This is a genomic window from Croceicoccus sp., assembly GCF_983967925.1.
This window is the reverse complement of the sequence record NZ_CFETID010000004.1, coordinates 1-197,694: the sequence shown is the minus strand read 5'-3', so window position 1 is coordinate 197,694 and position 197,694 is coordinate 1. Positions and strand designations below refer to the sequence as shown.

Annotated in this window: 198 protein-coding genes and 1 tRNA gene; 109 read left to right on the top strand and 90 right to left on the bottom strand. The window is 64.9% G+C overall.

Annotated features, from left to right (window positions below):
• Positions 1 to 79 precede the first annotated feature (79 nt).
• The 5 genes from queC to AC4FIJ_RS04290 all read right to left on the bottom strand — a co-directional run bounded on the left by queC (position 80) and on the right by AC4FIJ_RS04290 (position 4,840).
• Positions 80 to 778: a 7-cyano-7-deazaguanine synthase QueC gene (queC, locus tag AC4FIJ_RS04310; RefSeq protein ID WP_490335481.1), complete on the bottom strand. Its 699-nt coding sequence runs from the start codon at positions 776 to 778 to the stop codon at positions 80 to 82.
• A gap of 70 nt (positions 779 to 848) precedes the next feature.
• On the bottom strand, positions 849 to 1,754 hold the full coding sequence (hslO, locus tag AC4FIJ_RS04305) for an Hsp33 family molecular chaperone HslO (protein WP_490335480.1): 906 nt from the start codon (positions 1,752 to 1,754) through the stop codon (positions 849 to 851).
• Positions 1,754 to 2,683, bottom strand: coding sequence for an ornithine carbamoyltransferase (gene argF / locus AC4FIJ_RS04300; protein WP_490335479.1), 930 nt, complete (start codon positions 2,681 to 2,683; stop codon positions 1,754 to 1,756). The genes hslO and argF overlap by 1 nt, the downstream gene beginning before the upstream one ends.
• A complete protein-coding gene (locus AC4FIJ_RS04295) occupies positions 2,680 to 3,867 on the bottom strand; it encodes an aspartate aminotransferase family protein (protein WP_490335478.1) in 1,188 nt (395 codons plus the stop codon). The genes argF and AC4FIJ_RS04295 overlap by 4 nt, the downstream gene beginning before the upstream one ends.
• Before the next feature lie 178 nt (positions 3,868 to 4,045).
• Positions 4,046 to 4,840 carry a cold-shock protein gene (locus AC4FIJ_RS04290; RefSeq protein ID WP_490335490.1) on the bottom strand — a complete coding sequence of 265 codons (795 nt, stop codon included), beginning with the start codon at positions 4,838 to 4,840 and terminating at the stop codon, positions 4,046 to 4,048.
• A 227-nt stretch (positions 4,841 to 5,067) separates the two neighbouring features.
• Between AC4FIJ_RS04290 and AC4FIJ_RS04285 the strand changes: the two genes are divergently transcribed.
• Entirely contained in the window at positions 5,068 to 5,862 is a 795-nt protein-coding gene (locus AC4FIJ_RS04285) for a TerC family protein (protein WP_490335477.1), read from the top strand.
• Positions 5,859 to 6,293: a protein tyrosine phosphatase family protein gene (locus tag AC4FIJ_RS04280; protein WP_490335476.1), complete on the top strand. Its 435-nt coding sequence runs from the start codon at positions 5,859 to 5,861 to the stop codon at positions 6,291 to 6,293. The genes AC4FIJ_RS04285 and AC4FIJ_RS04280 overlap by 4 nt, the downstream gene beginning before the upstream one ends.
• A gap of 15 nt (positions 6,294 to 6,308) precedes the next feature.
• Here the strand turns inward: AC4FIJ_RS04280 and AC4FIJ_RS04275 are convergent, their stop codons facing one another.
• The 16 genes from AC4FIJ_RS04275 to AC4FIJ_RS04200 all read right to left on the bottom strand — a co-directional run bounded on the left by AC4FIJ_RS04275 (position 6,309) and on the right by AC4FIJ_RS04200 (position 20,466).
• Complete coding sequence (locus AC4FIJ_RS04275; protein WP_490335475.1) at positions 6,309 to 6,647, bottom strand: P-II family nitrogen regulator; 339 nt, start codon at positions 6,645 to 6,647, stop codon at positions 6,309 to 6,311.
• A gap of 187 nt (positions 6,648 to 6,834) precedes the next feature.
• Entirely contained in the window at positions 6,835 to 8,181 is a 1,347-nt protein-coding gene (locus AC4FIJ_RS04270) for an ammonium transporter (RefSeq protein ID WP_490335474.1), read from the bottom strand.
• A gap of 14 nt (positions 8,182 to 8,195) precedes the next feature.
• Complete coding sequence (locus AC4FIJ_RS04265; RefSeq protein WP_490335473.1) at positions 8,196 to 8,534, bottom strand: P-II family nitrogen regulator; 339 nt, start codon at positions 8,532 to 8,534, stop codon at positions 8,196 to 8,198.
• Positions 8,535 to 8,747: 213 nt separating this feature from the next.
• Entirely contained in the window at positions 8,748 to 9,440 is a 693-nt protein-coding gene (locus tag AC4FIJ_RS04260; protein ID WP_490335472.1) for an endonuclease/exonuclease/phosphatase family protein, read from the bottom strand.
• Positions 9,441 to 9,481: 41 nt separating this feature from the next.
• Positions 9,482 to 10,039 carry a pyridoxamine 5'-phosphate oxidase family protein gene (locus tag AC4FIJ_RS04255; protein WP_490335471.1) on the bottom strand — a complete coding sequence of 186 codons (558 nt, stop codon included), beginning with the start codon at positions 10,037 to 10,039 and terminating at the stop codon, positions 9,482 to 9,484.
• A gap of 34 nt (positions 10,040 to 10,073) precedes the next feature.
• On the bottom strand, positions 10,074 to 11,597 hold the full coding sequence (locus AC4FIJ_RS04250; protein WP_490335470.1) for a peptide chain release factor 3: 1,524 nt from the start codon (positions 11,595 to 11,597) through the stop codon (positions 10,074 to 10,076).
• 6 nt (positions 11,598 to 11,603) lie between these two features.
• Positions 11,604 to 12,356 carry an SDR family oxidoreductase gene (locus tag AC4FIJ_RS04245; protein ID WP_490335469.1) on the bottom strand — a complete coding sequence of 251 codons (753 nt, stop codon included), beginning with the start codon at positions 12,354 to 12,356 and terminating at the stop codon, positions 11,604 to 11,606.
• Between the two features lie 3 nt (positions 12,357 to 12,359).
• Positions 12,360 to 13,280, bottom strand: coding sequence for an aldose 1-epimerase family protein (locus tag AC4FIJ_RS04240; RefSeq protein WP_490335468.1), 921 nt, complete (start codon positions 13,278 to 13,280; stop codon positions 12,360 to 12,362).
• Positions 13,277 to 15,694 carry a phenylalanine--tRNA ligase subunit beta gene (pheT, locus tag AC4FIJ_RS04235; RefSeq protein ID WP_490335467.1) on the bottom strand — a complete coding sequence of 806 codons (2,418 nt, stop codon included), beginning with the start codon at positions 15,692 to 15,694 and terminating at the stop codon, positions 13,277 to 13,279. Before pheT ends, AC4FIJ_RS04240 begins: the two co-directional genes overlap by 4 nt.
• Positions 15,691 to 16,797: a phenylalanine--tRNA ligase subunit alpha gene (pheS, locus tag AC4FIJ_RS04230; RefSeq protein ID WP_490335466.1), complete on the bottom strand. Its 1,107-nt coding sequence runs from the start codon at positions 16,795 to 16,797 to the stop codon at positions 15,691 to 15,693. Before pheS ends, pheT begins: the two co-directional genes overlap by 4 nt.
• Positions 16,798 to 17,274: 477 nt before the next feature.
• Positions 17,275 to 17,634, bottom strand: a complete 360-nt coding sequence (gene rplT / locus AC4FIJ_RS04225) for a 50S ribosomal protein L20 (RefSeq protein ID WP_490335465.1) — start codon at positions 17,632 to 17,634, stop codon at positions 17,275 to 17,277.
• A 14-nt stretch (positions 17,635 to 17,648) separates the two neighbouring features.
• Positions 17,649 to 17,852 (bottom strand): 50S ribosomal protein L35, encoded by a 204-nt coding sequence (gene rpmI / locus AC4FIJ_RS04220; RefSeq protein WP_490335464.1) that lies wholly within the window; start codon positions 17,850 to 17,852, stop codon positions 17,649 to 17,651.
• A 154-nt stretch (positions 17,853 to 18,006) separates the two neighbouring features.
• Positions 18,007 to 18,198, bottom strand: coding sequence for a hypothetical protein (locus AC4FIJ_RS04215; protein ID WP_490335463.1), 192 nt, complete (start codon positions 18,196 to 18,198; stop codon positions 18,007 to 18,009).
• Positions 18,199 to 18,306: 108 nt separating this feature from the next.
• Positions 18,307 to 18,723 (bottom strand): gamma-glutamylcyclotransferase family protein, encoded by a 417-nt coding sequence (locus tag AC4FIJ_RS04210; protein WP_490335462.1) that lies wholly within the window; start codon positions 18,721 to 18,723, stop codon positions 18,307 to 18,309.
• An 8-nt stretch (positions 18,724 to 18,731) separates the two neighbouring features.
• On the bottom strand, positions 18,732 to 19,514 hold the full coding sequence (gene hisN, locus AC4FIJ_RS04205; RefSeq protein ID WP_490335461.1) for a histidinol-phosphatase: 783 nt from the start codon (positions 19,512 to 19,514) through the stop codon (positions 18,732 to 18,734).
• 16 nt (positions 19,515 to 19,530) lie between these two features.
• Positions 19,531 to 20,466, bottom strand: a complete 936-nt coding sequence (locus tag AC4FIJ_RS04200; protein ID WP_490335460.1) for a ribose-phosphate pyrophosphokinase — start codon at positions 20,464 to 20,466, stop codon at positions 19,531 to 19,533.
• A gap of 152 nt (positions 20,467 to 20,618) precedes the next feature.
• Between AC4FIJ_RS04200 and AC4FIJ_RS04195 the strand changes: the two genes are divergently transcribed.
• Entirely contained in the window at positions 20,619 to 20,891 is a 273-nt protein-coding gene (locus AC4FIJ_RS04195; RefSeq protein WP_490335459.1) for a hypothetical protein, read from the top strand.
• A 6-nt stretch (positions 20,892 to 20,897) separates the two neighbouring features.
• On the opposite strand, the gene glpX is transcribed toward AC4FIJ_RS04195, so the two are convergent.
• The 3 genes from glpX to AC4FIJ_RS04180 all read right to left on the bottom strand — a co-directional run bounded on the left by glpX (position 20,898) and on the right by AC4FIJ_RS04180 (position 24,374).
• A complete protein-coding gene (glpX, locus tag AC4FIJ_RS04190) occupies positions 20,898 to 21,875 on the bottom strand; it encodes a class II fructose-bisphosphatase (protein WP_490335458.1) in 978 nt (325 codons plus the stop codon).
• Positions 21,876 to 22,031: 156 nt separating this feature from the next.
• Positions 22,032 to 23,387, bottom strand: a complete 1,356-nt coding sequence (locus tag AC4FIJ_RS04185) for a homoserine dehydrogenase (protein ID WP_490335457.1) — start codon at positions 23,385 to 23,387, stop codon at positions 22,032 to 22,034.
• 156 nt (positions 23,388 to 23,543) lie between these two features.
• Positions 23,544 to 24,374 (bottom strand): hypothetical protein, encoded by an 831-nt coding sequence (locus tag AC4FIJ_RS04180; RefSeq protein WP_490335456.1) that lies wholly within the window; start codon positions 24,372 to 24,374, stop codon positions 23,544 to 23,546.
• Between the two features lie 414 nt (positions 24,375 to 24,788).
• On the opposite strand from AC4FIJ_RS04180, the gene AC4FIJ_RS04175 reads away from it, so the two are divergent.
• The 4 genes from AC4FIJ_RS04175 to AC4FIJ_RS04160 all read left to right on the top strand — a co-directional run bounded on the left by AC4FIJ_RS04175 (position 24,789) and on the right by AC4FIJ_RS04160 (position 27,469).
• Positions 24,789 to 25,460 carry a TonB family protein gene (locus tag AC4FIJ_RS04175; RefSeq protein ID WP_490335455.1) on the top strand — a complete coding sequence of 224 codons (672 nt, stop codon included), beginning with the start codon at positions 24,789 to 24,791 and terminating at the stop codon, positions 25,458 to 25,460.
• A gap of 102 nt (positions 25,461 to 25,562) precedes the next feature.
• On the top strand, positions 25,563 to 26,330 hold the full coding sequence (locus tag AC4FIJ_RS04170) for a MotA/TolQ/ExbB proton channel family protein (protein WP_490335454.1): 768 nt from the start codon (positions 25,563 to 25,565) through the stop codon (positions 26,328 to 26,330).
• A gap of 108 nt (positions 26,331 to 26,438) precedes the next feature.
• Entirely contained in the window at positions 26,439 to 26,969 is a 531-nt protein-coding gene (locus AC4FIJ_RS04165) for an ExbD/TolR family protein (protein ID WP_490335453.1), read from the top strand.
• A 32-nt stretch (positions 26,970 to 27,001) separates the two neighbouring features.
• On the top strand, positions 27,002 to 27,469 hold the full coding sequence (locus AC4FIJ_RS04160) for an ExbD/TolR family protein (protein WP_490335452.1): 468 nt from the start codon (positions 27,002 to 27,004) through the stop codon (positions 27,467 to 27,469).
• A 70-nt stretch (positions 27,470 to 27,539) separates the two neighbouring features.
• Here AC4FIJ_RS04160 and AC4FIJ_RS04155 read toward each other — a convergent pair whose 3' ends face one another.
• From AC4FIJ_RS04155 to AC4FIJ_RS04140, 4 genes are all read right to left on the bottom strand, one after another.
• Positions 27,540 to 29,966, bottom strand: a complete 2,427-nt coding sequence (locus AC4FIJ_RS04155) for a ligase-associated DNA damage response DEXH box helicase (protein WP_490335451.1) — start codon at positions 29,964 to 29,966, stop codon at positions 27,540 to 27,542.
• Positions 29,967 to 30,357: 391 nt separating this feature from the next.
• The gene (gene pgmG, locus AC4FIJ_RS04150) at positions 30,358 to 31,770 is read right to left on the bottom strand and encodes a phosphoglucomutase/phosphomannomutase PgmG (protein ID WP_490335450.1); all 1,413 of its coding nucleotides are present in this window, start codon (positions 31,768 to 31,770) and stop codon (positions 30,358 to 30,360) included.
• Between the two features lie 86 nt (positions 31,771 to 31,856).
• The gene (locus tag AC4FIJ_RS04145; RefSeq protein WP_490335449.1) at positions 31,857 to 32,141 is read right to left on the bottom strand and encodes a J domain-containing protein; all 285 of its coding nucleotides are present in this window, start codon (positions 32,139 to 32,141) and stop codon (positions 31,857 to 31,859) included.
• Positions 32,138 to 32,941 carry a division plane positioning ATPase MipZ gene (locus tag AC4FIJ_RS04140; RefSeq protein ID WP_490335448.1) on the bottom strand — a complete coding sequence of 268 codons (804 nt, stop codon included), beginning with the start codon at positions 32,939 to 32,941 and terminating at the stop codon, positions 32,138 to 32,140. Before AC4FIJ_RS04140 ends, AC4FIJ_RS04145 begins: the two co-directional genes overlap by 4 nt.
• 99 nt (positions 32,942 to 33,040) lie before the next feature.
• Between AC4FIJ_RS04140 and panC the strand changes: the two genes are divergently transcribed.
• Genes panC through AC4FIJ_RS04125 form a run of 3 tightly spaced genes read left to right on the top strand, consistent with a single transcriptional unit; the run spans position 33,041 to position 35,329 of the window.
• Positions 33,041 to 33,895, top strand: a complete 855-nt coding sequence (gene panC / locus AC4FIJ_RS04135; protein WP_490335447.1) for a pantoate--beta-alanine ligase — start codon at positions 33,041 to 33,043, stop codon at positions 33,893 to 33,895.
• Positions 33,896 to 33,941: 46 nt separating this feature from the next.
• The gene (locus AC4FIJ_RS04130; protein WP_490335446.1) at positions 33,942 to 34,838 is read left to right on the top strand and encodes a CHAD domain-containing protein; all 897 of its coding nucleotides are present in this window, start codon (positions 33,942 to 33,944) and stop codon (positions 34,836 to 34,838) included.
• Between the two features lie 2 nt (positions 34,839 to 34,840).
• Positions 34,841 to 35,329, top strand: a complete 489-nt coding sequence (locus tag AC4FIJ_RS04125; RefSeq protein WP_490335445.1) for a CYTH domain-containing protein — start codon at positions 34,841 to 34,843, stop codon at positions 35,327 to 35,329.
• Here the strand turns inward: AC4FIJ_RS04125 and AC4FIJ_RS04120 are convergent.
• Positions 35,298 to 36,221, bottom strand: a complete 924-nt coding sequence (locus AC4FIJ_RS04120; RefSeq protein WP_490335444.1) for a hypothetical protein — start codon at positions 36,219 to 36,221, stop codon at positions 35,298 to 35,300. The genes AC4FIJ_RS04125 and AC4FIJ_RS04120 overlap by 32 nt on opposite strands.
• 420 nt (positions 36,222 to 36,641) lie before the next feature.
• Between AC4FIJ_RS04120 and AC4FIJ_RS04115 the strand changes: the two genes are divergently transcribed.
• The 15 genes from AC4FIJ_RS04115 (at position 36,642) to AC4FIJ_RS04045 (ending at position 46,991) form a co-directional block, all read left to right on the top strand.
• Positions 36,642 to 36,926: a hypothetical protein gene (locus AC4FIJ_RS04115; protein WP_490335443.1), complete on the top strand. Its 285-nt coding sequence runs from the start codon at positions 36,642 to 36,644 to the stop codon at positions 36,924 to 36,926.
• Positions 36,923 to 38,077, top strand: coding sequence for an AAA family ATPase (locus tag AC4FIJ_RS04110; protein ID WP_490335442.1), 1,155 nt, complete (start codon positions 36,923 to 36,925; stop codon positions 38,075 to 38,077). The genes AC4FIJ_RS04115 and AC4FIJ_RS04110 overlap by 4 nt, the downstream gene beginning before the upstream one ends.
• A complete protein-coding gene (locus tag AC4FIJ_RS04105; protein ID WP_490335441.1) occupies positions 38,074 to 38,304 on the top strand; it encodes a hypothetical protein in 231 nt (76 codons plus the stop codon). The genes AC4FIJ_RS04110 and AC4FIJ_RS04105 overlap by 4 nt, the downstream gene beginning before the upstream one ends.
• On the top strand, positions 38,297 to 38,803 hold the full coding sequence (locus tag AC4FIJ_RS04100) for an HNH endonuclease (RefSeq protein ID WP_490335440.1): 507 nt from the start codon (positions 38,297 to 38,299) through the stop codon (positions 38,801 to 38,803). Before AC4FIJ_RS04105 ends, AC4FIJ_RS04100 begins: the two co-directional genes overlap by 8 nt.
• Positions 38,793 to 40,403, top strand: a complete 1,611-nt coding sequence (locus AC4FIJ_RS04095) for a terminase large subunit (protein WP_490335439.1) — start codon at positions 38,793 to 38,795, stop codon at positions 40,401 to 40,403. The genes AC4FIJ_RS04100 and AC4FIJ_RS04095 overlap by 11 nt, the downstream gene beginning before the upstream one ends.
• 277 nt (positions 40,404 to 40,680) lie before the next feature.
• Entirely contained in the window at positions 40,681 to 40,971 is a 291-nt protein-coding gene (locus AC4FIJ_RS04090; RefSeq protein ID WP_490335438.1) for a hypothetical protein, read from the top strand.
• Position 40,972: 1 nt separating this feature from the next.
• Positions 40,973 to 41,269, top strand: a complete 297-nt coding sequence (locus AC4FIJ_RS04085; protein WP_490335437.1) for a hypothetical protein — start codon at positions 40,973 to 40,975, stop codon at positions 41,267 to 41,269.
• A gap of 75 nt (positions 41,270 to 41,344) precedes the next feature.
• Positions 41,345 to 41,911 carry a hypothetical protein gene (locus AC4FIJ_RS04080; protein WP_490335436.1) on the top strand — a complete coding sequence of 189 codons (567 nt, stop codon included), beginning with the start codon at positions 41,345 to 41,347 and terminating at the stop codon, positions 41,909 to 41,911.
• Positions 41,912 to 42,093: 182 nt separating this feature from the next.
• Entirely contained in the window at positions 42,094 to 42,384 is a 291-nt protein-coding gene (locus AC4FIJ_RS04075; RefSeq protein WP_490335435.1) for a hypothetical protein, read from the top strand.
• Between the two features lie 149 nt (positions 42,385 to 42,533).
• Positions 42,534 to 43,748: a phage major capsid protein gene (locus AC4FIJ_RS04070; RefSeq protein WP_490335434.1), complete on the top strand. Its 1,215-nt coding sequence runs from the start codon at positions 42,534 to 42,536 to the stop codon at positions 43,746 to 43,748.
• 1 nt (position 43,749) lies between these two features.
• On the top strand, positions 43,750 to 44,016 hold the full coding sequence (locus AC4FIJ_RS04065) for a spike base protein, RCAP_Rcc01079 family (RefSeq protein WP_490335433.1): 267 nt from the start codon (positions 43,750 to 43,752) through the stop codon (positions 44,014 to 44,016).
• Complete coding sequence (locus AC4FIJ_RS04060) at positions 44,016 to 44,576, top strand: HK97 family phage prohead protease (RefSeq protein ID WP_490335432.1); 561 nt, start codon at positions 44,016 to 44,018, stop codon at positions 44,574 to 44,576. Before AC4FIJ_RS04065 ends, AC4FIJ_RS04060 begins: the two co-directional genes overlap by 1 nt.
• Complete coding sequence (locus AC4FIJ_RS04055; protein WP_490335431.1) at positions 44,576 to 45,751, top strand: phage portal protein; 1,176 nt, start codon at positions 44,576 to 44,578, stop codon at positions 45,749 to 45,751. Before AC4FIJ_RS04060 ends, AC4FIJ_RS04055 begins: the two co-directional genes overlap by 1 nt.
• Positions 45,752 to 45,795: 44 nt before the next feature.
• Positions 45,796 to 45,951: a hypothetical protein gene (locus AC4FIJ_RS04050; protein WP_490335430.1), complete on the top strand. Its 156-nt coding sequence runs from the start codon at positions 45,796 to 45,798 to the stop codon at positions 45,949 to 45,951.
• Entirely contained in the window at positions 45,948 to 46,991 is a 1,044-nt protein-coding gene (locus AC4FIJ_RS04045; protein ID WP_490335429.1) for a tyrosine-type recombinase/integrase, read from the top strand. Before AC4FIJ_RS04050 ends, AC4FIJ_RS04045 begins: the two co-directional genes overlap by 4 nt.
• 54 nt (positions 46,992 to 47,045) lie before the next feature.
• On the opposite strand, the gene AC4FIJ_RS04040 is transcribed toward AC4FIJ_RS04045, so the two are convergent.
• Positions 47,046 to 47,119 (bottom strand) — tRNA-Gln (locus AC4FIJ_RS04040).
• Between the two features lie 232 nt (positions 47,120 to 47,351).
• On the opposite strand from AC4FIJ_RS04040, the gene AC4FIJ_RS04035 reads away from it, so the two are divergent.
• Genes AC4FIJ_RS04035 through AC4FIJ_RS04025 form a run of 3 tightly spaced genes read left to right on the top strand, consistent with a single transcriptional unit; the run spans position 47,352 to position 49,873 of the window.
• A complete protein-coding gene (locus AC4FIJ_RS04035) occupies positions 47,352 to 48,620 on the top strand; it encodes a Ppx/GppA phosphatase family protein (protein WP_490335428.1) in 1,269 nt (422 codons plus the stop codon).
• A 9-nt stretch (positions 48,621 to 48,629) separates the two neighbouring features.
• Positions 48,630 to 49,307, top strand: a complete 678-nt coding sequence (locus tag AC4FIJ_RS04030) for an RlmE family RNA methyltransferase (protein WP_490335427.1) — start codon at positions 48,630 to 48,632, stop codon at positions 49,305 to 49,307.
• Positions 49,308 to 49,351: 44 nt separating this feature from the next.
• The gene (locus AC4FIJ_RS04025) at positions 49,352 to 49,873 is read left to right on the top strand and encodes a DUF4269 domain-containing protein (RefSeq protein WP_490335426.1); all 522 of its coding nucleotides are present in this window, start codon (positions 49,352 to 49,354) and stop codon (positions 49,871 to 49,873) included.
• A gap of 8 nt (positions 49,874 to 49,881) precedes the next feature.
• Here AC4FIJ_RS04025 and AC4FIJ_RS04020 read toward each other — a convergent pair whose 3' ends face one another.
• Together AC4FIJ_RS04020 and AC4FIJ_RS04015 are read right to left on the bottom strand one after the other, a co-directional pair.
• Complete coding sequence (locus AC4FIJ_RS04020) at positions 49,882 to 50,064, bottom strand: DUF1328 domain-containing protein (RefSeq protein WP_490335425.1); 183 nt, start codon at positions 50,062 to 50,064, stop codon at positions 49,882 to 49,884.
• Positions 50,065 to 50,136: 72 nt separating this feature from the next.
• Positions 50,137 to 50,655: a DUF421 domain-containing protein gene (locus AC4FIJ_RS04015; RefSeq protein WP_490335424.1), complete on the bottom strand. Its 519-nt coding sequence runs from the start codon at positions 50,653 to 50,655 to the stop codon at positions 50,137 to 50,139.
• Between the two features lie 145 nt (positions 50,656 to 50,800).
• Here AC4FIJ_RS04015 and AC4FIJ_RS04010 point away from each other — a divergent pair, with 145 nt between their 5' ends.
• The 3 genes from AC4FIJ_RS04010 to AC4FIJ_RS04000 all read left to right on the top strand — a co-directional run bounded on the left by AC4FIJ_RS04010 (position 50,801) and on the right by AC4FIJ_RS04000 (position 53,435).
• Positions 50,801 to 51,811 (top strand): NAD(P)H-dependent flavin oxidoreductase, encoded by a 1,011-nt coding sequence (locus tag AC4FIJ_RS04010; protein ID WP_490335423.1) that lies wholly within the window; start codon positions 50,801 to 50,803, stop codon positions 51,809 to 51,811.
• A gap of 76 nt (positions 51,812 to 51,887) precedes the next feature.
• A complete protein-coding gene (locus AC4FIJ_RS04005; RefSeq protein WP_490335422.1) occupies positions 51,888 to 52,814 on the top strand; it encodes a dienelactone hydrolase family protein in 927 nt (308 codons plus the stop codon).
• A 228-nt stretch (positions 52,815 to 53,042) separates the two neighbouring features.
• Positions 53,043 to 53,435: a hypothetical protein gene (locus tag AC4FIJ_RS04000; RefSeq protein ID WP_490335421.1), complete on the top strand. Its 393-nt coding sequence runs from the start codon at positions 53,043 to 53,045 to the stop codon at positions 53,433 to 53,435.
• Between the two features lie 61 nt (positions 53,436 to 53,496).
• Here the strand turns inward: AC4FIJ_RS04000 and pgeF are convergent, their stop codons facing one another.
• Positions 53,497 to 54,258, bottom strand: a complete 762-nt coding sequence (pgeF, locus tag AC4FIJ_RS03995) for a peptidoglycan editing factor PgeF (protein ID WP_490335420.1) — start codon at positions 54,256 to 54,258, stop codon at positions 53,497 to 53,499.
• The gene (pepN, locus tag AC4FIJ_RS03990; protein ID WP_490335419.1) at positions 54,251 to 56,908 is read right to left on the bottom strand and encodes an aminopeptidase N; all 2,658 of its coding nucleotides are present in this window, start codon (positions 56,906 to 56,908) and stop codon (positions 54,251 to 54,253) included. Before pepN ends, pgeF begins: the two co-directional genes overlap by 8 nt.
• A 135-nt stretch (positions 56,909 to 57,043) precedes the next feature.
• Between pepN and AC4FIJ_RS03985 the strand changes: the two genes are divergently transcribed.
• The gene (locus AC4FIJ_RS03985) at positions 57,044 to 57,871 is read left to right on the top strand and encodes a Rossmann-fold NAD(P)-binding domain-containing protein (RefSeq protein WP_490335418.1); all 828 of its coding nucleotides are present in this window, start codon (positions 57,044 to 57,046) and stop codon (positions 57,869 to 57,871) included.
• Here the strand turns inward: AC4FIJ_RS03985 and AC4FIJ_RS03980 are convergent.
• From AC4FIJ_RS03980 to pyk, 3 genes are read right to left on the bottom strand one after another with little or no spacing between them, the layout of a single operon-like run.
• Entirely contained in the window at positions 57,812 to 58,804 is a 993-nt protein-coding gene (locus AC4FIJ_RS03980) for a DMT family transporter (protein ID WP_490335417.1), read from the bottom strand. The two genes, AC4FIJ_RS03985 and AC4FIJ_RS03980, sit on opposite strands and share 60 nt — an antisense overlap.
• Positions 58,801 to 59,811: a threonine aldolase family protein gene (locus AC4FIJ_RS03975; protein WP_490335416.1), complete on the bottom strand. Its 1,011-nt coding sequence runs from the start codon at positions 59,809 to 59,811 to the stop codon at positions 58,801 to 58,803. The genes AC4FIJ_RS03980 and AC4FIJ_RS03975 overlap by 4 nt, the downstream gene beginning before the upstream one ends.
• Before the next feature lie 31 nt (positions 59,812 to 59,842).
• A complete protein-coding gene (gene pyk / locus AC4FIJ_RS03970) occupies positions 59,843 to 61,309 on the bottom strand; it encodes a pyruvate kinase (protein ID WP_490335415.1) in 1,467 nt (488 codons plus the stop codon).
• A gap of 122 nt (positions 61,310 to 61,431) precedes the next feature.
• On the opposite strand from pyk, the gene AC4FIJ_RS03965 reads away from it, so the two are divergent.
• The gene (locus AC4FIJ_RS03965) at positions 61,432 to 61,761 is read left to right on the top strand and encodes a DUF1244 domain-containing protein (RefSeq protein ID WP_490335489.1); all 330 of its coding nucleotides are present in this window, start codon (positions 61,432 to 61,434) and stop codon (positions 61,759 to 61,761) included.
• 136 nt (positions 61,762 to 61,897) lie between these two features.
• Positions 61,898 to 62,140, top strand: coding sequence for a DUF2312 domain-containing protein (locus tag AC4FIJ_RS03960; protein WP_490335414.1), 243 nt, complete (start codon positions 61,898 to 61,900; stop codon positions 62,138 to 62,140).
• 218 nt (positions 62,141 to 62,358) lie between these two features.
• Here AC4FIJ_RS03960 and AC4FIJ_RS03955 read toward each other — a convergent pair whose 3' ends face one another.
• Positions 62,359 to 63,069: an HAD-IA family hydrolase gene (locus AC4FIJ_RS03955; RefSeq protein WP_490335413.1), complete on the bottom strand. Its 711-nt coding sequence runs from the start codon at positions 63,067 to 63,069 to the stop codon at positions 62,359 to 62,361.
• A 138-nt stretch (positions 63,070 to 63,207) separates the two neighbouring features.
• On the opposite strand from AC4FIJ_RS03955, the gene glmU reads away from it, so the two are divergent.
• The 5 genes from glmU to AC4FIJ_RS03930 all read left to right on the top strand — a co-directional run bounded on the left by glmU (position 63,208) and on the right by AC4FIJ_RS03930 (position 69,420).
• A complete protein-coding gene (gene glmU / locus AC4FIJ_RS03950) occupies positions 63,208 to 64,512 on the top strand; it encodes a bifunctional UDP-N-acetylglucosamine diphosphorylase/glucosamine-1-phosphate N-acetyltransferase GlmU (RefSeq protein WP_490335488.1) in 1,305 nt (434 codons plus the stop codon).
• Complete coding sequence (locus tag AC4FIJ_RS03945; RefSeq protein WP_490335412.1) at positions 64,509 to 64,835, top strand: hypothetical protein; 327 nt, start codon at positions 64,509 to 64,511, stop codon at positions 64,833 to 64,835. The genes glmU and AC4FIJ_RS03945 overlap by 4 nt, the downstream gene beginning before the upstream one ends.
• Positions 64,836 to 64,859: 24 nt before the next feature.
• A complete protein-coding gene (gene glmS, locus AC4FIJ_RS03940; protein ID WP_490335411.1) occupies positions 64,860 to 66,683 on the top strand; it encodes a glutamine--fructose-6-phosphate transaminase (isomerizing) in 1,824 nt (607 codons plus the stop codon).
• A 161-nt stretch (positions 66,684 to 66,844) separates the two neighbouring features.
• Complete coding sequence (locus AC4FIJ_RS03935) at positions 66,845 to 67,747, top strand: lysylphosphatidylglycerol synthase transmembrane domain-containing protein (RefSeq protein ID WP_490335487.1); 903 nt, start codon at positions 66,845 to 66,847, stop codon at positions 67,745 to 67,747.
• Positions 67,747 to 69,420, top strand: coding sequence for a hypothetical protein (locus AC4FIJ_RS03930; RefSeq protein WP_490335410.1), 1,674 nt, complete (start codon positions 67,747 to 67,749; stop codon positions 69,418 to 69,420). The genes AC4FIJ_RS03935 and AC4FIJ_RS03930 overlap by 1 nt, the downstream gene beginning before the upstream one ends.
• On the opposite strand, the gene AC4FIJ_RS03925 is transcribed toward AC4FIJ_RS03930, so the two are convergent.
• From AC4FIJ_RS03925 to AC4FIJ_RS03910, 4 genes are all read right to left on the bottom strand, one after another.
• Positions 69,317 to 70,363: a glycosyltransferase family 2 protein gene (locus tag AC4FIJ_RS03925; protein WP_490335409.1), complete on the bottom strand. Its 1,047-nt coding sequence runs from the start codon at positions 70,361 to 70,363 to the stop codon at positions 69,317 to 69,319. The two genes, AC4FIJ_RS03930 and AC4FIJ_RS03925, sit on opposite strands and share 104 nt — an antisense overlap.
• The gene (locus AC4FIJ_RS03920) at positions 70,360 to 71,232 is read right to left on the bottom strand and encodes a class I SAM-dependent methyltransferase (RefSeq protein WP_490335408.1); all 873 of its coding nucleotides are present in this window, start codon (positions 71,230 to 71,232) and stop codon (positions 70,360 to 70,362) included. Before AC4FIJ_RS03920 ends, AC4FIJ_RS03925 begins: the two co-directional genes overlap by 4 nt.
• A gap of 85 nt (positions 71,233 to 71,317) precedes the next feature.
• On the bottom strand, positions 71,318 to 72,247 hold the full coding sequence (locus AC4FIJ_RS03915) for a sterol desaturase family protein (RefSeq protein ID WP_490335407.1): 930 nt from the start codon (positions 72,245 to 72,247) through the stop codon (positions 71,318 to 71,320).
• Between the two features lie 170 nt (positions 72,248 to 72,417).
• Entirely contained in the window at positions 72,418 to 73,551 is a 1,134-nt protein-coding gene (locus AC4FIJ_RS03910; protein WP_490335406.1) for a serine hydrolase domain-containing protein, read from the bottom strand.
• A 527-nt stretch (positions 73,552 to 74,078) separates the two neighbouring features.
• On the opposite strand from AC4FIJ_RS03910, the gene AC4FIJ_RS03905 reads away from it, so the two are divergent.
• From AC4FIJ_RS03905 to AC4FIJ_RS03880, 6 genes are all read left to right on the top strand, one after another.
• Positions 74,079 to 75,158, top strand: a complete 1,080-nt coding sequence (locus AC4FIJ_RS03905; RefSeq protein ID WP_490335405.1) for a helix-turn-helix transcriptional regulator — start codon at positions 74,079 to 74,081, stop codon at positions 75,156 to 75,158.
• A gap of 172 nt (positions 75,159 to 75,330) precedes the next feature.
• The gene (locus tag AC4FIJ_RS03900) at positions 75,331 to 76,356 is read left to right on the top strand and encodes a hypothetical protein (RefSeq protein ID WP_490335404.1); all 1,026 of its coding nucleotides are present in this window, start codon (positions 75,331 to 75,333) and stop codon (positions 76,354 to 76,356) included.
• 64 nt (positions 76,357 to 76,420) lie between these two features.
• Positions 76,421 to 76,834, top strand: coding sequence for a hypothetical protein (locus AC4FIJ_RS03895; protein WP_490335403.1), 414 nt, complete (start codon positions 76,421 to 76,423; stop codon positions 76,832 to 76,834).
• On the top strand, positions 76,831 to 77,535 hold the full coding sequence (locus tag AC4FIJ_RS03890; RefSeq protein WP_490335402.1) for a C39 family peptidase: 705 nt from the start codon (positions 76,831 to 76,833) through the stop codon (positions 77,533 to 77,535). Before AC4FIJ_RS03895 ends, AC4FIJ_RS03890 begins: the two co-directional genes overlap by 4 nt.
• Complete coding sequence (locus AC4FIJ_RS03885; RefSeq protein WP_490335401.1) at positions 77,532 to 78,263, top strand: hypothetical protein; 732 nt, start codon at positions 77,532 to 77,534, stop codon at positions 78,261 to 78,263. The genes AC4FIJ_RS03890 and AC4FIJ_RS03885 overlap by 4 nt, the downstream gene beginning before the upstream one ends.
• Positions 78,264 to 78,297: 34 nt before the next feature.
• Positions 78,298 to 79,587, top strand: a complete 1,290-nt coding sequence (locus tag AC4FIJ_RS03880; RefSeq protein ID WP_490335400.1) for a transporter — start codon at positions 78,298 to 78,300, stop codon at positions 79,585 to 79,587.
• 15 nt (positions 79,588 to 79,602) lie between these two features.
• On the opposite strand, the gene AC4FIJ_RS03875 is transcribed toward AC4FIJ_RS03880, so the two are convergent.
• The 3 genes from AC4FIJ_RS03875 to AC4FIJ_RS03865 form a co-directional block, all read right to left on the bottom strand.
• Positions 79,603 to 79,890, bottom strand: coding sequence for a hypothetical protein (locus tag AC4FIJ_RS03875; RefSeq protein ID WP_490335399.1), 288 nt, complete (start codon positions 79,888 to 79,890; stop codon positions 79,603 to 79,605).
• Positions 79,891 to 79,998: 108 nt separating this feature from the next.
• Entirely contained in the window at positions 79,999 to 81,843 is a 1,845-nt protein-coding gene (locus AC4FIJ_RS03870; protein ID WP_490335398.1) for a DUF885 domain-containing protein, read from the bottom strand.
• Positions 81,844 to 81,967: 124 nt separating this feature from the next.
• A complete protein-coding gene (locus AC4FIJ_RS03865; protein WP_490335397.1) occupies positions 81,968 to 84,667 on the bottom strand; it encodes a glycoside hydrolase family 3 C-terminal domain-containing protein in 2,700 nt (899 codons plus the stop codon).
• A 208-nt stretch (positions 84,668 to 84,875) separates the two neighbouring features.
• Between AC4FIJ_RS03865 and AC4FIJ_RS03860 the strand changes: the two genes are divergently transcribed.
• The 5 genes from AC4FIJ_RS03860 (at position 84,876) to AC4FIJ_RS03840 (ending at position 92,096) form a co-directional block, all read left to right on the top strand.
• Entirely contained in the window at positions 84,876 to 86,153 is a 1,278-nt protein-coding gene (locus tag AC4FIJ_RS03860; RefSeq protein WP_490335396.1) for a serine hydrolase domain-containing protein, read from the top strand.
• A gap of 136 nt (positions 86,154 to 86,289) precedes the next feature.
• Positions 86,290 to 87,429 carry a Gfo/Idh/MocA family protein gene (locus AC4FIJ_RS03855; RefSeq protein WP_490335486.1) on the top strand — a complete coding sequence of 380 codons (1,140 nt, stop codon included), beginning with the start codon at positions 86,290 to 86,292 and terminating at the stop codon, positions 87,427 to 87,429.
• A complete protein-coding gene (locus AC4FIJ_RS03850) occupies positions 87,426 to 89,711 on the top strand; it encodes a glycoside hydrolase family 3 N-terminal domain-containing protein (RefSeq protein ID WP_490335395.1) in 2,286 nt (761 codons plus the stop codon). The genes AC4FIJ_RS03855 and AC4FIJ_RS03850 overlap by 4 nt, the downstream gene beginning before the upstream one ends.
• Positions 89,712 to 89,718: 7 nt before the next feature.
• Complete coding sequence (locus AC4FIJ_RS03845) at positions 89,719 to 91,065, top strand: GntT/GntP/DsdX family permease (RefSeq protein ID WP_490335394.1); 1,347 nt, start codon at positions 89,719 to 89,721, stop codon at positions 91,063 to 91,065.
• Positions 91,002 to 92,096, top strand: a complete 1,095-nt coding sequence (locus AC4FIJ_RS03840) for an SMP-30/gluconolactonase/LRE family protein (protein ID WP_490335393.1) — start codon at positions 91,002 to 91,004, stop codon at positions 92,094 to 92,096. Before AC4FIJ_RS03845 ends, AC4FIJ_RS03840 begins: the two co-directional genes overlap by 64 nt.
• A 25-nt stretch (positions 92,097 to 92,121) precedes the next feature.
• Here the strand turns inward: AC4FIJ_RS03840 and AC4FIJ_RS03835 are convergent, their stop codons facing one another.
• Positions 92,122 to 92,778 carry a helix-turn-helix domain-containing protein gene (locus AC4FIJ_RS03835; protein WP_490335392.1) on the bottom strand — a complete coding sequence of 219 codons (657 nt, stop codon included), beginning with the start codon at positions 92,776 to 92,778 and terminating at the stop codon, positions 92,122 to 92,124.
• Between the two features lie 111 nt (positions 92,779 to 92,889).
• Here AC4FIJ_RS03835 and AC4FIJ_RS03830 point away from each other — a divergent pair, with 111 nt between their 5' ends.
• From AC4FIJ_RS03830 to AC4FIJ_RS03805, 6 genes are all read left to right on the top strand, one after another.
• The gene (locus AC4FIJ_RS03830) at positions 92,890 to 94,911 is read left to right on the top strand and encodes a serine hydrolase domain-containing protein (protein WP_490335391.1); all 2,022 of its coding nucleotides are present in this window, start codon (positions 92,890 to 92,892) and stop codon (positions 94,909 to 94,911) included.
• Positions 94,911 to 95,915, top strand: coding sequence for a dipeptide epimerase (locus AC4FIJ_RS03825; RefSeq protein ID WP_490335390.1), 1,005 nt, complete (start codon positions 94,911 to 94,913; stop codon positions 95,913 to 95,915). Before AC4FIJ_RS03830 ends, AC4FIJ_RS03825 begins: the two co-directional genes overlap by 1 nt.
• Positions 95,912 to 97,276: a peptide MFS transporter gene (locus AC4FIJ_RS03820; RefSeq protein WP_490335389.1), complete on the top strand. Its 1,365-nt coding sequence runs from the start codon at positions 95,912 to 95,914 to the stop codon at positions 97,274 to 97,276. Before AC4FIJ_RS03825 ends, AC4FIJ_RS03820 begins: the two co-directional genes overlap by 4 nt.
• The gene (locus AC4FIJ_RS03815) at positions 97,273 to 98,880 is read left to right on the top strand and encodes a serine hydrolase (RefSeq protein WP_490335388.1); all 1,608 of its coding nucleotides are present in this window, start codon (positions 97,273 to 97,275) and stop codon (positions 98,878 to 98,880) included. Before AC4FIJ_RS03820 ends, AC4FIJ_RS03815 begins: the two co-directional genes overlap by 4 nt.
• A gap of 192 nt (positions 98,881 to 99,072) precedes the next feature.
• On the top strand, positions 99,073 to 99,393 hold the full coding sequence (locus AC4FIJ_RS03810; protein WP_490335485.1) for a heavy metal-binding domain-containing protein: 321 nt from the start codon (positions 99,073 to 99,075) through the stop codon (positions 99,391 to 99,393).
• 38 nt (positions 99,394 to 99,431) lie between these two features.
• On the top strand, positions 99,432 to 99,923 hold the full coding sequence (locus AC4FIJ_RS03805) for a GNAT family N-acetyltransferase (RefSeq protein ID WP_490335387.1): 492 nt from the start codon (positions 99,432 to 99,434) through the stop codon (positions 99,921 to 99,923).
• Here AC4FIJ_RS03805 and AC4FIJ_RS03800 read toward each other — a convergent pair.
• The 4 genes from AC4FIJ_RS03800 to AC4FIJ_RS03785 form a co-directional block, all read right to left on the bottom strand.
• Positions 99,898 to 100,965 carry a phosphatase PAP2 family protein gene (locus AC4FIJ_RS03800; protein ID WP_490335386.1) on the bottom strand — a complete coding sequence of 356 codons (1,068 nt, stop codon included), beginning with the start codon at positions 100,963 to 100,965 and terminating at the stop codon, positions 99,898 to 99,900. The genes AC4FIJ_RS03805 and AC4FIJ_RS03800 overlap by 26 nt on opposite strands.
• Positions 100,966 to 101,051: 86 nt before the next feature.
• Complete coding sequence (locus AC4FIJ_RS03795) at positions 101,052 to 102,335, bottom strand: cation:proton antiporter (RefSeq protein ID WP_490335385.1); 1,284 nt, start codon at positions 102,333 to 102,335, stop codon at positions 101,052 to 101,054.
• Positions 102,336 to 102,522: 187 nt separating this feature from the next.
• Positions 102,523 to 103,893, bottom strand: a complete 1,371-nt coding sequence (locus AC4FIJ_RS03790; protein ID WP_490335384.1) for a glycoside hydrolase family 140 protein — start codon at positions 103,891 to 103,893, stop codon at positions 102,523 to 102,525.
• Between the two features lie 385 nt (positions 103,894 to 104,278).
• Positions 104,279 to 104,659 carry a VOC family protein gene (locus tag AC4FIJ_RS03785; RefSeq protein WP_490335383.1) on the bottom strand — a complete coding sequence of 127 codons (381 nt, stop codon included), beginning with the start codon at positions 104,657 to 104,659 and terminating at the stop codon, positions 104,279 to 104,281.
• Positions 104,660 to 104,987: 328 nt separating this feature from the next.
• Between AC4FIJ_RS03785 and AC4FIJ_RS03780 the strand changes: the two genes are divergently transcribed.
• The 4 genes from AC4FIJ_RS03780 (at position 104,988) to AC4FIJ_RS03765 (ending at position 108,004) form a co-directional block, all read left to right on the top strand.
• Positions 104,988 to 105,731: a YebC/PmpR family DNA-binding transcriptional regulator gene (locus tag AC4FIJ_RS03780; protein ID WP_490335382.1), complete on the top strand. Its 744-nt coding sequence runs from the start codon at positions 104,988 to 104,990 to the stop codon at positions 105,729 to 105,731.
• Positions 105,731 to 106,081, top strand: a complete 351-nt coding sequence (locus tag AC4FIJ_RS03775; protein ID WP_490335381.1) for a DUF3147 family protein — start codon at positions 105,731 to 105,733, stop codon at positions 106,079 to 106,081. The genes AC4FIJ_RS03780 and AC4FIJ_RS03775 overlap by 1 nt, the downstream gene beginning before the upstream one ends.
• Positions 106,082 to 106,131: 50 nt before the next feature.
• Positions 106,132 to 106,605, top strand: a complete 474-nt coding sequence (gene ruvC, locus AC4FIJ_RS03770) for a crossover junction endodeoxyribonuclease RuvC (RefSeq protein ID WP_490335380.1) — start codon at positions 106,132 to 106,134, stop codon at positions 106,603 to 106,605.
• A gap of 148 nt (positions 106,606 to 106,753) precedes the next feature.
• Positions 106,754 to 108,004, top strand: coding sequence for a glycosyltransferase family 4 protein (locus AC4FIJ_RS03765; RefSeq protein ID WP_490335379.1), 1,251 nt, complete (start codon positions 106,754 to 106,756; stop codon positions 108,002 to 108,004).
• 15 nt (positions 108,005 to 108,019) lie between these two features.
• Here the strand turns inward: AC4FIJ_RS03765 and AC4FIJ_RS03760 are convergent, their stop codons facing one another.
• Complete coding sequence (locus AC4FIJ_RS03760; protein ID WP_490335378.1) at positions 108,020 to 108,283, bottom strand: DksA/TraR family C4-type zinc finger protein; 264 nt, start codon at positions 108,281 to 108,283, stop codon at positions 108,020 to 108,022.
• A 96-nt stretch (positions 108,284 to 108,379) separates the two neighbouring features.
• On the opposite strand from AC4FIJ_RS03760, the gene ruvA reads away from it, so the two are divergent.
• The 4 genes from ruvA (at position 108,380) to AC4FIJ_RS03740 (ending at position 111,036) form a co-directional block, all read left to right on the top strand.
• Entirely contained in the window at positions 108,380 to 108,982 is a 603-nt protein-coding gene (gene ruvA / locus AC4FIJ_RS03755) for a Holliday junction branch migration protein RuvA (RefSeq protein ID WP_490335377.1), read from the top strand.
• Positions 108,979 to 109,521: a DsrE family protein gene (locus AC4FIJ_RS03750; RefSeq protein ID WP_490335376.1), complete on the top strand. Its 543-nt coding sequence runs from the start codon at positions 108,979 to 108,981 to the stop codon at positions 109,519 to 109,521. The genes ruvA and AC4FIJ_RS03750 overlap by 4 nt, the downstream gene beginning before the upstream one ends.
• Entirely contained in the window at positions 109,521 to 110,567 is a 1,047-nt protein-coding gene (gene ruvB / locus AC4FIJ_RS03745; RefSeq protein ID WP_490335375.1) for a Holliday junction branch migration DNA helicase RuvB, read from the top strand. Before AC4FIJ_RS03750 ends, ruvB begins: the two co-directional genes overlap by 1 nt.
• 160 nt (positions 110,568 to 110,727) lie before the next feature.
• Positions 110,728 to 111,036 carry a UrcA family protein gene (locus tag AC4FIJ_RS03740; protein ID WP_490335374.1) on the top strand — a complete coding sequence of 103 codons (309 nt, stop codon included), beginning with the start codon at positions 110,728 to 110,730 and terminating at the stop codon, positions 111,034 to 111,036.
• 84 nt (positions 111,037 to 111,120) lie between these two features.
• On the opposite strand, the gene acnA is transcribed toward AC4FIJ_RS03740, so the two are convergent.
• Positions 111,121 to 113,802: an aconitate hydratase AcnA gene (acnA, locus tag AC4FIJ_RS03735; RefSeq protein ID WP_490335373.1), complete on the bottom strand. Its 2,682-nt coding sequence runs from the start codon at positions 113,800 to 113,802 to the stop codon at positions 111,121 to 111,123.
• 372 nt (positions 113,803 to 114,174) lie between these two features.
• Here acnA and AC4FIJ_RS03730 point away from each other — a divergent pair, with 372 nt between their 5' ends.
• The gene (locus tag AC4FIJ_RS03730) at positions 114,175 to 115,533 is read left to right on the top strand and encodes a L,D-transpeptidase family protein (protein ID WP_490335372.1); all 1,359 of its coding nucleotides are present in this window, start codon (positions 114,175 to 114,177) and stop codon (positions 115,531 to 115,533) included.
• A 98-nt stretch (positions 115,534 to 115,631) separates the two neighbouring features.
• Here the strand turns inward: AC4FIJ_RS03730 and AC4FIJ_RS03725 are convergent, their stop codons facing one another.
• From AC4FIJ_RS03725 to ispG, 3 genes are all read right to left on the bottom strand, one after another.
• Complete coding sequence (locus tag AC4FIJ_RS03725) at positions 115,632 to 116,243, bottom strand: murein L,D-transpeptidase catalytic domain-containing protein (RefSeq protein WP_490335484.1); 612 nt, start codon at positions 116,241 to 116,243, stop codon at positions 115,632 to 115,634.
• A gap of 141 nt (positions 116,244 to 116,384) precedes the next feature.
• Positions 116,385 to 116,921, bottom strand: a complete 537-nt coding sequence (locus AC4FIJ_RS03720; protein ID WP_490335371.1) for a retropepsin-like aspartic protease family protein — start codon at positions 116,919 to 116,921, stop codon at positions 116,385 to 116,387.
• Positions 116,922 to 116,984: 63 nt separating this feature from the next.
• Positions 116,985 to 118,151, bottom strand: coding sequence for a flavodoxin-dependent (E)-4-hydroxy-3-methylbut-2-enyl-diphosphate synthase (ispG, locus tag AC4FIJ_RS03715; RefSeq protein ID WP_490335370.1), 1,167 nt, complete (start codon positions 118,149 to 118,151; stop codon positions 116,985 to 116,987).
• Positions 118,152 to 118,248: 97 nt separating this feature from the next.
• Here ispG and AC4FIJ_RS03710 point away from each other — a divergent pair, with 97 nt between their 5' ends.
• The gene (locus tag AC4FIJ_RS03710; protein ID WP_490335369.1) at positions 118,249 to 119,259 is read left to right on the top strand and encodes a zinc transporter ZntB; all 1,011 of its coding nucleotides are present in this window, start codon (positions 118,249 to 118,251) and stop codon (positions 119,257 to 119,259) included.
• 4 nt (positions 119,260 to 119,263) lie between these two features.
• Here AC4FIJ_RS03710 and AC4FIJ_RS03705 read toward each other — a convergent pair whose 3' ends face one another.
• Complete coding sequence (locus AC4FIJ_RS03705) at positions 119,264 to 119,788, bottom strand: GNAT family N-acetyltransferase (protein WP_490335368.1); 525 nt, start codon at positions 119,786 to 119,788, stop codon at positions 119,264 to 119,266.
• A gap of 335 nt (positions 119,789 to 120,123) precedes the next feature.
• The gene (locus AC4FIJ_RS03700) at positions 120,124 to 121,038 is read right to left on the bottom strand and encodes a prephenate dehydratase (RefSeq protein ID WP_490335367.1); all 915 of its coding nucleotides are present in this window, start codon (positions 121,036 to 121,038) and stop codon (positions 120,124 to 120,126) included.
• 198 nt (positions 121,039 to 121,236) lie between these two features.
• Between AC4FIJ_RS03700 and AC4FIJ_RS03695 the strand changes: the two genes are divergently transcribed.
• The gene (locus AC4FIJ_RS03695) at positions 121,237 to 121,896 is read left to right on the top strand and encodes a c-type cytochrome (protein ID WP_490335366.1); all 660 of its coding nucleotides are present in this window, start codon (positions 121,237 to 121,239) and stop codon (positions 121,894 to 121,896) included.
• 263 nt (positions 121,897 to 122,159) lie between these two features.
• Here AC4FIJ_RS03695 and AC4FIJ_RS03690 read toward each other — a convergent pair whose 3' ends face one another.
• A complete protein-coding gene (locus AC4FIJ_RS03690) occupies positions 122,160 to 123,428 on the bottom strand; it encodes an aspartate kinase (RefSeq protein WP_490335365.1) in 1,269 nt (422 codons plus the stop codon).
• Between the two features lie 83 nt (positions 123,429 to 123,511).
• On the opposite strand from AC4FIJ_RS03690, the gene ubiG reads away from it, so the two are divergent.
• A complete protein-coding gene (gene ubiG, locus AC4FIJ_RS03685) occupies positions 123,512 to 124,249 on the top strand; it encodes a bifunctional 2-polyprenyl-6-hydroxyphenol methylase/3-demethylubiquinol 3-O-methyltransferase UbiG (protein ID WP_490335364.1) in 738 nt (245 codons plus the stop codon).
• Here the strand turns inward: ubiG and AC4FIJ_RS03680 are convergent, their stop codons facing one another.
• Positions 124,250 to 125,011 (bottom strand): siderophore-interacting protein, encoded by a 762-nt coding sequence (locus tag AC4FIJ_RS03680; protein WP_490335363.1) that lies wholly within the window; start codon positions 125,009 to 125,011, stop codon positions 124,250 to 124,252.
• 68 nt (positions 125,012 to 125,079) lie between these two features.
• Complete coding sequence (locus tag AC4FIJ_RS03675; protein ID WP_490335362.1) at positions 125,080 to 125,427, bottom strand: ArsC family reductase; 348 nt, start codon at positions 125,425 to 125,427, stop codon at positions 125,080 to 125,082.
• A 100-nt stretch (positions 125,428 to 125,527) separates the two neighbouring features.
• Here AC4FIJ_RS03675 and aroC point away from each other — a divergent pair, with 100 nt between their 5' ends.
• The 4 genes from aroC to AC4FIJ_RS03655 all read left to right on the top strand — a co-directional run bounded on the left by aroC (position 125,528) and on the right by AC4FIJ_RS03655 (position 130,518).
• The gene (gene aroC, locus AC4FIJ_RS03670; protein WP_490335361.1) at positions 125,528 to 126,619 is read left to right on the top strand and encodes a chorismate synthase; all 1,092 of its coding nucleotides are present in this window, start codon (positions 125,528 to 125,530) and stop codon (positions 126,617 to 126,619) included.
• A 249-nt stretch (positions 126,620 to 126,868) separates the two neighbouring features.
• Entirely contained in the window at positions 126,869 to 127,435 is a 567-nt protein-coding gene (gene ahpC, locus AC4FIJ_RS03665; RefSeq protein WP_490335360.1) for an alkyl hydroperoxide reductase subunit C, read from the top strand.
• Between the two features lie 124 nt (positions 127,436 to 127,559).
• Positions 127,560 to 129,167, top strand: coding sequence for an alkyl hydroperoxide reductase subunit F (ahpF, locus tag AC4FIJ_RS03660; protein WP_490335359.1), 1,608 nt, complete (start codon positions 127,560 to 127,562; stop codon positions 129,165 to 129,167).
• A 154-nt stretch (positions 129,168 to 129,321) separates the two neighbouring features.
• Positions 129,322 to 130,518, top strand: coding sequence for a hypothetical protein (locus AC4FIJ_RS03655; protein ID WP_490335358.1), 1,197 nt, complete (start codon positions 129,322 to 129,324; stop codon positions 130,516 to 130,518).
• Positions 130,519 to 130,525: 7 nt separating this feature from the next.
• On the opposite strand, the gene AC4FIJ_RS03650 is transcribed toward AC4FIJ_RS03655, so the two are convergent.
• From AC4FIJ_RS03650 to AC4FIJ_RS03640, 3 genes are read right to left on the bottom strand one after another with little or no spacing between them, the layout of a single operon-like run.
• Positions 130,526 to 131,101, bottom strand: coding sequence for a Smr/MutS family protein (locus AC4FIJ_RS03650; protein WP_490335357.1), 576 nt, complete (start codon positions 131,099 to 131,101; stop codon positions 130,526 to 130,528).
• A complete protein-coding gene (gene mltA, locus AC4FIJ_RS03645; protein WP_490335356.1) occupies positions 131,098 to 132,288 on the bottom strand; it encodes a murein transglycosylase A in 1,191 nt (396 codons plus the stop codon). The genes AC4FIJ_RS03650 and mltA overlap by 4 nt, the downstream gene beginning before the upstream one ends.
• A 28-nt stretch (positions 132,289 to 132,316) precedes the next feature.
• Positions 132,317 to 132,994: a Tim44/TimA family putative adaptor protein gene (locus tag AC4FIJ_RS03640; RefSeq protein ID WP_490335355.1), complete on the bottom strand. Its 678-nt coding sequence runs from the start codon at positions 132,992 to 132,994 to the stop codon at positions 132,317 to 132,319.
• Between the two features lie 261 nt (positions 132,995 to 133,255).
• Between AC4FIJ_RS03640 and secB the strand changes: the two genes are divergently transcribed.
• The 4 genes from secB to AC4FIJ_RS03620 all read left to right on the top strand — a co-directional run bounded on the left by secB (position 133,256) and on the right by AC4FIJ_RS03620 (position 137,309).
• The gene (gene secB, locus AC4FIJ_RS03635) at positions 133,256 to 133,774 is read left to right on the top strand and encodes a protein-export chaperone SecB (protein WP_490335354.1); all 519 of its coding nucleotides are present in this window, start codon (positions 133,256 to 133,258) and stop codon (positions 133,772 to 133,774) included.
• A gap of 37 nt (positions 133,775 to 133,811) precedes the next feature.
• Positions 133,812 to 135,404, top strand: a complete 1,593-nt coding sequence (murJ, locus tag AC4FIJ_RS03630; RefSeq protein WP_490335353.1) for a murein biosynthesis integral membrane protein MurJ — start codon at positions 133,812 to 133,814, stop codon at positions 135,402 to 135,404.
• A 17-nt stretch (positions 135,405 to 135,421) separates the two neighbouring features.
• On the top strand, positions 135,422 to 136,438 hold the full coding sequence (gene trpS, locus AC4FIJ_RS03625; protein WP_490335352.1) for a tryptophan--tRNA ligase: 1,017 nt from the start codon (positions 135,422 to 135,424) through the stop codon (positions 136,436 to 136,438).
• Positions 136,439 to 136,595: 157 nt separating this feature from the next.
• Positions 136,596 to 137,309, top strand: coding sequence for a DUF4136 domain-containing protein (locus tag AC4FIJ_RS03620; protein ID WP_490335351.1), 714 nt, complete (start codon positions 136,596 to 136,598; stop codon positions 137,307 to 137,309).
• A gap of 231 nt (positions 137,310 to 137,540) precedes the next feature.
• Here AC4FIJ_RS03620 and dut read toward each other — a convergent pair whose 3' ends face one another.
• From dut to rpsT, 7 genes are all read right to left on the bottom strand, one after another.
• On the bottom strand, positions 137,541 to 138,029 hold the full coding sequence (gene dut / locus AC4FIJ_RS03615) for a dUTP diphosphatase (protein WP_490335350.1): 489 nt from the start codon (positions 138,027 to 138,029) through the stop codon (positions 137,541 to 137,543).
• Positions 138,026 to 139,291: a bifunctional phosphopantothenoylcysteine decarboxylase/phosphopantothenate--cysteine ligase CoaBC gene (coaBC, locus tag AC4FIJ_RS03610; RefSeq protein ID WP_490335349.1), complete on the bottom strand. Its 1,266-nt coding sequence runs from the start codon at positions 139,289 to 139,291 to the stop codon at positions 138,026 to 138,028. The genes dut and coaBC overlap by 4 nt, the downstream gene beginning before the upstream one ends.
• A 9-nt stretch (positions 139,292 to 139,300) precedes the next feature.
• The gene (ubiB, locus tag AC4FIJ_RS03605) at positions 139,301 to 140,869 is read right to left on the bottom strand and encodes a 2-polyprenylphenol 6-hydroxylase (protein WP_490335348.1); all 1,569 of its coding nucleotides are present in this window, start codon (positions 140,867 to 140,869) and stop codon (positions 139,301 to 139,303) included.
• Between the two features lie 10 nt (positions 140,870 to 140,879).
• Complete coding sequence (locus AC4FIJ_RS03600; RefSeq protein ID WP_490335347.1) at positions 140,880 to 141,629, bottom strand: class I SAM-dependent methyltransferase; 750 nt, start codon at positions 141,627 to 141,629, stop codon at positions 140,880 to 140,882.
• A gap of 51 nt (positions 141,630 to 141,680) precedes the next feature.
• Positions 141,681 to 142,493 carry a bifunctional DNA-formamidopyrimidine glycosylase/DNA-(apurinic or apyrimidinic site) lyase gene (gene mutM, locus AC4FIJ_RS03595; RefSeq protein ID WP_490335346.1) on the bottom strand — a complete coding sequence of 271 codons (813 nt, stop codon included), beginning with the start codon at positions 142,491 to 142,493 and terminating at the stop codon, positions 141,681 to 141,683.
• A gap of 86 nt (positions 142,494 to 142,579) precedes the next feature.
• Entirely contained in the window at positions 142,580 to 143,992 is a 1,413-nt protein-coding gene (gene dnaA, locus AC4FIJ_RS03590) for a chromosomal replication initiator protein DnaA (RefSeq protein WP_490335345.1), read from the bottom strand.
• A gap of 732 nt (positions 143,993 to 144,724) precedes the next feature.
• Positions 144,725 to 144,985 carry a 30S ribosomal protein S20 gene (gene rpsT, locus AC4FIJ_RS03585; protein WP_490335344.1) on the bottom strand — a complete coding sequence of 87 codons (261 nt, stop codon included), beginning with the start codon at positions 144,983 to 144,985 and terminating at the stop codon, positions 144,725 to 144,727.
• Between the two features lie 276 nt (positions 144,986 to 145,261).
• On the opposite strand from rpsT, the gene AC4FIJ_RS03580 reads away from it, so the two are divergent.
• From AC4FIJ_RS03580 to AC4FIJ_RS03555, 6 genes are all read left to right on the top strand, one after another.
• Complete coding sequence (locus AC4FIJ_RS03580) at positions 145,262 to 146,053, top strand: HesA/MoeB/ThiF family protein (RefSeq protein WP_490335483.1); 792 nt, start codon at positions 145,262 to 145,264, stop codon at positions 146,051 to 146,053.
• A gap of 37 nt (positions 146,054 to 146,090) precedes the next feature.
• Positions 146,091 to 146,966 carry an MBL fold metallo-hydrolase gene (locus tag AC4FIJ_RS03575; protein ID WP_490335343.1) on the top strand — a complete coding sequence of 292 codons (876 nt, stop codon included), beginning with the start codon at positions 146,091 to 146,093 and terminating at the stop codon, positions 146,964 to 146,966.
• A gap of 65 nt (positions 146,967 to 147,031) precedes the next feature.
• Entirely contained in the window at positions 147,032 to 147,817 is a 786-nt protein-coding gene (locus tag AC4FIJ_RS03570) for a hypothetical protein (protein WP_490335342.1), read from the top strand.
• 63 nt (positions 147,818 to 147,880) lie between these two features.
• Positions 147,881 to 148,870: a quinolinate synthase NadA gene (nadA, locus tag AC4FIJ_RS03565; protein WP_490335341.1), complete on the top strand. Its 990-nt coding sequence runs from the start codon at positions 147,881 to 147,883 to the stop codon at positions 148,868 to 148,870.
• Positions 148,871 to 148,962: 92 nt separating this feature from the next.
• Positions 148,963 to 149,904, top strand: coding sequence for an isoaspartyl peptidase/L-asparaginase family protein (locus AC4FIJ_RS03560; protein ID WP_490335340.1), 942 nt, complete (start codon positions 148,963 to 148,965; stop codon positions 149,902 to 149,904).
• 43 nt (positions 149,905 to 149,947) lie between these two features.
• Positions 149,948 to 151,267, top strand: coding sequence for a DUF2254 domain-containing protein (locus AC4FIJ_RS03555; protein ID WP_490335339.1), 1,320 nt, complete (start codon positions 149,948 to 149,950; stop codon positions 151,265 to 151,267).
• Here the strand turns inward: AC4FIJ_RS03555 and AC4FIJ_RS03550 are convergent.
• The 3 genes from AC4FIJ_RS03550 to lipB are packed head-to-tail and all read right to left on the bottom strand — an operon-like array spanning position 151,264 to position 153,218.
• Positions 151,264 to 152,172 (bottom strand): DMT family transporter, encoded by a 909-nt coding sequence (locus tag AC4FIJ_RS03550; RefSeq protein WP_490335338.1) that lies wholly within the window; start codon positions 152,170 to 152,172, stop codon positions 151,264 to 151,266. The genes AC4FIJ_RS03555 and AC4FIJ_RS03550 overlap by 4 nt on opposite strands.
• An 18-nt stretch (positions 152,173 to 152,190) precedes the next feature.
• Positions 152,191 to 152,502, bottom strand: coding sequence for a hypothetical protein (locus AC4FIJ_RS03545; protein WP_490335337.1), 312 nt, complete (start codon positions 152,500 to 152,502; stop codon positions 152,191 to 152,193).
• 11 nt (positions 152,503 to 152,513) lie between these two features.
• Positions 152,514 to 153,218, bottom strand: coding sequence for a lipoyl(octanoyl) transferase LipB (gene lipB, locus AC4FIJ_RS03540; protein WP_490335336.1), 705 nt, complete (start codon positions 153,216 to 153,218; stop codon positions 152,514 to 152,516).
• Between the two features lie 41 nt (positions 153,219 to 153,259).
• Here lipB and AC4FIJ_RS03535 point away from each other — a divergent pair, with 41 nt between their 5' ends.
• Entirely contained in the window at positions 153,260 to 154,096 is an 837-nt protein-coding gene (locus tag AC4FIJ_RS03535) for a hypothetical protein (RefSeq protein ID WP_490335335.1), read from the top strand.
• An 11-nt stretch (positions 154,097 to 154,107) separates the two neighbouring features.
• Here AC4FIJ_RS03535 and AC4FIJ_RS03530 read toward each other — a convergent pair whose 3' ends face one another.
• The 7 genes from AC4FIJ_RS03530 to AC4FIJ_RS03500 form a co-directional block, all read right to left on the bottom strand.
• A complete protein-coding gene (locus AC4FIJ_RS03530) occupies positions 154,108 to 154,734 on the bottom strand; it encodes a class I SAM-dependent methyltransferase (RefSeq protein ID WP_490335334.1) in 627 nt (208 codons plus the stop codon).
• 140 nt (positions 154,735 to 154,874) lie between these two features.
• On the bottom strand, positions 154,875 to 155,219 hold the full coding sequence (gene arsC / locus AC4FIJ_RS03525) for an arsenate reductase (glutaredoxin) (RefSeq protein ID WP_490335333.1): 345 nt from the start codon (positions 155,217 to 155,219) through the stop codon (positions 154,875 to 154,877).
• Positions 155,216 to 155,776 carry a (2Fe-2S)-binding protein gene (locus AC4FIJ_RS03520; protein WP_490335332.1) on the bottom strand — a complete coding sequence of 187 codons (561 nt, stop codon included), beginning with the start codon at positions 155,774 to 155,776 and terminating at the stop codon, positions 155,216 to 155,218. Before AC4FIJ_RS03520 ends, arsC begins: the two co-directional genes overlap by 4 nt.
• A 40-nt stretch (positions 155,777 to 155,816) precedes the next feature.
• The gene (locus AC4FIJ_RS03515; protein ID WP_490335331.1) at positions 155,817 to 156,437 is read right to left on the bottom strand and encodes an HAD family hydrolase; all 621 of its coding nucleotides are present in this window, start codon (positions 156,435 to 156,437) and stop codon (positions 155,817 to 155,819) included.
• A gap of 161 nt (positions 156,438 to 156,598) precedes the next feature.
• Positions 156,599 to 156,724 (bottom strand): type B 50S ribosomal protein L36, encoded by a 126-nt coding sequence (gene ykgO / locus AC4FIJ_RS03510; RefSeq protein ID WP_066773114.1) that lies wholly within the window; start codon positions 156,722 to 156,724, stop codon positions 156,599 to 156,601.
• 145 nt (positions 156,725 to 156,869) lie between these two features.
• Positions 156,870 to 157,895 carry a UDP-glucose 4-epimerase GalE gene (gene galE / locus AC4FIJ_RS03505; RefSeq protein WP_490335330.1) on the bottom strand — a complete coding sequence of 342 codons (1,026 nt, stop codon included), beginning with the start codon at positions 157,893 to 157,895 and terminating at the stop codon, positions 156,870 to 156,872.
• A 192-nt stretch (positions 157,896 to 158,087) separates the two neighbouring features.
• Positions 158,088 to 159,155, bottom strand: a complete 1,068-nt coding sequence (locus tag AC4FIJ_RS03500) for a glycosyltransferase family 2 protein (RefSeq protein WP_490335329.1) — start codon at positions 159,153 to 159,155, stop codon at positions 158,088 to 158,090.
• 365 nt (positions 159,156 to 159,520) lie between these two features.
• Here AC4FIJ_RS03500 and AC4FIJ_RS03495 point away from each other — a divergent pair, with 365 nt between their 5' ends.
• From AC4FIJ_RS03495 to AC4FIJ_RS03460, 8 genes are all read left to right on the top strand, one after another.
• Entirely contained in the window at positions 159,521 to 160,402 is an 882-nt protein-coding gene (locus AC4FIJ_RS03495; protein ID WP_490335328.1) for a glycosyltransferase family 2 protein, read from the top strand.
• A 185-nt stretch (positions 160,403 to 160,587) separates the two neighbouring features.
• Positions 160,588 to 161,673, top strand: a complete 1,086-nt coding sequence (locus tag AC4FIJ_RS03490; RefSeq protein WP_490335327.1) for a glycosyltransferase family 2 protein — start codon at positions 160,588 to 160,590, stop codon at positions 161,671 to 161,673.
• A 64-nt stretch (positions 161,674 to 161,737) separates the two neighbouring features.
• Positions 161,738 to 163,033 (top strand): methyltransferase domain-containing protein, encoded by a 1,296-nt coding sequence (locus AC4FIJ_RS03485; RefSeq protein ID WP_490335326.1) that lies wholly within the window; start codon positions 161,738 to 161,740, stop codon positions 163,031 to 163,033.
• Positions 163,034 to 163,046: 13 nt separating this feature from the next.
• Positions 163,047 to 164,405 carry a protoporphyrinogen/coproporphyrinogen oxidase gene (locus tag AC4FIJ_RS03480; RefSeq protein WP_490335325.1) on the top strand — a complete coding sequence of 453 codons (1,359 nt, stop codon included), beginning with the start codon at positions 163,047 to 163,049 and terminating at the stop codon, positions 164,403 to 164,405.
• The gene (locus tag AC4FIJ_RS03475; RefSeq protein ID WP_490335324.1) at positions 164,402 to 165,304 is read left to right on the top strand and encodes a DUF707 domain-containing protein; all 903 of its coding nucleotides are present in this window, start codon (positions 164,402 to 164,404) and stop codon (positions 165,302 to 165,304) included. The genes AC4FIJ_RS03480 and AC4FIJ_RS03475 overlap by 4 nt, the downstream gene beginning before the upstream one ends.
• Positions 165,301 to 166,287, top strand: coding sequence for a phytanoyl-CoA dioxygenase family protein (locus tag AC4FIJ_RS03470; RefSeq protein ID WP_490335323.1), 987 nt, complete (start codon positions 165,301 to 165,303; stop codon positions 166,285 to 166,287). Before AC4FIJ_RS03475 ends, AC4FIJ_RS03470 begins: the two co-directional genes overlap by 4 nt.
• A 70-nt stretch (positions 166,288 to 166,357) precedes the next feature.
• Positions 166,358 to 167,818: a GMC oxidoreductase gene (locus tag AC4FIJ_RS03465; protein WP_490335322.1), complete on the top strand. Its 1,461-nt coding sequence runs from the start codon at positions 166,358 to 166,360 to the stop codon at positions 167,816 to 167,818.
• 5 nt (positions 167,819 to 167,823) lie between these two features.
• Positions 167,824 to 168,258: a hypothetical protein gene (locus AC4FIJ_RS03460; RefSeq protein ID WP_490335321.1), complete on the top strand. Its 435-nt coding sequence runs from the start codon at positions 167,824 to 167,826 to the stop codon at positions 168,256 to 168,258.
• Between the two features lie 47 nt (positions 168,259 to 168,305).
• On the opposite strand, the gene rfbF is transcribed toward AC4FIJ_RS03460, so the two are convergent.
• On the bottom strand, positions 168,306 to 169,172 hold the full coding sequence (rfbF, locus tag AC4FIJ_RS03455) for a glucose-1-phosphate cytidylyltransferase (protein ID WP_490335320.1): 867 nt from the start codon (positions 169,170 to 169,172) through the stop codon (positions 168,306 to 168,308).
• 109 nt (positions 169,173 to 169,281) lie between these two features.
• Between rfbF and AC4FIJ_RS03450 the strand changes: the two genes are divergently transcribed.
• Positions 169,282 to 170,262 (top strand): NAD-dependent epimerase/dehydratase family protein, encoded by a 981-nt coding sequence (locus tag AC4FIJ_RS03450; RefSeq protein ID WP_490335319.1) that lies wholly within the window; start codon positions 169,282 to 169,284, stop codon positions 170,260 to 170,262.
• Here AC4FIJ_RS03450 and AC4FIJ_RS03445 read toward each other — a convergent pair.
• From AC4FIJ_RS03445 to AC4FIJ_RS03420, 6 genes are all read right to left on the bottom strand, one after another.
• Positions 170,230 to 171,270 (bottom strand): NAD-dependent epimerase/dehydratase family protein, encoded by a 1,041-nt coding sequence (locus tag AC4FIJ_RS03445; RefSeq protein WP_490335318.1) that lies wholly within the window; start codon positions 171,268 to 171,270, stop codon positions 170,230 to 170,232. The genes AC4FIJ_RS03450 and AC4FIJ_RS03445 overlap by 33 nt on opposite strands.
• 176 nt (positions 171,271 to 171,446) lie before the next feature.
• Positions 171,447 to 172,697: an adenosylmethionine--8-amino-7-oxononanoate transaminase gene (locus AC4FIJ_RS03440; protein WP_490335317.1), complete on the bottom strand. Its 1,251-nt coding sequence runs from the start codon at positions 172,695 to 172,697 to the stop codon at positions 171,447 to 171,449.
• Complete coding sequence (gene bioD, locus AC4FIJ_RS03435) at positions 172,694 to 173,365, bottom strand: dethiobiotin synthase (RefSeq protein ID WP_490335316.1); 672 nt, start codon at positions 173,363 to 173,365, stop codon at positions 172,694 to 172,696. The genes AC4FIJ_RS03440 and bioD overlap by 4 nt, the downstream gene beginning before the upstream one ends.
• Positions 173,362 to 174,141 (bottom strand): methyltransferase, encoded by a 780-nt coding sequence (locus AC4FIJ_RS03430; RefSeq protein WP_490335315.1) that lies wholly within the window; start codon positions 174,139 to 174,141, stop codon positions 173,362 to 173,364. The genes bioD and AC4FIJ_RS03430 overlap by 4 nt, the downstream gene beginning before the upstream one ends.
• Positions 174,138 to 174,770: an alpha/beta fold hydrolase gene (locus tag AC4FIJ_RS03425; protein WP_490335314.1), complete on the bottom strand. Its 633-nt coding sequence runs from the start codon at positions 174,768 to 174,770 to the stop codon at positions 174,138 to 174,140. The genes AC4FIJ_RS03430 and AC4FIJ_RS03425 overlap by 4 nt, the downstream gene beginning before the upstream one ends.
• Positions 174,767 to 175,924 (bottom strand): aminotransferase class I/II-fold pyridoxal phosphate-dependent enzyme, encoded by a 1,158-nt coding sequence (locus AC4FIJ_RS03420; RefSeq protein ID WP_490335313.1) that lies wholly within the window; start codon positions 175,922 to 175,924, stop codon positions 174,767 to 174,769. The genes AC4FIJ_RS03425 and AC4FIJ_RS03420 overlap by 4 nt, the downstream gene beginning before the upstream one ends.
• Before the next feature lie 68 nt (positions 175,925 to 175,992).
• Between AC4FIJ_RS03420 and mtnP the strand changes: the two genes are divergently transcribed.
• The 6 genes from mtnP (at position 175,993) to AC4FIJ_RS03390 (ending at position 183,111) form a co-directional block, all read left to right on the top strand.
• Positions 175,993 to 176,865 carry an S-methyl-5'-thioadenosine phosphorylase gene (gene mtnP, locus AC4FIJ_RS03415; RefSeq protein ID WP_490335312.1) on the top strand — a complete coding sequence of 291 codons (873 nt, stop codon included), beginning with the start codon at positions 175,993 to 175,995 and terminating at the stop codon, positions 176,863 to 176,865.
• 196 nt (positions 176,866 to 177,061) lie between these two features.
• Positions 177,062 to 177,796, top strand: a complete 735-nt coding sequence (locus AC4FIJ_RS03410) for a response regulator transcription factor (RefSeq protein ID WP_490335311.1) — start codon at positions 177,062 to 177,064, stop codon at positions 177,794 to 177,796.
• A 27-nt stretch (positions 177,797 to 177,823) separates the two neighbouring features.
• Complete coding sequence (locus tag AC4FIJ_RS03405) at positions 177,824 to 179,242, top strand: sensor histidine kinase (protein WP_490335310.1); 1,419 nt, start codon at positions 177,824 to 177,826, stop codon at positions 179,240 to 179,242.
• Between the two features lie 182 nt (positions 179,243 to 179,424).
• Positions 179,425 to 180,738, top strand: a complete 1,314-nt coding sequence (locus AC4FIJ_RS03400) for a thiamine pyrophosphate-dependent enzyme (protein ID WP_490335309.1) — start codon at positions 179,425 to 179,427, stop codon at positions 180,736 to 180,738.
• Positions 180,739 to 180,811: 73 nt separating this feature from the next.
• The gene (locus AC4FIJ_RS03395; RefSeq protein WP_490335482.1) at positions 180,812 to 181,825 is read left to right on the top strand and encodes an alpha-ketoacid dehydrogenase subunit beta; all 1,014 of its coding nucleotides are present in this window, start codon (positions 180,812 to 180,814) and stop codon (positions 181,823 to 181,825) included.
• Complete coding sequence (locus AC4FIJ_RS03390) at positions 181,825 to 183,111, top strand: dihydrolipoamide acetyltransferase family protein (RefSeq protein ID WP_490335308.1); 1,287 nt, start codon at positions 181,825 to 181,827, stop codon at positions 183,109 to 183,111. Before AC4FIJ_RS03395 ends, AC4FIJ_RS03390 begins: the two co-directional genes overlap by 1 nt.
• Positions 183,112 to 183,867: 756 nt before the next feature.
• Here AC4FIJ_RS03390 and AC4FIJ_RS03385 read toward each other — a convergent pair.
• A complete protein-coding gene (locus AC4FIJ_RS03385; protein WP_490335307.1) occupies positions 183,868 to 184,257 on the bottom strand; it encodes a VOC family protein in 390 nt (129 codons plus the stop codon).
• A 92-nt stretch (positions 184,258 to 184,349) separates the two neighbouring features.
• On the opposite strand from AC4FIJ_RS03385, the gene soxR reads away from it, so the two are divergent.
• From soxR to AC4FIJ_RS03340, 9 genes are all read left to right on the top strand, one after another.
• Positions 184,350 to 184,787: a redox-sensitive transcriptional activator SoxR gene (gene soxR, locus AC4FIJ_RS03380; RefSeq protein WP_490335306.1), complete on the top strand. Its 438-nt coding sequence runs from the start codon at positions 184,350 to 184,352 to the stop codon at positions 184,785 to 184,787.
• 433 nt (positions 184,788 to 185,220) lie between these two features.
• Positions 185,221 to 185,913, top strand: a complete 693-nt coding sequence (gene gpmA / locus AC4FIJ_RS03375) for a 2,3-diphosphoglycerate-dependent phosphoglycerate mutase (protein ID WP_490335305.1) — start codon at positions 185,221 to 185,223, stop codon at positions 185,911 to 185,913.
• Positions 185,914 to 185,916: 3 nt separating this feature from the next.
• Complete coding sequence (gene purE / locus AC4FIJ_RS03370; protein WP_490335304.1) at positions 185,917 to 186,411, top strand: 5-(carboxyamino)imidazole ribonucleotide mutase; 495 nt, start codon at positions 185,917 to 185,919, stop codon at positions 186,409 to 186,411.
• The gene (locus AC4FIJ_RS03365) at positions 186,411 to 187,490 is read left to right on the top strand and encodes a 5-(carboxyamino)imidazole ribonucleotide synthase (RefSeq protein WP_490335303.1); all 1,080 of its coding nucleotides are present in this window, start codon (positions 186,411 to 186,413) and stop codon (positions 187,488 to 187,490) included. The genes purE and AC4FIJ_RS03365 overlap by 1 nt, the downstream gene beginning before the upstream one ends.
• A 19-nt stretch (positions 187,491 to 187,509) precedes the next feature.
• On the top strand, positions 187,510 to 188,001 hold the full coding sequence (locus AC4FIJ_RS03360; RefSeq protein WP_490335302.1) for a dihydrofolate reductase: 492 nt from the start codon (positions 187,510 to 187,512) through the stop codon (positions 187,999 to 188,001).
• Between the two features lie 50 nt (positions 188,002 to 188,051).
• Positions 188,052 to 188,999: a bifunctional riboflavin kinase/FAD synthetase gene (locus AC4FIJ_RS03355; protein WP_490335301.1), complete on the top strand. Its 948-nt coding sequence runs from the start codon at positions 188,052 to 188,054 to the stop codon at positions 188,997 to 188,999.
• Positions 189,000 to 189,064: 65 nt separating this feature from the next.
• On the top strand, positions 189,065 to 191,935 hold the full coding sequence (ileS, locus tag AC4FIJ_RS03350) for an isoleucine--tRNA ligase (RefSeq protein ID WP_490335300.1): 2,871 nt from the start codon (positions 189,065 to 189,067) through the stop codon (positions 191,933 to 191,935).
• Positions 191,932 to 192,510, top strand: a complete 579-nt coding sequence (gene lspA, locus AC4FIJ_RS03345; RefSeq protein ID WP_490335299.1) for a signal peptidase II — start codon at positions 191,932 to 191,934, stop codon at positions 192,508 to 192,510. The genes ileS and lspA overlap by 4 nt, the downstream gene beginning before the upstream one ends.
• 6 nt (positions 192,511 to 192,516) lie before the next feature.
• Positions 192,517 to 192,927, top strand: a complete 411-nt coding sequence (locus AC4FIJ_RS03340; RefSeq protein ID WP_490335298.1) for a DUF3035 domain-containing protein — start codon at positions 192,517 to 192,519, stop codon at positions 192,925 to 192,927.
• 1 nt (position 192,928) lies between these two features.
• Here the strand turns inward: AC4FIJ_RS03340 and AC4FIJ_RS03335 are convergent, their stop codons facing one another.
• The gene (locus AC4FIJ_RS03335) at positions 192,929 to 194,257 is read right to left on the bottom strand and encodes a hemolysin family protein (protein WP_490335297.1); all 1,329 of its coding nucleotides are present in this window, start codon (positions 194,255 to 194,257) and stop codon (positions 192,929 to 192,931) included.
• 213 nt (positions 194,258 to 194,470) lie between these two features.
• On the opposite strand from AC4FIJ_RS03335, the gene AC4FIJ_RS03330 reads away from it, so the two are divergent.
• Positions 194,471 to 195,157, top strand: coding sequence for a YiaD family glycine zipper/OmpA-like lipoprotein (locus tag AC4FIJ_RS03330; RefSeq protein WP_490335296.1), 687 nt, complete (start codon positions 194,471 to 194,473; stop codon positions 195,155 to 195,157).
• A gap of 58 nt (positions 195,158 to 195,215) precedes the next feature.
• On the opposite strand, the gene AC4FIJ_RS03325 is transcribed toward AC4FIJ_RS03330, so the two are convergent.
• On the bottom strand, positions 195,216 to 196,001 hold the full coding sequence (locus AC4FIJ_RS03325) for a 3'(2'),5'-bisphosphate nucleotidase CysQ (protein ID WP_490335295.1): 786 nt from the start codon (positions 195,999 to 196,001) through the stop codon (positions 195,216 to 195,218).
• 220 nt (positions 196,002 to 196,221) lie between these two features.
• Here AC4FIJ_RS03325 and sucC point away from each other — a divergent pair, with 220 nt between their 5' ends.
• Entirely contained in the window at positions 196,222 to 197,421 is a 1,200-nt protein-coding gene (gene sucC / locus AC4FIJ_RS03320) for an ADP-forming succinate--CoA ligase subunit beta (RefSeq protein WP_490335294.1), read from the top strand.
• Positions 197,422 to 197,694: the final 273 nt, after the last annotated feature.

Here is a 197,694-nt window from a genome sequence, read left to right as displayed (position 1 = left end):
AACAAACGATCTCTCGATCAAACGAAAGGGGCCGGAGAAATCCGGCCCCTTTTTTATTGGGATGACGAGGGGGAATTAGCTAAATTCGTACGCGATAGGGCAAAGGGTCTTTGCGTCCTGTCTGGTCAAATCCCTGCTGACGAAGGCGGCAACTGTCACATAGCCCACATGCACGATCATCAGCGCCGGGATCATAGCACGACCAGCTCAGCCCAGGATCCAGTTCCAGTTCGTATGCCTTCTCGACAATGTCTGCCTTTGAAAGATATTGAAGAGGTGCATGGACCTTGAACGCTGCTCCCTCGCTTCCGGCTTTGGTCGCCAGCTTGGCGGTTTCTTCAAATGATGAGATAAATTCCGGGCGACAATCTGGGTAACCGGAATAATCGAGCGCGTTCACACCGATGAAGATATCCTGCGCTTCGATCGCCTCGCACCAAGCGAGTGTAAGCGATAGAAACACGAGATTGCGCGCTGGTACATAAGTGACGGGTATATCGCTACCCAGCCCATCCTTGGGCACCTCGATATCGCTCGTGAGGGCTGAACCACCTATTTTGCGAAGATCCAGTGGCAAAACCAAATGGCGGGCCGCACCAAGTGATTTAGCTATGCGAGAAGCGCTCTCCAGTTCTCGACGGTGGCGCTGATTATAGTCGATGGTCAACGCGTTGATCGTGTAGCCTTGTGATCTCGCGATGGCCGCCGTGACCATCGAATCCAATCCTCCAGAAAGGAGGACGACGGCATGTTTTTCGTTCGGTTCGGTCCCTGTCATGAAGCTGGGCTATAATTTACCAGCGGGCCTAGCAAGTCGTATTCAAAGCCCATGCATCGCAATTACAGTGTCAAACCTCGACGGGAAATATGCGCGAACAGAACGCACAATCCACCCTTATCAATCCGTCCTCGTCTCGCATTTCAGCCAACTCCTCTGACCCAAATCGCGATAGAACAGCCTGATAATGATCGATCGAGCATCGGCAACCGCGCTTCAACTGGCTGATCGTTTCTACCCTGAGCTCATGCTCCTCATGGAACAAACGCCAAAGCAGAGCTTCGACCGAAAGCGACGGATCCGCCAATTCCGCATGACGAACCGTCGAACCCAGAATTGCAACATGCTCCCAGTTTGGATCGTCCAGCCGAACGTGCAGACGTTCACGGCCGTCCTCGCCATCCGGCAGATATTGCAGCAGCAGTCCGCCAGCTATGCAATGCCCCTCCTGCGATTGCACCGCCACGCGCAGCACAGTCGGCAATTGCTCTGACTGACGAAAATAGCTCTCGCAGGCATCCGAAAGCGATTCTGCATCCAGCGGCACGATACCCTGATATCGCCCCCCTTCTGCTATGTCGAAAGTGATCGCGAGATAGGCCTCTGGACCTACCAGCGCCGGTAGGGTCGGGTTGGTGCCAAGGTCGGCCAGTCTCGCCGGATCGAACCGGACATAGCCCCGCAACTCTCCATCTCGGTAATCGCACACCAGCATGTCGACGATGCCGTCGGCAGACTGCGCCTGCATCGTCATCTGACTTCGCTCTTCCTTTCCAAGCGAGCCGATCAGCGTCGCTAGGAGAAGAGCCTCCGCCAGAAGATGGCGGATCGGGCCGGGATAATCATGCGCGGAAAGTATGGTGTCGAGCACTGGTCCCAGACGGACGCATCGGCCACGGACATCGCGTTCCCGCAGGCTGAACGCAACGACGCTGTCGAAGCCGGTTTCATCGGGTCGAATGTCAGCCGAATCCATCAAAGCTGTCCAAGAGCCCAGCGCAAAACCGATTTTTGAGCGTGAATGCGATTCTCCGCCTCATCCCAAACAAGCGATTGAGGGCCTTCGAATACGGCCTCGCTCACTTCGTCGCCGACATGGGCCGGAAGACAGTGCAGGAAAGCAGCATCGTTCCTTGCATGAGACATGAGCGGTTCGTTGATCTGGTAAGGCTTCATCGCGGCAATCTTGTCATGCGCCATGTCCTGACCCATCGACACCCAAGTATCGGTGACAAGCACGTCCGCGCCGGCCGCGGCCTCGATCGCATCCCGCGTCACAGTCACCGTTGAGCCACGTGACCGCGCGAAGCTCACGAATTCGTCGCCCGGCTCGTATCCCTCTGGAACACCGCACCTTACGTTGAAGCCCATCAGTCCTGCTGCCTCGAGGACCGAATGAAGGACATTATTGCCGTCGCCAAGCCACGCCAGTTCCAATCCCTTAAGGGTCTTCCCGTGCTCTACCAGCGTCAAGAGATCCGCCATGATCTGGCATGGGTGCGAGCGGTCCGTCAGCCCATTGATCACGGGCACATCTGCATGCTTTGCGAGCGCTTCGATCTTGGCGTGATCGTCGGTACGGATCATGATGGCGTCCACCATGCGCGACAATACGCGGGCCGTATCCGCGATCGTTTCGCCGCGGCCGATCTGCATGCTGCCTGCTTCCATGATGATCGCGCTGCCGCCCAACTGCCGCATCGCCATGTCGAAAGAGACACGCGTTCTGGTCGAGTTCTTTTCGAATATCATGGCGAGGGTGCAGCCCTGCAAGGGCGCATCGGCATCGGCTCGCCCCTTCGTCCAGCCCTTGCGAGCGGTCTTGCGAACCAGCGCGTCGTCGATCATCGCCTGAAGCGCATCGCTCCCTGCATCGGCAAGATCGAGCAGATGCCTCACGCTCATGATGCTTCCAGAGCATAGGCGGCTGCGCCAGCCGACAGTTTTTCCATGAACTCGTCGATATGCGCATCCTCGATAACGAGGGGCGGCAGGATGCGAACGACGTTCTCGGCCGCTGCAACCGTCAGCAGGCCATGATGATCGCGCAAATGCGCGACGAACGGCCGGCTCTCGACGGTCATGCGCAGGCCCATCATCAGGCCGGTGCCCCGCACTTCCGAAAACAGCTCGGGATAATTCCCGATGAACTGTTCGAGCCGTCCGCGCAGCTTTTCGCCCATCTTGCGGACCTGCGCCAGGAATTCGTCGTTCCCCACGACATCCAGAACCGCCTTGCCCGCCGCCATTGCCAGCGGGTTGCCGCCATAGGTGCTGCCATGCGTGCCGAAGGTCATGCCGCGAGCGGCCTTTTCGGTCGCAAGGCAGGCGCCCAGCGGGAAACCGCCCCCGATACCCTTGGCGGTGGCGAGAATGTCGGGCTCGATCCCATATTGCTCGTAGGCATAGAACGTGCCCGTGCGCGCGACCCCGCATTGCACCTCGTCCAGCACGAGCATGAGGTCGTGTTCATCGGCCAGCTTGCGAAGCCCTTGCAGGAATTCCTCGCTCGCCACCCGGATCCCGCCTTCACCCTGGATCGGTTCGACCAGAAAAGCCGCCGTATTGGGACCGATCGCCGCCTTGGCCGCTTCGAGATCGTTGAACTCGACAAAGCGGAAGCCGGGAAGCATCGGGTAGAACCCCTTGTGCATCTTTTCTTGGCTGGACGCGCTGATGGTCGCCATCGTGCGGCCGTGGAAAGCATTGTTGAAGGTGATGATCTCGAACCGGTCGTCCTTTCCAGCCGACTGGTGATAGATGCGCGCCGTCTTGATCGCGCACTCGACCGCTTCTGCCCCCGAATTGGTGAAGAAGACCGTGTCGGCGAAAGTCAGATCGACCAGCTGCTTCGCAAGCGCCTCGCCCTGCGGACTGCCGTACAGGTTCGACACATGCATCAGCGTACCTGCCTGCTGCTGGATCGCTTCGACCAGCGCAGGATGAGAATGCCCCAGCAGGTTCACCGCAATGCCGCTCGCGAAATCGAGGAAGCGGCGGCCATCCTCGGATATCAGGTGGCAATTTTCTCCTCGCACCGGCCGGACATCGCAGCGCGGGTACACGGGCATCAACGGCGTGATCGACATTCTTATGTCCTTTGTATTCGCTGGCGGGGAATTGAACGGCTGGCTCCCCTTGCCGTGGCCATGGATGAAAACAACGGAAAATGGCGGCCCCCGATCGGGAACCGCCATTCATGCCCATTTAGGGCTTCAGGCGGACCCGGTCAAACCCGGTTCCGCCCAAGTCCGTCGGCTCTGCCGACTATTCCTGGATCGGAACGAGGTTCACGGCAGAATATTTGCCGCGTCGGTCCACCTCGAGATCGAACTCGAGCCGGTCGCCCTCGTTGATGCCTGCAAGGCCCGAACGTTCGACAGCGCTGATGTGGACGAAGGCATCCGCCTCGCCGTCATCGCGCGTGATAAAGCCAAAGCCCTTCATGCTGTTGAAGAACTTGACAGTGCCGACCGCCTTGTCGCCTGTAAGCTGGCGCTGCGGGGTCTCGCGCTTGGCGGCCACGGGGATCACGTCACCCACGACCTGAAGGTCCGCAGCGCTCACCTTCCCGCCGCGATCGACGAGATTGAAGGCAAGCTCCTGCCCTTCGGCAAGGCCTTCGAGGCCCGCACGCTCAACCGCGCTGATGTGAACGAACACATCCTCACCGCCGTCTTCACGCTGGATGAAGCCGAAGCCCTTGTTGGTGTTGAAGAATTTCACGACGCCCTTGCCGGCACCCACGACCTGCGGAGGCATGCGGCCACCGCCGCCACCTGCACCGCCAGCGCCGCCGCCACGAAAGCCGCCACCGCCGCCGCCGCCGCGAGGACCGCCACCGAAACCACCGCCGCGGTCGCCTCCACCGAAGCCACCGCCGCCGCGATCATTGCCGAAGCCGCCGCGATCACGGTCGAAACCACCACCACGAAAGCCACCCGAGTCCGACGGCGCCTGATCGTATCCGAAACCACCGCGCGAGAACGGATCGAACCCTTCTTCACCGAAACTATCGCGCTTGTCACGACCGCGACCGCGCCGACCTTTATCATAACCCATAAACCGAAGCGTACCTTGCGTCTCGCCCTTCCCTCTATCGCCCCGGCGTGCGGACGGACAATCGCCGGACGATCTGACCGATAATGCGAATATCGGTTCCCACTGCCAAGTGTTCATAAAGCATTTATCAGGCGATGGCGAACGATTTGCGCAAATGGCGCGGAATCCGCGGCATGGGGGCAACAGGTGGGCTTGCACGGCTCGCGGAGTGCGGGCACAGAAGCGCCATGGATATTGTCGCGCTGCTTTCCGATCCCGCCGCATGGGTCGCCCTGATCACGCTCGTGGTGCTCGAGATCATTCTCGGCATCGACAATCTGGTGTTCATCGCGATCCTGTCGAACAAGCTGCCTCCGGAGCAGCAAGCCAAGGCACGCCGAATCGGCCTTGCGCTTGCCCTGATCATGCGGATCTGCCTGCTGATGCTGATCGGCTGGATCGTCACGCTTCAGACCCCGCTGTTCGACCTTGGCATCACCGGCAACCCGACCGAACACGGCGCGCCCAGTTTCGAAACCGCGTTTTCGGGACGGGACCTGATCCTGCTTGTCGGCGGCCTCTTCCTGCTGTGGAAGGCCACCAAGGAAATCCATCACAACATGGAACCGGACGATCATTCGGGCGAAATGCTGGACAAGAAAAAGGGCGTCGCGCAGATTACTTTCGGCGCCGCCATCGCGCAGATCATCGCGCTCGACCTCGTCTTCTCGATCGATTCGATTCTCACGGCCGTCGGCATGACCGACCATGTGCCGATCATGGTGACGGCGGTTGTCATCACGGTAGGGATCATGCTGATCGCCGCTGATCCGTTGGCCAACTTCATCGAGAAGAACCCGACGCTCGTCATGCTCGCGCTCGCGTTCCTGGTCATGATCGGCCTGGTGCTGATTGCGGACGGTTTCGGTTTCCACGTACCCAAGGGCTATGTCTATGCCGCCATGGGCTTCTCGGTGGCGGTCGAGATGCTGAATATGGTCAAGCGCAATCGCCGCATGGCCGAAGCGGGGACGCCGGCATGAGCGATTTTCGCCAGATCAACGAACAATTCCTCGCCAGCCCGCAAATCAGCGTCGGCGACGTCGCGGCGGCGAAGGAAATGGGCGTGACCATGATCGTCAACAACCGCCCGGACGATGAAGAACCCGGACAGGTCTCGGGCGCGCAGATTGCCGATGCGGCCAAGGCGGCTGGCATCGAATATCGCGCCATACCGGTTACCCATGCGGGATTTGGCCAGGGCCAGGTCGATGCCATGACCGAAGCGCTCGAAGCGAGCGAGGGTCCGGTACTGGCCTATTGCCGGTCGGGCACGCGCTCTACGCTGCTATGGGCTTTGGCCCGCGCGAAGCAGGGTGCCAACCCGTCGGTGATCGCCTCGCAGGCGGCAAATGGCGGTTATGACGTGTCGCCGGTCCGGCAGATCATCGACATGCTCAGCGCCGGTCGCTGAGGCGACTGCCGATCCCTAAAGCGCGCTGTCGCCGGTCTCGCCGGTCCTGATCCGCAGCGCGGAGGCCATGTCCAGCACGAAGATCTTGCCGTCGCCGATCGTTTCGGAATTGGCGGCGGTCTGGATTAGCTCGACCACCTGCGGCGCAAGCGCATCGCTGGTCGCGATCTCCAGCTTTACCTTGGGCACCATGTTCAGCGAATATTCGGCGCCGCGGTAGATTTCGGTCTGGCCCTTCTGCCGACCAAATCCCTTCACCTCGGACACCGTCATGCCGGCTACGCCCAGCGCGCTCAGCCCCTCGCGCACGTCGTCCAGCTTGTGCGGCTTGATGATGGCGATCACATATTTCATCTCGGCGCGGCTCCTGTTGGGTGCGAAGCGCCTGTGATGCCGACAAGCTGCCGTCAACTCAAGAAAAAGAGGCCGGAAGCGCTTGGCTTCCGGCCCAGGTCACCGTTCGCAGGAGGAACAATGTTTGGCGGGGTGGAGTCAGAGGAGAGGATAGAGGATCCGCCCCGCCAATCTGATGATATGTGTGTCAGTTATAGGCGCGCTCGCCGTGTTCGCCGATGTCGAGACCTTCCATCTCGACTTCGGGCGAGACCCGTAGGCCAGTCACCATCTTGGTGATCAGACCGGCGACCAGCGTGCCGACTCCGGCCCAGCCGATAGCGACCAGCACGGCGATGATCTGCGTCATCACCTGGCTGCCCATCACGAAGTCGTCGCCGCCGGGTCCGCCAAGGCTTGGTGCATAAACGATGCCGGTGCCGATGGCGCCGACGATGCCGCCCACGCCGTGAATGCCGAAGGCGTCGAGCGAGTCGTCATAGCCGAACGCGGGCTTGATCTTGGCGACCATGATGAAGCAGACGATCGAAGCGACCGCACCTAGCACGATGGCGCCGAAGGGACCCGAGTTGCCGGCAGCCGGCGTGACGGCGACCAGACCCGCGATGATGCCCGAGCAATAGCCGAGTGCCGAACCCTTGTGGCCGCTGAACTTCTCGCACAGCATCCAGAACAGCGCGGCCGAAGCGGTGGCGACGAAAGTGTTGATCATCGCAAGACCGGCGGTGCCGTCTGCTTCGAGTTCCGACCCGGCGTTGAAGCCGAACCAGCCCACCCACAGCAGGCCCGTGCCCACCATGGTCAGCGTCAGCGAGTGCGGAGGCATCGGTTCAGCGGGATAGCCCTTGCGCTTGCCGAGCAGGAACGAGAGCACCAGCGCCGACACACCGGCATTGATGTGCACCACAGTACCGCCGGCAAAGTCCAGCGCGCCCATTTCGAACAAAAGGCCGCCGCCCGCCCACACCATGTGCGCGATTGGGAAATAGACGATGGTCAGCCAGATCGTGACGAACAGCATCGTGGCCGAGAACTTCATGCGCTCTGCCGTGGCGCCCAGGATCAGGGCCGCGGTGATGGCCGCGAAGGTCATCTGGAAGCTGATGAAGACATATTCCGAAATGACTTCGTCGCTGAAGGTCGCCGCCGTGCTGTCCGAAGTGGTGGCGGACAGGAACAGGTTGCCCCAGCTGAAGAAGGCATTGCCCTCAGGGCCAAACGCGGTGGAATAGCCCCACATCACCCAGATCAGCATGGCGAGAGCCGCCGTGGCGCCGATCTGCGTCATGGTCGAAAGCATGTTCTTCGAACGCGTCAGACCGCCATAGAACAGCGCAAGGCCAGGCAGGATCATCATCAGAACGAGGATGGTCGAAGTCATCATCCAGGCGTTGTTGCCCGGGTTCGGAACGGCTGCCGCGACAGTTTCGGTGGCAGCCGCGATCGGAACGCCGGCTTCCTGGGCATAGGCCGTGGCAGCGGCGAACAGCGACGCCCCAAGCGTCGCCGTGCTACAAGCAAGTTTGCGGATCATGTCGGTTTCCCCCCTCACAGCGCGGCATCGCCGCTTTCGCCAGTGCGGATGCGCACGGCGGAAGCGAGATCGAGCACGAAGATCTTGCCGTCACCGATAGCCTCGGTGCTGGCGGTCTGCTGGATCGTCTCGATGATCTGCGGCGCAAGCGCATCGGCTGCCGCGATCTCGAGCTTCACCTTCGGAAGCATGTTGGTGGAGTATTCCGCGCCGCGGTAAATCTCGGTCTGACCCTTCTGGCGACCAAATCCCTTGACTTCGGTAACCGTCATGCCGGCGACGCCCAGCGAGCCCAAGGCCTCGCGCACTTCGTCCAGCTTGAACGGCTTGATGATGGCGATGATGAATTTCACCCTTGCCCCCTCGTTTGCCCACCGGCCCCTCTGCCGGTCGAAGGGTATCAATGCAAAGAGCGTGCCATTTCACGAACGTCGCAAGTTTGCTGCATTCTTAACCTTATCCGCGTAACGAATGGTTCACATTCCCGCCTAAGTCATAGGCAAACAGGTGCTGGCTGCCTAAAATATAGGCAACTGCGCGGCTGCGTCATCCCGGACCGCCCGGATTTACAGCTTGAGCCGCGCCCATACCGGCAGGTGATCCGAAGCCCGCGAAGACAGCAGGCTGTGATGTGCGCCGGTGTCCTCCACCTCCCAATGCTTCGTGACGATCATCCGGTCGAGCCGCGCAATCGGTCGCCGCGTCGGGAAGCTGCGACCGCAATCCAGTATGTCCCAGCCGTCATCGAAACAGCGGAACACGCCTCCGCGTGCGGCCCATTCGTTGGTGTCGCCGGCCAGCACCGTCGGCACCGGTTTGCCCAGACTGTCGAGATGCGCCAGCACCGCTCGCGCCTGGTCGCGGCGCTTCAGGCCGGACAGGTCCAGATGCATGCCGATGACGCGCACCCGTTTCCCATCCTTGCGCAGATCGACGCGAACCGCACCGCGCGGCTCCAGCGCGGGCAGGGTCAGGGCCGCCGTATCGATCACCTCGACCGTCTTCTTCACAAGGAAGCCGTTGCCGTGCCACCCCATGCTGTCGGGCCGCGTGTCGATGGGCACGGGGCGATAGCGCGAATCCTCGATCCGGGCGCGCGGCAACACGCATTCGCGGCGCCCGAAGCGGCGGTCGCATTCCTGCAGCGCGACGATATCGGCGTCGATCTCCGCCAGCACGGACAGGATCCGGTCGGGATCGCGCTTGCGATCCAGCCCGACGCCCTTGTGAATATTATAGCTCGCGATCTTCAGTTGCACGTTGAACCTATCGTGCAGAGCGCCAAAGGTTCCGCGCGGTTTCAGGCATCGCCGAAATAGCGGTCCGTCGTGCGCACGGGCAATCCGTCGATGCTGTGGTCCCGCGCCTGCTGCTTGGCGATCCAGCCTTCGGGATCGGCCTGCTGGTGCAGCTTGGTCAGCGTCGGCCTCTCGCGCTCAAGCGTCATCAGCGGCACGCCATAGCCGCAGCTGGTCTGCACCGTGTCGACATCCATCACGAAGATCTGGCGCGTACCGGGCAGCAGGGCAAAATGCGCCGCCAGCCCGTCCCATTCCGCATCGGCGGGCAGCACGGCGCGGCCGCGGCCATACAGCCGCAGAATGAGCGCCGGCTGCTCGAAATTGCAGAACATGACGGTGATCCGGCCATCGGCGGCCAGATGGGCATGCGTCTCGTTCCCCGAACCGGCCAGATCCAGCCACGCGACGCTTGTATTCGACAGGATCCGGAACGTGTCATAACCCTTGGGGCTGAGGTTGATGCGCCCCTCTGCGGCGGCGGTGGCGACGAAGAACACTGGCTGGCGCGCAATCATCGCGCGGTGGTCGTCCCCGATGCTGTCGTAAAACTGTGCCATCGCCGCCCAGCATAGGCCCGAAGCCGATCTTCTGTCACCTCTCCTTGGTGGCGCCGAAGGTCAGCTTGGGATTCTTTTCCTGCTGATAATTCACGTCCCACGGCGACTTGGCGAGGAAGACGATGTCCCCGTCGCGGTCTTTCGCCAGATTGGGGCGGTTGAAGCTTTCGAATTCGGCCAGCGCCGCGCTGTCGCCCTTGACCCAGCGCGCCGTCGCGAAGGGGGCCGCTTCCAGCACGGCTTCGACCTTGTATTCCGCCGACAGGCGCGAGATCAGCACTTCCAGCTGCAGCTGGCCGACCACACCGATGATCCACTGCGCACCCAGTTCGGGATAGAACACCTGGATCACGCCTTCTTCCGACAGATCGTCGAGCGCCTTTCGCAGCTGCTTGGTCTTGGTCGGATCCTTCAGCACCACGCGGCGCAGGATCTCGGGCGCGAAATTGGGCAGGCCGGTAAAGCGGATGTCGTTCTTTTCCGACAGCGAGTCTCCCACGCGCAGCGTGCCGTGGTTCGGAATGCCGATGATGTCGCCCGGCTCCGCCGTATCGGCGATCTCGCGGTCCTGCGCGAAGAACAGGATCGGCGAATGCACTGCGATCGGCTTGCCCAGCCCGCTCGGCGTCAGCTTCATGCCGCGCTTGAACGTGCCCGACACCAGCCGCATAAAGGCGATGCGGTCGCGGTGCTGCGGGTCCATGTTGGCCTGCACTTTGAAGATAAATCCCGATACCTCGTCGCGGCTGGGCTGCACTTCGCCATCGTCGGACGGCTGCGGGCGCGGGGGCGGCGCATATTGCGCAATCGCCTCGATCATCTGCACCACGCCGAAATTCTTCAGCGCCGAACCGAAGAACACCGGCGTCAGGTCGCCGCCGCGATAGGCCTCCACATCGAAGTCGGGATAGGCCTCGCGCGCCAGTTCGGCCTGTTCGGCGAAGTCGTCCGGGATCGACGGGTCCTCATCAATCTTGCCGAGGAATTCCTTCGACCCGCCCTCGGGCCGCGCGACATGGCCGGTGGCGTAATCCAGGATGCCCTCGAACTGCCCGCCCATGCCGATGGGCCAGCTCATCGGGCTGACGTCCAGCGCCAGCATGTCGGCCACCTCGTCCAGCAGCTCGAACGGATCGCGCCCTTCGCGGTCGACCTTGTTGACGAAGGTGATGATCGGCACGCTGCGAAGGCGGCAGACCTCGAACAGCTTTCGGGTCTGCGGCTCGATGCCCTTGGCCGCGTCGATCACCATGATCGCCGAATCGACCGCGGTCAGCGTGCGATAGGTGTCTTCGGAAAAATCCTCGTGCCCCGGCGTATCGAGCAGGTTGAAGGTGATCCCGTCCCGCTCGAACGTCATGACCGAGGATGTGACCGAGATTCCGCGCTGCTGCTCGATCTTCATCCAGTCCGAACGCGCGCGCCGCGCCTGTCCGCGCGCCTTGACCTCGCCCGCCAGATGGATCGCGCCGCCCGTCAGCAGCAGCTTTTCGGTCAGCGTGGTCTTGCCCGCGTCCGGGTGGGAGATGATGGCGAAAGTCCGCCGCTCGGAAGCCATGAAGTCCTACTTTTCGCCCCGCGCCACCTGAAATCCGGCAAAGCTCTGGCTTACCGGCATCAGTTCCAGCGTATTGATGTTGAGATGCGGGGGCAGGCTTGCCACCCACAGGATCGTTTCGGCGATATCCTCGCCCGTCATCGGATTGGCCCCGCCATACAGCGCATCGCTCGCCTGCTGGCTGCCGCCGGTGCGCACGACCGTGAACTCGGTCTCGACCATGCCCGGCTCGATGCTGGTGACGCGCACGCCCGTGCCATGCAGATCGCTGCGCAGGCCCAGCGTGAACTGGTGAACGAACGCCTTGGTGCCGCCATACACATTGCCGCCGGGATAGGGATAGGTCGCCGCGACCGAGGACAGGTTGACGATCGCCCCCTTGCGCTCGACCAGCATGGGCAGCAGCTTGCGCGTCAGCGACACCAGCGCGGTGATATTCGTGTCGATCATCACCTTCCAGTTATCGAGATCGCTTTCCTGCGCAGCCTCGGTCCCCAGCGCCAGCCCGGCATTGTTCACCAGACAGTCGATCTGTCCGAACGCTTCGGGCAGGCCGTCCAGCGCCTTGTCGCGCACATCCTCGTCGCGGACGTCGAACACGCAGGGGTGGAACCGGTCCGCCCCCAGTTCGTCCTGCAAGGCCTTCAGCCTTTCCGCCCGGCGTCCGGTGCCGACCACGCGCCATCCGGCTTTCGCAAAGGCGCGGACACAGGCCTCGCCGATCCCGGCGGTCGCGCCGGTCACCAGAACGGTCTTCATCGTCTATTCTCCTGCATCCGCCGGAAAGACGGCGATGGTGATGCCAAAGCTGCGCGAATCACCAGCGTTCAGCTCCATGATCCCCGGCTTCTCTCTGAAATCGCCGTCGAAACCCTCGGCATCGGCGATGCCTGCCCATGGCTCAAGGCACAGGAAATCGGCGCCCGGCTTTTGCCAGATGCCCAGCATCGGGCAATCGGGAAACGACAGTTCCAGCGCGGCGGGCAGTTTCGTCTCTTCTTCCGAACCCGTTTCCACCGTCTCCCCCTCGAACCGCAGCATGCGGCTGGAGAGGCGGTCCCAGATCATCGCATCGGCGTGGAACAGGCCGGGATAGGGCCGCAGGACCCGGTTCTTGACCGGCGTATCCTCAAACGCGCGCAGCAGGCCGTTCTCGTCGATGCGGCGGATCGGACCGGTCTCGAAATCCTCGAAAATGATGCGGTGCGCCGCCTTGTCGCCCCCGCCCGGCAGCGGCCAGGCGAAACCGGGGTGAAAGCCGATGCTGAACGGCATCGCGCCCTCGCCGCGGTTGGTGACGATGGCGGTGACGCTCAGCGCATGGTCGTCAAGCGCGTAATGCAGGTCCAGCACGAAAGAAAACGGCCAGACCGCGCGTGTCTCCGCGTCATCGGTCAGGCGCAGAACGGCGCTGCTGTCCATGCTCTCGACCAGTTCGAAGACGCGGCGGCGGGCAAAGCCATGCCGCGCCATCCGATATTCGCGCCCGTCCAGCCGATATGCCCCGCCTGCCAGCTCGCCCACGATGGGGAACAGTATCGGCGCATGGCCCGACCACACGGCGGGATCGCCATCGGTCATCCACTCCGCTCCGCTCGCATCGCGCAGCGAAACCAGCTCCGCGCCCATCAGCGCGATGCGGGCGGTCAGCCCTTCGGAGCGTATGGTGACCGAATCGTTCATCCGCGCAAGGATGCCCCAAGCTTTTCAGCAGAGGCGACCACTTTCGCCGAAATCGCGGACAATTCCGCCTCGGTAAAGCTGGCCTCGCCGGGTTGCAGCACGATCTCGACCGCGAGCGACTTGTGCCCCTCGGGCACGCCGGCTCCGCGGAACTCGTCGAAGATGCGCGCGTCGGTGATCGCCTGCTTGTCCGCCCCGCGCACGGCCCTCAGCAGATCGCCGGCGGCCAGATTATCAGGCACCAGAAAGGCGAAATCGCGCATCACCGGCTGCAATGCGGGCGGCACGAAGGCGGCACGGGTAAAGCCCGCCGCGCCCTTCTTCGCCGGAATGGCGTCGAGGAAGATCTCGGCAGCGACGACAGTTCCGTCGACATCGAATTGCTTTGCGATCAGCGGATGCATCGTGCCGAAACGCGCCAGCACGTTCTTCGGTCCAAGCCGCAGCGTTGCGGACTGTCCGGGATGGAACGCGCTGCCCGCTTCTCCCATCACCATTAGCTTTTCGACCGGCGCGCCCGCGGCGGCCAGCACGGCCTCGACCTCGGCCTTGGCGTCGAAGGCGTCGAAGGACGCCGCCTTGCCGCTCTGCCATCCGCGCGCGCGCTTCTCACCCGCCAGCACAAGGCCCAGCGTCAGCCGCTCGTCGCTCGCGCCGCCCTTGCCGCGCAGATAGCGGCGTCCGATCTCGAACAGGCGAATGCTGTCCGCGCCGCGCGCCCGGTTGCGCGCCGCCGCCGACAGCAGGCCCGGCAGCAGCGACTGGCGCATGACTTTCAGGTCCTCGCTGATCGGATTGGCAAGGCTCCACGGCTCATGCCCGTCCTCCGCAAAGGCAGCGGCCTGATCGGCAGGCAGGAACGACCATGTCACCGCTTCATGCATGCCGCGGCTGGCCGCAGCACGGCGCGCCCGGCGTTCCAGTGCCTGCACCGCAGTTGCGGTCGGCTGGGCCACGCCCTCGGCGCGCTCCAGCGGAACCGATCGGATAGCATCGAGGCCCTTGATGCGGATCACTTCCTCGACGATATCGGCCGCGCCATCGACATCGGGCCGCCAGCTTGGCGCGGTGACCGCCCAGTGGCGCTTGCCCGATTCCTCGATCGCCGCGATCTCGAAACCCAGCGCGGTCAGGATCGCGCGCTGCTCTTCCTCGCGCACGGCCAGACCGCCCAGCGCCTCGGTCATCGCAGGCTCGTAGCGAACGACATTCTCGCCCGCATGCGGCGCGCCGACATGCACCGCCTCGCTCGCCTCGCCCCCGCAGATGTCAAGGATCAGCCCGGTCAGCAGCTCCAGACCCGGTGCAAGAAAGGCGGGATCGATCCCGCGCTCGAACCGGCTGCGCGCATCGCTGGTCAGGTTCAGCGCGCGTCCCGTTTGCGCCAGCCGCACCGGATCGAAGGCCGCGACTTCCAGCAGCACGTCGGTGGTCGCGTCCGAAACGCCCGAATGCTCGCCGCCCATGATGCCCGCGATATCGTGCACCTGAGCGTCGTCCGCGATCACCGTCATGCTGTCGTCGAGCAAATAATGCTTCTCGTTCAGCGCGGTCACGCCCTCGCCAGCCTTGGCGCGGCGCGCGGTCAGCGTGCCGCTCAGCTGCGCGATGTCATAGGCATGGCTGGGGCGGCCATATGCCAGCATCACGTAATTGGTGATGTCCACCAGCGCCGAGATCGGCCGCTGCCCCGCCGACTTCAGCCGCGCCTGCATCCATGCGGGGCTTTCGCCATTGCTCAGGCCGCGAATGGCGCGCCCGTAAAAGGCCTGGCAGCCGTCCTCGTCCTCGATCGCTATCGGCACCGGACAAGGGAAACTGCCCTCATGCACCCGGTCCGGAACCGGCTTCAGCGTACCCAGCCCCGCCGCCGCCAGATCGCGCGCGATGCCATAGACGCCCATGCAGTCAGGCCGGTTCGGCGTGATCGCCACGTCGAACACCGGATCGTCCAGATCGGCATAGGCCGAATAATCCTGACCCACCGGCGCATCTTCGGGGAGCTCGATGATGCCCTCATGCTCGTCGGACAGGTCCAGCTCGCGCGCCGAACACATCATGCCGTTCGATTCGACGCCGCGGATCGCCGCCTTCTTCATCTCCATGCCGTTCGACGGCACGACCGCACCCGGCAGGCCCAGCACGCCGACCAGCCCGGCCCGCGCATTGGGCGCGCCGCACACCACGGTCAGCGGATCGCCCGCTCCGGTATCGACGGTCAGCACCTGCAGCTTGTCGGCATCGGGATGTTTGGCCGCGGTCAGGACCCTGGCCACGCGAAAACCCGCCAGCGCCTCGGCCGGGTTCTCCAGACCTTCCAGCTCCAGCCCGATCTCGTTGAGCTTGGCCGCGATCTCGCCGGCGCTCGCCTCGGTATCGAGGTGGTCCTTCAGCCATGAGAGCGAGAACTTCATGCGCCCACTCCCACACCGGCAGACAATGTCGGCACGTCGAGCGCGGCGAAACCGTAATGCTTCAGCCAGCGCAGATCGCCGTCGAAGAACGCGCGCAGATCGTCCATCCCGTATTTCAGCATGGCCAGCCGGTCGACGCCGGTGCCAAAGGCAAAGCCCTGCCATTCGTCGGGATCCAGCCCGCCGAATTCGATCACGCGGCGATTGACCATGCCGCTGCCCAGCACTTCCATCCAGGCGTGGCCGTCATCGTCGCCCGAACCGCCGACCACGCGGCGACCCTTTTCGACCGAATAGCCAACATCGATCTCGACCGAAGGCTCTGTGAAGGGGAAGTAGCTGGGGCGCAGGCGCAGGACGATGTCGTCGCGCTCGAAGAACGCCTTGAGGAAGGTTTCCAGCGTCCATTTCAGATGGCCGAGATGGATGCCCTTGTCGATCACCAGCCCCTCGATCTGGTGGAACATCGGCGTATGCGTCGCATCCGAATCGCTGCGATAGACGCGGCCCGGCGCAATCACGCGCAGCGGCGCGCCGTCTTGCAGCATCGTGCGGATCTGCACCGGCGAGGTATGCGTGCGCAGCAGCATCGAGCGCCCCTCGGCGTCCGCATCGGGGAAATAGAACGTGTCGTGCATCGCGCGCGCCGGATGGCTTTCCGGCATGTTGAGCGCGGTGAAATTGTGCCAGTCGTCCTCGATCTCGGGCCCGGTGGCGACGGCGAAGCCCAGATCGGCGAAGATCTCGGCCAGCTCGTCCATCACCTGGCTGACGGGATGGACGCTGCCGTTCGGCGATTCGGGCGCGGGCAGCGACAGGTCGATCGTCTCGCCCGCCAGCTTCGCGTTGAGCGCCGCGGTTTCCAGCACCGCCTTGCGCGCCGCAATCGCGTCGCTCACGTCGCTGCGCAGACCGTTGAAGGCGGGGCCCGCGACCTGCCGCTCGTCGGGGCTCATCTTGCCCAATGTCTTCAGCAGCAGCGAAATGCTGCCCTGCTTGCCCAGAAAGGCGATGCGCGCCGCCTCAAGCGTGTCGAGCGTTTCGGCCTGTTCGATCTGTGCCAATGCGTCGGCGCGCAGGCTGTCGGTATCGGTGAGTGCCATGTCGGCGGCGTCACTTTGCAGTTGCGATTGATGGTCGGGATGAGAGGCGCTCTCTAGGACGCCGCCTGCCAAAGGGCAACGCCCGGAGCGGTGCCGATTCGCGAAAAACGACGCTGAAATCAGGTAACAATTGTTCAAAAATCGCTACTGACAAGTCTGACAATGGTGACAATCGCTGTTCGAAAGCACGGTGAAAGGCCGTTTTGCTCATCGCAGATATTGCACGGTCTGCTGCATGGCAGCATGATCGCGGGGATGAAAGCGACGGTCCACGGACAGTCGCCGCTCGGAAGCTGGCGTGCCTGGTTGGGGGACCATGGCCGCCAGCGAACCGCCCTCCTTCATGACCGACGCTTCATGACCGGAAAGGGGCCGGGGGCTAAACGATGAAAAGGCCCGGAAAGCAGCGCGCTTTCCGGGCCTTTCGTTATGGTGCCGGTCGGCCGGGCAGCGAACCGCCCGGCTATCGGCGGCAAATCAGGCCGGAAGGGCCTTCTTCGCCTGCGCGATGATCGCACCGAAGGCTGCGCCCTCGTTCATCGCCAGATCGGCCATGACCTTGCGGTCCAGCTCGATCCCGGCCAGCTTCACGCCGTGCATGAACTGCGAATAGGTCAGGCCTTCGGCGCGGACCGCAGCGTTGATGCGCTGGATCCACAGGGCGCGGAAATTGCGCTTCTTAACCTTGCGGTCGCGATAGGCGTACTGCCCGGCCTTTTCGACGGCCTGGCGAGCGACGCGGATGGTGTTCTTCCGGCGGCCGCGGTAGCCCTTGGCCTGCTCCAGAAGACGCTTGTGCTTGGCGCGGGTGGTAACACCCCTTTTGACACGTGCCATGGTAAGTTACCTCCTCAGTTCAGCCCGTAGGGCGCCCACTTCTTGATCACCTTCGCATCAGCGTCGGAAATCACGGTGGTGCCGCGGTTCTGGCGGATATATTTGCCGTTATGGCTGATGAGGCGGTGGCGCTTGCCGGCCACGCCATGCTTGACCTTGCCGGTCGCGGTGATCTTGAAGCGCTTCTTCACGCCGCTCTTCGTCTTGAGCTTGGGCATTTTCGTCTCCTTGCATGGGACACGCTCAACCAGCCCTGGCAGCCCTTTTCGCCAGGCCGATCATCGAATCTCGTGTCGGTGAAGGCGCGCGCTTAACCGCGCCGCGCCGGTTTTGCAAGTTCTGTGACGCCATGCGCCAAAGACTTCGCGTCCGTCAGGCGTCCATCATCAGCAGCAGCGCCCACGTCAGCGCCAGCCCCGCGAAGAACAGCGGCCAGCTCCAGTAGAACGAGACATCGTAGATATGCATCCGGTGCACGGCCAGCACCCCGCCGGTCGTCCCGCCGCTTCCCATGAAGAGCGAGAGGATCCAGCTGAGAAAAATCCCGAAAGGTATGGCCTTCATGAAAGAGAGCAACGATCCCACTCGCGCTGGAATTGCACACGAACATCAGTTCAATGGTGCTGAATCGTGGCAGGGCGCGGTAAATATTTCGCTAACCCGGCGCGCGGATCACGATCCGCGATAGGGGGACGCGCCGCGCTCCGCCAGCCATTGGGGAAAGTCGCCATGCCAGATCGGCACCGTGCCCGGTGGCCGCGCACCGGCCCACCGGTAAACATCCGCACGCACAACGCCGTCCGGCGCGCGCACCCAGACCCGTTCGCGGCGGTATTCCGCGCCTTCGTACCGGTCGAGGATTCGCCAGTCCCGCGGCGAGAGCGCGGCCTGCACCAGCGTTCCCTGCACGCGGCGATGATCGCCTACGGTCATCAGCGCGGGGTAATACCCACCCCGCGACGCCACCGCGATCAGGCGTCCGGCCAGGCTGGCACGGTGCGCGCGGCGCAGTTTCGGGGCCAGCCAGCGCGCCATCGGCGTATCGGTGTCGGCCTGCAGCGTGCCGTAGAGGAAGAGGTGCCGCAGCATCCCGCGCCCTAGTGATGGCAGGCCAGCGCCTCGATCACGTCCTCAAGCCGCGCGCTGTCGCCCAGCGCCAGCACATGGCCGTCGCTGCCGGCGTGGAGCGGATCGCCGTTCCAGTCGGTCATCATCCCGCCCGCGCCTTCGACCACGGGGATCAGCGCGGCGAAATCGTGCAGCTTCAGCCCCGCCTCGACCACCATGTCGAGATGGCCGCTCGCCAGCATGGCATAGTTGTAGCAATCGCCGCCCATCACCATGCGCTTGTGATCGGTGCGCGCGGCCAGCGCCATGAAATGCTCGCCGTCGTGGTCGTCGAAATAATGCGGGCCGGTGGTCGCCAAGGTCGCCTCGTCCAGCTGGCGGCAGGGGCGCGAACGCACCGGCGCGCCGTTCAGCAGCGTGGGCAGGCCCGATGCGCCGACCCAGCGCTCACCCGCGATAGGCTGGTCGATCACGCCGATCAGCGGCCATCCGTCGACCATCAGCGCGATCAGCGTGCCGAATATCGCGCGCCCCGCCAGAAAACCCGCAGTGCCGTCGATCGGGTCGAGCACCCACTGGCGCTTGGCCCCCGGTCGCTCGCTGCCGAATTCCTCACCGATGATGCCGTCGTCCGGGCGCTCCGCCGACAGGATCGCGCGCATCGCCTGCTCCGCCTCGCGGTCGGCGATGGTGACGGGCGATGCATCGCCCTTGCGGTCGGATTCCACACCCGTGCGGAAATGCGGCCGGATCGCCGCGCCCGCCGCATCGGCAAGCCTTTGCGCAAGGGCGATATCGTCGGGGAGTTTCATCAGCCGAAGCTCCCTCTCAATCGAACAGCGAGCTGACCGAACTCTCGTCCGCGATGCGGCGGATCGCCTCGCCGATCAGGGTCGCGATCGACAGGATACGGATCGAAGAACACTCGCGCGCCGCCTCGGTCGCCTGGATCGTGTCGGTGATGACCAGTTCCTTCAGCGCCGATTTCTCGACCCGCGCCACCGCCGCGCCCGAAAGAACGCCGTGGGTGATATAGGCCGCGACGCTCTTCGCGCCCTCGTCCAGCAGGGCCTGCGCCGCGTTGCACAGCGTGCCGCCCGAATCGATGATGTCGTCGATCAGGATGCAATGGCGGCCCTGAACCTCGCCGATGATGTTCATCACCTCGGATTCGCCGGGACGGTCGCGGCGCTTGTCGACGATGGCCAGCGGCGCATTGTCCAGACGCTTGGCCAACGCGCGGGCGCGCACCACGCCGCCTACGTCGGGCGACACGACCATCAGGTCCTGATCGCCGTATCGCGCCTGAATATCGGCCGCCATGGCGGGCGCGGCATAGAGATTGTCGGTCGGGATATCGAAGAAGCCCTGGATCTGACCGGCATGCAGATCGACCGCCAGCACGCGGTCGGCCCCCGCTTCGGTGATCAGGTTGGCGACCAGCTTGGCCGAGATCGGCGTGCGCGGGCCGGGTTTCCGGTCCTGCCGCGCATAGCCGAAATAGGGGACCACCGCGGTGATCCGCTTGGCCGATGCGCGCTTCAGCGCGTCGATCCCGATCAGCAGCTCCATCAGATTGTCGTTGGCCGGAAAGCTGGTCGACTGTACGATGAACACGTCCTCGCCGCGCACGTTCTCGTGGATCTCGATAAAGATCTCCTCGTCGGCGAAGCGGCGCACGCTGGCGTCCGTCATCGGCACTTCGAGATAGCCGGCGATGGCGCGGGCGAGCGGCAGGTTGGCATTGCCGGACATGATCTTCATTTCGTCGGTCCTCGAAACGGCTTGCGGTGCGTGTCTTTTGGGAGGGGGAAAGCCGCAGCGGCCGTCACGCGCCTCACCGGGGGCCTTAACGGGGAGTCGCGCGATTGCAACATTGGCGCGGGCGCGCATCGTGGATTAGGGTGCTTTGCATCATGTTCTGGATGCTGATCGGTGCCCTGATGGTGCTTTTGTTGCTTCGCCTGTGGGCGGGGCCGGCACCGGCGCGGCCTGCCGATTCGCGCAGACGCACGATCGAGCCGGATGCACCGGCGGACGAAGCGCTGTGGACCGCAGAGGCGCTGCAGAAATACGGCACGCCCGAAACCGCCGCCGACCTGATCGAACAAGGCCGCGCAGACGAATTGCGCGGCCTTGGCTATCGCGGTAACCTTCCGCTTGAAGAAAGACGGCCACCCGAAGATTGACGGCGATCAGACGGGTTCGCGGTCGTGCTCGCCCTTGATCCAGCGCACGGTGCGCGACGACGCGCGCATCACCACCGAATCGGTGGTCATCCGTCCGCCCTTCAGATGCTTGACGCCCGCCAGCAGCGATCCGTCGGTCACGCCGGTCGCGGCAAAGATGCAGTCGCCCTTGGCCAGATCGCGCAGGCTGTAGATCTTGTCGAGATCGTCGATGCCCCATTTGGCGGCGCGGGCGCGCTCGTCATCGTTGCGGAACAGCAGCTTGCCCTGAAACTGGCCGCCCACGCAGCGCAGCGCGGCACAGGCCAGAACGCCCTCGGGCGCGCCGCCCGAACCCATGTAGATGTCGATGGTCGTCTCGGGATTGGTGGTGGCAATCACGCCCGCCACGTCGCCGTCGCCGATCAGCACCACGCCGCAGCCCAAAGCGCGCAGTTCGGCAATCATCGCCTCGTGACGCGGCCGGTCAAGCACGCAGACGATGATCTCGGACGGCTCGACGCCTTTTGCGGCGGCGACGGCCTTGACGTTTTCGGTCGGGCTTTTCGTCAGGTCGATCACGCCTTCGGGATAGCCGGGGCCGACCGCGATCTTTTCCATGTAGACGTCGGGCGCGTTCAGCAGGCAGCCTTCCTCGGCCGCGGCCAGCACGGCCAGCGCGTTGGGCCCGGCCTTGGCGGTGATGGTGGTGCCTTCCAGCGGGTCGAGCGCGATGTCGATCTTGGGCCCCTTGCCGGGCGCGCCGCCGACCTTCTCGCCGATATAGAGCATCGGCGCCTCGTCGCGCTCGCCCTCTCCGATCACGACGGTGCCGTCCATGTACAGCTCGTCGAAGGCCTTGCGCATCGCTTCGACGGCGGCGGCATCGGCCGCCTTCTCGTCGCCGCGGCCGACCAGATAGGACGCGGCGATGGCCGCCGCTTCGGTCACGCGGACCATTTCGAGGACGAGAACGCGGTCGAGTACGTCACTGGCTTGCGGCACGGAGGCAATTCCTTTCGAATGTCAGGCCACAGGCAGGTAACCGAGCACCCCCCGCTTGTCGAGTTCGCCGCCTGCGAGCATCGGGATTGCCGCTTAGGGGCTATCGCCGGCCCCTTTGATGCCGCAGCCGTGTTTCAGGACTATTGCCGCAGGAGACTATTGCCGCAGGATATGCATCACCAGCGGCGGCGCGGTCATGAACTCAAGGCCCGCCAGCAGGTCCAGAGCCTTTTCGACCGCCGCTTCCTCGCCTTCATGCGTGACCATCGACACCAGCACCGACCCGTCTTCGCCGCCGGTATATTCGCTGCCCATCTGGATCAGGCTCTCGATCGAGACGCCCGCGTCGCGCATGCCGGCGGTGATCTCGGCCAGCACGCCGGGGCGGTCCTTCACGATAAAGCGCAAATAGGCCTTGCCGGTGCGGTGGCCGGTTTCGGCGGGCAGCGTCCTGTCGAGCTCTGCGACGGGGATCGAGAACGGCGGATCGATCTCGCCCTCGCTGTCCCAGTAACGCGCGATGTCGATGATGTCGGCGACCACCGCGCTGGCGGTCGGCCCGTCGCCCGCACCTGCGCCCTGAAACAGCAGCATGCCGGAAAAATTGCCCTCGGCCACCACCGCATTAGTCGGCCCGTCTACATGGGCGAGCGGGTGGTTCTTGGGCACCAGATAAGGATGCACCCGCTGGAACAGCCGGGTCGTGCCGTCGGCGCCGGTCTCGACATTCGCCATTCCGAGCAGGCGAATCACGTAACCGAGCGATCCGGCCTGCGCGATATCGGCGGCGAGGATACGCCGGATGCCGTCCGCGCCCACGCTGGTGAAGTCCAGCTCGGTGCCGAAGGCGATGCTGGCAAGGATCGACAGCTTGTGCGCCGCGTCGATGCCGTCGATGTCGAAACTGGGATCGGCCTCGGCATAGCCCATCGCCTGCGCCTCGCCCAGAACGTCGGCGAAATCGGCGCCCGTGTCCTCCATGGTCGAGAGGATATAGTTCGATGTGCCATTGAGGATGCCATAGACCCGCTCGATCGCGTTGGCCGCCGCGCCTTCGCGCAGTCCCTTGACGATGGGGATGCCGCCCGCGACCGCCGCCTCGAACTTCAGCGCATGGCCCGCGGCCTCCGCCTCGCGCGCAAGGCCCAGACCGTGATGCGCGATCATCGCCTTGTTGGCGGTGACGAAGCTCTTGCCATTGGCTATGGCATTTCGGGCCAGCGTCAGCGCCGGGCCGTCGGATCCGCCGACAAGCTCGACCACCACGTCGACATCGGGCCGCGTCGCCATCGCGCCCATGTCGTCTTCCCAGTCATAGCGGGAAATGTCGACACCGCGATCCTTCGACCGGTCGCGCGCGGACACCGCCACGATCTCGATCTCGCGCCCCGCGCGGCGGGCCAGCAATTCGCGATTGGTCTCGATCAGCCGAATGACCCCGGCGCCGACCGTGCCAAGGCCGGCAAGGGCGATGCGAAGCGGATCGGGCTGAGGACGGGACGGATCGGACACGCGAAAAGGCTCCATTGCTGAAATACGGTGCAGCACCGAGTGAAAAGGAGCGTGGCGGTTAGGCGAGAAGGGCGCGCTTGGCCAGAGGCGCGTTACAAAAAACGCCCCCGGCCTGCACGATACGGTCGCGTCAGCCGCGTTTGCCGAAACGCCGCCTCAGAACTCGCGCTGGCGCTCGCAGGCGCCGAGGTCTTCCATCACCGTCGCGTAATCGGCCGAGGCCTGCTGGCGAAGGCGCGGATCGGTCGAAAGCTGGGCCTCGGGCGGCAGCGTCTGCGGCAGCGAGCAGGCGAGGCGATACCATTCGAGAGTGCCCGGCCGCGGCGGCCGCGCATCGATCTGCACCAGCTCTCCGGTCGAAAGCCCCCACACCGGCGGCTGGCCGGGCGAGCGCACGACCGCGATCGAGGCGGGCGATCCGTCCTTGGTCTTGAGGAAGATCTGCGTCTCGCCCTCGCCCGCCAGATTGCCCGGCGTATGCAGCGCATCGCGCACCCCGGTGACCACGGGCGGCGCGTCGGGCGACAGCTTCTCGGCCAGCAGGCTGCGCAGCGAGGTCGTGTCGACCTTGCTCGCCAGGATCTGCGCATCGGGGGCGACCAGCTGGATCTCGTCCATCCGGCCCGCCACCGGGCGCGCGAACAGCACCACCGTCTCGCCCTTCAGCTTGGGCACCTTGCCCTTGGCCGTCAGCTTGACGTCGGCAAGATATTTCAGGTCCTCGCCGATCGGGGTGGTTCCGGCCAGCAGGCTTCTTGTCTCCGCCTCGACATAGACGCGCGCCCAGCCGGGCCTGACCGGGCCTGTGCGTTCGGGATCGATCTTGCTCATCCTGCGCAGTTCGGCGGTGATCGTCAGCGGTGCGCCGATCGCCAGATCGGCCAGATCGGCATAGGTCAGCGCCGATTCGGACTGCGGGTCCTGCGCGGCCGCGGGCATGGCCGCGAGAAGGGCCAGCGACAGCCCGGCAGACGCAATCGTGGACAAAATTCGGCGATCGGGACGGTTTTTCATCGGCAACTCGGCAGCCCCCTTGGCGGTGGTGTGTGTATATAGAATCTCGCGCGCATGACTCGTGGGCGAAGGACACGGCAAGCCCTTCAAACGACTAGGGTAGTGAATCGCTCCTTAATCGACAAAGCATTTGCGCACCCCAATCTTCGGCGTTAAACCCTCACGACGAACGGCTTGGCGACAGATCGGGCCGCAATAATCTTGCGCATGTTCAACGGTCGATATGCCCATTAGGGTTAATTCGGCCGGCAGCTTGCGCCCGGTTCTACCGGCAGGGCAGGAAACGTGGGATGAATATGGTATCTCGATGCCATGTATGTTCCATTTGTTGAGGGCAGGCTTTTGCAGGCCTGCTTGCGCGTGCTTTTAATGGAGTGGGTTATTTGAATGGCTTATGCTGACCAACAGATGAGCGGCAACAAGATCGCTGCGATCATCATTGTTGCCCTTCTGCATATCGCGGCCATCTATGCCTTGGTCACCGGCCTCGCGTATGAGGCTATCGAGAAGGTCAAGGAAACGGTCACCGCGGTAAATATCGAGGATCCGCCGCCACCGCCGCCTCCTCCGCCGCCGCCGCCGGATGAACCGCCGCCGCCGCAGGCTCCGCCTCCGCCGGTTGCGCCGCCTCCGGCCGTGAAGATCACGCGGCCCGCGCCGCAGATCAAGACCGTGCAGACGATTCCGCCGCCGTCACCGCCGGCCGTCCGCATTCCGCCTGCGGCTCCGCCGGCACCCGTGGCACCGCCTGCTCCCTCGCAGGCACGTGGCGCGCGGGCCAAGAATCAGGGCAGCTGGGCCGCCCGGATCCAGGACAACTACCCCAGCCGTGCGCTGCGTAACGAGGAGGAAGGCTCCGTCGGTATGCGCATCACGGTCGACGCAAGGGGCCGTGTCACGGAATGTTCGGTTACCAGCTCGAGCGGGTCTTCCTCGCTTGACGAGGCGGCCTGCGAAGGGATGCAGCGTTATGCACGCTACGACCCGGCGCTGGATGCCGCTGGCAACGAGATCAGCAGCACGATGTCGCAGACGATCCGTTACCAGATCCCGAGATAAGGCGGCGGGCAGCGCCGGGCCCGATCGCTTAATGATCGCAAGGCGCTGTTCCGAAGCCCTGATTTTCAAAACGAAATTACTGTCATTGAAGGAAGTTTCCGCATGATCATCGAAATCCTCGCCGCAGCTGCCTCGGAAGCGCCGGCCAACAAGTTCGGCTTCAAAGAGGCGCTGGAACAGGGCGGTTTCATCGCCTACGCCACCGTCATCATCCTGGGCATCATGTCCTTCGGTTCGTTCTACATCCTCTTCACCAAGTGGTTCGAGCAGAACAAGATCATGCGTCAGGCCAAGGAAGTCCGCTCGGGCTTCTGGCGCGCGAACTCGCTTCGCGAAGGCGCCGGCCGCCTTGCCAAGAACTCGGCCTATCGCCAGATCGTCGACGACGGCCTCGCCGCTGAAGAGCAGCACGCCAAGATGACCGACAGCCTCGAAGCACACGACTGGCTGCACGGCTCGCTCGCCCGTTCGGAAGCGACCATCAACGCACGCCTCGCATCGGGTCTGCCGTTCCTCGCCACCGTCGGCGCAACCGCACCGTTCATCGGCCTGTTCGGCACCGTGGTCGGCATCTATCGCGCGCTGATTAACATCGGCATCGCCGGTTCGGCCTCGATCGACAAGGTCGCCGGCCCCGTGGGTGAGGCGCTCATCATGACCGCGCTCGGCCTGCTGGTCGCCGTTCCCGCCGTGCTTGCCTACAACTACCTGCAGGCTCGCAACAAGCGGATCGCCGAGCAGCTCTCGGGCTTCTCGACCGACATCCTGGCGAACATCAACTCGCGCGGCACGATCAAGCCCGCCGTGACGGCTGCTCCGGCAACCGCCAAGCCGGCGACGACGACGGCCGGCGCCACGGTGAAGAAGTAAGTGACATTGGGGCGGTCTTCGGGCCGCCCCGCTTTCCCGCCGACCGGCACGACCGGAAGGCGCGGATTGGCCCCCAGGGGCCCGAAAACGGCCAGATAGGGTAAGATAATGGCGATTTCTAGTGGCGGCGGTGGCGCCGAGACACCGATGTCGGACATCAACACCACGCCCCTCGTGGACGTGATGCTGGTGCTCCTAATCATCTTCCTGATCGCGGTCCCGGTCGCGATCCAGTCGATCGAACAGCTCAAGGTGCCGATCATCGAATCGGAAGAATCGCAGGACAAGGTCGAGAACCTGATGCTGTCGATCACCTCGACCGACGTGGCGGGCCTCAGCCCCGGTCAGGCCGGATATTCCGGCGCCTCGCGCGAGGGTTCGTGCCGCGTCTACATCAACGACACCCCGGTCAACTCGGACGAGTTGCAGGAGCGTTCGTTCAACCGGCTCGACGCCATCGTCCAGCGCGAAGGCGGCCCGGAAGCGATTGCCGAGGACCCGGACAAGATCCCGCAGGTGCACATCCGCGCCGACCAGAACGCGCCGTGGAAGTGCGTTGCCGGTGCGATCTACCAGATCCAGGCAGCAGGCTATCCGACCGTCGGCTTCATTTCGACGCCGATCGATCCCGACGCCTGATCGCGCCGCGTAAAGTTTAAAGGAGACCACCCATGGCAATGTCAGGAGGCAGCGACGACGGCTCCCCGATGATGGAGATGAACACGACGCCGCTTATCGACGTCATGCTCTGCATGCTCATCATCTTCATCCTGTCGATCCCCGTCGCCACCCACGCGGTGAACATCGACCTGCCCACGCCCAGCAATGTGCCGAGCGAGGTCAATATCGACCCGATCAAGAACAAGGTGATCATCACCCGCGAGGGCGACATCCTGTGGAACGGCGAAGAGCTGACGCAGGGCCAGCTGGTCAGCACGATCCAGGAATCGCTGCTGCTGCCGGTAGAGCCCGAGCTGCAGTTCGAGCCCGACGAGTTCACCGCATATGAGGTGACCGCCGAAGTTCTGAAAATCATCAAGAACTCGGGCGCGACCAAGTTCGGCTTCGTCGGTAACGAGCGTTATCGCATGTTCGAATCCGCGCCGAAGGATATCAATCCGACGCAGACCTCGGCCTGATTTTTCAAGTTCGGTGAAACAGATGGGGCGGGCCTTCGGGTCCGCCCTTTTTGTTTGGGCCGTGCGCCGCCTATTCCGGCGTCATGGCCAGCGAGACGATGCTCTCCGCCTCCACCAGCATCTCGTCATCGGCGGAACCGGCGGGCATGCGCTCTCGCCCGATCGTGACCAGCACGGGAACGGCGAGCGGGCTGACCCGGTCGAGCCGCACATGCACCGTCTCGCGCTCCGCCCGTTCCAGCACATTGGCCAGCCTGCCCACGTCGGTCATGCGGGTGCGCGCATCCTGCCAGGCCGCTTCGATCAGCACGTGGTCGGGCTCGTACTTGCGCAGCACGTCATAGATCAGGTCGGTCGAGAACGTGACCTGCTTGCCCGTCTTGCGCTTGCCCGGTTGCTGCCGTTCTACCAGTCCGCCGATCACCGCCACCTCGCGAAACGCGCGGCGCAGCAGGTGCGAATTGGTCACCCAGTCGGTGAATTCATGCGCAAGGATATCAGGTGACAGGATCGCCGCCGGATCCTCGATCGCGCGCAGCCCCCATACGGCGAGCGAATAATCATTGGCTACGAAGCCCAGCGGTCCCAGCCCCCGGTCCTCCATCCGCCGGGTGACCAGCATCCCCAGCGACTGGTTCGCGTTCCAGCCCTCAAACGTATAGAACACGCTATATTCGCGGCTTTCATGCGGGAAACTCTCGACCAGCAATTCGCCCGGTCCGGGCAGCTCGCTGCGCCAGTCCTGCACCTCAAGCCATTCGCGCACGTCGTCGGGAAACCGCGCCCAGCCGGCCCGGTCGATCAGCAATCCGCGCACCCGGTCCGCCAGATGCGTGGTCAGCGGCATGCGCGCCCCGCCATAGCTGGGGATCATCGCCGATTTCTTGGCGGCCCTGACGATCAGTTCGACTTCCTTGATCGACTCCACCTCAAGGTCCAGCCCCGCGAACTGGAACGTATCGCCCACGGTCAGGCTGGCGGCGAAATTCTCCTCGACCCGCCCCAGCGATCGCCCGTTGCGGAACCGCACCGTCAGCATCTCGCCGTCGAGGATGATGCCCGCGTTCAGGCGGTGGCGCGCGGCATGTTCGGGATGGGTCAGCCGCCACCATCCGCCCTCCTCGCGCGTGATCCGCTTGAACCGTTCATAGGCCTGCAGCGCATAGCCGCCGCTCTCGACGAACTTCAGCACGCGCTGCCAGATCTTCTCGTCCAGCCAGACATAGGCGAGCGTCGAACGCACCTCCGCCAGCAGCGCATCCTCCTGAAACGGCCCCGCGCAGGCGCAGGCCATCACATGCTGCGCCAGCACGTCCAGCGCGCCGGGACGGAAATCCTCTCCGTCACGCACGCCCTCCTCCACCGCATCCAGTGCCGCCTGCGCCTCCAGAAACTCGAACCGGTTGCCGGGCACCAGCAAGGCGCGGCTCGGCTGGTCGAGCCGGTGATTGGCGCGCCCGATCCGCTGCAACAGGCGCGACGATCCCTTGGGAGCGCCCATCTGGATCACGCAGTCGATGTCGCCCCAGTCGACCCCCAGATCCAGGCTGGCCGTCGCCACCAGCGCCCGCAATTCACCGCGCGCCATCGCGCCCTCGACCTTGCGCCGCGCCTCGACCGACAGCGACCCGTGGTGGATGCCGATGGGCAGAACGTCCTCGTTCACGTCCCACAGCTTCTGGAAGATATATTCGGCCAGAAAGCGCGTATTGGTGAAGATCAGCGTGGTCCGGTTGCGACGCACTTCCTCATAGATCTGCGGGATCGCCCAGGTCGCCGCATGACCGCCCCACGGCACGCGTTCCTCGTCGGGCAGCAGGATCGAGATGTCGGGCGGCGCCCCCGGCTCACCCACGACATGCTGCACTGCATCAAGATCGCCCCATGGCGCCAGCCAGCCGCGATAGGATTCGACATCGGCCACCGTCGCGGACAGACCGCTGCGACGCATGTCCGGTGCAATGGCCTGCAGCCGCGCCAGCGCCAGCATCAGCAGATCGCCGCGCTTTCCCGTGGCGAAGGCGTGCATCTCGTCGATCACCACGCGCTTCAGCCCGGCGAACAGCTCCGCCGCCTCGGGGTAGGAGATCAGCAGCGACAGCGATTCGGGCGTGGTGAGCAGGACATGCGGCGGCCGGCTGCGCTGGCGCTTCTTGCGGTCGGAGGGCGTATCGCCGCTGCGCGTCTCGATCCGGATCGGCAGGCCCATCTCCTCGACCGGTATAAGCAGGTTGCGCCGCACATCGGTCGCCAGCGCCTTCAGCGGCGAAACATAGAGCGTATGCAAGCCGTCAGGCGGCGGATCGTCGCCCAGCCGCTCAGGCGTAAAGGCGGCCAGCGTCGGCAAAAAGCCCGCCAGCGTCTTGCCCGCACCCGTATCGGCCGCCAGCAGGCCATGGCGCCCGGCGTCGTCGGCCTCCAGCATTTCTGCCTGATGCCGCCGGATGCGCCAGCCGCGGCCATCGAACCAGCTCTTGATCGTGTCGGGAACCGCCATCGTCCTGCTTCAACCCATGGCGGCGCGATTGGTTCTGCCCCCCCCCGCATCGACGCCCGGATCGACGCCCCCATCGACTATGGACAAAAAAAGGCCCGGAGGGAAAACCCGCCGGGCCATGAAGTTTTGGGAGAGGATGCCTGAAAGGCAGGTTCTTTGTGCACCGCAGCACGGCATTTTGCAACTGCGAAAAAGCGAAGCATCATTGCGCATTTTGCAAGAATGTCAGTAAGCTCGAAAATACAGCAAGTTAGCGCTACCATGCCGCTGTGGAAATCGCGTGGCAACACACCGGTTTTGGGGTCGAGCGCTCTTCACACGATCAAATCGCTTCCGAATCGGGCCAAGATTACGAGTCGCGGCCCGATTCGGAAATTTTGCGAAATGCCGGTCAGTGACCTGCCTGCGGTCCCCGCTCCAGCCCCGAGGCCGCGAGCTGACCGTCGATCTGCGCCATCAGACGCTCAAGACCGGCCTCGCTGTCGCTTTCGGCACGCGCGACCAGAACGTCCTGCGTGTTCGATGCACGCAGCAGCCACCAGCCATCGTCGCTGGTCACGCGCACGCCATCGGTGTCGTTCACCTCGTCGATCGAATCGGCCAGCCGCGCCTTCACCTCGTCGATTACCGCGAACTTGCGGCTCTCGTCGACCTGAAAGCGCATTTCGGGCGTGTTGATCATGTCGGGCATGGCCGAACGCAGATCGGTCACGCTCTTGCCCAGCCGCGCGCTGGCCAGAATCAGCCGCACCCCGCCATAAAGCGCGTCGTCATAGCCGTAATACTGGTCGGCGAAGAACACATGCCCGCTCATCTCGCCCGCCAGCGGAGAGCCTGTTTCCTTCATCTTCGACTTGATCAGCGAATGGCCGGTCTTCCACATCAGCGGCTTGCCGCCATGCTCGGCCACGCTGTCGTACAATGCGCGGCTGGCCTTCACATCGGCGATGATCGTCGCGCCGGGTAGGTATTTCAACAGATCCTCGGCGTAGATCATCAGCAACTGGTCACCCCAGATAACCCGTCCCGTGCCGTCGATCGCACCGATGCGGTCGCCGTCGCCGTCGAAGGCCACGCCGAAGTCGAGATTCTTCTCGGCCACCAGCGTCTTCAGATCGGCAAGGTTCTTCTCTTCGGTGGGGTCCGGGTGATGATTGGGGAAATTACCGTCGACTTCGGTGAACAGGGTGAAATGCTCGCCCGGCAGCCGCGCGACCAGTCTTTCAAGGCAGGGGCCGGCGGCGCCATTGCCCGCGTCCCAGCCGATCCGCAGGCTGGACAGCTTTTCCATCTCGCCTGCAGAAAGCCCGTCGAACGGCTTCATCAGCGCGTCGATATAGGCGTCGACGACATCGCGCTTCTCATGCGTGCCGCTGCCGTCGTCCCAGTCGCCCGCGGCGGCCATCTCGCCGATCTTCAGGATGTCCGCGCCGAAAAACGGGCGTCCCTGAAATACCATCTTGAAGCCGTTGTAATTGGCGGGATTATGGCTGCCGGTTATCTGAATGCCGCCATCGACATCTTCGGCTGACGCCTCGGCGTAATAGAGCATGGGCGTGGGGCCGAGGCCGATCCGCACCACGTCGCAGCCACTGGCGTTCAGCCCCTCGACCAGCGCGTGTTCCAGCGTGGGCGACGATACGCGCCCGTCATAGCCGACCGCCACCCGGCTGCCGCCCGCCCGCCGCAGCAGCGTGGCAAAGCCGCGCCCGATCGCGCGGGCATCGTCGGGGCCCAGCGTCTCGCCGATGATGCCGCGAATGTCGTATTCGCGCAGGACAGTGGGGTGGAACTGATGGGACATGAAGATGCCTTTCGCAACGCTGGACAATATGCTGGACGCTATCTGCAGGACGCCGGTCGCAGGACGCAATCGGCAGAGACCCACGCTTAGCGTTTGGTGGGGACAGTTTGTTCCAGCAATATGTCACGCGCCGCGTCGATGCGAAACACCTCTTCCGGCGATCCGCCCTTGTCCGGATGGGCGGTAAGGATCAGCCGCCTGTGCGCCGCCAGAATATCCTCGCGGCTGGCATTGCGGTCCACCCCCAGCAGGGCGCGGGCCTGCGCGCGCTGCTGCGACTTTTCGGATTCGCGAAACATTTCCCACGGCCATTTGTGAAAGACCATGCGAAACACCACCAGCGCCAGAATGGCGAGGATCAGGAATTTCACGCGGCTTCGCCCACCTCGTCGCGGCGCTCGACAGGCGGCAGGTTCAGCGCCTTGACCAGCGAACGCAGTTCCTGCCGCGCGACCAGATGGCTGGTCGCCATGTCGCCCAGATGCCCCTTGTCCAGCAGGGTCAGTCCCGCGGGGAACAGCTCGCGATAGATCACGCGTTCGGACAGGCCGGGCGCAGTGCGGAAGCCGACGCGCTTCGACAATTCCGACAATGCGAATTCAAGGCGGCGCATGTTGCGCGCCTCGATATGCTGGGTGCGGTTGCGCACCACGATCCAGTCCATCTCGCGCCGACCGCCCTGCGCCGAAAGGCCGCGCTTCTTGCGCGCCTCGAACATCAGCTCGGCATAGAAGGACAGTTTCTTGACCTTGAACGTGTCGGGATCGACATGGCCGAACAGGTCGAAATCGACGAAACTGTCGTTGAGCGGCGTGACCAGCGTATCCGCCGTGGTGGCGACATGGCGCGCATATTTGTCGTCGCGGCCCGCGGTGTCGAAGATCAGGTAGTCCATCCCCTCGCTCGCCTCGTCGATCATGGCTTCCAGTATCTCGATAGAAGGCCCGCCGAACACGCCGACCATCGCGCCGGGCAATTCGATGCCGCGCCGCTTCTCGGTATCCAGCCGGTTCTCGAAATAGCGGAAAAAGGTGCGCTGCCGGTGGTCGAGGTCGAGCGCCGCGACCTTCGCGCCCTGATAGGCAAGCGCCACGGCAACATGCACCGCGGTGGTCGATTTGCCCGTTCCGCCCTTTTCATTGGCGAAGACGATGCGGTGTGGCTGGCTCATAGATCGGTCAACTCGCTTGCGCCAAATGGCTTTACGCTGCCGGATTGCGCGTTACACCCGCGCCGACATTACCACAGACTACCAAGCGGGACTCCCAAGATGCAAACCGTTCACGCGTTGAATCCACTACGGCAGACAGTGGATGCCCTTCGCGAGCAGGCTGGAGCGGGCACAAGGCTGGCGCTGGTCCCGACGATGGGCGCGCTGCACGAGGGGCACCTGACGCTGGTGCGCCGCGCGAAGGAACTGGCCGGGCTGGTCGCCGTGTCGATCTTCGTGAACCCCCGGCAGTTCGGCCCGAACGAGGATCTGGACGCCTATCCGCGCCAGATGGAGCGCGACAGCCGGTTGCTCGAGGCCGAGGGCGTGGACCTGCTGTGGGCGCCCGATGTCGGCGCGATGTATCCGCAGGGCTATGCGACCAACATCAGCGTTTCGGGCGTCAGCGCGGGGCTGTGCGGCGCGGACCGGCCCGGCCATTTCGACGGGGTGGCGACCGTGGTGTGCAAGCTGTTCAACCAGGTCCGCCCCGATATCGCGCTGTTCGGGGAAAAGGACTGGCAGCAACTGGCCGTGATCCGCCGCATGGCCCGCGATCTCGACCTGGCCCTGCCGCATGCCGACGCCATCCTCGGCGTGCCCATCGTGCGCGAGGCGGACGGGCTGGCGATGAGCTCGCGCAACGCCTATCTCTCGCCGGAGCAGAGGCAGGCGGCGGGCAGGCTGAACGTAGCGATGCGCGAGGCCATCGCGCGGCTGGGCCATGACGCCACCGCCGCCGTCTTGGCGGACCTGAGGTCCGCGATCCTCGCCGCCGGGTTCGACAGTGTCGACTATACCGAATTGCGCGACGCCGACAGCATCGAATTGCTGGATGCGCCGAACGGCCATGCGCGGCTATTCGTGGCGGCGCGGATCGGCGGCACGCGGCTGATCGACAATATGGCCGCCTGATCTTCGCCGCTTGGCAATGGGCGCATTCGCGGCGTAGCATCGCGCCATGGCCTATAGACTGAAACGCAAGGACGACGGGGTCGGCAATGCCGTCCGCCGCATCGCGGACGAACAGATCGGCAAGGCGCTCGCCTCGATCGACAGCGCCCAGCGGGCCGAGGCGGTGCATGACGTGCGCAAGCGCTGCAAGAAATTGCGCGGGCTGATCCGGCTCGTCCGCCCGGCTTTCGGCGGCTATTCGGACGAAAATGCCGCGTTTCGCGACACCGCCAGGATGATCTCGGGCGCGCGCGATGCCAAGGTCATGCAGGACACCTACGACCTGCTGATGTCGGATCATGACGGATCGCTCGACCGCACCGCGCTGGGCCCGATCCGCCGCCAGTTCACCATGGAGCGCAAGTCGCGGATCGAGGACGGCGATGTGGACGACCACCTTGACGAAGCGCGCGAACGCCTGGTCGAGGCGCGGGAACGCGCGCAATCGTGGACGCTTGACGATGACGGCTGGGACGCGGTCGCGGGCGGTTTGAAGAAGACCTATGGCCGCGCGGTCGATGCCGCCGAAAAGGCGCGCGACTGCCCCGATGGCGAGCAGTTTCACGAACTGCGCAAACGGGCGAAATACCACTGGTATCACTGCCGCCTGCTGGAAAACCTGTGGCCCGACATGATGGCGACCCGCAAGCACGCGGCCAAGCAATTGTCGGACATCCTCGGCGATCATCACGATCTCCACGTCTTTGCAGGCCGGCTGGCGCAGGATCCCGATGGATTCGGCAGTAGCGCCGATGTCGAGGTCGCGATCGGCCTCGCCCGCGCGCGTCAGGCGCGGCTGGAGGCGCAGGCCTGGCCGATCCTGAACCGCATGCTGGTGCAACAGCCCAAGGTGCTGGGCCAGCATTTCGAAGCGCTGTGGAACGTCTGGCAAAAGGACGGCTGACCATGGGGCGCGAGACCGAGCGCAAGTTCCTCGTCAACGGTGAAGGCTGGCGGGCGCAGGCGGATGAAGGGCAGACGATCCGGCAGGCCTATCTGGCCATCGACGACGACCGGCAGGTGCGCGTGCGCATTCTGGACGGCAAAACCGCAAGGCTGACCATCAAGACCGGCGGCGCATCGCTGTCGCGCGCCGAATTCGAATACGACATCCCGCTCTCCGATGCCGAGGCGCTGATGGAAAGCGGCGTCGGCCAGCCCATCGCCAAGACCCGCTTCCGCGTTCCGGCAGGCGGCGGGCTGACATGGGAAATCGACCGGTTCGAGGATCGCCACGAGGGACTGGTCATCGCCGAGATCGAGCTGGACAGCGAAGATGCCGACTTCGACCGCCCCGACTGGCTGGGCCGGGAAGTCACGGGCGACAAGGCCTATTACAACGCGGCCCTCGCAGCCGATGGGGTCACCCCGTCGGAAACAGGAACGTCACGATAAAACGCAGGCCCCAGTCGGCCCCGCCCTCGGGCTTCTCGACATTATAGCGCCCGCCCAGCCCCAGCGACACCGGCTGGTCGCCCAGCTTGGTCAGTTGTGAGACGCTGACGTTGATCGGCACGCTCCACTGCTCGGCCTTCCAGTTATAGCTGCTCTCGGCATTGACCGAGAAGGTGGTGGCGGTCGGCGTAACATAGGACAGGAACGGCTGGATAAAGGCCTGCGACACATCGGGCCGGTTGTCGGAACCCGCAACCGACCAGATCTGGTTCGCCAGCAGCCCGACCGTGATCGGCCCCGATTGCTTCAGCATCACCGCCGTCGGCCCCGCGCCCCATTTCTTGCCGCCCAGAGCGCCATCGGTCGCCGTGGGCAACAGGAACGCCGGGCCAACACCCCAGATGATGCCCGACGCGCCTACTTCCCTGGGCGAGAAGAACACGCTCTGCACCGTATCGCCGAGCCCGAACTGGTTCTGGTTCCTTGCCGTCACGCCCTCTTGATAGATCACCGGCAGGATCGTGCGCGAGATGAGGTTCCAGTCCTCGTTAATCGGGACCGGAACGACCGGCTGCACATTGGTCGTGGACCGCCACCCGTCATTGTCCGGCCCGATGCCAAGGTCAATGTTCTGCTGAATGGGGACCGAGATCAGATTGGCGATCGGATTGGACAATTGCTGCGCCAGATCGGCGCCCGCCCCGCCCGACGCGCTGGCATCGGCCGGGCTGGCATCGGCCGGATTGGCATCGGCCGGATTGGCATCCGAAATCGCCTCCACCGGCGCGTCCGCCTCTTGCGCGGCAGCGCCCATGGGAAAACCCAGCGCCAAGGCCGCCAGGCCGAGACGTCGGGCACAATTACCCAGCTTCGTTTCCGCAATACCGATCACGCGCAACATCCCTCATCGCGGGGCGGCACGCTGCATCCCTGCGATGCGCGGCCGCCCTTGACGGCAACCACGGCAAACCGCCCGCGACCCCAGCCACTAGGCCAAGCGCCGGGCGGACTGTATCGGGATTAACCCGCAGACCGCCGCCTACATGGGCGAATAACGGCGATGTCAGTGTGAAAGCTGGATGCCCCGTGAGGGCATGAACAAACAAGACGAATCAAACCCCTTAGACCGTCTAACCGGCACATTATCGCCACGGTTTCCTGCGGGTTACACATTCCGGCTGTCTAACCTTTCGGCACCGCCAAGGCGACGAAAAGTGAAAGCCCCCGCACCGGCGGCAACCGGCGCGAGGGCAGATGCTACCAGGAGTTCGGTAAAGCATTTGCAGCCTACTCAGGACGGGGGGGCTTCGCAATGAGCGATTTGTCATTCCACGTCCGCGAGTTCGTGCCCAATGCCGAGGGTGAAGAACTAAAGACGCGCATCGCCCTGCTGAAGGCGCGGGATTACGCCAGCGCACTTAAATGGAAAGCGGCGTCCGACCTTGCCTATGACTTGGCCTGCGCGGCCCACGAGATGGCGGGCCAGTTCGTCTTTGCCGAGGTGCCGTTAGCACGCCTGACGATCGCGCTGCGGTTCTGCCGGAATAGCGTGCAAGCCGCTTTCGACGCCGAACATCTGGAAGGGGAAGCGAAATGACTTTCGAACCCCTTGAAGGCATGGATGCGATGCTGGATCAGATGGCCTGCGAATACTCCGGTGAAAAGCTGCCTGCATACCGATCGGGCATCACTGCATCTGCCTTGATGGCAATGCAGTTCGAGCCGATCCGCTATGTGGTGAACGGCTATATTGCCGAGGGCCTGACCGTGCTGGCAGGTGCCCCCAAGATCGGCAAAAGCTGGATGGCGCTAAACATTGCGATCGCTGTTGCGTCCGGCAAACCGGCATTCGGCACAGTGCCATGTAGCCATGGCGACGTGCTCTATCTGGCGCTGGAAGACAATAACCGCCGCCTGCGCAGCCGTATCAGCAAGATGGGCATCGGAGAGCCTCCCGAACGCCTGACGCTCTGCACGTCCTGGCCGAGCCTTGCAGACGGTGCCGTGCAGGAAATCGAGGCGTGGGCCAATGCTGTCAAGAACCCAGTGCTCGTCTTTGTGGACGTGCTGGCGAAGGTGCGGGACAGCGCCAACGGCAAGGACAGCGCATATGATGCCGACTATCGCACGCTAACCGGCTTGCAGGAACTTGCTGGAAAGCTGGGCATCGCGATCGTGCCCTTGCATCACACGCGCAAGATGGAAGCTGACGATCCGTTCGATTCCGTATCGGGCACCCGTGGGATTACCGGCGCTGCTGACACCGTTCTCGTGCTCAAACGGGACATTGGGACAGGTCGCACTGTCCTATACGGGCGCGGCAGAGACATAGAGGAAATTGAGACAGCTTTCGACTTCGATCGGGACATTGGGACATGGCAGGTGATTGGCGCGGCGGCAGACTTCGCCAAGACCGACGAGCGCCAAGAGATCCGCGATGTGCTGCAGGATGCAGGCAAGGCATTGAATGCACGAGAAGTTTCCGACCTTTTGGGTAAGTCTTACGAGGCTGTTCGCAAGACGCTGACGCGCATGGCGCATTCCGGTGAAATCGAGAAAGAAGGCCGGGGCCTATATAGCTGTCCCAACTGTCCCAACGTCCCAAATGATGCCGATACACCCCTTGATTGGGACAATGGGACAGATGGGACAGGGTATAGAAAAGACCCGTTCGACGTTCGAGACGATGACGACGGCTGGACAGGTCAAAGCCCTGCGCAATCCGCACGCAGGAGGGCTAAGCCATGACCAAGACCCCGCTAATCGAACAAATCGAGGCGATGCCGCCAGCGCAGCGCGAGGGTGCAATTGCCGTGCTCGATCATTTCACCCGTCCGTTACAGGCAAGGGAAATTGAACGCTTCCTGCGGACCGGCGGCGTGCCAAGGGCAAGAGCGGTGAAGCTGGCGGGATGCCTGAAGCATTGGGGCATCATCGCCATGCTTGGGCCGGAACGGGAGGACGATCATGGCTGATTGGCCCTACTCAACGGCACGGTGGCTGCGCCTGCGAAAGCAGCACCTCCAGCTTGAGCCATTCTGCCGGGGCTGCGCGCCAAGGCTGGTGACGGCGAATACCGTCGACCACGTTCACCCGATCAGCGAGGGCGGGCATCCGTTCCCCGGCCATGATGGATTGGCCAGCTATTGCCCTGCCTGCCATTCGAGAAAGACCGCTAGGGGTTCAGAAGCGGGGCGTGCTAAGACTAACAAACCTCGGAAGGGTTGCGATCTTCAGGGCAATCCTATTGACCCGGAGCACCCTTGGCATGTTCAAGCACCGAATGCTGACTTGGCTAAAGCTTCTTGTTCTCTGGATAACCATTGTGATGCTGTACAAGGTAGGGGCAGAGGTGGTGTTCTGGGTGGCGCATCAATAAATAAATCGCTGGAAGCTGACGACATAGGACCGCGCCCGTACCCAAATCTTGAGTTAGTTCAGAACACGGCGCGGAAAACTGAACATGGGCGCTAGGGGACCGGGTGCATCGCGCCAACGGAAAGCGGCGGCGCTTGTCGAAATCAATGCCGCGCACCCGTGGGAAGCCGAGGGGCTTTCCCGTGCGGAGCGGGTTATCGCATTCATCGAAAGCCTGCCGATTACAAAGGGCTTTGGCGCTGGCGAAAATGTTAAGCTGCTGCCGTTCCAGCGGGAATGGATCGAGGCAGTCTATGCCACCGATGTCGAAGGGAAGCGGCGGGTGCGCACTGGCTTGCTTTCCGTTGCGCGCGGGCAAGGCAAGACCGTCCTGGCTGCCATGCTATGCCTCTGCCATCTGTGTGGGCCGGAAGCTGAGCAGAGGGGCGAGTGCTACTCTGCGGCGGCGACGAAGGAACAGGCTGGATTGATCTTTGCCGAGATGGAGGCGGTTATCCTGGCTGTGCCGTGGATGGCATCCAGGCTGAATGTGCAACGTTTCTATAAAACGATCGAGGATGACGAGACGGGCAGCCGCTATCGGGCATTGGCCAGCGATGGCGCGGCGGTGCACGGCACTGCTTCCAGCTTCATTGTCTGCGACGAGCTGGCCCAATGGAAGAAACGCGAATTGTTCGACGTGCTGCGCACCTCCATGGGCAAGCGCGCCGAGCCTTTAATGCTGGCGATCGGCACCCAATCCCCGAACCCGCTCAATATTATGAGCGAACTGGTGGACTATTCCCGGCGGATCGAGACGGGCGAGATTGAAGATCGCAGCTTTCACGGCGCTGTCTATGCGGTGCCGGAAGATGCCGACCCCTACGACCCCGACAACTGGCCGCTGGCCAATCCTGCGCTTGGCACGTTCGTTTCTGCGGAACAGATTGCCGACGAAGCCGAACGGGCGCAGCGGATGCCGACTTTCGAACCGGCGTTCCTGAATCTGCACTGCAATATGCGAGTCGATGCTGAGCCGAAAGCGATCAATCCGGCAGAATGGGATGCCTGCGGCGAAGCGATCGACCTTGCGAGCCTGAAGGGGAAGAAATGCTATGCGGGGCTGGATCTCTCAGCCGTCCGCGACCTGTCCGCGCTTGTGCTATTTTTCCCTGAAAGTGGGGCGGTGCTGCCGTTTTTCTGGTGTCCAAAAGCAGGGATCGAACGGAAAGAGGAAATCGACCGGGTGCCCTATCGCACTTGGGAGAAGCAGGGCTTCATCGAGGCGACACCCGGCAAGGCCATCGACAAGCGGTTTATCGCCAAGCGGCTGGCCAAGGTGGCGGCAACTTATGATCTGCGCGCCGTGGCCTATGACCGGCACGCGATCGAGGATTTGACCGTCATTCTCGACGGCGAGGGCGTGAAGTTACCGCTGGAGCCATGGGGACAGGGTTATGTCAGCATGGGGCCAGCGATCGACGCTTTCGAGGCGCTGTTGCTAGAGGGCGAGTTGCGCCACGCCATGCACCCGGTGCTGCGCTGGAACGCTTCGAACTTGCTTTTTGACACCGACGCTGCGGGCAACCGAAAACCCAATAAAGCACGCTCGATTGACCGCATCGACGGCATGGCCGCCCTTATCATGGCCTGTGGCATTGCAGCGCGTGACAGCGGGCCGAAGACATATGAGGGGGCGGGGCTGCTATGGGTTTAAGCTACGAGTTCGTAGAGCAACCATGCGCAAAACGCGCCTCATTGCTTCGGGCCGTGTCATATGCTCGTCTTGCGCCGCAATCCAAAGATCGAGCAATTCAAGATCGTCAGGCTGAAGGCGGACACCAACCATCGTGCCGGCCGCTTCAGGGCGTTGCTTTTTCGTGTAAACGCGATTTGACTTTGCCATATCTTTGGCGCTAACACGAAAGCGAGCCGAGCGGAAGCTACCAACAACCGCCCAGCTCTAACCAAAACACGTTTTAGAGGAACGCATAATGGCTACCACTACCCCTAGGGCGGAATCCGCCCATATCAATCCCGCATTCGAAGCACTCTATAATTTCCGGCTTTCGACCAGTTCGCCGCTCGGCTCGACCGGCATTGATGCGGTGCATGAAATCCTGCCGATGATCCGCTCGCTCGCGCTAACGCTGGAGATGGGGCACCGCAAAAACAATGACGGCGAAAGCGCATTGGAAGATCTGAATCCGGAAATTTTGGCCGAAGCCTTCGCAGGCATTGGCTACCTCGCTGCCGTGGCAGCCTTTCATGCGGAGGGCCTATGATATGGGCGAGGCTATCAAGATCGCGCCCTACGTGGCGTTCTTTCCCGAACCGGCGACCGCGCAATCTCGCTTCCTGATCCAAGGTTATGTGGATCGCGAGGAAATCGCGGCAGCGGTGGAGGCGCTGGTGGAACTGCTAGATACGATCGACGGCGACCCGGATCTAGAGGACGACGATCCAGCCGGACAATGCACCGAAGATGAAATCAGTTGCGGCGGCCTAACGTATGCTTGGCATCCGAGTGGTCCTGGCTGTGAAATCAGCGACCCAGGCGGCACGCATGGGCTGGACTGCTGAAAGACTTATCCACCGTCAGTGAAGCTGGATGAACGAATTGGCGCTTGCCAACTTGGCTACATAGGACTAGCTAGGTTGGCAGACGCCAATTTGGAACATGATATGCACATCCTTGAAGACCGATTCACGACAGGCCAAGTGTTGGATGCAACTTGTTTGCCCAACCATACCCTGCAGAGCTGGCTCAAGCGTGACCTGTTGATCGGGAAGCCGGGCGCACCGATTGAAGGTGGTGGCGTATCAGGTGCGCATCGCCGCTTTACCTTCTTCACCGTGATGGAAATCGCCATCGCAAAAGAACTGATCGAAACGGGGCTTTCTGCTGCGAACGCGATCAAGGCTGCGCAGCATTTCGCACATGTAGGCGAGGGGCCTGTTTACGGTAATCCTGAGAGGTGGCCGAGCCTTCCGTTTTTAAATTTCGGCATGGCTGCGCGGACCCTGCTTTGCGTGTCTGGCGATAAATCGATTGAAATCCTCTGGGAGCTGAAGACCGATGTGATCCCCACCATCCGCTCTAGACTTAGATCCACGAGCTTCATCGTTCTTGAAGTGGACGAGGTTTTTGACCGTGTCGTTAAGCGGCTTGGCCACGATCCGCGCGCGGTCATGGCTGAAGCCTACAAAGTTGATACCGAATGACCGAAACCCGTTCCCCCCTGAGCGGTCCCGGCGCGTCTGCCGATATGGGAAAACCCGCGCGCGGGATGGGGAGCTATGAAATCCGCCGTTCGACCCGGCGCGCTAGGCTCAGCGCTAGCGAAGGAACAGGCCCAGCGCTGTTTCAGGTCGAACCCCTCAACAGCGCGAAGGGAGTTCGCATAATGGCAAACGGTGAAAAGAAGGCGGACGTTGCGCGGGCTATCATAGCCCATGCGTTGAACGTGACCGCCGATTGCTTGGCCGAGCAACCGCAACGCGGGATGCAGACGCGCACCCGCAACCTTGGCACCTTCGGCGCGATGCACTGGGTGCAGGCTGGCGAACGTGAAACGGTTGATGTTTGGCAGGACAAAAAGCTGTTTAGCGCCACGCGCTATCTTAACAGCGATTCTTGGGAATTGATTAGCTTCAAGCGCGGCGACTGGGAGAGCGGCTTCCTTTGCGCCGCCTAAGCGCCCTTTACCAGATTGCGGCTGCGCTGGCTGCAACGGTGCTGACCGCATCGCTTGCCACCGCGCAGCCGCTCACTTCGCTCACGTCGGGAGACGTTGGCTTGCTCAGTGCCGGGGCATCGTGCCCCGGCCAGATAGAGGAATGGAATATGAAGATCGCGGAACTGCTAGAGCAGCGGGCGGGCCTGGTGGACCGCATGACCACTGCCCACACAAATGATGATGCCACCGCCTTCGAGACGGCGGAAAACGAACTTCGCTCGCTCGACTGCAAGATTGACCGGGCCAAGAAGATCGAGGCAGCCGAGCGCACCGAAGCGGGCAGGCCCCTTCATGGCGGCGGCGACATTCAGTTCCGCGCCGAAGCCAGCAAGTTCAGCATCGCAAAGATGATTGCCCACAAGGCCGGTATGCCGGTGGATGCGGGGCGCGAAATCGAATTGCAGGCGGAACTGGCCAAGCGCGCCGGCAAGCCTGCACAGGGTTTCTATGTGCCCACTGAGGTATTCGAAAAGCGCGTGCAGACGACTGCGAACAGCGGCGGCATTATCAGCGATGACTTTCGCCCCGATCTGTTCGTTTCGGCCCTGACCAACGCGACCGTCATGAACCGCATGGGCGCAACTGTCCTGACCGGCCTGACCGGTGACGTGGTGATCCCGCGCGAAACCGACAGCCCCGCGGTTGGCTGGGTGAATGAGAATGAAGCGCTTTCGACTGATGACGCCGCGTTCGACAGCCTGACCCTGACCCCGCACCACGTCGGCGCAATCAGCGAGTTCAGCCGCCAGATGGTGATGCAGGCCAGCCCTGACGTTGAACGCCTGCTGCGCTCGATGTTGGCGCGAAATATCGCTTTGGAAATCGACCGCGCCGCCGTCAATGGCAGCGGCACCGGAGCCGAACCGCAGGGCATTCTGAACGACGGTGACGTGCCGACCGAGCCTTTCGCAACGGATCTGTTCACGACCGCTGCTAACATGATCGCTACGGCAGACCTCGCCAACGTGGATGCAGCCCGCGCCTTCCTCGCCACTAACGGCATCAAGTCCGATGCCATGAAGCTGCGCGACAATGAGGGCCACGCCATCACGATCGCGGAAACCTTCCATGGCGAGCCGGTGAACTTTACCAATCAGGCCCCGTCCAATCTCGGCGCGGGCACTAACGAGCACGCCTTGATTTATGGCGATTGGCGCGACTTCCTGGTCGGTGTCTGGAGCCAGCTTGACGTGCTGGTGAACCCCTACGCGGAAACCGCCTACAGCAAGGGCAATATCTTGATCCGCGCCATGGCTTCGGTGGACTTCGGTATCCGCCGCCCTGCATCGTTCGTGGCGGCATCCGGCGTGACGGTGGGCTAATATGGACCCCTTTGGCCACACCTTCGACAGCGCATCGGATCCGGCCCGTAATCACGCGGCTGTGACCACGCATAACACGAATGCCCTGCCCGATGGGGTGGCCAAGGCCCTCTACGTCGGAACGGGTGGCGACGTGAAGTTGCGCGCGTCCAACGCCAGTTCCGACGTGACGTTCAAGAACGTGCCGAGCGGCTGTTTCCTCCCGGTGCGGACAGAATACGTTCGCACAACCGGAACGACGGCTGCCGACATGGTGGCGCTCTACTGATGGCCGGGGCGCTTCACTCCCGCCCCGCTATCGAGCGGCGTGCCTTCAATGAGATCCGTGCTGACTCCAAGCAGCGCAAGATCGGTGGGTATGCTGCCACGTTCGGCGCGGAAGCGAACCTTGGATCTTTCGTGGAAACGATCGAACCGGGTGCCTTCCGCGCCGCACTAGCCGGTGATGTGCTGGCGCTCTTGGACCACGACCCGGCGAAGGTGCTGGGGCGGACCAAGAGCGGCACGCTTACGCTGCGCGAAGATAGCCGGGGTCTGGCATTCGAACTGCAGGTGCCCGACACGCAGGCAGGGCGCGACGTTCTGGCGCTGGCCGAACGTGGCGACCTTGGCGGCATGTCCTTTGGCTTTGTCGTGCCGGAAGGCGGCGAAAGTTGGAATGGGCGCACCCGCACCCTTCGCTCGATCGGGCTGCGCGAGATCAGCGTTGTCTCTGCCTGGCCCGCTTATGAGGGCACCGAAATAGCACTTAGGGCGCTGGCGCATCACGACGGCGCACAGAGGCGTGCGAGGGCACTGCGATTGGCGGAGGTAAAGCAATGGGCCTAATGACCCGTCTTGCGGCTCTGGCGGGCTATGAACGACGCAGCGACCTTTCACCGCTGGACCCTAGCTGGCAGGCGCTCAGCCCCGGCGGTTATTACGCTGGTATGAGCGCGAGGGCCGCAGAGAACCTGTCCACCGTGCTTGCCTGCACCACAGCTATCAGCACGGCACTCGCTTACGTTCCGGCGCTTGTTTACAAGCGCGACGGCCTGACCCGGCTAGAGCACCCCGCACACCCGCTATCTCGGCTGGTGCGCGGCGGGCCAAATTCGGCGATGACCTGGCCGGATCTCGTGGAGCACTGGATCGCATCGGCCCTGCTCACCGGCAACGGGCTTATCGAGATTGAACGCAGCGGCAACGGGCAGCCTTCCGGGCTTGTCTATGTGCCCTGGTCGAACGTGGCCGTGCAGGAGCTTGCAAGCGGGCGTTTGGCCTATGACGTAGGCGACGGCAAAGGGCGCGTGCGCCGCCTGCTGGAGGGCGAGGTGCTGCACCTTCGCGACCGCACCGACGACGGCAAGATCGGCAAGTCACGACTAGCGCGATCGGCTGATACCGTCAGCGGGGTGGATCTGGCGAATCGCCATGCACGCACGTTCCTCGCCAATGGTGCAAACCCTTCCGGCGTGATCCAGTCGGACGGCGTGATGACGCAGGAAATTGCCGAAAGGCTCCGGGCACAATTCGCTGAGCGACATGCTGGTGCCGGTAATGTTGGCAAAACCTTGGTGCTGGATGGCGGGCTGACGTGGAAGCCTGCGCAAATCTCGCCTGAAGACGCTGAACTGCTGGAAACCCGGCGCTTTGGCGTGATCGAGATTTGCCGCCTGTTTCAGGTGCCACCGCCGATCGTGCAGGCATACGAAAACAACACTTTCACGAATGCCAGCCAAGCGGGCCTGTGGTTCGCGACGTTCTGCCTGGCGCCATGGGCGAGGAAGATCGAGGCAGAGTTTGCCCGCTCGCTGTTCCCGACGAACGGGCCTTATGAACTGGAACTCGATCTGTCCGGCTTCCTGCGCGGCGATCCCGAAACTCGGTGGAACGCGCATAAGATCGCTTTGGAAACCGGCGTGCTCGATCCCGACGAGGTTCGGCAGGTCGAAGGCTGGAATCCGCGCAGCGAAAGCGTCCGTAGTGATCCCCCGTCAAATGAGGGAGAACAAGCAGCGTAATGGCATCACGACGCGCCTTGATATCGAAAGACGACCTAGACCGCATGGCAACTGCCGTCGCGGCCCATGGCGTCGTTCTGAAGGGCCGCGTCGATCCTATGGGCGGCTTTACCTTCACTATGACCCCGCAGCCGGAAGCTGGGGCTTCCACTGGGCGCGATGACTTCGACAGCCGTTTCGATGATTGGGCCGCTTCATGACAAAGGCATTCCCCTACGTCTCCAGCTTCAATGATCGCCACGGCAAGCGGCGCTATCGTTTCCGGCGCAAGGGCTATCCCCCGGCCTATTTCCATTCGCCTTTCGGAACGAAGGAATTTGAGCGGGAATATGCTGCCTTCCTAGAGGCTGAGAAGCCGTCAGTGGGTGCTGGTCGAATTCGACCTGGCAGCGTGTCAGACGTGATCGTCCGCTATTATTCGGACACTGCTTTTCAGGATCTGAAGCCCGCCACGCAAAACGTCTATCGCGGCGTGTTAGAGCGATTCCGCAAGACGTTCGGTGATGACCCGATTGCACGCTTCGACGCTGGCCACATTCAAAGTCTCATGAACAAATGGCGGCATAAACCCCATGCCGCCGCTCGGCTTCGCAAGCTACTCGCACAGCTTTTCATCGTGGCCCGTCGCGAACGCATCGTGCCTGGCACGTTCGACCCGGTGAAAGACACCCGACCACCGAAAGCCGAGGGTGATGGCTATCACCGCTGGAGCGAAGAGGAACTTGCCCAGTTCGAAGCAAAGCACCCGCTGGGCACCAAGCCCCGCCTTGCTTTTGCGTTGTTACTCTATGGCGCACAGCGCAGCGCGGACGTTCGCTTCCTGACGCACAAGGCCATCGCGGATGATCGGATCAGGCTTAAGCAAAGCAAGACCTCAAATTCTGTCGATGTGCCCGTGGTGGCACCACTGCGCGAGGCTTTGGACGCTGGCCCGCTGGGTGATGTTTTCCTGATGGAGAACAAGGACGGGGCCACCTTCACCGCCAAAGGCTTTTACAACATGGTGAAGCGCGCCTGCATCAAGGCAGACCTTCCGCACTGCTCTGCGCATGGCCTGCGAAAGGCCGCAGCACGCCGTTTGGTGGACTGTGGCTGCACCGATGAAGAAGGCATGGCGATCACCGGCCACAAGACTGTTCGCGAGTTCCGGCGATACGCTGGCGACTCAGGAAATGCGGCCCGCGCAGATAGCGCAATGGCCAAAGCATACGGGAAGGAAGTGTCTAACCCCGTCGAATAGTTAGACACCGCATCACGCTAAACCCTTAGGGAGTATAGGGAAATGAGTGCACAGTGGATGCCCCGTGAGGATTCGAACCTCAATTGACGGAGTCAGAGTCCGTAGTCTTACCATTAGACGACGGGGCATCGATCTCTGGTGAGGGGCGGGCCATTAGCGCGCGGCTGCCGTCCGGTCAACCGCCTTTCGGTTGCAGCACCGCCCGATGGCCCGATGCGCCCGCCGCCGTATCGCAGCGGGGTGTCTGCGGCGGCGAGCGGTGCTGCGCTTGCCAGCAGCCATTGCCGTCGTTAGCATCGGCGTCAGGTCCCCCGCGCACCCTATCCGCGCGGTCGATGTGAATTTGGAAAGTTGAAAAACATGGCGGAATCGCTTCCGCCGGCATCGCATGACGGGGATCGGCGCGGGCAGCGCGGACGCCGCCATGCAAACGCCGATCCGGACAGAGCGGCCCGCAAGGGTCAATCGGGTCCCGCTGCCGGCGCAAAAAGCAGGGATGGCAAGGCCAATGGCGCCGCATCCCGCAAGAATGGCAAGGATCTGCCCGAACGGCGGAATGGCGAAGCGACGCGCGCTTCGAAACCCGCGCCTTCAAAACAGGCCCCCGCCTCTCGACAGGCCTATGCCGCGATCGACCTCGGCACCAATAATTGCCGCCTGCTGATCGCCCGCGCGCAGGGTGAGAACTTCATGGTGATCGACGCGTTCAGCCGCGTCGTGCGTCTGGGCGAAGGGCTGGCGCAAAGCGGCCGCCTGTCGGACGAGGCGATGGAGCGGGCGCTGGGCGCATTGAAGGTCTGCTCGCAGAAACTGCGCCGCCGCAACGTCCACTTGGCTCGCAGCGTCGCGACCGAGGCCTGCCGCCGCGCGTCCAACGGGCAGGCGTTCATCGACCGCGTGCGCGAGGAAACGGGCATCGTGCTCGACGTCATCAGCGCGCAGGAAGAGGCGCGGCTGGCGGTGCTGGGCTGCCACGTGCTGCTGGAACGCGGCGAAGGCCCGGCGATGATCTTCGACATCGGCGGCGGATCGACCGAGCTTGTGCTGATCGAAACCGGCGATGTCGTGCCCCGCATCCTCGACTGGCAATCGGTGCCATGGGGCGTCGTCTCGCTGACCGAAAGCTATCCTGCGGCGGAAGGCGAAGACGACGAGCAGCGCCTTGCCCGTTACCGCGAGATGCGGCGCAGGGTGGCGGACAGCTTCCGCCAGTTCTCGCGCCGGCTTGAGCCGTTTCGCAACCTGCCGCGCGCCGAGGAGGACGACGGGCCGCGCCTGCTGGGCACCAGCGGCACGGTCACGACGCTGGCCAGCGTGCATCTGGGGCTGGAACAATATGACCGGCAGGCGGTCGACGGGCTGATCGTGCCCTCGCTCGCCATGCGCGACATCGCGGCCAGCCTTTCACGGATGAGCTTTGCCGAGCGCGAGGATCTGCCCTGTATCGGGCGCGAACGCGCCGAGCTGGTCGTCGCGGGCTGCGCCATTCTGGAAACCATCCTCGACCTGTGGCCCGCGACCAAGCTGGGCGTCGCCGACCGCGGCATCCGAGAGGGGATCCTGCGCTCGCTGATGGGCGGGACGCATGCGCACTCGCGCCCCCTATCCCCGCGCGAAAAGCCGCTGTAGGGCCCGCCGATGAGCAGATCGGGAAGCGACCGCCAGAAGCTGAAAAGCAACAAGAAGCGCACGGCGAGCAGCGCGCGCTGGCTGGCGCGGCAGCTGAACGACCCCTATGTCGCCAAGGCCAAGGCCGAGGGATATCGCAGCCGCGCCGCGTTCAAGCTGGCCGAGCTGGACGAGAAATTCGGCCTGCTGAAAGGCACGCGCGCCGTCGTCGACCTGGGCATCGCGCCGGGCGGCTGGGCGCAGCTGGTGGCCAAGAAAAGCCCGCAGGCAAAGATCGTCGGCATCGATTTGCTGGAGGTCGAGCCGATCGCGGGGGTCACGATCTTCCAGATGGATTTCATGGACGACAAGGCGCCCGACGCACTGATGGACGCGCTGGGCGAAGCGCCCGATCTGGTGCTGTCGGACATGGCGGCGAACACGGTGGGCCACAAGCAGACCGACCATTTGCGCACCATGGGCCTTGTCGAGGCCGCCGCCGATTTCGCGATCCGCACCTTGGCCGAGGGCGGCACCTTCGTCGCCAAGGTCTTCGCGGGCGGCACCGACACCGCGCTGCTCAGCATCCTCAAGAAGCATTTCACCACGGTCAAGCACGCCAAGCCGCCCGCCAGCCGCAAGGACAGCAGCGAATGGTACGTCATCGCCAGCGGCTGCAAGGGCACGCCGGAGGATCGCGCGATCTGACGATCTTGGCGACTGGCGAAACGAAACGGGGCGGAGCGTCAGTCATGACCCGCATCGATTACCGTGAAGCGTTAACCCGCACCGGGGTCATGGAGGCGTTGCAACCCTACGATCCCCACATCGCGGGCACGCCGCCGCTCGGTCTCGACTTGCCGGGCAGCGACATCGACATATTGTGCCACGCGCCCGACCCGGCGCGGTTCGCGCAAATCCTGTGGGATCGGTTCGCCGATTGCGCGGATTTCCGCGTGTGGCAGTGGAGCCGCGACGACCGGCCCGTGCTGGCCGGTTTCGCCGCACACGGCTGGCAGTTCGAGATCTTCGGGCAGGCAAAGCCCGTCTCGCAGCAAGCGGGCTGGCGCCACTTCATCGCCGAACGGCGCCTGCTGGCGCTGGGCGGGCCGCGTCTTGCCGATGTGGTGATGAAATGGAGGCGGACCGGCCTGAAAACCGAACCGGCCTTCGCCGCAGCGCTGCGTCTGAAAGGCGATCCCTACCGGCGGCTGCTCGATCTGGCGGAAAGCGACGATGCCGAATTGTCACGGCTGATCGACGACACCCGCTGATTGGGGCGCTACAACTTCCGGCCCACCGCCTTCGCCGCCTTCCAGCCCATGAAGAAAAACACGGCCGTCGCCACCAGCGCGATCACGAAGATGACCAGCGCGATATTGGCCAGCGTCCCCGCCAGCCCGCTAAAGCCCAAAATCGCCGCGACCAGCGCGACAAGCGCGAACATGATGGCCCAACCGTACATATGCATTTCCTTGATAAAATTCGGGGTGTCTGCCCTCTCAATGGGCCGTCGCCGCCATCGTTCCGCTGCGGCCTATTGGGCGACGCCCTTCAGCATCGCCTCGCTGAGGTGATCGCCGTGCAGGACGGAGATGTCCCCCGTCGTTTCCAGCACCACGGCGCGCACTTCGGACAGGTCCATCACGTTCGCCTCGCGCAGCTTGGCGACAAGGTCGTTGCGGCTGACGCGGGTGGCCTTCAGCGCCTCCTCGCAATATTCGCCGTTGCGCATCAGGATCAGCGGCGTGTTGCTGATCGCGGCCTCTACCGCGTCCGAGGATTTGCGCAGGCGCGCCGCGGTCCATTGCACCGCGAACAGCGACACCATCGCCGCCAGCCCCTGCAGAAACGGCAGGATCTTCTCGGACTGCGACGCCGATGCGATCAGCGAGCCCATCGCGATCGTCATCACGAAGTCGAAATTGGTCATCTTGGAAAAGCTGCGCAGCCCCAATATGCGGACCAGCAGCACCACCCACATCAGTGCGATCGCGCCCAGCACCAGCCCGCGCAGCACCGCCGCACTCCAGTCTTCGCCGAATAGCATGTCCATGCCGCGCTCCCTTGCCATGACACTTTGCGAACCTACGCCCCCCGCCGGTCGTCGTTCCCCATATCTTCGCCGCCCCGCACTTGCCGTGATCACACCCGCTGCCTAAAGCGCCGCAACGCCATTTTTCCAAGGACGCGACGACGACATGACCAGCCATTCCAAGACGCAGGCGCTGATGGCGCGCGGTGCCGAATTCCTCGGCAGCGAATATGCGATCCTGTGCGGCGCGATGAGCTGGGTTTCGGAGCGCAACCTGGTCTCCGCCATGTCCAACGCGGGCGGGTTCGGCGTGATCGCCTGCGGCGCGATGACGCCCGATCTGCTGGATGCCGAGATCGCGGCGACCAGGGGCATGACGGACAAGCCCTTCGGCGTGAACCTCATCACCATGCACCCGCAGATCATGGAGCTGATCGATGTGTGCAGGAAGCACGGCGTCGGCCATGTCGTGCTGGCAGGCGGCCTGCCCCCCAAGGGCAGCGTCGAGGCGATCAAGGCATCGGGCGCCAAGGTCATCTGCTTTGCCCCCACGCTGGCGCTGGCGAAGAAACTGCTGCGTTCGGGCGCGGATGCCATGGTGATCGAGGGGATGGAGGCAGGCGGCCATATCGGCCCCGTCTCGACCAGCGTGCTGGCACAGGAATTCCTGCCCGAACTGGCGAACGATCACCTCGTCTTCGTGGCGGGCGGCATCGGGCGGGGCGAGGCCATTGCCGGCTATCTGGAAATGGGCGCGGCGGGCGTGCAGCTGGGCACGCGTTTCGCCTGCGCAACCGAAAGCATCGCCCATCCCGACTTCAAGAAGGCCTTCTTCCGCGCCGGGGCCCGCGACGCGGTCGCCAGCGTGCAGGTCGATCCGCGCCTGCCGGTGATCCCCGTCCGCGCGCTCAAGAACAAGGGCACCGAGGCGTTCACCACCAAGCAGCGCGAAGTGGCAGGCCTGCTCGACAGCGAGGGGCTCGAGATGATGGAAGCGCAATTGCAGATCGAGCATTACTGGGCAGGCGCGCTGCGCCGCGCGGTGATCGACGGCGATATCGAGAACGGATCGCTGATGGCGGGCCAGTCGGTCGGCATGGTGAAAAAGGAAGAACCCGTCGCCGACATCATCGCGCAGCTGCTGGACGAGAGCGAGGCCGCGCTCACCCGCCGCTGACGCCATGTACATTCGGGCGGTTGCTTATGCCCGGTCAGCGCCTATTCTCGCCGCCGAACATGCGAGGAGAATGCCGATGTGCGACGAACGCCAGCTTGCCGAAATGGCGAAGAATTCGGGCTCGATGAGTGGGGACTCGATGGGCGCGGGCGCGATGAACCGCCGCAGTTTCGCCGCGATGGGCGGTGCGGCGCTGCTGGCCGGATGCGCATCGGGTAACGAAGGCGCCACCGCGCAAGAGGCCGCCGCGACCGCCACGGGCACAGGTGCTGCCGTCACGCGCAGCGAAGTGTCGATCCCCACCCCCGCCGGAACCGCCGACGCGACCTTCTATCACCCTGCCGAGGGCAAGCACCCCGCCATCATCATGTGGCCCGACATCGCCAGCGTGCGCCCCGCCTCGCAGCAGATGGCCGAAAGGCTGGCGGGCGAGGGCTATGCGGTGCTGCACCCCAATCCCTATTACCGCTCGGTCAAGGGCCAGCAATTCGCCGATTTCGCCGGTTTCATGAACGATGAGGGCTTCTCCAAGGTCGGCCCCTGGCGCGAGCAGAACACGCCCGACGCGGTGATGGCCGACACCAGGGCCTTCGTCGCATGGCTGGATGCGCAGGATGCGGTCGACACCGCGCGCGGCATCGGCGCGAACGGGCATTGCATGACCGGTTCGTGGACCTTCTACGCCGCCGCCGCCGTGCCTGCCCGCGTCAAGGCCGCCGCCTCGATGCATGGCGGCGGGCTGGTCACCGATTCCCCGCAAAGCCCGCACCGCATCATGCAGGCGGGCACATCCTACCTCGTCGCCATCTCGCAGGACGACGACGCCAAGCAGCCCGAAGCCAAGACCGCCCTGCGCGAAGCGGCCGCGGCGGTGGGCGCACCCATCGAAGTCATCGTCTATCCCGCCGACCACGGCTGGACCGTCCTCGACAGCCCCGCCTACGACCGGGCCGAGGCGGAAAAGGCATGGGCGCAGATGCTGGCGCTTTACGCGGGGCTGTGACACCGCCCCACGAATAAGCGCAGCCGCCGCTTGCCACCTGCGTCATCCCCGCGCAGGCGGGGGTCCACAGCGAATTGGCGCCATGTCTCGCAAGGTTGGCCTTTGGCCACTCATGCTCCCGCCTTCGCAGGAATGACGAACGCGGAGGTGGGCGACGTCTGCTTATGAAGTGCACTGGAATGACGGGAATGAGGTGGTAAGCTGACGTTGCCGTGGTATCTCCTAGTGATGTTCGACATTTCATCAGTCCTCGTCGAAATTCAGCGACGATATGCCGTAGATTGGGAGGGCCAAGCACCTACTGAGGCCGATTTGCTCGCTTGGTCCGGTGGTTCAGGGCAGGCGCTAGCTCATCTTTACGATCAGATCGCTACAAAGCTTGCGGTGGGTTACCATGAGAAGCGTTTCTCATTCGAATTCTGCGACGAGGTAGTGAATCATCTTTATGGCATGATGATTGGGCAGCAGGCCGGAGGTTCGCCGCCACCGTGGCCGACGTTGTTTTTTCGGGTCTTCGAGGCATTTGATGCTGGGGAGTTTGCTAGTCCGAATTTGCCAACTCATGACCCGGTAAAAACTTACACCGACCCTGAGATCGCCGAAATCGTGCGAAAGCTTTAACAACCGCTTTCGGTCGTAACTGGAATGCCCCCTTCCGACCCATAACCCGCAAAACCCGCCGCTACGCCCCAACCCCGATCAAACTAATCTGCCGCCCATACCCATCCTCACCCGCCAGCGTCGCGCGGCGGTACGAGAAGAACCGCTCTTCCTCCGCCAGCGTGTCGTGCCCGGTGATCGCCACCGTGCCGATACCCGCGCCTGCCAGCCGCGCGGCGACATAGCCAGCCAGATCGAATTGCTGGTGGCCGGGCCTGCCGGGTTTGAAGAAACGCTCGTTCGCCGGATCGTCCTGACAGAACCGGACGAGGAAGCCTTTATCCACCTCATAGCTTACCTGCGCGATGCAGGGGCCGATGGCGGCGGCGATGCCACTGCGGTTCGCGCCCAGCGCTTCCATCGCGGCGATGGCGGCGTCGGTCACCCCGCCGATCGCGCCCTTCCACCCCGCATGGGCCGCACCCACCACGCCCGCCTGCCGGTCGGCCAGCAGCACCGGCGCGCAATCGGCGGTGAGTATGCCCAGCAATACGCCGGGGCGGTCCGTCACCATGGCATCGGCATGGGGCCGCTCGGCCAGCGGCCGCGGCGCGATCACGCGCTCGCACAGCGCCGAATGCACCTGATAGACCGTCGCCAATGCCGCGCCCGGCAGCACCGCATCCGCCGCGATCCGCCGGTTCTGCTCCACCAGTGCGGGATCGTCCTCGGACCCGGTGCCGACATTCAGCGAGGCATAGGCCCCGCCCGACACCCCGCCGCGCCGGCCCAGAAAGCCATGCGGCAGGCCCTCCAGCGGGGCGGCGGTGATGATGTCAGGCACTCGCGTCGAGGCTCTTGGTCACCTGTTCGCGCACGTCCTTGGAGAGCGTCTTGACCTCGGCCATGCGGGTCAGCTCCTCGCGCATCATCGCGGCGCGCACCGGCTCGATCTTGCGCCACCGGCCCAGCCAAGGCACGAAACGCGCCGCCGTCTGCGGATTGATCGGGTCGAGTTCCAGCACGAGGTCGGCGATCATCCGGTAACCGCGCCCGCTCTCGTCATGGAACGCCGCCGGATTGCCCGCCATCGTCATATAAAGCGCGCGCACGCGGTTGGGGTTCTTCATGGTGAAGTCCTCATGCTTCGCCAAAGCCTCCACCGCATCGAGCACGTCGCCGCGCAGCGCGCTCGCCTGAATGGCGAACCATTTGTCGATCACCAACGCATTGCCGGCATAGCGCGCATGGAAATCGTCCAGCAATTCGCCGCGCGCGGGCACGTCCAGCCCCGACATCACCGCCAATGCGCCCTGCCGGTCGGTCATGTTGTCCGATCCGCGATATTGCGCCTCGGCGCGCTTCGCCGTCTCGGCCGCATCGGCGCCCGCCAGCAGGATCAGCGCCTGCGTCTTCACCTTGCGCGCCCCGCGGCTGTCCGCATCCAGCGAGAACGCGACCCTGGACGCCCGGTCGTGCAGCGCGGTCAGCCGATCGCGCAGCCGCGTGCCCAGATAGGCCTTCAGCCGCTCGCGCGCATTGTGCAGCGCCAGCGGGTCGGCGGGCGCGGCCAGTTCGATCAGGAAATTGATCGCGGGCAGCATCAGCAATTCGCCGCGCATCATGTCGTCGATGGCGGCGTCGTCGATGATCGCGCCCATCGCCTCGGCAATCGCGGCGCGGCGGGCCTCGTTCGGTCCCATGTCGACCGCGCCCAGCAATTCGCGCGTCTCCAGCTGCTGCAGCGCCTCGTAACGCGCAAAGCTGTCATCGTCCTTCGCGGCCAGGAATTTGAGGTCCGCGTCGCTCGTCTCGGTCTCAAGCTGGATCGGCGCGGAAAAGCCGCGATTGGCCGACAGCACCGGAGCCTTGGCAAACCCGTCGAAGCTGAAGCTCTCGCTCGCCTTCGTGATGTTCAGCGTGATCTCGCCGCCATGCGTGCCGGTGTCGCGGTCGAACAAAGCGATCTTCAGCGGGAAATGCATCGGCTTCTTCACCGGCTGGCCGGGGGTGGCGGGCACCTTCTGCTTCACCTCCAGCGTCACCGTGCCGCTGGCCGCGTCGTGCTTCATATGCGCGGTGACCTGCGGCGTGCCTGCCTGCTCGTACCACAGGCGGAACTGCGACAGGTCCAGCCCCGCGCCGTCCTCCATCGCCTTGACGAAATCCTCGCAGGTCGCCGCCTCGCCGTCATGGCGCTGGAAATACAGGTCGCTGCCTTCGCGGAACTTGTCCGGCTCCGCCATGGTGCGCATCATGCGAATGACTTCCGCGCCCTTGTTATAGACGGTCGCGGTATAGAAATTGCTGATTTCCTGATAGGAATCGGGGCGGATCGGATGCGCCAGCGGGCCCGAATCCTCGGGGAATTGGGCGGCGCGCAATATGCGCACATCCTCGATCCGCTTCACCGCCTCGCTGCCCATGTCCGCGCTGAACATCTGGTCGCGCAGCACGGTAAAGCCTTCCTTCAGGCTCAGCTGGAACCAGTCGCGGCAGGTGACGCGGTTGCCCGACCAGTTGTGGAAATACTCGTGCCCCACCACGCCCTCGACCGCGTCGAAATCGCCATCGGTGGCGGTATCGGGATCGGCCAGGATATAGCGCGTGTTGAAGATGTTGAGGCCCTTGTTCTCCATCGCGCCCATGTTGAAATCGCTGACGGCGACGATGTTGAACGTGTCGAGGTCGTATTCGCGGCCGAACACCTCCTCGTCCCATTTCATCGAATTGATCAGGCTGCGCATCGCATGTTCGGTGCGGTCCTCGTCACCGGGGCGGACCCACACGCCAAGCTCCACCTTGCGCCCGCTCATGGTGGTAAAGCTGTCCTTGCGCGCCACCAGATCGCCCGCGACCAGCGCGAACAGATAGGACGGCTTGGGCCACGGATCGGTCCATTCGGCCCAATGCGTCCCGTCGTCCTTCTCGCCGCTGGCGGTCATGTCGCCGTTCGACAGCAGGATCGGGAAATCCGCCTTCGGCCCGCTCATCCGCACGGAGTAGCGCGACAGCACATCGGGCCGGTCGGGAAAGAAGGTGATGCGGCGAAAGCCCTCGGCCTCGCACTGCGTGCACAGCATCCCGTTCGAGGCATAGAGTCCCATCAGCTGGCTGTTGGTCGCGGGATGCAGATGCGTCTCGATCGTCACCTCGTGCGCGTCGCCGGGCAGCGGCAGCAGCAGGTTCGATCCGCTCATGCTCCAGCCCTCGGCGGGCTTGCCGTCGACCATCAAATCCATCACCGCGATATTGTCGCCGCACAGGTGCAGCGTCTGGTCGCGCGACGCATCGGGGTTCTGCCGTACCGTCAGCGTGGAGCGCACCTTGGTCAGTTCGGTGCCAAGCTCGAACTCCAGCGCGATGTCGGGCACCAGCCACGCGGGCGGCTGGTAATCGAGGCGGCGGATCGTGTCGGGCGCCGAAGGCTCGGGCGCGGCGTCGGCCAGTTCGGGGTTGCCGGGAATGCTGGTGGGGTTGCGGGCGATATCCATAATTAATCCTAGATGCGGTTTGCGGCGGTTTTCTCAAGCCCTATTCTGCCTTCGCGCCGCCCTGTCCGCCGGAATTTATCCGCAATCGTGCGCCGACCCCTACGCGGCGGGGCGCAGGGACCCTAACTAGGGCCGATGCGACTTCTGATCTTTGGCCTCGGCTATACGGCGAAACATGTGGCGGCGCGGCTCGAACCGCATGGCTGGGCGGTCGAGGCGACGGGACGCGACGGCACGCTGGACTTCGCCGACAAGGACGCTGTGCAGTTCGCGCTGGGTAAGGCGGATGCGGTGCTGTCCTCGGTCCCGCCCGACCGGCAGAGCGGCAGCGATCAGGTGCTGGCGGACTATGGCGCGGATCTGGCGCGCTTCGATGGCTGGATCGGCTATCTCTCCTCCACCGGCGTCTATGGCGATGCGGACGGGGCATGGGTCGACGAAACCGCGCCCACCGGCACCGGCAGACGCTCGGCCCGCAGCGAGGCGGACGAGGCATGGCTGGGCCTTGGCGCGCGGGTATTCCGCCTGCCCGGCATCTACGGACCGGGACGCAGCGCGCTCGACCGCGTGCGAGAAGGCCGCGCCAACCGCATCGACATTCCCGGCCAGGTGTTCAGCCGCGTGCATGTCCGCGACATTGCCGAGGGGGTCGCCCTCGCGCTGAAGCAGCGTGCGCCGCGCGGTGCCTATAATCTGTCCGACGACCTGCCCTGCCCGCAGAACACTGTGATCGAGGAAGCCTGCCGCCTGCTCGGCACCGCCCCGCCGCCCTTGCAGACGCTGGAGGAAGCCGATCTCTCCCCCATGGCGCGCGGATTTTATGCCGAGAACCGGCGCGTCGCGAATATCAAGGCAAAGCGCGTGCTGGAATGGCAGCCCGCCTACCCCACCTACCGCGAGGGGCTAGTCGCCTGCCTCGCGGGCAGCGACTCGGCCAGCCTCGCGGATGGCGGTCTCGGCTGACAGCGGCGGTTCGGCCTCGCCCTCGGTGCTGCGCGGCTTGGGGCGGGTGCGGATCGCGATGATCAGCCCCACCATCGCCAGCGCCACCCCGCCCGCGGCCATGACGCTCCACTGATAGCCTTCGAACAGGGTCGAGATCAGCATGGCGATCGGCGGCACCGCCACCCCGACATAGGCCGCCTGCCCCGCCCCCATCGTGCGCACCAGCCCGAAATAGAGCGGGAACGTCGCGACCGACCCGATGATCGCCAGATAGCCGACCCCCGCGTAATAGCGCCAGCCATCGGGCCACACCGGCCAGCCTTCCATCCCCAGCGCCAGCGCCGCGTCGATCAATGTCCCCAGCGCCATCGACCATGCCAGCATCGGCAGGAACGGCTGGCGATGCGCGGCGGGCGTCGCCTGGGTGATATTGGCGATCGATGCGGCCAGCATGGCCAGCGTCGCCAGCACGATGCCCGCGACGACCCCGCGGTCGACCCCGGCGGTCCGGTATTCATGCGCGAACAGCAGCATGATGCCCGCGATCGCGATGGCGGATCCGACGATGAACCGCCTGGAACTGCGCTGCCCCAGCACCAGCCGCGACAGGATCGCATTGGGCACCAGCAGCAGGCCGAAGAACACCGCGACGATGCCCGAGGTCAGATATTGCTCCGCGCGGTAGACGAACTGGAAATTGCCGGTGAACTGGCAGATCCCCACCAGGCCCACGACCGGCAGCCACCCCGGTTTCAGCCGCCAGCCGTCGCCCCTGACCGCGCACAGCACGAACATGCCGACGGTCGCGATGGCAAAGCGCAAGGTGATCGACCAGCCCGGCGTGCCCAGCCCGATCTGGTCCTTGATGACCAGCCAGGTCGAACTCCAGATCAGCGTCACAAGGACGAACGGCCCCCAGCGCTTCAGCAGCGAGGCCTGCGTATCCGTCACAGCGCGGCCAGTGCCTTGGCCAGCGCATCCGCATCCTCGGCGCTGGTGTTCCACGCGGTCACGAAACGCGCCGATGTGTCCGACCAGTCGTAGAACGCGAAACCCTGCGACCGCAAAGACTCGCGCTCCGCTGCCGACAGCCGCATGAAGACCTCGTTCGCATCGACCTGATCCAGCAGGCGTTCGGGCGCGGCTTCGGCCACGATCCGCGCGGCGCGATTGGCGGCGCGCCCGTTTTCCAGCCAGATGTCGTCGTCCAGCATCGCGTGCAGCTGCGCCGCCATGTAGCGGCCCTTGGACTGCAGCTGCCCCGCGCGCTTGTGGCGGCGGCGGCACTGGTCGGCCAGCGCGGTGTCAAACAGCAGCAGAGCCTCGGCCCCCATCCCGCCGTTCTTGATGAAACCGAAAGAGAGGCTGTCGATCCCCTGCACCGCCGCCGCCTCGGCGGGCGAGCAGCCCAAATGCGCGACCGCATTGGCGAAACGCGCCCCGTCGAGATGCACCCGCAGCCCACGCCCGCGCGCGAAATCCGTCAGCGCCGCCAGCTCGTCCGGCGTATAGACCCGCCCCTGCTCGGTCGCCTGCGTCAGCGCCAGCGTCACCGGCTGCACGCGGTGCACGTCATCCCGGATCGGGTCGATCACCGCCGCGACGGTCTCGGGCGTGACCTTGGCGCCCTCGCCGTCGGCAAGCATCAGCTTGGCGCCATGGGTGAAGAACTCGGGCGCGCCGCCCTCGTCCGCTTCGACATGGGCGTCGTAATGGCACACGATCCCGCCATAGGGCGGCGTCAGGCAGGCCAGCGCCAGCGCATTGGCCGCCGTGCCGGTGCCCGCCCACACCACCGCGCATTCGCGCCTGAACAGCGCGGAAAAGCGCGCATCCAGCCCCTGCGACAGCGCATCGCCGTCATAGGGCATGTCGGGCGCATCGGCGGCGCGCATCGCCTCCCACACATGCGGGTGGACGGCGGCGGAATTGTCGGAAACGAACAGGCGGGTTGTCATGCCCGCGCCATGCGTCGCGCGTATTCCGCCGTCAAGCGGCGCCTTCGCCCTTGTGGCGGTCCAGCTCGTCGCCCTGCAGCGTGACGACATGCAGCAGGTTGGTCGCGCCCGGCTTGCCGAAGGGCACACCCGCCAGAACCACCACCCGCGCACCCGCCGCGCCGAACCCGTGGCGCAGCGCCATGCGCTTGCCCTTGCCGATCATCTCCTCGAAACTGCCGATGTCCTTGGTCCGCACCGCATGCGCGCCCCAGAGCAGCGCCACGCGCCGCGCCGTGATCTGCGAGGGCGTCAGCACCAGCAGCGGCACCTTGGGCCGTTCACGCGCCACGCGCCGCGCCGACGATCCGGACGAGGTGAACACCGTAATCGCCGAGATCTTCAGCGCCCGCGCAATCGACGCACATGCCTCTGCCAGCGCGTCCGAGGTGGTCGCATCGGGCGTCACCCGGCCCAGCGAGATGCGCTCGTCATAGCCGGGGTCCTTTTCGACCTGCTTGGCGATGCGGTGCATGATGGTGACCGCTTCCTCGGGCCACTGGCCCGCCGCGGTTTCCGCCGACAGCATCACCGCGTCCGCGCCGTCATAAACCGCGTTGGCCACGTCGGACACCTCGGCGCGGGTCGGCGCGGGGCTCTCGATCATGGATTCCAGCATCTGCGTCGCGACGACGACGGGCTTGCCCGCCTTGCGCGCCTCCTGGACGATGCGCTTCTGCAGCGGGGGCACTTCCTCGGGGTTCAGCTCCACGCCCAGATCGCCGCGCGCGACCATCAGACCGTCCGACATCTCGAGGATCTCGTCCAGATGGCGCACCGCCAGCGGCTTCTCGATCTTGGCCATCAGCGCGCCGTAACCGCCCATTAGCTTGCGCGCCTCGGCCAAATCCTCGGGCCGCTGCACGAAGGACAGGCCGATCCAGTCGGCCTTTTGCTGGATGGCGAAGGCCAGATCGCGGCGGTCCTTGTCGGTCAGCGCGGGGATCGGCACCTCGGCATCGGGCACGTTCACGCCCTTGCGGTCCGAAATCACGCCGCCGACCTCGGCGCTGCACAAGATCTCGTTCTCGTCCGCGCGGATCACGCGCAGCCGCAGCTTGCCGTCGTCGAGCAGCAGGCGCTGCCCCTTTTGCAGCAGGCCGAACAATTCGGGATGCGGCAATTGAACGCGCGTCTCGTTCCCCGGCTCAGGGTTGCGGTCCAGCGTGAAATGGCGCCCGTGCGGGATCACGGCCTTGCCGTTCTCGAACTTGCCGACGCGCAGTTTCGGCCCCTGCAGATCGCACAAGATGCCGATCGGCTGGCCGATCTTCGCCTCGTACTCGCGGATCGCGGTAAAGGTTTTCGCATGCGTCTCGTGGTCCGCATGGCTCATGTTGATGCGGAACGCATCGGCGCCGGCGCGGTGCAGCCTTGCGATCATGTCGGGATTGGCGCTGGCAGGGCCCAGCGTGGCGAGAATCTTGACCTTGCGGTCGCGCGGTTCGAACTTTGCCAAGATAGATGCCCGATGATAGCTGGATGGGGATAGATTCAGCGACTGACCTATTCAGACGCATGGCATGGCGCAAGCCGTGTCAGGGGCAATTGCCCGACAATTGCGAAACCGGAGTGACGACGATGGACGATTCTACCCCGCACGACCCGCTCGACCAGCTTCCCGACGATGTCGCGGCCGATGCGTTCCGCCGCCTCGTCCGCCATCTGCAGCACCGCCACGACGCGCAGAACATCGATCTGATGGGGCTGGCGGGCTTTTGCCGCAATTGTCTGGCCGACTGGATCCGCGACGCGGGCTATCCCGGCGACAAGGCGCAGGCGCGCGAGCTGATCCACGGCATGCCGATGGACGAATGGAAAGCGACCCGCCAGACCCCGGCCTCGGGCGAGCAGATCGCGCGGATGGAGGACAGCGTGGCGAAGAACCAGGTTCGCAGCGCGCTTCCCTGACCCATCGGGCGGGGGCCGGCCACTTATCCACGCCATGGGGATAACTTGCCGCGCCGCGTCTTCACCCGGGGGCCCTCGCTGCCTATCAGGCCGCTCTTTCGCGATTCCCTGATTGATTCTCACCGGAGCTGACCCGATGGCCGAAGCCGAAAACACCGACGATCGCCTGCGCCTTCTGATCGAGCGCGTCGAACGCCTCGAAGAGGAAAAGAAGGGGATCTCCGACGATATCCGTGACGTCTATGCCGAGGCGAAAGCGGTCGGCTACGACGTCAAGATCATGCGCCAGATCGTGCGCCTGCGCAAGATGAACGCCGACGACCGCCGCGAGATGGAACTGATCCTCGAAACCTACAAGGCCGCGCTCGGCATCGGCTGACCGCCGACCTGACGGGTTTTACTGTCCTACATCCGGCAAAATGGCGATTGAGGCCGCGGCGCGATTCTTCCGCCGCGGCTCTTTCACGCGTAATTCTCTCTCGCAGGTCGATGTGTCACTTTTGGCCCGCAAAGCGCGCAATCCCGCGGGTTTGCGGCGGGTGACAGTGCCTGTAGGACGTGTCACCGTTGTCACTTTTCGCGCCTATAGTTCGGCGCCTATAATTCAGTCAGGACGGGCAGCAATTCGTCGTAATGGTCGATGACCCGGTCCGCGCCCAGTGCCGCGACCGCCATCCCCGGATAGCCGAAGCTGACCGCGATCCCCGGCACGCCCGCCGCGCGCGCCGCCTTCATGTCGAACGCCGAATCGCCGACGAAGGCCATCTCCCCGCCGCCGCAGGCCTCGGCCATGTGGTGCAGCATGTCGGGCAGCGGCTTGGCACGGTCGGTCCCCAGCGTGTCGCCGCCGACGATCGCGGCAAAGCGGTCCGCCAGCCCCATCTGCCCCAGCAGATCGGCGGCCAAGGCTTCCAGCTTGTTGGTCGCCACGCCCAGCACGGCGCCCTGCTCCGCAAGCGCGTCCAGCGCCCGCTCAAGCCCGTCATAGGCCCGCGTCTCCACCGCGATATGGGCGGCGTAATGGTCCAGCAGCATCCGGTAGAGCGGCGCCAGCTCGTCCTCGGGCACGCGCGCCCCTTGGCCCAGCGCTTTGGCCAGCAGCTTCTTGGCCCCGCCGCCGATCATCGGGCGCACCTCGTCAAGCGGCAGCGCGGGCCTGCCCGCCGCGCGCAAGGCGTGGTTCAGGGCATGCGCGATATCGGGTGCGGTATCGAGCAGCGTGCCGTCGAGGTCGAAGCCGACGATGGCAAAGCGGATGGGCCGGAAACGGATTGCGGGTTCGGGACGTTCGGACATCTGTGCGCGCATGCCTTGTGCCTATGGAAACCGCAACAATTTGCTGGCAAGCCTGCCCGCAACCCTGACCAACCCCTGATTACCGGGACCGCCGTGACAGAAACGAACCAGCTTGCCGTCATCATCCTTGCCGCGGGCAAGGGCACGCGCATGAAAAGCGCGCTGCACAAGGTGCTCCACCCCATCGCGGGCCGTCCGATGATCGAGCACCTGATGGCCAGCGCCGCCGCGCTCAATCCCACGCGCTTCATCGTCGTCACCGGCGATCTGCGCGAACAGGTCGAGGGCGCGCTGAAGGGCAAGGCCGATTTCGCGGTGCAGGACCGGCAGCTGGGCACCGGCCACGCGGTGCTGCAGGCGCGCGAGGCGCTGGCCGGTTTTTCGGGCGATGTGCTGATCCTTTATGGCGACGTGCCCTTCCTGCGCGGCGCGACGATGCAGGCGATGCAGCGCCGCCTCCACGCCGATGACGCGCCGCCCGCGGTGGTGCTGGGCTTCCGCCCCGGCGACACCAAGTCCTATGGCCGCATCATCGCCGAAGACGGTGGCCGCATCGCCAAAATGGTCGAGCACAAGGACGCCAGCGACGAGGAACGGGCCTGCACATTGTGCAATTCCGGCGTGATGGCGGTGCGCGGCGATGCGCTGTTCGCTCTGCTGGAACGGGTCGGCAACGACAATGCGCAGGGCGAATATTACCTGCCCGACATCGTCAATCTCGCCACCGCCGACGGCCGGCCCTGCGCGGTGGTGGAAACCGACGATCCCGGCGAAGTCGCAGGCATCAACAGCCGCGCCGAACTGGCCGAGGCCGAAGCGCAGTGGCAGGATTTCCGCCGAGCCGAGGCGATGGACGCGGGCACCACTTTGCGCGCCCCCGAAACCGTATTCTTCAGCTGGGACACCGAGCTGGCCGAGGATGTCGTCGTCGAACCCAATGTCGTGTTCGGCCCGGGCGTGAAAGTCGCCGCCAACGCCACGATCCGCGCCTTCAGCCATCTGGAAGGCGCCGTTGTTGGCAAGGGCTGCGACGTCGGCCCCTATGCCCGCCTGCGCCCCGGCGCGGTGATGGAGCCGGGGTCGAAGCTGGGCAATTTCGTCGAGATGAAGAACAGCACGCTGGGCGAAGGGGCCAAGGCCAACCATCTTTCCTATCTGGGCGATGCCACCATCGGGGCGGGCGCGAATATCGGGGCGGGCACGATCACCTGCAATTACGACGGCTATTTCAAGCACCGGACCGAAATCGGCGAGCGCGCCTTCATCGGATCGAATTCGGCCCTGATCGCGCCGCTGAAGATCGGCGCGGATGCCATCGTCGGGGCGGGCAGCGCGGTCACCCGCGACGTCGGTGACGGAGAATTGCGCATGGTGCGCGGCGAGCAGCTGGTGAAACCCGGCTGGGCCGACCGATTCCACGATGCGATGAAAAAGAAGAAGAAGGAAGGCAAGTGACGACGCCTGCGCCAAATACAAGGTACGACAACAAGCCGTTCCTGCGCCTGCTCGATGCCTATGTGCTGGCGGCGACCGGCAATCTGGACCCGGTGGCCGACAGCACGCTGACATCGATGGAACCGCAGTTCCACAAGGCGTTCGGCCAGACCGGCAGCTGGCGCTCCATCGTTGAGCGGCGAATGAACTTCCGCCCCGGCATGGACAGGGCCATTCGCGAAGTGTGGGACAAGGGCCGCGTCAAGTTCCTGCAGGCGAACGGCAAGCAGCCCGATCCGCGCGAATTCACGCGCCATTTCGTCGACACCAATTTCCCGCACTGACGGGCCAGAAGGAACAGAAGTTCAATGTGCGGTATCATCGGCATCGTGGGCGCAGAGCCCGTGGCGGAGCGGCTGGTCGACGGGCTGCGCCGCATGGAATATCGCGGCTATGACAGCGCGGGGCTTTGCACCATCAGCGATCATACGCTGGTGCGCCGCCGGGCCGAGGGCAAGCTCGCCAATCTGGCCCGCGAAGTCGCGGCCCGCCCCGCCCCCGGCGATGTCGGCATCGCGCACACCCGCTGGGCCACGCATGGCGCGCCGACCGAGGCGAATGCCCACCCACACGCCACTGCCGAGGTCGCGCTGGTCCACAACGGCATCATCGAGAATTTCCGCCCCCTGCGCGAGGAACTGATCGCGCAGGGCCGCCAGTTCGAAAGCGAGACCGACAGCGAAGTCGTCGTCCATCTGCTGTCCAGCCGCATCGAACAGGGCATGACGCCAGAGGAAGCGGTGCGCGAGGTCCTGCCCATGCTGCGCGGCGCCTTCGCGCTGGCTGTGGCGTTTCGCCAGCATCCCGACATGCTGATCGGCGCGCGGCTGGGCTCTCCGCTGGTGGTCGGCTTCGGCGACGGTGAGACCTTTCTCGGCTCCGACGCCTTGGCGCTGGCTCCGCTGACGCAGGATATCACCTATCTGGAAGAAGGCGACTTCACGATCGTCACGCGCGATGGTGCGCAGATTTTCGACGCCGATGGTAACCCGGTCGAACGCCCCGTGGTCAAGTCGGGCGCCAGCGCCGTCGCGATCGAGAAGGGCAATTACCGCCACTTCATGCAGAAGGAGATCTTCGAGCAGCCGACCGTGGTGGCGCAGACCCTGCGCAGCTATATCCGCCAGCTGGAACGCACCGTCGCTTTGCCGCAGATCGATTTCGACATCAGCCGCATCGACCGCGTCACCATCGTCGCCTGCGGGACGAGCTACTACGCCGGCATGGTCGCGAAATACTGGTTTGAGACGTTCGCCCGCGTGCCCGTCGACATCGATGTGGCCTCCGAATTCCGCTACCGCGACCCGGTGCTGGAACCCGGCGGGCTGTCGCTGTTCATCTCGCAAAGCGGCGAGACCGCCGACACGCTGGCGGCGCTGCGCCATTGCAAGCAGGCAGGGCAGACCATCGCGGTCGTCGTCAACGTGCCGACAAGCTCCATGGCGCGTGAGGCAGACCTGTTGCTGCCGACCCACGCGGGGCCCGAGATCGGCGTCGCCTCGACCAAGGCGTTCACCTGCCAGCTTGCCGTACTGGCCGCGCTCGCCGCGCATTTCGCGGTCAAGAAGGGCCGGCTGAGCGAGGCGGAAGAACGCGCCATCGTCGATCATCTGCTGGAAGCGCCCGCCTGCCTCAACGAAGCGCTGAACCATGACGAGGACATCGCCGCCATGGCGCATCTGATCGCGCCCGCGCGCGACGTGCTCTACATGGGCCGCGGACCGGATTATCCGCTCGCGCTGGAAGGCGCGCTCAAGCTCAAGGAAATCAGCTATATCCATGCCGAAGGCTATGCCAGCGGCGAGATGAAGCACGGCCCCATCGCGCTGATCGACGATCTTGTCCCCGTGGTCGTCCTCGCCCCGTCGGGCCCGCTGTTCGAAAAGACCGTGTCCAACATGCAGGAGGTTCGCGCGCGCGGCGGCAAGATCGTGCTGATCAGCGATGCCGAAGGTCTTGCCGAAGCGGGCGAAGGCTGTCTCGCCACGATCGAAATGCCCAAGGTCCACCCGCTGATCGCGCCTCTGGTCTACGCCGTTCCGGTCCAGCTCCTCGCCTATCACGTGGCGGTGGCCAAGGGCACCGACGTCGACCAGCCGCGCAACCTGGCCAAATCCGTCACGGTGGAATGACGGGTTCCATCGGTGCGGTCGCAAGCCTGTTTCAACGCGCGGGTTCCGCCCGCGACATGCTGATTATCGGATTGTAAATCGGGTCGTGCTACTAGACTAAGCCCCGCGGATTTGGACACCGGGCACTGCCCGGGTTGCACGCATGTGGATCGGTGAGCTCTATGAATGTGGTTCGACAATCCGATCCCGCCATCCAGCCGAAAAAGCGCAGTCCCGTCATCCCTCTCGTCCAGATCGCCAGCTTCATCGGATTGCTGGCGATCATCATCTCGCAGATCGACACCGCAAAGGTGCTGGATGCGATGTCGGAATTCTCGGTGCCTGCCATCGCGGCAGCCGTCGCGCTGCATATTGCGATCGTGGTTCTGCTGTCGTGGCGGTTCATCGTGCTTTTCCAAGGACAGGGCTTCGCCGGTCTCTTCGCCCTCATTGTCTGCCGGATGACGTTCGGCGCCACGCTTGCCAATCTGCTGCTGCCGACCGGGTTGTTGGGAGATGCGGGCAGGGTCTGGCTGATACGAAAGCATGGCGTGGACACAAGGCTGGCGGTCAATATCGGCATTTCGGACCGGTTGGCGGGTCTGGTGGCACTGGCGCTGGCGGCTGCCACCGGCGCGCTTGCCGCGCCATCGCTCGTCCCGGACGGACTGGCCATCATGGCTGTGCTGCTGGCTGCCGCGCTGTCGGTCGCGCTCTATGTCTTCCTCCCTGCTGCGGGCAGCACGCGCAGCCTCGGCAAGTTCGTGGGCTCGCTTCTCGGCCTCTCGCTGGTGGGACATGTTGCGGCGACCGCGATCGCCTATCTGCTGCTTCACTCGGCGGGCGAGTTCGTTTCCCCGCTTGCGTTGCTGGCGGTGTTTCCAGCCCTTCTGCTCGCAGCCGCCATGCCGGTTTCCATCGGCGGCTGGGGAAGCCGGGAGCTGGCCGCCATGGTCAGCCTGCCCCTGATCGGCATCGATGAGAATATCGCCGTCGCCATGTCGATCATGTTCGGGCTGACGCAGGTGGCGGCGACACTGGTCGGACTGGCCATACTCACGCTCTTGGCCGAGAGAGCATCGTGATGCAGCGCGATACGATGGGTTTTGCAGGGCTGGGCTTTCTCTGGCTGCTGCTCAGCGGCCTGATCCTGTTCCATTTCCACGACCAGTTCTGGTGGGGCCCGGACGAGGGTGTCTATGCCTATGTCGCACAGCGTTTCCTGGCCGGCGACACGATCCACAGGGATCTGATCGATATTCATCCGGGCTATGGCAATCTCCTCAACATCCTCGCCTTTTTCGTTTTCGGCGAGGATCTGCTCAGCCTGCGCTATCCGCTGGTCGTGCTGACGCTGCTGCAGGGCGCAGCCGCGCTCTGGCTGCTCAGGCCGCAGGGCAACATGGCCGCATTCATCGGCGCTTTTGCCGTGACCGCCTTTTCCTTCATCCAGTTCCTCAACCCCAGCGCCAACTGGCACGCGCTGGCTGCGTTTTTCGCGCTTGCGCTCTGCCTGACCAAGAGGCAGGCCGGATCGGCCTCGCGCCTGCTATTGGCCGGCTTCATCGTCGGTATCGCCTTCTTCACCCGGCAATTGAGCGGGGTCTTTCTCGCCATCGGACTGATCGCAGTCCTGCTGTCCGAGTGCAGGGACGACAGATCGGCCAGCCGCGTTCCGGCCCTCATTTTGGGCGGCGTGCCTCTGCTCGGTCTCGCGGCCTATGTCATGTCCAAGGGTCATCTGTTCGGCCTGCTTTTGATCGGGATCTGGCCGCTGGCGCTGCTCGCCATCCTGACGTTCAGGGCTCGCCTGAACTGGGGCGGGTTTTTCAGGCTTGCCCTCTTGCTGGGCGCGGGGTTCCTGCTGGCGGGCCTTCCGGTCGCGCTGTTCATGGCGATGGTCGGGGCATTTGGCGACTGGCTACACGACATCCTGTTCTCTGCGCTCGTCATCAACAATCAGGACTTCATATCGGCGCGCAGCTACTCCGATATACTCGTGCTGGCGCTGGCAAACCTGTTCCGGACCGGCATCGTCGGCGCGATATCCGGCACCGCCTGGACGGCGCTGCTGCTGATCTTCCCGGTGGTGGGGATCCTCGCCGTCGTCAGATTGCGCGACGGGTTGTCCCTGTCTCCGAAGGTCATGCTGGCGGCGGTCTGGGCGTGCAGCGCGCTTCATTACCAGATCCCGGTGTATCTGATGATGGCCGTCGCTCCCGCCATCCTCGCGCTTATCAGTCTGTCGAACCGGCCTGCCGTGCTCGCCGGTGTTGCGGCCCTGTCGGCATGGGCCGTGTTGTTTCAGGCGGCGCGGCCGATCGATCGCAGTCTGGCGAGTATCGTCGCAAGCGAAGCCTATGAGCCATATGTCGCCAGCGACCTGCCACGGGTCTCGCTCCGCATCGGCGAGGACAGCCGCGCGGAATATGCGCAGATCATCGAGGCGATAGAACGCGGTTCCGGCGCGGACGAAGCCCTGATGACCGTCCAGATGAACCCCGAGATCAATTTCATGACGGCCCGCCGGTCCCCGGTGCCCTATTACGGCACCCAGCTGGGCCTCAAGACTGCGGCAGATGTCGAAGCGGCCATCGCCGCGCTGGATAAGGCCGCCCCGCTATTCGTCGTCCACAAGCCGAACGACAAATATCTCACTCCGCAAGGCGCAGAGCTTTTGAAGGCCGTTCAGGCACGCTCGCCTGCGCCACAGCGGCTGGGATCGTTCGAACTGTATCGCTATCCTGCGCCGGAATGATTGTCGCAGGGTCATGCGCCGACGCGACCTCCCGGACGATGAAGCCGGGGCGGGATTTCACCTCGTCATAGATCTTGGCGAGATACATGCCGATGATCCCCAGTCCGATCATCAGGATCGATCCGATCACGATCAGCAGCAGGATGACCGTGGCGAACCCCGGCAGGGCCTGCCCGGTCCACAGCAGCCACACGGTTCGGATAGAGAGGCCGACCGCCAGAAGGGCGAACAGCCCCCCGACCAGAGTCATCAGTTGCATCGGCAGGCTGCTGAAGACCATGATCGATTCGATCGCCAGCCGCGCCAGCCTGGTGAACGACCATTTGCCCGTGCCGATCTCGCGCGCCGCGACGTCGAATGCGATGGTCTCCTGACGGAACCCCACCCAAGCCACCAGCCCCCGGAAGAACCGGGTGCGTTCGGGCAGTTTCTTCATGCAATCGACGACCGACCGGTCGAGCAGCTTGAAGTCGGCGGCATTGCCGATCTCCATGCCTGCCAGCCGCGAGAAGAAGCCGAAATAGCAATGCACCAGCCAGCGCTTGAGGCTGCCTTCCTTGCCGCGCGAGCTCTTGTGCGTATTCACCACTTCGGCCCCGCCGCGCCAAAGCTCGATCATTTTCCCGATCAGTTGCGGCGGATGCTGCAGGTCGGCATCCATGACGACGACCGCATCGCCCTTCGCAGCGGACAGCCCCGCCGCGATGGCCCCCTCCTTGCCGAAATTCCGCGACAGGGAAAGGCCGACGACCTCCTTGTGCGCGGTCGCCAGCTGCTCGATCACCTTCCACGTATCGTCGGTCGAGCCATCGTCCACGATGATATATTCCCACCGCGCCAGCGGCTCGGTGTGCTGCCGGATGATTTCGAACGCGGCCTTCAGGCCCTCGGCCTCGCGATAGGCGGGGATGACCAGCGAAAGGAAAGGCGCAGGATTATTCATGAGACACCTCGTCTGCCCATGTAGCACACCGTCGTTGCAGGCAGCTTGAGATTGAACCGTGCCGTCCAGCGCGGTGCCGGAAGGCCAAGCTTGTTCAGGATCAGCGAAAGCGGAAAGGCGTGCGGATAGGGCAGCCGCGTCACCTGCCCAAAGCCTGCCCGCTCGAACAGCGAACGCAGCGTGTCCTCATCGTAGAAGGCGACATGCTCGGGATATTTGAAGGACGGCCAGCGGTTGCCCATCGCCTTGCGAAAGACGCTGCCCATGTGCGGCGCGGCCAGTACCAGCACACCGCCCGGCGCAAGATGCTGCTTCAAACGTGTGGCAAAGCCGACCGGGTCATAGACATGCTCGATCACATGGGTCGCGACAATGCAGTCGAATGTCTGCGATGGATCCAGATCATCCAGGCTTTCATAAAGCGTTGCGCCCGAAACCTGCGCCGCTTTCGCCCGCGCCCCTGCCGACATCTCCACGCCGCTCACGGTGTCGAAGTAATCGCCCGCCTCGGAAAGCAGATAGCCAAGACCCGCCCCGACCTCCAGCAGATCGCCGCGCGCCGCACCCGCCCGGTCCAGCGTCCGCATCAGCAGGGCGAAGGTTTGCCTGAGGGCGTCTGCCTGTTCTTCGTAGCCCGAATAGCCGATGCCCTGCCCTTCGGACTGGAAATAGCCCTGCCCGGCATAATAGCGCATCATCTCGGGCTCGGGCAGCCGCGGGCTGAGGAACCATAGGCGGCAGTCGCTGCATCGCCGCAGGGCGAACGGCGCCTTCCCGTAGGGCGTCGGCTCGCTCTTCGCGCTTTCGCACATCGGACAGCAGGCCTGTTCGAGTTCCGGCTCAAACCCGGCGGCGTTTTCCTGCATCATCGGTGAAAACCACTCTCGTTGCTCGCCGGTGCATGGCACATGGGGATTGGGTGCGAAATCATGCGTGCGAAGGCCGCCGTTCGCGTCAATCCGCGACCGCGTTTCCGGGCACGACGGCATCGGCCGGCTCCGCCTCTTCCCGGCCGGTCTGCCGGGGCTTGAAGGGATAGGCCAGCGACCCCAGAAAGGTCCTCGGCACCGGGTCGTTCACGCCATATCTGTCCGGGCCCTCGTCCTGCTTCATGATGGCGGTGCCGAACACAAGATCCCAGACGGGAAGCTGGCCGGCAAAGTTCTTGTCATAGGCCTCTTCGACATTGGCGTGATGCCAGTGATGGAAGGTCGGCGTCAGATACAGCCAGCGCAGAGGTCCCCAGCTTACCGACACGTTCGAATGCTTCAGCAGCGAATGCCATGAAAACTGAACGCCAAAGATCAGGATCGCCAAAGCGCCGAAATCGAACAGCAGCGCAATGATGAACGCGCCCGAATTCGTGATCGCGGTATCGACGGGATGCGTGCGGTGCGCCGCGATCCAGTCCATGTCCTCGATCGAATGATGAATGGCATGGAACTTCCACAGGACCGGCAAGGTATGAAACAGCCGGTGGGCCCAGTAATAATACAGATCCCCCGCGACGATCAGCATCAGCGCCTGCACCACGAAATTCTGCGAGCGGACGAAGGACCGGGCCGATTCCGGCACCAGCGGACCGAGGAGGACGACCGCCACGGTGATGAAGATGGCCGAAAGCAGCATGATCGCAACCGCCCCCAGCAACATGTACATCACGTCGAGCTTGAGATTGTCGCGGATCCAGCCCTGCCGCCTGACCCGCGGAAACACGCGTTCGAGCGGAATGAAGACCAACGCCGCGCTGACCAGGAAAATCAGCTTGTCGAGATAGTTGTCGAGGAAATTCATCACCCGAAAGCTCCGGTCCCTGCCGTCTTCGTCGCGCTGCCCGACACCGATGCACGCCCGGGCGATGCAGTATCGATAGTAAACAGGCATGCATCATGCACTGCGCGACCTGAAAAAGACACTCTCAACTTCTCCTTGATCGCGCCTGTTCGATCCCGTTCGGCAGAACAAATCACTCCATGCCTTGGCTTCGGACATTACGGAAACAAAGTTAAGGGCGGGTAAAACGGGCCTGTCATCGCCCGCGATACTTCGGCTTGTCAGTCTTCGCGCAAGTTCGCAGGGTCTGGGCAAAAGGCCGCCGACAGCAGATCATAGGTCAGGCCCTTGGCCTGCCACACCTCGCCGAATTCTGCCGAGGCATCGTTGGTGAACAGCACCACGGCCCGGCCCAGCGATGGCGCGATCACGTTGCGAACCTGGGTCCCGCCAAAATCACCGCGCCGTTCGACCAGATGCACGGGCGCGGCGCATCCGTTCAGTCCCGCCGGATAAGACCACACGCCAAGCGCCATAAAGCCGAGCGCGGGATCGCCCTTCCACGCCATGTCGCGGGCCTCAGCCGACAGCAGGCCGCCCCCCATCCATGCGCGGTCGAGACGAGCGAGATCGCGCGCGGTGCCGAGCAGCGCCGCGGCAGCGCCGCCGGTCGCGACATTGATCTCGGCCACCCGCCCGGACGCGCCATACCCCCTTGCCGCAGCGCCGCCCCAGGCGGCCCCGTCGACGGCCAGATGCGGCCCGTCCAGCCCCAGCGGCCGAACGAGGCGCTCCTCCACAAGCGCGTCATAGCCCAGACCCGTCACGGCTTCGAGGACGGCGCCCAGCACCATGTAATCGCAATTGTTGTATTCCCAGTCACCGCCGTTTGCCTTGGCCGTCGGGCCCGCGCAAAAACCTGCGGTGCGGCCCCGGTCCGTGATGTGTTCGCCGGATTGCGTGTAGAACCCCGATGCCGCGTCGGCGGAGGGATTGGGAAGGCCGGAGCGGTGCTGCAGCAATTCGCGTATGGTGATTTCCCGATTGCCCCCGAACGCCGGAAGATATTTCCCGACGGGGGCGTCGAGGGAAATCCGGCCGCGATCGACCTCCTGCATCACCAGCGTGGCGGTGACCTGCTTGGTGACCGATGCCCAGATCCATGGCTGCCCGATCCTGTTCGGGGTCCCTGCTTCGCGGTCGGCCAGCCCGAATGCAAACGACCGCTCCGCCCCCGCGACATCGGTGACGACCAGTTCGCCGGGAAGCCCCGCGGCCCGCATCACCTCGGCAGTGCGGGCAGATGCGTCTTCCAGTGGCGGCGCGGCACCGCCGGGATCGGCGGCAGCGGGTGCGGCAAGCGCAGCCAGCATCGCCGCCGCGACCGCATTCAGGCAAAGCTTGTTTCGCTGCACGATCTCGCACCCGGCGCATCCTGTCGGTCCATATCTACCACAGACCGGTCCGCTGTCATCGCCTGCGCTTCAGGCGGAACAGGAGCCAGCCAGATCGCGGGTCACCGAATTCGCAATGCTGGAGACGGGCGCGCCGACGCAAGGCGGATGGCAGCAGGCGGCGGTTCGCAGCGGGCTGGGCGAGAATTTGATCCCGGCATTACCCCGTAAGGATACTCGCAAAATTCGCATCCGACCTTAAATTGACGGGCAAATGCCAGAGCGGGAAGGCCTTCGTGCTTGCCGCGCGCTCAGGCCAGGGCTTGCAGACCGACCACTGACCATCCGTCATAATGACGGGCGACATGTTTACGCCCGCACGGATGTGCAGCCGACATTGCAAGAATGGAGAGGAACGATTTCGTGATTGCCTGACGGCTCCATACGGGGCCGCCGCTCTCGCTCGCCTCTCTTGCTGACGATGTGAAGTCACTTGCGGGGGACGCGGCGTGGCATATGATTCGATAGTTTCCGATATGCGGCGGGACATGCAATCCCGCCACCTCAACGCCGCGGCGCCGGCGGAGGCGGAGGCATGGCCAGATCTGCCCGATCATGCGGGGCACGGCGACGAGATGATCGCGGCTCTGCGCCGCTTTTGCGCCTGTGCCGAACTCTACGCCATCTGGCACGGCGCCCATGCCGAAAGTGTCTTGCTGGCCAGCGACGATCCCGGCCATCGCTTCTCTTTCGAGTGGCACCGCATGCAGACAATCATGACTCTGGCGGAACTGGGTGACGATCCGCTTGAACCCGGTTCGTTCCGCGTCTCATGGCGCAGCAGCATGTTCGTCGCCGCCATACCGCTGGACGACGGCACGCTGACACTCGCGGGCACCCCGATGACGAACGGGGATGCGAGTGAGGGTCTGGCCGCCGCGCTCGAGACGCTGCGCCCCTTCGTTATCTCTCACTTCCGGCAAATGCTCGCCAATCGGCGGCTCCAGCAAACGGTGCGCAGCCTGCATGGCGCGATCGAGGGAAGCGGCATGGCCACGATCGTTCTCGATTGCCATTCGCATATCGCCTACGCAAATGCGGCTGCCGAGGCCATTTTCACGCAAGGCGACGGCTTGCGCCGCAGCGGCGAGCAACTGGTGTGCGCTTCGCTGACCGATACCGTGCGCCTGCACGCCGCAATCGAACATCTGTGCGCGGGTCCGTGCGCCAAGGTCGACCTCAATCCCGTTCTCGCCGTTCGCAGGGGGCGCCGCCGCCCGCTGAGCATTGCGCTGTCCGGTCCGATGACCGCAGGCAACGGCACGGCTGAACCCGTCATCACCGCCCATGCGGTCGATCCTGAGGAAAACCTCAACGCCATGATAGAGCCGGTGTGCCGCCTGCACGGCCTGTCGCACCGCGAAACCCAGCTGACCTGCGCACTGGTGGCGGGAGACCTGCTTGCGGAAGCAGCCGAACGGCTGGGCATTCAGGAGCAGACGGCCCGGTCCTATCTCAAGCAGGTCTTCGCCAAAACCGAGACAAGCCGCCAGACAGAGCTGATAACATTATTGTTAAAAGGCGCACCAAGGCTGTTTCAGCCAAATATGGCACATGCCGTCATGTAAGTAACATACATATAAGAGTCTCGCCTTCATTTGGGGGTGTTCTTTTACCCACCTCTGGGGGTTGGAGCAGCAAAGGAGATTGGTCGATAGCATTGGCACGCTGCCATGCAGCTCCACTCGCCGGATTCGCAAAAAGGGCGGGTGGCCAACTTTGGAAGAGGAAGGCCCGACCATGAAGACCGCTTTTTTTCAAGGCTGCTCTCTCGCAGCCCTGCTGATCGCCGCACCGGCATTTGCGCAGGACAACACCAACAACGACCGCAACTATTCGGACAATTCCGTCAATAGCGCGGCCAGCGGCGGCCAGACCGGCGCCAACGGAGGCTCCACCGCCACCAGCGACAACAACAACATGAACAACGATTCGTCCGACAACTCGATCACTACGAGGGATTCGGGGAACGACTATTCGCGGGTCGATGCCTCCGACAATTCGATGACCGACAATTCGGATAACTCGATGACGGACAATTCCGACAATTCGATGGCCGATTATTCGGACAACTCGATGACGGATAACTCCGATAACTCGATGACCGACAATTCGGACAATTCCACCTATGAAGTCGCCGATGCGATGAACGACAAGTCGACCAACAACAGCAACAACGACAATAGCAACAACAGCGACAACAGCAACAACAGCGACAACAGCGATAACAGCGACAATTCGGCCAACAGCTCGGCATCGGGCGGGCGGTTCGCGGCCAATAACGGTAGCACCGTGAACGACAGCTCGAACAATTCCGACAACCGGCAAAACGCCAGCTATGTCACCGAGCAGCGGGATGTCGGCAACGACAAGTCGACCAGCGACAGCATGAACGACAATTCCGACAACTCCACCAACGACAGCATGAACGACAACTCCGATAACTCGGTCAGCAACTGGGCCATGACGGTGCGCGATTCGGGCAATGATCATTCGATCGACGCCTCGGACAGCGCATCGGTCTTTGGCGACGGCGCGATCGTCGCCGCCGCCTCGCTGTCCAGCTATGTCAGCGGGGTCGGCGTCACCTATGGATCGGGCGCCCCCGATGGCGAAATGGCCACCGCGGACAACAGCCTGACGACCAGCGGCAGTGCATTCCAGAATTTCGCCGGAATGCAGGCGCTGAACCAGAACACGGGCGTCGGATCCGTACAGAACGCGAATGTCTCGGTGGCCGTGTCCACCCGCGACGTCAGCTTCTGAAGCAATCGGCAATGGCCGGCCCCATGCCCTGCGGCAGGGGCCGGCCATGACCGGGGAGAGAGACATGAAAAGCAGATTGTCGATCGGCCTTGCGGCAGCCGCGGCCCTCGCGCTGTCCGCCCCGCCCGCGCTGGCGCAGGATGCGGCGGCCCGACCCGATTCTGAACCCCACGCATCCAGTGCACAGGCCCAGCCCAAGGAACTTACCAGCGCCCCGTTCGCCAGCGCCGCCGTGTCCGACGACACCTTGCAATCCATCGCCGGGCGCGAGGATACGCGGCAATATTCGCAGGCCGATCTGAAGGCCGGGGTCGCGAACAACAGCGTCGGCGACCACGCGGTGACCGGGGCTGCCGAGATCGACGGCAATGCGTTCCAGAACATGTCGGGCCTGTCGATCCTGAACGTCAATACCGGCAATAATGTCGCGATCAACGCGGCGATGAACGTCAATATCTCGATCAGTCCGGGCCAGTGATCCGCCTGTTCGTCACCGCTCTCGCCCTTGCGCTGACAGGATGCGCGGGGCAGGTCGACGGCGGCCCGAAGCGTTTCGCCATGGGCATGTCGGGCGCGGGCGACATCGCCGTTCCGGTGCGATCGCTTCAGGAAACCCGCTTTTCCGGCGTCATTGCCCAGCAATATGATTTCAGCTGCGGCTCGGCCGCGCTCGCCACCCTGCTGCGCTATCACTACGATTATGACGTGGACGAGAAGACCACTTTTCGCGGCATGTGGGCGCATGGCGACAGGGACCAGATCCGCGCGCTCGGCTTCTCGCTGCTCGACATGAAATCGTGGCTGGCCAGCCGCGGGCTGGCGGCGGATGGATATCAGGTCGACCTCGACCAGATCGCGGCCAGCGGAGTGCCCGGCATCGCGCTGATCGCAGTCAAACAATACCGGCATTTCGTGGTCGTAAAGGGCGTTCGCGGGGACGAGGTTCTGCTAGGCGATCCCTCGCTGGGCATCACGGTCATGCCCAGGGACGAATTCCTGCAGGCGTGGAACTCGATCTATTTCGTGCTGACCGAGGAACAGGAGCGCGGGCGCCGCAGCTTCAGTTCCGATGCGCAATGGGCCAGCTATGCCCGCGCCCCCATCGGAAGCCCCATGGCAGAGCCGGTCAGCCACCAGGCGCTGATGCTGGCCGCGCCGTTCTACCGGGACATCTCATGATCGAGGAAGCGGCCATGATGCTGCAGGCGGTCGCGGTGCAGGGCGCAGCAGCCGAAACCGGCGCGGGGCCGTTCGCGGCGGCAAGCGCCGTGCCCGACGATGTGCTGGCGCAGCAGCGCGGCGGCATTCGCCTGCCCGGCGGGATCGACGTCTCACTCAGCATCGACACGGTCACCGCGCTGGACGGCAGCGTGGTGCTGCAAACCGTGACGCGCATCGCCGAGGGCGCGCCGGTCGTGGCGGCCTATGCTCCCGCCGACGGCGAAACCGTGGCCCTGCCCGCGCAGACCGGCACCTCCGCCGGGCCCCAGGCTACTCCATATTCCGGGCCCAGCCTGTCCTATGACCGGCAAAACGGGTTCAGCATCACCGTCCAGCGGCCAGCGCCACAAATCGAACCGGCTGCGGCCAACGGCCAGACGCCCGCCGCGATTGCCGGCCTGCACCCCGTCGACCTGACCGAGGCGGTCGCCACCCCCAATGGCGTGATCCACAGCATCGTAGGCGAGCGCGTGGGCGGCGTCGAACTGCAGGGCGCCGACATCCGCATCATGCATCTGACCGGCAGCGCGCTGGGATCGGCCATTCTCAACACCGGCAGCGAGCGCGCCATCGACACGCGCACCACCCTGTCCATCGAACTGGGCAATGTCGGCCCCGACGTGCTGGGATCGGCGATGCTGCGGGTCGAGGATGTTTCACTGGGGATCATGCGTTCGCGGATTTGATCGGACGGAGCGTCCGGATGCAAAAGGGGGGGACATGTCGGCAAAGGCGAATATCGCGGCAATAATGGCAAGCACCATGCTCGGCACCGCCGCCCACGCGCAGCAACCCGGCGAGGACATTCGCGCGGAGCTCGACCGGGCGATGGAGATGATCCGCCAACAACAGGAACAACTCGACCGCCAACGCGAGGAGATCGCAGAACTGCGCCGCCGCCTCGACAGCGCCGCGCCCGCCGTCGCCGCCGCTTCCCCCGCCGCCCCATCAGCCGTCCCGTCATCGCCCGCCGAAACCGCGGTGGCCGCGTCCGCCCCCAACGAAACCGTCCCCCTGCAACGCGTCGGCGTCGCGCCCGAGGATGACGACCGCCCGATCGAGATCGCGGTGCTCGACAACCAGAGCAGCGTGGTCACCCCCACCGGGCGGCTGATCGCCGAAGCGCAGTTCGATTACGCCCGCGCCGACCGCAACCGCGCGGTGTTCCGCGGCGTCGAACTGGTCGAGGCGGTGCTGATCGGCGTGTTCGACATCAACGAGAGCCGTCAGGACATACTGACCGGCAGCCTCGGCCTGCGCTATGGCCTTGCGGACCGTATCGAGATCGGCGCGCGCCTGCCGTTCATCTATCGCAGCGACACCTCGATCGTGGCGCCCATCGCGGGCAGCACCAACAATGACGAGGCGGCGACCATCAACAATTCGGTCAAGGGTAACGGCATCGGCGATCTCGAACTCACGGCGCGCTACCAGATCATCGACGGGCGCGACGGGGCGCCTTATGTGCTGGCGAACCTGCAGGGCGTGATCCCAACCGGATCCGATCCTTTCGACGTTCCGCGCGACGATCTGGGCCGCGCGCTCAAGGCCGCGACGGGCGCGGGCTTCTTCGCGCTGTCGCCCAGCGTGACCGCGATCCTGCCCAGCGATCCGGTCGTGCTGTTCGGCACGCTCGGCTATAATTTCAACTTCGGACGGTCGGTGGACACAGTGATCCCGCCGGTGCGGATTTCCTATGTCGATCCGGGCGATTCCATCGCGGCATCGGCGGGCATCGGCATCTCGTTCAACCAGCGCACCAGCGTGAACCTGGGCTACGCCCACACATGGGCCTTTGGCACAAGGACGACCACCAGCCTGCTCGACCCCACGCCCAGCTGGCCCGACGTGCGCGACACCGTGTCGCGCGATCTTCAGCTGGGGCGGCTGCTGTTCGGCATCACCTATCGCGCGACCGACCGGATCAGCGTCAACTGGGCCGTGGAAGTCGGCGCGACCGAAGACGCGCCCGACCTTCGCACCACGCTGCGCGTACCATTCGCGTTCTGAAGGGGCGGATCGGTTTCAACCGCGCCGGTGCATCACCCATGCGATCAGGTTCGTCGCGGCCACCGGTCCAATCCAGTCCAGCCATTGATCGGCGGTGGTCCACACCCGAAGGTCGAACGGGCCCCACCAAGGCATGTCCGCCCGAAGCCCGCCGCCATATAGCTCGATCCAGCGATACTCCGCCTGCGCGATTTCGCGGCCGACGAAATAGGCCGACGCGATCCCCGCGCCCAGCCACCAGCTGCGCGTCAGCCGCGCGATCGCGAATTGCAGCACCACGGCGATAGCCAAATGCTCGAACATCCCCATCACGGCTTTGCCGTACCGGGGGCCATACCGGGGGCCGTGCCGGGGCCCGTCCTGCGCACGGCGTGGCGCCGGATCACCGCTGCGTTCTTCGGCGGCGCGGGGTCAACCCCTGGCCCGGGCGATATAGGCATCGACCTGCCGCTCCAATGCGTCCAGCGGCAGCGCGCCCTGCCCCAGCACCGCCTCGTGAAAGGCGCGGATGTCGAAATCCGGCCCCAGCTCGCGCTCGGCCCGTGCGCGCAGTTCCGCGATCTTCAGCTGGCCGATCATATAGCTGGTCGCCTGCCCCGGATTGTTGATGTAGCGGTCGACTTCCTTCCTGATGTCCCGCTCCGAATTGGGCGAGTTCGCGCGGAAATAGTCGATGGCCCGCTCACGCGACCAGCGCTTGGAATGAATGCCGGTGTCGAGCACGAGGCGGATCGCCCGCCATATCTGCAGCGACAGCATGCCGAAACGCTGCTCGGGCGTGGTATAGACGCCCATCTCGTCCGCCAGCCGTTCGGAATACAGGCCCCACCCCTCGGAATAGGCGCCGTACCCGCCAAAGCGGCGGAACTTGGGCAGGCCTTCCAGTTCCTGCGCGCGGGCGATCTGGAAATGGTGGCCGGGCGCGCCTTCATGCGCGGCGATGGCGTCGGTCTGCACGCGGTTGACCTGGTTCATGTCGGCCAGATTGACATAGAAGATGCCGGGCCGCGATCCATCGGGCGCAGGCCGGTTGTAGAAGGCGACCGACGCCGTATCCTCGCGGAACGGCTCGACCGCGCGCACTTCCAGCGCGGCCTTGGGCAGGCGCTCGAAATATTGCGGGGCCTTGGCCATCACGTTCGCGATCAGCGTGCGCGCTTCCTCAAGATAATTCTCGCGCCCCTCGGCGGTGTCGGGATATTTATAGGCCGGATCGCTGCGCAGCGCGGTGAAGAATTCCTCCAGCGTGCCGGTAAAGCCGATCTCCCGCTTCACCGCCTCCATCTCCGCGCGGATCGCCGCGACCTGCTCCAGCCCGATGGCGTGGATCTGGTCGGCGGTAAGGTCGGTGGTGGTCCAGTCTGCCAGCCGGTTGGCGTAATACGCATCGCCGTCGGGCAGGCTCCACGCCCCGTCATTGCCCCTGGCCTGCGGCTGGACCGCCGCGATGCCAGCGATCAGCGTGTCCACCCCGCTGCGGAACGGCCCGACCAGCGCGGCGCGCCCCTCGTTCAGCAGCCGGGTCTTTTCCGCGTCGGCAATCGCCAGCGCGTTCACCTTTTCCTGAAAATCGGCCCACAGCGGATTGTCCTCGCCCGCGGTGAAAGGCGCGCCTTGCAGGATGCTGCGCGCATCGGCGGTCGCGGGTTCAAAGACCATTTCGGGCGGCACGATGCCCATCGCGGCCTGCTGCCGCATCACCGCCACCGTCTCGTTCATCACGCGCTGGCTGTCGCGCAGCCGGGCGATATAGGCCTCGGCATCGGCGCTGCTGTCGATCTTGTGCTGGTTGATGAGGAACACGGGTATCTCGCCCGCCGGGGTGCCATTGGTCGACACCGGGAACGCATAGGCGCTGAACCGCGCGCCCTCGCGCTCGCGCTCCACCTGCCGTTCGAAGAGTTCATAGCTGAGCCGCGCCGAAGGCCCCAGGGTCGCGGGATCGAACTGCGCGCGCATCTCGGCCAGCTGCCGCTCGGCCAGCGCGAGCGAGCGCGCCTCCGCCTCCAGCGTGTAATCGTCGAGCTTCCCGTAATCCTGCTTCGACCCCAGGCTGGTCAGCGATTCCGGGCTGAGCGCCACCTGCGCATCGAAGGCCGCGTCGAGGAAATTCAGCAGGCGCGCATCCTGCTGCGCAGTCGATTGCGCGGTGCCCCCCGTCTGCGATGGCGCGCCCTGCACCGGTGGAGCCGCGGGCACGCCCTCCGTCTGTGCGGCGCAGCCGGCGAGAAGGAGGACGGGAAGCAGACGATACATGCGGGCAAATCCTTTCCGGTGACGCGCGCAACCTAGAAACTTTGACGGATTTTTAAAAGCCCATCAATAGCTTGGCCGCAAATCGGCGGCACCGCCGCGCGCGCCGGGATCGGAACGGATCGCCCTATTTCGGCAGCACCTTCACGTCACCGGCAATCCGGAAACCGGCCCGGACGCCCGGCGCGGCCTGCAGCCCCGGCCTCGACACCGGCTGTCCGCCGCCGACCCACACATCGACCTGTCCGGGCCGAACGGCACGCACGCCCTGCGCATCGACGGTGCTCAGCGCGCGCTCGTCCAGCGTGAAGGTCACGCTGCGCTTCTCGCCCTGCGCAAGGCTGATGCGGTCGAAGGCGGCCAGCGAACGGATCGGCTGGTCGGGCTGGTCGGGACGCGACAGATAAAGCTGCACCACCTCGTCGCTGTCCATCGCGCCGGTATTGGCGACATCGACCGTGACGGTCACCGTGCCGTCGGCGTTCACCACAACCTGCGGATCCGAATAGGCAAAGCTGGTGTAGGCCAACCCATGCCCGAACGGATAGAGCACCTCGCCCGTGTGATATTTATAGGTGCGGTTGCGCATCGAATAATCGGTAAAGCCCGGCAGATCGTCCACCCCGCGATAGAAGGTGACCGGCAGGCGTCCGGCGGGGCTGTAATCGCCCGCGATCAGCTGCGCCACCGCGTGACCGCCGCTGCCGCCGGGATACCATGCCTCGACGATGGCGGGCACGTTCTGGTCCGCCCAGTTCACCGCCAGCGCGCTGCCGTTCATCAGGACGAGGACCATCGGCTTGCCGGTCGCATGCACCTGTTTCAGCAACGCCTGCTGCGGGGCCGGCAGGTCGATCTTGGTGCGGTCGCCACCCACGAAGCCGTCGGCCTCGACCTTCATCTCCTCGCCCTCGATCCGCGCCGACAGCCCGCCGACGAAGATCACCAGATCGGCATCCCGCGCCGCCTCGACCGCGCGCGCGCCGGTGTCGTCGGGTCGGTTCCAGACAAGGAACTGCTCGCCGCGCTGCCCGCGCTGCCATGCCTCGACCCGGATCGGATAGATCTTCCCGGCCTCCAGCGTGGTCGTGCCCGACATGATCGAGGGCGCATCGCCCACGCCCCATTCCTCGACCACCGGCTTGCCATCGACATAGACGCGGTAACCGTTCTCGGACGCGAAGCGGAAATTATAGGTCCCCGTCTCGGGCGCCTTGATGAAGCCGGTCCAGCGGATCGACGTCTCGCGCCCGTCGCTGCGCCACTGGACATAGGGCCGCTCCTCGACCGTGGTCTCGGTCGGCGTGCCTTGCAGTTCGCGGTTGTCGAAATGCTCCGCCGTCAGGCCCGGCCGCGTGCACGCCGCATCGGCGCACAGGACCGAGGCATCGACATCGGATTCGGGCGCGCCGATCAGGCCGGTGCCCTGCACATAGTCGATCCGGCTGTCGGGAAAACGCGCCCGCAGCCCGTCGAGCACGGTCACCGGATCGCTGGGCGTCCCATAGTAATTGCCGACCAGCGTGTCGAAACTGTCCGCGTTCGGTCCCACCACCGCGATCCGGCGCGGCGCGGATTTCAGCGGCAGCAGGTTCCCCTCGTTCTTCAGCAGCACCATCGAGGCCTTCGCCATCTCCAGCGATTTGGCACGGTGTTCCGGCGTGTCGAAATCCTGCGCGGTGATGTCCGCCCAGGGCAGCGTTTCATAGGGATCGAACATGCCCAGCTGCATGCGCGCGGTAAACAGGCGCACCAGCGCGCGGTCCAGCACGTCCTCCGGCAGCACGCCGGTCTGCACGCCCTCGACGATCTGCTCCGGCTCGGTGTTCAGCCCGTCGCGGTAATCGCCGCAGATGACATCCATGCCCGCCTTGAAACCCAGCGCGACGCCCTTCACGCGGTCCCGCTCATAAGCCAGCGCATCGTCGCGGTAGATATTGGCCGCGCCGCCGCAATCGGTCACGACATAGCCGTCAAAGCCCCAGTCCTGCCGCAGCCGCTCCTCCATCAGGAAGTCGCTGGCGCAGGCGGGAATACCGTAGAGCGCGTTATAGGCGCACATGATCGAACCGACCTCTCCGTCGATCACGGTGGTGCGAAACGCGGGAAGATAGGTTTCTTCCAGATCCTTTGCGGTCGGGTGGAAATCCTGCTGATGGCGGCCCTGTTCCGGCCCCGAATGCACCGCGTAATGCTTCGACGTGGCGATGGTCTTGTAATATTTCGGATCGTCGCCCTGCAGCCCGCCGATGAAGGCATTGGCGATGGCGCCGGTCAGCACCGGATCCTCGCCATAGGTTTCCTGCCCCCGGCCCCAGCGCGGATCGCGGAAGATGTTGATGTTGGGCGACCACACGGTCAGCCCCTGGTAGAACCCGCTCGACCCGTCGGGCTGCAGCGTGTCGAGATATTTGGCGCGGAACTCGTCGGAAATGACGGTCGCGCTTTCGTGCATCCGTTCGGTGTCCCATGTCGCCGCCATGCCGATGGCCTGCGGGAGCACGGTGGCGACGCCCGCGCGCGCGACGCCGTGCAGCCCCTCGTTCCACCAGTTATAGCCCGGCACCTTCAGCCGCGGGATCGCGGGCGCGGTATGCCCCGCCTGCCTCGCCTTCTCCTCCAGCGTCATGCGCGAAACGAGATCCCTGGCCCGCGTCTCGAAATCGAGCGACGTGTCGAGATAGGCCGCGTATCCGGCCGCGTCTTCCGTGGGGGCCGATGCGGTGGCGGCAGGCGGCTGCGAGGCGGTGGACGCGCAGCCCGTGGTCAGCGCCGTGGTCAGCGTCAGGATCACGGGGACGGCGAAAGTCTTGAAACGATGCTTCACGGGGGCTCTCTCCATGGGCGGTCTTGATGCCGCCGCTCATTCTTCAAGCGATCAGTGCCTTGCAGCGCCCGGGGGGTCAATAGTTAGCGCTACCATTTATCGCTGCAAGCGGGTTACAGATACCGCCGCGTCAAGGTTCCAGCATGGGATCGGCGTAGCGACTGATGGGCCGTGATCGGCCGGATTCGGGTGGGGAGACAGATCTATGATGAAACAGGCACTGGCATCGGCGGGCGCGCTCGCGCTGGCCGGCTGCGCGACGCTGCCGGCTGCAAACGATATGGCGGATCGCAGCTACGCACCGGATTGCGCCGCGATCGGCAGCTTCCTCGACAGCGCGGTGGCGCAGGGCCGGACAGTCGGGGCCTCCGCCCTTGTCTGGAAGGACGGACGCGAGGTCTGCTTCGACAGCGCCGGGCTCGCCTCGCGAGAGGACGAACGCCCGTTCGCGCGCGACACGCTGGTGCAGATATTCTCGATGACCAAGCCGGTGACCGGCATCGCGCTGATGCAATTGTGGGAACAGGGCAAGTTCGGGCTCGACGACCCGCTCTACTGGCACCTGCCGGAATACAAGGATCTGAAGGTCGCGACCGGGCTTGGCCCCGACGGCCAGCCGGTGCTGCGCGATCCCTTACGCCCGCCCACCGTGCGCGACGTGCTGCGCCACACGGCGGGCTTTACCTATGGCGGGTCGGAGGAACCGGCCGATGTCGTCTGGGCGCAGCTGCAGCCGCTTTCGCCCGACAACACGCTGGCGCAGTTTTCGCAAAAGATGGCGCAGGTGCCGCTGCTGGCTGATCCGGGCACCCGCTGGATCTATTCCGCCAGCGTCGACGTGCAGGCCCGCCTTGTCGAGGTGCTGTCGGGCATGGCGTTCGACGATTATGTCGCGGCCAATATCTTCACCCCGCTAGCCATGACCGACAGCGCGTGGAAGCGCGAGAGCGGCGATCTGGACCGTCTCGCGCGCATTTATGTCGCGGATGAAAGCGGCGCGCTGCAGCCCATGCCGCGCGAGATCTGGCTGGAACCCAATTTCGCGGGCAAGCCGATGACGATGGGCGGCGCGGGCATTGTCACCACGGTCGACGATTACATGCGCTTTGCCCGCATGCTGCTGAACGAGGGCGAGCTTGACGGCCAGCGCATCGTGCAGCCCGAAACGATCCGCCTGATGTCGACCGACATGCTCGACCCGCGCATCCCCACCGAAAACCGCATGTGGCTGCCCGGCAAGGGGAGCGGCGGCTTCGGCCTCGACTTCTTCGTGCGCACCGCTCCGCCTGCCACGGCGGAGGAAAACCGCGGCACGGTCGGCGAATTCTTCTGGGACGGCTTTCCCTCGATGCTGTTCTGGGTCGATCCGGCGCAGGACATGGCGGTGGTCTTCGCCACGCAAAAGGTGCCGTTCGACAATGCGCTGCATCACGGTTTCCGCGATGCCGTCTATGGCGCGGACTATGCGGGTATCCCGCCCGAATAGGCGCGCAAGGCAGCTGGCGCGAAGCGGGGAAGGCTGGCCTTCACAACCCCGGCCTTCCCAATCCCGGCAACCCATGATACCGCTACCATCAATCGACGGCGCACAAGAACGGGCCGCGGGCGGGGGATGAGGGATGATGACGGCAAACCGGCGTACGATCATGGCAGGCGCGGGCGCGGGTCTCGCGGTGGCCTATGGCCTCGGCAGCGGGGCGCGTGCGAACGCAGCGCAGCCGCAACGCAAGCTCGGCTATGCCATCGTCGGCCTCGGCTATTACGCGACGCAGCAGATCATGCCGCAGTTCCGCGACTGCGAATTCGCAAGGCTGACCGCGCTGGTCAGCGGCACGCCGGAAAAGCTGGAACGATACGGCGAAGAATACGGCATCCCTGTCACGCACCGCTACAGCTATGCCGATTACGATTCCATCCGCGACAATCCGGACATCGACATCGTCTATGTCGTGCTGCCCAATGCGATGCATGCCGAATATTCGATCCGCGCGGCGCAGGCGGGCAAGCATGTCATGTGCGAAAAACCGATGGCGGTCAGCGCCGCCGAATGCGAGGCGATGATCGCGGCCTGCCGCAAGGCGGGCACGAAGCTGATGATCGGCTATCGCTCGCAGTTCGAACCGCACAATCTGCACGCGATGGCGCTCGCGCAAAGCGGCGATCTGGGGCCGACGCAGATCATCACCTCGGAACACGGGTTTTATGCGCAGCCGAACCAATGGCGGCTGGAACGTCCGATGTCGGGCGGCGGATCGCTGATGGATATCGGCATCTACAGCCTGCAGGCCGCACGCTATCTGGCGGGCGAGGAACCGGTCGAGGTCACCGCCATGGAATCGACCGACCGCAGCGACCCTCGTTTCGCAAGCGTGGAGGACCGGATCGACTTCGTGCTGCGCTTTCCCTCGGGCATCATGGCCAGCTGCGTCAGCTCCTATTCCTCGAACCATAACAACTTCCGCCTTCACGGTACGGAAGGCTGGCTTCGCGCCGAACCGGCGACCGCCTATACCGGCCATCGGCTGTGGGTGGAACGGGACGGGCAGACGCAGGAGATAAACTTGCCTCCACCGGACAAGAACCAGTTCGCGGCGCAGCTCGATCATCTGCCGCAGGCGATCATGGCGGGCACCCAGCCGCGCGCCTCGGGCGAGGAAGGCTGGCGCGACCTCAGCATCATAGAGGCGATTTACCGGTCCGCACGCGAAGGCCGCGCCATCCGGCTGCCCGAAACCCTCGCAACCGGACCCGCAGGCGCATGAAGCTCGACCGCCGCAGCCTGATCGCGGCAGGCACGCTGCTCGCCGCCACCGCCCGCTTTCCCGCGCTCGCCGCGCCTGCACAAAAACTGTCTTCCGCGCAGCGAAACCGCATCGACACGCTGCTCGCCGCGATGACGCTGGACGAGAAGATCGGCCAGATGGTCCAGATCGCGGGCGGACGCCAGATCGCGCTGAATTCCCGGCTGGACGAGGCCGCGCTGGACAAGGTGCGCGCAGGCCGCGTCGGGTCCTTCCTGCATGTCGCGGGGGCGCAGCCGCTGCAGGCGCTGCAACGCGTCGCGGTCGAGGAATCGCGGCTGGGCATTCCGCTGCTGTTCGCGATGGATGTCGTGCACGGCTATCGCACGATCTTCCCCGTGCCGCTGGCGATGGCGGCCAGTTTCGATCCCGATGTCGCGCACCAGGCCGCCCGGATTGCGGCGGTTGAGGCTTCGGTCAGCGGGCTGCACTGGACCTTCGCGCCGATGATCGACATCGCCCGCGACGCGCGCTGGGGCCGCGTGGTCGAAGGCGCGGGCGAGGACCCCTATCTGGGCGCGCGCATCGCAGTCGCGCAGATCGAGGGCTTCCAGACGGCGGACCCCGCCAATCCCGACACGGTGCTGGCCTGCGCCAAGCACATGGGCGCCTATGGCGCAGCGATCGGCGGGCGCGATTACGACAGCGCCGAATTGTCCGAACGCACATTGCGCGAAACCTATCTCGCGCCGTTCCATGCCGCATCCCATGCAGGCGTCGGCACGATGATGACCGCGTTCAACGATCTGTCCGGCGTGCCCACGACGGGCAACGAAGCGCTGGTGCGCGGCATTTTGCGCGAGGAATGGGACTATCAGGGACTGGTGGTCAGCGACTGGAACGCGATTAAGGAGCTGATCGCCCACGGCGCGGCGGCGACCCCTGCGCAGGCCGCGGCGCTGGCGCTGCGGGCCAGCGTCGACATGGATATGACGAGCAACACCTATGCCGACCACCTCGCCCCGGCGGTAGCGGCCGATCCGTCGCTGCTGCCGCTGGTCGACGAAGCGGTGGGCCGCATCCTTGCCGCCAAGGCGCGGCTGGGCCTGTTCGACGATCCCTATCGTTTCGGCGATGCCGCGCGCGAAAAGACCGTGCTGCAATCGGCGGACCACCGCGCCGCCGCCCGCCGCGCGGCGGAGCGCTCCATCGTATTGCTGCGCAACGAAGGCGCGACGCTGCCGATCCGTTCGGGCCGGACCATCGCGCTGATCGGCGCGCTGGCGGACGATGCCAACAGCACGCTGGGATCATGGCGCGCGCGCGGGAACAAGGACGAATCGATAACGCTGCGGCAAGCGCTGGCCGAACGGGCGACGGTCCGCTTCGCCCCCGGCGTCGATACGCGCAGCGGCGATACTGCGGGCATCCCCGCCGCCGTCGCGGCAGCCGAACAAGCGGACATCACCATCATCGCTCTGGGCGAGGATTACGATTATTCGGGCGAGGCGCGCAGCCGGTCGGACATCACCCTCCCCGGCGCGCAGCTTGCCCTGATCGAGGCGCTGCGCGCCACCGGCAAGCCCATCGTCGCCGTGCTGATGAATGGCCGTCCGCTCGCGCTGGAATCGGCGCTGGAGGGTATCCCGGCGGTGCTAGAAACATGGTTCCTCGGCAATGAGAGCGGCCATGCCATCGCCGACGTGCTGATGGGCCGCGTGTCTCCGGCTGGGCGCCTGCCGATGGGCATACCGCGAAACGGCGGACAGCTGCCCCTGTTCTACGCGCATCCCCCGACGGGCCGCCCCGCCAATCCGGATCTCGCCGTCGACAGCGCGCGCTATCGCGACGCCGATATTGGTCCGCTGTTCCCGTTCGGCCACGGCCTCTCCTATAGCCGGTTCGACTATTCCGACCTGCGCGCCGAAGGGCAGGGCGCGAAAAACCACATGGTCGCCGTCACCGTCACCAATTCGGGCCCTGTCGCAGCGGACGAGGTGGTGCAGCTCTATATCCGTGCCCCCGTCCCCGGCCTTGCGCGTCCGGTCAGGGAACTACGCGGTTTCGCAAGGATCACGCTCGCCCCCGGCGAATCGCGGCGGGTCGGCTTCGCGCTTTCCAGCGACCAGTTCGCCTATTGGGACGACGGCTGGAAGGTCGCGGCAGGGCCGGTCGAATGCATGGTCGGCGCATCGTCCGACGACATCCGCCTGACGACCGCCATCGCCGTGCCGTCCGCCTACGACCTCGCCGCCGGTGCGCTGGCGGGGGCCGCGCTCGCCACGCAAGTCACGCTGGGCTGATATTACGATGAGCGCCGGTACCGGACCCGTCCTCGTCATCGTCGCACTCAGCATCGCGGCGCTGATCGGCCTGGTGCTGCGCTTCAAGGTGCCCGCCTTCATTGCGCTGCTGGTGGTCGCGCTCGGCACCGGCCTCGCGCTGGGCGGCAAACCCGACGAGGTGATCGAGGCGGTGCGCACCGGCACCGGACAGGCGCTGGGCTTCGTCGCGGTGGTCATCGGCCTCGGCGCGATGCTGGGCGGATTGCTGGAGGCGAGCGGCGGCGTCGCCGCGCTCGCCCACCGGCTGCTGGCCGCATTCGGAGAGAAGCGCGCGACATGGGCGCTGACCGCGATCGGCATCATCGTCGGCATACCGCTGTTCTTCGATGTCGCCTTCATCGTGCTCGCCCCGCTGGTCACCACTCTTTCGCTCAGGTCGGGTCGGCGGGTCACCTTCTTCGCGCTTCCGCTGCTGGCCGCGCTGATGGTCATGCATGCGCTGCTGCCGCCGCATCCGGGGGCGGTCGCGGTGGCGGAACTGCTGGGCACCGATTACGGGCTGATGGTAATCTACGGCTTTGCCTGCGGCATACCCGCCGCCATCGTCGCAGGCCCGATCTATGCCAGGCTGGCCCATGGTGCGCCCGGGTTCGGCGATCTGTCGCCCCCGCCCCGCCTGAACGAGGGTGCCGCGCCGATCCATCCCATCGGTTTCGGTCCCGCGCTGGCGGGCATGCTGGTGCCACTGGCCCTGATCATGCTGGCTGCCGTGGCCGAATGGCTGATGCCCGCCAGCCCGCTCCGCCAGGCCGTGCTGTTCATCGGCCACCCGTTCAGCGCCTTGCTGATCGCCTGCGCCTTCGTGGCCCTGTGGCTGCGCTTCGTGTCGCACGCATCGCTGGGGATCATATCCGACGTCATGACCCGCGCGCTGGCACCGGCAGGCCTGATGGTCCTCGTCGTCGGGGCGGGCGCAGCCTACAAGGAAGTGCTGATCCAGTCGGGCGCGGGCGAGCGGATCACCGATCTCGTCGCCTCGGCCAATCTTTCGCCGCTCGTCTTCGCCTTCCTGCTGTCCGCTTTCGTCCGCGTGGCGCAGGGTTCGGCGACGGTGGCGATGGTGACGGCAGGCGGCCTCGCCGCGCCGCTGATCGCGGCCGCAGGGCTTTCGCCGGCGCAGGTCGCGCTGGTTACCGTGGCCATCGGCGCGGGCGCCACGGTGGTCAGCCATGTCAACGATACCGGCTTCTGGCTGGTCAAGCAGTTCCTTGGCCTCACCGAAGCGCAGACACTCAGGAGTTGGACCATATGCTCGACAATCGCAGGCTGCATCATGTTCGTCATGGCGGCGATCCTTTGGCCGTTCGCATGAACGTCACGCGCCGGGCGCTGATCGCCGGCATGGCCGCCGCACCGCTGGCCGCCTGCGCCGCGCGCATGGAAGGCGCCCCGCCGCCGCCACGCGAATATGTCGGCGGGGTAGAGCAGTTCGATCCCGCGCTTTTGCAGATCGTCGACCCTGCCGCCCGCCCCGAAGTGCTCGCCACCGGCTATGGCTGGGCCGAAGGGCCGGTGTGGGTGCCCGCGGGCTATCTGCTGTTCAACGACCCCGGCAATAATGTGATGTACCGCTATGTCCCCGGCGGAGAGGTGGAGGAATTCCTCCGCCCCTCGGGCCTCGAGGGCACCGTCCCGCCCGAGATCCGCGAGGCGGGGGCGAACGGCATGGCGATAGATTCCATGGGCCGACTGGTCTTCGCCGACAGCGGGTCGCGCAATATCTCGGCGCGCGATCTTGCGACGATGCAGCGCACGGTGCTGGTGGACCGCTACGACGGCAAGCGCTTTAACAGCCCCAACGATCTGACCATGGCGCGCAGCGGCGCGATCTATTTCACCGATCCGCCCTATGGCTTCGCCGATGCTGAGCAATCGCCGCTGCGCGAAGTGACCTCCAACGGGCTGTACCTGCGCCGGCCCGACGGGACCTTGCTGCTGCTGGACGAACACCGCAGGCCCAACGGCGTCGCGCTCTCGCCCGACGAACGCACGCTCTATCTTGCGCTGTCGGACGAGCAGCGACCGCAGGTGCTGGCCTATCCGCTGGGGGCGGACGGCACGCCGACCGGTCCGGCGCGGCTGTTCCACGACATGACCGCATGGCACGAGAAGGGCCTTCCCGGCCTTCCCGACGGGATCAAGACCGACAAGGCGGGCCATGTCTTCGCCACCGGACCCGGCGGCGTCCATGTGCTGTCGCCGGACGGCACGTTGCTGGGTCTGATCGGCACGGGCACGGCCATCGCCAATTGCGCGATCGGGCGGGGCGAGGACGGCGGCGCGGCGCTCTATATGACCGCGCACACCATGCTGGCCCGCATCCCGCTGCGCATCGCGGTCTGATCGCGGCGCGCGGCGCAGGCGGGGGCTACCCTCGTTCGGGGCCGTAGATCGACATCAGCGAGTCGGCGAAATCCTGTTCGCGGCTCGAACACACGCCCAGCACCTGCGCCTCGTCGCAGCCGTCGGCGACGACATAGGCGTGGCCCATGTCGGAATCGATATAGATGCCATCGCCCTTGTGCAGCGTGACCGGTTCGTAGAACTCGGTATGCACGACGATGCTGCCGTCGAGGACGTGGATATATTCCTCGCCCGGATGGCGCACCAGCCTGCCGAACTCCTCTGCCGTGCGGGCGCGGATCGTGGTGATGATCGGGATCATCATCTTCTGCCGCAGTTCGGGGCACATGTAGTGATAGTCGTAATTGGGCGTCGTCACCCGCACCGCGCGGTCGGCCCGGCCGATGCTGCGCCGTCCGGTGACCGCCCGGTCCTCCTCGCGCTCCGCCGGCTCGGCGAACAGCTCGGACAGCCGAATGCCCAGCCGCTGGCTCAGCTGCATCAGCTTGTCATAGGTCAGCGTCAGCCGGTCATGCTCGACCTTTGACAGCGTCGATACGGGGATGCCGGTTTCCGCGCTCATTTCCTTGAGCGTCCAGCCCTTCCGGCTGCGCAGCCCCTTCAGCAGGCTGCCCAGCGTCGGATGCCGGTCCGGCGAGGAGATCGCTTCAGATTTCCCCATTTGACAATTCTCTGATTAGGATCATTATGTCCCGATTACGTCAAAAGTTTGCCGCTCGAGGTTAGCCGCGAAACGCGGTCGAGGCAACATGGGTCGGATTTTGGGGGTTCCATGCGCATAGTCAGATTTCCCTTCGCGGGCGTGCTCGCGCTCTGCATGCTTCTCGCTTCGCTCGGCACGATGCTGATGGCACAGGCCCCCGCCCCGGGGGCGCCGGAACAGGCGCAGCCCGCCAACGCGGCCTCCGCATCGGGCGATTCCACCATGCCGGACGGCAATGGCGCGCCGTTGACCAAGAACGACCTCGACGCATGGCTCGACGGCTACATGCCCTATGCGATCGGCGACGGCGACATCGCGGGCGCGGTGGTGGTGGTCGTCAAGGACGGCGAGATCCTGACCCAGCGCGGCTTCGGCTATGCCGATGTCGAAAGCCGCACGCCGGTCGACCCCGAAAAGACCCTGTTCCGCCCCGGTTCGGTATCCAAGCTGATCACCTGGACCGCGGTCATGCAGCAGGTCGAACAGGGCAAGATCGACCTCGACGCCGACATCAACCAATATCTCGACTTCGAGATTCCCGCCTATGACGGCCAGCCGGTGACGATGCGCCAGCTGATGACGCATACCGCCGGTTTCGAAGAGCAGGTGAAGGACCTGATCGGCAGCGACCGCGACGCGATCCCGCCCTATGACGAGCTGCTGAAGCGCTGGATCCCCCGGCGCATCTTCGCGCCCGGCACCACGCCCGCCTATTCCAACTACGGCACCTCGCTCGCCGGCTATATCGTCGAGCGCGTATCGGGCGAGCCTTTCGACGATTATGTCGAGCGGCATATCTTCGGCCCGCTGGGCATGGACAATTCCAGCTTTCGCCAGCCGCTGCCCGCCAATCTGCAGCCGAACATGGCGACCGGCTATGACAAGATGTCGGGCGAGGTCGTGCCGTTCGAGATCGTCGGCCCCGCGCCCGCCGGATCGATGTCCTCGACCGGCGAGGACATGGCGCGCTTCATGATGGCGCATCTCAACAATGGCGAGCTGAACGGCAATCGCATCCTGAAGCCTGAAACCGCCCGCTACATGCACACAACGGCGACCACGCTGCTGCCCCCGCTCGACCGCATGATGATGGGTTTCTTCGAAACCAACATCAATGACGAGCGGGTGATCGCCCATCTCGGCGACCTCGGCGGCTTCCACACCTCGCTGCACCTGTTCATGGACGAAGACGTTGGCCTCTATGCCTCGTTCAACAGCGGGGGCGAGGAAGGCGCGGTCAATGGCGTGCGCATCAACCTGTTCACCGAATTCGCCGACCGGTACTTCCCCGGCGATCCGATCACCAGCCGCGTCCCGCCCGAGGAATCGGCACGGCACGCGCAGATGCTGGCGGGCAACTGGGTGGCTTCGCGCCGCGCGGATTCGACGTTCCTCAACATCACCCAGCTGATCGGGCAGTCCACCGTGTCGGTCGGCCCCGATGGCGAGCTGATCCTGCCGCCCGGCATGGGCCTGGCCGGCCGCCCCGCCAAATGGGTCGAGGTCGAGCCCTTCGTCTGGCAGGACCTCAACAGCCACACCCGCCTCGCCGCGCGGGTCGAGGACGGCGAGGTCACGCGTTTCAGCCTGTCGATCATGTCGGCCTTCACCGTGTTCGAACGCCCCGTGTGGTACAAGAACGCCGCGCTGCTGATGCCGCTGATCGGTGCCGCGCTGGTGATCCTGCTGCTGACCGCCCTGCTGTGGCCGGTGCGCGCACTGGTGCGCCGCCATTACGGCGCGCCTTTGCCGCTGGAGGGCCGCCAGAGGCTCGGCTACCGCCTGTCGCGCCTTGCCGCGCTGCTGATGGTGCTGGTGCTGGTCGGCTGGGGCGTCCTCATCACGATGATGTTCGCCGACCTTACCAATCTGGGCGGGGCGTTCGATGCCATCACCATCGTGCTGCAGGTGCTGACGCTGGTCGTCTTCATCGGCGGTCTGGCGGTGTTCGCCTGGTATCTGTGGCAGGTCTGGACCGGCCGCCGCCGCTGGACCGCAAAGGTCTGGAGCGTGCTGCTGCTGCTGGCCGGCATCGTCATGGTCTGGCTGGCCGCCGCCTTCCATCTCTTCGGCATCGGGACGAACTACTGATGAGCCATCTTACGCTGGACACAAGGCGCGAAAAACTGCGCCTTGCCGCCCCTTTCCGCATCTCGGGCCATGTGTTCGAGGAGACCGAGGTGGTCGTCGCCACCCTGTCCGACGGCACCCACACCGGCCGCGGCGAAGGCGGCGGGGTCTATTATCTGAACGACGACGCCGACAACATGATCGCCGACATAGAGGCCGCGCGCGGCGGGATCGAAGCGGGCATCGACCGCGCCGCGCTGCAGGACCTGATGCCCGCGGGCGGGGGCCGCAACGCGGTCGACTGCGCGCTCTGGGATCTCGAGGCGAAGCAGAAGGGCGTCCCCGCATGGCAACTGGCCGGGATCGACGCGCCTAGGCCCGTCGTCACGACCTTCACGCTGGGCGCGGACAGCCCCGAAAAGATGGCGGCAGGGGCAAAGGCCTATGCCGCCGCCCGCGCCATAAAGGTCAAGCTGACCGGCGAACTTAATCTCGACATCGAACGCGTGCGCGCCATCCGGCTTGCGCGGCCCGATGTCTGGCTGGGCGTCGATGCCAATCAGGGCTTCACGCTTGCCGAGCTGGGCGAACTGGCCGCCGCGCTCGACGCCTGCCGGGTGTCGCTGCTGGAACAGCCGCTGGCGCGCGGGCGCGAAGCCGATCTCGAAGGCTTCACCAGCCCCATGCCGGTCGCGGCGGACGAAAGCGCGCTCACCAGCGCGGATGTGCCGGGCCTCGCCGGGCGGTTTACCGTCAACAACATCAAGCTCGACAAATGCGGCGGGCTGACAGAGGCGCTGAAGATCGCGAAGGCCAGCCGCGAGGCGGGCCTGCAGGTGATGGTCGGCAACATGGTCGGCACCAGCCTTGCGATGGCCCCAGCCTTCGTCCTCGCGCAATTGTGCGATTTCGTCGACCTCGACGGCCCGACCTTCCTCGCGCAGGACCGCGAGCCTTCGGTCACCTACAGTGACGGCACGATCTGGGCGGGCGACGACATCTGGGGCGGGCCCGACGCGCCGTGACCGGCGGCGCCCCTCCCGCTGACGGCAAGAGCTGGTTCGGCCAGCCGCGCGGGCTGACGATCCTGATACTGACCAATATGTGGGAGACGTTCTCCTACTACGGCATGCGCGCGCTGCTCGTCTATTACATGACGATGGAACTGCTGATCGAGCAGGGCATGTCCTCGGTCATCTACGGCACCTATACCGCCTTTGCCTATTTCACGCCGATCTTCGGCGGGATCATCGCCGACCGCTGGCTGGGCAAGCGCCGTGCGGTGATCCTTGGCGGGTCGATCATGGCGCTGGGTCATTTCATGATGACCTTCGAGCCATTGTTCTACATCGCGCTGGGCACGATTGCGCTGGGCAACGGGTTCTTCCTTCCCAGCCTGCCCAGCCAGATCAACGATCTGTATTCGGCGAACGATCCGCGCCGCCCGTGGGCCTATAATATCTACTACGTCGGCGTGAACATCGGCGGCTTCCTCGCGCCGCTGATCTGCGGGACATTGGGCGAATTCTACGGCTGGCACTACGGTTTCGGCGCGGCGGGCATCGGCATGGCGGCGGGACTCGCGATCTATGTCTGGGGCGGGAAATATCTTCCGGTGGAGGATCGCTCGCCGGTCACGCCCACAGGCGGCAAGGTGAAATTCTGGGACGGCTTCGACCGGGCGACATTGATGCTGCTGGGCGGGCTGCTGCTGGCGGTGACCGTCTTCCGCAGCGCCTACGAGCAGGTCGGCAACACGGTCGCGCTGTGGGCCGACAGCGGGGTGGACCGCGCGGCGGGATCGCTGGAGATCCCGATGACATGGTTCCAGTCGCTTAATCCGCTGCTGGTGATCCTGATGACGCCCTTCCTGCTGGCACGCTGGCGGCGGCAGGCGGCGGCGGGGACAGAGGCTTCGCCGCTGCATAAGATGGCGATCGGCGCGCTGATCGTGGCGGGCGCCTATGTACTGCTGGCGCTGGTCGCGGGCGTGCAGGACGGCGCGCGCGCCAGCTGGCTGTGGCTCGTCGCTTTCTTCGTCGTCCTGACCACGGGCGAACTTTACATCCTGCCCAATGGCCTCGGCATCTTTGCACGCCTCGCCCCGCAGCGCCTGGGTGCGAGCACGGTGGCGAGCTGGTTCTTCGCCACCTTCACCGGCAGCCTTGCGGGCGGCCTTGTCGGCAGCCTGTGGAGCGTGCTTCCGGTGCCCGCCTATTTCGCGCTGCTGGCTGCCATCGCCGCAGCCGCCGCGCTGTTCCTGCGCATGCTCGACAGACCCGCGCGCGCGGTGTTCGCCGCCCGCGCGGCCACCGATGCCGCATCGGGCGAGAACGACGCCCACGACACTATCCCGCGACCCAATCCGGAGGCCATACCGTCATGATCCGCACATTGCCGCGCCTGCTGGCGCCCGTCTCGCTCGTCCTGTGCCTTGCCGCGGCCCCGGCCGCCGCCGAACCGCCCGCCGAACTGGAAGCGCGGGTGGACGCGCTGCTGGACACATTCGGCGCGCCCGGCGCATCGGTCGCCATTGTCGAAAACGGCGAAGTCACCTTCGCCAAGGGCTTCGGCGTCACCGATCTGGACAATCCCGTGCAGGTCACCGCCGACACCAATTTCGCGATCGGTTCGGTCACCAAGGCGTTCACCGCCGCCGGGCTCGCCATACTCGTCGACGACGGCAAGATCGCGTGGGACGATCCGGTGATCGACCACATGCCCGAATTCCGCATGGCCGACGCATGGATCACGCGCGAGATGACGGTGCGCGACCTGCTCGTCCATCGCAGCGGGCTGGGGCTGGGCGCGGGCGATCTGCTGTTCGTGCCGCGCAGCAGCCTGACACGCGCCGACGTGGTCGAGCGGCTGGGCAATATCCCGATCAAGAACGATTTCCGCGGCAGCTATGCCTATGACAACATCCTCTACATGGTTGCGGGCCGCCTGATCGAACGGGTCAGCGGGCAAAGCTGGGAACAGTTCACCACCGAACGCATCCTGCGCCCCGCCGGCATGACCCGCGCCACGGTGCAGAACGACCAGCGCGGCGACGAAAGGCTGATCGCCGATCCGCATGCGCGCATCGACGGCCCGATCCGCGGCCTTGGCACGATGGAGCGGCTGGACGATTCGCTTGTCGTCGCGCAGGTCGCCGCGCCGGCGGGCGGGATCGCCGCCAGCGCCAACGACATGGCCCGCTGGATCGAGGCGCAGCTGGCCCACGGCGACCTGCCCGATACCGGCCCCGAGGACAGGCGCCTGTTCAGCGAGGAACAGGGCCGCGAAATGTGGAAGCCCGCGGTTCTGATGCCCGCCCCCGGCTTTCCCGCCCCGCTCGACCAGACCGCGCCGCTGTTCAACACCTATGCGCTGGGCTGGAACGTGCGCGACTATCACGGCACGCGGGTTATCATGCACGGCGGCGGCGTCTATGGATCGATCACGCGGCTGATCCTGCTGCCCGAACAGGATGTCGGCATCTTTCTTGCCACCAACAGCGAGGAAGCGGGCCTGCTGACCGGCCTGCAGTTCGAACTGATCGACCACTACCTTGGGATCGAGGGCAACGACTGGCCCGCCGCCTTCGGCAAGTTCATCGACGATTATTTCGGCAATGCCGCCAAGGCGCTCGCCGCGCCCGAGGCGAAGCCCGCCGACGTCGGCCCCTCGCGCCCGCTGTCGGCCTATGCGGGACGCTACAACGACCCATGGTTCGGCACGATAAGCATCACCGAGCGGAACGGCGCGCTCAAGGTCGATTACCCGCACTGGCAGGGCGTCACCGCTACGCTGGAGCACTGGCAATACGACACCTTCGTCACCCGCTATAGCGAGGAGGGGTTCGAGCCTGCCTATGTCACCTTCCAGCTGGACGCCGATGGCGCGGTCGACCGGATCACGATGAAGGCGGTCTCACCCGTGGCGGATTTCAGCTGGGATTACAGGGACCTGCTTTTCACACCGGTCGCGGAGGCTGGCGGCCAGTAAACGCCGCGCCTGCCTGACACCCATACTCGGCCGGTCGCCGCTGCCTGTCCTCTGGTCCGCCGGGTGGCTTGCCAGCGCGCGCGGGCAGGCTAAAGCGGTGCCCAGCGAGGACATCGGGGCGGCGCTGGCCCCGTCAGGCAGGAGAGCGAGACGATGGCCAATCCCTGGAGCAACGAAGGCGACGGCGGCGGCATGCTGGTCACCACCACCGCCGTGGTCGAAGGGCGCGCGGTGCGCGACTATCTGGGCATCGTCACGGGCGAGGTGATCGTCGGCGCGAACCTGTTCCGCGACATCTTCGCCTCGATCACCGACCTCGTCGGCGGACGTTCGGGCAAGTACGAGGAAGTGCTGGCCCGCGCGCGCAAGGAAGCGCTGGCCGAAATGCGGCAGGAGGCTTTGTCGCTGGGCGGCAATGGCGTGATCGGCGTCGACATCGATTACGAGGTGCTGGGCCAGAACGGCTCGATGCTGATGGTCAGCGTGTCGGGCACCGCGGTCGTGCTGGCCTGAAGCCGAACCAGACCCAACAGAACCGGATTGATAACAGCTTGACTGATTTCCGCATCAGGCGCGCGCGGGCGGACGACGCCGCCGCCTGCGCCGCGATCTACGCCCCCTTCGTCACCGACACATGGATCAGCTTCGAAACCCAGCCGCCATCTGCAGGCGAAATGCTGAAGCGCATCAGCGCGTGGGGCGGCACCTATGGCTGGCTGGTCGCGGTGCGAGGCATGGCGGTGATCGGCTATGCCTATGGCAGCCCGCACCGCTCGCGCGATGCCTACAGCTCGTCGTGCGACGTGGCGGTCTATGTCGATCCGTCGATGGCGCGGCGCGGCGTGGGCACCGCCCTGTATTCGGCGCTGCTGCCGATGCTGAAGGACCGCTATCACGCGGCTTTCGCGGGCATTTCGTTACCGAACGACCCCAGCATCGCATTGCACAAGAGCTTCGGCTTCGAACAGGTCGGCGTCTATAAAGAGGTCGGCTGGAAGCTGGAGGACTGGCGCGACGTCAGCTGGTGGCAATTGCTGCTTTAGGCTCCCCGGCGGCGGACCAAGGCGTATCGTCCAGCGCCCGCGAAGCGCGTTTCGCCGGGCGATAGACCAGATCGGCGATGGCCACGCAGGCAAACGCCAGCACGCCGCCCGCCGCCAGGTCGACGACATAATGCCAGCGCGTCGCCACCGCCTCGACCAGGATGAAGGCGAACAGCGGCACATAGGCGCACAGCAGCCAGCGTTCGTGGCGCCAGGCAAAGATCACGAAGATCGCCGATACGGCGGTGTGCAGCGACGGCATCGCCGCAGGGCCCGCCAGCAGATTGGCGCGGCCATGCACCGCCAGCCAGTCCGCGCCGCCCGCCCGGATCGCCGCGACCAGCCGCTGCATGTCGGCCTGCGCGGCGCTGGCGACGGCATTGGCCCCGTCCTCGTAGATGAACGGCCCCAGCGCAGGCCACGTCAGATAGCCCGCCGCCCCGAGCAGATGGACGCAGAACACCGCCACCACCAGCCGCCGGAACACCGCGATATCGCGCACCGCGTGCACGATGAAGCTGGCGTAGAACATGGCGATAAAGGCAAACAGATAGGCCGCGTCGATATTGCCCAGCCGGTCCGCCAGCCAGTGCCGGACCGCGAAACAGGCATCGACCACCGGCTGCAGGGCCCGGTCGGAGCGCATGAAGGCCGCGTCATGGTTCGCGCCGTTCACCGCCGTCACCCACAGCTTCAGATTGAAGTGCACGATCAGTACGCCGAGATAGCAGACGAAAGCAGCCGCCAGATAGACCAGCACCCTGGGCTGGCGGTTGCGCAGAATCAGCAATCCCCACCCGATCAGCGTCACCACCGGGACAAGGTAATGCACTCCGAACGCACCCAGTGCCTTCTGGCTGGGCAGCAAGATCGGCAAATCATTGACGAACGCGACCACCAGCGCCGCGCAGATCCCCGCCAGTAGGATCGCGACCTCGGGCAGAGGCCAGCCGCCATAGGGCTCCGCCTCGCGCAGACGCTTTTCTTCATGGTGCCCCCCTTCACGCTGAGGGGTAAGGCAATCTGGATCGTGCACGCTCATCGAATGGGATTACCCGGCGGTTGCTCCTGCCATGGCAATGCCGCGATATGGTTAAATATCGCTGAAGCCCCGCGCACCCACGCCGGTCAGGCTTCTTTGGCCCCCGGTTTTCTCGCCCCCGCCGCCTTCGCCTCATCAGATGTCGCCGCACTCACCACCGAACCCGCGCTGAACCCGTGCACCAGTGTCGACAGCACGATGGTGAAAGTGACCACCGCCCACAGCGGCCCCGCGTCCTGCAGGTCGATCGCGCCCGCCGCATAGGCCAGGTAATAGATCGACCCCATGCCCCGCACGCCATAGAACGCGACCACGCCGCGCTGCTTCACCGTCATATCCGTCCCCAGCAGCGCCAGCATGCCGAACGCGGGCCGGATCGCAAACACCAGCGCCAGCCCGATGATCGCCTCTCGCCAGCCCAGATAGGGCAGCAGATCGGGGATCGCCCCGCCCAGCAGCACCAGCAAGATCGCCGTCACCGCATGCTCCAGCGCCTCCGAGAAGCTGTGCAGGCGGCCATGGAACTGGTGCTCATGCTCTTGCAGGCGCAGCACTACGCCCATGACGAAGGCCGCGATAAAACCGTATCCCTCGACCAGCTCTGTCAGGCCATAGGTGAACAGCACGCCTGCCATCGCGATCACGCCGGATCCCGTTTCCGCCAGCGGATTCCCGCGCGGCCAGGTAAACAGCGCCGCCCCCAGCAGCTTGCCCGCGAGCACGCCCGCCAGCACCCCCACCGCGATCTTGTAGAGCAGGTAGAACCCCGCCCATTCCAGGCCCCAGCCCTGCAGGTCCAGCCCCATCGAGGTGACGAAGATCGCCAGATAGACGAACGGAAACGCCAGCCCGTCATTCAGCCCCGCCTCGGCCGTCAGCGCAAAGCGCACCGGATGCTCGCGGCCCTCCAGCGGCGCGCCCACCTGCACGTCGGCGGCCAGCACCGGATCGGTCGGCGCCAGCACCGCGGCCAGCAGGATGGCGCTGCCCAATGCGAAGCCCGCCAGCGTACCCATCACAGCCACCGCGACCATGCACAGCGGCATCGCGACCGCCAGCAGCCGCACCGTCGGCGTCCACAGCCCCCGCCCCGCGATCCGGTCGATCCGGATGCCCGTGCCGAACAGCGCGATGATGACCGCGAATTCCGACGCGATTTCCCAGAAACCGGGGCGGTTGACCGGGCTGAACACCTGCGGAATTCCGGGCACGATCCCGAACACCGCCAGCCCGCCGATGATCAGCAGACCCGACGCGGCAGGCTCTTTCCCCGAAATCCAGCGCGGCAGCCAATAGGCGAAAATGATCACCAGCCCGCACCCGGCCATCAGCAGGTGATAGGGCGCAAATTCGAAAAGCGGTTTGTCCATGCGTCAGGGTAACGAGCGGGAAAGGGGGTGGTGCCCTGGGGGGATGGTGCGGAAAGCTTGATAAAGCTGCTAAGGTTTGATTTCGGGGGGTATTGCGGTTCGAGCTATGGTTTAGGATGCGACGAGTTTGGGGACGCTTACCACGTCACATGGTTGGACCTCAGACAGATCTGCCAAACCTCCAAGCCTATGGAGATGAACCGTGTTCGGCTTCAACCTCCAGCAACAAGACCCAGTCTGTCCCCGGCCCGGAGGAGGGCGGATCAAACGATTGGATGCCCTGGTTTTGCTCGGTGCGGAACGGATATTCAGCACCGTAGCGCGGGTCGAACCATGTCTGCGTGTGCATGCCGCCGCCAGCCAGCTCGCCCAGATCGAGGGTGAAGGGTTCGCCCTGAGGCGAATAGACGATTATGCGCGAACCGTCTGATGCGCGAGCGGCGCGAATTTTCGCCGCTCCATGTGCAGGGCCGTCCAGTATAATATCCTGACGCGGCTCGAGGGTCTGGAACTCGTGCTCTTCCATGAAGTGACGAAGGAAGCCCATTTGCCGGGCACCTGGGTCCTGAATTGCATCGAACCATGGGCGGTTGGCACCGATCGCCGGTTCCCGTCCAGCAGCCCACATTTGCCAGACATTGTTATTGCCATAGGTATGCCCGGCCGCCCCCGCCAATACGGACCACCAGGCCGCCTGCCGTGCATCGTCATCGTTGAAGCGCAGACGGGGATCGTAGCCTTCGTTGTAGAAACCGACTGGAATTCCCTCATAGCGAGGTTCGCCGTCGATCACTGGCCGCTTGGGCTCGAGCGCGAGGTCATGTTCGACATAGAGACCCGTATCGAGATTGCGCGCTGCGTGGGAGGACTGGTTCATGTAGAAGTCGAGCCATTCCGCATCGCGCAATTGCTCCGATGCCAAGCCGGGGCCGCGCGGATGGAAGGTGATAAGGTGTTTGCCGCCATCACCGTCCTCAAGCCCATGGGCAATTGCATCGATGATCGAACGCTCTTGATCAGACCTGACGTTGGAATCGCCGCCAAGGATCCAGATTACATTGGCGTCGCGATAGCGATTGCCAAGGAATCGTCCGTAGGAGCGTGCGCTTTCTACATCGAAAATTCTCCGGTCGCCATCACGCCAGTAATGGCCCCAGGACGGGAGAAGTCCCACGGTCAGACCCAGCTGGTTCGCCCGTGAAATGACATGATCGATATGAGCGAAATAGGCTTCATTCGGTGTTGACGGATCCCTGTTGACGAGCGGTAGCTCTCCATAGGCGTTTGGCGTGTCCAACCCCTGCAGTTCTGCCAGAGCGACGGCCTGGATGACGGTAAATCCCTTGGCGGCGCGGTCCCGCAGATACTGGTCCGCCTCTTCTCGTGTCAGCCGGTGGAAAAGAGCCCATGCGGTGTCACCAAGATAAAAAAACGGCTTGCCATCCTCTTCCTGCAGATGCCGCCCGTCGGGTGCCACTTCAATGCGGGCTTGAGCTTGTACGACTGGCGCAGACTGCAGCATGGCAATCACGACTGTACTCAAGAAAAAGGCGCGCATCGCAAGTATCTCCCGTCAGAATTACGCCTCCTCGATGTTATTGCCTTGCGAGGCGGTAACCGGTGTCATAAGCGAGTTTTCAGGACCTGCAAGCGCCATGATCTATCGCGCTTGCAAACCTTGTCTATGAAGCGAGCGGTTCTCTCGGATTTGCATGAACTGCAAGTTCGCTAATCTCGACTATCCGTCCCTCAAGCCAACCCGCGACAACCCCGCAAGCCGTCGTTCGCTCACCTCCGCGCCAGGCCCCAGCCATGGCAAAGCCGCGGCTGTGACGTCGAACGACACGCTGCGGGCCTGATGGCCCTTGCGGTCCCAAAGGCTCTTGGCGTCCGGGTCGCCGCCACTGGCGCCTTAAGGCTGCGCTCGCGTTGCGATGCTCGCCTTACGACGCGGGCGGCTCTTTGAAATTCAACTCCACTCTCGTCCCCTCCGGCCCGAACACGAAGATCTGCCGCACGCCCGCGGTGTCGCGCAAATCGCTTTCCGTCACCTCGTGCCCCGCGCCGCGCAGGCGGGCGAGGTAGTCGTCATAGCCGGTGCAGGCAAAGGCGACATGGTTGATCGGGCCCGGCTCGCGCGGGGCGGGGCGGGTATTCACGTGGATCAGCGCATTGCCCGCCCCGTCCACCATCCAGCTGTTCAGCTCGGGATCCATCCCCGGCGGCGGCTTGGGGACCAGCCCCAGCATGTCGCGGTAAAAGGCGACCGTCGCGGCAAAATCGGTCGTGCTGATATTGATATGGTCGATGCGGCTGATGGTCATGGCTGCTGCGCCCCCCCTGCGTCGTTTGATTATCGCGTCGTCTTATTTTCGCGTCGTTTTATTGTCCTACTCGCGCGCCGTTTTCTATCGGGCTCGTCATCAGGTGACGCATGCTCTTTCAAATCCGTGAAATTTCCCCCGACCCCCCGGCGTGTCACTTTTGGCCGCGAACACCAGCATTCCTGCGGCCTCGCACCGGGTGACAGAGAGTGTAGGACATGTAACCTTTGTCACTTTTCGCGCGCGCTTGCCCTGCCCCTGCCCCCTGCTGTAAGGGGCGCCCAAAGCCGAACAAGCACACCGAACAACACTGAGGACGTAAGCGGCAATGGCCGGCCATTCCAAATTCAAGAACATCATGCATCGCAAGGGCGCGCAGGACAAGAAGCGCTCCGCCATGTTCTCCAAGCTCTCGCGCGAGATCACCGTGGCGGCCAAGATGGGCACGCCCGATCCCGACATGAACCCGCGCCTGCGCCTGGCCGTGAACAACGCCAAGGCGCAGTCGATGCCCAAGGACAATATCCAGCGCGCGATCGACAAGGCATCGGCCAACGAAGGCGACGATTACGAGGAAATCCGTTACGAGGGCTATGGCCCCGGCGGCGTGGCCCTGATCGTCGAGGCGCTGACCGACAACCGCAACCGCACCGCGACCAATGTGCGCACCGCGTTCAGCAAGAACGGCGGAAACCTGGGCACCGCGGGTGCGGTTTCGCACGGCTTCGAACGGCTGGGCCTGATCGAATACCCCGCCAGCGCCGGTGACGAGGAAAAAGTGCTTGAGGCCGCGATCGAGGCCGGCGCCGACGACGTCGAATCGTCGGAGGACGGCCACGTCATCTGGACCCAGATGGAAGCGCTGCACGAAGTCGCCGGAAACCTCGAAAAATCGCTGGGCGAGGCCGAGAACGTCAAGCTGGCGTGGAAGCCCAACATCACCGTCGACGTCGACGAGGACACCGCAGGCACATTGTTCAAGCTGGTCGATGCGCTGGACGACGACGACGACGTCCAGACCGTCTGGGGCAATTACGAAGTGTCCGACGACGTGATGGAAAAGCTCGGCTGATGCTGGCCCTGGCCGCGAAGGCGCTGCTGGCCGGCGTCATGATCGCGGCCATCGCCGAGATCGGTCGCCGCCTGCCGACGCTGGGCGCGCTGGTCGCCTCGCTGCCGCTGGTGTCGGTGCTGGGCATGATCTTCCTGTGGCACGCCCGCCCCGACGCCGAGAACATGGCCCGCCATGCCGAGGCGACCTTCTGGTACGTGCTGCCCTCGCTTCCGATGTTCCTATTGATCCCTGTGCTGCTGCGCCATGGCATGGCCTTCTGGCTGGCGCTGGGGGCCGGATGCCTGCTGACCGTCACCCTGTACCTGCTGATGCAGGCGCTCGCGCCGCGCCTTGGCCTTCCGCTTTGACCTCCGCGGCTCCAGGGTTCGTCAGAGCATGATCGTACGATGATCGTGCGATGATTGTTTTGGGACTCGATCCTTCGCTGACCTGCACGGGCTGGGGCGTGATCCGCAAGGACGGGTCGCGCCTGTCCCATGTCGCCAACGGACAGGTGCCGACCAGCAGCAAGGACGAGATGGCCTTCCGCCTCGCCGCGCTTCAGCAGGCGCTGGCCGAAGTCATCGCCAGATACCGCCCTGATGTCGCCGCCGCCGAAGAGGTGTTCGTCAACAAGAACCCGCAATCGACGCTGAAACTGGCTCATGCCCGCGGCGTGGTGCTGGCGGCATGCGGCGCGGCGGGGCTGGCGGTGCACGAACATTCCACCAAGGTCGTCAAGAAATCGGTGGTGGGCACGGGCGGGGCCGACAAGAATCAGGTGCAGGCGATGCTGAAAGTGCTGCTTCCGGGCGCAGAAATCGCCGGATCGGACGCAGCCGATGCACTGGCCGTCGCAATCGCCCACGCTCATCTTGTGCGAAGGCTTTGAATCTGCGCCGTTTACCATCGTACCCCCCGGAATTGCTGTGCTGCACTTGCGAAATGTTGTTGCAGACATGGCCCGAGGCGCGGACTCTGCCCCCCCTGGCGCACTGCTTTTCGAGTCGAAAAGGCGCCGATGAAACGGGGGTTTTGTCATGAACAGCCTCGCCGAAGTTCATCCGATGGCCGGCAGGCCGCAAAAGACCGCATCCGCGAAGCGGACGCGCCACGTGATGTTCCTGATGTGCAAGACCGACTGCAATGACGGGATCTATTCCTATTGCATGACGCTTGCGGCAGGACTGAAGGAACAGGGCTGCAAGGTCTATTTCGTCACCAGCGCCATCTATGAGGCTGGCGCCGATGAAGAGCGGGTCGGGCAGGTCGACCGCCTGTGCGACGAAGTGCTGTGCATCCCGGGCCTTGGCAACAAGCCGCGCCTGTCCGACTGGCGCACGATCCGCGCCTTCATGCGCAGGAACGACATCGACAGCGTGAACGTGCATGGCCTTGGCATGATCATATGGGGGCGGCTGCTGTCCCTGTTTGCGCGCGTACCGGTGGTGGCGACGTATCATCCGTCCTTTCACGCGGGAAAATTGGATGTGGTGGGCAAGACCAACGCCTCGCTGTCCATGCCCGCACGCGCGGTCGTTTGCGCCTTTGCGGTCGATGCGATCGTCGTCCTGTCTGAAGAAACCCGCGCCCAGCTTGCCCGCGAATGCCGCCCCGTCGCGCACCGGATCCAGAAAGTCGTGGGCGCGATCGACGAGGGGCGGTTCCACCCGCCCACCGCCGAACAGCGCCGCATCTCGCGCGAACGACTGCAGCTTGGCGAGCGGGAATTCGTCTGCCTGCAAATCGGACGGTTAAGCTGGAACAAGGGCATCGACCTCCTCGTTCAGGCAACCCGCAAGGCGGGCGCGGCGATGGACCCTCCGATCCGCGCGATCCTTGTCGGAAGCGGCACCGACGAGGAGGAGCAGGAAATCCGAGACTACGCGTATCAGTCGGACAAGGACCGATCGGTCTTTCGCTTCGACGGGTTCAAGTCCGATGTCCTGAGCTATTACTGGGCCAGCGACGCATTTGTCCTGCCCAGCCGGGTCGAGGGATACGGTCTGGTGGTCGTCGAGGGCATGGCGACCGGGCTGGTCCCCGTCCGCACCCCCGGCGGCGGCGCGTCCGACCAGATCGAGCATGGCGAAAACGGCCTGCTTGTGGATTTCGAGGATTCGGACGGGCTGGCCGATGCCCTGCTTCGCCTTCATGACGAGGCGGAAAGGGCAAGGCTGGCGCAGGGCGCGATACGCAAGGCCCGGCGCGACTTTACCAAGCAGGCGCAGGCGCGCTCCATCCTGGAATTGTTCGATCAGGCATCGGGACCGGCCGCATCGCTGGCCTGACGGCGTAAGAGCCGATCAGCGCAGCTGGCTGTCCTTGCTGCCACGCCGATTGATCGCGCTGTGGCGAACGCTGCGGTCGTTCGCGGACTGGCACGGCACGCAGGTGCGCACGCCCGGCAGGGCCTTGCGCCTCTTCTCGGGGATCTTCTCTCCGCAGGTCTGGCAATATTCCAGACCCTCGCCCACCGGCATGCGCGCGCGGGCGCTTGCCACCGCGTCATTGACCGTATCGTCGATCTGGTCCTGCACCGCGCCATCTCGCGACCATCCGCCAGCCATATCCCGTTCCTTTTCGTAACCTCTGTTATTCGAAGCCTTGTGGGTGGATTTCGTTCCCCCCTCGAAACAAAGCGGAAACACCGCTAGGCAGCAATCATGATCGCGAAACTTGCAGGCAGGCTGGACGAAACCGGCACGGACTGGGCGGTGATCGACGTGGGCGGCGTCGGCTATCTGGTCCATTGCTCGGCCCGGACATTGTCCGCGCTGGGCGAAAAGGGCGAGGCCTGCACGCTCTATACCGATCTGCAGGTGAGCGAGAACGACATGCGCCTGATCGGCTTTGCCCGCGGGGCGGAGCGCGACTGGTTCCGCCTGCTGCACGGCGTGCAGGGCGTAGGGTCCAAGGTTGCGCTGGCGATCCTGTCCGCGCTGTCGACCGAGGAATTGCAGCAGGCCTGCGCCAAGGGCGACGCCGCCATGGTGGCGCGCGCAAACGGAGTCGGCCCCAAGCTGGCGGGCCGAATCGTCAACGAGCTGAAGGACAAGGCCGGCGGCATGCCGGTGGTGGCGGGTGCAGGCGGCACGGTCGCGGCACCGGTCGGCAGCAGCAGCGCCGATGCGGTATCGGCCTTGGAAAACCTCGGCTTCAAGCCCGCCATCGCCGCCAAGGCCGTGGCCGAGGCCGAGGGCGAACTGGGCGCGGACGCGAGCGAAACCGCGCTGATCCGGGCCGCGCTGAAGAAGGCCGCAGGATGATGCGCAGAATTCTGATCGCCCCCTTGCTGGCGCTTTCCGTCCCTGCGGCGGCAAAGGAATTGCCAAGCAGCATGACGCCCGGCCCCGTCTTTCCTTTCGGCCCCGTGGCCGAGGTGGAAAGCGACATGCCGATCCCCGAAGGTACCGAATTCAAAATGGCCTTCGACCTCAGCGATGCGGCCCCTGCCGGAGAGGCCAATCGCGGATTGGTGACGCTGGCGCGCTTCTTCAACATGCATGTCCGCGCGGGCGTGCCCGAACAGAATATCCATCTGGCAGTCGTGGTCCACGGCGCGGCGGGCGTCGATCTTCTGAACGAAGCCGCCTATGGAAAGCGCAGGGACGGCAAGGACAACGCCAATGCCGCGATCGTCGCCGCGCTGCTGGACAACGGCGTGCGCGTCATCCTGTGCGGGCAAAGCGCCGCCGCGATGGGCATCGCCAAGAGCGATCTGCTCCCCGGCGTCGAAATGGCGCTGTCCGCGATGACCGCCCATGCGCTGCTGCAACAGCAGGGCTATGCGTTGAACCCGTTCTGATGGCCGATCCCGTCCCCCTCCACTCGCCCGAGCGGCAGCCCGACGATCCGGACGCCGCGCTGCGGCCCAAGACGCTTGAGGAGTTCGTGGGCCAGCAGGCCGCGCGCGAGAACCTGCGCGTCTTTATCGAGGCGGCACGCTCGCGCGGAGAGGCGATGGACCATGTGCTGTTCTTCGGCCCGCCCGGCCTCGGCAAGACGACATTGGCGCAAATCGTGGCGCGCGAACTGGGTGTCGGTTTCCGGGCGACCTCGGGTCCGGTTATCGCGAAATCGGGCGATCTGGCCGCGCTGCTGACCAATCTGGAAGAAGGCGACGTCCTCTTCATCGACGAGATTCACCGCCTCAATCCCGTGGTCGAGGAAGTGCTCTATCCCGCGATGGAGGACCGCGCGCTCGACCTCATCATCGGTGAAGGCCCCGCCGCCCGCAGCGTGCGGATCGACCTGCCGCCCTTCACGCTGGTCGGCGCGACGACGCGGCAGGGCCTGCTGACGACTCCGCTGCGCGACCGGTTCGGCATTCCGGTGCGGCTCAATTTCTATACGGTCGAGGAACTGGAAAAGGTGGTCTCGCGCGGGGCGCGGCTGCTCAATATCGGAATCGATCCCGGCGGCGCGCGCGAGATTGCCCGCCGTTCGCGCGGCACGCCCCGCGTTTCGGGCAGATTGCTGCGCCGCGTACGCGATTTCGCCGAGGTGGCGAAGGCCCCGACGATAACCGACCAGATCGCCGACGACGCGCTGACGAGGCTGGAGGTCGACTCGCTCGGCCTCGACGCGCAGGACCGGCGCTATCTCCACATGATCGCGGATATCTACAAGGGCGGCCCGGTCGGGGTCGAAACGCTGGCCGCGGGCCTGTCCGAACCGCGCGACACGATCGAGGAAGTGATCGAGCCCTATCTGATCCAGCTTGGCCTTGTCGCCCGCACGGCGCGGGGCCGCTGCCTCAACGATCGCGGCTGGCGGCATCTTGGCCTGTCCCCGCCCCAGCCCGATCTGCCCCCGCCCGATCTGCCGCAGGGCAGGCTGTTCGAGGACTGATCGCCGTTCGGCGGGCATTCGAAGCGCTTCGTCGGCCCGCCATTCGCTTGGCAGAAGCGGGTGATGCACCGGTCGATGCGGCGCTGCATCGTTGAAAATGCGGCCTTATTCCTTTGAGCACAGGGGGCGTCCAGCCCTCCCGATCACAAAGGAACAAGCCATGCGCACGATCGCCATTGCATTCATCATGGGCACCATCGCAGCGCCGACGGTTGCCTCCGCGGAAAACGCAAACCCGGTGATACGCCACAAGACCGTGCCGGTTTCGGCACAGGATTTCGCCAGCGCCGAAAGCACCGAGCGGCTCGAACGCAAGCTCCGCAGTGCGGCGCGCGCCGTCTGCACGCGCAATCGCGGCTTCGAACCGCCGTCACGGGCGGAGCAGCGCTGCTATGAGCGTGCCGTCAGCAATGCGAAGCAGAGCCTCGCGCAAAAGCAGGCGGAGCACGGTTCGGCATTGGGCGGATAACGCCGCCAATCCGGCGCCAGACATGAAAAAGGGCGGCCCCTTGCAAAGGGCCGCCCTTTCCGATTTCCGGCAATGCCGCGCGGCTTAGTCGGCGGCAAGCTTGCGCAGGACGTAATGGAGGATGCCGCCGTTGCGGTAATATTCCATCTCGTTCGCGGTATCGATGCGGCACAGCACGTCGAAGCTGAAGTCCGATCCGTCCTTGCGCGTGACCTTCACGGTCACTTCCTGGCTCGGCTTCAGATTGTCGAGGCCCTGAATGGTAAACTGGTCATCACCCGTCAGGCCCAGCGTCTCGCGCGTGTCGCCCGCCTTGAACTGCAGGGGCAGCACGCCCATGCCGACAAGGTTGGAGCGGTGGATACGCTCGAAGCTTTCGACCAGCACCGCGCGCACACCCAGCAGGATCGTGCCCTTCGCCGCCCAGTCGCGCGACGATCCGGTGCCGTATTCCTTGCCGCCGATGACGACCAGCGGCGTGCCGTCTTCCTTGTGCTTCATGGCGGCGTCATAGATCGCCATCTGCTCGCCGTTATAGCTGGTGTAGCCGCCCTCGACCCCCGGCACCATTTCGTTCTTGATGCGGATATTGGCGAACGTGCCGCGCATCATCACTTCATGGTTGCCGCGGCGCGAGCCGTAGGAGTTGAAGTCCGCCTTCGCGACCTGATGCTCCTTGAGGTAACGGCCCGCGGGGCTGTCTTCCTTGATCGAGCCTGCGGGCGAGATGTGGTCGGTCGTGACCGAATCGCCCAGGATCGCCAGCGGCTTCGCATCGATGATGTCGCTGACCGCGTCGGGCGTCATGCCCATGCTCTCGAAATAGGGCGGGTTGGCGACATAGGTCGAACCGGCGCGCCAGCTATAGGTGTCCGAACCTTCGACATTGATCGCCTGCCAATGCTCGTCGCCCTTGTAGACGTCGGCATAACGGCTCTGGAACATGTCGCGGCTGATCGCGCCCTGCAGCACTTCGGCCACTTCGGCATTGGTCGGCCAGATGTCGCGCAGATAGACTTCGCTGCCGTCGCTGCCGGTGCCGATCGGAGTCTCGGTGATGTCCTCGGTCACCGTGCCCTTCAGCGCATAGGCGACGACCAGCGGCGGCGATGCGAGGAAGTTGGCACGCACGTCGGGCGACACGCGGCCCTCGAAATTGCGGTTGCCCGACAGCACCGAGGCGGCGACGACATTATTGTTGTTGATCGCCTTCGAAATCGGCTCGGCCAGCGGGCCGGAGTTGCCGATGCAGGTGGTGCAGCCATAACCGACCAGATCGAAACCGATCGCGTCGAGATGATCCTGCAGCCCCGCCTTGACCAGATAGTCGGTCACCACCTGCGATCCGGGCGCGAGCGAGGTCTTCACCCAGGGCTTGGGCATCAGGCCCTTCTCATGCGCCTTCTTGGCGACGAGGCCTGCCGCGATCAGCACATCGGGGTTCGAGGTGTTGGTGCAGCTGGTGATGGCAGCGATCACGACGTCGCCGTCGCCCACGTCATGATCCTTGCCGTCGACCGCGAAACGCTCCGCCCCGGCCTTGTTGTACAGCTTGGCCAGATCGGTGTTGAACAGCTCGTCCACCTTGTCGAGCGCGACCTTGTCCTGCGGACGCTTGGGCCCCGCCAGCGACGGCACGACCGAACCCATGTCGAGTTCGAGCGTGTCAGTGAAGATCGGCTCGGGGTTCGACGGATCGAACCAGAGGCCCTGTTCGCGTGCATAGGCCTCGACCAGTGCGATCGCGTCCTCGTCACGGCCGGTCAGGCGCATGTAATCCAGCGTCTTGTCGTCGATGCCGAAGAAGCCGCAGGTCGCGCCATATTCGGGCGCCATGTTGGCGATGGTCGCGCGGTCGGCCAGCGTCAGCTTGGCGGTGCCTTCGCCGTAGAATTCGACGAAGCGGCCCACCACGCCCTTTTCGCGCAGCATCTGCACGCAGGTCAGCACGAGGTCGGTGGCGGTGATGCCCTCGGCCATCTTGCCGGTCAGCTTGAAGCCGACGACTTCGGGGATCAGCATCGAAACCGGCTGGCCCAGCATCGCGGCCTCCGCCTCGATCCCGCCGACGCCCCAGCCCAGCACGCCCAGACCGTTGATCATGGTGGTGTGCGAATCGGTGCCGACGCAGGTGTCGGGATAGGCGATGTCGGCGCCGCTCGGGTCCTTCGACGTCCATACGCCGCGGCCGATATGCTCAAGGTTCACCTGGTGGCAGATGCCGGTGCCCGGCGGGACGGCATAGAAATTGTCGAGGCTCTTCGCGCCCCACTTCAGGAAGTCGTAGCGTTCGGCATTGCGCTGGTATTCCAGCTCGACGTTCTTTTCGAATGCCTTGGGATGGCCGAACTCGTCCACCATGACCGAGTGGTCGATGACGAGGTTCACGGGCACCTGCGGATTGATCTTCTGCGTGTCGCCGCCCAGCGCCTTGATGGCATCGCGCATCGCGGCGAGGTCGACCACGCAGGGCACGCCGGTGAAATCCTGCAGCAGGACGCGCGCGGGGCGGTACTGGATTTCGGGATGCGGGGCCTTGGGGTTCTGCTGCCAGTCGACGATCGCCTTCACGTCATCGGTCGAGACGGTGAAGCCGTCATCCTCGAACCGCAGCATGTTCTCGAGCAGGACCTTGAGCGAGAAGGGAAGCCGCGACACGTCGCCATATTTTTCCGCCGCCTTGGCGAGCGAGTAATAGGCATATTCCTTGCCCCCGACGCTCATGGTCGAGCGGGTGCCGAGCGTGTCCTTGCCGATTGCAGTCATGGGTGACCTTTCCCTTCAGATCTGGTCGCGCGCAAGACAGTTGAGAACCGCTCGCAGGGCGCGGGTTGCAGGTGCGAAATGTTTGCGGCGGCGATGGGCCGGATCGCCCGCCTCGTCAAGGCTGAGAAAGGTCAAAATTGGCTGTGGAACGGCGCACGCCCGTACGATTCAGCATGGCGAAAGCATGTAAAGAGGATTAGCGGAGCCGAAACCGCGCGGCGTCCTGTCCGTTACAATGAATGGAGACGTTGTAGCCATTAGGCGAATGCGGAAGTATGATGGCAGCCGGATAGCCGGGCTGCCTACCGGGAAATCATGATGACCATGGATAGCATTGTTTACCGGCCCTTGGGAAAGGGTCTTGTCACTCGAATGCTGGGCTCTGCGGCCCTGATTGCGGGCGCTGTCGCGCTGCCCGCCAATGCGCTGGCGCAGGCCGCGCCGGCTGCGGCCAAGTCGCAGCCCGCGCCCCTGTTTCCGACCGAGCAGGCCCCTGCGGCCCCTGTTGAACTGACATCGGCGCCGGTCATTCAGGAAATCCCGACCGATTATTTCACCGTGGCCCCGACATGGCAGGTGGCGCAGGCAGAGCAATTGCTCGGCTATATCCGCGCGATCGGGGGCGAGGGGCTGTTCGCCAAGGATTACCGGCCCGACGAATTGCAAGCGGCCATCGCCGCGGGCCCCGGCGCAAGGCTGAACGAGACGGCAACCCGCCTGTTCACCTGGGTCGCCGAGGATCTGCGCGACGGACGCACCGAAATGGATTCGCGCCATCAATGGTTCGTCGAGGATCCAGACTGGAAGCTGCGGCCGATCAAGCCCCTGCTGGAGGAGGCGCTGGCGTCGGGGCAGATCGTCGCCGCGCTTGATTCGCTCAATCCCACGCATCCGGATTACGCGGTGCTGAAACAGATGCTGCTTGAGACGAGCGAGGGCGACAAGGCCTCGCGCGCCAAGATCCGCGCCAACATGGACCGCTGGCGCTGGCTGGGCCGCGATCTCGGCAAGAACTATCTGCTGACCAACGTGCCCGAATATCAGCTGCGTCTGGTCGTCAACAACAAGGTCCACACCTCGTTCCGCACCATCGTCGGCAAGCCCGGTCGCACCGCCACGCCGCAGCTGGCCGAGAAAGTCGAGGGCGTGATCTTCAACCCGACTTGGACCGTGCCGCAATCCATCGTGGTCGGCGAAGGGCTGGGCGCGCGGGTCATGGGCAACCCCTCCTATGCGCGTAACAACGGGTACAAGGCCTACAAGACCGAAGCGGGCATGACGGTGGTCGTCCAGCAGCCCGGACCGGGCAATTCGCTCGGCCTGATGAAGCTGGACATGCCGAACCCGCACGCGATCTTTTTGCATGACACGCCGTCCAAGTCGCTGTTCAACAACGACAATCGCGCGCTCAGCCACGGCTGCATCCGGACCGAGAACGCGATGAAGCTGGCCATGATCATGGCCAAGGGCCTTGGCGGATTGTCGAGTGAGGAAGCGGTCGAGATCGCGAATTCGCGCGAATACACGCGCGTGCCGCTGACCAAGGAGCTGCCGGTCTATATAACCTATTTCACCATGGCCCGCGACATCGACGGCCAGATGCGCAGCTTCGACGACATCTACGGCCGGGACGAGCCGGTGCTGGCCAGCATGGCCGCCGCGCGCGTGCCCAAGACGGGCCAGCACAAGACCGACGAACCGATCGTCCCGATCGAGGCGCCGGGGGCCTGATTCGCGTCAGTAGCTGATCGGCAGGATCTGCGGCGCCGCAAGCCAGCCGATCAGCAGCAGCGCGCCAAGGGCCAGCAGCGCCGCCACCACGCGGCGCGTCACGAAATGCCTAGCCGGTCGGCATAGAGCAGCCGCCCGCCCGACAGGTTCCACAGGGCTTGGTTGAAATCGGCGGGGTCCATCGCGAAACAGCCGTTCGACCGCCCCAGCCGCCCCCATTTCTCGACATGCGCGCGGGTCGCATATTCGGCGGGATGCGCCACGATATAGCGCGGCAACGCATTCGAATTGTCAGGATCCAGCCCGCCCAGCCGGATCGACGTGCCATAGCGGCCCTTGTACCATTCATAGGTGACATAGGCCCCGCGGCTGGTCGCATTGGACCCCGGCGTGTTGGAAAAATTGTTGAGCCAGCCATCATGCTCGGGGTCCGAGCCGGTGCCATGCGCGACGAGGAAGCTGCGCACCGTCCCCGTCTCGACATTGGCGAAATGAAAGCGCGGAACCGACGAATGCACGCCGAAATCGGCGATGCCCGCCATGTCGCGGTGCCATAATACGTCGCCCGCGCGGTCCATCTGCGTCTTGGCGACGTCCAGAATGCGGCGCTGCGCCGGCGTCAGCGGGCTGGCCGAGGCAAAAACCGTGCGCGGCAGAGCCAGCGAAGCACCTGCCGCGATGGCCGCGCCCAGCACCGTCCGCCGGCCCATCGAAGGCCCGTTTCCACGCTGTGGCAGGGCTGCGGTGGCGGATATGTCGGTGCGCTTTCTCGTCATGACGAAAGACTATACCAAACCCGATCTGGCTTCAAAGTTAACCGCGATTTCCTGCCCTTATGGGCGGGGACAAGCTCAGTCACGCGACAGGATCATCGAATCGCCGTCGATCTCGACACGTTCAAACCGGCGCAGATAGCTCTGCCCCAGCAGCGTCACCGGCAGCCCCTCGGGCACGATGGCCCCCTCTATGTCGCGCATCTCGGTGCCGCCCAGTTCGATGCGGTCGATCATCACGGGCACGCCCTCGACGACTCCGCTGGCGCCGCGCGCGACCGGCTGCAGATCGGATTCGCTCCAGTCCAGCCCCGCCGCGCGGGCGTCATCGCCCGTCAGCGCCACGAAGCTCGCCCCCGTATCGACCATCACGTCGAGTTGCTGGCCGCCGATCGTGGGATTGGCATAGAAATGCCCGTCTGCCCGGCGCGACAACTGGATTTCGCCGCCCCACAGGTCCTTCTGGCCGGAAAGCGCCATGGCCGCCGCCGGATCCGCCGACACCGCGCCGCTCTCCAGCGTTGCAGGAGCCTCATCGCCCTCCGGCATGCCGGTCATGAAGGCGCCGGCCACGCTGGCGGCGAAGACGATCCAGAAGATCCTGTGCACGGTCATGCCCGGATCTTACGCCCGCTTGCTTAACCGGGCGTAAAACACGCAGGCCGACAGCGGCGCAGCCTATTCGGCGGCTTCCGCCGCCTTGCTCTCGTCGGCCTTCCCGGCGTCGGTCATGCCGCCCTCGATCTCGGCGGCCTTCGCCTCCACCAGCTTGACGATGTGGTCGAGCATGTCACCGCTCTGCACATGGTGGTCGGTGACGCCCGACAGATAGACCATGTGCTTGCCGTTGCCGCCGCCGGTGATGCCGATATCGGTCTCGCGCGCCTCGCCCGGTCCGTTGACCACGCAGCCCAGCACCGACAGCGAGAGCGGCGTCTTGATGTGCTGCAACCGCTCTTCCAGAGCCTGCACCGTGCGGATCACGTCGAAACCCTGCCGCGCACAGCTGGGGCAGGACACGACGCGCACGCCGCGGGTACGCAGGCCCAGCGCCTTCAGGATCTCGAACCCGACGCGCACTTCCTCCTCGGGCTCTGCCGACAGCGACACGCGCAGCGTATCGCCGATGCCCGCCCACAGCAGGTTGCCGATTCCAAGCGCCGATTTCACCGTCCCGCCAATCAGCCCGCCCGCCTCGGTAATGCCAAGATGCAGCGGGCAATCGACCGCTTCGGCAAGGCCCTGATAGGCCGCGACCGCCAGGAACACGTCGCTGGCCTTCACCGCGACCTTGTATTCGTGGAAATCGTGGTCCTGCAGCAGCTTGATGTGATCCAGCGCCGATTCGACCAGCGCATCGGGGCACGGCTCGCCGTATTTTTCCAGCAGGTCCTTTTCCAGGCTGCCCGCGTTCACGCCGATGCGGATCGAGCAGCCATTGGCCTTGGCCGCGCGCACGACCTCGGCCACGCGCTCGCTGCTGCCGATATTGCCGGGATTGATGCGCAGGCAGGCCGCGCCCGCATCGGCGGCTTCCAGCGCGCGCTTGTAGTGGAAATGGATGTCCGCGACGATCGGCACCTCGGCGGCGCGCACGATCTGTTTCAGCGCCGCAGTCGATTCGACGTCGGGGCACGACACGCGCACGATGTCCGCGCCCGCATCCTCGCAGCGGCGGATCTGGTCGATCGTCGCGCCTGCGTCGCTGGTCAGCGTGTTGGTCATCGTCTGGACGCTGATCGGGGCGTCGCCGCCCACGGGCACGCGGCCCACCATGATCTGGCGGCTCTTGCGGCGGTCGATCATGCGCCAGGGCCGGATTGCTGCGATGCGGTCTGTAGACATGGGCCTTCCTATACAGGCGCTTGTGTTAAGGGGCAAAGACGCATTTGCCTCAACTCCGGCGATGCGCCATCAATCCCGCGAACAGGGAGACGCATCTTTGGAAGAACAGCTTTACGACGACCAGAGCGGCGACAATGCGCTGCTGTTCGCCCGCGTGCTCGATGGCAAGGGCGGCGGGCGCAAGCTGGACTGGGAAGAGGCACGCAAGTGGAAGCCGTCGGCCGCGCATCCCCAGGAAGTGCTGTGGATGCATGTCTGCCGCACGCGCCCCGGCGTGCAGGAATGGCTGGAAGACAGCATCGGCATGTCCGAGCCGACCGCCGAACTGCTGGTCAGCGACCGCACCCGCCCGCGCGCCTTTCGCGAGGGCAATACGCTGGTCGCCACGCTGCGCGGCATCAATTTCAACCCCAATGCCGAGCCCGAGGACATGGTCTCGATGCAATTGTGGTGCGACGGGCGGCGGCTGATCACGCTGCGGCGCGAACGGCTGCAGACGCCGCGCGACACCTTGGCCGAGATCGATCAGGGCATCGGCCCTACCGACGCGGGATCGCTGATCACACAGGTCACCGAACACATGATCGCGCGGATGAGCCGGTCGATCATCGACATGAACGACCATATCGACACGCTGGAGCATGTGGACCCCGAGGACGAGCCCGAGGAAGTGCTGACCCGCATCACCACGATCCGCCGCAACTGCCTTGCGCTGAAACGCCACATGAGCCCGCAGCACGAGGCGCTGGAACGCATCAGCCGCGATGCCCCCGCCTGGTTCGAGGAGCACGACCGGCGCGAGATCGCCGAGACGATCGAACGCCTGCGCCGCTATCTCGACGATATCGACATCTCGATGGAAAGCGCCGTTGTGCTTCAGGACGAGATCCGCGCCCGCGCCGTCGCCAGCAGCGAAAAGGCGACCTATATGCTGACCATCGTGGCGGGGATCTTCCTGCCGCTCAGCTTTCTGACCGGGCTGATGGGCATCAATGTCGGCGGCATGCCGGGCGTGAACGACGGCGATGCGTTCTGGGACGTGGTGGGCCTGTGCACGGCGATTCTGGCGGTGCAATTGTTCCTGTTCTGGCGCTGGAAATGGCTGTGACCGGTCACAGCCGCTTTTCGTAAAGAAACTCGTCGTCGCGGTGGCTGCCGACCCAGAAGTCGATGTCAGCGATCTTGGCAAAACCGTGCCGCTGATAGAACCGCTGCGCTCCGTGGTTCTCGCTCCATACCGATAGCTGGACGGCGTCCGCACCGCGCGAGCGGGCCGTGGCCAGCGCCCAGTCCATAAGCGCCGCGCCCAACCCTTGCCCGGTACAGGCCGGATCGGTGTAGAGCTGGCTCAACCCCATCGGAGCGCGGGCTTCGGAATGGCTGGCATAATCGCTGTCGGCGGTCAGCTTGCAATAGCCCATCAGGCGGCCTGCATCATCCACGGCAAGCTGGTGGATATAGGCCGGATCGGCAATTTCGCCCGCGACTCTGGCAGGGTCGTGCGTCTCGTCCAGAAACGCGGCGAGATCCTCTGGCCGATAGAGATGACCGAAGGCCGCGGCGAAACTCTGCCGCCCCAGTAAAGACAGCGCCGCCGCATCACCGGCAACCGCATCGCGCAGGGTGAAATCCGTCATGGCCCGGTCCTAGCGGCGATGCGGCACAAGCGGAAGGGAAGGCGATGCGCCGCGCACCAAGCTGTCCAGCCAATCCATCGGGATGGGTCAAAAATCAAATATCACAAATTTGAACTAGCTGCCTGTTCACCTAGCGTTTATAATAGGGTTTCATGCCGGGGAGCAGGACCTCAGCGAAAGTTTCGCACCGGCATGACGTGCTGGCCGTTGTCGGGGGATGTCGGTCGGCGCGATACCAGTCCTGATCGCGCTGTCGCACCGCGCCCATGACCGTGATGCGGCAGCGCGAATTTGGTGCCGCCGCCGTCCAACCGATTCGCGCCCCAAACCGCGCCTTAACCGCGCTCGCGCGCCTGGCCATAGCTGCCGAGGATGCGCAGGTGCTTTGAATAGAACCCCAGCTCCTCCAGCGCGCGATCGACCGCGGGCTGGCCCGGCGCGCCGACGATATCGGCATAGAACTCGGTCGCGGCAAAGGCGGCGCCCTTCTGATAGCTTTCCAGCTTGGTCATGTTCACGCCATTGGTCGCGAACCCGCCCAGCGCCTTGTAGAGCGCGGCGGGAATATTGCGCACCTCGAACACGAAGGTCGTCATCGCGGGGCCGTCGATGGTCGCGGGATCCAGCGCATCCTTCGCCAGCACGACGAAACGCGTCATATTATCGTGCGCATCCTCGATATCGCGCGCGATGATCTTCAGGCCGTAAAGCTCCGCCGCCATTTCGGGCGCGATGGCGGCCAGTTCGGGGTCCTGCTGCTCGAACACCGTAGCGGCGGCGCCCGCCGTGTCGGCATGATCCATCGGCACCAGCCTGTCGGCACGCAGCCGGTGGCGGCACTGGCCCAGCGCCTGCGGATGGCTGATCACGCCGCGGAACGGCCCATTACCCAGCGCCATCAGGTGATGGTGGATCTCCATGAAATGCTCGCCCGTGATCGCAAGGCCCGATTCGGGAAGCAGGAAATGGATGTCGGCCACGCGCCCGTTATGCGAATTCTCGATCGGGATGATCGCGCGGGCGGCGCGTCCTTCCTTCACCGCCTCGATCGCGTCGGCGAACGAGAAACAGGGCATGGGCAGGCAATCGGGGTCGTGTTCCAACGCCGCGATATGCGAATTGGCGCCCGGCGCGCCCTGGAATGACACGGCCCGCGCGGGTTCCGCAAGCGCGGCACGGGTCATCTTGTTGACCAGCGCCATGGCCGGGGCGGCATAAGGGCTGGCTTGCTGGCTGATCGGCGCGTTCATGGGTCGATGCCGTTAGGCGCTCCCCGCGCGGCTGCCAAGAGCGTTAAGGGGCCATGCTAATCGCATTGCGGCATGAAACGCCCTTGTCATGCGCCGAACCCTTATTTAGAGCGACGCGCGAGCCATAATCGGCCGCGAAACATCGCTTCTATTCACGACCGCTTTCACGCGCGCATACGCAGACGGATATTTTCTCTGATGGACGGCAGAACCAATACCATCTTCGGCTGGACCCTGTTCGGCGGCGTCGTCGCCCTGGGCCTGTCCAGCATCAGCGGCCACATCTTCGACGCAGAACGCCCCGAAAACCTGGGCTATGTGATCGAGGGCGTGGAGGAAGAAGGCGGCGCCGAAGGGCCGTCGCTGGCCATGCTGCTGTCGACCGCCGATGTCGCCAAGGGCGAGGCGGTCTTTGCCAAATGCGTCGCCTGCCACACGATCGAGCAGGGCGGCCCCAACGGGATCGGCCCCAATCTCTATGCCATCATGGGCAAGCCGATCGGCAAGCATGCCGCCGGATTCGCCTATAGCTCGGCGTTGTCGAGCCATGGCGGCGACTGGGATTTCGCGAATATGGACGCATGGCTGACCAGCCCGCGCAATTTCGCCAACGGCACCAAGATGAGCTTCGCCGGCCTCGGCAATCCCGAGGACCGCGCCAATGTCATCGCCTATCTGAACAGCATGGGTTCGAACCTGCCCCTGCCCGAGGTTGAGGCCGCGCCCGCCGAGGAAGCCGGCGAAATCGACGCTGTGGACGAGCCCACCACCGTCAGCACCGAGGCTTCGGACGCCAGCGCCGGGACCTATCCGGAAGTCGCGGCGGACACGGACACAACCGCGCCCGTCGGCGAATAAACGCCGCGCAAAAAGCGAATCACCAAGGCCCCCGCCCGGCATCAGCCTGGCGGGGGTTTTCGTTTGTCGGTGTGAGAATGCAGCATGACAGGCGACGGCGGCGTGCGATCCGGCCGCCGAAACGCACCGACCGAAACAAAGCGGCGAGCATGTCCGGCAGGGTCGGCGCACCGGCTTCGCGAAACCGGACCACCATCACCGCCTCGCGGCCACTGGCGCGCGGCGCGTCAGGGAGAGGTGCTGTTACCCGCCCATCGCGGCGGTCAGGCGGCGTCCTCGACCGCGTCCAGCCCATAGGCGGTGTGCAGCACGCGCACGGCCAGTTCGGTCTCGTCTTCGTCGATCAGCACCGACACCTTGATCTCGCTGGTCGAGATCGCCTGGATGTTGATGCCGCGATCGGCCAGCGCCTTGAACATGGTGCTGGCGATGCCCGCATGGCTGCGCATGCCCACGCCCACGACGCTGATCTTGGCGACCTTGGGATCGGTGATGATACGATTAAAGCCGATCTGCGGCTTCTGCTCTTCCAGCAAAGCCTGCGTGCGGACAAGATCGGCGCCCGGCACGGTAAAGGTTACGTCGGTCTCGCCCTTGTCGCGGCCCACGTTCTGGATGATCATGTCGACGTTGATATTGGCCGCCGCCAGCGGGGTGAAGACGCTGGCCACCGCGCCGGGGCGGTCGGGCACGCGGGTCAGGATGACTTTGGCTTCGTTCTTGTCGGCGGCGATGCCGGTGATCAGCTGGCTTTCCATGTCGAGTCCTTCAAGCTCTTCCTCGCTGACGATCAGCGTTCCGGGCAATTCATCGGCCAGCGGCGCATCGTCGTCGATGAACGACGACAGCACCTGCACCGGCACTTTTTCCTTCATCGCAAGGCTGACCGAACGGGTCTGCAGCACCTTCGACCCAACCGAGGCAAGCTCGAGCATTTCCTCGAACGTCACGGCCTTCAGCTTGCGGGCCTTGGCGACAATGCGCGGGTCGGTGGTATAGACGCCGTCGACATCGGTATAGATGTCGCAGCGGTCGGCCTTGACCGCAGCGGCGACCGCGACGGCGCTGGTATCGCTGCCGCCCCGGCCTAAGGTCGCGACGCGGCCATCCTCGGCCAGTCCCTGGAAACCGGGGATCACCGCGATCTCGCCCGCCTGCATGCTGGCGATCACCTCGCCTGCGTCGATCTCGCCGATGCGCGCCTTGGCGTGGGCATTGTCGGTATGGATCGGCAATTGCCAGCCCAGCCACGACCGCGCCTTGCAGCCCAGCGCCTGCAGCGTCAGCGCCAGCAGCCCGCTGGTGATCTGCTCGCCCGCGGCGACAACCACGTCATATTCGGCGGGGTCGTACAGCGGATTGGCTTCGCGGCAGAAATTGACCAGCCGGTCGGTCTCGCCCGCCATGGCCGAAACGACCACCGCCACCTCGTGCCCCGCGGCCTGCTGGCGGCGCACGATATTGGCGACGCGGCGAATCCGCTCCGTCCCCGCCATCGAGGTGCCGCCGAATTTCATCACGATGCGCGCCAAGCTGCTTCGCCTTTTCTGTCTGCCTGCATGATCGGCCCACGCGAATGCTGGCCGGATGAATGGCGCGCTGTTAAGGGTAAGGCATGGCCAATGCAACAATATCACCTGTAACCATCCGCCCCGAAGAAGCCGCCCATTTCGGCGCGCTGGCGGCGGACTGGTGGGATCCCAAGGGGTCCTCGGCGATGCTCCACCGGCTGAACCCCGTGCGGCTGGCCTATATCCGCGAAGCGATCGACCTGCACTGGGGCGGCGACGTGCGTGCGCGCCATCCGCTGGCGGGCAAGACCGCGCTGGACGTCGGCTGCGGCGCGGGCCTGCTGTGCGAACCGCTGGCGCGGCTGGGGGCAGAGGTCACGGGCGTCGATGCGGCGGCGGAAAATATCGGCGCGGCGCGGGCCCATGCGCAGGCTGGCGGACTGGATGTCGCCTATCATGCTGGCGAACTTGCGGAATTGCAGGCCAATCGTTTTGACCTCGTCACCGCGATGGAAGTGATCGAGCATGTCGCCGACAAGGGCGCCTTCGTCCACCAATTGCAGGAACGGCTGGCGGATGGCGGTCTGATGGTGATCTCCACCCCCAACCGCACCGCACGCTCGAAACTGCTGCTGGTCGAGGGGGCCGAACGGCTGGGCATGGTACCGCGCGGCACGCATCACTGGCAGGATTTCGTCACTCCCGAGGAACTGCGCGAACTGCTCGCCGCCGCGGGGCTGGAAATGAGCGAGCCGCGCGGCATCGCCTTCTCGCCCATGCGCGGGCTGGAGCTGTCGGGCGATCTGTCGCTGAACTATATCGTCACCGCGCGGCGCGGCTAATCATCCTGCCGTTTCCAGATCCGCGCGCTTGACGACGCGGTGGCTGTCCTCGTCCTCGCCCTGCTTCCAATAGCTTGAGATATAGAGCCTGTCGGGACCAAGCCCGCGTTCACTGCGGAAGTAATCGCGCAGCGTCCGCATGGCGGCGAATTCCGCCGCCACCCACGCATAGGTTTCTCCGTCTTCCCAGCCCAGTTCGCGCAGCCTGCCAAGCAGCAGTTCCGGGTCGCTGCCAGGGTGCGGATTAACCAGCCATTGGATATCGAACCCTTCGGGCGCGGCAATGTCCTGACGGTCGTCCTCGTGCTGGATTTCGATCACGGCGGTCCCGCGCGCGTCAGCGGGCAGGCTTTCCAGATTGACCGAGATGGCGGGCAGCGCGGTCATGTCCCCGGCGACGAGATAGCGGTCCATCCCTTCGGGAAGCGGCTTGGCGGGACCGGGTCCGCCGACGAGGATCGTGTCGCCCGGCTGCGCGTCAAGCGCCCAGCTTACGGCGGGACCGGGCTGCTCATCTTTCAGCCCATGCACCACGAAATCGACATCGATGGCGTCTTCGGTCTGGTGGCGGATGGTATAGGTACGCACGACGGGCTTTACGCCGTCCTCGCCCTCGGAAAGGCGCAGCTTTACATATCCGCCCGCCGCGTTTTCCGGAAAGCCGGCCATCCCCGAACCGCCCAGCCGCAAGCGGACCATGTTGGGCGTTACCTGGGTGCGAGACAGGAGAGCGAGCGTGCGCGGTTCGGGGCGGGCCATCATGATCCTTTCATCGATTGCTGATGGTCCAGATAGTCTGCCTGCCCCAAATTGCGAGTGCGTCGCAATATTTATTTCAGCGCAGCCGCCCATTCGTCGGCGTCGAAACCCACCAGCAGCCCGCCGTCGTATTCCGCCACTGGCCGCTTGATCATCGACGGGTTGTCCAGCAGCAATCGCTCGGCCTTGGCCGCATCGATGTCCTGCTTGTCCTCGTCGGGCAGCTTGCGAAACGTGGTGCCGCGCTTGTTGAGCAGCGGCTCCCAGCCCATGTCGGTAATCCACGCCTTCAGATGATCCCCGGGCACGCCCTGTTTCTTGTAATCGTGGAACGCGTAATCGATCCCTTCACCGTCAAGCCATTGGCGCGCCTTCTTGACCGTGTCGCAGTTGGGTATGCCATAGATCGTCGTGCTCATATCGGCCTTTCGCGAAACATTGCGTATGCGGGCCGCGATAGGACAGGTGGACTTTTGCGCGCAACGCAGGAATAGGGCGCGAAAGGCTTGGGGACAGGGAATGAGCGTCAACAGTTTCGGCCGCGTGCTGCGGTTCACCACCTGGGGCGAGAGCCACGGACCGGCGCTGGGCGCGGTGGTCGACGGCTGCCCGCCGCGCATCGAACTGAGCGAAGCCGACATCCAGCCCTTCCTCGACGCGCGCCGCCCCGGCACCAGCCGCTTCACCACCCAGCGCCGCGAACCTGACGAGGTTCGGATCCTGTCGGGCGTGTTCGAAGGCCAGACGACCGGCACGCCGATCAGCCTGATGATCGAGAATACCGACCAGCGGTCCAAGGACTACTCGGAGATCGCGAAAAGCTATCGCCCCGGCCATGCCGATTACGCCTATGACGCGAAATACGGCATCCGCGACTATCGCGGCGGCGGGCGGTCCAGCGCACGCGAAACCGCGGCGCGCGTGGCGGCAGGCGCCATCGCGCGCAAGGTGATTTCCGGCGTCACGGTCCGCGCTTGGGTCTCCGAAATGGGTGGCGACACAATCGACGAGGCCAGCTTCGACGCCTCGCTGATTCCGACCAACCCGTTCTTCTGCCCCGACCCCGCCGCGGCGGAACGCTGGGCCGAACGGCTCGATTACGCACGCCGCTCAGGCTCGTCGCTGGGAGCGGTGGTGACATGCGAAGCGGTCGGCGTTCCCGCAGGCTGGGGGGCGCCCGTTTACGGCAAGCTGGATGCCGATCTTGCCTCCGCCATGATGGGCATCAACGCGGTCAAGGGCGTGGAGATCGGCGACGGCTTCGAAGCCGCGCGCCTGACCGGCGAACAGAACGCCGACCCGATGCGCCCCTCGGGCGACGGAGAAACGGGCGAGGTCACGTTCGGCGCCAATCATGCAGGCGGGATCGCGGGCGGCATCTCCACCGGCCAGCCGGTCCGCGTGCGCGTCGCGTTCAAGCCGACCAGCTCGATCCTCATCCCCGTCCCGACGATTCGCAAGGACGACACCGGCGGTTTCGAGCAGGGCGAGATCGTCACTAAGGGCCGCCACGATCCCTGCGTGGGTCTGCGCGGCGTCCCCGTGGTCGAGGCGATGATGGCGCTGACGCTGGCCGATCACTTCCTGCTGAACCGCGCGCAATGCGGCTGAATCCGCTGTAGCGTTTGCGAATTTCCTGAAACGAGGCGCTATCCCCGCGCCTTGCAGATTGCTGCCGGCGGCACGTGCCCATGATCGGACAAAGCGATCAATTCCGTTTCATTGAATAATTCTATCAAACTCATCGGCTTTCTCCGCTTGGGCTTCGCGGGTGCAGCACCTATCTGTGATCGGCAACAGGAAATCATGTCCGGCACGCCTCAGTCGGCCCGGGCTCAACACAAGTGGAGTAAACACCGTATGGGTATCATCGGAAGCACGATCAAGCCGTTCAAAGCCACCGCTTTTCAGGCCGGCAAGGACTTCTTCGACGTCAGCGACAGCGACGTGAAGGGCGACTGGGCGGTCTTCTTCTTCTACCCCGCCGACTTCACCTTCGTCTGTCCGACCGAGCTGGAAGACCTTGCCGAGCAGTATGATTCGCTGAAGGGCATGGGCGTGGAAGTGTACGGCGTGTCGACCGACACCCATTTCAGCCACAAGGCATGGCACGACACCTCGGACAAGATCGGCAAGATCAAGTTCCCGATGCTGGGCGACCAGCTGCACACGCTGTCGAACAATTTCGGCGTGCTGCGTGAGGAAATGGGCCTCGCCGACCGCGCGACCTTCGTCGTCGATCCCGATGGCGTGATCCAGATCATGGAAATCACCAGCGAAGGCGTCGGCCGCAATGCCAAGGAACTGGTCCGCAAGATCAAGGCCGCGCAATATGTCCGCAAGAACCCCGGCCAGGTCTGCCCGGCGAAGTGGGAAGAAGGCAGCGACACGCTGGCTCCCTCGCTCGAGCTCGTCGGCAAGATTTGATCAGGAACACGCCCTCTTCCCTTGAAGGGGCACCCAAAAGCGACAGCGGCCCGGATGGTCCTGCCGTCCGGGCCGCTTTTGCGTCCGGAATCCCTGAATTTACGCACAACAGGAGGCCCTCGCCATGCTTGAAGCCAATCTGAAACAGCAGCTTAAGCAGTATCTGGAAAACCTGCGCGAGCCGATCGAACTCGTGGCCTCATTGGGTGAGGGCAAGAAGTCCGACGACACGCGCGAATTGCTGAACGAAATCGCCGAGCTGAACGACAAGGTCAGCGCGAGTTTCGACGGCAGCGACGACCGCAAGCCCAGCTTCATCATCCGCCGGTCCAGCGACCCGCAGAAATGGGTGCGCTTTGCAGGCCTGCCGCTGGGCCATGAATTCACCTCGCTGGTGCTGGCCCTGCTGTGGGCGGGCGGCCACCCGCCTAAGGTGGAGCAGGACGTTCTCGACCAGATCGAGCGGCTGGAAGGCGATTTCGACTTCGAGATGTATTTCTCGCTGTCCTGCCACAATTGCCCCGACGTGGTGCAGGCGCTGACGCTGATGGCGCTCTACAACCCGCGCATCACCGCGACATTGATCGAGGGCGGCACCTATCAGGATGAAGTCGAGGAGCGCGGCGTGATGGCCGTCCCCGCCACCTTCCTTCATGGCGAAATGTTCGCCAGCGGCAAGATGAGCGTCGAGGAAATCCTCGCCAAGATCGACACAAGCGCAGGCGCCAAGCAGGCCGAGAAGATCGCGGGCAAGGCACCGTTCGAAGTGCTGATCGTAGGCGGCGGCCCCGCGGGCGCGTCGGCTGCGGTCTATACCGCGCGCAAGGGCTTCTCCACCGGCATCGCGGCCGAGCGTTTCGGCGGACAGGTGCTCGACACCATGGGGATCGAGAACTTCATCTCCGTCCCCTATACCGAGGGGCCCAAGCTGTCCGCCGCGCTGGAACAGCATGTGGGCGAGTATGACATCGACGTGATGAACCTGCAGACGGCGGAAAAGCTTATCCCCGCCGCGCAGCCCGGCGGCATGCACGAAGTGGTGCTGGCCAATGGCGCATCGCTCAAGGCCCGCAGCGTGATCCTGACCACCGGCGCGCGCTGGCGCAATCTGGGCGTGCCGGGCGAGATGGACTATCGCAACAAGGGCGTCGCCTATTGCCCGCACTGCGACGGCCCGCTGTTCAAGGGCAAGCATGTCGCGGTCATCGGCGGCGGCAACTCGGGCGTCGAGGCGGCGATCGACCTCGCCAATATCGTCGGCCATGTCACCCTGATCGAATTCGACAGCAAGCTGCGCGCCGATCAGGTGCTGGTCGACAAGCTGCGTTCGATGCAGAACGTCGATATCCTCACCTCGGCCGCCACGACCGAGATTCTGGGCGATGGCGAGCGCGTCTCGGGCCTTGAATACAAGGACCGCGAGACCAACGAGCTGCACAAGGTCGAGCTGCAGGGCGTCTTCATCCAGATCGGGCTGGTCCCCAACACCGAATGGCTGAAGAACTCGGGCCTTGAACTGTCGAAGCATGGCGAGATCGTCACCGACGCCAAGGCCGCCACCAACCTGCCGGGCGTGTTCGCGGCGGGCGATGCAACCAACGTGCCCTACAAGCAGATCATCATCTCGATGGGGCAGGGCGCGACCGCAGGCCTCTCGGCCTTCGATTATCTCATCCGCACCGAACCCGCGGACGAGATCGCGCAAGCCGAGAAGGTGGCCCAGCCCGCCTGATCTTCGGGCCGAACGCATGAAAGGGCGTCCCGTCTCACCGGGGCGCCCTTTTCCATGTCCGAGGCGCACCGAATTTCCTCGGGTCTTTCCCCGATATTCGCCCCCTGCGTGCGCGCTATCCTGCAATCCGGAAGTTCGCAGTGGAAAGGCAAGGATGAATAGCGCGGGTCGTCATGTTCGGCGGGGCCTGTCCATCGCCCTGCTTTGCCTTGCAAGTCCGGCGCTGGCGCAGGAAGGCAGCGCGCCGCGTCCCCCAGCCGACGATGTCCCGCATGATGCCAAACATGGCGGCTGGCTCGACCCCTATTTCGACGATGAGGACGGCAAGCTCGACTTTTCGGAGAGTTTCTCCACCGGCGGGTTCTTTCCCATGCCGGTCATCATCACCGAACCGGCCGTCGACGGGGGTTTCGGCATCGTCGCCCAATTCGTCGATATGACGCCGGGCCAGCCGGAACGCACCACGCGCCGTATGCTTGGTGGGGTAAAGACCGGCAATGGCTCCTATGGCTTCGGTTTCTTCCAGTCGGGGCAGGCGTTCGACGGAGCCGTGTCGTACAGCTTTGGCGCGGGACACGGGAAGGTAACGCTCGACATGTATCCCGCCTTTGCGCCCGGCGGCATCGAATACACCAACAAGTATCAGTATGGCCTGTTCGGATCGGCGCGGCTGCATCTGGCCGACCGGCGCTTTTCGCTGGGCCCCATCGCCGATTTCCGCGGCCTGAAGACACGCATCGAACTGCCCGAAGTCGAAGGCCTGCCCGATGCCTTTCAGAACGATTTCGAACGCAAGCTGACCACCGGCGCGCTCGGCTGGGGCTTTCACTTCGACAGCCGCGACAATGCCGTCACGCCCCGCAGCGGCCTAAACGCCTTTGTCGAGGGCAAGTTCAATTCCGGCATCTTCGGCAGCGACCGCAATTTCGAGATCTATGACGCCGACGTCTACGCGTTCTATCCGCTGGGCGAAAAATGGACGCTGGGCGCCAAGACCGAACTCGACGCGGCGCGCGGCGATTTCCCATCGTTCTTTGCCCCATCCATTGATCTGCGCGGCGTGCAGGCTGGCCGCTATCAAGGCGGCACGGCGTGGAGTACGGAAGTCGAGGTGACACGACAGCTTTCGCCCCGCTGGTCGGTGCTGGGCTTTGCGGGGTATGGCACCGCCTATGCCGGATCGTCCCGCTTCTTCGAGGATTCGGGCGCGGTCTTCGCGGGCGGCGGCGGCTTTCGCTATCGCATCGCGCGCAAGCTGGGCGTCGATGCCGGGCTGGACGTGGCATTCGGCCCGGACGGTGGCATTATCTATATCCAATTCGGCCACGCCTGGGGCGGCGGCATGGACTGAAGCGGGTCTAACGCGGGCGTTTCAGGATGATGTAAAGCGCGCCCGCCCCGCCGTGCCTGGGATGCGCCTTGCGTATGGCCGCGATATGCCCCGCGTGCCGTCCCGCCGCCAGCCAGTCGAGCAGCTTCGCGCGAATCGCCCCGCGCCTTTGCGCCCTGTCCGCCGCATTGACAGGACGCGGCTTGCCCGCCACCACCAGCAGCACGCGCGCGCCCTGCGCAACGGCCTGCGTCATCCCCGCCTCCAGCCTGCGATATGCCGCGTCGAGCGTGTGGCCGTGCAGGTCGAGCGTGAAATCCGGAGCGATCGTGCCGCGCCCCAGCTTGCGGTCCCAGCCGCGGTCGAGGCTACCACCATTCTCGCCCAGAACCGGCGGCGGCGGCGGCGCGACGGGATGCTGCGGCCGCGCGGTCTGCAACATCGGTGCGGGCGGCGGCGGCGGCGGTCCTTTCTCAGGCGCGGGCTTTACCGCTTCGGGACGCTTGCGCCCCGGCATCGGCGTGACCGTCGCGGCAAGATGCGCCCACGCGCGCCGCTCTTCCTCATCCAGTTCGCGGCCTTGGCGTCCCTTGCGCGGTTTCACTGCCGCTCAGCGCGCAGCCGCGCCAGCGTACCGCGCGGCAGCAGCAGCGTGACCTCCGCCTCGCTCGACATGCCGCCCGCGATCTCCTTGGCCCGCTCTCCCGCGCCCCAGAAGGTGTCGAGCCGATTCGCGCCCTTGATCGCGCCGCCCGTGTCCTGCGCGATCCAGATACCGTCGGCCTCGTCATGCTCGGCGTCTATGATCACCGGCGCGCCCAGCGGTACGAAACGCGGATCGGCGGCCACGCTGGCATGCGGGCGGACCGGAACCTCCAGCGCGCCCAGCGGCCCGTCGCCGGTCAGTTCGCGGAAGAACACCCAGCTCTTGTTGGCGTTCATCACCTCGTCGGCTTCGGCGGGATTGGCGCGCAGCCAGTCGACAATCCCCTGCATCGTCGCCTCGCCCGGCTGGAACACGCCGCGTTCGCGCAGGACGCGCCCGATGGCGACATATTCGCGCCCGTTCTGCCCGGCATAGCCGATTCGCATCACGCTGCCATCGGGCGCGCGAAGCTGGCCCGAACCCTGGATCTGCAGGAAGAAGAAATCGATCGGGTCTTTCGCCCAGCCGATCACCGGCGCGCGGCCCTCCAGCGCGCCATCGATGATCTCCGACCGATCATAATACGAGGTGAAGCGCCCGTCCTCGGTCACCCGGCCCAGTGGCGCGCGTCCTTCGCCCGCATAATGGGGCTGGCGCACCAGATCGTCGGGCATCGCATAGACGGGCACGTCATAGCCCGGCGTCCTGACCCGAACCCCTTCGATCTGCGGTTCGAAATAGCCGGTGAGAAACCCCTCGCCCTGCGCCACGCGCACGGGTTCGAAATAGCCTGCAAAGAAATCGCGCGCGGTGGCGGCGGGCCAGACGCGCGCCGCATCGCAGGCCTCGCGCCAGTCCTCGCCGCGGGTCAGCCCGCTGGCATCGCTGCGCGCCAGCAATTTGGGACAGCTTTCGACGAAGGACGCCAGCGCCGCGGCGGCATCGCCGGGTTCGACTGTCAGGGTGCTGACGGCAGGCCCGGCCTGCAGCGCGGCATCGGCGGCGCGGTCGGGCGCAGGCGGGGGAACGGGTTCGGGCGCGGGACCGGCACAGGCGGCCAGCGCGGCCAGAAAGGCAAGCGCGGCCCCTTTGCCCCACATGGATCGGCCAAGCACCGATTGGCGCAACACGGATCGGCGCAGCACGGGCCCGTTCTCCGTCAGAGCGCCGGGATCAGCCTTCGTCGGTTTCGTCGAGCAGCCAATCGGGCCGCATCGCGGTGACCTTGCGGCTGAAGGTCCAGACATCGCGCGACTGGATCGCATCGTCCAGCGACCCCGCGATCATGTTGCCGTCCTTGTCCTTGGTCAGCGCGGCGATATCCGCGGCGAAGCGCACGGTGATGCGCGCCATCGGATTGTCGAAATCCGCGCCCACGATCTCGGCTTCCTCGATGCGTATCAGGCGATTCTCAACCGATTCGCCCGCCGCCTCGCGCGCGTCGATCGCGGCAACGAAGCTGGCATAGACGTCGTCGTCGCACAGCTCGTTCAAGGTCTCGCGGTCGCCCTTCCAGAACGCTTCCAGGATCATCGCATAGGCGCTCTTCGCACCCTCGATGAAGGTGACCGGGCTGAACCGGCGGTCGGCACTGGCAATCTCGCGCACCGCGCGCTGCGCGCCCAGCGGAATGCCCGCCAGCGCGCGTTCAAGGCCGGGAAGCTGCCGCTCATCGGCTGCGCCCGTGCCATCCGCCTGCGGCGAACGCGGCGCGGGCGCCTGCGCTTCGGGGGTGTGCGCCATGCGGCCCAGCATTTCCTCCTCATGCTCGGCACGGCGGCCGAGGACGGAATAGAGACGCAGGCCCAGAAAGGCGGCGATCATGGCGAGAATGACGATTTCGACGATCACAAGTGATCCATCCGTAATTAGCATTTGGCCAGCGCATCGCCGGCATGAAGGGCGAACTTGCCTTAAATAGGCAGCAAACACAAATATACAAACGATGTGAACACCGCGTTAGCTGCACCATCGGGCCGGGAACCGGCGTTTGCGCACAGCCCGCCGCAGCGCAGCAGCGATCGGTTGCTCGCACCGCGCGGCAATGCTACGCGCCGCATCCGACACCTGCGCGCGAGGGGCGCGCGGCTTTAGCGAAAAACGAAAGACATCATGGCCGACGAAGGCAACATCCTCACCGATCTTGGCATGAACGCGAACGAAGGCAACGGCGCGGACAACCAGCCCGCCATCGGGCTGATCTCGCAATATGTGAAGGATCTCTCGGTCGAGAATCCGAACGCGCCGAAAAGCTATCAGTGGAGCGATGCGCCCCAGCTGGACGTGCAGTTCAACATCCAGTCGGACCGCATCGACGACGAGGTGCACGAGGTTGCGCTGAAGGTTACCTGCACCGCCCGCGCGCAGCAGGGCACCGCCTATATCGTCGAGGCGACCTATTGCGGCCTGATCGGCATCCGCCACGTACCCGAGGCGCAGAGCCACGCGTTCCTGTTTGCCGAGGCGCCGCGCATCCTGTTCCCCTTCCTGCGCCGGGTCGTTGCCGATGCGGTGCGCGACGCGGGCTATGCGCCCTTGCTGCTCGACCCCATCGACTTTGCGGGACTCTACCAGCAGCAGATGGAACAGCGCCGCCGCGAAGGCACTCAGCCGCCCGCCGGCGAAGCCTGAGCCTGCGCCCGGCACCAGAGCTGAAAAGACCCCATAGATGAGCCTCGTCCGCAATGTCGGGACGATCGGAGGGCTCACCGCGCTCTCCCGCGTGTTCGGTTTCGCGCGCGACATGCTGCTCGCCCGCGTGCTGGGCGCGGGCGCGGCGGCGGACGCGTTCCAGCTGGCCTTCATCCTGCCGAACACCTTCCGCCGCCTGTTCGCGGAAGGGGCGTTCTCGGTCGCCTTCGTCCCGATGTACACGCGCCGCCTCCATTCCGATGAAGGCGAGGCGGCAGCGAACCGGTTCGCCAATGACACGCTGTCGGTTTTCGTGTGGATCCTGCTGGGATTCTCGGCGCTGGCGATGCTGGCGATGCCGGGGATCGTGTGGCTGCTCGCCCGCGAATATCAGGAGGTGCCGGGCAAGTTCGAACTGTCGGTGATGCTCAGCCGCGTCACCTTCCCCTATCTGGCGCTGGTCAGCCTTGTCGCCATGCTGTCGGGCGTATTGAACGCACGCTCGCGCTTCGCGCCGGGCGCCTTCGTGCCGGTGCTGCTCAATATCGTGCTGATCAGCGGTCTGGGCGCGGGCTATTACATCGGCCACACCGGCGGCAGCGAGGCGGATATCGCCACCGCGCTGGCCATCTCGGTCCCGGTCGCGGGCGCGGTGCAGCTGGCCTATATGTTCTGGGCAGTGCGCAAGGCGGGCGTGGCCCTGAAGATCACCCGCCCCCATTTCACGCCCGAGGTGAAGCGACTGGGCATGCTGATCCTGCCCGCCACTTTCGGCGCGGGCATCTACCAGATCAGCCAGTTCGTCGACACGTTCTTCGCGACCAGCCTGCCGCAAGGCTCGCTGACGCTGCTCAAGCTGGCCGACAGGCTCAACCAGATGCCGCTGGGCATCGTCGGCATTGCGCTGGGCACCGCGATCCTGCCGATGCTGGCACGCCACATCCAGACCGGCGACACGCGCGAGGCGCAGCGCCTGCAATCGAACGCGGTCGAAATGGCGACGCTGCTCACCCTGCCCGCCGCCGCAGCGCTGGCGATCTGCGCGCCCGCCTTTACCACTGCGTTCTTCGTCGGCGGCAAGATGACCGCGACCGACGGCCTGATCATGGGCCGGATCGTGATGGCGCTTGTCGCGGGCCTGCCGTCCTATGTACTGGTCAAGGTGTTCCAGCCCGCCTTCTTCAGCCGCGCCGACACCAAGACGCCGGTGTGGATCGCGGCGGGCGCGCTGGTCATCAATATCGCGATCAATTTCTATGTCGTGCCGCGATATGGCATCGTCGGGCTCGCCGCCGCGACTGCGATCACCTCCACGCTCAACGTGCTGACGCTCTATACCGTGCTGCAGATGCGCGGCTGGTTCCATTTCACCGCCAAGCTGGGCGGGCGCATCGCGCGCCAGCTGGTGGCGACGGCGGCAATGGGCGCGGCGCTGTGGTTCCTCGTGCCCCTGATGGCGGACCGCTATGGCGGCACGGTGATTGAACGCGTCTGGTCGCTGGGCGCGCTGGTCGGTGCGGGCATGGCGGTGTTCTTCGTGACCGCATGGCTGATCGGCGCGCTCGACAAGGACCTGATTGCGCAGCTACGGCGCAAGCGGGCGGCGAAACCCGTCGATCTCTCGGAATAAACCCAAAGGCCATTTTCATGCGTATCGTCTCGGGCATCCAGCCCACCGGCAATCTCCACCTCGGCAATTACCTCGGCGCGATCCGCAACTGGGCGCGGCTGCAGGAACAGGTGGGCAAGGCCGGGGGCGACTGCTTCTTCTTTCTGGCTGACCTGCACGCGATTTCGATGCCGCATGACGCCAGGGGCCTCGCCAATGCCACGCGCGAGATTGCGGCCGCAGTGATCGCCTGTGGCATCGATGCCGACCGGTCGGTGCTGTTCAACCAGGCGCAGGTCCCCTCCCATGCCGAGCTGCAATGGCTGCTCAACGGCACCGCCCGCATGGGCTGGCTCAACCGCATGACGCAGTTCAAGGACAAGTCGGGCAAGAACCGCGAAGGGGCCAGCGCCGCGCTGTTCACCTATCCGGTGCTGCAGGCCGCCGACGTGCTGCTGTACCAGACGACCCATGTCCCGGTGGGCGAGGATCAGAAGCAGCATCTGGAACTGGCCCGCGACATCGCGCAGAAATTCAACAACGATTACTGCAGCGAAGACGCGCCGCTGTTCACCCTGCCCGAACCGATGATCCCGCCCGAAGCGGCCCGCATCATGAGCCTGCGCGACGGCACCGCCAAGATGAGCAAGTCGGACCCCTCGGACATGAGCCGGATCAACCTGTCGGACGATCCCGACACGATGATGAAGAAGGTCAAGAAGGCCAAGACCGATCCCGAACCGCTGCCGTCGGAACCGGCAGGGCTGGAAGGCCGGCCCGAGGCGCTGAACCTCGTTTCGATCTATGCGGCGCTGACGGATACGAGCGTGGCGGGCGTGCTGGCGGAATTCGGCGGCGAGGGCTTCGGCAAGTTCAAGGCCGCGCTGGGCGAGCTGCTGGTCGAGCATCTCGGCCCCGTGACCGCCCGTTTCAACGAGCTGAAGCGGGATGTCGAACAGATCGACGCCATCCTCGCCCGCGGTGCAGCCCGCGCGCGCGAAGCGGCCGCGCCGACCCTGTCCGGCGCCTATCAGGCATTGGGATTCTTGCGCTAAGTTAATGAAACTTGGGTCGAACCCAGTCGTTACGGTATAAATATTCAACTTTCATTCACCGGCGAATCGCTACAGAATGTGCAGAATTTGCGGCGTTCTGTGTGCGGGAAACCGGCACGATGACTGCGCCGAAACGATTTTTCTGGAGAGCAGACCAATGACTTCCGCACGAACTTCGCGTTCATCCCGGCACAGGACGCCCCGCTTCTGGGCGAAGATGCTGGCGGCTCCGCTGCTGATCGCGGGCGTCGCGGCCTGCACGACACCGTTTCAGGCCGATGTCTCGCGGTTCCAGACGCAGCTGCCGGCACCGCAGGGCAACACATTCGCCGTCGTGGCCGAGGATCCGGCCATGCAGGGCGGCCTCGAATTCTCGCAATATGCGGGCTATGTCGCGCAGGAAATGTCGCGGCTCGGCTACACGCAGGCGGCTTCGCCCGAAACGGCGGACCTGCTGGTCAGCTTTGACTATGGCGTCGACAACGGGCGTGAACGCGTGCGCACCACGCCCGGCGTGGGTGCCGGGTTCTACGATCCGTGGGGCCCCTGGTACGGCGGCTATTTCGGTCGGCGCAGCTTCTATCGCGGCGGATGGGGCTATGGCTTCTACGACCCCTATTTCGGTGGTCCGGACGTGCGCAGCTACACCGTCTACACCAGCGGCATCGACATGAAGATCGACAATCGCACCACCGGCGAACGCCTGTTCGAGGGCAAGGCCGAGGCGGTGTCGACATCGAACCGGCTGCAGCATCTCGTCCCGAATCTGGTCGACGCGATGTTCACCGATTTCCCGGGCAATTCGGGCGAGGTGCTGCGCATCTCGATCGCGCCCGACGACGGCGACAAGACGGTCAAGCGACTCGACTGATCCGTTCAGCGATCCGCAACGCAGGATGCCCTAATACCGAAAGGCGAGCCGCGCCCGGCGTCCCTTTACACCGGCGCGGCGCGTTTCCCCGGGGCGGACTCGATCTGTTGAGCCACAACCGCCCCTCTGACTTGCCCGGCCGTTGGGTTTCAGCGCCAGACAATAGGCGCAGCCAGCGTTATTGAGGGGCGGCCGGGCCTTTTGGCGGCATCGACCCGCCCCCCAAGAAACCTATTCGCCCTTGATCGGGCTGACCTCGGCCGAACCGAAGCCGGTCGAACCGAACCCGCCCGTACCGCGCTTCGTCTCGTCGAGATGCTCGACCTTCAGCCAGCTTGCCCGCACCACGGGGCTCAGCACCGCCTGCGCGATCCGGTCGCCGCGCTGCACGCGGTAAGGCTCCTGCCCGTGGTTGATCAGGATCACCTTCAGCTCGCCGCGATAATCCGAATCGATCGTGCCCGGCGTGTTGGGCACGGTGATGCCATGCTTCAGCGCCAGCCCCGAACGCGGGCGGATCTGGATCTCGAACCCCTCAGGAATCGCAACCGCAAGCCCGGTCGCCACCGCGACCCGCTCTCCGGGAGCGATCACCCAGTCCTCCGCCGACACGACATCCATGCCCGCCGCGCCCTCGCTGGCATAGCGGGGCAGCGGCAGATCGTCGTTCCCGTCCAGCCGCATCACGGGAACGGGTACGGGTTCGTGCGGCTTCGTCATGCGTCGTCCTTCATGCCATTGTGGGCCCTGCAATTTTCCGCGACCCGCTCGATCAGGGCGGCGGCGACCTTGTCCTTGGGCATGGCAGGCCAGTCCTCTACCCCGTCGGCGGTGACAAGGTGGACCGTGTTGCTGTCCCCGCCCATCACACTGGTTCCGGGCGGGCCCGACACGTCATTGGCGACGATCCAGTCCGCCCCCTTGCGCAGCCGCTTGGCCTGCGCATGGGCGACGACATCATCGGTTTCCGCCGCAAAGCCGATCAGCAGGCGCGGCCGCGCGGGCGATGCCGCCACGCTGGAAAGAATGTCCGGATTGACCGCCAGCGCCAGCGGAGGCACCTCGCCCGATCCGTCCTTCTTGATCTTTCTGTTGGCACATTCCGCGGCGCGCCAGTCGGCCACCGCGGCGACCATGATCGCCACCTCGGCGGGCAGCGCCGATTCGACCGCATCCAGCATTTCCGCCGCCGATTCGACGTCATAGCGGTCGACCCCCGGCGGCGTGTCCAGATGCACCGGACCCGCGATCAGCGTGACCTGCGCGCCCGCGGCGGCGGCGGCCTCGGCAATCGCGAAACCCTGCTTCCCGCTCGACCGGTTGGCGATATAGCGCACCGGATCTATCGGCTCATGCGTAGGGCCGGCAGTCACCAGCACGTGGCGGCCATGCAAAGGGCGGTGGTTCTCGCCCGCGAAATCAGGCTGTCCGGCCAGAGGATCAGGTGACCCGAACGCCCGGATCGCCTGCCAGATCGCTTCGGGTTCGGGCAGGCGGCCCGCGCCATATTCGCCGCAGGCCATCGGGCCTTCGTCAGGCTCCAGCACCGTGACCCCGTCATCGCGCAGCCGCGCGACATTGCGGCGCGTCGCGGGATGCTCCCACATGCGCACGTTCATCGCGGGCACCGCCATCACCGGCTTGTCGGTCGCCAGCAGCAGGGTGGTTGCCAGATCGTCGGCGATGCCCGCCGCCATCTTGGCCATCAGATCGGCCGTCGCGGGGCACACCACCACCAGATCCGCCTCGCGGCTCAGCTGGATATGGCCCATCTCGGCCTCGTTCTTCAGATCCCACAGCGTGGTATAGACCGGCTTTTCCGACAGCGCGGCCAGCGTCATCGGGGTCACGAAATGCTGCCCGCCCTCGGTCACCACGCAGGTCACCTCGCCGCCGCCCTTGCGGATCAGGCGCACCAGTTCGCACGATTTATAGGCCGCGATGCCGCCCCCGACGATCAGCAGGATCCTGCGCACGGCCACTCGTCCCTCCTATCCGATCCAGCCCAGCAGGATCGCGCCATAGACCGCGCCGCCGCCGATGACCGCGCTCAGCAGATAGGGCAGCACCGATCCGCCCGGCTGCGCCTTGCGGCGGGCGCGGCGTTCCCAGATCAGCTCCACATCGGCCAGCGGCGGCGGTTCGGGCGCGCCTCCCTTGGGCGGATATTGCTCTTCCAGACGGCGGATCAGTGCGGGGATGCGCAGCAAGGTCTCGGTATCGGTGCGGATGCGGTCGGCAATCGCCGCCTCGGGCCCCAGCTCGTCGCGGATCCATTCGCGCACGAAAGGCGCCGCCACGTCCCACAGGTTGATGCCGGGATACAGCTGGGTCGCGATCCCCTCGACCATCACCATGGTCTTTTGCAGCAGCAGCAGATGCGGCTGCGTCTGCATGTCGAAATCGCGCGTGATCGCGAACAGCCCGTCCAACATCTGCCCGACCGACAGCTCGCTCACCGGCTTGCCGCGCATCGGCTCGCCCACCGCACGCAAAGCCGTCGCGAACTCGTCGACCGAATGGTGGCTGGGCACATATTGCGCCTCGAAATGGATCTCGGCCACGCGGCGGTAATTGCCCGTCGTCAGGCCATAGAGGATTTCCGCCAGCCACGCCCGCGCCTGCCGGTCGATCCGGCCCATGATGCCGAAATCGATGGCGACGATGGTGCCGTCGGCCTTCACGAACAGGTTGCCCTGATGCATGTCGGCATGGAAGAAGCCCGCGGTGATGGCCTGCCGCAAAAAGGCCAGCACCAGCCGCTGCGCCAGATCCTGCATGTCGTGCCCGGCCGCCACCAGCGCCTCGCGGTCGGACATCTTGATGCCGTCGATCCATTCGATCGTCAGCACGCGGCCATTGGTCCGGTCCCAGTCGATCGAGGGCACGCAGAACCCCGGCACCGCGTGCATCGCCTCGGCCAGTTCGGACGCGCTGGCCGCCTCGCGCCGCAAATCCAGCTCGCGATTGGTCCAGCGCTTGAAATTGGCGATGGTCAGGCGCGGGCGCAGCCGGGTCGCTTCACCGCCCAGCGCCTCGAGATGCGCGGCCGCCCATTCATAGGTGTCGATGTCGCGCGTGAACTGCTCGCGTATGCCGGGGCGCAGCACCTTGACCGCGACGAGGCGGCCATCGGTCGTCACCGCGCGGTGGACCTGCGCGATGCTGGCAGCGCCGACGGGCACTTCCTCGATACTTTCGTAGATATCGGTCCACGGCCGCTCGAAACTTGCCTCGATCGAGGCGGCGATCTTTTCGAACGGAACCGGCGGCAGCGAATCCTGCAGGCTCAGCAGTCCGCGCGCCGCTTCCTCGCCCACCAGATCGGGCCGCGTGGCCAGCGTCTGGCCCAGCTTGATCGCGGCGGGGCCGATATCCTGAAACGCCTCGGCATATTGCGGCTGTCTGGGCTGGATCGTGCCGAAACGCGCGATCCGGCACAGGCGGCGCACCGGGCCGGGCGTCTGCGGGTGATCCTCGACAATGCGCAGCGCGCCATGCCGCGCGAGGATGCGGCCCCATTTCAAAAGGCGGAATATATGGGTGGCAGGCTGGGTCACAGGATGTGTCTTAGATCTTCCAGCCCGAATGGATCGCGACCAGCCCGCCCATGATCGGCTCGACCCTGGTCTGGGTAAAGCCCGCCTCGCGGATCATCGCCTCGAACGCGGGCATCGGCGGAAAGCGGCGGATCGATTCGACCAGATAGCGATAGCTGTCCTCGTCGCCCGCGATGGCCTTGCCGATCTGCGGCACCAGACGGTGCGAATAGGCGTCATAGACATCCTTGAACCCCGGCCATTCGGTGGTCGAGAATTCGAGGCAATAGAACCGCCCGCCATGCTTCAGCACGCGGTACGCCTCTGCCAGAGCGCGGTCGATATGGGTAACGTTGCGGATGCCGAAGGCGATCGTATAGGCATCAAAGCTGCGGTCCGCGAAGGACAGTTCCTCGGCGTTCTGGCACGACCAGACGAAGTCGCCCAGCCCGCGCTTCACCGCACGCTCCAGCCCGACGTCGAGCATGTCCTGGTTGATATCGGCCACGATGATCTCGGCCCCGCTGCCCGCCATGCGGAACGCGATGTCGCCCGTTCCGCCCGCCATGTCGAGGATGCGCTCTCCGCTGCGCGGTTTCACGCGCCGCACGAAGCGGTCCTTCCACAGTCGGTGCATCCCGCCCGACATAGCGTCGTTCATGATGTCGTATTTCTTCGCCACGCCCGAAAACACCGCGCCGACGCGCGCGATCTTTTCTTCTGCGGGAATCTCCTCGTAACCGAACGAGGCGGTCGGCGGGCTGGTCGGGGTGTCCGTCATGTCGGGCGGTTTAGGGCCTAATCCGCGCGCCGCAAAGGAAAAGCACGCATTCTATCGCTGGCATTTGGGGCACCAGAAGGTCGAGCGCCCGCCCTGCACGAAACGCTCCACCGTGCCCCCGCAGTGGCAGGGCTGCCCCTCGCGCCCATAGACGCGCCAGTGGGCCGCGAAATAGCCCAGCTCGCCATCGGGCCGCGCATAATCGCGCATCGACGATCCGCCTGCCTCTATCGATTCGGTCAGCACCTCGCGGATCGCGGGGACCAGCAGTTTGAGTTTTGGCAGGGAGACGCGCCCCGCCGGTCGGTCGGGCCGGATGCCGGCGCGGTGCAGCGCCTCGCACACATAGATATTGCCCAGCCCGGCGACGATGCGCTGGTCCAGCAGCGCCAGCTTTATCGCGGGGATCTTCCCAGTCAGCGCGCGCTTCAGATAGGCAGGGGTGAAGCCGGGTCCCAGCGGCTCCGGACCCATCGCGGCAAAGGGCGCGAAATCGTCCAGCGCTTCACTGTCCACCAGATCGACCGAACCGAACCGCCGCGCATCGTTCAGGGCCAGCACATGCCCCGCCCCGGTTTCCAGCACGAGGTGATCGTGCTTGCCGATTGCCTCGGGGTCGATCCGCCAGCGCCCGCTCATCCCCAGATGGAAGATCATCACCTGCTCGCGGTCGAGATAAATGAGGCCATATTTCGCGCGGCGGCCCAGATGCGTCACCTTCGCGCCGGTCAGCACCTGCACCAGATTGGGCGGAAAGGCGCGCCGCAGATCGGGGCGATGGACGCGGGCGCGTGCGATCGTCTCGCCGGTCAGATATCCGGCAAGGCCGCGCACGGTGGTTTCGACTTCGGGAAGTTCAGGCATCGTGGCAAATCGTCATGGCCGCATAAAATAGGGGCGGCCCCCGCCAATTGCGAGCGCCGCCCCTATTTGCCGCCCTGAAGACGGAATCAGCTTTCCAGCTGGCGCAGCAGGCTGCGCACATCGCCGTCCATGTCGGCATCGCGGGTGCGCAAATCCTCGATCAGCCGGACCGCGTGGATCACGGTCGAATGGTCGCGCCCGCCGAACTTGCGCCCGATCTCGGGATAGGACCGCGGGGTCAGCACCTTGGCGAGATACATCGCCACCTGCCGCGGGCGCACGACGGCGCGGGCACGGCGCTTCGACGCCATCTCGCTGCGGTCGAGCCGGTAGAACTGGCAAACCGTGCGCTGGATCTCGTCGATGGTGATGCGGCGGCGATTGGCGGAGAGAATGTCGGTCAGCTGCTCCTCGGCGAGGTTCAGCGACACCGGCTGCCCCGTCAGCTGCGCATAGGCGATCAGCTTGTTGAGACCGCCCACGAGCTCGCGGACATTGCGGCTGATGGTGCGGGCGAGGAACTCGATCACATCGTCGGGCACGTCGCTGCTGGTAAAGCGCGTGAGGCGGTGTTCGAGGATCTTCCGGCGCAGGTCGATGTCGGCGGCCTGGATATCGGCGACCAGCCCCATCGACAGGCGCGACAGCAGCCGCGGCTCCACCCCGTCCAGCGCCTGCGGGGCGCGGTCGGCGGCAAAGCCCAGCCGCTTGCCCTCGGCCAGCAGTGCGTCGATCGTGTAGAGCAGTTCCTCCTGCGCCGAGGCCTTGCCGATAATGAACTGGATGTCGTCGACCAGCAGCATGTCGAACCCGCGCAGCCGCGACTTGAACTCGATCATCTGGTTCTGGCGCAGCGCCTGCACGAACTCGACCATGAAGCGTTCGGCCGAGCAATAGAAGATGCGGCTGCCCGGCTTGGCGGCGGCGAACTGGTGGCCTATCGCGTGCAGCAGATGCGTCTTGCCCTGCCCCGTCGCGGCCTTGAGATACAGCGGCGAGAACTGCGGCGTTTCCGACGCGGCCATGCGCTGCGCGGCATTATAAGCCAGCACATTGCCCTCGCCCGTCACAAAGCTCGCAAAGGTGAGCGAGGGGTCGAGCCCTGCGCTGCCCAGCTCGGTGATGGCATCGGCGGGGCTGGTGGGCGCGGGCGTGTGATCGTTTGCGGCGGCGGGACCGACATGCAGCTCGGGCAGCTTGCGGCGGCCGGGATGGACCGAGATGCGGACATTGCGCACTTCGCTGCGGGCGATCTTCCAGGCCAGCGAGAGCCGGTCCGAGAACCGGTCGTTCACCCAGTTGGCCGAAAATTCGGTGGGGAGATAAAGGTCGAGCGTCCCCGTCTCGCGGCAGAAATTGCCCAGCTCGATCGGGCGGATCCACTGGCCGTACAGCTGCTGGCCCAGGTCCTTGCGCAAGCCTACGCAAATGTCCGACCAGTCTGCCGCCAGTGCCTCGCGCTCTTCTTCTGCCATCAGATTATTCACTTCGCTGTCCATTGGCCCGCGTGCCGTCCTTCCCTTCCCCAAGCCGATCCGGCCTTTCGGATCATGCTGCGCGGTTTCGCCGCTCGCCAGCGGACCTGCCCCCGTTCGTCCCATCACCACCTCTTTCGATCCCGACCCGTAAAAACCCAAGTTGTCCCACTCGAACGACCGGCCTGCATCGTGGCACCAAAACGGCTGCAAACGCGGATACGATCCTTAAAAAATCGCCCCCGCGCACCATGCCCCTGTAAAAGGCATAGCTCAACAATCCTCTGCCGACCCCTAACGGCAGGAAGATGAATCTGCGTTGTCCATTGGTGCCGCTCATGAATTGACCGGCGAGTCAGTTTCTAAGGCTGTGGAGGGCCGAGCGGCAAGTGTGGACACGTAAAAATTCTGAAATATTGGCAGTTGACTCGCGCAACGTCGCAGAATTGCTATGCTTTGCCTGTAACCCGCTGAATAGCGCCATTTTTGGTTGCGCTACCACGCCCGAATCGCGGGATTTGCGTCACCGTGAGATCCGGCGGGTCGGATGGGCCGATGGCGTTTGCTACAACGCAAAAGGCCGGAGAGGTCATCTCCGGCCCTTGGGCGGCAATTTCGCTGCGTGTGAAAGACCGAATCGGTCCGAATCACCGAGCAGCGAATTGCAGAATGTGAAAGCTTCGAGACTCGCGCACGAATCCCGTCAGCCGGTCGCCCCGCCCGCCGCCATGGCGGCCGGATACGGGGCAGACAAGGTCAGAGAGCGGCGACGCGCTTGGTCAGACGGCTCATCTTACGCGAGGCGGTGTTCTTGTGCATCACGCCGCGCGCCACGCCGCGCTGCAGTTCGGGCTGTGCACCGGCCAGCGCGGTCTGGGCCGCTTCCTTGTCGCCGCTTTCGATCGCGAGCTCGACCTTCTTGACGAAGCTGCGGATGCGGCTGACGCGGTTTCCGTTCACTTCGGCGCGCCGCTCGTTGCGGCGGATGCGCTTGCGCGCCTGCGGCGTATTGGCCATTCGTAATATTCCTTCTTGGCTGACGGGCCATATTGGCTGACGTGCAACCCGCTGTTGGTTCAAGACCGGTTGGCGGCTGCCAGTCGATTGTCCGTGCAGCCCGAAATCCGTATGTGAAATCCACGCGGAATCGCGGCCCGAAAAGGGCTCGACCCACGGAAAGCGCGGCGCATAGCGGCGCGGATGCGAATCGTCAAGTTTTGCCGGATGAAACGGAAACCGCGCTCGCGGCAGCAGCCCTTGCCCTTCTCGCACGTGCGCGGCAAGGGCAAGGCGATGAACGATCCCAGGCCAGACCCTTTCGCAGACCCCGCAAGGCTGGAGCGATTCGCCCGCCATATCGTGCTGCCCGAAATCGGCGGCGCCGGTCAGGCGCGGCTCGCCTCGGCGCATGTCGCTGTGATCGGCGCGGGCGGCATCGGCTCGCCCGCGATCCAGTATCTCGCCGCGGCGGGTTTCGGGCGCATCACCATCATCGACGACGATGCGGTCGAGGCAAGCAACCTCCAGCGCCAGACGATCTTTACGGGGGCCGACCTCGGCAAGCCCAAGGCCGAGGCCGCCGCCGCATGGGTGCGCCGCTTCGATCCCGCGCTGGCGGTCACACCCATCGCCCAGCGCATCACCCCCGCGAATGCCGAAGACCTTTTGGCGGACGCCGACCAGATCCTCGACGGCTGCGACAATTTCGCGACGCGCCTCGCGGTGTCCGACGCCTGCACCGTGCTGGGCAAGCCGCTGAGCAGCGCCGCCGTGGGCCGCTTTCAGGCGCAAATGGCCAATTTCGCGGGGCACCTGCCCGATCAGCCCTGCTATCGCTGCTGGGTGGGCGACGCCTTCGATGCCGAGGACTGCGACACCTGCGCCGCCGACGGCGTGCTGGGCGCGTTCACCGGCATGGCGGGCAGCATGGGCGCGATGATGGCGGTGCGGATCGCGCTTTCGGGCATCTCGGCGCTGGGCGATCCGCAATACGGGCAATTGCAACTGTTCGACGGGCTGAAGCCGGCGCTGCGCACGATCCGCGTGTTGAAGGACCCCGGCTGCTCGGCCTGCGGAACCGCGTAAACTCGACAGCGGCTCGCCGCGCCCCCATATCGGCGCCATGGCTTCCCAGACCGAACCCGCCCCACCCGTCGGCACCGCCGTCACGCTCGAACCTTTGGTGCGCCGCGTGCTGGCGGATAATCCCAGCGCCTTTACCCTCCACGGCACGCAGACCTATCTGGTGGGCGCTGGCAGCGATGTCGCGGTCATCGACCCCGGCCCGGACGAGGCCGAGCATATCGACGCGCTGATCGCCGCCATCGGCGATGCCAGGGTCGTCGCCATCTGCTGCACCCACACGCACCGCGACCATTCCCCCGCCGCCGCGCCGCTGAAACAGCGCACCGGCGCGCCCATCATCGGCTGCGCGGCGCTCAATCTCGAAAGCATCGGTCCGCGCGGCGACGCGCCCTTCGACCCGACCTACACCCCCGACCGCGTGCTGGCCGATGGCGAGCGGCTGACCGGCGACGGCTGGACGCTGACCGCGGTGGCGACGCCCGGCCACACCTCGAACCATCTCTGCTTCGCGCTTGAGGAAAGCGGCGCGCTGTTCACCGGCGATCACGTGATGGGCTGGTCGACCACGGTCGTCATCCCTCCCGATGGCGACATGGGCCAGTACATGGCCAGCATGGATCTGCTGCACCAGCGCGAGGACACAGTCTATTACCCCGCGCACGGCGCACCGGTGACCAACACGCGCCAGCTGGTGCGCGGCATGATCGGCCACCGCCGCCAGCGCGAGCGCCAGATCCTGCGCCAGTTGCAGGAGGGGCCCAAGCCGATCCCGGAGATGGTAACGGCCATGTATAAGGGTCTCGATTCGCGGCTGGTCGGCGCGGCGGGCATGTCGGTACTTGCCCATCTCACCGACCTTGCAAGACGCGGGGAAGTCATTTCGACCGACGATACATGGAGCCTGACGAACTGACCTTTCCCTTTTCTCGCGAACCGGAGTAAAAGCGCGCCGGGTCGAATTGGAGGAGGGTCAGGCTGATGGCGACATCATCCTTTGCGCAAGCCGCGCCGAACACGGCCGAAGCGGCCGAACGCCGTTTCTATCTTTATCTTGCTGCCATCATGTCGCTGACCATCGTGGTCGGCTTTTCGCTCCATCTGGCGATGGGGCGCTCGACCTTTGCCGTGCCGTTGATCTTCCATGCCCATGCGCTGGTGTTCTTCGGCTGGGTCGCGCTCTATCTGGCGCAGAACATATTGATCGTGGGCAATCATGTCCGTCTGCACCGGACGCTGGGCATGGTGTCCTTTGCGTGGATCCCGCTGATGGTGGTGGTCGGGATCGCGCTGTCGCTCACCGTGTCGCAGCGCACCGGCGGGCCGTTCTTCTTCGACAAGAACCAGTTCCTGTTTTCCAACACCGCGCATCTGCTGGCCTTTGCGGGGCTGGCCTTCGCCTCGCTGCGGGCGCGGCGCTATTCGGGATGGCACCGGCGGCTGATGCTGACGGGCTTTGCGATCCTGACGGGGCCGGGGCTGGGCCGCATCATCCCGCTGCCGCTGCTGATCCCGCATGCGTGGCATTTCATGCTCGTCGTGGTGCTGGTCTGGCCCGCCATCGGCATGATCCGCGACAAGATCGTGACCGGCCGCGTCCATCCCGCGTGGTTTTGGGGCATCGGCGCGGTACTGGCGGTGCAGCTGGCGGCAGATCTGATCGCCTATTCCCCATGGGGCATCGCCATGACCGAGGCGTTCACCGCAGGCACCCCCGGCGGCGAACGGCCGATGGAGGCGTTCATCCCGCCGGGCTTCACCATGTAACACCGCTTGAACTCGGCGGATGGGCAGTCCATCTGGAAGGCGATCACCAAGGAGCCTTCCCAAATGACTGCCCAGCCCCGCGAGAACCTGTCCGGCCTCAACCTGCGTGCCGAGATCGAGCGGCTGCGCAAGGAGCGCAACGCCGTGATCCTGGCGCATTATTACCAGAAGCCGGAACTGCAGGATCTCGCCGATTTCGTCGGCGATTCGCTTGAACTGTCGAAGAAGGCCGCCGCGACCGACGCCGACGTGATCGCGTTCTGCGGCGTGAAGTTCATGGCCGACACCGCCAAGATCCTCTCGCCCGACAAGATCGTGGTGCTGCCTGACCTCGACGCCGGTTGCAGCCTTGAAGACAGCTGCCCGCCCGAGAAATTTCGCGCCTTCCGCGAGGCGCATCCCGATCACATCGCGCTGACCTATATCAACTGCAGCACCGAGGTGAAGGCGCTGTCCGACGTGATCGTAACCTCGTCCAGCGCCGAGACGATCCTGGCGCAGATCCCCAAGGACCAGAAGATCATCTTCGGCCCCGACCGGCATCTCGGCGGCTATCTCAACCGCAAGTTCGACCGCGACATGTTGCTGTGGCCGGGCGTGTGCATCGTGCACGAGGCGTTTTCCGAGACCGAACTGCTCAAGCTGATGGAACAGCACCCCGGCGCACCCGTCGCGGCGCATCCCGAATGCCCGCCGCATATCGTCGATCATGCCGATTATGTCGGATCGACCAGCGGCATATTGCAATATGCCAAGACGACAGAAAGCGACACGCTGATCGTCGCGACCGAACCGCATATCATCCACCAGATGGAACTGGCGCTGCCCGAGAAGAACTTCATCGGCGCGCCGGGGGCGGACGGCAACTGCAACTGCAATATCTGCCCCTACATGGCGCTCAACACGATGGAGAAACTCTATATCGCGCTGCGCGATCTGGAGCCGAGGATCGAGATCGAGGAAGGGCTTCGGCTCAAGGCGAAGCAAAGCCTCGACAAGATGATCGAGATGGCGTCGGGCACCATCGGCAAGGGCGATCTGGGGCGGGCGTGATGCGGTCGCTCCTCCGCCTGATCGCCCCCGTTATCGCAGCCGCCGCCACCGCGGCGCTGCTGGCCTCCCCGGCCGCCGCACAAGAGGATTCCATGACCGATACCCCCCGCTGGTCGCTCGCCATCCATGGCGGCGCAGGCGTTCTGACACCCGATCGCTATACCCCCGAACAGGTCGCCGAATATCGCGCCGCGCTCGACAAGGCGCTGGAGGCGGGCGGCAAGGTCCTGTCCGATGGCGGCGCGGCGATGGACGCGGTGCAGGCGGCGGTGATGGTGCTGGAGGACGACCCGCTGTTCAACGCGGGCCGCGGCGCGGTGTTCACCTTCGAGGGCAAGAACGAGCTCGACGCCGCGATCATGGACGGCGAGACGCGCAAGGCTGGCGCGGTCGCGGGCATCCTGACCACGAAGAACCCGGTCACCGCCGCGCGCGCGGTCATGGAACACAGCCCGCATGTCTTCCTCGCGCATGACGGCGCGAATGTCTTTGCCAGGGAACAGGGCCTCGAACAGGTCGACCCCTCCTATTTCGCGACCGAGGAACGCCGCCGCCAGTGGCAGGAATTCCGCGACCGCGTCGCCAGCGGCGAGGACTGGTTCGACGCCGACCTCAAATACGGCACCGTCGGCGCGGTCGCGGTCGATACCAGCGGCCATGTCGCCGCCGCCACCTCGACCGGCGGGCTGACCGGCAAGCGCTGGGGCCGCGTGGGCGATTCGCCGGTGATCGGCGCGGGCACCTATGCCGACGACCGCGCCTGCGCGATCTCCGCCACCGGCGCGGGCGAATATTTCATCCGGCTGGGCGTGGCGCATGAAATCTGTGCGCGCATGCGGTTCGAAGGCGAAACCGCCGAGCAGGCCGCAACCCATGTCATCGGCGAAGTCGGCGATCTGGGCGGCGACGGCGGGGTGATCGTCGCCGCGCCCGACGGCAGTACCGCTTTCGCCTTCAACACGCCGGGCATGCATCGCGGGCGGATCGACAGCACAGGCCTGCGCGAAACGGCGGTGTTCGGAACCGGTCAATAACCCGCGCCCGGACCCGAAAGCGGCGCGGCGCGTTCATCCGCCAATGACCGCCCGCCTGCTCTCGCTCTGGAGCCGGATCAACGCCAGCTACTGGTTCTATCCGGCCATCTTCTCGATCCTCGCCTTCTTTCTGGCGCTGGGCATGGTCGCGCTCGACCGCAATCTGTCGGAAGACTATTTCGTGGGCAGCGACTGGCTGGTCCCTGCGCGTCCGGGCGGCGCCAGCGACATGCTGCAGGTGATCGCGGGCAGCACCATTGGCGTGGCCGCCACCGTGTTCTCGATCACCATCGTCGCGGTGTCCTATGCCAGCGGCACCTATGGCCCGCGCCTGCTGACCAATTTCATGGAGGACAAGGGCAACCAGCTCAGCCTTGCGACCTTTATCGGCACCTTCGTCTATGCGGTGATGGTGCTACGCGTGGTGCGCCGAGAGGACGAATCGCCCGCCGCGGCGCTGAACGGCGATGCGCTGCCCGGCTTCGTCCCGCAGATGTCGCTGCTGGTGGCGATTGCGCTGATGCTGACCTCGATCGCCGTGCTGGTCTTCTTCCTCAACCATGTCCCCGATTCGATCCGCATCAACACGGTGCTCGAGGATATCGGCAAGCGCCTGATCCGCCAGATCCAGCGCCGCTTCCCGCAGGAGGGCGACGAGGTCGAGGATCCCGACGTCGATACCGAGGCCGAGGTCCGCGCCGAACGCGCGGGCTATATCGAGATCATCGATTTCGACGGGCTCGAGGATATCGCCAAGGAGCATGACGGGCGCATCGTTCTGTTCGTCGAGGCGGGCGATTTCATCCACCCGCCTCGCGCGCTGGCGGGGATCCATGGGATGGCGGGCGACGCGCCGATTCAAAAGGACGTGCGCGACTGCTTCGTCCTGTCGGGCCTGCGCACCCCGACGCAGGATCTGCGCTTCCTGATGGACGAGCTGGTCGAGATCGCCCTGCGCGCGCTGTCGCCCGGCATCAACGACCCGTTCACCGCGATGACCGCGCTGCACTGGATCGGTGCCGCCACGGCCGAGCTGGGCACGCGAATCCTGCGCGAATCGGCCAATGACGAAGCCACCAACCGCGACGAAAAGCGCGTCGTGCCGCTTACCACCGATTTCAGGGGCTATGTCGCTTCGGGCTTCGGCGCGGCGCGTTCGGCGGTGGCGACCAGCCGCAAGGCGACGATCTGCATGTATCAGGCGCTGGAGAACTGCGCCGACGCCGTGCGCAGCGACCGCCGCATGGTCGTGCTGCGCGAGGAAGGCGCAAGGCTGCTGGCGCAGGCGGATGTCGCGCTGGCCGGGCCGGATCTGGCAGAGGTCCACGAACGCCACCGCCAGTTCCTCGCGCATATGCGCTAGGGACGCGGCACGCGGGGCTTGGCCGCCCGCGCGCGCGGCTCGGCAGCGCGCGCCAATGCCAGTGCCGCCCCCATCAGGGCCATGCCCGTCAGATCCTGCAACGACAGCATTTCGCCGAACGCCAGAAAGCCCGTCAGTGCCGAAATCGCGGGCTGGGTCAGCAGGGCCAGCCCGATTACCACCGGGCTGAACCATGACAGCGACCGGATCAGCAGGCCCTGCCCCACGATCTGGCTGCTGAAGGCCAGCACCAGCAGAGGCGTCCAATTGCTCGGCCAGACGGTCTCGCCCAGCACGACGGCGACGAACAGCGCCACCGGCGCACCCGCCGCGGTTACCATCGCCAGCATGCCCCACGGCCCCAGCCGCGCCCGCACGCTGCGCAGCATCAGCAGATAGAACGCATAAAACAGCCCCGCGAGCAGGGAGAACAGATCGCCGACCAGATTCTCATGCGAGATCTGCAACGATCCGTCCATCAGCAGGAATGCGCCGACCAGCGCCGCGCAGATCGCGCCGATCTCCGCCACGCGCGGCATTTGTCTTGCCGCGACGAGGCCCCATGCGATCAGGATCACGCTGCCAGCATTGCCGAACAGCGTCGCATTGCCCAGCCGCGTCCGCTCGATCCCCAGATGCCACGCGGCCAGATCCAGCGCGAAGAACACGCCCGCGCCGATCACCATCAGGAAACCCGAACGGCCCAGCGCAGGCCTGCCCGCCGGTTCCTTCCACGCCAGCAAGGCCACCAGCGGGAACGCCAAAGTCAGCCGCCAGAACCCCGCGGCGACGGGGCCGGTATCGGCCAGCCGCACCAGCCACGGCCCCAGCGCCAGCACCCCGTTGGCCGCCAGCAGCATGGCCAGCCGCCCTATGCGGGTGAAGCGCGTCTCCTCGATGTCCATGGGCGTGGCGCCGCGCGACTACTCGGCGGCTGCCTCTTCGGGCTCAGCTTCGGCGGGGGGTGCCGCTTCGCCATCACCGCCCGCCGGTTCGGCCGCATCCGTGCCCGCGCTTGTCCCGGCATCGCCCCCGGCAGCATCCTCGGCCTCGACCTCCGCCGGATCGCCCTGCGAGCGCAGTTGGTCGAGCTGGATCATCTCGTCGGTGATCGTCCCTTCGAGCACCTCGCCGCCCGCATCGCGCGTGTCATTGGCCGAACGCTCGGGCTCGCTGCTGCAAGAGGCGAGGAGGGCCGCGCCGACAAGCGCGAGGGTGATTCGCATGAGCTTCATGGGCGAAATCGCTAGTCGCTGGGACAGGCGCGGTCCAGCGCGGCCAGGAATTCCTGCCCATGCTTCAGCAGCGACCGGTCGAATTGCTCGGCACTGACGTTGAGGCCCAGCCGTTGCAGGCTGGTCACGCCATATTCGCTGATCCCGCAGGGCACGATGCCGGTGAAATGCGTGAGATCAGGCGTCAAATTTACCGAAAAGCCGTGCATCGTCACCCAGCGCCGTACGCGCACACCGATCGCGCCGATCTTGGCCTCGGTCCCATCGATGTCGCGGGTCCAGATGCCGATGCGCCCTTCCGCGCGCCAGCTGTCCACTCCGAAATCGCGCAAGGCCCCGATCACCCACCCTTCCAGCGCATGCACGAAACCGCGCACGTCGCGCGCACGCCGCGTCAGGTCCAGCAGCACATAGCCGATGCGCTGCCCCGGACCGTGATAGGTGAACTGCCCGCCGCGCCCCGCCTGCACCACGTCGAAACGCGGGTCGAGCATGTCGCTCTCCTTCGCGCTGGTGCCCGCGGTATAGACGGGCGGGTGCTCCAGCAGCCAGATCAGCTCGCTCGCGCTGCCTTCGTGGATCGCGCGATTGCGCGCCTCCATCTCCGCCAGCGCCTCGCGGTAGGGGACGAGCCCGCTCTCGCGGCGCCATTCGATATCGACCCGTTCCTGCGTGACGGGCGGCTGGTCGTCATTTGTCTCGACTTGGCTGGCCATGCGCGTTGCGTGGACCCGAATGGCATGCCAAATCAAGCCTCATGAGCGTGAATCTTCCCCCGGCCGGTCCTTCCGCCCCGCGTAGCCGTTTCGATGCCAATGCCGCGTGGAAATCCGCGGTCGGCGTCATCCGCGCCAATCGCGCGGTGCTGCTGGTGATGGCGGGGCTGTTCTTCGTGCTGCCGCAGCTGGCGGTCGATTTCATCCTGCCCGAACCGCCCGCCGGGCTTGAGGGCGAGGCCGCGGGCGAGGCGATGGTCGCGATCTATGCGCGCTGGTGGCCGCTGATGCTGCTGGGGCTGGTCGCGCAGGGCGCGGGGCTGCTGGCGGTGATCGTGCTGATCGCAGGGCGCGGGCGGCCCGACGTGCGCGAATCGATCGGCGCCGGATTGAAGGCGCTCCCCACGCTGATCGCGGCGCAGCTGGTGGTGGGCGCGGGCGTGGGCCTTGCCATGCTGCTGGTGCTGCTTCCCTTTGCCGCCATCGGCGGAGAGTCGGTCATGGGCCTGTCGGTCATTCCCGTGCTGGCGCTGGCGATGTGGGTCTATTCGCGCACCATGCTGATCGCGCCGGTCGTCGCGGCAGGCGGCACGCGCAATCCGTTCGAGGCGATCCTGGCAAGCTGGTCGATGACCAAGGGCAATGCCTCGCGCCTGCTGGTGTTCTTCCTGCTGCTGCTGCTGGCGATGATCGTGATCTATCTGGTCGCGACCAGCGTTCCGGGTGCGATCGTCGCGGCCATCGGCGGGCCCGAGGCAGGCGGCATCGCCGTCGCGCTGTTCGGCAGCGTGGTCGTTGCCGGTTTCTCGCTGGTCAGTGCGGTGGTGCTGACGGCGGCATGGCGCCAGCTGGCGCCTGCCGCTTCGATCAAGGGCTGAACGCCAGGCGCTTAGTCCTTGTGGCCCCAGAACAGGCGGCAGGGCAGCACGTTGAGCGGTTCGAAATCCGAATCGATCCGATCGAACCGCTTCGCCATGAAATCGCGCGCCGCGGCCGAGAACTGATAGACCAGAAACGCGCCGCCGGTGTTCAGCACGCGGTGCGTCGCATCGACGATCGCCGGACCCACCCCGTCGGGCAGGGTCGAAAACGGCAGGCCCGACAGCACATAATCCGCGCCGTCATGCCCGCGCTCCTTCACGATCTTCTCGACATCCGCGGCCGAACCCAGCACCGCGGTGAAGCGCGGATCGTGGATCGTGCGGTTGAGATAGTCGATATAGAGCGGGTTGGTGTCGATCACGATCAGCGATCCGTCGGGCCGCAAGCGGTCCAGCACCGGCTGGCAGAACGTGCCGACGCCGGGGCCATATTCGACGAACAGCTTGCAGCGGTCCCAGTCGGTCCGCGCCAGCATGCGATTGATCGTGAAGCGCGACGAGGGGATGATCGAACCGACCATCACCGGGTGCTGGACAAAGCCCTTGAAGAACACGGCCCACGGTCCGAGCTTGTGCCCGATCCGCCGTTTCGCGCGGGAAACCGCGGACCTCTCCGCCAATTCGGTACCATTCATGAAATGCTGTGCCCTCGCGAGGCTGATTGTCCGTCCTGCATGCTGCGTGGCAAATGCGGGACCCTATTGCAAGTTCGCGCCCGTAAAAACGTCACGGGCGATGTCGTGACAAGCCCCAGATGGGGCATGCGTTCCGCAAATCAAAGAATTTCCTGCACCTTCTCCTGCGGTCGGCACAGCCGCACGCCGTTTTCGGTCTCGACCAGCGGGCGTTCGATCAGGATCGGCTCTGCCGCCATCGCGGCCAGAACCGCCGCGTCATCCGCCTGCGGCAGGCCGCGTTCTTCCGCATCGGTGCCGCGCAGTCGCAGCCCCTGCTGCGGCGTGATCCCCGCATCGGCGTACAGCTGCGCCAGCTTTTCCGCGGCGGGCGGATTCTTCAGATATTCGATCACCTCGACCTCGACGCCGGGCGTTTCCTCAAGGATTGCCAGCGTCTTGCGCGATGTGCCGCATTTCGGATTGTGCCAGATGGTCGCCTTCATGGCTCGCTCTCCTGCTCTTGGGGTGCCGCGCTGATGGCCGGGACGATCTCGGCCGCTTCGGCGGGATCGATGCCGGGCGCGGGCAGCGTTTCAAGATTCTCGCGCCGCCGCATGGCGCGGCCCGCGCGTTCGATGGCGCGGATGATGCGCGGTCCGGCGCCGCATGGGCAGAGGTTGCGCACCGCCTGCGCGATTTCCTCGCGACCCGCGCGCGGATTGCGATTGAGCAGCGCCGCGCCCGCCATGACGACGCCGGGGGTGCAGAACCCGCACTGGATCGCGCCCTCGGCCACCATCGCCTGTTGCAGCGGGTGCGAACGATCGCCCGACAGCGATTCGATGGTGGTGACGAAACGCCCCTCCACCTCGGTAATGGTGACGAGGCAGGACCGGATCGCCTCACCGTCGATGATGACGGTGCAGGCCCCGCAATCGCCGGTGCCGCAGCCATATTTGGTGCCCGTCAGATTGGCCGCGTCGCGCAGCGCCCACAGCAGGGGCGTGTCGGGATCCATCAGGAACTGGACCGGCCGGTCGTTGACGGTGAAACGGGTCATGCGCAGGGGGGTCTAGCGCGGGAAAAGAGGGCGGGAAAGATCAGGCCGCGATCAATCCCCGCCGCGCCAGATCGGCCTGCAGCGCGGGGGCGTCGCGGAAATGATGGACCTGCCAGCCAAGCCGCGTCGCCGCCGCGACATTGGCCTCGTTATCGTCGATGAACAGGCTGGCTTCGGGGTCGATGCCGAACCGGCGCGCAGCCAGCTGAAAGATCTCGGGCGCGGGTTTCGCAAGCCTTTCCTTGCCCGACACGACGATGTCGCGGAAACGGTCGAACACGGCATGCCGCGGGCGGAAATCGTCCCAGAATTCGTCGGCGAAATTGGTGATCGCGAATAGCGGCACCCCCGCTGCGTCCAGTTGCTCGACCAGCTCGATGGAGCCGGGAACGGGGCCGGGGATCGTCTCCAGGAAACGGGTGGCATAGGCGTCGATGACGGCGGCGTGGGCTGGAAACAGCGCCTTGCGCTCGGCCACCATCTCGCCAAGATCGCGTCCGGCATCATGCTCGAAATGCCATTCTTCGGTGACGACGTGGCCCAGCACGAAATCCAGCTCGTCCTCGCCCGCCACCATCTGCCGGAACAGGCACGCCATGTCCCAACGAAACAGAACCCGCCCAACGTCAAAAACGACGTTACGGACGGGTGTCTGGTTCATCAGCGCGAAAAACCTACGCGGCGGTAGGTCGGCATTTCGTTCGGCTGGAGCGAGAATGGCTGGCTGCGAGAACCGGCGCGCAGCGACCTACTGGTCGTGAGCACCGGAAGCGCAGCAGACGGCCGTTCGCAGCCCTGCCGAGCGGAATGACGGCCTGCCGATCAGCCTTGGCGGGCTTTGAACTTGCGCACCGTCTTGTTGATCACATAGGTGCGGCCGCGACGACGGATCACGCGATTGTCGCGATGACGGTTCTTCAGCGACTTGAGGCTGTTGCGAATCTTCATTGTTTCTATCCGGTGTAATGCGTGAATGCCCCGCCAGCTGCGCGAAATGGGCGCGGGCGGGCGAAAATCAAGGCTGGCCCGTTACGGGCGGCGGCCTGCCGAGTCAAGCGATGAAAGCGGTAAGCGCCCCCGCCCGCAGGGCGAATCAGGCGTTTTCGCGCGTCCCTTCGGCCTGCCGCATCGCCTGCAGCTTGGTCTCCCAGCGCAGCGCATCGGCGATGATCTGTTCCAGATCGTCGTTCTCGGGCTTCCACGGCGTGGTGGCCAGCAGCCTCGTGTTGTCCGCCAGCAGCGCGGGCACGTCGCCTGCGCGCCGCCCTTCCATGCGGCGCGGCACTGGCTTGCCCACCACGCGGTCGACAGCATCCAGCACCTCCAGCACCGAGAATCCCTTCGCATAGCCGACATTCATCGTCAGATTGCGCGCAGGCTCGGCAATCAGCGCTTCCAGCGCATGGACATGCGCGGCAGCCAGATCGCTGACATGGATATAGTCGCGGATGCCGGTGCCATCGCGGGTCGGATAGTCCAGCCCGAACACCGCGACCTCGCTGCGCTTGCCCAGCGCGGCCTCAAGCGCGACCTTGATCAGATGGGTCGAACCCACGCCCGACTGCCCGCTGCGCGCCTGCGGATCGGCGCCCGCGACGTTGAAATAGCGCAGCACGCAATAGTTCATCTCATGCGCCCAGGCCGTGTCGGCCAGCACCCGCTCGGTCATCGCCTTGGACATTGCATAGGGATTGAACGGCTGGATCGGATCGTCCTCGGCCAGCGGCTTCGCCTCCGCCTCGCCATAGACGCTGGCGGTGGACGAGAAGATGAAATGCGGGATCCCCGCCTCGACCGCCGACTGGATCAGCGCGCGGCTCTTGCCCGTGTTGTTGTCGTAATATTTCAGCGGATTCTCGACCGATTCGGGCACGATGATCGATCCGGCGAAATGCATGATCGCGCCGATGCCCTGCTCTTCGAAGATGCGCTTGACCAGATCGCCGTCGGCCACGTCGCCTTCATAGAACGGCACGCCGTCCGGCACCGCCCAGCGGAACCCCGTCGACAAATCGTCGAGCACCACCACCGGCCAGCCGCGATCGACCAGCGCCAGCACCGCATGGCTGCCGATATAGCCGGCACCGCCGGTGACGAGGACAGGGAAGGGCGTCTTCATAGCGTGTCTTTCAATGGCGGATCTGCGGATCCGGGCGCTTCAGGCTCTGCGACCTAACCCGGTATCCGATAACATCGCGTTACGTCGTTGATGAACGATCTTTGGCGTAATCCCCGCATGAAACGGGGTTACTCCGCACGAGTCAGTTATCGGGAGAGTCGGTTGCGGGGCGGGCCAGTTATCGGGCAGGCGTCAGGCGGCATTGGCGGGAATCGGATATTCACCGAAATCGGTCAGGTCGCGGATCAGCCCCATCTCGATCAGCTGATCGGCGCCCCTGAACTGGACGCTGCCCGGATAGCGCAGATCCATGCCCTTGTTGCGGCGGATCATGTCGGCATAGAGCACATATTCCGCCCCGCCGTTGTAATGCTCGCCGCGCTCCACCTCGCGGTGCACGCGGGCGGCGAAATCGGCGAGGAACTTGAAGTGCAGCAGTACGGCGCTTTCGCGAAACACATTGCCGCCGAACACGACATGGTTGTGCGCGTAATGGACGGGCGTCTGCGTGCGGACCAGGGGATATTTCGCCAGCACCGGCATCTGCGTCGGCAGCGCACGCAGCGCCAGCGGCAGGAAACGGCGCGGCACGCGCGGCAGCACCCGGTCGCTCTGCCCGCGCAGCCAATATGTGCGCCAGCTGCTCTTCGCCTCGCGCTGCAGGCTGGACATCAGCCGCACCCGCGGGCCGCCGACCACCTCGACCCAGCCGTCGGGATGGCGCCACGGCTTCACCGGACGCAGGCGGAAGTGATATTCGCTGTCGAACAGGGGCGCGATCTCGGTCAGGTCGCGGCCTTCCTCGGGCTGGCCCGATTCGACCGGCCCGTCGGGATACATGTCGAGCATGAAGGCAAAGATCGTGTTGGCGCCCTCGCTCTCCGCCTCGCGGCAGAGGTCGGCCAGCGGGCGTTCGGGCCAGCCGCGATAGACGATCTGCTCGTCCGCATCGGTATAGAGCAGCCAGATCCGCCGGCTGATCCGCGCGCGCACCGCGTTGATCCAGTCCATGCCGCAATTGGCCGCGGCAAAGCTGGCGGTGGTGCGCGTCAGGATGACATCGGGCTGCGCGGCGAGATATTCATGGGTCCCGTCGTCCGACCCGTTGTCGATGACGGCAAAGCAGCCCACCCCGATTGCGCGATAATGCGCAAGCCAGGATTGCAGCCGGTCAATCTCGTTCCGGCACACGCAAGCCGCAATGATGTCATGATCCTCGCTGGCCCTGTCGATCGCGCCAAGGAATTCTTCGTCTAGCAATCGCGTCACCCTGTGCTGCCGCCGCTTGTGTCGGCATCGCGGGGCAATGTATCACCCGCTTCCGGCGCGAGAAACTGCCCATCGGGGGATTTGTGCCATCCAACCCGGCTCATCCGAAGGAGATAGGGGAAATTGCCCCCGCCGGTCCCACGTTCGGCCTGCTTCTGCGCCCTCCGGTGGACCAACCACCGCGCGCTGGTCGCCCCCAATTGGCGGCGCTTAACCTTGTGCTTAACCCTTTGGAGGCTCGACCGTGTTATCCATGGCGGTGCATTCGCACCTCGCCTAGGGATGGCGCGACAGCCATTGCGGACGGGCGAACGCGTGCCCGGGGCCGTAATGCGGACAAGCGGAGTAGTGTAGCCATGCGTATCCATGTCGCGATCGCCACCACGGGTCGGCCCGACGTGCTGTGCAAGGTGGTCGACCGTTTTCGCCACCAGACCCGCCCGGCTGACGGGATCGTGGTCGTCGGCGCTGCGCCAGAGGATATCGCAGGGCTGGACCGGCTGGCACAGCCGCCGCAGCAGGCGGTGGTCTCGCCCAAGAAGGGCCTGTGCGCCCAGCGCAATGTCGCGCTCTCGCTGCTGCGCGGCCAGACCGACGCGGTGGTGTTCTTCGACGACGATTTCCTCGTCGCGCATGATTTCCTTCAGCGGCTTGAGCAATTGTTCGAGGGCGACCCCGACCTCGTCGGCCTCACCGGCTGGCTGATCGCCGACGGCGCGCAGACCGGCGCGCTGACCTATGAGGAAGCCGAGGCGATGCTCGACGCGGGGCCGAATGGCGCGCCGCGTCCCGACAAACCGGACGAGAGGACCAGCTGGCTGTATGGCTGCAACATGGCCTTCCGGATGAGCGCGTGCGAGGATCTGTCCTTCGACGAGAACCTGCCGCTTTACGGCTGGCAGGAGGATGTCGACTTCACCGAACAGCTCGCACGCCGCGGCCACATGCTGCGCACCAGTGCGATCACCGGCATCCACATGGGTACGCGCGGCGGGCGCACCTCGGGGCTGAAGCTGGGCTATTCGCAGGTTGCCAATATCGTCTATCTGCGCCGCAAGGGCACGATCGGCGCGGCGCATGGCTGGACGCTGATGGCCAAGAATGTCGCCGCGAATCTGGCGAAAAGCATCAGGCCCGAAGACACGATCGACCGGCGCGGGCGTCTGAAAGGAAATATCCGCGCATTCGGCGATGTCTTGCGCGGCAAGGCCGATCCGTTGCGGATCCTCGACCTTTAGAACGCCATCGGCAAATGCGCCTGACCCTTAGGGGTAGCTATCGAATGGGAGCTTGAGATCGGGCGTCGCGCCCGGTTGAATGGCCCCGTCCGACAGGGATGATACCGGCAGGATGCTGGGGGCAGCATGCTGAGGGCAGCGCCGATTATCGCCAAGCGGGTCGCAAAGGGGGGCCTACGACCATAATGTCCGTTGCAGTGCATCCAGAACCCGAAACGACAGGCGCCGCCGCGCGCGATGACGCCGTTCCCATGCGCTTTTCCATCGTGATCGCGAACTATAATTACGACCGCTTCCTCGGTCGCGCGATCGAAAGCGCGGTTGCGCTCGACTGGCCGGATGTCGAGGTGATCGTGGTCGATGACGGATCGACCGACAATTCGCGCGAAGTGATCGAAAGCTTTGCCGGTTCCATCACCCCCATATTCCAGCCGAACGGCGGCCAGCGCGACGCCAACAACAATGGCTTTGCGCATTCCACCGGCGAGGTCATCGTGTTCCTCGATGCCGACGACGTGCTCGATCCGCGCTTTGCGAAGGCCGTCGCCGCCGCATGGGGACCCACCGTCACCAAGGTGCAGGTCCAGATGCAACTGATCGATGCCGAGGACCGACCGTTCGGCGATCTCATTCCCAATTTCGCATTTCGCCCCGAACCCGCGCAGATCACCGCATGGGCGCGCAGCGCCACCGAATATCCGACGCCGCCGGGATCGGCCAACGCCTACTCTCGCCGCTTTCTGGAACGGTTCTTTCCGATCGGGGAAGAGCATGACGTCGTTACCGATTCGACCTGCCTAGCGCTGGCGCCGCTAATGGGCGATGTCGTCACCATCGTCGAACCGCTGGTCCATTACCGCCAGCATGGGTCGAACGATTCGAACCTTGGCATACGCCCCGGTAATTTCACCCGCGAAGTGGCCCGAGCGATGAAGCGGCAGAAAAGCGCGGAAGATATCTGCACCGCGCTCGGCGTGGAACCGCCGCGGCCCGACAGCCTGCGCCGCAGCCGCCACCTGCTGCAGTTGCGCGCAGCCAGCCTGCGCATGGCGCCCAGGGACCATCCCTTGCCGGGCGACGGACGGATCACGGCGGGGATGGACGCGATCGGCTCGATCTTTCGCCGCAATTTCGATCCGCTGAAAAAGCGGCTCATCGTGGCTGGCTGGGTGCTGGCGGTCGTCACCGCGCCCGCGCCCATCGCGCGCAAGCTGATCCGCAAGCGCTTTGTCGAGCGGTTCCAGAACCGGGAAGCCGCCGCCACAGGCTGACGGATGCGCCCAGCGCGGCGCCATTATCGCATTATCAAACCGGGGGGTTGCAGACAGAATGAACATGGGCGGCACAGCGGCGGTCGAAAGCGATCCCCATGGTGGCCAAAGGGCGACGACGCAGGCGCGCGGCACGAAATGCCGCCATTGCGCCGCGCCTCTCGACATCGTGCTGGCTGATCTGGGCCACAGCCCGATCGCCAACGACCTCATCACGGCCGACCGGGTGAACGACCCTGAGGCGACCTATCCGCTGGCGGTGCGCGTATGCGGAAACTGCTGGCTGGCGCAGGCGGACGACGTGCTGCCCGCCGATGCGATCTTCCGCGCCGACTATACCTATTTCTCGTCACATTCGACGACATGGCTGGCCCACGCCAAGGCCTATGTCGACATGGTCATCGACCGTTTCGGACTGACGGCGGACAGCAAGGTCGTCGAGGTCGCCTGCAACGACGGCTATCTGCTGCAATATGTGAAAGAGGCAGGCATCCCCTGCTTCGGCGTCGAACCCACCGCCGGTCCGGCTCAGGCCGCGCGCAAGCTGGGCCTCGACGTCGATATCGAGTTCATGACCGAGGCATATGGCAAGTCGCTGGCCGCACGCGGCTGGCAGGCCGACCTCGTCACCGCTAATAATGTCCTCGCCCATGTGCCCGACATCAATGATTTCGTGCGCGGCATCGCTGCCATCCTGAAACCCGAAGGCGTCGCCACTTTCGAGGTGCAGCACCTGCTGCGCCTGATGCAGGGCCGCCAGTTCGACACGATCTATCACGAGCATTTCTCGTATCTGTCGCTGATCGCGGCGGAGCGCCTGTTCGAGGCATGCGGCCTGCGCGTGTTCGCGGTCGACAGCCTGCCGACGCATGGCGGATCGGTGCGCTTCTTCGTCTGCCGTCAGGAGTCGGCCCGCCCGAACGAGCTGTCGCTCGACGCGATGCGGAACGAGGAGCTGGAATACGGCCTCGACAAGCCGGCCACCTATCGCGCGTGGCGGGCGGATATCCTCGACACGAAATTCGCGCTGCTCGAATTGCTGCTGAAACTGAAAAGGCAGGGCAAGACCATCGTCGGCTATGGCGCGCCGGCCAAGGGCGTGACCTTGCTCAACTATTGCGGGGTGGATGCCGATTTCATCGATTACACCGTCGACCGCTCGCCCGCCAAGAAGGGCTGCCTGTTTCCCGGCGTGCGTGTGCCGATTCTGGACCCCGGCGAGATCCTGAACACACGGCCCGATTATGTCCTTATCCTGCCCTGGAACCTGAAGGACGAAATCAAGGACCAGATGGCGGCAGTGCGCGACTGGGGCGGCAAGTTCATCGTTCCCGTCCCGATGGCGACAATCGAGGACTAAGGGCGCAGCACGAATGGCCAGCAAGCCGAAAATTGCCATCATCGGATCAGGTTTCGCCGGTTTCGGCGCCTCGCACGCACTGTCGGGCGAGAATGTCGATGCGACGATCTATGAGAAGCGTCCCGTCCACGGGGGGCATACCTCGACCCATGCCTATGACGACGGCTATCTGTTCGACGAAGGCCCGCATATCTCGTTTACCGAGGACAAGCGCCTTCAGGAACTGTTCGCCGATTCGCTGGGCGGCACGTTCGAAAAGCTGCGCGCCTATGTCGACAATTTCTGGCAGGGCCACTTCATCAAGCATCCCGCGCAGACCAGCCTGCACGGCCTGCCCACCGAACTCGTCGTCAAATGCATCAAGGATTTCGTCGAGGCGACGAAAACCCCGATCGAGGACGCGCGGATCGAGAATTACGAGGACTGGCTCCTCGCCGCCTTCGGAGAGGGTTTCGCGCGCACCTTCCCGATGGAATACACCAAGAAATACCATTCGACCGAGGCGAAGAACCTGACGACCGACTGGCTCGGCCCGCGGCTCTATCGCCCCACGCTCGAACAGGTGCTGGTGGGAGCGCTCGACAAGAAATCGCCCGACGTCCATTACGTCGACCACTTCCGCTATCCGACGCATGGCGGCTTCGTGTCCTACCTCAACGGCTTTCGCGAACGCGCGAACCTTGAGGTTAATTCCGAGATCGTGGCCATCGACCCCGCCGCCCGCACACTGACGATGAGCGACGGGCGGGTGACACCCTATGACGCGCTGGTCTCCTCGGTCGCGCTGCCCAGCCTGATCCCCATGATCAAGGGCGCACCCGACGATGTGAAGGCGGCGGCGGAAAAGCTCGCCTGCACCGAGGTGGTGCTGGTCAATATCGGCGTGACCAAGCCCTTCATCAAGGACGCGCACTGGACCTATTTCTATGACGAGGACATCTGCTTCGCGCGGCTGTCCTACCCGTCGAACTTCTCGCCCAATGTCGCGCCCAAGGAGTGCAGCGCGCTGCAGGCCGAGGTCTATTTCTCGAAGAAATGGAAACCGCGCACAAAGCCCGCCGACGCCTATATCGAACCGGTGATCGACGGGCTGCTGCGGGCCGGGCTGATCGACAGCCGCGAGCAGGTGAACCACACCAGCACCATCGTCGCGCCCTATGCCAATATCATCTTCGACCATGACCGTCCGGCGGCGGTGAAGTTGATCCACGACTACCTCGACGACATCGGCATCGCCTATTGCGGGCGCTTTGGCGACTGGGGCTATATCTGGACCGACCAGGCCTTCACCAGCGGCGAACATGCCGCACGCAAGGCGCTGGAGCGGCTGTCGGCCCCCGAACGCGGCACTATCGCGGGAGGCGTGCTATGAGCGGCAAGCGCGACCATCTCGTCTTCGTGCGCGGCGGCAAGACCTCGCTGCACCACGACTGGCTGAAGGGCCCGGGTCCGCGCAGCTGGGACCTGCAGGTCAGCCAGTGGATCGACGATCCCGACATCGGCGCGGACGGCGATCTGCCCGTGTCGATCGACAAGGGAACGAAATGGGACAGCGTCTATCGCTATCTCTCCGCCAATCCCGAACTGATGGACCGGTACCGCTATATCGCGTTCATGGACGACGATCTGATCTTCACCAAGCAGGATCTCAACCGCTATTTCGAGATCTGCGAGGAGCACGGCCTGCTGCTGGCCCAGCCCTCTCTGCATCCCGACAGCTACTTCTGCTATCCGATACTGCTGCAGTGCAAGAGGACGAAGCTGCGCTTTTCGAACTTCGTCGAATGCATGGCGACCGCGATCCGCACCGATTACCTCAAGACCTTCATGCCGCGCATGGCGCGCGTGAAATCGGGCTGGGGGATGGACCGGATCTGGACGGTGACCATGCCCGACCCGGCCTATAAATCGGCCATCATCGACGAGATTTCGATGGTCCACACGCGCCCCCACGCGACCGGCGGCATCTACAAGGATTTCGCCAAGGAAGCGATGGGCCCCCATGCCGAGATGGAAGCGCTGATCGGCAGCTATGACAATATTCCCGACAAAATGATGGTCTATGGCGGGATCGACCGCAAAGGCCGCCGCATCAGCGCGGCGCGCGCGCGAATCGCCAACGGGGTCAGCCTGGTCGCCAATTGCTGGCGCTATCGCGACACGCCCCATACGCTGCGGTCAGGGCTGGGCATGTTCGTGCGCGCCGTGACAGAGGCGAATTACGTGCCGCAGCCCGCGCGCTCGCTCAACAGGAAAGAGGCATCGCTATGACCAACGCCCGCCCCAATGACCGGCACACGATCGCCGTGACGGTGGGCCTCAATGGCTCGATCGAGGACGAGGAAAAGGCGATCTATCGCGGCCAGCTCAACCTGCTGCCGCCCACGCCTGCCAGCATCGCGCTGTGCGAACATGCGCAGCGCATGGTGGAGGAAGCCTTTGCGCCCCACGATCCGCGCACCGCGCAGCACCATCTGTCGGTCGACGATTTCGTCGCGCGCGCCGCCGCGGTCAAACCGCGCTTCATCCACGATCCGCAGACCCGCGTGCTGCAAAAGCAGTATCTGGAAGAGCTGGGCTTCGATACCAGCCGCACCTTCCTCGACGTGCCGCGCATGCGCGTGGTGTCGAGCGACGGCTATCTCACCTCCGGCGTGGGGCACAAGCAGCCGCCGCACCGCGATACGTGGTGGTCCGCGCCGATGCAGCAGATCCAGTTCTGGCTGCCGATCTTCCCGATGAGCCGCGAATGCTCGATGGAATTCTACCCGCATTATGTCGAGACGGGGGTCGAGAATTCGTCGGACGATTTCAACATCTATGCGTGGAATGCGCGCGGCCGCCTGAAGGCGGCAGAGCACAAGCAGGGCGAGGACAAGCGCGGCATCCCGCAGCCCTTTGCCCCGCTGGATCACCCCGCCGCGGTGCAGGTGACGCTGCCGGTGGGCGGCGCGGTGATCTTCTCGGCCAACCAGCTGCATGCGACATCGGACAATGTGACGGGAATGACCCGGTTCAGCATCGACTTTCGTATTGTCGATGGCGATCATGTCGCGGACGGTCTGGGCGCGCTCAATGTCGACAATGGCTCAACCGGCACCGCGCTGCGCGATTTCCGCCGGATGAGCGACGAGGCGCCGCTGGCCGACGAGGTGGTGGCGAAATACGACATCGGCGAAAAGCCGGAGGACGGGATCCTGGTGTTCTCGTCCGAAGTGGCCGAAAGGCAGAACAGCCCGGCGGAAGCGGGCTGACCTATCATGAACAAGGGTGGCAACAGGCAGGAGTAACTTGCGGCCGTCGGTCCAGAAAGGATCAACAGCGATGAATTTCATCGACACAGACAAAGCCGCTTCGAACAGCTGGGACGTGATCGTCGTCGGCTCGGGCATGGGATCGCTGTTTTTTCTAGAAAAATATCTGGAGGAACGGCCGGACGACCGCGTGCTGATCGTCGAAAAGGGCGGCTATAACAGCCATGACTGGCAGCTGCGGCACCTGCAGAATTCCGATATCGACAACCACGGCACCTATCGCAATATCGGCGAATTCGACAAGGAATGGGCCTATACGATCGGGCTGGGCGGCAGCAGCAATTGCTGGTGGGCGCTGACCCCGCGGCTGCATCCCGACGATTTCCGCATCCATTCGATGACGGGCACCGGCGTCGACTGGCCGATCGGCTATGACGATCTGGTGCCTTATTTTCAGCAGGCCGAACGCAAGATGCTGATCGCCGGCTCGGACGAGCTGGAAGAGCATTACCCCGGCACCGCGCCATACCCGCAGCCGCATCACCACATGACCACCGCCGACCGGATGATGCGCGAAAAGCCCGGTCACCTGCATTACCCGATGCCCACGGCCAAGCTTTCGCAGCAGTCGGAAGACAGCAGCCGCAATCGCTGCTGCTCCACCTCGCGCTGCCATCTGTGCCCCGTCGATGCGAAGTTCAACGCGCTCAACGGGTTCCGCAACGTGCTGTCGCATCCCGCCGTCTCGATCGTGGTGGATGCCGAGGTGCAGATGCTCGATACCGCGGACGGGGTGGTGAAGTCGGTGCAGTTCCGCCACGGCGCAAAGGACTACAAGGCTTCGTGCGACCTGTGCGTGCTGGGCGCGAATGCGCTGTGGTCGCCGTTCATCATGCTGCGTTCGGGCATCGGCGGGCACGGCGTGGGCCGCTATCTGGGCGAAAAGATGCTCGCCAATGTCGAGGTCTATCTCGACGGGCTGGACCATTACGACGGCGGCACCGCGACCACCGCGATGAACCTGACGCTGCTGAAGGAAGGGCGCACAAAGGACCGCGGCACCAGTTTCGTGATCTTCAAGAACGGTTTCGACCACGGCATGCGGCTCGATCCGCCGGGCCGCTGGCGTCAGTCCCTGCCGCTGGGCCTCTATGTCGAGGATCATCTGAGCTATGAGAACGGCGTGTTTGACGACGGGGGCGACGTGCCCGCGGTGAAGTTCGGGCACTGGTCCGATTATGCGCACAATACGCTGAACCACGCGATGAGCCGTCTGCCCGACATATTGTCGCCGCTGCCGGTCGAGGAGATTCGCGGGCCGAAGATCTGGCCGACGCTGGGCCATGTGCAGGGCACTTGCCGCATGGGCACCGGCATCGACAATTCGGTGGTCGACAGCGATCTGGTCAGCCACGCGGTGCGCAATCTGGTGGTGGTGGGCACATCGACCTTCCCGACAAGCGGAAGCGTCAATCCCACGCTGACCGCGGCGGCCATGTCGCTGCGATCGGCGGAAAGGCTGGTGGGGTAGCGATCATGGCGAAATTCATTCCGAAAATCTCGCGCAGGAACGCGCTCATCGGCGGCGGCGCGGGTGCGCTGGTGGTGGCGGGCGGCGGCGCCTTTGTCGCATCGGCGACGATGGAAGATTTCTACGCCGATATGGTTTGCCACTACCTACCCGGCGAACCGATCGCGCCCGGCGCGGCCGAGGCCTTTGCCGCCGACTATGCCCCGCGCGAGGCGGATACCGGCAAGGTCGAGGCGCTGATGTATATGCAGCAGCTGGCCGGATTTGCCGGGCTGGACATGGCGCTGGGCGGGGAAGGCCCTTACGAGACCTTCACCCGCCGCGTGATGACCAATTTCATGCTGGGGTCGAACTTCTTCCACCGGTCCTCTGCCAGGGAGCCGGTGGAATATATCGCGCTGCCCGATGTGTGCCCGAACCCCTTCGCCCGTTTCACCTGACGCCCCGTTACGCCTGACGCGGTCGCCAGGCCCGGCGGGGGCCAGGTTTAGCTCGCGACCTGCCGCATGCGCGGTTCAAAAGGGACCGTGTTCACAGGCTCCCCAACCGTCACGGCTTCGACGATGCGGCGCGGCTTGGCATAGACCTGCCGCCACGGGCAATCCGGCTGCGCCCACAATTCCTCGAGATAGGTCTTGTCGCGCAGCGTATCCATGCACTGCCAGAACTTGTCGTGCCGGAACGCGGTCAGCTGGTTCAGCTCGACCAGCCGCTCCATCGGATCGCGCTCCCAGATCGTGCTGTCGCCTTCGATCAGGTCGAACACCTCGGGCTCGCACACATAGAACCCGCCATTGATATGGCCGCCGTCATGAATGCCCTTTTCGCGGAACCCGGTAACGTTGCGCCCGTCCTCGCTCATCCCCAATGCGCCGAAGCGGCCCGGCTGCAGCACAGCGGTCACGGTCGCCCACTTGCCCTGCGCCTTGTGAAAGGCGACCAGCTCGTCGATCGGCACGGTCGAGATGCCGTCGCCATAGGTCAGGCAGAAAGGCTCGTCGCCGATGATCTCGCGCACGCGGCGCACGCGCCCGCCGGTCATCGAATCCGCGCCGGTATCGACCAGCGTAACCTTCCAGTCCTCGTCCGAAGGCGAGTGGAATTCGATATTGCCGCTGCCCAGGTCGATGGAAAAATCGCTGCTGATAGAGCGGTAGTTCAGGAAATACTCCTTGATGACCTCGCCCTTGTAGCCGCAGCAGACCACGAACTCCTTATGGCCGAAATGCGCGTAATGGCGCATGATGTGCCACAATATCGGTTTGCCCCCGACTTCGACCATCGGCTTTGGACGCACCGATGTCTCTTCGCTCAACCGCGTGCCAAGTCCGCCCGCGAGAATGACTACTTTCATACATGCCCCCCAACAACTGACTTGAATTTACCCGGTTGCCCCGGTTCCATGCAAGACGCACAGCCGGGGCATGCGGGTTAACGCGCGGTCCAATGCAGGGGTAATCCGAATGCATGAGCAGACATCGGTGATGGTTACCGGCGCCAGCGGCTTTGTCGGAGGCGCGATTCTGCGCGCCTTGCGGGCAAGCGGCCGGCGCTTCGTCGCCATCGGAAAGCGCCCCGCGGGTGCCCCCGCGGACGAGGTCTGGGACAGCGCCGAATTGCTGGACCGGGACGCGGTCGCCGCGCTGATGACGCGGCATCGTCCGGGCGCGCTGATCCATGCCGCATGGGCGCGCAGCCGTCCGGGCGGATTGTGGGACGCGCCCGACAATGTGGCGTGGCGCGACGCGGGCATGATACTGTTTGAGGAATTCTGGCAATCGGGCGGCCGCCACGTCACCGCCTGCGGAAGCTGCGCCGAATATGCCCCCGGCGACGACCCCTGCCGCGAGGGTGTCACGCCCATCGCGCCGCAATCGCTCTACGGCAAGGCAAAGGCGGAATTGCACGACATGGCCGCAACCCGCGCCGCGCAATTGGGCAAATCGCTGGCGTGGGCGCGCATCTTCTATCTGTTCGGCCCCAACGAAGCGGCGTCGCGGCTGGTGCCTTCGGTGATCGACAGCCTGCTGCGCGGCGAACCGGCAAAAACCGCCAGCGGTATGATCCGCCGCGACTTCGCACTGGTCGACGATATCGGCGAGGGGATCGCCGCGCTGACCGGTGCAGGCGTATCGGGCGCGTATAATGTCGCCAGCGGCGAAGCGATCCGCCTGCGCGACCTCGTCACCCGGATCGGCACGATCATGGATCGGCCCGATCTGATCGAGATCGGCGCATTGCCCGACCGCGCGGGCGAAGCGCCCGTCATTGCCGCCGATGTCACGAAAATCGCGCGGGACACCGGCTGGCAGGCGCGCACCCCGCTGGACGAAGGCCTGCGCCGGACCATCGCGGACCGGCGCAGCGCCTTTTTCTCAGACGACGGGCTTTTCTCAGACGACGGGCTTTTCTCAGACGACAGGCAAGGTCCAGCACAGCTCTGAATCGAGCAGCTTCTTGTCCTTGTTCTGCAACAGGATCTTCAGCCGCGTATAGGGCGCGGCGTTGAAATCCTCTTCGGTCAGGTGGATCGCCTCGAACAATGTGCGCAGCTGGCGTGCGCCGCGTTCGGGCGTCCATTCGCATTTGAAGCCCGGCAGCACCCTGCGGATTTTGTCGAAACCCACCTTGTAGCTGCGATTGTCGCCATCGCTCTCACCCACGGTCAGCTTGCAGCCGGGGAAGGTTTCCGAAACGATGGTGGCGACGTCGATGATGCGATAGTTGGAATCGGTGTCGCCGACATTGAAGATCTGCCCGCGAATATCGTCCTCGGGCGCCATCAGCGACAGGCGGATCGCCTGGCAGATGTCCTTCACATGCACCAGCGGCCGCCACGGCGTGCCGTCGCTGGTCAGCCGGATCTCGCCCGACGTCATCGCATGGCCGCACAGATTGTTGAGCACGATGTCAAAACGCATCCGCGGGCTGGCCCCGTATGCGGTCGCATTGCGCAGGAAGCAGGGCGCGAAATTGTCGCCCGCCATCGCGCCAAGGTCCTGCTCCACCTTCACCTTGCATTCGGCATAGGCGGTCTGCGGATTGGGCGGCGTCGTCTCGTCCACGAATTCGTAATCGCCATTCGCCGCGCCATAGACCGAGCACGACGAGGTATAGACGAAGCGCCGGATCCCCGCCCTGCGCGCCGCGCGCGCCAGGCTCAGCGTACCTTCATGGTTGATCTTGTAGGTGATGTGTGGATCGTGCTGGCCCAGCGGATCGTTCGACAGTTCGGCCAGGTGAACGACCGCGTCGAACCCCGCCAGATCCTCGGCCGTGATCGCGCGGATATCCTTGCGGATCGACATCGGCATCGGATCGGGCGAGGGATACAGCCATCCCGCAGCGTAATAGCCGGTGTCGCAGCCGACCACGTCGAAGCCGCGCTTCATCAGGTCAGGCCCGAGGATCGCGCCGATATAGCCGTCCGATCCCGTCACAAGTACGCGCATTCAAAAATTCCCCCGCTGGCATTGATGCGCATGGGAATATGCCCGCCCGATGCGCAGCGCCGGTCTAGGTAGCGGAGGGGAGTCGGACCAATCGTTCTTAGGGATTAGAAGGGGCTGCGGGGCGTGACCGTCCCCCTCTGGCACAGGATGAAATGGCCGGAACCGCGCAAAAGCGTTCAGATGGTGGCGATCGCTTCGAAAACGCGGTCCAGTTCGTTTTCGGTGATGCAGAAAGGCGGCATGGCATAGATCGTGCTGCCCAGCGGGCGCAGCAGCACGCCGCGCGACAGGCAATGCCGCATCATCGCCGGGACGTCGCCCGCCATATAGCCCTCACCCTCCCCCAGCTCGAACGCCGCGATCCCGCCGCGCACGCGGGCACCCCGGATCGCGCGCTGCCCCGCCAGCGCCTCGACCCGCTGCGCCAGACGGTCTTCCAGCCTCTTCACCCGCTCCAGCACCGGCTCATCGCGCCAGATCGCCAGATTGGCGGCGGCGGCGGCGCAGGCGATGGGATTGGCGGTATAGCTGGAGGAGTGGAAGAACATCTTCGCCCGGTCGGTCGACAGATGCGCCTCATAGATCGGCTCGCTCGCCATGGTGACCGCCAGCGGGATCGCGCCGCCGGTCAGCCCCTTGGACAGGCAGAGAATGTCGGGCACGACATCGGCCTGTTCGCAGGCCAGCAGCGTGCCGGTGCGGCCCCAGCCGGTCATCACCTCGTCCGCGATGAACAGGGTGCCGTGGCGGGTGCAGATCGCGCGCATCGCGGCGAGCACCTCAGGCGAGTAGAACTTCATCCCGCCCGCGCCCAGCACCAGAGGCTCGACGATCAGCGCCGCCGCGCCGTCCGCACAGGCCGTTTCCAGCGCGTCCAGCGTGGGCTGCGGATCGCCCCCGCTTCCCTGGCACGGAAACGGAATGCTCGTCACGTCGAACAGCAGCGGATCGTATGGCTGGTTGAACACGCCGCGTTCGCCCACCGACATCGCGCCGATGGTGTCGCCGTGATAGCTGTGCTCCATCACCACGATCTGGCTGCGCGGCGCGCGCCCCGCACCGGCGGTATGGTTCCAGAAACCCAGCGCCATCTTCAGCGCGACCTCGACCGCGGTCGATCCCGAATCGGAAAAGAACACCCGTGTCAGGCTGGGCGGCATGATCGCACGCAGCCCCTCGGCCACCGCTTCCGCCGGTTCGTGGGTGAAACCGGCAAAGATCAGCTGGTCGAGCTTGCCCGCCTGCTCGGCGATCGCCTGCATGATCGGCGGGTGGCAATGGCCATGCGTCGTCACCCACCACGACGAGATCGCATCGATGATCCGCCGCCCGTCCTTTGCGAACAGGGTCGCGCCCTCGGCCCGCTCGATCAGCGGGATCGGATCGTTCAGCCCGTGCTGGGTAAAGGGATGCCAGATCGCGCTCACAGAAAGTCCTCCAGCTTGAAACCGGCGTCGAACGCGGCGGCCAGCGTCTCGGCGTTCAGCGGATCGAGGCGGTCTATCCGCCCCAGCCGCCTTGTCTTGCCCATGTCGCAGATGGTGCGCTCGCTGTCCCCTATGCCCTCGCTCACGAAAACCCCCTCGCCCATGAAGGCCACACCGATCAGCGGCACATCGCGCTGCCGCAGCGCCTCTATCGTCAGCAGGCTGTGGTTGATCGTGCCCAAAGCGGTGCGCGCGACCAGCACGGTCGGCGCCTTCCAACGCGCGATCACGTCGAGGAACGTCACCTCGCGCGTCAGCGGCACCATCAGCCCGCCCGCCATCTCGATCACCAGCGGGCCGTCCACCTGCGGAATGGTCAGGCTGTCGGGGTCGATTGCCACCCCGTCGATCTCCGCCGCAAGGTGCGGAGAGCACGGCGTCTGCAACCTGTGCACCTCGGGCAGCACGCGGTCCGCCGGTATTCCGCCCAGCCGCGCGGCGCGGTCGGCATCGCCTTCCATGCGCCCTTCATAGGGGTCGAAGCCCGCCTGCACCGGCTTCCAGTAATGCGCGCCGCCCCGCCTGTTGAGTGCGCCCGTCAGCGCGGCGGCGAACACGGTCTTGCCGGCGTCGGTATCGGTTCCGGCGATCACGATGGGGCGGGTCATGCGGCAGTCTCCCATGGGCGGCGGAAATGCAGGGTGACGACTTCATAGCTGGCCGCCGAACCCGAAGCCTCGAACGCGCGCATCGCGGCGCGCATTCCGACCGGGCTGGCAGGGCGATGGCCGGGCGCGGGCACATGCGCGCCAATGGCTTTCAGCGACTTCAGGAAGCCCAGCGCATTGGCATGGCGGTCGATCAGGTTATCGGTTGTCGGTTCAGCCGCCTGCGCATCGCGGCGGATTGCGGCCAGCTCCGCGACATCCGGATAGTCCGGCGTTCCGGCGGCGCAGCCCGCCTCTGCCAGCGCCTCACGCCATTCGCGGAACGTGCCAGATGCCAGCGTATTGAACAGCACATGCCCGCCCGGCCTGACCCAGCGCAGCATCCGCCCGACGGCCCCGTCCAGATCACCAAGCCATTGCGCGGCGAGGCTGGCGGTGACGACATCGAATGCGCCGTGACCATCGGGTTCGCCGCGGGCAACATCCAGAACCGAAAAGGTTAGATCGCCGCGTCCCGCCATGCGCGACCGGCAGCGTTCGACCATGTCCGGCGCCAGATCGGTCACCCGCCATTGTCCGCCCACTCCCCTGCGGATCAGCGCATCGGTCAGGAACCCCGTGCCGCATCCGAATTCCAGCAACCGAGGCGATTCCAACTCCAGCGCCGCGATTCTTTCGGCCAGCGCCTCGGCGGCGCGGCGTTGCACATGGGCGTGGCGGTCGTAATCCCGTGCCGATCCGAATGCGCTGGCGATGGCGGCGGTGCGATCGCTCATGCCGCGACCCTCATCCGCTCGATCCATGCCGCGCACAGGCGGGGATGCGTCAGGGGCAGCACATGCCCGCCGCCTTCTACCGTCTCGCGCGCAAGACCCGCCGCGCAGGCGAATTGCGCCTGCCGCACCGGGGCCGTCAGCAGCGGATCCTCCGCCCCGTCCAGCGCCGCCACCGGACGGCCCCAATCCGCGAGGGCGGTGCGCCGGTCGCCATCGCGCATCGCGGTCAGATCGCGCAGCAGCGGGTCCAGATGCGGCGCGCCGCCCGGCACCGCGCTGCCCAGCCGCGCATGAAACTCGCCCAGCACCGCACCGGGATCGGCTTCCATCCGCGCCACCATCCGGTCGAGCAGGCGGCGCGGCACGCCGGGGCGGTCCGTGGTCTGGGTGAACCGGTCGAACCCGTTGATCGCGACCAGCCCCCGGCAACCCGCAGGCGGATCCGCCAGCAGCGCCATCGTGCCGAAACTATGCGTGATCGCAAGGCACGGCCCCTCGACCACGGTCCACAGCCGCTCACCGAAGTAGCCCAGATCAAGGCGCACGATATCGTCATTCGGCAGGCACGCGATCACCGCGTCCCAGACCCGCGCGTCAAACCCCCAGCCATGGACGAAGACCAGCTTCACCCCGCCTCCTCCAGCGCGGCCAGCAATGCGTCGACATCGCCTTCCGAGTGGCTGGCGCGCAAGGCGATGCGCAGGCGGCTGGTACCCGGCGGCACCGTCGGCGGGCGAATGGCGGCGGCCACCATGCCGCGCTCTTCCAGCACAGCCGACAGGTGCAGCGCGTCCTCCTCGCCCCCAATGATCGCGGGGACGATCTGCGTGGTCGATCCGCCGTCCCATATCCCCAGCCGCGTCAGCCCGTCCCGCAGCCGCTCGCCCAGCGCCGCCAGATGCGCGCGCTGCGTGTCCATCTGCGGCATCAGATCCAGCGCCGCATCCGCCGCGCCCAGCACCGCGGGCGGCAGAGCGGTCGAGAACACGAAGCCCCCCGCCGCATTCACCAGCCAGTCGCGCATCACCGCCGAACAGGCGAGATATCCGCCAAAGCCGCCCAGCGCCTTGCTGAACGTGCCCATGGCGATGTCGACGCCCGCGACGCCATGCGTCAGCCCCGCGCCCTGCGGTCCCAGCACGCCGGTCGCATGCGCCTCGTCCACCACCAGCAGTGCGTCGTGCCGCCGGGCCAGCGCGCCCAGCGCCGCCACGTCCGCGCGGTCGCCATCCATCGAAAACACGCTCTCGGTCAGGATGATGCGCGCCGGTGCGTCCGCATGGTGGGCAAGCAGCTCCTCCAGATGCGCCAGATCGTTGTGCCGGAACCGAATCTCGCGCACGCCTGCTGCCGCGCAGCCGTGATGAATGCTGGCATGAACCAGCCGGTCGGTGAACACCGCCGCGCCCGGCACAGCCTTGACCAGAGCGGGCACCAGCGCGGCATTGGCCTGCCAGCCGCTCGCCAGCACCATCGCCGCCTCGGTCCCTTTCAGCGCCGCCACGCGCGCCTCCAGTGCCAGATGCGCTTCCAGCGTCCCCGTCACCAGCCGCGACGCACCCGATCCCGCGCCCAGCCGCCCCGCATAATCCGCCGCCCGCTCGGCCAGCAGCGGATGCAGGGCCAGCCCCAGATAATCATTGCTCGAGAAATCGACCGCCTCGCGCCCGTCCCGGTGCAGCCGCCCACGGGGATGCAGCGCCGCGGGACGCAGCACCCTGCGACGCCCCTTCGCGGCCAGATCGGCCAGCCTCTCCTGCAGATGTTCGTCCCAGCGGCTCATCGCCTGCGCTCCAAGCGCGAAAACAGCCGCTTGTCCAGCCTGCCCGCCCGGCCCTATGAGTGCGCGCCATGGAAAGCCAATGGACAATCGGGATCATCGGGGGCTCCGGCCTCTACCAGCTCGATGCGCTGGAGGATGCGGAATGGCTGCCGGTCAGCTCTCCCTTCGGCAAGCCGTCTGACGAGATCCTGTTCGGCCGGATCGGCGATGTCAGGCTGCGCTTCCTGCCCCGGCACGGTCGCGGCCACCGCATTCCGCCCGGCGACATCAACATGCGCGCCAATATCGACGCGCTGAAGCGCTGCGGCTGCACCGACATCCTCGCGATCTCGGCCATCGGTTCGCTGCAGGAACATCTGCCGCCCGGCCATTTCGTCGCGGTGGACCAGTTCATCGACCGCACCTTCGCGCGCGTATCCAGCTTCTTCGGCCCCGGCCTGACCGCCCATGTCTCGATGGCCGACCCGGTCTGCGCGCGCCTGTCCGCCATGGCCGCCGACGCGGTCGAGGCCGCGGGCGGGCCGGTCGCACGCGGCGGCACCTATCTGGCGATGGAAGGGCCGCAATTCTCGACCCGCGCCGAAAGCCGCCTCTACCGCCAATGGGGCACGGACGTGATCGGCATGACCGCCATGCCCGAAGCCCGCCTCGCCCGCGAGGCCGAGCTGCCCTATGCGCTGATCGGCATGGTGACCGACTACGACTGCTGGCGCAGCGAGGACGAATCGGTCGATATCGCAGAAGTCGTCGCGCAGATGCGGGCGAACGGCGACCTGGCGCGCCGCACGGTCGAACGCTTCGTCGCCGCGCTGCCCGCCGCGCGCAGTCCCTCGCCGATCGACACCGCGCTCGATCATGCGATCATCACCGCGCCCGACGCCCGCGACCGTGACATGCTGGTGCGGCTGGACGCCATACTGGCGCGCCATCTTTCCGCCTGACCCCATGCGAGAGTTGTTGCAATCCAGTCTCATTCGCAATTACAATAGGTACGAATGGCGATGCTCCATTTCGGGACGCCCTTCTGCATGACGGCCAGTGTTAGCTTTCTGTCAGCAGTTGTGCGGTTGCTGGCGGGATAAAGGCGATATTCTGCACCTGTCGGAAGGACTAGGCTGTAACCGAAGGGGCGCCTGCATGACGATGATGGCACGCGGCGTGGAAAGGACCGGGGTACGCATGGCTAAGAACGGTCTCGACATCCTGCATATAGAGGATGACAGCCGCACCGCCGCCGATCTTCAGGAACTGATGCGCGCCACCGGCGACCGCGTGACCTGGGCGCCGACCGGTTCGGAAGGGCTGCGGCAGGCGGGCGTCGGCGAATTCGACGTCATCATCCTCGACCGCATGCTGCCCGATTTCGACGGGCTGACCGTGGTGCGCCAATTGCGCGACAGCGGCATCGGCACGCCGCTGCTGATGCTCTCGGCGCTGGGCCGCACGATCGACCGCGCCGAAGGGCTGGACGCGGGCGCCGACGATTATCTGGCCAAGCCGTTCGAGGCGACCGAACTGCTCGCCCGCCTGCGCGCGCTGCATCGCCGCGCCTCGGGCCATACGCATAGCGCGGTGATCATCCACGGCGCGTTCGAATGTCATGTAAAGGCGCGCACCGCCTTTCGCGCGGGCAAGCATCTCGCGCTCAGCCCCAAGGAGTTCGAACTTTTCCGCTACATGATCGAAAATGCCGGCGACGTCGTCACGCGTGAGATGCTGCTGCGCGACGTGTGGAAGATGGGCTTCGATCCGCAGACCAACGTGGTCGACGTGAATATCGGCCGCCTCCGTCGCAAGCTGGAAGACGGTTTCGCCACGCCCGCGCTGGAAACGATCTGGGGGACCGGCTACCGTCTGCTCGACGGCCGCTAGGGGCCGCGCCAACGTAAAGGGGCGCGCTTGCAACGGGTTTCACTGCTCGATTCGATCTTCACCCGGCTGGTGGCATGGGCCATCGCGGTGTCGATCGCGGTCGTGCTGGTGCTCGGCTGGCTGGTCACCACCAAGTTCGAGAGGATGTCGCAGGCGACGGTTCGCTGGAACGTCGATGCCGATATCCGCCATATGGCCGACATCCTGGACGCGCGGGGCCAGACCGAACTGGTCGCGCATATTCAGGAAAGCGCCGACCTTGCTAGCCCGCCCGGCACCGGCACGCATTTCCTGCTGGTCGATGCACAGGGGCGCAGGCTGGCGGGCGACATGACCCAGTGGCCCACCTTTCCAGCGCGTGGCGGCCAGTCGGGCGACATCATGCTGCCGGGCGGGCGTCCCGCCTTTGCCCGCGCGGTCGATCTGGCGCCGGACATGCGGCTGCTGGCGGCGCGCGAGACCGGATGGACGATGATCCAGCTCAACCAGATCGGCCTGTCCTTCGTGGCGGGCGGGCTGTTCGTGGTGATGGCGGTCGGCGTCGCGGGCTATATCACCGCGCGCCGCCTGTCGTCGCGGGTGCGGGTCATCAATGCCGCGTTCCGCGATCCCGAACCGGACCGCCTCGCCGCACTGGACACACGGCAGGCACGCATGGACGAAATTGCCGAGCTGACCCGCCATTCCAGCGCCGCGCTGACCCGGCTCGACCGGCTGGCCCGCTCGCAGCGCGATACCACCGACCAGATCGCGCATGAGATGCGGACCCCGCTGATGCATCTCGACAACCGGCTGGTGCGCGCGATCCAAGCGCAGGAACAGGCCGGGTCCGGCAGCGGTGCGTCAAGCGGCGGGCCCGACGCCGAGACGATCGAACGGCTGATCGCCGCGCGCGGAGAGATCCGCCATGTCGTCGCCACGCTCGAATCGCTGCTCGATATTGCGCATAGCGAGGCGCAGCGCGGCAATCCGCAGGGCCTTGCCGAAGTGGACCTCAGCGCGCTCGCCGCCAATATCGCCGATCTCTACACCGCCAGCGCCGAGGATACGGGCCACGACTTCCGGCTGGAGGCCGAGGAGGGCGTCACCATGCAGGGGGACGAGATCCAGATCACCCGGCTCGTCATCAACCTGCTCGACAATGCGTTCAAATATGTGCCGCCGGGCGGGCGCGTCACGCTGATCGTGAAACGCGATGCGAAAGGGCATCCGCTGATTGCCGTGGCCGATAACGGGCCCGGCGTTCCGCCCGAATATCGCGAGACGATCTTCGAACGCTTTGGCCGCGTCCAGAACGGATCGGGCGATCCGAACGGCCATTCCAAGGGCGCGGGGCTGGGTCTTGCGCTGGCGCGGGCCATCGCGCAGCGCCACGGCATGGAATTGCGCCTCGCGCCCACGGTGCGCGGCGCGCGTTTTGAATTGCGGGTCCAGGCCGGGGCCTGAAAAACCGGCTTGCCCGCGGAACAGCCCCGCCGCCCATGCGCTTCATCGATGACCGGCTTCAATCGCATCCATGCCGATTGAATTGCCCGCGACTCTGTGGTAATATAATTGCTCAGTTATAAAATTTCGTTCCCCGGCTTTTTCGAGCACGAAGATGAGCGGATCCGCTGAGAGAGGATAATGTGACAGACACGACCGCGCCCGAAGATCGCCCCGCGCCGCCGCCGGGCGCCAAGCCGAACCTGCCACGGCTCGAACTCCATATCCCCGAACCGCCGTCGCGTCCGGATACCGAGGTCGATTTCCGCCACGTCAATCGCGGCAAGGCGGGCGCGGTGCGCCGTCCCGACATCGCCGAACACGAATCCAACATGCGCGACCTGCCGTATGAGCTTATCCGCGTGCTGGACGACGACCACAAGGCCGTCGGCCCGTGGGACCCCAAGCTGTCGCCAGATACGCTGATCAAGGGGCTGCGCGCGATGATGCTGACGCGCGCCTTCGACGACCGGCTGTTCCGCGCGCACCGGCAGGGCAAGACCAGCTTCTACATGAAATCGACCGGCGAAGAGGCGATCGCCGCCGCGCAGTCGCTGGCGCTGGACAAGGGGGACATGTTCTTCCCCACCTATCGCGCCTCGGCCTGGCTGCATGCGCGCAACTATCCGCTGACGACCATGTGCAACCAGATCTTCAGCAATGCAGAGGATCCGCTGGCGGGCAAGCAGCTGCCGATCCTGTTCTCGGCCCGCGATTACGATTTCTACTCGATCTCGGGCAATCTGGGCGTGCGTTTCGTCCACGCGGTGGGCTGGGCGATGGCGTCGGCCTACAAGAACGACACCAAGATCAGCCTCGCCTATGTTGGCGACGGCACCACGGCGGAAGGCGATTTCCACGAGGCGATGACTTTCGCCGCCGCCTTCCGCGCGCCCGCGATCCTGTGCGTCACCAACAACCAGTATGCCATTTCCAGCTTCGCCGGTTTCGCTGCGCCCGAACGCCTGCCCTTCGCGGCCAAGGCGCTGGCCTATGGCTTCCCCGGCCTGAAGGTGGACGGCAACGATTTCCTCGCCGTGTGGGGCGCGACCCAGTGGGCGGCGGAACGCGCGCGCACCAACAATGGCCCGACCTTGATCGAATTCTACACCTACCGGGCCGAGGGGCACTCCACCTCCGACGATCCCAGCCGCTATCGCCCCAAGGACGAGGCGAACCATTGGCCGCTGGGCGACCCCGTAGAACGGCTGAAGGACCACCTCATCGCGCTGGGCGCATGGGACGAGGACAAGCATGCGGCACTGGCCGAAGAGCTGAAGGAGAAGGTCCGCGTCGCGGTCAAGGAGGCCGAAGCCATCGGCACGCTGGGCCAGTCCAAGCCGCCCATCGACGAGATGTTCGTCGACGTGTTCGAGGACATGGACTGGCGCCTGAAGGAACAGCGCGCCGAACTGCACCAGCTCCGCGCCGCCAGAGAGCGCGGAGGGAGCAACTGACATGGTAGAGAACCAGCCTTCCGTGAACGACGCCGCCCTCGACGAGGGTTTCGCCGAGACCGGCACCAAGAAGATGAACATGATCCAGGCGCTCAACAGCGCGCTGGACGTGATGCTGGGCCGCGACGACGACGTTCTGATCTTCGGCGAGGATGTCGGCTATTTCGGCGGCGTCTTCCGCGTGACCGAAGGATTGCAGAAGAAATACGGCCTGAAACGCTGCTTCGACGCGCCCCTGACCGAAGGCGGCATCATCGGCAGCGCCATCGGCATGGGCGCCTATGGCCTGCGCCCGGTGCCCGAAATCCAGTTCGCCGACTATATCCTGCCCGCCTACGACCAGCTGGTGAGCGAGGCCGCGCGCCTGCGCTATCGCTCGGGCGGCGAGTTCTGGGCCCCGATCACGGTGCGCACGCCCTATGGCGGCGGCATCTTCGGCGGCCAGACCCACAGCCAGAGCCCTGAGGCGATCTTCGCCCATGTCACGGGCCTCAAGACGGTCATCCCGTCGAACCCCTATGACGCCAAGGGCCTGCTGATCGCCAGCATCGAGAGCAACGACCCGGTCGTCTTCCTCGAACCCAAGCGCCTGTACAACGGCCCCTTCTTCGGACGGCCCGACGAGGAGCTGAAGACCTGGGCCAATTCTGGCGACCCCTATGCCGAGGTTCCGCTGGGCCATTACGAGGTTCCGCTGGGCAAGGCCGCGATCCTGCGCGAAGGCCGCGAGGCGACCGTGCTGGCCTATGGCACGATGGTCCATGTCGCCAAGGCGGGGATCGACGACAGCGGCGTGGATGCGGAACTGATCGACCTGCGCTCCATCGTCCCGCTCGACATCGACACCATCGTGCGTTCGGTGAAGAAGACGGGCCGCTGCCTCATCCTGCACGAAGCCTCGCGCTTTGGCGGGTTCGGCGGCGAGTTGTCGGCGCTGGTGCAGGAACGCTGCTTCGACCATCTGCGCAGCCCGATCCAGCGCATCTGCGGCTATGACATGCCCTATCCGCATGCGTTCGAATGGGACTATTTCCCCGGCCCCATCCGCCTTGCCGAAGCCCTGAAATCCGCCGTGGAGTACCGCTGATGGGACGCTATCATTTCCGCCTGCCCGACATCGGCGAAGGCGTGGCCGAGGCCGAGATCGTCGAATGGCACATCAAGGTCGGCGACGAGATCGCCGAGGACGACCCGCTGTGCGACGTGATGACCGACAAGGCCACCGTCGACATGACCACCCCGGTCGGCGGCAAGATCCTCGCGCTGCACGGCAAGGTGGGCGAAATGAAGCCCGTCGGCTCGGTGCTGGTCGAGCTTGAGGTCGAGGGAGAAGGCAACGCCACTGGCGACGCCCCCGCCCCTGCCGAGGAAAAGCCCGCGCCAGCGCCCACCGCGGCTCCGGCTCCGGCGCCTGCGCCTGCGCCTGCGCCCAAGGCCGAACCCGCGCCCGAACCGGCCCCCGCACCCAAACCCGCTTCTGCGCCGAAATCCGCTCCCGCGCCAAGCAGTACCGCACCTGCCGGCTTCCCGCTGGCCGCGCCCGCCACGCGCCGCCGCGCCGCCAAGCTGGGCATCGAGCTTGAGCGCCTGAAAGGAACCGGCCGCAACGGGCGCATCACGCCCGAGGACATCGACCGCTATCTCTCGGGCGGAGACGACCGCTATGCCACCCGCTCCGGCGTGGACGAGATCGAGGTGGTGGGCCTGCGCCGCAAGATCGCGCAGCGCATGGAGGACGCGTGGCGCCGCATCCCGCACATCACCTATGTCGAGGAAGTGGACGTCACCGAGCTTGAGAATACGCGCAGCGCGCTCAACGCTGCACGCAAGGACGGCCAGCCCAAGCTGACGATCCTGCCCTTCTTCGTGCGCGCTTTGGTCAAGGCGCTGCCCGACTTCCCGCATTGCAATGCGCATTACGACGACGAAGCCGGCGTCCTGCGCCAGCATGCACCCGTCCATTGCGGCATCGCCACCGCCACCGAAAAGGGCCTCGCGGTCCCGGTGCTGAAAAACGCGGAATCGATGGATCTGTGGAACTGCGCCGAGGAAATCGCCCGCCTCTCCGCCGCCACCCGCGACGGCAAGGCCAGCCGCGACGAACTCAGCGGATCGACCATCACCATCACCTCGCTGGGCCCGATCGGCGGCGTCACCACCACGCCGATCATCAACTCGCCCGAAACCGCGATCGTCGGCCCGAACAAGATCACCGATAAGCTGACCCGCGTGAACGGCGAGATCGTGACGCGAAAGGTGATGAACATCTCGTCCAGCTTCGACCACCGCATCGTCGACGGCTATGAAGCGGCGCTGTTCGTGCAGGAACTGAAGCGGCTGCTGGAGACGCCGGCGTTGTTGTTCGTGGATTAAGGGAGGGCGTCCGGTTTCGGCTGGAAGCGGAGGTCTGCTGGCGACACTAGGCGAGGTTCTTGCCGCCACGTTCGTCATTCCCGCGCAGGCGGGAATCCAGTCGGTCGTGGAGCCACTTCGCTCTGGATCCCCGCTTTCGCGGGGATGACAATGGTTGCGCTTGTGCATCCAGACCCGGCTTCGAACTTCCCGATCCCAAGCCTAACTGCTTCACATAGAACTACGCTTGGTCGGATCATCTATGGGCGGCTTATACGGCGGCAAGTAATCCCGATTCCAGTCGAACCATAGTGCAACCCAGCCAAGCATGAGGAATGCGCAAAAGCCGATATACGCCAGGACAAAGAGACAGAACCTGACTGGCGTTTCGACGATATTCAGTTCGCCATAACGTCGAAGTTCAACGGTTCCGTCTAGAAGATTGCCCCCATAGGCCGCCGCACCAATTGTAAGGAAGGTGAACGCTAAAAGCGGTTTCCAAGGGCGATTTCGCAGTCTCAAGGCATAGTTCCGCTTTGGCGATATGATCGCTGTAACGGGTCAGGTCTTGCCAAGGTGTTAAGTGGATTGGCCGCGCATAGGTTCAAAGCCCGTCTGCCACACCCCGACGCACCGGCCCCCAGCCACGGCAAAGCCGCGGCTGTGACGTCGAACGACACGCGCGCACCTGATGGCCCGCGCGACTCTGAGGAGTTCTTGGCGGCCGCTGCGCCGCCTCTGGCGAATTGGCGCTCCGCTTGCTGCGCAATGCTCGCTCTAATTCGCGGGCGGCTGCTGGTACTGCACCACCTCGAACTCGATTCCGTCGCGGTCGAAAAAATAGAAACTCTGCGGTCCCGGATCATATGCGCCGTGGTTGAACGGCTCGAAACCCTCGGCCACCACCAGCGCTTCGGCGGCGTCCAGATCGTCGACCGCAATGCCGATATGGTTCATCGGTGCACCCTTGGCGAACCCGCCCGTCACTTGCGGATTGGAATAGATCGCCAGATAGGCCTCATCGTCGCCCAGATGGATCGTGTAGCCGCCGTTCATCGCCGGGCCTTCCCAGCGCCGGTGCCAGCCGGTCAGCCCCTCCAGGAATCGCGCGGTGCGATCCGCGTCGCTGACCGAGATATTGACGTGCTCCAATCTGCCTTTTGCCATGATGGCCTCCTTGTTTTGCGTTTCGGATGCCGCCATCCTGCGACCTCAAGCTTACTTGAGATCAAGGTCCGATTTGCCTATCACTCTGATCGATGAATCCGAACGATCTGCTTTCCATCGGCGAACTCGCCCAGCGCACCGGCCTGTCCGTGTCGGCCATCCGCTTTTACGAAGAGAAGGGGCTGGTCGAAGCACTGCGAACCGGCGGCAACCAGCGCCGTTTCCTGCGCGCCGACATCCGCCGCCTCAGCTTCATCCTGATCGCGCAGCGCCTCGGCCTCTCGCTTGGTGAGATTGCCGAGGCGATGGCGTGCCTGCCGCATGGCCGCACCCCCAATGCGCAGGACTGGGCGCGCATCAGCGGCGCGATCCGCACGCGCATCGACGACCAGATCGCGCGGCTGGAAAAAATACGCGAGGATCTGGACGGCTGCATCGGCTGCGGCTGCCTCAGCCTGAAAAGATGCGCGCTCTACAATGCAGGCGACAAATGGGCCGAAGGCGGCGCGGGGCCCAGAGTCCTCAGATAATCACGCGTACTCCGCTAGTAACGCGTGCTCCGATAGTCCCGGGCAGCTTTTACTGTCCTACACCGCCGCACTGGGCCAGTCTCCCGCCCGGCAGCCCATCGCCGCCAGCTCTTTCAAACCGTCCGTTTTTCTCCGCACCCCCGGCGTGTCACCTTTCGCCGCCATGCCCAGCATTTCCGAGGGTTTGATCAGGGTTACAGCCTGTGTAGGACCTGTCACCTTTGTCACTTTTCGCGCCCGAACCGCACCCGCCCTGCCGCTATTCCTCAACCGTTCTGCCGCGAGACAGGCTCCCACCCGTTTCAGGATGCCCTTTTCAAACCGCCCCCTGCCGGTTAGGGGCTTGGCAAACTTTCATAATGCCCAGCCTTTCGGGTCCAGTTTTTAGGCCCAGTTTTTTCAGGCCAAGTTTTTTCAGGGAAGCGCCAAAAGCATGACCGAAGCCACGCTCATCCTCGTTCGCCACGGCCAGTCGCAATGGAACCTGGAAAACCGCTTCACCGGCTGGTGGGACGTCGACCTCACCGAAAAGGGTGAGGCAGAGGCAGTCGCGGCGGGCAAGCTCATGCTGGAAAAGGGCGTGCTGCCGACGGTGGCCTTCACCTCGCTCCAGACCCGCGCGATCCGCACCTTGCACATCGCGCTCGACAATGCAGGCCGCTCGTGGATCCCCGAGACCAAGAACTGGCTGCTGAACGAGCGTCACTATGGCGGCCTCACCGGTCTGAACAAGGCCGAGACCGCCGAAAAGCACGGCGAGGACCAGGTGCATATCTGGCGCCGCAGCTTCGACACCCCGCCGCCGCCGATCGAAAAGGGCAGCCAGTACGATCCGGGCAACGATCCGCGCTATGCCGGCATCGACGTGCCGCTGACCGAGAGCCTTAAGGACACCATCGCCCGCGTCCTGCCGTTCTACGAAGCCGAAATCGTGCCGCAGCTGAAAAAGGGCGAGACGGTCATCGTCTCGGCCCACGGCAATTCGCTGCGCGCCCTGGTCAAGCATCTGTCGGGCATTTCCGACGATGACATCACCGGCCTCGAAATCCCGACCGGCCAGCCCATCGTCTATCCGTTCAAGGACGGCGCGCCGTCGGGTGAGCGGGCCTATCTGTCGGAAGGCTGATCGATGAAGCCACGGGTCGCCATCGTGATGGGCAGCCAGTCCGACTGGCCGACCATGAAACACGCGGCCGACGCGCTGGACGCGCTGGGCGTGGCGCATGATTGCCGCATCGTGTCGGCGCACCGCACCCCGGCGCGCATGGTCGCCTTTGCAGAGGGCGCCGCGGACGAGGGTTTCAAGGTGATCGTCGCGGGTGCAGGCGGCGCGGCGCATCTGCCCGGCATGATCGCGGCGATGACGCATCTGCCCGTTCTGGGCGTGCCGGTGCAGTCGAAAGCGCTGTCGGGGCAGGATTCGCTGCTGTCGATCGTGCAGATGCCCGGCGGCGTTCCGGTCGGCACGCTGGCCATCGGCGAAGCGGGGGCGAAAAATGCGGGGTTATTGGCCGCGTCGATCCTTGCCACCGGCGACGAAGCGCTGGCAGAGCGGCTGAAGGCATATCGCGCGGAGCAGACGGCCTCCGTGGCAGAACGTCCCGTGGACAATAACCAAGGCTGATGACGAGCGCACCCCTCCCTCCCGGCAGCACCATCGGAATCCTGGGCGGCGGCCAGCTTGGCCGGATGCTGGCGATGGCGGCGGCGCAGCTTGGCTATCGCTGCCACATCTACGCGCCCGAGGCCGAAGGGGTGGCCGCCGATGTCGCCGCCGAATCGACCAGCGCCCCCTATGAGGATGCCAGCAAGCTGGCCGAATTCGCGGCGCGCTGCGATGTCGTCACTTACGAGTTCGAGAACGTGCCCGTCGAGCCGCTCTCCTCTCTTGGCAAGGTCCCGCTGCGGGCCCCGGTAAAGGCGCTGGAAATCGCGCAGGACCGGCTGGCCGAAAAGCGTTTCGTCGAAGGCCTGGGCGGCACTCCCGCCCCCTTCGCGCCCGTCGATGACGAAGCCGGTTTTACCGCCGCGCTGGATGCCATCGGGACGCCGGGCATCCTCAAGACCCGGCGCGACGGCTATGACGGCAAGGGGCAGTGGCGGATCATGTCGCCGCGCGATGCCGAGGACCTGACATTGTCGGGCAATGCGCTGATCTACGAAGGCTTCGTGAATTTTGCGGCTGAGTTCTCGGTGATCCTCGTGCGCGGACTCGACGGCGAGATCCGCTTCTGGGACAGCGCACAGAACGATCACAGCTCAGGCATCCTGTCGCGCTCCACCGTTCCGGCAGGCGCAGACGTCGCGGCACAGGTCCCGGCAGCACGCGAACTGGCGGGCAAGGTCGCCGAGGCGCTGGGCTATGTCGGCGTACTGACGCTGGAATTCTTTGCGACCGCCGATGGGCCGGTCTTCAACGAAATGGCCCCGCGGGTGCACAATTCGGGCCACTGGACGATCGAGGGCGCGCGGACCAGCCAGTTCGAGAACCATATCCGCGCGATTTGCGGCCTGCCGCTGGGGCTGACCGACACAATCGTGCCCGCGGTGCGCATGGACAATCTGATCGGGGACCAGGCCAATGACTGGCTGAGCCTGCTGCAGGATCCCGCCAATCATCTGCATCTCTACGGCAAGGGAGAAATCAATCCCGGCCGCAAGATGGGCCATGTGACCCGGCTGCTGACGGACGGGCACGGCTGAACATGGAAGGAATGCCGCGATGACGGGACCCGAACTCTTCCTCGTCTTCGCGCGCGCGCAGAATGGCGTGATCGGGCAGAACGGACGCCTGCCCTGGCATATTCCGGCCGATCTGGCGCATTTCAAGCGGCTGACCATGGGGACGCCGATGATCATGGGCCGCGCGACATATGATTCGCTTCCGGGCGTGCTGCCGGGCCGCCGCCATATCGTGCTGACCCGCGATCCCGAATGGAACGGCGAGGATGCCGAGGTTGCGCATGATTTCGACAGCGCGATCCATCTGGCCAATGCCGCGCGGATCGCGGTGATCGGCGGCGCCGATGTCTTCCGGCAAGCCCTGCCGCTCGCCCGCCGGATCGAGATGACCGAGATCCACCGGGATTACGACGGCGATGTCACCATGCCCCCACCGCCTGCCGACGAATGGGAGGAAGTGGGCCGCACCGACTGCCCTGCCGAGGGTAATCGCCCCGCCTATAGTTTCGTCACCCTGCGCCGCCGGACCTGATCCGCTGCGGCTTGAGGCTGACAGCAGGCCCGACTAGACCCTCGCGTTCGATGATTCGCCTGTCCTCCCAAGACCCGATGCCACAGGGTTTGCGCGGTGCCGTGATTGCGCTGGGCAATTTCGACGGCGTGCACCGCGGCCACCAGCAGGTCATCGCGCAGGCCCGCGAACTTGCCAGAAATAACGTGCCGCTGATCGTGGCGACCTTCGATCCGCATCCCGTGCGCTATTTCGCGCCCGATGTTCCGCCGTTTCGCCTGACTTCGCTGGATCAGCGCGAGGAGCTTTTCGCAGGGCTCGGCGCCAGCGCCATGCTCGTCTTCGGTTTCGACCGGGCATTGGCCGAAACCTCGGCAGAGGATTTCATCGATCGCATCCTGGTGGAAAGGCTTGGCGCGGGCGGCGTCGTCACCGGCCACGATTTCACCTTCGGCAAGGGCCGGCGCGGCAGCATCGACATGCTCCGCGATCGCTGCGCGGCGCTGGGCGTTGCGACGCGAATAGTGTCGGCAGTGGAAGAAGGCGGAGAGGTCGTGTCCTCGACCCGCATCCGCAAGTCGCTGGTCGAGGGCAATCCCGTCGAGGCCGCCCGCCTGCTGACCCGCCCCTTCGCCATTCGCGGCGAGGTGATCCATGGCGCTAAGCTGGGGCGCAGCATCGGCTTTCCCACCGCGAACCTGCTGATGGGACCCTATCTGCGCCCCAGGTTCGGGATCTATGCCGTCACCGGCCGCGTGCTGACCGGCCCGATGGCGGGCGGCCCCTTGCTGAAAGGCGCGGCGAATCTGGGCGTGCGGCCCAGCTTCGATCCGCCGACCGAATTGCTGGAGCCGTTCTTCTTCGACTTTCAGGGCGATCTCTATGGCCAGACCATCGAAGTCGCGCTTTGCCGCTTCATCCGGCCCGAAGAGAAATACGATACGCTTGACGCGCTGAAGGACCAGATTGCGCGCGACTGCGACGAAGCGCGGCGGTTACTGACCGATATCGAGGGCTGAATTATCGGCCCCGCCGCATTCCCGCTCTTTCAACCGAGGCGGCTTCGGGCTAGTGCGCGGCGGTTATGACTGACAAGCGCGATTTCAAAGACACGGTTTTCCTGCCGAAGACCGATTTCCCCATGAAAGCCGGACTCCCTGCCAAGGAGCCCGCGATTCTGGCGCGCTGGCAGGAACAGGATATTTACGCCCAGCTGCGTGAGGCGCGTAAGGGGCGCGAGACCTTCGTGCTGCACGACGGCCCGCCCTATGCCAATGGCGACATGCATATCGGCCATGCGCTGAACCATGTGCTGAAGGACATGGTGGTCCGCACCCAGACACTGCTGGGCAAGGACGCGCCCTATGTGCCCGGCTGGGACTGCCACGGCCTTCCGATCGAATGGAAGGTGGAAGAGCAGTACCGCAAGAAGAAGAAGAACAAGGACGAGGTTCCGCAAAAGGAATTCCGCGCCGAATGCCGCGCCTATGCCGCGCATTGGGTGGACGTACAGCGCGAGCAGTTGAAGCGGCTAGGCATCAATGGCGACTGGGACAAGCCGTATCTGACTATGGACCCTGATGCCGAGGCGACCATCGTTTCGGAATTGCTGAAGTTCGCCACCAGCGGCCAGCTTTATCGCGGCGCCAAGCCGGTGATGTGGTCGCCGGTCGAAAAGACCGCGCTGGCCGATGCCGAGGTAGAATACGAGGACATCACCTCGACCCAGATCGACGTGGCATTCGAGATCGCGGAGTCGCCGGTTGCGGAACTGGTCGGCGCGCATGCGGTGATTTGGACGACGACGCCTTGGACGATCCCGGTCAACCAGGCTTTGGCCTATGGGCCGGACATCGAATATGTCGCCTACAAGGTCGATGGCCGCGTCATCCTGATCGGAAGCGAGCCCACGCTCGCGAAAAGCGTGTTCGCCCGCCTGTTCGACAGCACGCCCGACAAGTCGACCGACATCGTCTGGCGCGGATTGGGCGCCGACCTATCCGGCACCAAGGTCCGCCACCCGATGCACCACCTCGGCGGGTTCTATGCCGAGCTGCGCCCCATGCTGGCGGGCGACTTCGTCACCACCGACAGCGGCACCGGCCTTGTCCACATGGCGCCCGATCATGGCGAGGACGATTTCGACCTCTGCAAGGCGAACGGCATCAATCCGAAATTCGTGGTCGAAGGCGATGGCCGCTACCGCGAGGACTGGCCGTGGCTGGGCCGTGATGACGAACGCAACATGTCGGTCATCAATCCCAAGTTCAACGCGCCCGACGGTCCGATCTGCTCCGACTTGCGCGAGGTTGGCGCTCTCCTCAGCGCATCCACGGACTATCAACACTCTTATCCACATAGCTGGCGGTCCAAGGCCAAGGTCATTTTCCGCTGCACGCCGCAATGGTTCGTGTCGATGGACAGACCCGGCATGGTGGAGATCGCCGACAACCGCGCCGAACAGCGCTGGGAAAACGAGGGCGGCCTGCCAGAACCGAAAGGCACCCTGCGCGAGGCTGCGCTACATGCGATTGCCAGTACGCGGTTCGTTCCGGAAAAAGGCCGTAACCGTATCGGTTCGATGGTCGCCGGACGTCCCGACTGGGTCCTCTCGCGCCAGCGTGCATGGGGCGTGCCGATCACGCTGTTCGTCCACCGCAAGACCGGCGAATATCTGGTCGATCCTGCCGTCAACGAACGCATCGTCGCCAAGATCCGCGAACAGGGCGTCGACGGCTGGGACGAGGAGAACGCCGCAGAACTGCTCGGCACCGACTATAATCTCGACGATTACGAGCGGGTCACCGACATTCTCGACGTCTGGTTCGATTCGGGCAGCACCCACGCTTTCGTGCTGGAAAGCGGCAAGTGGCCCGAACTGAAATGGCCCGCGGACCTTTATCTGGAGGGCAGCGACCAGCATCGCGGCTGGTTCCAGTCCTCGCTGCTGGAAAGCTGCGGCACGCGGGGCCGTGCGCCCTATGACGCGGTGCTGACCCATGGCTTCACCATGGATCCGAAGGGCATGAAAATGTCCAAGTCGCTGGGCAATACGATCAGCCCGCTGGACGTGATGCGCGATTTCGGTGCGGACATCATCCGCCTGTGGGCATTGTCGGTCGACTATACCGAGGATCACCGCATTGGCCCCGAGATCCTGAAGGGCGTCGCGGACCAGTATCGCAAGCTGCGCAACACGTTCCGCTATCTGCTGGGCGCGCTCGACGGTTATGACGGCAGCGACGCGCCCGAAATCGCCGATTTTCCTGAGCTTGAGCGCTATGTGCTGACGCTGCTGAGCGATCTAGACGCCAAACTGCATCGGTGCGTCAATGATTTCGACTTCAACGCCTATACCCGCGCGCTGGTCGATTTCTGCAACGAAGACCTGTCGGCGTTCTTCTTCGATATTCGCAAGGACTGCCTCTATTGCGACGATCCGGCAGATGCGAAGCGCCGGGCCTATCGCGCCACGCTCGACATATTGTTCCAGGCGCTGGTCCGCTATACCGCGCCGGTGCTGGTGTTCACGGCAGAGGAAGTCTGGAGCACGCGCTATCCCGATGAGGGGAGCGTCCATCTGCTGGAATGGCCCAAAATCGCGCTTGCCGAACCGCTTCGCGCCGACAAGGCCGTATGGGCAAAGCTGCGCGACCTGCGGGAGGATGTGAACGAGGCGATCGAACCGTTCCGCCGCGAAAAGACCATCCGCTCAAGCCTCGCCGCCGAAGTCACCGTGCCCGAGGGGGCCGTTCCGGCGGGCTTCTCCGACGACGACCTCGCAGAGCTGTTCATCACAGCGACAGTGACGCGCGGGCAGGGCGAAAGCGTGATCGTAACCCCGACCGACATGGCCAAGTGCGGCCGCTGCTGGCGTCACCTGCCCGAAGTGGCGGAAGACGGCGATGCCTGCGACCGCTGCGAGAGCGTGGTATCGTCGATGGAGGCGGCATGAGTCTCGGTTCGCGCTTCAATGCCGACCGGCGGCTGGGCCTGATCGTCGCGGCGGTCATCGTCGCGCTCGACCAGGCGGTGAAGGCGATCCTGCTGGGTCCCGTGAACCTGTACGAGCGGCAAGTGATCGAGGTGCTATCCTTCTTCGATCTGCGCTATGCGACCAATCCCGGCGTGTCCTATGGCATGTTCGCGGCCGAAAGCCTTGAAAGCCGGATCGCCCTGTTCGCGGTCACCAGCCTGATCTCGCTGGGCGTGCTGGTCTGGATGTTCTTTGAAAAGAAGCGGGGCGACATCCTCGCGCTGGGGCTGATTCTGGGCGGGGCGGTCGGCAATCTTATCGACCGGTTCCGCCTGACCCATGTGATCGACTATGCGGATTTCCATATCGGCGACTGGCGGCCCTTTGCCGTGTTCAACCTGGCCGACGTGGCGATAACCCTCGGCGTGGTCTTGCTGCTTGCCCGCACGCTGTTCATACGCGACAAGAACGGCGACGAGTCCGGCCCCGAAAATGGCCCCGCGCCCGGCAAGGACAGAACCGCACAAGTTTCGGCCCATTCGGCCACGGAGTAATTGACGATGCGTATCAAGCCCGCCCTTCTCGCCCTGCCCGCGCTGGCCATGCTGGCCGGCTGCGGCGGCGGCCTGAACCTGTTCAATCGCGATCGTCCGGATGAGATGGCCGTGTCGCGTCAGGCGCCGCTGGCCGTGCCGCCCGATTTCGCGCTGACCCCGCCCGAACCGGGTGCGCCGCGTCCGCAAACGCCGGGTGCCAGCCAGCAGGCGATGGACGCGCTGTTCGGCGGCCCCGCCCCGCGCAGCGGCGTCGAGACCAGCGCCGTCAGCAATGCGGGCACCGCCGATCCGGCGATCCGCTCGGCAGTCGGCGATCCCGATACCAATACGGTCGAAAAGGGACAGCTCACCCGCGACATCGTGGCAGCGCCCGAAGGCGACGGCCGCGATTCGCAGACCGTCATTCCCGGCTAAGTCAGGCTTGCGCTTCGGCGGCGGGCCTCGCCGCGCCGCCGACGCTCTCGACCAGCAGCTTGTCGATCCGGCGGCCGTCCATGTCGACGATCTCGAACCGCCAGCCCTGCTCGACGAAGCTCTCGCCCTCGATCGGCAGCTTTTTCAGCACCCACAGCACATAGCCCGCCGCGGTCGCGAAATCGCGCGGTTCGGGCAGATCGATGCCCAGCCGGTCCGCCATGCGGTCGGCAGGCAGCGCGCCCGACACCAGCAGTGATCCGTTCTCGCGCTCGACCAGCAGCGGATCGTCGCCTTCGTCGGAATGCGACACAAAGCTGCCGACCAGCGCGGCCAGCAGATCCGCCGGCGTGACGATCCCTTCGAAGTGGCCGTATTCGTCATGGACGAAGGCCATTGCCACATCGCCGCGCTGCATGATGCGCAAGGCGTCGAGCGCGTCGATCTGGTCGGGCAGGATCTCGGCCTTCTTGATCAGGCGCGTCATCTGCGGCTTGCGCCCCTTAAGCAGCACGGCCAGCAGGTCGCGCACCTTGACCACCCCGATCACGTCATCGACCGATCCCTGCGCCACGGGCAAAAGCGAGTGGGGTGACTTTTCGATGATCTTGCGCATCTCCTCGACCGTGGCGCGGCGTTCCAGCCAGTCGATCTCGGTCCGGGGGGTCATTAATTCGCGTACGGGCCGTTCGGCAAGACGCAGAACCTCGGCCATGATCGATTGTTCGGTTTTCTCGATCGCACCCGACCGGGTCGCCTCGCTGATGATCAGGTGAAGCTCGTCGGCGGTCACGCCCGCATCGCGCTGCTGGCGTATACCGATAAGTCGCAGCAAGCCATCTGTGCTCTTGTCCAGCAGCCATACGACGGGCGCTGCGACTCTGGCCAAGATCGACATCGGCGGGGCAGCAAGCGAGGCGATCTTTTCCCGGCCTCGCAAGGCGATCTGTTTGGGCGCGAGCTCGCCAACCGTCAGCGAGAAATAGGTGGTGAGCACGATCACCACCGCAAATCCCAGCTCGTCGGCAAGTTCGGCGTCAATCCCCAGCGCCGCGAGGCGTTCGCCCACCGGCTGGCCCAGGCTGGCCCCGGAATAGGCGCCAGCGACGATCCCGATCAGCGTGATGCCGATCTGCACGGTCGACAGGAATTTGCCCGAATCGGCGGCCAGCGCCAGTGCCGCTTTCGCACCCTTGCTTCCATCTTCGGCCATCTTGCGCAGCCGTGCGGGCCGCGCCGACACGATGGCCAGTTCGGACATCGAGAACAGGCCATTCAATACGATCAGCCCCGCTATGATAACAAGGTCGGACCAGGGGAAAGGAGACAAGGAAATCTCGGCATGGAGTTGAGACGGATTGCGGAGACCGGCGATTAGCGGCAATCATGTCCCGCCCGCAAGCAATAGCGTTGCATCGCGGCAAGGGTGAACGGGAACGCAGCTGTCATATCACGCGTTTATCGCAGTGGCTGATCCGCTGTCGCACCGGGATCGAGGAGTGATGCGATAAGCGGACGCAACAGAGAAGAGGACCGCAATCCCATGAAGAACCGTTTTTTCGCTACCGCGCTTGTCGCAACATCGCTGGTAAGCCTTTCGGCTTGTGTCACCGACCCCAACACGGGTGAGCGCAAGGTTTCGCGCACCGCGATCGGCACCGCAGGCGGCGCAGGCCTTGGCTATCTGCTGGGCGACATCATCGGCGGCAAGACCGCACGCATCATCGGTGCCGGCATCGGCGGCGCTGCGGGCGGCGTCGTCGGGTACAAGATGGACCAGCAGATCAAGGAGCTGAAGGAAGTGACCGCCGGTACCGGCGTCGAGGTCGAGCAGGAAGGCGACTACATCAATTTGAACCTGCCCAATGGCGTCACCTTCCCGGTCAACAGCAGCGAGATCTCGCCCAGCTTCCGCAACACGCTGGACGGTATCGCGCAGTCGCTGGTCAACTATCCGGACAGCCTGATCGACGTGTACGGCTTTACCGACAACACCGGGACCGATGCGTATAACCTTCAGCTGTCGCAGCAGCGTGCCCAGGCGGTTGCCAACTATCTCAGCTATCGCGGTGTTCCCTCGTCGCGCATCGCGACCAAGGGCTTTGGCGAAGATCCCAACTATTTCGTCGCCAGCAACGACACCGAGGAAGGCCGCGCGATGAATCGCCGGGTTGAAATCAAGATCCTTCCGATCAGCCAGCAGGACGTGCAGGCCGCACAGGGCAACTGATCGGATTGCCAGATGAGAAATGGGGGCTTCGGCGATTGCGATCGCCGGAGCCCTTTTCCTATGCCGGGCGGCTGCGCAATTGCGCGTCGCGGCCATGCAGCCATTGGCTCGCCTCGAGATGGATCATCGGTGCGCTCGCAAGAACGCCCTTGGCGCGGGGATCGGGCTTGTTGAAGACCAGCGGCTGGCCGACCGCGTCGGTGACCACAGCCCCCGCCTCGCGCGCTATCAGTGCTGCGGCACCGATGTCCCATTCGAAACCCAGCCGGGTGCTTGCCGCCAGATCGGCCTCTCCGCTGGCCACCAATGCTATACGCAAGGCAATCGAATTGGGCTTTGGAACGGCGACGAGCGGCGATAGCGGGTGGGCATTATCGGCAGGAATGCGCGCGCCCTCCAGCGCATCGCGGGAACTTGCATGCAAAGCCAGGCCATTGCGCCGTGCACCACGCCCGGCCTCGGCGGCCCACAACTCGTTGCGGGCCGGCGCCGCTAGCCGCGCGATCAGGGGGCGTCCGTTGCTGATAAGGGCAACCGAAACCGCCCACCCCGAACGCCCGCGCAGGAAATCGCGCGTTCCGTCGATCGGATCGACCAGCCACAACAGGCCGCCGCCGACTCGGTCGGGATTGTCGGCGGTTTCCTCCGAAAGCCAACCTGCAGAAGGCAACAATTCCCGAAGCGCCCCAGCCAGAAAGCGATTGACCGCAAGATCGGCCGCGCAAACCGGAGTGTCGTCATCCTTGTGCCAGGCCGTCGTTTCATTGCCTGCGCCCGGAAACTCGGCCATCGCGATATTTGCGGCCTCGCGCATGATCGCGTCGAATCGGGTGTAATCAAGCATGCGATCGCTCTTTTGGCACAGCATGGCAGCAGGTGCGAATGAAGATGACACCGACATGGATTGCTAATGCTTCGCAAAGTCTGGCAACATTGCGCCTGGCACCCCTTTTTAGGCATAAAGCGGCCTTTTCAAGTCGGCGCGGCTATGCTTAGACGCGTGGCAAGCGAACCCTTCCTACAGCGGCGCACGTGCCGCACAGGCATTGGCGAGGATAATTTCGATGAACATCCACGAATACCAGGCAAAGGAACTGCTGGCCAAATACGGCGTCGGCGTTCCCACCGGCTATGCGGCCCTGACGGTCGAGGAAGCGGTCGAGGCGGCCAAGAAGCTACCGGGACCGCTGTATGTCGTAAAGGCGCAGATCCACGCCGGCGGCCGCGGCAAGGGCAAGTTCAAGGAACTGGGCCCCGACGCAAAGGGCGGCGTCCGCCTTGCCAAGAGCATCGATGATGTGAAGGCCGATGCAGAGGACATGCTGGGCAATACGCTCGTCACCGTGCAGACGGGTGACGCGGGCAAGCAGGTCAACCGCCTGTACGTCACGGATGGCGTCGACATTGCCGAGGAATATTACCTGTCGATGCTGGTCGACCGCGCAACCGGCCGTATCGCGCTGATCGTCTCGACCGAAGGCGGCATGGACATCGAGGAAGTCGCCCATTCGACTCCCGAAAAGATCACCACGATCACCATCGACCCGGCCTCGGGCTTCCAGCCTCACCATGGCCGCGCCGTGGCCTTCGCGCTGAAGCTGCAGGGCGATCTCAACAAGCAGGCCCAGAAGCTGTCGAAGCAGCTTTACGAAGCCTTCCTCGCGCTCGATTGCGAGATGCTCGAGATCAATCCGCTGGTCGAGACCAAGGATGGCAATCTGCTGGTGCTCGACACCAAGATGAGCTTCGACGGCAATGCGATGTTCCGTCATCCCGATGTCGCCGAACTGCGCGACATCACGGAAGAGGACCCGGCGGAAGTCGAGGCTTCGGAATACGACCTCGCCTACATCAAGCTCGACGGCAATATTGGCTGCATGGTGAACGGCGCCGGTCTCGCCATGGCGACGATGGACATCATCAAGCTGAACGGGGCGTTCCCGGCCAACTTCCTCGACGTCGGCGGCGGCGCCACGACCGAGAAGGTGACCGCGGCGTTCAAGATCATTCTTTCGGATCCTGCGGTCGAGGGCATCCTTGTCAACATCTTCGGCGGCATCATGAAGTGCGACATCATCGCCGATGGTATCGTCGCGGCGGCCAAGGAAGTGAACCTGCAGGTTCCCCTCGTCGTCCGTCTCGAAGGCACGAATGTCGAGAAGGGCAAGGAAATCCTCGCCAATTCGGGCCTGCCGATCGTGCCTGCCGACGATCTTGGCGACGCGGCGCAAAAGATCGTGGCCGAAGTGAAAAAGGCGGCCTGATTCGATTTCAAGTGAATGTGTTCGGAAGGGGGCCTGCGTGCCCCCTTCTTCTTATGTCCGTCCGCCCTTCCCTGCATCGGGCCGACTGCCGACGATGCATTACGCATGCATCCTTTGCTTGACGTAATGGTAAGCATTGCCCAAATTGCCAGTTAATTGTTGCGGCACGTCTGGCTAAGGAATTTGCCGCATAAGCTATCGATGGGAGTGTCCAAGCCATGAAAGCGCTAGTCCCGGTAAAGCGGGTGATCGATTACAATGTGAAGCCGCGCG

Excerpts from the sequence above, each read along its gene's own strand:
- AC4FIJ_RS03705 (WP_490335368.1), bottom strand. The coding sequence starts at position 119,788 with ATGACGGATTTCACCCTGCGCGATGCGGTTGCCGGTGATGCGGCGGCG.
- pheS (WP_490335466.1), bottom strand. The coding sequence starts at position 16,797 with ATGGCACTCACCGATACCGACAGCCTGCGCGCCGACGCATTGGCACAG.
- AC4FIJ_RS04275 (WP_490335475.1), bottom strand. The coding sequence starts at position 6,647 with ATGAAATATGTGATCGCCATCATCAAGCCGCACAAGCTGGACGACGTG.
- AC4FIJ_RS04045 (WP_490335429.1), top strand. The coding sequence starts at position 45,948 with ATGACAAAGGCATTCCCCTACGTCTCCAGCTTCAATGATCGCCACGGC.
- lipB (WP_490335336.1), bottom strand. The coding sequence starts at position 153,218 with ATGGCCAGCCAAGTCGAGACAAATGACGACCAGCCGCCCGTCACGCAG.
- AC4FIJ_RS03860 (WP_490335396.1), top strand. The coding sequence starts at position 84,876 with ATGAAACAGGCACTGGCATCGGCGGGCGCGCTCGCGCTGGCCGGCTGC.
- AC4FIJ_RS03825 (WP_490335390.1), top strand. The coding sequence starts at position 94,911 with ATGAGCCATCTTACGCTGGACACAAGGCGCGAAAAACTGCGCCTTGCC.
- ubiG (WP_490335364.1), top strand. The coding sequence starts at position 123,512 with ATGGCCAATGCAACAATATCACCTGTAACCATCCGCCCCGAAGAAGCC.
- AC4FIJ_RS03875 (WP_490335399.1), bottom strand. The coding sequence starts at position 79,890 with ATGTTCGAGCATTTGGCTATCGCCGTGGTGCTGCAATTCGCGATCGCG.
- AC4FIJ_RS04130 (WP_490335446.1), top strand. The coding sequence starts at position 33,942 with ATGGCCTATAGACTGAAACGCAAGGACGACGGGGTCGGCAATGCCGTC.
- AC4FIJ_RS03905 (WP_490335405.1), top strand. The coding sequence starts at position 74,079 with ATGCAATCCCGCCACCTCAACGCCGCGGCGCCGGCGGAGGCGGAGGCA.
- rpsT (WP_490335344.1), bottom strand. The coding sequence starts at position 144,985 with ATGGCCAATACGCCGCAGGCGCGCAAGCGCATCCGCCGCAACGAGCGG.
- AC4FIJ_RS03580 (WP_490335483.1), top strand. The coding sequence starts at position 145,262 with ATGAACGATCCCAGGCCAGACCCTTTCGCAGACCCCGCAAGGCTGGAG.
- AC4FIJ_RS04170 (WP_490335454.1), top strand. The coding sequence starts at position 25,563 with ATGATCATCGAAATCCTCGCCGCAGCTGCCTCGGAAGCGCCGGCCAAC.
- AC4FIJ_RS03920 (WP_490335408.1), bottom strand. The coding sequence starts at position 71,232 with ATGATGCAGGAAAACGCCGCCGGGTTTGAGCCGGAACTCGAACAGGCC.
- rfbF (WP_490335320.1), bottom strand. The coding sequence starts at position 169,172 with ATGAAAGTAGTCATTCTCGCGGGCGGACTTGGCACGCGGTTGAGCGAA.
- hisN (WP_490335461.1), bottom strand. The coding sequence starts at position 19,514 with ATGAAACTCCCCGACGATATCGCCCTTGCGCAAAGGCTTGCCGATGCG.
- AC4FIJ_RS03535 (WP_490335335.1), top strand. The coding sequence starts at position 153,260 with ATGAGCGTGAATCTTCCCCCGGCCGGTCCTTCCGCCCCGCGTAGCCGT.
- AC4FIJ_RS04290 (WP_490335490.1), bottom strand. The coding sequence starts at position 4,840 with ATGGGTTATGATAAAGGTCGGCGCGGTCGCGGTCGTGACAAGCGCGAT.
- AC4FIJ_RS04010 (WP_490335423.1), top strand. The coding sequence starts at position 50,801 with ATGACCAGCCATTCCAAGACGCAGGCGCTGATGGCGCGCGGTGCCGAA.
- AC4FIJ_RS04055 (WP_490335431.1), top strand. The coding sequence starts at position 44,576 with ATGACCCGTCTTGCGGCTCTGGCGGGCTATGAACGACGCAGCGACCTT.
- AC4FIJ_RS03490 (WP_490335327.1), top strand. The coding sequence starts at position 160,588 with ATGTCCGTTGCAGTGCATCCAGAACCCGAAACGACAGGCGCCGCCGCG.
- AC4FIJ_RS03330 (WP_490335296.1), top strand. The coding sequence starts at position 194,471 with ATGAAGAACCGTTTTTTCGCTACCGCGCTTGTCGCAACATCGCTGGTA.
- AC4FIJ_RS04085 (WP_490335437.1), top strand. The coding sequence starts at position 40,973 with ATGGGCGAGGCTATCAAGATCGCGCCCTACGTGGCGTTCTTTCCCGAA.
- AC4FIJ_RS03960 (WP_490335414.1), top strand. The coding sequence starts at position 61,898 with ATGGCCGAAGCCGAAAACACCGACGATCGCCTGCGCCTTCTGATCGAG.
- AC4FIJ_RS03520 (WP_490335332.1), bottom strand. The coding sequence starts at position 155,776 with ATGACCCGTTTCACCGTCAACGACCGGCCGGTCCAGTTCCTGATGGAT.
- AC4FIJ_RS03880 (WP_490335400.1), top strand. The coding sequence starts at position 78,298 with ATGTCGGCAAAGGCGAATATCGCGGCAATAATGGCAAGCACCATGCTC.
- AC4FIJ_RS03720 (WP_490335371.1), bottom strand. The coding sequence starts at position 116,921 with ATGACCGTGCACAGGATCTTCTGGATCGTCTTCGCCGCCAGCGTGGCC.
- AC4FIJ_RS03475 (WP_490335324.1), top strand. The coding sequence starts at position 164,402 with ATGAGCGGCAAGCGCGACCATCTCGTCTTCGTGCGCGGCGGCAAGACC.
- AC4FIJ_RS04035 (WP_490335428.1), top strand. The coding sequence starts at position 47,352 with ATGGCGGAATCGCTTCCGCCGGCATCGCATGACGGGGATCGGCGCGGG.
- AC4FIJ_RS04050 (WP_490335430.1), top strand. The coding sequence starts at position 45,796 with ATGGCAACTGCCGTCGCGGCCCATGGCGTCGTTCTGAAGGGCCGCGTC.
- AC4FIJ_RS03795 (WP_490335385.1), bottom strand. The coding sequence starts at position 102,335 with ATGGACAAACCGCTTTTCGAATTTGCGCCCTATCACCTGCTGATGGCC.
- AC4FIJ_RS03845 (WP_490335394.1), top strand. The coding sequence starts at position 89,719 with ATGAGCGCCGGTACCGGACCCGTCCTCGTCATCGTCGCACTCAGCATC.
- ruvB (WP_490335375.1), top strand. The coding sequence starts at position 109,521 with ATGGCCGATCCCGTCCCCCTCCACTCGCCCGAGCGGCAGCCCGACGAT.
- AC4FIJ_RS03355 (WP_490335301.1), top strand. The coding sequence starts at position 188,052 with ATGATTCGCCTGTCCTCCCAAGACCCGATGCCACAGGGTTTGCGCGGT.
- AC4FIJ_RS04075 (WP_490335435.1), top strand. The coding sequence starts at position 42,094 with ATGGCAAACGGTGAAAAGAAGGCGGACGTTGCGCGGGCTATCATAGCC.
- AC4FIJ_RS03900 (WP_490335404.1), top strand. The coding sequence starts at position 75,331 with ATGAAGACCGCTTTTTTTCAAGGCTGCTCTCTCGCAGCCCTGCTGATC.
- AC4FIJ_RS03470 (WP_490335323.1), top strand. The coding sequence starts at position 165,301 with ATGACCAACGCCCGCCCCAATGACCGGCACACGATCGCCGTGACGGTG.
- AC4FIJ_RS03450 (WP_490335319.1), top strand. The coding sequence starts at position 169,282 with ATGCATGAGCAGACATCGGTGATGGTTACCGGCGCCAGCGGCTTTGTC.
- AC4FIJ_RS03725 (WP_490335484.1), bottom strand. The coding sequence starts at position 116,243 with ATGGGCCGGCGGACGGTGCTGGGCGCGGCCATCGCGGCAGGTGCTTCG.
- pepN (WP_490335419.1), bottom strand. The coding sequence starts at position 56,908 with ATGGATATCGCCCGCAACCCCACCAGCATTCCCGGCAACCCCGAACTG.
- AC4FIJ_RS03870 (WP_490335398.1), bottom strand. The coding sequence starts at position 81,843 with ATGTATCGTCTGCTTCCCGTCCTCCTTCTCGCCGGCTGCGCCGCACAG.
- soxR (WP_490335306.1), top strand. The coding sequence starts at position 184,350 with ATGAATCCGAACGATCTGCTTTCCATCGGCGAACTCGCCCAGCGCACC.
- AC4FIJ_RS03840 (WP_490335393.1), top strand. The coding sequence starts at position 91,002 with ATGCTCGACAATCGCAGGCTGCATCATGTTCGTCATGGCGGCGATCCT.
- nadA (WP_490335341.1), top strand. The coding sequence starts at position 147,881 with ATGACTGCCCAGCCCCGCGAGAACCTGTCCGGCCTCAACCTGCGTGCC.
- purE (WP_490335304.1), top strand. The coding sequence starts at position 185,917 with ATGAAGCCACGGGTCGCCATCGTGATGGGCAGCCAGTCCGACTGGCCG.
- AC4FIJ_RS04025 (WP_490335426.1), top strand. The coding sequence starts at position 49,352 with ATGACCCGCATCGATTACCGTGAAGCGTTAACCCGCACCGGGGTCATG.
- glmU (WP_490335488.1), top strand. The coding sequence starts at position 63,208 with ATGAAAAGCGCGCTGCACAAGGTGCTCCACCCCATCGCGGGCCGTCCG.
- AC4FIJ_RS04000 (WP_490335421.1), top strand. The coding sequence starts at position 53,043 with ATGTTCGACATTTCATCAGTCCTCGTCGAAATTCAGCGACGATATGCC.
- AC4FIJ_RS03445 (WP_490335318.1), bottom strand. The coding sequence starts at position 171,270 with ATGCGCGTACTTGTGACGGGATCGGACGGCTATATCGGCGCGATCCTC.
- AC4FIJ_RS03810 (WP_490335485.1), top strand. The coding sequence starts at position 99,073 with ATGCTGGTCACCACCACCGCCGTGGTCGAAGGGCGCGCGGTGCGCGAC.
- AC4FIJ_RS04100 (WP_490335440.1), top strand. The coding sequence starts at position 38,297 with ATGGCTGATTGGCCCTACTCAACGGCACGGTGGCTGCGCCTGCGAAAG.
- pgmG (WP_490335450.1), bottom strand. The coding sequence starts at position 31,770 with ATGTCCCATCAGTTCCACCCCACTGTCCTGCGCGAATACGACATTCGC.
- ruvC (WP_490335380.1), top strand. The coding sequence starts at position 106,132 with ATGATTGTTTTGGGACTCGATCCTTCGCTGACCTGCACGGGCTGGGGC.
- AC4FIJ_RS03895 (WP_490335403.1), top strand. The coding sequence starts at position 76,421 with ATGAAAAGCAGATTGTCGATCGGCCTTGCGGCAGCCGCGGCCCTCGCG.
- AC4FIJ_RS04140 (WP_490335448.1), bottom strand. The coding sequence starts at position 32,941 with ATGAGCCAGCCACACCGCATCGTCTTCGCCAATGAAAAGGGCGGAACG.
- AC4FIJ_RS03410 (WP_490335311.1), top strand. The coding sequence starts at position 177,062 with ATGACGATGATGGCACGCGGCGTGGAAAGGACCGGGGTACGCATGGCT.
- AC4FIJ_RS03390 (WP_490335308.1), top strand. The coding sequence starts at position 181,825 with ATGGGACGCTATCATTTCCGCCTGCCCGACATCGGCGAAGGCGTGGCC.
- arsC (WP_490335333.1), bottom strand. The coding sequence starts at position 155,219 with ATGAAGGCGACCATCTGGCACAATCCGAAATGCGGCACATCGCGCAAG.
- dut (WP_490335350.1), bottom strand. The coding sequence starts at position 138,029 with ATGACGAAGCCGCACGAACCCGTACCCGTTCCCGTGATGCGGCTGGAC.
- AC4FIJ_RS03780 (WP_490335382.1), top strand. The coding sequence starts at position 104,988 with ATGGCCGGCCATTCCAAATTCAAGAACATCATGCATCGCAAGGGCGCG.
- AC4FIJ_RS03760 (WP_490335378.1), bottom strand. The coding sequence starts at position 108,283 with ATGGCTGGCGGATGGTCGCGAGATGGCGCGGTGCAGGACCAGATCGAC.
- mtnP (WP_490335312.1), top strand. The coding sequence starts at position 175,993 with ATGGAAAGCCAATGGACAATCGGGATCATCGGGGGCTCCGGCCTCTAC.
- AC4FIJ_RS03465 (WP_490335322.1), top strand. The coding sequence starts at position 166,358 with ATGAATTTCATCGACACAGACAAAGCCGCTTCGAACAGCTGGGACGTG.
- AC4FIJ_RS03680 (WP_490335363.1), bottom strand. The coding sequence starts at position 125,011 with ATGATGGCCCGCCCCGAACCGCGCACGCTCGCTCTCCTGTCTCGCACC.
- AC4FIJ_RS03850 (WP_490335395.1), top strand. The coding sequence starts at position 87,426 with ATGAAGCTCGACCGCCGCAGCCTGATCGCGGCAGGCACGCTGCTCGCC.
- AC4FIJ_RS04165 (WP_490335453.1), top strand. The coding sequence starts at position 26,439 with ATGGCGATTTCTAGTGGCGGCGGTGGCGCCGAGACACCGATGTCGGAC.
- AC4FIJ_RS03325 (WP_490335295.1), bottom strand. The coding sequence starts at position 196,001 with ATGCTTGATTACACCCGATTCGACGCGATCATGCGCGAGGCCGCAAAT.
- ykgO (WP_066773114.1), bottom strand. The coding sequence starts at position 156,724 with ATGAAGATTCGCAACAGCCTCAAGTCGCTGAAGAACCGTCATCGCGAC.
- AC4FIJ_RS04255 (WP_490335471.1), bottom strand. The coding sequence starts at position 10,039 with ATGGCACAGTTTTACGACAGCATCGGGGACGACCACCGCGCGATGATT.
- AC4FIJ_RS03495 (WP_490335328.1), top strand. The coding sequence starts at position 159,521 with ATGCGTATCCATGTCGCGATCGCCACCACGGGTCGGCCCGACGTGCTG.
- hslO (WP_490335480.1), bottom strand. The coding sequence starts at position 1,754 with ATGGATTCGGCTGACATTCGACCCGATGAAACCGGCTTCGACAGCGTC.
- AC4FIJ_RS03420 (WP_490335313.1), bottom strand. The coding sequence starts at position 175,924 with ATGAGCCGCTGGGACGAACATCTGCAGGAGAGGCTGGCCGATCTGGCC.
- AC4FIJ_RS04285 (WP_490335477.1), top strand. The coding sequence starts at position 5,068 with ATGGATATTGTCGCGCTGCTTTCCGATCCCGCCGCATGGGTCGCCCTG.
- AC4FIJ_RS03915 (WP_490335407.1), bottom strand. The coding sequence starts at position 72,247 with ATGCCTGTTTACTATCGATACTGCATCGCCCGGGCGTGCATCGGTGTC.
- AC4FIJ_RS04155 (WP_490335451.1), bottom strand. The coding sequence starts at position 29,966 with ATGGCGGTTCCCGACACGATCAAGAGCTGGTTCGATGGCCGCGGCTGG.
- AC4FIJ_RS03855 (WP_490335486.1), top strand. The coding sequence starts at position 86,290 with ATGACGGCAAACCGGCGTACGATCATGGCAGGCGCGGGCGCGGGTCTC.
- panC (WP_490335447.1), top strand. The coding sequence starts at position 33,041 with ATGCAAACCGTTCACGCGTTGAATCCACTACGGCAGACAGTGGATGCC.
- AC4FIJ_RS04065 (WP_490335433.1), top strand. The coding sequence starts at position 43,750 with ATGGACCCCTTTGGCCACACCTTCGACAGCGCATCGGATCCGGCCCGT.
- queC (WP_490335481.1), bottom strand. The coding sequence starts at position 778 with ATGACAGGGACCGAACCGAACGAAAAACATGCCGTCGTCCTCCTTTCT.
- AC4FIJ_RS04210 (WP_490335462.1), bottom strand. The coding sequence starts at position 18,723 with ATGCTGCGGCACCTCTTCCTCTACGGCACGCTGCAGGCCGACACCGAT.
- AC4FIJ_RS04195 (WP_490335459.1), top strand. The coding sequence starts at position 20,619 with ATGTTCTGGATGCTGATCGGTGCCCTGATGGTGCTTTTGTTGCTTCGC.
- AC4FIJ_RS03730 (WP_490335372.1), top strand. The coding sequence starts at position 114,175 with ATGCTGGGCTCTGCGGCCCTGATTGCGGGCGCTGTCGCGCTGCCCGCC.
- AC4FIJ_RS03790 (WP_490335384.1), bottom strand. The coding sequence starts at position 103,893 with ATGCGCGCCTTTTTCTTGAGTACAGTCGTGATTGCCATGCTGCAGTCT.
- AC4FIJ_RS03460 (WP_490335321.1), top strand. The coding sequence starts at position 167,824 with ATGGCGAAATTCATTCCGAAAATCTCGCGCAGGAACGCGCTCATCGGC.
- AC4FIJ_RS03885 (WP_490335401.1), top strand. The coding sequence starts at position 77,532 with ATGATCGAGGAAGCGGCCATGATGCTGCAGGCGGTCGCGGTGCAGGGC.
- AC4FIJ_RS03600 (WP_490335347.1), bottom strand. The coding sequence starts at position 141,629 with ATGACGGACACCCCGACCAGCCCGCCGACCGCCTCGTTCGGTTACGAG.
- AC4FIJ_RS04090 (WP_490335438.1), top strand. The coding sequence starts at position 40,681 with ATGGCTACCACTACCCCTAGGGCGGAATCCGCCCATATCAATCCCGCA.
- AC4FIJ_RS04250 (WP_490335470.1), bottom strand. The coding sequence starts at position 11,597 with ATGGCTTCCGAGCGGCGGACTTTCGCCATCATCTCCCACCCGGACGCG.
- AC4FIJ_RS04020 (WP_490335425.1), bottom strand. The coding sequence starts at position 50,064 with ATGTACGGTTGGGCCATCATGTTCGCGCTTGTCGCGCTGGTCGCGGCG.
- pheT (WP_490335467.1), bottom strand. The coding sequence starts at position 15,694 with ATGAAGTTCTCGCTCTCATGGCTGAAGGACCACCTCGATACCGAGGCG.
- bioD (WP_490335316.1), bottom strand. The coding sequence starts at position 173,365 with ATGACCCGCCCCATCGTGATCGCCGGAACCGATACCGACGCCGGCAAG.
- AC4FIJ_RS04160 (WP_490335452.1), top strand. The coding sequence starts at position 27,002 with ATGGCAATGTCAGGAGGCAGCGACGACGGCTCCCCGATGATGGAGATG.
- AC4FIJ_RS03765 (WP_490335379.1), top strand. The coding sequence starts at position 106,754 with ATGAACAGCCTCGCCGAAGTTCATCCGATGGCCGGCAGGCCGCAAAAG.
- mutM (WP_490335346.1), bottom strand. The coding sequence starts at position 142,493 with ATGCCTGAACTTCCCGAAGTCGAAACCACCGTGCGCGGCCTTGCCGGA.
- AC4FIJ_RS03480 (WP_490335325.1), top strand. The coding sequence starts at position 163,047 with ATGGCCAGCAAGCCGAAAATTGCCATCATCGGATCAGGTTTCGCCGGT.
- secB (WP_490335354.1), top strand. The coding sequence starts at position 133,256 with ATGGCCGACGAAGGCAACATCCTCACCGATCTTGGCATGAACGCGAAC.
- AC4FIJ_RS04175 (WP_490335455.1), top strand. The coding sequence starts at position 24,789 with ATGGCTTATGCTGACCAACAGATGAGCGGCAACAAGATCGCTGCGATC.
- ispG (WP_490335370.1), bottom strand. The coding sequence starts at position 118,151 with ATGTCTACAGACCGCATCGCAGCAATCCGGCCCTGGCGCATGATCGAC.
- AC4FIJ_RS04215 (WP_490335463.1), bottom strand. The coding sequence starts at position 18,198 with ATGAAGGCCATACCTTTCGGGATTTTTCTCAGCTGGATCCTCTCGCTC.
- ahpF (WP_490335359.1), top strand. The coding sequence starts at position 127,560 with ATGCTTGAAGCCAATCTGAAACAGCAGCTTAAGCAGTATCTGGAAAAC.
- AC4FIJ_RS04295 (WP_490335478.1), bottom strand. The coding sequence starts at position 3,867 with ATGTCGATCACGCCGTTGATGCCCGTGTACCCGCGCTGCGATGTCCGG.
- AC4FIJ_RS04270 (WP_490335474.1), bottom strand. The coding sequence starts at position 8,181 with ATGATCCGCAAACTTGCTTGTAGCACGGCGACGCTTGGGGCGTCGCTG.
- AC4FIJ_RS03700 (WP_490335367.1), bottom strand. The coding sequence starts at position 121,038 with ATGAACGCGCCGATCAGCCAGCAAGCCAGCCCTTATGCCGCCCCGGCC.
- AC4FIJ_RS04110 (WP_490335442.1), top strand. The coding sequence starts at position 36,923 with ATGACTTTCGAACCCCTTGAAGGCATGGATGCGATGCTGGATCAGATG.
- AC4FIJ_RS03395 (WP_490335482.1), top strand. The coding sequence starts at position 180,812 with ATGAACATGATCCAGGCGCTCAACAGCGCGCTGGACGTGATGCTGGGC.
- AC4FIJ_RS04125 (WP_490335445.1), top strand. The coding sequence starts at position 34,841 with ATGGGGCGCGAGACCGAGCGCAAGTTCCTCGTCAACGGTGAAGGCTGG.
- AC4FIJ_RS03385 (WP_490335307.1), bottom strand. The coding sequence starts at position 184,257 with ATGGCAAAAGGCAGATTGGAGCACGTCAATATCTCGGTCAGCGACGCG.
- AC4FIJ_RS03675 (WP_490335362.1), bottom strand. The coding sequence starts at position 125,427 with ATGAGCACGACGATCTATGGCATACCCAACTGCGACACGGTCAAGAAG.
- AC4FIJ_RS04240 (WP_490335468.1), bottom strand. The coding sequence starts at position 13,280 with ATGAACGATTCGGTCACCATACGCTCCGAAGGGCTGACCGCCCGCATC.
- AC4FIJ_RS03935 (WP_490335487.1), top strand. The coding sequence starts at position 66,845 with ATGAATGTGGTTCGACAATCCGATCCCGCCATCCAGCCGAAAAAGCGC.
- rpmI (WP_490335464.1), bottom strand. The coding sequence starts at position 17,852 with ATGCCCAAGCTCAAGACGAAGAGCGGCGTGAAGAAGCGCTTCAAGATC.
- AC4FIJ_RS03620 (WP_490335351.1), top strand. The coding sequence starts at position 136,596 with ATGACTTCCGCACGAACTTCGCGTTCATCCCGGCACAGGACGCCCCGC.
- AC4FIJ_RS03365 (WP_490335303.1), top strand. The coding sequence starts at position 186,411 with ATGACGAGCGCACCCCTCCCTCCCGGCAGCACCATCGGAATCCTGGGC.
- dnaA (WP_490335345.1), bottom strand. The coding sequence starts at position 143,992 with ATGGACAGCGAAGTGAATAATCTGATGGCAGAAGAAGAGCGCGAGGCA.
- AC4FIJ_RS04030 (WP_490335427.1), top strand. The coding sequence starts at position 48,630 with ATGAGCAGATCGGGAAGCGACCGCCAGAAGCTGAAAAGCAACAAGAAG.
- AC4FIJ_RS03985 (WP_490335418.1), top strand. The coding sequence starts at position 57,044 with ATGCGACTTCTGATCTTTGGCCTCGGCTATACGGCGAAACATGTGGCG.
- AC4FIJ_RS03815 (WP_490335388.1), top strand. The coding sequence starts at position 97,273 with ATGATCCGCACATTGCCGCGCCTGCTGGCGCCCGTCTCGCTCGTCCTG.
- AC4FIJ_RS03830 (WP_490335391.1), top strand. The coding sequence starts at position 92,890 with ATGCGCATAGTCAGATTTCCCTTCGCGGGCGTGCTCGCGCTCTGCATG.
- murJ (WP_490335353.1), top strand. The coding sequence starts at position 133,812 with ATGAGCCTCGTCCGCAATGTCGGGACGATCGGAGGGCTCACCGCGCTC.
- AC4FIJ_RS03655 (WP_490335358.1), top strand. The coding sequence starts at position 129,322 with ATGAATAGCGCGGGTCGTCATGTTCGGCGGGGCCTGTCCATCGCCCTG.
- AC4FIJ_RS04015 (WP_490335424.1), bottom strand. The coding sequence starts at position 50,655 with ATGGACATGCTATTCGGCGAAGACTGGAGTGCGGCGGTGCTGCGCGGG.
- sucC (WP_490335294.1), top strand. The coding sequence starts at position 196,222 with ATGAACATCCACGAATACCAGGCAAAGGAACTGCTGGCCAAATACGGC.
- AC4FIJ_RS03340 (WP_490335298.1), top strand. The coding sequence starts at position 192,517 with ATGCGTATCAAGCCCGCCCTTCTCGCCCTGCCCGCGCTGGCCATGCTG.
- AC4FIJ_RS03965 (WP_490335489.1), top strand. The coding sequence starts at position 61,432 with ATGGACGATTCTACCCCGCACGACCCGCTCGACCAGCTTCCCGACGAT.
- AC4FIJ_RS04005 (WP_490335422.1), top strand. The coding sequence starts at position 51,888 with ATGTGCGACGAACGCCAGCTTGCCGAAATGGCGAAGAATTCGGGCTCG.
- AC4FIJ_RS03800 (WP_490335386.1), bottom strand. The coding sequence starts at position 100,965 with ATGAGCGTGCACGATCCAGATTGCCTTACCCCTCAGCGTGAAGGGGGG.
- AC4FIJ_RS03515 (WP_490335331.1), bottom strand. The coding sequence starts at position 156,437 with ATGAACCAGACACCCGTCCGTAACGTCGTTTTTGACGTTGGGCGGGTT.
- acnA (WP_490335373.1), bottom strand. The coding sequence starts at position 113,802 with ATGACTGCAATCGGCAAGGACACGCTCGGCACCCGCTCGACCATGAGC.
- AC4FIJ_RS03485 (WP_490335326.1), top strand. The coding sequence starts at position 161,738 with ATGGGCGGCACAGCGGCGGTCGAAAGCGATCCCCATGGTGGCCAAAGG.
- AC4FIJ_RS04200 (WP_490335460.1), bottom strand. The coding sequence starts at position 20,466 with ATGAAGATCATGTCCGGCAATGCCAACCTGCCGCTCGCCCGCGCCATC.
- AC4FIJ_RS03740 (WP_490335374.1), top strand. The coding sequence starts at position 110,728 with ATGCGCACGATCGCCATTGCATTCATCATGGGCACCATCGCAGCGCCG.
- trpS (WP_490335352.1), top strand. The coding sequence starts at position 135,422 with ATGCGTATCGTCTCGGGCATCCAGCCCACCGGCAATCTCCACCTCGGC.
- AC4FIJ_RS04095 (WP_490335439.1), top strand. The coding sequence starts at position 38,793 with ATGGGCGCTAGGGGACCGGGTGCATCGCGCCAACGGAAAGCGGCGGCG.
- gpmA (WP_490335305.1), top strand. The coding sequence starts at position 185,221 with ATGACCGAAGCCACGCTCATCCTCGTTCGCCACGGCCAGTCGCAATGG.
- AC4FIJ_RS03430 (WP_490335315.1), bottom strand. The coding sequence starts at position 174,141 with ATGAGCGATCGCACCGCCGCCATCGCCAGCGCATTCGGATCGGCACGG.
- AC4FIJ_RS03750 (WP_490335376.1), top strand. The coding sequence starts at position 108,979 with ATGATGCGCAGAATTCTGATCGCCCCCTTGCTGGCGCTTTCCGTCCCT.
- AC4FIJ_RS03775 (WP_490335381.1), top strand. The coding sequence starts at position 105,731 with ATGCTGGCCCTGGCCGCGAAGGCGCTGCTGGCCGGCGTCATGATCGCG.
- rplT (WP_490335465.1), bottom strand. The coding sequence starts at position 17,634 with ATGGCACGTGTCAAAAGGGGTGTTACCACCCGCGCCAAGCACAAGCGT.
- ahpC (WP_490335360.1), top strand. The coding sequence starts at position 126,869 with ATGGGTATCATCGGAAGCACGATCAAGCCGTTCAAAGCCACCGCTTTT.
- AC4FIJ_RS03550 (WP_490335338.1), bottom strand. The coding sequence starts at position 152,172 with ATGGACATCGAGGAGACGCGCTTCACCCGCATAGGGCGGCTGGCCATG.
- AC4FIJ_RS03835 (WP_490335392.1), bottom strand. The coding sequence starts at position 92,778 with ATGGGGAAATCTGAAGCGATCTCCTCGCCGGACCGGCATCCGACGCTG.
- ruvA (WP_490335377.1), top strand. The coding sequence starts at position 108,380 with ATGATCGCGAAACTTGCAGGCAGGCTGGACGAAACCGGCACGGACTGG.
- AC4FIJ_RS04105 (WP_490335441.1), top strand. The coding sequence starts at position 38,074 with ATGACCAAGACCCCGCTAATCGAACAAATCGAGGCGATGCCGCCAGCG.
- lspA (WP_490335299.1), top strand. The coding sequence starts at position 191,932 with ATGAGTCTCGGTTCGCGCTTCAATGCCGACCGGCGGCTGGGCCTGATC.
- AC4FIJ_RS04280 (WP_490335476.1), top strand. The coding sequence starts at position 5,859 with ATGAGCGATTTTCGCCAGATCAACGAACAATTCCTCGCCAGCCCGCAA.
- AC4FIJ_RS03930 (WP_490335410.1), top strand. The coding sequence starts at position 67,747 with ATGCAGCGCGATACGATGGGTTTTGCAGGGCTGGGCTTTCTCTGGCTG.
- aroC (WP_490335361.1), top strand. The coding sequence starts at position 125,528 with ATGAGCGTCAACAGTTTCGGCCGCGTGCTGCGGTTCACCACCTGGGGC.
- AC4FIJ_RS03360 (WP_490335302.1), top strand. The coding sequence starts at position 187,510 with ATGACGGGACCCGAACTCTTCCTCGTCTTCGCGCGCGCGCAGAATGGC.
- glmS (WP_490335411.1), top strand. The coding sequence starts at position 64,860 with ATGTGCGGTATCATCGGCATCGTGGGCGCAGAGCCCGTGGCGGAGCGG.
- AC4FIJ_RS03575 (WP_490335343.1), top strand. The coding sequence starts at position 146,091 with ATGGCTTCCCAGACCGAACCCGCCCCACCCGTCGGCACCGCCGTCACG.
- AC4FIJ_RS03925 (WP_490335409.1), bottom strand. The coding sequence starts at position 70,363 with ATGAATAATCCTGCGCCTTTCCTTTCGCTGGTCATCCCCGCCTATCGC.
- AC4FIJ_RS03955 (WP_490335413.1), bottom strand. The coding sequence starts at position 63,069 with ATGCGCGCACAGATGTCCGAACGTCCCGAACCCGCAATCCGTTTCCGG.
- AC4FIJ_RS04060 (WP_490335432.1), top strand. The coding sequence starts at position 44,016 with ATGGCCGGGGCGCTTCACTCCCGCCCCGCTATCGAGCGGCGTGCCTTC.
- galE (WP_490335330.1), bottom strand. The coding sequence starts at position 157,895 with ATGAAGACGCCCTTCCCTGTCCTCGTCACCGGCGGTGCCGGCTATATC.
- AC4FIJ_RS03785 (WP_490335383.1), bottom strand. The coding sequence starts at position 104,659 with ATGACCATCAGCCGCATCGACCATATCAATATCAGCACGACCGATTTT.
- AC4FIJ_RS03975 (WP_490335416.1), bottom strand. The coding sequence starts at position 59,811 with ATGACAACCCGCCTGTTCGTTTCCGACAATTCCGCCGCCGTCCACCCG.
- AC4FIJ_RS03570 (WP_490335342.1), top strand. The coding sequence starts at position 147,032 with ATGGCGACATCATCCTTTGCGCAAGCCGCGCCGAACACGGCCGAAGCG.
- AC4FIJ_RS03695 (WP_490335366.1), top strand. The coding sequence starts at position 121,237 with ATGGACGGCAGAACCAATACCATCTTCGGCTGGACCCTGTTCGGCGGC.
- AC4FIJ_RS04115 (WP_490335443.1), top strand. The coding sequence starts at position 36,642 with ATGAGCGATTTGTCATTCCACGTCCGCGAGTTCGTGCCCAATGCCGAG.
- AC4FIJ_RS04245 (WP_490335469.1), bottom strand. The coding sequence starts at position 12,356 with ATGAAGACCGTTCTGGTGACCGGCGCGACCGCCGGGATCGGCGAGGCC.
- AC4FIJ_RS03555 (WP_490335339.1), top strand. The coding sequence starts at position 149,948 with ATGACCGCCCGCCTGCTCTCGCTCTGGAGCCGGATCAACGCCAGCTAC.
- AC4FIJ_RS03545 (WP_490335337.1), bottom strand. The coding sequence starts at position 152,502 with ATGAAGCTCATGCGAATCACCCTCGCGCTTGTCGGCGCGGCCCTCCTC.
- AC4FIJ_RS03530 (WP_490335334.1), bottom strand. The coding sequence starts at position 154,734 with ATGAATGGTACCGAATTGGCGGAGAGGTCCGCGGTTTCCCGCGCGAAA.
- argF (WP_490335479.1), bottom strand. The coding sequence starts at position 2,683 with ATGAGCGTGAGGCATCTGCTCGATCTTGCCGATGCAGGGAGCGATGCG.
- AC4FIJ_RS04070 (WP_490335434.1), top strand. The coding sequence starts at position 42,534 with ATGAAGATCGCGGAACTGCTAGAGCAGCGGGCGGGCCTGGTGGACCGC.
- ileS (WP_490335300.1), top strand. The coding sequence starts at position 189,065 with ATGACTGACAAGCGCGATTTCAAAGACACGGTTTTCCTGCCGAAGACC.
- AC4FIJ_RS03560 (WP_490335340.1), top strand. The coding sequence starts at position 148,963 with ATGACCGATACCCCCCGCTGGTCGCTCGCCATCCATGGCGGCGCAGGC.